The 176,697-nt window shown below is 65.9% G+C and carries 154 protein-coding genes and 2 pseudogenes (1 of these 156 running past the window's edge); 88 read left to right on the forward strand and 68 right to left on the reverse strand.

The genetic code is table 11. The features are described 5' to 3' along the window. The 3 genes from AC3WL2_RS05400 to AC3WL2_RS05410 all read left to right on the forward strand — a co-directional run. Positions 1-418, forward strand: the end of a protein-coding gene (locus tag AC3WL2_RS05400; protein WP_102682296.1) for an NADP-dependent glyceraldehyde-3-phosphate dehydrogenase. 1,202 nt of this gene lie to the left of the window's left edge; only the last 418 of its 1,620 coding nucleotides appear in the window; its start codon lies off the left edge, out of view; it ends in the stop codon at positions 416-418. Between the two features lie 241 nt (positions 419-659). Next, positions 660-1,127, forward strand: a complete 468-nt coding sequence (locus AC3WL2_RS05405; RefSeq protein ID WP_102682297.1) for a VOC family protein — start codon at positions 660-662, stop codon at positions 1,125-1,127. An 87-nt stretch (positions 1,128-1,214) separates the two neighbouring features. Beyond that, entirely contained in the window at positions 1,215-2,408 is a 1,194-nt protein-coding gene (locus tag AC3WL2_RS05410) for a DUF8534 domain-containing protein (RefSeq protein ID WP_102682298.1), read from the forward strand. 72 nt (positions 2,409-2,480) lie between these two features. Here the strand turns inward: AC3WL2_RS05410 and yiaY are convergent, their stop codons facing one another. Both yiaY and ilvA read right to left on the reverse strand, forming a co-directional pair. Next, complete coding sequence (gene yiaY / locus AC3WL2_RS05415; RefSeq protein WP_102682299.1) at positions 2,481-3,629, reverse strand: L-threonine dehydrogenase; 1,149 nt, start codon at positions 3,627-3,629, stop codon at positions 2,481-2,483. Between the two features lie 82 nt (positions 3,630-3,711). Then, a complete protein-coding gene (gene ilvA / locus AC3WL2_RS05420) occupies positions 3,712-5,274 on the reverse strand; it encodes a threonine ammonia-lyase, biosynthetic (protein WP_102682300.1) in 1,563 nt (520 codons plus the stop codon). Between the two features lie 354 nt (positions 5,275-5,628). On the opposite strand from ilvA, the gene AC3WL2_RS05425 reads away from it, so the two are divergent. Beyond that, the gene (locus tag AC3WL2_RS05425) at positions 5,629-6,630 is read left to right on the forward strand and encodes a FecR family protein (protein WP_102682301.1); all 1,002 of its coding nucleotides are present in this window, start codon (positions 5,629-5,631) and stop codon (positions 6,628-6,630) included. Positions 6,631-6,738: 108 nt separating this feature from the next. On the opposite strand, the gene AC3WL2_RS05430 is transcribed toward AC3WL2_RS05425, so the two are convergent. Further along, positions 6,739-8,058, reverse strand: coding sequence for a Na+/H+ antiporter family protein (locus tag AC3WL2_RS05430; RefSeq protein WP_102682302.1), 1,320 nt, complete (start codon positions 8,056-8,058; stop codon positions 6,739-6,741). A gap of 586 nt (positions 8,059-8,644) precedes the next feature. Between AC3WL2_RS05430 and AC3WL2_RS05435 the strand changes: the two are divergent. The 7 genes and pseudogenes from AC3WL2_RS05435 to AC3WL2_RS05465 form a co-directional block, all read left to right on the forward strand. Beyond that, positions 8,645-9,610: pseudogene (locus AC3WL2_RS05435) on the forward strand (methyl-accepting chemotaxis protein); the annotation flags it as partial. Between the two features lie 102 nt (positions 9,611-9,712). Then, entirely contained in the window at positions 9,713-10,468 is a 756-nt protein-coding gene (locus tag AC3WL2_RS05440; RefSeq protein WP_371041468.1) for a methyl-accepting chemotaxis protein, read from the forward strand. A 98-nt stretch (positions 10,469-10,566) separates the two neighbouring features. Then, on the forward strand, positions 10,567-11,577 hold the full coding sequence (locus AC3WL2_RS05445; RefSeq protein ID WP_102682304.1) for an ABC transporter substrate-binding protein: 1,011 nt from the start codon (positions 10,567-10,569) through the stop codon (positions 11,575-11,577). After that, the gene (locus tag AC3WL2_RS05450; protein WP_102682305.1) at positions 11,574-12,422 is read left to right on the forward strand and encodes an ABC transporter permease; all 849 of its coding nucleotides are present in this window, start codon (positions 11,574-11,576) and stop codon (positions 12,420-12,422) included. Before AC3WL2_RS05445 ends, AC3WL2_RS05450 begins: the two co-directional genes overlap by 4 nt. Before the next feature lie 72 nt (positions 12,423-12,494). Further along, positions 12,495-13,358: a LysR family transcriptional regulator gene (locus AC3WL2_RS05455; RefSeq protein WP_102682306.1), complete on the forward strand. Its 864-nt coding sequence runs from the start codon at positions 12,495-12,497 to the stop codon at positions 13,356-13,358. A 131-nt stretch (positions 13,359-13,489) separates the two neighbouring features. Next, complete coding sequence (locus tag AC3WL2_RS05460) at positions 13,490-14,407, forward strand: AEC family transporter (protein WP_102682307.1); 918 nt, start codon at positions 13,490-13,492, stop codon at positions 14,405-14,407. A 46-nt stretch (positions 14,408-14,453) separates the two neighbouring features. Beyond that, positions 14,454-15,065, forward strand: a complete 612-nt coding sequence (locus AC3WL2_RS05465; RefSeq protein WP_102682308.1) for a cell wall hydrolase — start codon at positions 14,454-14,456, stop codon at positions 15,063-15,065. Positions 15,066-15,338: 273 nt separating this feature from the next. Here AC3WL2_RS05465 and AC3WL2_RS05470 read toward each other — a convergent pair whose 3' ends face one another. From AC3WL2_RS05470 to AC3WL2_RS05510, 9 genes are all read right to left on the reverse strand, one after another. Further along, positions 15,339-15,575, reverse strand: coding sequence for a hypothetical protein (locus tag AC3WL2_RS05470; protein WP_146022587.1), 237 nt, complete (start codon positions 15,573-15,575; stop codon positions 15,339-15,341). A gap of 245 nt (positions 15,576-15,820) precedes the next feature. Next, positions 15,821-16,444: an urease accessory protein UreG gene (ureG, locus tag AC3WL2_RS05475; RefSeq protein ID WP_102682309.1), complete on the reverse strand. Its 624-nt coding sequence runs from the start codon at positions 16,442-16,444 to the stop codon at positions 15,821-15,823. 11 nt (positions 16,445-16,455) lie between these two features. After that, positions 16,456-17,130: an urease accessory protein UreF gene (locus AC3WL2_RS05480; protein WP_102682310.1), complete on the reverse strand. Its 675-nt coding sequence runs from the start codon at positions 17,128-17,130 to the stop codon at positions 16,456-16,458. Next, the gene (locus AC3WL2_RS05485; RefSeq protein ID WP_102682311.1) at positions 17,130-17,675 is read right to left on the reverse strand and encodes a HupE/UreJ family protein; all 546 of its coding nucleotides are present in this window, start codon (positions 17,673-17,675) and stop codon (positions 17,130-17,132) included. The genes AC3WL2_RS05480 and AC3WL2_RS05485 overlap by 1 nt, the downstream gene beginning before the upstream one ends. A 19-nt stretch (positions 17,676-17,694) precedes the next feature. Further along, entirely contained in the window at positions 17,695-18,180 is a 486-nt protein-coding gene (gene ureE / locus AC3WL2_RS05490) for an urease accessory protein UreE (RefSeq protein ID WP_102682312.1), read from the reverse strand. A gap of 10 nt (positions 18,181-18,190) precedes the next feature. Further along, positions 18,191-19,894 (reverse strand): urease subunit alpha, encoded by a 1,704-nt coding sequence (ureC, locus tag AC3WL2_RS05495; RefSeq protein ID WP_102682313.1) that lies wholly within the window; start codon positions 19,892-19,894, stop codon positions 18,191-18,193. Continuing rightward, positions 19,891-20,208 (reverse strand): urease subunit beta, encoded by a 318-nt coding sequence (locus AC3WL2_RS05500; protein ID WP_102682314.1) that lies wholly within the window; start codon positions 20,206-20,208, stop codon positions 19,891-19,893. Before AC3WL2_RS05500 ends, ureC begins: the two co-directional genes overlap by 4 nt. A 10-nt stretch (positions 20,209-20,218) precedes the next feature. Next, positions 20,219-20,521, reverse strand: coding sequence for an urease subunit gamma (locus AC3WL2_RS05505; RefSeq protein WP_038706005.1), 303 nt, complete (start codon positions 20,519-20,521; stop codon positions 20,219-20,221). Between the two features lie 10 nt (positions 20,522-20,531). Further along, positions 20,532-21,365: an urease accessory protein UreD gene (locus AC3WL2_RS05510; protein WP_102682315.1), complete on the reverse strand. Its 834-nt coding sequence runs from the start codon at positions 21,363-21,365 to the stop codon at positions 20,532-20,534. 283 nt (positions 21,366-21,648) lie between these two features. On the opposite strand from AC3WL2_RS05510, the gene AC3WL2_RS05515 reads away from it, so the two are divergent. The 6 genes from AC3WL2_RS05515 (at position 21,649) to AC3WL2_RS05540 (ending at position 26,285) form a co-directional block, all read left to right on the forward strand. Continuing rightward, entirely contained in the window at positions 21,649-22,017 is a 369-nt protein-coding gene (locus AC3WL2_RS05515; RefSeq protein ID WP_046855821.1) for a glyoxalase superfamily protein, read from the forward strand. Further along, positions 22,014-22,367, forward strand: a complete 354-nt coding sequence (locus tag AC3WL2_RS05520; RefSeq protein WP_102682360.1) for a hypothetical protein — start codon at positions 22,014-22,016, stop codon at positions 22,365-22,367. The genes AC3WL2_RS05515 and AC3WL2_RS05520 overlap by 4 nt, the downstream gene beginning before the upstream one ends. Before the next feature lie 308 nt (positions 22,368-22,675). After that, positions 22,676-22,918 (forward strand): hypothetical protein, encoded by a 243-nt coding sequence (locus AC3WL2_RS05525; RefSeq protein ID WP_102682316.1) that lies wholly within the window; start codon positions 22,676-22,678, stop codon positions 22,916-22,918. Between the two features lie 125 nt (positions 22,919-23,043). Continuing rightward, positions 23,044-24,063, forward strand: a complete 1,020-nt coding sequence (locus AC3WL2_RS05530; RefSeq protein WP_102682317.1) for a branched-chain amino acid aminotransferase — start codon at positions 23,044-23,046, stop codon at positions 24,061-24,063. 172 nt (positions 24,064-24,235) lie between these two features. After that, positions 24,236-24,916 (forward strand): response regulator transcription factor, encoded by a 681-nt coding sequence (locus AC3WL2_RS05535; protein WP_102682318.1) that lies wholly within the window; start codon positions 24,236-24,238, stop codon positions 24,914-24,916. Continuing rightward, a complete protein-coding gene (locus AC3WL2_RS05540; protein ID WP_102682319.1) occupies positions 24,894-26,285 on the forward strand; it encodes a sensor histidine kinase in 1,392 nt (463 codons plus the stop codon). Before AC3WL2_RS05535 ends, AC3WL2_RS05540 begins: the two co-directional genes overlap by 23 nt. 118 nt (positions 26,286-26,403) lie before the next feature. Here the strand turns inward: AC3WL2_RS05540 and cysS are convergent, their stop codons facing one another. After that, positions 26,404-27,786, reverse strand: coding sequence for a cysteine--tRNA ligase (gene cysS, locus AC3WL2_RS05545; RefSeq protein WP_038705999.1), 1,383 nt, complete (start codon positions 27,784-27,786; stop codon positions 26,404-26,406). Positions 27,787-27,795: 9 nt separating this feature from the next. Then, a complete protein-coding gene (locus AC3WL2_RS05550; protein WP_102682320.1) occupies positions 27,796-29,499 on the reverse strand; it encodes a glutamine--tRNA ligase/YqeY domain fusion protein in 1,704 nt (567 codons plus the stop codon). Positions 29,500-29,747: 248 nt separating this feature from the next. On the opposite strand from AC3WL2_RS05550, the gene AC3WL2_RS05555 reads away from it, so the two are divergent. Both AC3WL2_RS05555 and lpxH read left to right on the forward strand, forming a co-directional pair. Further along, positions 29,748-30,248, forward strand: coding sequence for a peptidylprolyl isomerase (locus AC3WL2_RS05555; protein WP_102682321.1), 501 nt, complete (start codon positions 29,748-29,750; stop codon positions 30,246-30,248). Continuing rightward, the gene (lpxH, locus tag AC3WL2_RS05560; RefSeq protein WP_102682322.1) at positions 30,245-30,967 is read left to right on the forward strand and encodes a UDP-2,3-diacylglucosamine diphosphatase; all 723 of its coding nucleotides are present in this window, start codon (positions 30,245-30,247) and stop codon (positions 30,965-30,967) included. The genes AC3WL2_RS05555 and lpxH overlap by 4 nt, the downstream gene beginning before the upstream one ends. A 37-nt stretch (positions 30,968-31,004) precedes the next feature. On the opposite strand, the gene pvdQ is transcribed toward lpxH, so the two are convergent. After that, positions 31,005-33,311, reverse strand: coding sequence for a bifunctional acylase PvdQ (gene pvdQ / locus AC3WL2_RS05565; protein ID WP_256582538.1), 2,307 nt, complete (start codon positions 33,309-33,311; stop codon positions 31,005-31,007). A gap of 200 nt (positions 33,312-33,511) precedes the next feature. Between pvdQ and AC3WL2_RS05570 the strand changes: the two genes are divergently transcribed. Further along, positions 33,512-33,874 carry a fe2+ zn2+ uptake regulation protein gene (locus AC3WL2_RS05570; RefSeq protein WP_102682323.1) on the forward strand — a complete coding sequence of 121 codons (363 nt, stop codon included), beginning with the start codon at positions 33,512-33,514 and terminating at the stop codon, positions 33,872-33,874. A gap of 36 nt (positions 33,875-33,910) precedes the next feature. Here the strand turns inward: AC3WL2_RS05570 and AC3WL2_RS05575 are convergent, their stop codons facing one another. Further along, positions 33,911-34,099, reverse strand: a complete 189-nt coding sequence (locus AC3WL2_RS05575; protein ID WP_023632313.1) for a hypothetical protein — start codon at positions 34,097-34,099, stop codon at positions 33,911-33,913. 444 nt (positions 34,100-34,543) lie between these two features. Between AC3WL2_RS05575 and AC3WL2_RS05580 the strand changes: the two genes are divergently transcribed. Continuing rightward, positions 34,544-34,912 carry a Mor transcription activator family protein gene (locus AC3WL2_RS05580; RefSeq protein ID WP_102682324.1) on the forward strand — a complete coding sequence of 123 codons (369 nt, stop codon included), beginning with the start codon at positions 34,544-34,546 and terminating at the stop codon, positions 34,910-34,912. Between the two features lie 16 nt (positions 34,913-34,928). On the opposite strand, the gene AC3WL2_RS05585 is transcribed toward AC3WL2_RS05580, so the two are convergent. The 8 genes from AC3WL2_RS05585 to AC3WL2_RS05620 form a co-directional block, all read right to left on the reverse strand. Continuing rightward, entirely contained in the window at positions 34,929-36,140 is a 1,212-nt protein-coding gene (locus AC3WL2_RS05585; RefSeq protein WP_256582540.1) for a PucR family transcriptional regulator, read from the reverse strand. 186 nt (positions 36,141-36,326) lie between these two features. Next, positions 36,327-37,289, reverse strand: a complete 963-nt coding sequence (locus AC3WL2_RS05590) for a WD40/YVTN/BNR-like repeat-containing protein (RefSeq protein ID WP_102682326.1) — start codon at positions 37,287-37,289, stop codon at positions 36,327-36,329. Between the two features lie 10 nt (positions 37,290-37,299). Next, the gene (locus AC3WL2_RS05595; protein WP_102682327.1) at positions 37,300-39,714 is read right to left on the reverse strand and encodes an efflux RND transporter permease subunit; all 2,415 of its coding nucleotides are present in this window, start codon (positions 39,712-39,714) and stop codon (positions 37,300-37,302) included. 8 nt (positions 39,715-39,722) lie between these two features. Continuing rightward, positions 39,723-41,369 carry a DUF1302 domain-containing protein gene (locus AC3WL2_RS05600; RefSeq protein WP_306461300.1) on the reverse strand — a complete coding sequence of 549 codons (1,647 nt, stop codon included), beginning with the start codon at positions 41,367-41,369 and terminating at the stop codon, positions 39,723-39,725. Between the two features lie 26 nt (positions 41,370-41,395). After that, entirely contained in the window at positions 41,396-42,817 is a 1,422-nt protein-coding gene (locus tag AC3WL2_RS05605; protein WP_102682328.1) for a DUF1329 domain-containing protein, read from the reverse strand. Between the two features lie 475 nt (positions 42,818-43,292). Continuing rightward, a complete protein-coding gene (locus AC3WL2_RS05610; RefSeq protein WP_102682329.1) occupies positions 43,293-43,940 on the reverse strand; it encodes a hypothetical protein in 648 nt (215 codons plus the stop codon). Between the two features lie 88 nt (positions 43,941-44,028). Next, the gene (locus AC3WL2_RS05615) at positions 44,029-45,396 is read right to left on the reverse strand and encodes an NAD(P)/FAD-dependent oxidoreductase (protein ID WP_102682330.1); all 1,368 of its coding nucleotides are present in this window, start codon (positions 45,394-45,396) and stop codon (positions 44,029-44,031) included. Between the two features lie 65 nt (positions 45,397-45,461). After that, on the reverse strand, positions 45,462-46,349 hold the full coding sequence (locus AC3WL2_RS05620; protein ID WP_102682331.1) for a phytanoyl-CoA dioxygenase family protein: 888 nt from the start codon (positions 46,347-46,349) through the stop codon (positions 45,462-45,464). A gap of 319 nt (positions 46,350-46,668) precedes the next feature. On the opposite strand from AC3WL2_RS05620, the gene AC3WL2_RS05625 reads away from it, so the two are divergent. From AC3WL2_RS05625 to AC3WL2_RS05665, 9 genes are all read left to right on the forward strand, one after another. Next, the gene (locus AC3WL2_RS05625; RefSeq protein WP_102682332.1) at positions 46,669-47,250 is read left to right on the forward strand and encodes a TetR/AcrR family transcriptional regulator; all 582 of its coding nucleotides are present in this window, start codon (positions 46,669-46,671) and stop codon (positions 47,248-47,250) included. Between the two features lie 260 nt (positions 47,251-47,510). Then, positions 47,511-49,037 (forward strand): flavin-containing monooxygenase, encoded by a 1,527-nt coding sequence (locus AC3WL2_RS05630; protein ID WP_102682333.1) that lies wholly within the window; start codon positions 47,511-47,513, stop codon positions 49,035-49,037. Next, positions 49,034-49,909, forward strand: a complete 876-nt coding sequence (locus AC3WL2_RS05635) for an alpha/beta fold hydrolase (RefSeq protein WP_102682334.1) — start codon at positions 49,034-49,036, stop codon at positions 49,907-49,909. The genes AC3WL2_RS05630 and AC3WL2_RS05635 overlap by 4 nt, the downstream gene beginning before the upstream one ends. Before the next feature lie 218 nt (positions 49,910-50,127). After that, positions 50,128-51,285, forward strand: a complete 1,158-nt coding sequence (locus AC3WL2_RS05640; protein ID WP_102682335.1) for an iron-containing alcohol dehydrogenase — start codon at positions 50,128-50,130, stop codon at positions 51,283-51,285. A gap of 12 nt (positions 51,286-51,297) precedes the next feature. Further along, positions 51,298-52,629: an APC family permease gene (locus AC3WL2_RS05645; RefSeq protein ID WP_102682336.1), complete on the forward strand. Its 1,332-nt coding sequence runs from the start codon at positions 51,298-51,300 to the stop codon at positions 52,627-52,629. A gap of 79 nt (positions 52,630-52,708) precedes the next feature. Then, positions 52,709-54,133 carry a gamma-aminobutyraldehyde dehydrogenase gene (locus tag AC3WL2_RS05650; protein WP_102682337.1) on the forward strand — a complete coding sequence of 475 codons (1,425 nt, stop codon included), beginning with the start codon at positions 52,709-52,711 and terminating at the stop codon, positions 54,131-54,133. 43 nt (positions 54,134-54,176) lie between these two features. Beyond that, positions 54,177-55,430: an aspartate aminotransferase family protein gene (locus tag AC3WL2_RS05655; protein ID WP_102682338.1), complete on the forward strand. Its 1,254-nt coding sequence runs from the start codon at positions 54,177-54,179 to the stop codon at positions 55,428-55,430. A gap of 86 nt (positions 55,431-55,516) precedes the next feature. Beyond that, on the forward strand, positions 55,517-56,896 hold the full coding sequence (locus AC3WL2_RS05660) for an aspartate aminotransferase family protein (RefSeq protein WP_102682339.1): 1,380 nt from the start codon (positions 55,517-55,519) through the stop codon (positions 56,894-56,896). A gap of 57 nt (positions 56,897-56,953) precedes the next feature. Beyond that, entirely contained in the window at positions 56,954-57,880 is a 927-nt protein-coding gene (locus AC3WL2_RS05665; RefSeq protein ID WP_102682340.1) for an NAD(P)-dependent oxidoreductase, read from the forward strand. A gap of 255 nt (positions 57,881-58,135) precedes the next feature. On the opposite strand, the gene AC3WL2_RS05670 is transcribed toward AC3WL2_RS05665, so the two are convergent. From AC3WL2_RS05670 to AC3WL2_RS05700, 7 genes are all read right to left on the reverse strand, one after another. Further along, positions 58,136-59,185, reverse strand: coding sequence for an AraC family transcriptional regulator (locus AC3WL2_RS05670; protein ID WP_102682363.1), 1,050 nt, complete (start codon positions 59,183-59,185; stop codon positions 58,136-58,138). Beyond that, complete coding sequence (locus AC3WL2_RS05675; protein WP_102682341.1) at positions 59,178-60,212, reverse strand: AraC family transcriptional regulator; 1,035 nt, start codon at positions 60,210-60,212, stop codon at positions 59,178-59,180. Before AC3WL2_RS05675 ends, AC3WL2_RS05670 begins: the two co-directional genes overlap by 8 nt. A 142-nt stretch (positions 60,213-60,354) precedes the next feature. Next, positions 60,355-62,028: a long-chain-fatty-acid--CoA ligase gene (locus AC3WL2_RS05680; protein WP_371918112.1), complete on the reverse strand. Its 1,674-nt coding sequence runs from the start codon at positions 62,026-62,028 to the stop codon at positions 60,355-60,357. Positions 62,029-62,134: 106 nt separating this feature from the next. Further along, entirely contained in the window at positions 62,135-62,902 is a 768-nt protein-coding gene (locus tag AC3WL2_RS05685) for an SDR family NAD(P)-dependent oxidoreductase (protein WP_102682343.1), read from the reverse strand. Beyond that, entirely contained in the window at positions 62,902-64,074 is a 1,173-nt protein-coding gene (locus AC3WL2_RS05690) for an acyl-CoA dehydrogenase family protein (protein WP_102682344.1), read from the reverse strand. The genes AC3WL2_RS05685 and AC3WL2_RS05690 overlap by 1 nt, the downstream gene beginning before the upstream one ends. Positions 64,075-64,128: 54 nt before the next feature. Beyond that, positions 64,129-64,485, reverse strand: coding sequence for a DUF6285 domain-containing protein (locus AC3WL2_RS05695; RefSeq protein WP_102682345.1), 357 nt, complete (start codon positions 64,483-64,485; stop codon positions 64,129-64,131). After that, a complete protein-coding gene (locus tag AC3WL2_RS05700; protein WP_102682346.1) occupies positions 64,482-65,540 on the reverse strand; it encodes a phosphotransferase family protein in 1,059 nt (352 codons plus the stop codon). Before AC3WL2_RS05700 ends, AC3WL2_RS05695 begins: the two co-directional genes overlap by 4 nt. 202 nt (positions 65,541-65,742) lie before the next feature. Between AC3WL2_RS05700 and prpR the strand changes: the two genes are divergently transcribed. Further along, complete coding sequence (gene prpR / locus AC3WL2_RS05705; protein ID WP_102682347.1) at positions 65,743-67,692, forward strand: propionate catabolism operon regulatory protein PrpR; 1,950 nt, start codon at positions 65,743-65,745, stop codon at positions 67,690-67,692. A gap of 51 nt (positions 67,693-67,743) precedes the next feature. Here prpR and AC3WL2_RS05710 read toward each other — a convergent pair whose 3' ends face one another. From AC3WL2_RS05710 to AC3WL2_RS05720, 3 genes are read right to left on the reverse strand one after another with little or no spacing between them, the layout of a single operon-like run. Then, a complete protein-coding gene (locus AC3WL2_RS05710; protein ID WP_102682348.1) occupies positions 67,744-71,418 on the reverse strand; it encodes a translocation/assembly module TamB domain-containing protein in 3,675 nt (1,224 codons plus the stop codon). Then, the gene (locus AC3WL2_RS05715) at positions 71,415-73,157 is read right to left on the reverse strand and encodes an autotransporter assembly complex protein TamA (protein WP_102682349.1); all 1,743 of its coding nucleotides are present in this window, start codon (positions 73,155-73,157) and stop codon (positions 71,415-71,417) included. The genes AC3WL2_RS05710 and AC3WL2_RS05715 overlap by 4 nt, the downstream gene beginning before the upstream one ends. Positions 73,158-73,209: 52 nt before the next feature. Continuing rightward, entirely contained in the window at positions 73,210-73,860 is a 651-nt protein-coding gene (locus AC3WL2_RS05720; RefSeq protein WP_102682350.1) for a GNAT family N-acetyltransferase, read from the reverse strand. A 163-nt stretch (positions 73,861-74,023) separates the two neighbouring features. Here AC3WL2_RS05720 and xthA point away from each other — a divergent pair, with 163 nt between their 5' ends. From xthA to AC3WL2_RS05745, 5 genes are all read left to right on the forward strand, one after another. Next, the gene (xthA, locus tag AC3WL2_RS05725) at positions 74,024-74,836 is read left to right on the forward strand and encodes an exodeoxyribonuclease III (RefSeq protein WP_102682351.1); all 813 of its coding nucleotides are present in this window, start codon (positions 74,024-74,026) and stop codon (positions 74,834-74,836) included. A 137-nt stretch (positions 74,837-74,973) separates the two neighbouring features. Next, positions 74,974-75,852 carry a formylglycine-generating enzyme family protein gene (locus AC3WL2_RS05730; RefSeq protein ID WP_102682352.1) on the forward strand — a complete coding sequence of 293 codons (879 nt, stop codon included), beginning with the start codon at positions 74,974-74,976 and terminating at the stop codon, positions 75,850-75,852. Positions 75,853-75,971: 119 nt separating this feature from the next. After that, positions 75,972-77,636 (forward strand): cyclic peptide export ABC transporter, encoded by a 1,665-nt coding sequence (locus AC3WL2_RS05735; RefSeq protein ID WP_102682353.1) that lies wholly within the window; start codon positions 75,972-75,974, stop codon positions 77,634-77,636. 227 nt (positions 77,637-77,863) lie between these two features. Next, positions 77,864-80,308, forward strand: a complete 2,445-nt coding sequence (locus tag AC3WL2_RS05740; RefSeq protein ID WP_102682354.1) for a TonB-dependent siderophore receptor — start codon at positions 77,864-77,866, stop codon at positions 80,306-80,308. Positions 80,309-80,438: 130 nt separating this feature from the next. Beyond that, on the forward strand, positions 80,439-81,446 hold the full coding sequence (locus AC3WL2_RS05745) for a GlxA family transcriptional regulator (RefSeq protein ID WP_046855860.1): 1,008 nt from the start codon (positions 80,439-80,441) through the stop codon (positions 81,444-81,446). Between the two features lie 45 nt (positions 81,447-81,491). On the opposite strand, the gene AC3WL2_RS05750 is transcribed toward AC3WL2_RS05745, so the two are convergent. Together AC3WL2_RS05750 and AC3WL2_RS05755 are read right to left on the reverse strand one after the other, a co-directional pair. Beyond that, positions 81,492-82,007: a thioredoxin family protein gene (locus tag AC3WL2_RS05750; RefSeq protein ID WP_102685405.1), complete on the reverse strand. Its 516-nt coding sequence runs from the start codon at positions 82,005-82,007 to the stop codon at positions 81,492-81,494. A gap of 19 nt (positions 82,008-82,026) precedes the next feature. Then, entirely contained in the window at positions 82,027-82,302 is a 276-nt protein-coding gene (locus AC3WL2_RS05755; RefSeq protein ID WP_102685398.1) for a DUF2790 domain-containing protein, read from the reverse strand. Positions 82,303-82,521: 219 nt separating this feature from the next. Between AC3WL2_RS05755 and AC3WL2_RS05760 the strand changes: the two genes are divergently transcribed. The 5 genes from AC3WL2_RS05760 to AC3WL2_RS05780 all read left to right on the forward strand — a co-directional run bounded on the left by AC3WL2_RS05760 (position 82,522) and on the right by AC3WL2_RS05780 (position 86,530). Further along, on the forward strand, positions 82,522-83,262 hold the full coding sequence (locus tag AC3WL2_RS05760; RefSeq protein WP_046855862.1) for a response regulator: 741 nt from the start codon (positions 82,522-82,524) through the stop codon (positions 83,260-83,262). Next, positions 83,259-84,545 carry a sensor histidine kinase gene (locus AC3WL2_RS05765; protein ID WP_046855863.1) on the forward strand — a complete coding sequence of 429 codons (1,287 nt, stop codon included), beginning with the start codon at positions 83,259-83,261 and terminating at the stop codon, positions 84,543-84,545. The genes AC3WL2_RS05760 and AC3WL2_RS05765 overlap by 4 nt, the downstream gene beginning before the upstream one ends. A 142-nt stretch (positions 84,546-84,687) precedes the next feature. Continuing rightward, entirely contained in the window at positions 84,688-85,386 is a 699-nt protein-coding gene (locus tag AC3WL2_RS05770; RefSeq protein ID WP_102685399.1) for an AzlC family ABC transporter permease, read from the forward strand. Next, the gene (locus AC3WL2_RS05775; protein WP_102685400.1) at positions 85,383-85,697 is read left to right on the forward strand and encodes an AzlD domain-containing protein; all 315 of its coding nucleotides are present in this window, start codon (positions 85,383-85,385) and stop codon (positions 85,695-85,697) included. Before AC3WL2_RS05770 ends, AC3WL2_RS05775 begins: the two co-directional genes overlap by 4 nt. After that, entirely contained in the window at positions 85,694-86,530 is an 837-nt protein-coding gene (locus tag AC3WL2_RS05780; RefSeq protein ID WP_102685401.1) for an AraC family transcriptional regulator, read from the forward strand. The genes AC3WL2_RS05775 and AC3WL2_RS05780 overlap by 4 nt, the downstream gene beginning before the upstream one ends. Here the strand turns inward: AC3WL2_RS05780 and AC3WL2_RS05785 are convergent. Next, positions 86,517-87,296 (reverse strand): AraC family transcriptional regulator, encoded by a 780-nt coding sequence (locus tag AC3WL2_RS05785; RefSeq protein WP_102685402.1) that lies wholly within the window; start codon positions 87,294-87,296, stop codon positions 86,517-86,519. The genes AC3WL2_RS05780 and AC3WL2_RS05785 overlap by 14 nt on opposite strands. Positions 87,297-87,399: 103 nt before the next feature. Here AC3WL2_RS05785 and AC3WL2_RS05790 point away from each other — a divergent pair, with 103 nt between their 5' ends. Beyond that, positions 87,400-88,533, forward strand: coding sequence for an MFS transporter (locus tag AC3WL2_RS05790; protein WP_102685403.1), 1,134 nt, complete (start codon positions 87,400-87,402; stop codon positions 88,531-88,533). 54 nt (positions 88,534-88,587) lie between these two features. Then, positions 88,588-88,815 (forward strand): hypothetical protein, encoded by a 228-nt coding sequence (locus AC3WL2_RS05795; protein ID WP_023630605.1) that lies wholly within the window; start codon positions 88,588-88,590, stop codon positions 88,813-88,815. A 66-nt stretch (positions 88,816-88,881) separates the two neighbouring features. On the opposite strand, the gene AC3WL2_RS05800 is transcribed toward AC3WL2_RS05795, so the two are convergent. The 5 genes from AC3WL2_RS05800 to AC3WL2_RS05820 all read right to left on the reverse strand — a co-directional run bounded on the left by AC3WL2_RS05800 (position 88,882) and on the right by AC3WL2_RS05820 (position 94,409). After that, positions 88,882-89,364 (reverse strand): copper chaperone PCu(A)C, encoded by a 483-nt coding sequence (locus AC3WL2_RS05800; protein WP_038705971.1) that lies wholly within the window; start codon positions 89,362-89,364, stop codon positions 88,882-88,884. Beyond that, positions 89,365-89,973 carry an SCO family protein gene (locus AC3WL2_RS05805; protein ID WP_031315095.1) on the reverse strand — a complete coding sequence of 203 codons (609 nt, stop codon included), beginning with the start codon at positions 89,971-89,973 and terminating at the stop codon, positions 89,365-89,367. It lies immediately after the preceding gene. Between the two features lie 295 nt (positions 89,974-90,268). Next, positions 90,269-90,853 carry a Fe-S biogenesis protein NfuA gene (gene nfuA / locus AC3WL2_RS05810; RefSeq protein WP_023630602.1) on the reverse strand — a complete coding sequence of 195 codons (585 nt, stop codon included), beginning with the start codon at positions 90,851-90,853 and terminating at the stop codon, positions 90,269-90,271. Between the two features lie 57 nt (positions 90,854-90,910). Further along, positions 90,911-91,945, reverse strand: coding sequence for an acyltransferase family protein (locus AC3WL2_RS05815; protein ID WP_102685404.1), 1,035 nt, complete (start codon positions 91,943-91,945; stop codon positions 90,911-90,913). A 163-nt stretch (positions 91,946-92,108) separates the two neighbouring features. Then, a complete protein-coding gene (locus AC3WL2_RS05820) occupies positions 92,109-94,409 on the reverse strand; it encodes a fatty acid cis/trans isomerase (RefSeq protein ID WP_102684609.1) in 2,301 nt (766 codons plus the stop codon). A 173-nt stretch (positions 94,410-94,582) separates the two neighbouring features. Here AC3WL2_RS05820 and metH point away from each other — a divergent pair, with 173 nt between their 5' ends. The 4 genes from metH to AC3WL2_RS05840 all read left to right on the forward strand — a co-directional run bounded on the left by metH (position 94,583) and on the right by AC3WL2_RS05840 (position 101,261). Next, positions 94,583-98,290: a methionine synthase gene (metH, locus tag AC3WL2_RS05825; RefSeq protein ID WP_102684610.1), complete on the forward strand. Its 3,708-nt coding sequence runs from the start codon at positions 94,583-94,585 to the stop codon at positions 98,288-98,290. Between the two features lie 60 nt (positions 98,291-98,350). Then, complete coding sequence (locus AC3WL2_RS05830; protein WP_102684611.1) at positions 98,351-99,463, forward strand: saccharopine dehydrogenase family protein; 1,113 nt, start codon at positions 98,351-98,353, stop codon at positions 99,461-99,463. A 1-nt stretch (position 99,464) separates the two neighbouring features. After that, on the forward strand, positions 99,465-99,944 hold the full coding sequence (locus AC3WL2_RS05835; protein WP_102684612.1) for a DUF2269 family protein: 480 nt from the start codon (positions 99,465-99,467) through the stop codon (positions 99,942-99,944). Between the two features lie 162 nt (positions 99,945-100,106). After that, positions 100,107-101,261 carry a cysteine desulfurase family protein gene (locus AC3WL2_RS05840; RefSeq protein WP_102684643.1) on the forward strand — a complete coding sequence of 385 codons (1,155 nt, stop codon included), beginning with the start codon at positions 100,107-100,109 and terminating at the stop codon, positions 101,259-101,261. 21 nt (positions 101,262-101,282) lie between these two features. On the opposite strand, the gene AC3WL2_RS05845 is transcribed toward AC3WL2_RS05840, so the two are convergent. Continuing rightward, positions 101,283-103,451 (reverse strand): TonB-dependent receptor, encoded by a 2,169-nt coding sequence (locus AC3WL2_RS05845; RefSeq protein WP_102684613.1) that lies wholly within the window; start codon positions 103,449-103,451, stop codon positions 101,283-101,285. 258 nt (positions 103,452-103,709) lie between these two features. On the opposite strand from AC3WL2_RS05845, the gene AC3WL2_RS05850 reads away from it, so the two are divergent. Then, positions 103,710-104,564: a CAP domain-containing protein gene (locus AC3WL2_RS05850; protein ID WP_102684614.1), complete on the forward strand. Its 855-nt coding sequence runs from the start codon at positions 103,710-103,712 to the stop codon at positions 104,562-104,564. Positions 104,565-104,606: 42 nt separating this feature from the next. Here the strand turns inward: AC3WL2_RS05850 and AC3WL2_RS05855 are convergent, their stop codons facing one another. After that, complete coding sequence (locus AC3WL2_RS05855) at positions 104,607-105,608, reverse strand: GlxA family transcriptional regulator (protein ID WP_102684615.1); 1,002 nt, start codon at positions 105,606-105,608, stop codon at positions 104,607-104,609. A gap of 98 nt (positions 105,609-105,706) precedes the next feature. Here AC3WL2_RS05855 and AC3WL2_RS05860 point away from each other — a divergent pair, with 98 nt between their 5' ends. Then, positions 105,707-106,318, forward strand: coding sequence for a LysE family translocator (locus tag AC3WL2_RS05860; protein ID WP_102684616.1), 612 nt, complete (start codon positions 105,707-105,709; stop codon positions 106,316-106,318). Between the two features lie 10 nt (positions 106,319-106,328). On the opposite strand, the gene AC3WL2_RS05865 is transcribed toward AC3WL2_RS05860, so the two are convergent. Both AC3WL2_RS05865 and AC3WL2_RS05870 read right to left on the reverse strand, forming a co-directional pair. Beyond that, positions 106,329-107,525 carry an MFS transporter gene (locus AC3WL2_RS05865; RefSeq protein WP_102684617.1) on the reverse strand — a complete coding sequence of 399 codons (1,197 nt, stop codon included), beginning with the start codon at positions 107,523-107,525 and terminating at the stop codon, positions 106,329-106,331. A gap of 107 nt (positions 107,526-107,632) precedes the next feature. Beyond that, positions 107,633-108,532, reverse strand: coding sequence for a LysR family transcriptional regulator (locus AC3WL2_RS05870; protein ID WP_102684618.1), 900 nt, complete (start codon positions 108,530-108,532; stop codon positions 107,633-107,635). A gap of 76 nt (positions 108,533-108,608) precedes the next feature. Here AC3WL2_RS05870 and AC3WL2_RS05875 point away from each other — a divergent pair, with 76 nt between their 5' ends. Continuing rightward, positions 108,609-108,938 carry a cupin domain-containing protein gene (locus AC3WL2_RS05875; protein WP_102684619.1) on the forward strand — a complete coding sequence of 110 codons (330 nt, stop codon included), beginning with the start codon at positions 108,609-108,611 and terminating at the stop codon, positions 108,936-108,938. On the opposite strand, the gene AC3WL2_RS05880 is transcribed toward AC3WL2_RS05875, so the two are convergent. After that, positions 108,929-110,296 (reverse strand): MATE family efflux transporter, encoded by a 1,368-nt coding sequence (locus tag AC3WL2_RS05880; RefSeq protein WP_158247490.1) that lies wholly within the window; start codon positions 110,294-110,296, stop codon positions 108,929-108,931. The two genes, AC3WL2_RS05875 and AC3WL2_RS05880, sit on opposite strands and share 10 nt — an antisense overlap. Before the next feature lie 104 nt (positions 110,297-110,400). Between AC3WL2_RS05880 and AC3WL2_RS05885 the strand changes: the two genes are divergently transcribed. The 4 genes from AC3WL2_RS05885 to AC3WL2_RS05900 all read left to right on the forward strand — a co-directional run bounded on the left by AC3WL2_RS05885 (position 110,401) and on the right by AC3WL2_RS05900 (position 116,549). Further along, the gene (locus tag AC3WL2_RS05885; RefSeq protein WP_102684621.1) at positions 110,401-110,994 is read left to right on the forward strand and encodes a TetR/AcrR family transcriptional regulator; all 594 of its coding nucleotides are present in this window, start codon (positions 110,401-110,403) and stop codon (positions 110,992-110,994) included. Between the two features lie 142 nt (positions 110,995-111,136). Continuing rightward, the gene (locus AC3WL2_RS05890; RefSeq protein ID WP_102684622.1) at positions 111,137-113,542 is read left to right on the forward strand and encodes a glucose/quinate/shikimate family membrane-bound PQQ-dependent dehydrogenase; all 2,406 of its coding nucleotides are present in this window, start codon (positions 111,137-111,139) and stop codon (positions 113,540-113,542) included. A gap of 109 nt (positions 113,543-113,651) precedes the next feature. Then, complete coding sequence (locus AC3WL2_RS05895; protein WP_102684623.1) at positions 113,652-114,902, forward strand: carbohydrate porin; 1,251 nt, start codon at positions 113,652-113,654, stop codon at positions 114,900-114,902. Positions 114,903-115,151: 249 nt separating this feature from the next. After that, positions 115,152-116,549 (forward strand): APC family permease, encoded by a 1,398-nt coding sequence (locus AC3WL2_RS05900; RefSeq protein WP_102684624.1) that lies wholly within the window; start codon positions 115,152-115,154, stop codon positions 116,547-116,549. 7 nt (positions 116,550-116,556) lie between these two features. Here the strand turns inward: AC3WL2_RS05900 and AC3WL2_RS05905 are convergent, their stop codons facing one another. Next, complete coding sequence (locus AC3WL2_RS05905) at positions 116,557-117,570, reverse strand: AraC family transcriptional regulator (protein ID WP_102684625.1); 1,014 nt, start codon at positions 117,568-117,570, stop codon at positions 116,557-116,559. Between the two features lie 170 nt (positions 117,571-117,740). On the opposite strand from AC3WL2_RS05905, the gene AC3WL2_RS05910 reads away from it, so the two are divergent. From AC3WL2_RS05910 to AC3WL2_RS05920, 3 genes are read left to right on the forward strand one after another with little or no spacing between them, the layout of a single operon-like run. Further along, positions 117,741-118,925 carry an acetyl-CoA C-acyltransferase family protein gene (locus AC3WL2_RS05910; RefSeq protein WP_102684626.1) on the forward strand — a complete coding sequence of 395 codons (1,185 nt, stop codon included), beginning with the start codon at positions 117,741-117,743 and terminating at the stop codon, positions 118,923-118,925. 14 nt (positions 118,926-118,939) lie between these two features. Beyond that, on the forward strand, positions 118,940-119,788 hold the full coding sequence (locus tag AC3WL2_RS05915; RefSeq protein ID WP_102684627.1) for a 3-hydroxybutyryl-CoA dehydrogenase: 849 nt from the start codon (positions 118,940-118,942) through the stop codon (positions 119,786-119,788). Positions 119,789-119,800: 12 nt separating this feature from the next. Next, positions 119,801-120,388: a TetR/AcrR family transcriptional regulator gene (locus AC3WL2_RS05920; protein ID WP_102684628.1), complete on the forward strand. Its 588-nt coding sequence runs from the start codon at positions 119,801-119,803 to the stop codon at positions 120,386-120,388. A 36-nt stretch (positions 120,389-120,424) separates the two neighbouring features. Here the strand turns inward: AC3WL2_RS05920 and AC3WL2_RS05925 are convergent, their stop codons facing one another. Then, complete coding sequence (locus AC3WL2_RS05925) at positions 120,425-121,177, reverse strand: anti-sigma factor family protein (protein WP_102684629.1); 753 nt, start codon at positions 121,175-121,177, stop codon at positions 120,425-120,427. Continuing rightward, the gene (locus AC3WL2_RS05930; RefSeq protein ID WP_102684630.1) at positions 121,174-121,692 is read right to left on the reverse strand and encodes a sigma-70 family RNA polymerase sigma factor; all 519 of its coding nucleotides are present in this window, start codon (positions 121,690-121,692) and stop codon (positions 121,174-121,176) included. Before AC3WL2_RS05930 ends, AC3WL2_RS05925 begins: the two co-directional genes overlap by 4 nt. A 133-nt stretch (positions 121,693-121,825) precedes the next feature. On the opposite strand from AC3WL2_RS05930, the gene AC3WL2_RS05935 reads away from it, so the two are divergent. The 5 genes and pseudogenes from AC3WL2_RS05935 to AC3WL2_RS05955 form a co-directional block, all read left to right on the forward strand. Continuing rightward, positions 121,826-122,872 (forward strand): catalase family peroxidase, encoded by a 1,047-nt coding sequence (locus AC3WL2_RS05935; RefSeq protein WP_102684631.1) that lies wholly within the window; start codon positions 121,826-121,828, stop codon positions 122,870-122,872. Continuing rightward, positions 122,869-123,402 carry a cytochrome b gene (locus tag AC3WL2_RS05940; protein ID WP_102684632.1) on the forward strand — a complete coding sequence of 178 codons (534 nt, stop codon included), beginning with the start codon at positions 122,869-122,871 and terminating at the stop codon, positions 123,400-123,402. Before AC3WL2_RS05935 ends, AC3WL2_RS05940 begins: the two co-directional genes overlap by 4 nt. A 79-nt stretch (positions 123,403-123,481) precedes the next feature. After that, positions 123,482-124,699, forward strand: coding sequence for an MFS transporter (locus AC3WL2_RS05945; protein ID WP_102684633.1), 1,218 nt, complete (start codon positions 123,482-123,484; stop codon positions 124,697-124,699). Positions 124,700-124,778: 79 nt separating this feature from the next. Next, positions 124,779-125,324: a cupin domain-containing protein gene (locus AC3WL2_RS05950; protein ID WP_023631327.1), complete on the forward strand. Its 546-nt coding sequence runs from the start codon at positions 124,779-124,781 to the stop codon at positions 125,322-125,324. 1 nt (position 125,325) lies between these two features. After that, positions 125,326-125,616, forward strand: a pseudogene (locus tag AC3WL2_RS05955) (DUF7693 family protein); the annotation flags it as partial. Here the strand turns inward: AC3WL2_RS05955 and AC3WL2_RS05960 are convergent. After that, complete coding sequence (locus AC3WL2_RS05960) at positions 125,603-126,202, reverse strand: 2-hydroxychromene-2-carboxylate isomerase (protein ID WP_102684634.1); 600 nt, start codon at positions 126,200-126,202, stop codon at positions 125,603-125,605. The pseudogene AC3WL2_RS05955 and the gene AC3WL2_RS05960 overlap by 14 nt on opposite strands. Positions 126,203-126,229: 27 nt before the next feature. After that, entirely contained in the window at positions 126,230-126,961 is a 732-nt protein-coding gene (locus AC3WL2_RS05965) for an SDR family oxidoreductase (protein ID WP_046855892.1), read from the reverse strand. 89 nt (positions 126,962-127,050) lie between these two features. On the opposite strand from AC3WL2_RS05965, the gene AC3WL2_RS05970 reads away from it, so the two are divergent. The 6 genes from AC3WL2_RS05970 to AC3WL2_RS05995 all read left to right on the forward strand — a co-directional run bounded on the left by AC3WL2_RS05970 (position 127,051) and on the right by AC3WL2_RS05995 (position 135,195). Next, positions 127,051-127,614 carry a TetR/AcrR family transcriptional regulator gene (locus AC3WL2_RS05970; RefSeq protein WP_102684635.1) on the forward strand — a complete coding sequence of 188 codons (564 nt, stop codon included), beginning with the start codon at positions 127,051-127,053 and terminating at the stop codon, positions 127,612-127,614. Next, the gene (locus AC3WL2_RS05975) at positions 127,601-128,194 is read left to right on the forward strand and encodes an eCIS core domain-containing protein (protein ID WP_102684636.1); all 594 of its coding nucleotides are present in this window, start codon (positions 127,601-127,603) and stop codon (positions 128,192-128,194) included. Before AC3WL2_RS05970 ends, AC3WL2_RS05975 begins: the two co-directional genes overlap by 14 nt. Before the next feature lie 153 nt (positions 128,195-128,347). Then, positions 128,348-129,589, forward strand: a complete 1,242-nt coding sequence (mexE, locus tag AC3WL2_RS05980) for a multidrug efflux RND transporter periplasmic adaptor subunit MexE (RefSeq protein ID WP_038705949.1) — start codon at positions 128,348-128,350, stop codon at positions 129,587-129,589. Between the two features lie 12 nt (positions 129,590-129,601). Continuing rightward, a complete protein-coding gene (locus AC3WL2_RS05985) occupies positions 129,602-132,781 on the forward strand; it encodes an efflux RND transporter permease subunit (protein ID WP_038705948.1) in 3,180 nt (1,059 codons plus the stop codon). Then, on the forward strand, positions 132,778-134,193 hold the full coding sequence (locus tag AC3WL2_RS05990) for an efflux transporter outer membrane subunit (protein ID WP_102684637.1): 1,416 nt from the start codon (positions 132,778-132,780) through the stop codon (positions 134,191-134,193). Before AC3WL2_RS05985 ends, AC3WL2_RS05990 begins: the two co-directional genes overlap by 4 nt. A 384-nt stretch (positions 134,194-134,577) precedes the next feature. After that, positions 134,578-135,195: a LysE family transporter gene (locus AC3WL2_RS05995; protein ID WP_038705946.1), complete on the forward strand. Its 618-nt coding sequence runs from the start codon at positions 134,578-134,580 to the stop codon at positions 135,193-135,195. 97 nt (positions 135,196-135,292) lie between these two features. On the opposite strand, the gene AC3WL2_RS06000 is transcribed toward AC3WL2_RS05995, so the two are convergent. From AC3WL2_RS06000 to AC3WL2_RS06010, 3 genes are all read right to left on the reverse strand, one after another. Beyond that, positions 135,293-136,354, reverse strand: a complete 1,062-nt coding sequence (locus tag AC3WL2_RS06000; RefSeq protein ID WP_146022586.1) for a hypothetical protein — start codon at positions 136,352-136,354, stop codon at positions 135,293-135,295. 95 nt (positions 136,355-136,449) lie between these two features. Next, positions 136,450-136,845 (reverse strand): hypothetical protein, encoded by a 396-nt coding sequence (locus AC3WL2_RS06005; protein WP_102684639.1) that lies wholly within the window; start codon positions 136,843-136,845, stop codon positions 136,450-136,452. A gap of 56 nt (positions 136,846-136,901) precedes the next feature. After that, a complete protein-coding gene (locus tag AC3WL2_RS06010) occupies positions 136,902-137,603 on the reverse strand; it encodes an NUDIX hydrolase (RefSeq protein ID WP_102684640.1) in 702 nt (233 codons plus the stop codon). 142 nt (positions 137,604-137,745) lie between these two features. Here AC3WL2_RS06010 and AC3WL2_RS06015 point away from each other — a divergent pair, with 142 nt between their 5' ends. The 5 genes from AC3WL2_RS06015 (at position 137,746) to AC3WL2_RS06035 (ending at position 143,117) form a co-directional block, all read left to right on the forward strand. Further along, positions 137,746-138,396, forward strand: coding sequence for a nicotinamidase (locus tag AC3WL2_RS06015; protein WP_102684641.1), 651 nt, complete (start codon positions 137,746-137,748; stop codon positions 138,394-138,396). Further along, complete coding sequence (gene pncB / locus AC3WL2_RS06020; RefSeq protein ID WP_102684642.1) at positions 138,393-139,592, forward strand: nicotinate phosphoribosyltransferase; 1,200 nt, start codon at positions 138,393-138,395, stop codon at positions 139,590-139,592. The genes AC3WL2_RS06015 and pncB overlap by 4 nt, the downstream gene beginning before the upstream one ends. Positions 139,593-139,747: 155 nt before the next feature. After that, complete coding sequence (gene ppnN, locus AC3WL2_RS06025; RefSeq protein WP_046855903.1) at positions 139,748-141,121, forward strand: nucleotide 5'-monophosphate nucleosidase PpnN; 1,374 nt, start codon at positions 139,748-139,750, stop codon at positions 141,119-141,121. Between the two features lie 216 nt (positions 141,122-141,337). Further along, positions 141,338-141,988, forward strand: a complete 651-nt coding sequence (locus AC3WL2_RS06030; protein WP_094011156.1) for a TIGR04211 family SH3 domain-containing protein — start codon at positions 141,338-141,340, stop codon at positions 141,986-141,988. Between the two features lie 118 nt (positions 141,989-142,106). Beyond that, entirely contained in the window at positions 142,107-143,117 is a 1,011-nt protein-coding gene (locus tag AC3WL2_RS06035) for a zinc-binding alcohol dehydrogenase family protein (RefSeq protein WP_102690666.1), read from the forward strand. A 47-nt stretch (positions 143,118-143,164) separates the two neighbouring features. Here AC3WL2_RS06035 and AC3WL2_RS06040 read toward each other — a convergent pair whose 3' ends face one another. Next, entirely contained in the window at positions 143,165-144,070 is a 906-nt protein-coding gene (locus AC3WL2_RS06040; RefSeq protein WP_102684934.1) for a LysR family transcriptional regulator, read from the reverse strand. Continuing rightward, positions 144,067-145,029: a GlxA family transcriptional regulator gene (locus tag AC3WL2_RS06045; protein ID WP_102684935.1), complete on the reverse strand. Its 963-nt coding sequence runs from the start codon at positions 145,027-145,029 to the stop codon at positions 144,067-144,069. The genes AC3WL2_RS06040 and AC3WL2_RS06045 overlap by 4 nt, the downstream gene beginning before the upstream one ends. Positions 145,030-145,132: 103 nt before the next feature. Between AC3WL2_RS06045 and AC3WL2_RS06050 the strand changes: the two genes are divergently transcribed. From AC3WL2_RS06050 to pdxR, 7 genes are all read left to right on the forward strand, one after another. Then, positions 145,133-145,921: an SDR family NAD(P)-dependent oxidoreductase gene (locus tag AC3WL2_RS06050; RefSeq protein ID WP_102684936.1), complete on the forward strand. Its 789-nt coding sequence runs from the start codon at positions 145,133-145,135 to the stop codon at positions 145,919-145,921. A 72-nt stretch (positions 145,922-145,993) separates the two neighbouring features. Continuing rightward, positions 145,994-147,214 carry a M20/M25/M40 family metallo-hydrolase gene (locus AC3WL2_RS06055; protein ID WP_102684937.1) on the forward strand — a complete coding sequence of 407 codons (1,221 nt, stop codon included), beginning with the start codon at positions 145,994-145,996 and terminating at the stop codon, positions 147,212-147,214. Between the two features lie 20 nt (positions 147,215-147,234). Next, complete coding sequence (gene glcD, locus AC3WL2_RS06060; RefSeq protein ID WP_102684938.1) at positions 147,235-148,734, forward strand: glycolate oxidase subunit GlcD; 1,500 nt, start codon at positions 147,235-147,237, stop codon at positions 148,732-148,734. Next, positions 148,734-149,780, forward strand: coding sequence for a glycolate oxidase subunit GlcE (gene glcE, locus AC3WL2_RS06065; RefSeq protein WP_102684939.1), 1,047 nt, complete (start codon positions 148,734-148,736; stop codon positions 149,778-149,780). The genes glcD and glcE overlap by 1 nt, the downstream gene beginning before the upstream one ends. Positions 149,781-149,789: 9 nt before the next feature. Continuing rightward, on the forward strand, positions 149,790-151,028 hold the full coding sequence (gene glcF, locus AC3WL2_RS06070; RefSeq protein ID WP_102684940.1) for a glycolate oxidase subunit GlcF: 1,239 nt from the start codon (positions 149,790-149,792) through the stop codon (positions 151,026-151,028). Between the two features lie 194 nt (positions 151,029-151,222). Continuing rightward, positions 151,223-151,561, forward strand: coding sequence for a hypothetical protein (locus AC3WL2_RS06075; RefSeq protein WP_102684941.1), 339 nt, complete (start codon positions 151,223-151,225; stop codon positions 151,559-151,561). A gap of 106 nt (positions 151,562-151,667) precedes the next feature. Next, on the forward strand, positions 151,668-153,101 hold the full coding sequence (gene pdxR, locus AC3WL2_RS06080; RefSeq protein WP_102684942.1) for a MocR-like pyridoxine biosynthesis transcription factor PdxR: 1,434 nt from the start codon (positions 151,668-151,670) through the stop codon (positions 153,099-153,101). Here the strand turns inward: pdxR and AC3WL2_RS06085 are convergent. Then, positions 153,094-154,287, reverse strand: coding sequence for a cyanate transporter (locus AC3WL2_RS06085; RefSeq protein WP_102684943.1), 1,194 nt, complete (start codon positions 154,285-154,287; stop codon positions 153,094-153,096). The two genes, pdxR and AC3WL2_RS06085, sit on opposite strands and share 8 nt — an antisense overlap. Beyond that, entirely contained in the window at positions 154,284-154,742 is a 459-nt protein-coding gene (locus tag AC3WL2_RS06090) for a nucleoside deaminase (RefSeq protein ID WP_102684944.1), read from the reverse strand. Before AC3WL2_RS06090 ends, AC3WL2_RS06085 begins: the two co-directional genes overlap by 4 nt. Positions 154,743-154,940: 198 nt before the next feature. Between AC3WL2_RS06090 and AC3WL2_RS06095 the strand changes: the two genes are divergently transcribed. After that, positions 154,941-155,378 (forward strand): carboxymuconolactone decarboxylase family protein, encoded by a 438-nt coding sequence (locus AC3WL2_RS06095; RefSeq protein WP_038705936.1) that lies wholly within the window; start codon positions 154,941-154,943, stop codon positions 155,376-155,378. A gap of 48 nt (positions 155,379-155,426) precedes the next feature. Here the strand turns inward: AC3WL2_RS06095 and argE are convergent, their stop codons facing one another. After that, positions 155,427-156,587, reverse strand: coding sequence for an acetylornithine deacetylase (gene argE / locus AC3WL2_RS06100; RefSeq protein ID WP_102684945.1), 1,161 nt, complete (start codon positions 156,585-156,587; stop codon positions 155,427-155,429). Beyond that, positions 156,580-157,257 carry a DUF1028 domain-containing protein gene (locus AC3WL2_RS06105; protein WP_102684946.1) on the reverse strand — a complete coding sequence of 226 codons (678 nt, stop codon included), beginning with the start codon at positions 157,255-157,257 and terminating at the stop codon, positions 156,580-156,582. The genes argE and AC3WL2_RS06105 overlap by 8 nt, the downstream gene beginning before the upstream one ends. Positions 157,258-157,513: 256 nt before the next feature. On the opposite strand from AC3WL2_RS06105, the gene AC3WL2_RS06110 reads away from it, so the two are divergent. Continuing rightward, on the forward strand, positions 157,514-158,830 hold the full coding sequence (locus AC3WL2_RS06110; protein WP_102684947.1) for a flavin-containing monooxygenase: 1,317 nt from the start codon (positions 157,514-157,516) through the stop codon (positions 158,828-158,830). Beyond that, entirely contained in the window at positions 158,830-159,246 is a 417-nt protein-coding gene (locus tag AC3WL2_RS06115; RefSeq protein WP_023632135.1) for a RidA family protein, read from the forward strand. The genes AC3WL2_RS06110 and AC3WL2_RS06115 overlap by 1 nt, the downstream gene beginning before the upstream one ends. 95 nt (positions 159,247-159,341) lie before the next feature. Here the strand turns inward: AC3WL2_RS06115 and AC3WL2_RS06120 are convergent, their stop codons facing one another. The 6 genes from AC3WL2_RS06120 to AC3WL2_RS06145 all read right to left on the reverse strand — a co-directional run bounded on the left by AC3WL2_RS06120 (position 159,342) and on the right by AC3WL2_RS06145 (position 168,727). After that, the gene (locus AC3WL2_RS06120) at positions 159,342-160,229 is read right to left on the reverse strand and encodes a pirin family protein (RefSeq protein WP_102684948.1); all 888 of its coding nucleotides are present in this window, start codon (positions 160,227-160,229) and stop codon (positions 159,342-159,344) included. A 183-nt stretch (positions 160,230-160,412) separates the two neighbouring features. Next, the gene (gene pgm, locus AC3WL2_RS06125) at positions 160,413-162,050 is read right to left on the reverse strand and encodes a phosphoglucomutase (alpha-D-glucose-1,6-bisphosphate-dependent) (RefSeq protein WP_102684949.1); all 1,638 of its coding nucleotides are present in this window, start codon (positions 162,048-162,050) and stop codon (positions 160,413-160,415) included. Positions 162,051-162,129: 79 nt separating this feature from the next. Next, positions 162,130-164,385: an ATP-dependent DNA helicase gene (locus tag AC3WL2_RS06130; protein WP_102684950.1), complete on the reverse strand. Its 2,256-nt coding sequence runs from the start codon at positions 164,383-164,385 to the stop codon at positions 162,130-162,132. Continuing rightward, entirely contained in the window at positions 164,382-166,034 is a 1,653-nt protein-coding gene (locus AC3WL2_RS06135) for a VRR-NUC domain-containing protein (RefSeq protein WP_102684951.1), read from the reverse strand. The genes AC3WL2_RS06130 and AC3WL2_RS06135 overlap by 4 nt, the downstream gene beginning before the upstream one ends. A gap of 79 nt (positions 166,035-166,113) precedes the next feature. After that, on the reverse strand, positions 166,114-167,493 hold the full coding sequence (locus tag AC3WL2_RS06140) for a hypothetical protein (protein ID WP_102684952.1): 1,380 nt from the start codon (positions 167,491-167,493) through the stop codon (positions 166,114-166,116). Positions 167,494-167,701: 208 nt separating this feature from the next. Continuing rightward, positions 167,702-168,727: a zinc-dependent alcohol dehydrogenase family protein gene (locus tag AC3WL2_RS06145; RefSeq protein ID WP_102684953.1), complete on the reverse strand. Its 1,026-nt coding sequence runs from the start codon at positions 168,725-168,727 to the stop codon at positions 167,702-167,704. Between the two features lie 207 nt (positions 168,728-168,934). On the opposite strand from AC3WL2_RS06145, the gene AC3WL2_RS06150 reads away from it, so the two are divergent. Continuing rightward, on the forward strand, positions 168,935-169,849 hold the full coding sequence (locus AC3WL2_RS06150; protein ID WP_046855927.1) for a LysR family transcriptional regulator: 915 nt from the start codon (positions 168,935-168,937) through the stop codon (positions 169,847-169,849). A gap of 73 nt (positions 169,850-169,922) precedes the next feature. Here the strand turns inward: AC3WL2_RS06150 and AC3WL2_RS06155 are convergent, their stop codons facing one another. Continuing rightward, on the reverse strand, positions 169,923-170,981 hold the full coding sequence (locus tag AC3WL2_RS06155) for a sigma-54 interaction domain-containing protein (protein ID WP_102684954.1): 1,059 nt from the start codon (positions 170,979-170,981) through the stop codon (positions 169,923-169,925). A 293-nt stretch (positions 170,982-171,274) separates the two neighbouring features. Between AC3WL2_RS06155 and AC3WL2_RS06160 the strand changes: the two genes are divergently transcribed. Genes AC3WL2_RS06160 through AC3WL2_RS06175 form a run of 4 tightly spaced genes read left to right on the forward strand, consistent with a single transcriptional unit; the run spans position 171,275 to position 176,353 of the window. Next, the gene (locus AC3WL2_RS06160; RefSeq protein WP_102684955.1) at positions 171,275-172,348 is read left to right on the forward strand and encodes an ABC transporter substrate-binding protein; all 1,074 of its coding nucleotides are present in this window, start codon (positions 171,275-171,277) and stop codon (positions 172,346-172,348) included. A gap of 11 nt (positions 172,349-172,359) precedes the next feature. Then, positions 172,360-173,583, forward strand: coding sequence for a lipase family protein (locus AC3WL2_RS06165; RefSeq protein ID WP_102684956.1), 1,224 nt, complete (start codon positions 172,360-172,362; stop codon positions 173,581-173,583). 12 nt (positions 173,584-173,595) lie between these two features. After that, positions 173,596-174,795 carry an LLM class flavin-dependent oxidoreductase gene (locus tag AC3WL2_RS06170; protein WP_102684957.1) on the forward strand — a complete coding sequence of 400 codons (1,200 nt, stop codon included), beginning with the start codon at positions 173,596-173,598 and terminating at the stop codon, positions 174,793-174,795. A 4-nt stretch (positions 174,796-174,799) separates the two neighbouring features. Further along, positions 174,800-176,353, forward strand: coding sequence for an ABC transporter substrate-binding protein (locus tag AC3WL2_RS06175; RefSeq protein WP_102684958.1), 1,554 nt, complete (start codon positions 174,800-174,802; stop codon positions 176,351-176,353). Positions 176,354-176,697 lie beyond the last annotated feature (344 nt).

Consider the following 176,697-nt stretch of genomic DNA (forward strand, 5'->3'; position numbering starts at 1 on the left):
CTACCCGGTCAGCCAGGACATGCGCGTCTATCACGAGGAACAATTCGGCCCCCTGGTGCCCGTGGTTCCCTACCGCGACCTGCAGAGCGTGATCGACTACGTGCTCGATTCCGACTACGGCCAGCAGCTGAGCCTGTTCGGCAACGACCCGCAGACCATTGGCGCGCTGGTCGATACCTTCGCCAACCAGGTCGGCCGGATCAACCTCAACGCCCAATGCCAGCGCGGCCCGGATACCTATCCGTTCAACGGCCGCAAGAACAGTGCCGAAGGGACCTTGTCGGTGCATGACGCATTGCGCGTGTTCTCCATCCGCACCTTGGTGGCGACCAAGTTCCAGCAAGCCAACAAAGAACTGATCAGCGAGATCATCCGCAACCGGCAGTCGAGCTTCCTTACGACCGACTACATCTTCTGAACAATTCGCCTGATCGGGGCTGCTGCGCAGCCCATCGCCGGCAAGCCGGCTCCCACACCGACCGCGCTGCCCTCAAGCCAAGCACCATCCCTGTGGGAGCCGGCTTGCCGGCGATGGGGAGCAACGCGGCCCGTTGTTTTTATAGAGAATCGATATAAAGCAAGTGTCGATTTTCCAGGCTCATGAGCGACTCTAATCACCAAGGCGTTGCAACCCACCCACGTGAAAGGAGATTACGCAAATGGCAGCCAAGCCCATCCCCGAAGGCCAGCACAGCCTGACCCCATACCTCGGCATCAAGGACGCCGCCAAGGCCATCGAATTCTACAAGAGCGCCTTCGGCGCCATGGAAATGTTCCGCCTCGAAGGCCCTGACGGCAGCATCGGCCATGCCGAACTGAAAATCGGCGACTCCTCGCTGATGCTCGGCTCGCCCTGCGACATGGAGGGCGGCCTCAAGCCCAGCGAGACCATCGAGACGCCGGCAGTCGGCCTGCACCTGTATGTCGAGGATTGCGACAAAGTCTATGCCCAGGCCCTGCGCGCCGGCGCGACAGCAGTACGCGAGGTGCAGGACCAGTTCTACGGCGACCGCAGCGGCACCCTGAAGGATCCGTTCAACAACCTGTGGTTCGTCTCCACCCACAAGGAAGACCTCAGCCCCGAGGAAATCCGCGCCCGCGCCGCCAAAATGTTCGGCGGCCAGTGAGCGGCGGGCCCCAGGCTGCAAGCTTCGAGTTGAAAGCCGTCGCGCTTTGCCTGAAGCTTGGGGCTTGTAGCTTGGAGCTGCCCCTCAATGCGAATCATCGAAAAATCCGGCGCCCTGGTGCGCAGCCTGACCCCGGCAGAGGACGAATTGCTGGTGGGCTTCGCCTACGGCACCCTCACCGGCCCCCGCCTGCTGCAGGCCAACCAATGGCTGATGAAAATACGCAGCGCCAACCAATGGCTGGCCTGCGACTGCCGCAAGGATGCCCTGCCGGTGCTCAACGTCTCGTTGAACGGCAGCACCGGCACCCTGTTCCTGCGCAACAACCCCGAAACTCCCGAGCACACCCCAGGCTGCCCGTTCAGCAAGGATGAGCGTGAGGCCGGCGAACGTACCGAGGAAAGCGCCGCGCCAGCGGCCTGGCTGGCGCCGGATGCGCCACTGCGCCTGCTCGGCGACTATCGCCGCGCCAGTGACGGCGAAACACCCGCAACGTCACGCGAGCCCGGCGAGCGCCGCGAGCAGCAGCGCCTGCTGTCGCTGCTGCTGACCTGGATCGAGGCCAGTGGCCTGAACGTCTACGCCAGCCACCTGAAAAAGGACCTCACCGCACAGTTCGCCGACCTGCGCACTGTCGCCAGCCGCTACCCGCTGCTGGAGCGGGTACCTGCCAGCAACTACCTGGAAACCCGCCTGGACATGAAGCACATGATGATGCTCAAGGCACGCCTGCGCGAGGCCACGGTGTTCGGCAACCACCGCCGGCATGGCCTGCTGCTCGACTGCGTGGACCAGGTCAAGGGGCGCAAGCTGTTCAACAACCGCAGCGAGGACGGATTCGACTTCCAGGGCCACCACCAGTACTGGGGCGGCAACCGCGCCAGCGGCCCACTGCTGGCCCTGGCGCTGTACTCGCCGGCCACCGCCGGCAGCCATTTCTACGAACTGATCCACGTCGCCAGCGTGCCGGTGCTGTCGCGCGGGCACCTGTTCCCGGTGTACCGCGACGAAGAACGCGAGCCACTCAAGGCGCTGGTGTCGCTGATCGACTGGATGGCCGGCAAGGGCGTCAAGGTGCTGATGCGCCGTCCGGTGATTGGCGGCCAGGTGATGGATGAACTGGTGCTGACCTCGGACCAGGACCGGGTGCTGTCGGTATCGCTGCTGGAGCAACCGATCGGGCCGGAGCCGGATACCGAGAACTTCAAGCGCTACGCCGACTTCAAGAGCCTGGACACCTTCCGCAAATATGTGGCCGGGTTCTTCATGCGCGAACGCTGAGGGGAAGTCCCACAAGAGCCGGGTCTCGCGGCTCTTGTGGGAACGGGCTTGCCCCGCGATGACTCGACCAGTCTAAAACGCCGCCTTGAAGATCGCCTCGATCTCCACCTGGCTGGCCACCCGTGGATTGGTCAGCCCGCAGGCATCCTTCAACGCATTGGCCGCCAGCACCGGCACATCCTCGACCTTGGCCCCCAGTTCCGCCAGCCCGGCCGGGATGCCAATGGCCGCCGCCAGGTGCTCGATGGCCGAAATCGCAGCGCCGGCCCCCTGCTCGGCGTCCAGCGCGCATACCTTCACCCCCATGGCCTTGGCCACATCACGCAGGCGCGTGGCGCTGACCTTGGCATTGAAGCGCTGCACATGGGGCAGCAGCACCGCGTTGCACACACCATGGGGCAAGTCGTAGAAGCCACCCAACTGGTGGGCCATGGCATGCACATAACCCAGCGAGGCATTGTTGAACGCCATGCCCGCGAGGAACTGGGCGTAGGCCATGTTCTCCCGCGCCACCAGGTCACCACCGTCGGCGACCGCCTGGCGCAGGTTGGCACTGACAAGACTGATGGCCTTGAGCGCGCAGGCATCGGTGATCGGCGTGGCGGCGGTGGACACATAGGCCTCGATGGCGTGGGTCAAGGCATCCATGCCCGTGGCCGCGGTGAGCCCCTTGGGCATGCCGACCATCAGCGCCGGATCGTTTACCGACAGGATCGGGGTGACGTTGCGGTCGACGATGGCCATTTTCACGTGGCGCGCCTCGTCGGTGATGATGCAGAAGCGCGTCATCTCGCTGGCGGTGCCCGCCGTGGTGTTGATCGCGATCAGCGGCAGCTGCGGCTTGCTCGAGCGGTCGACGCCCTCGTAGTCGCTGATATGCCCGCCGTTGGTGGCGCACAGTGCGATGCCCTTGGCGCAGTCGTGGGGCGAGCCACCGCCCAGGGAGATCACGCAGTCGCAGCCCTCGCGACGCAGCATCGCCAGGCCCGCCTCGACGTTGGCGATGCTCGGGTTGGGCTTGGCGCCGTCGAACACCCGCGAATCGATGTCGCGCATCGCCAGCATGCCGGCGATGCGCTCGGCCACGCCGGCCTTGGCCAGCCCGACATCGGTGACGATCAACGCCTTGCGCAGGCCGTAGCCGGCAATCGCCGCCATCGCCTCTTCCAGGCAGTCGATACCCATGATGTTTACGGCGGGGATGAAGAACGTGCTGCTCATGGCCGAGGTCCTCTCAAGCTGACGGTAGGTTTTCAGCATCCGCCGGAATGGGCAGGTGGGCATTGATCCAGCGCAAGCCGGCCTACCCCATGAACAACCGATACGCCGGATTCTCCGTCTCGTCCCAGTACTGGTAGCCCATCTCGTCCAGTGCCCGTGGCAACCCGGCCAACTCGTCCTCGGGCACCTCCAGCCCGGCGAACACCCGTGCCTGTGCCGCGCCATGGTTGCGGTAGTGGAACAGGCTGATGTTCCAGCGCTTGCCCAGGCGCTCGAGGAAGCCCAGCAATGCCCCCGGGCGCTCGGGGAATTCGAAGCGCAGCACGCGCTCACCGGCGCCGGGTGCCGCGTGGCCGCCGACGGTATGGCGCACGTGCAGCTTGGCCAGTTCGTTGTCGGTCAGGTCGAGCACCTGGTAGCCCTGTTCGCCCAGGCTGGCCAGCAACTGTTGCCGCGGGTCCTGCTGCGGGTGAGTCTGCACGCCAACGAACAGGCGTGCCTCCTTGCCTGGGTAGTAGCGGTAGTTGAACTCGGTGATCTGGCGCTTGCCCAGGGCCAGGCAGAATGCGCGGAAACTGCCGGGGCGCTCGGGGATGGTCACGGCGATGATCGCCTCGCGCTGCTCGCCCAACTCGGCGCGCTCGGCCACGTGGCGCAGGCGGTCGAAGTTGACGTTGGCGCCGGAGTCGATGGCGACCATGGTCTGCCCTTGCAGCCCTTCACGGGCCACGTAGCGCTTGATGCCGGCCACCGCCAGGGCCCCGGAAGGCTCGGTGATCGAGCGGGTGTCATCGTAGATGTCCTTGATCGCGGCGCACAGTTCGTCGCTGCCGACCGTCACCACCTCGTCGACGAAGTGGCGGCACAGCTCGAAGCAGTGCGCCCCCACCTGCGCCACCGCCACACCGTCGGCGAAGGTACCGACCTGCGGCAGGATCACCCGCTCACCTGCGGCCAGGGCGGCCTGCAGGCAGTTGGAGTCTTGCGGTTCGACGCCGATCACCTTGACCTCCGGGCGCAGGTACTTGACATAGGCGGCGATCCCTGCGATCAGGCCACCGCCGCCGACGGGGACGAAGATCGCATGCAACGGGCCCGGGTGCTGGCGCAGGATCTCCATGGCCACGGTCCCCTGCCCGGCGATGACATCGGGGTCGTCGAACGGCGGTACGAAGGTGGCGCCGTCGCGATCGGCCAGTTGCAGGGCGTGGGCCAATGCGTGCGGAAAGCTCTCGCCGTGCAGCACCACATGGCCGCCCCGTGAGCGCACGCCTTCGACCTTGAGCGAGGGTGTGGTGGTCGGCATGACGATGGTGGCCTTGATGCCCAGGTGCGACGCGGCCAGGGCCACACCCTGGGCATGGTTGCCGGCCGAAGCGGTGATCACGCCGCGGGCGCGCTGTGCGGGTGTCAGGCGTGACAGACGGGTGTAGGCGCCGCGGATCTTGAAGGAGAACGTCGGTTGCAGGTCTTCGCGCTTGAGCAGGACCTGGTTGCCCAGACTGGCCGACAGGGCCGGCGCCGCTTGCAAGGGGGTTTCGATGGCCAGGTCGTACACCGGCGCCGAGAGAATCCGACGCACTTGCTCGGACAGCAGTTGTTGGGGGGGTGCCGGGGTACGAGGGGTGGCGCTGAGGCTGGACATCGATGACTCCTGGTTTTTTTGTCGTGCCCAGGAGTCAGAGAGAAGAAACCCGCCTCCAGGGCGGGTTCAGTGCATGTGTGCGCTAGCCCGCCAATCTGATAATGGCGGTAATAATGCTGAGGGCGCTGTACTGCGGGAATAGGTTCATGGGCTGGGAAACTAGCGTGTGGCGCAAGAAAAAGTCAAGGCTTGGCGCTACCGCCCTGGTCGACGCCCACGAAGTCCCCTGCCCTGTCGCAGATGAAACCCAACCGCAGATACGACGAAAAACTGCACAATTGATAGTCATTCGCCATTAACTCGTTCTCGGAACCCCCCGCCCGGGGGTAGAATGCCGCAAAACCGGGAGCCGCGATGAATCAGGACCGCCACATTCCAAGCGAAGACGATGCAATCACCGATGCCGCCGCGCATTGGTGCATGCGCCTGCACGCCGACGATTGCACGGCGGCCGAGCGTGAGGCGTTCGGCCAATGGTTGGCTGCCGACCCGCGGCATGCCGAGGAATACCAGGCGATGCTGGAAATCTGGGACACCGCCGATCTGCTGCCGCGCACCGCCCAGGTGATCCCGCTGCCCGTGCGGCGCCCGGCGGCGACGCGCCACTGGCGCCCGTTCGCCTCCGCCGCGGCCATCGCCCTGCTCGCCCTGCCGCTGGCAGGCTGGCTCGGCTGGGAACAGGGCTGGCTGCCCAACGGCTACCAGCATTTCGAAGCCAGCGACCACCTGCGGCAGGTACGCCTGGGCGACGGCAGCAGCGTCGAGCTGAACCTCAACAGCGAGCTGCGCTTCCTGAACTTCAAGGATGAGCGCCGGGTCACCCTGATCAAGGGCGAGGCATTCTTCAAGGTCACCCACGACAGCAGCCACCCGTTCATCGTCCACGCCGCCGACGGCCAGACCCGGGTCACCGGCACCCAGTTCAACGTGTGGAAGTACCAGGACCAGGTCAAGGTGACGCTGGTGGAAGGTTCGGTGCTGGTCAGCAGCGGCGGCGGCTCCGGCGGCTATCGCCTTGGCCCGGGCATGCAGGCCAGCTACCACAAGGGCGATTTCGAACCCGAACTGAACCAGAGCGACGACTACGCCAACAGTCTGGCCTGGCGCAGCGGCAGGCTGGTGCTGGACAACCTCAGCCTCGGCCAGGCGCTGCCGGTGATCAACCGTTACCTGGACAAACCGCTCATCCTGGCCGACGACAGCACCGCCAACATTCGCATCAGTGGCATCTACAGCACCCGCGAGGTGGAACGCCTGGTCGACACGCTGCCCAAGGTGCTGCCGGTATACCTGACCCGCAGCAAGGACGGCAGCACCGTCCTCAACCGTATCGTGCCGGCGCCGACCCGCGGCTGATCAGAGGCGGCCTGTGCTCTCCTGGGGCGCGCGGGAGCGATGCGTCATATGGCACCGGCTGCGCCGGTGATCGCGGGGCTAGCCCGCTCCCACGCTGGCCCCTCGGAATCAGAGCGTCATCGCCGCCAACCAGCCAAACGCCAGCAGCGGCAGGTTGTAGTGGAGGAACGTCGGCACCACGGTGTCCCAGATATGGTGGTGCTGGCCATCCACGTTCAGCCCGGAGGTCGGCCCCAGGGTCGAGTCCGAAGCCGGCGAACCGGCATCGCCTAGTGCACCGGCAGTACCGACGATGCACACGGTGGCCAGCGGATCGAAGCCCAACTGCACGCATAGCGGCACGAAGATCGCCGCCAGGATCGGCACGGTGGAAAACGACGAGCCGATGCCCATGGTCACCAGCAGCCCCACCAGCAGCATCAGCAACGCACCAATGCCCTTGCTGTGGTCGATCCATTGCGCCGATGTCTCCACCAGGCTCTTCACCTCGCCGGTGGCCTTCATCACTTCGGCGAAGCCGGAGGCAGCGATCATTATGAAGCCGATCATCGCCATCATCTTCATGCCTTCGGTGAACAGGTCGTCGGTGTCCTTCCAGCGCACGATCCCCGACAGCGAGAAGATCAGGAAACCGACCATCGCGCCGATGATCATCGAGTCCAGCCACAGCTGGATGATGAACGCCGCGGCGATCGCCACCCCGGCCACCAGCAGGGTCACCGGGTTGTACTGCACGCTGACCTGCTCGACCTGCTCGATCCGCGCCAGGTCGTAATCACGTTTCTTGCGGTAGCTGAAGCACACCGCCAGCAACAGGCCGGCGAGCATGCCCGCGGCGGGAATGGCCATGGCGTGGGTGACATTGACCCCGCTCACGTCGACGCCGGCGCGGGCGACGTTGGCCAGCAGTATCTCGTTGAGAAAGATGTTGCCGAAACCGACCGGCAGGAACATGTACGGGGTGATCAGGCCGAAGGTGATCACGCAGGCAATCAGCCGGCGGTCGATGCGCAGGCGGGTCAGCACGTACAGCAGCGGCGGCACCAGCAACGGGATGAAGGCGATGTGGATCGGCAGGATGTTCTGCGACGACACCGCCACCACCAGCATCAGGCCGATCAGCAGCCACTTGATCTTGCCACCGTCGGCATGGCCCTGGCGATCGATCATCGCCAGCGCCCGATCGGCCAGGGCATGGGCCAGGCCGGACTTGGCAATGGCCACCGCGAAGGCGCCGAGCAGCGCGTACGACAACGCCACCGTGGCACCGCCACCCAGGCCACCATTGAAGGCCTTGAGGGTGCCCTCGATACCCAGACCACCGACCAGGCCTCCGGCCAGGGCGCCGATGATCAGGGCGATGACCACATGCACACGGGACAGGCTCAGGATCAGCATGAGCCCGACCGCGGCAATCACTGCATTCATGGTGTGCAAACCTCGTTACGACAGACAAAAAGCGGGCATTCCGGCGACAGACTGCGCGCAGGCAGTGGCCGGACCAGGGGATGTTGTTATGAAGGGCGCACACTCTGAAGCACAGACCGGCAGAAGTCAAAAGCGTCTGCGCCGCGGCCCTTTGTAGGGAATAGACGAAAGTCGCAGGGTTTAATTGAACGTTTGAATAAAGAAAAATCCGAGCAGGCCGACACAGTCGGCAGCATCAAACCTATTACAAGGGATTTTCCCCATGCCTTTGCTGCGACAACTCTCCATCCAATGGAAGATCACCCTGCTGGCGGGCCTGTGCCTGGCGGCAATCGTCACCCTGCTCGTCGGCCTTTCGCTGTACCGCATGGACCACAGTTCGGACCTGGTGAAAGCCAGCAGCATGCGCATGCTCTCCGACTCGGCCCAGTCGCGCATCGAGTCCCAGGGCGAGGTCCAGGCCCTGAACATCCGTCGTCAGTTCATGGACGCCTACCAGTACGGCGCCGGTTTCGCCCGCCAGGTGCTGTTCCTGCGTGAGCAGGCGGAAAAGCGCTTCCTCGACGCCTACGATCTGCGCCAGGACATGACTGCCCAGGTGCGTGCCGCGCTGCAGGCCAACCCCGACCTGCTCGGCCTGTCGCTGGTGTTCGAACCGGGCGCGCTGGATGGCAAGGACAAGCTGTTCGCCGGCCAGGGCGAATTGGGCAGCAACGAGACCGGACGCTTCGCCCTGTACTGGTCGCAGCCGCGGGTCGGCCAGCTGACCTCGATGGCGCTGCCCGAGCACGACATGGCCAACACCGAGATCGGCCCCAGCGGCCAGCCGGCCAACACCTGGTGGGTGTGCCCGCGCAGCACCGGCACAGTGTGCGTGGTCGAGCCGTATTTCTATGACATCGACGGCCAGCGGGTGCTGATGACCAGCATCGTCTTCCCGCTCAAGGCTGGCGACAAGGTCATCGCCACCCTGTCCATCGACATCAATCTCAACAGTTTGCAGGCTTTGAGCCAGACCGCCAGCCGCAGCCTTTACGAGGGCCAGACCACCGTCGGCATCCTCAGCCCCGTGGGCCTGCTGGCCGGTTACAGCGCCGATGCCGGCAAGCTGGCCCAGCGCTTCGACCAGGTCGACCGGACCCAGGGCGCGGAACTGGTGCGCAAGCTCGCCGAAGGCAAGCTGCAGATCCTCCATGACCAGCAGCGCCTGAAAGTACTGGCCGCCTTCGAGCCGATTCCCGGCGGCAAGCCCTGGGGCGTGCTGCTGGACGTACCGGAAAGCGCCCTGACCGGGCCGGCCGAGGCGCTCAAGGTAGAACTCGACGCCCTCAACACCAGCGGCACCCTGCTCGAACTGGGCCTGGGCCTGGCCGCCGCCATCGCCGGCCTGCTGCTGGTGTGGCTGATGGCCCGCGGCGTGACCCGGCCGATCCTTGGCGTGGCCACCATGCTCAAGGACATCGCCAGCGGCGAAGGCGACCTGACCCGCCGCCTGCAATACGACAAGCAGGACGAACTGGGCGAACTGGCCGGTTGGTTCAATCGCTTCCTCGACAAGCTGCAGCCGACCATCGCCGAGGTCAAGCGCTCGGTCCAGGCCGCCCGCGGCACCGCCGACCAGTCCGCGGCCATCGCCGCCGAGACCAGCGCCGGCATGGAGCAGCAGTACCGCCAGGTCGACCAGGTGGCCACCGCCTCCCACGAAATGAGCGCCACTGCCCAGGATGTCGCCCGCAGCGCGGCCCAGGCCGCCCAGGCCGCGCGTGAAGCCGACCAGGCCACCCGCGAAGGCCTGGCGGTGATCGACCGCACCACCACCAGCATCGATACCCTGGCCGCCGACATGAGCGGCGCCATGGCCCAGGTCGAGGGCCTGGCGCGCAACAGCGAGAAGATCGGTTCGGTGCTCGAGGTCATTCGCTCGATCGCCGAGCAGACCAACCTGCTGGCGCTCAACGCCGCGATCGAGGCGGCCCGTGCCGGCGAGGCTGGCCGCGGCTTCGCCGTGGTCGCCGACGAAGTGCGCAACCTGGCGCGCCGCACCCAGGAGTCGGTGGAGGAAACCCGCCAGGTGATCGAGGCCCTGCAGGCCGGCACCCAGGAAGTGGTCGGCGCCATGGATAGCAGCCATCGCCAGGCCCAGGGTGGCGTGGAACAGGTCGGCCAGGCCGTTACCGCGCTGCAGCGCATCGGCCAGGCGGTGACCGTGATCACCGACATGAACCTGCAGATCGCCAGCGCCGCCGAGGAACAGAGCGCGGTGGCCGAGGAGATCAACAGCAACGTCGCCACCATCCGTGACGTGACCGAGTCGCTGAGCGGCCAGGCCAACGAATCGGCACGGGTCAGCCAGTCGCTCAACAGCCTGGCCAACCAGCAGCAGGGGTTGATGGATCAGTTCCGCGTTTAACTGCCAAACGCCGGGGCCGCTCGCAGGTGGTCTCGGCTGCAAAGCCTCGTCGTCTACACTTTTGCCGGAACCCACGGACCGGCACCGACGAGGCCCCGATGAAGAAAGTTCCTACCCTGCTGGCCAGCCTGCTCCTTGCCTTCGGCCTGGCCAGCACCGACTCCGCCGCTGCGGCCGAGCAACCCATCCACTTCGGCGCCATCGGCTGGGAAAGCGGCGCACTGACCACCGAGATCCTGCGCCTGATCGTCGAACGTGGCTACGACTACCCCACCGACACCCTGCCCGGCAGCACCGTGAGCATGGAAGTGGCCCTGGCGCGCAACGACCTGCAAGTGATCGCCGAGGAATGGGCCGGGCGCAGCCCCGCCTGGGTCAAGGCCGAGCAGGCCGGCCAGGTGTTCGCCCTGGGCGACACGGTGAAGAACGCGGAGGAAGGCTGGTGGGTACCGGCCTACATCATAAAGGGCGACCCGGCACGCAACCTCGACCCCCTTGCGCCGGACCTGCGCAGCGTCGACGACCTCAAACGCTACCCCCAGGTATTCGACGACCCCGAGGCGCCCGGCAAGGGCCGCTTCCTCAACAGCCCCAGCGGCTGGACTTCTGAGACCGTCAACAGCCAGAAGCTCAAGGCCTATGGCCTGGACGGGCTGTACAACAACTTCCGCAGCGGCACCGGCGCGGCCCTCGACGCCGAGATCGCCGCCAAGATCAAGCTCGGCAAGCCCGTGCTGTTCTACTACTGGAGCCCTACTCCGCTGATGGGCCGCTACGACCTGGTACGCCTCGAAGAGCCCCCGTTCGATGCAGCCGCCTGGGCCACCCTCACAGATCCCGCCAATCCCGCTCCCAAAGGCAGCCGTTCGTTGCCGGCCAAGCTCTCGATCGGGGTGTCGAAAGCGTTTCGTGACGCCCACCCGGAACTGGTCGCCGTATTCGAGAAAGTCGACCTGCCCATCGACACCCTGAACAAGGCCCTGGCGCGCATGAGCGAAACCCGGCAGAAACCTCGCGACGCGGCGATCGCCTTCCTGCGTGACAACCCTGCGGTGTGGAAGGCCTGGCTGCCCGCCGAAAACGCCGCCAAGGTCGAGGCCGGCCTGTGAGCGGTGGTTTTCCCGAAGCCCTGCAATTTTCTTTCGCCGCTTGGGTCAACCGCCTTGTCGACTGGCTGGTCCTGCACTATGGCGACCATCTGCGCACCGTCTCCGACCAGTTGCTGCAACTGCTGCTAGGCCTGGAAAACCTGCTCCGCCTGCTGCCCTGGTGGCTGCTGCTGGTGCTGGTCGGCCTGCTGGCCTGGCATGCCAGCCGCAGCCTGGTCCGGGCGTTGATGCTGCCACTACTGCTGGCACTGATTGGCATGCTCGGGCTGTGGGACAAGCTGCTGCAGACCCTCGCCCTGGTGCTGGTCAGCACCGGCCTGTGCGTGCTGATCGGGGTGCCGCTGGGCATCCTGCTGGCCACCCGGCCCCTGGCCCGGCGCCTGATCCTGCCGGTGCTCGACGTGATGCAGACCCTGCCGGCCTTCGTCTACCTGATCCCGGTGCTGATGCTGTTCGGCCTGGGCAAGGTGCCGGCAGTGTTCGCCACGCTGATCTACGCCCTGCCGCCGCTGGTGCGCCTGACCGAGCTGGGCCTTTCGCAGATCGACCCGTCGCTGCTGCAGGCCGCCCACGGCCTGGGTGCCAGCCGCTGGCAACGGCTGCGACGCATCGCCTTGCCGCTGGCCCTGCCAAGCATCATGGCCGGGCTCAACCAGTCGGTGATGATGGCCCTGTCGATGGTGGTGGTAGCCTCGATGATCGGCGCCCGCGGGCTGGGCGAGGACGTGCTGGCCGGTATCCAGACCCTCAACGTCGGCCAAGGCGTCGAGGCGGGCCTGGCGATCGTCGCGCTGGCGATGGTGATCGACCGCATCAGCCAGGCATACGGACGCCCCGGGCGTTGAGGCTCGCATTCGCGTATCGTACCTATTGCCCTCGACAGGGTGAGCCCGCCACGTCACGAACCGGAGCCCCGCGTGTCCCTCAAAGCCCTGCGCACCCTGGTCACCATCGCCCGCCATGGCACCTTCGCCCGCGCCGCCGACCTGCTGAGCCTGACCCCTTCGGCGGTGAGCCTGCACATCAAGACCCTGGAAGACGAGCTGCAGGTCGCCCTGTTCGACCGCAGCCGCCGCCAGGTGATGCTGACCGAGGCCGGCCAACTGGCGGTGGCCCGCGCCGAAGGCATCCTGGCTGCCTACGACGAACTGGCCGACACCCTGGCCAGTGGCACCAGCCTGCGCGGTCGCCTGCGCATCGGCGCGATCCACACCGTGCTCGCCCGGCGCCTGCCCAGGGCACTGGTGTGGATCAAGGCGCACCACCCCGAGCTGCATGTCAGCGTGGTGTCGGGCATGTCTGCGGAACTCGCCCGACGGGTCGAAGATGGCGAGCTGGACGCGGCGATCACCACCGAACCGGTCAGCCCCTACCCGCAAAGCCTGCAGTACACGCCGCTGTTCGAGGACCGCTTCTGGGCCATCGCCAGCCCGGATCTGGCTGGCCAGAGCCTCTCGGCTCTGCTCGCCAGCCAGCCGTTCCTGCGCTTCGACAAACGCGCATGGGCCGGCCGCCAGATCGAACAGGAACTGCGCCGCCAGCGCCTGCAAGTCAACGAACAGATGGAGCTGGACAGCCAGGAGGCCCTGGCGCGCATGGCGGCCATGGGGCTCGGGGTGGCGGTCATCCCCATGAGCGACGACGACCTCGACCGGCTGCCCGCCGCCACCGTGCTGCCCTTCGGCGAACCGCAGCTGACCCGGCGCATGGTGCTGCTGGAACATGAAAAGAGCCAGCGGCGGCACCTGAGCGCGGTGTTGAAGACCGCGCTCGAGGCTTGAATACTGGCGAAAGCGCTACGCAGCGGTGTAGACAATGCATTTTTTCTCAACGGTCACTCAAGAAAACACCGTTTTTTCTGCTCACTCAACTCCGCTAGTCTGTGCCCGTACCCGGCCACGGACCACCCGCCATGCTCCACCTGCTGCTCACTACTCTCGTCCCGATCATCCTGCTCATCGCCCTGGGCACCTGGCTGCGGGTCCGTGGCTTTCTCGCCGAAACCTTCTGGCCCGGCGCCGAACGCCTGAGCTATTACGTGCTGCTGCCGTCGTTGTTCCTGCACGGCCTGGCCACCGCCAACCTTGAAGGCGTGCCGGTACTGGGCATGGTCGGCGTGCTGATGCTCTCGACCCTGCTCGGCGCCCTGCTGCTGGTGCTCTACCAGGGCGTCGCCAGCCATGACGGCGGCGACTTCACCTCGGTGTTCCAGGGTGGCGTGCGCTTCAACAACTACATTGGCGCCACCCTGGCCGCCGGCCTCTACGGCACTGCCGGCATCGCCCTGGCGGCGGTGGCCAACGCCGCCATCGTGCCGCTGGTCAACCTGCTCTGTGTGCTGGTATTCGCCCGCTTCAGCGCACGCCACAGCTCACCGACCACAGTGCTCAAGGCGATCTTCGCCAACCCGTTGATCATCGGCTGCGCGGCTGGCCTGTTGCTACGGGTAACCGGCCTCGGCCTGCCGGCCGGCCTGGAGCCCACGGTCAAGGCCCTGGGCCAGGCGGCGCTGCCGCTTGGCTTGCTGTGCGTCGGCGCGGCGCTCGGCGGGGCGCGACTGGGCCAGCAGGTCAGGCCGGTGCTGGCGGCGTCGCTATTCAAGTTCCTGGTCATGCCGGTGACTACCTGGGGCCTGTGCCGGTTGCTCGGGCTGGGTGGCCAGGCAGCGGTGGTGGCGGTGCTGTTCCAGGCACTGCCCACCGCTTCCTCGTCCTATGTGATGGCCCGGCAGATGGGCGGCAATGCACCGTTGATGGCCACCATCATCGCCCTGCAGACCATCACCGCCGCCGCGACCCTGCCCCTGGTGCTGAGCCTGACACTGAATTGATGCCGAACGGCTAGACTGTGAGCAGCCCTCTCGCGGAGTCTCGATCATGCGCCTTGCGTGGATGCTGTTCGGTGTGTCCCTGACCCTGCTCGCAGGCCCCCTCCCCGCCGCTGACAGCCAGCAGGCCGCCGTTGCCGAAGACAAGGCGCAGGTGCTCGAGGAGAAGGTGGTCGAGGACGCCCCGCCGCCGAGAAAACAGGAAACCCTGACTCCCGGCGAAGTCCAGGCCGTCGACCCGGCGGGCCAGGCGCCGATGGACGACAGCATCACCTGCCTGGCCCGCACCATCTACTGGGAAGCCAAGGGCGCCGACGCCGAGGACATGAGCGCGGTGGCCAGCGTGGTGCTCAATCGCCTCGGCCACGAAGGCTTCCCCGACAGTATCTGCGCGGTGGTCAAGCAGGGAGTCGAGAGCAAGAGCTGCCAGTTCTCCTGGTGGTGCGACGGGCGCCCCGATCAGGTGGAAGAGGCGCAGCGCTACGCCGTGGCCAAGGAAATCGCCCGCAAGGCACTCAACCAGCAGCTCAAGGACCCCACCGGCGGCGCCCTGTATTTCCATGACCGTAGCGTCCGCCCCGACTGGGCCAAGGCCTATCGCAAGACGGCCCAGACGACGCACTTCCTGTTCTACAAGCCGAACCAGGCATTGGCACGATAAGCCGAGATCAAAAACCGACCGTCGCCGATACCAGCCAGGTCCGCCCAGGCGTCGCTGGAGCCAGCCGCGATGTGCTTGGTAGAGAGAGAGCTGAGCGAAGGTTCGGGTGCTGCGGTGGACTCGGTCATCAATGGCACGCTGACACAGGTGTAAATGAGACCGGCTCTAAATTGACTTCAATGCATTGGCCAATGACATCGGCCCTGACGGAGCATGCGGCTGTATTCGCCGCAGATCAGGGCCATTTCACCAGGCTGCCTACCCCGCACTACATCAATCGAATTCAATAGGAGGCTGACAGGTACCGGCTGAAGTTCGAGCAGTGCCGGCCGGGCATGCGCCCGATCCAATGTCACCGATAAATGTGGCGGCAACCTGCAGCGTCTTTTCCGCACTGCTGCTTTGGAAGAACGGTGAAGCGCCTTTGGGAGAGCGCGCTGGCTCATTGCCATAGGCAAGTTGGGTCAAGCTCGCAGATGCCAGTAACGCGGCCAGTACAACCTTTTTCATACAGTGTCCTTTCAGTGATTCCTGGTTTCATTTGCGCAGGCAAAGCGTTTTCTCATGCAGCCCGACAGACTCTATCCGTCATCCATGCCAGACAGCGTTAGGAAAAGACCGCTTCGCCGCTTAGAAGCGCTCCTTTGACTTGTAGGAAGTCGTGCTTGAGAACGTGTTGGCGCCAAGGTACAGGACCAGCAGCCGTGAGGCGAAGCACTACGCGGGCTGTGCTCGGCCTCATGCTTACTGCACCTCTACCGCCCAACCCCCAGCATCCCGCGCTCGACAATGAAATCGATCACTGCCTGCAGCCCCTCGCCCTTCTTCAGGTTGCTGAACGTCCACGGCCGCTCCGGGCGCATGCGTCGGGTGTCGCGCTCCATCACCTCCAGCGACGCCCCCACATAGGGCGCCAGGTCGGTCTTGTTGATCACCAGGAAATCCGACTTGGTGATTCCCGGCCCGCCCTTGCGCGGGATCTTCTCGCCCTCGGCGACATCGATCACATAGATGGTCAGGTCGGCCAGTTCCGGGCTGAAGGTGGCGCTGAGGTTGTCCCCGCCACTCTCGACGAAGATCACCTCGAGGTTACCGAACTGGCGCGCCAGCGCCTCGACGGCGGCCAGGTTCATCGAGGCATCCTCGCGGATCGCCGTGTGCGGGCAGCCGCCGGTCTCGACGCCGACGATACGCTCAGGCTCCAAGGCCCCGGCTTCGGTGAGGATGCGCTGATCTTCCTTGGTGTAGATGTCATTGGTCACCACGGCGATCTGGTAGTGATCACGCATGGCCTTGCACAGGGCTTCGAGCAGCGCGGTCTTGCCGGAGCCGACCGGGCCGCCGACGCCGACACGCAGGGGTTGCTGGTAGTTTTGCATCGTGGCAGTCCTCAGGAACGGAACAAACGGGTGTATTGGGTTTCATGGCGCGACGAAGCGATGGCCAGCAGTGGCAGGCCACCGCCTAGCTGTTCGTCGTCCAGGGTCAGGGCATGATCGAGCACGGCAGGCAGTTCCTCGCCCAAGTCGCGCAGCAGGGTCTGGGCGGCCTGCTGGCCGAACGGCACCAGCTTCACCCCCGCCATCACCGCGCCTTCGAGCCAGGCGAAGCCATGGCCCAGGGAGAGCTGGCGCAGCGGGATCGACCAGTACGCCCCGAGCCAGGCCATGCCGCCCAGCTGGCTGAGCTCAAGGCTGGCGCGCCAGGCAGGCTCCTGCCCCAGTTGCCAGCCATCGAGCAGACGCGCCAGGGCGCTGCCGCGCTGCCGTTCCTCAAGGCGCAGTTCGGCGGTCTCGCGGTTGGCCAAAAGAAACTGGCTCCAGTGCGCGAAGGCGTCGGCATCGTCCGCCTGGCAGGCCTTGTACAGGCGCGCCAGCAACGGCCAGTCGAGGTAGCCGAGGGTGTCGTGCAACTGCTCGCGCTGCCAGGCGGCGAAGCCTTTGGCGTCCTTCACCCAACCGGCTTCCACGGCCCATTCCAGGCCTTGCGAGTAGGTGAAGCCGCCCACCGGCAAGCCGGGGCTGGCCAACTGCAGCAAGCGCAGCAGCGCCAGGTCGCTGTGCATCAGCCGGCCAGCACCAGCGCAGCGCCCGCCAACAGACCGCCGCCGAAGGCCTTCTGCAGGCCGGCATGGCGCCGCAGCAGGCAACCGACGCCAAAGCCCGCCGCCAGCAGCAGGCCGCTGACCATGACGAAACCGGCACTGAACTGCCAGAACGCGCTGGGGGTGGCTTCCACGCCATGGGCCCAACCGTGGAACAGGGCGAATACCGGCATGATCAGCGACAGCAGCAGCTGACGGCTCGGCAACAGCATGGCGGCGGCGGCCACCAGCAGCGAGCCGAGGATCATCTGCTCCATGCCGACCACATCGCCGAACAGATGGCCACACACCGCGCCGCCGAACATCGCGGTCAGGGTCGCCAATGGCAAGGTCAGGTTGCGTCGCGTGAGGGCGGCGAGTACGCCGGTGCCAAGCAGCATCAGCAAGTGATCGAGGCCGGTCAGCGGGTGCAGCAGGCCATCCTGCAACGGGTTGCTGTCGTGGCCGGGATGGGCGAAGGCCGGCAAGGCCACCATCAGCAGTATCAGGGCGAACGTCTTTTTCATTGTGGGCTCCAGGGTGAGGTCAGGAATGGGCTGGCAGGCGCACGAACGGGTGGTCATGGCCGTGGGAATGGCTGTGAGGTGCGCTCTGGTAGGCGCCGGCCTCGGGCTCGAACGGTGCCTGTTCGGCCACCACCTCCAGCCCCAGGCCACGCAGCATGTCGTCGAGCACATGGTCGTGCTGGAAGCGCAACAGGCCCGGCTCGATCTGCAGCGGTACGTGGCGGTTGCCCAGGTGGTAGGCGGCGCGGGCCAGCAGGTGCGGATCGGCGCAGCGCACAGTCGAGACCGTCTCGGGCGCAGCGAGCACGCGAATGACCTGCAGGCCTTCAGCATCGGCCAGCAGTTCGCCGCCTCGCAGCAGATGGCCGCGCTCGAGCATCAGCCCAGCCTCGCGACCATCGTCCAGGGTGACGCGCAGGCGGCTCTTGATGCGGCTGTCGACATCCAGGGTGACGGTGCCGGTAATGGCTTCGGACTCAGTGATCCGACGGGTGAGGACAATCATGTTCGCTCCTTCAGAACAGGAAATAACGCTGCGCCAGCGGCAACTCGTGCGCCGGCTCACACACCAGCAGCTCGCCATCGGCGCGAACCTGGTAGGTCTGCGCGTCGACTTCGATCAGCGGTTGCAGGGTGTTGTGGACCATGTCGGCCTTGCGGACCCGCCGGCAACCGTGGGCCACACCGATCAGGCTCTGCAGCTTCAGTTGCTCGGGCAGGCCACGGTCCAGTGCGGCCTGGGGCAGGAAGGTCATGCGCGTGGCATGCCGGGCCGCGCCCAGGGCGCCGAACATCGGCCGGTAGTGCACCGGTTGCGGGGTCGGGATCGAGCCGTTGATATCGCCCATCGGCGCCGTGGCAATCATCCCGCCCTTGAGCACCAGCGCTGGCTTGACCGCGAAGAACGCCGGCGCCCACAGCACCAGGTCGGCCAGCTTGCCCACCTCCACCGACCCGACCTCGTGGGCTATACCGTGGGTCAGCGCCGGGTTGAGGGTGTACTTGGCGATGTAGCGCTTGACCCGGAAGTTGTCGCTGTAGCTGCTGTCCGGGGCCAACGGGCCGCGGCGCAGCTTCATCTGGTGCGCTACCTGCCAGGTGCGCAGCACCACCTCGCCGACCCGCCCCATGGCCTGGGAGTCGGACGAGGTCATGGCGAAGGCGCCCAAGTCGTGGAGGATGTCCTCGGCGGCGATGGTCTCGCGGCGGATGCGCGATTCGGCGAAGGCGACGTCCTCGGCGATGCTCGGGTCCAGGTGGTGGCAGACCATGAGCATGTCCAGATGCTCGTCCACCGTGTTCACGGTGTAGGGCAGTGTCGGGTTGGTCGAGGACGGCAGCACGTTGGCCTGGCCCGCCGCGCGGATGATGTCCGGCGCGTGGCCGCCGCCCGCCCCTTCGGTGTGGAAGGTATGGATGGTGCGATCGCCGATGGCGGCCAGGGTGTCCTCGATGCAGCCCGACTCGTTGAGGGTGTCGGTATGGATCGCCACCTGGATGTCCATTTCCTCGGCCACGCCCAGGCAACAGTCGATGGCGGCAGGCGTCGAGCCCCAATCCTCGTGCAGCTTGAGGCCCACGGCGCCAGCGGCGATCTGTTCGCGCAGGGCTTCGGGCCGCGAGGCATTACCCTTGCCCAGCAGGCCGATGTTGATCGGCAGGCAGTCGGCGGCCTGGAGCATGCGCGCCAGGTACCAGGGCCCCGGGGTGCAGGTGGTGGCGTTGGTGCCGGTGGCCGGCCCGGTGCCGCCGCCGATGAAAGTGGTCACGCCGCTGGTCAGCGCCTCCTCCACCTGCTGCGGGCAGATGAAGTGGATATGCGAGTCGATGCCGCCGGCGGTGACGATCTTGCCTTCGGCGGCGATCACCTCGGTGCCCGGCCCTACCGGTACCGTGACGCCGGGCTGAACATCAGGATTGCCGGCCTTGCCGATGGCGGCGATACGGCCATGCTTGACGCCGATATCAGCCTTGACGATGCCCCAGTGGTCGATGATCAGCGCATTGGTCAACACCAGGTCCATGGCCTCGGCCGCGAGCATCTGGCCCTGGCCCATGCCGTCGCGGATCACCTTGCCGCCGCCGAACTTGACCTCCTCGCCGTAGATCGTGAAGTCCTTCTCCACCTCCACCCACAACGCGGTGTCGGCCAGGCGCACGCGGTCACCGACGGTAGGCCCGAACATGTCGGCGTAGGCCTGGCGGGAAATCCGGCTCATGCCCTGCCCTCCAGCACGCCCATCACCTTGCCCTGAAAGCCGTACACCTCGCGCTTGCCGGCGTAGGCCACCAGTTGCACGGTGCGCGCCTGCCCCGGCTCGAAGCGCACCGCGGTGCCGGCCGGAATGTCCAGGCGAAAGCCCCGGGTCGGCTCGCGCTCGAACACCAGGGCGTCGTTGACTTCGTAGAAGTGGTAGTGCGAGCCCACCTGCACCGGGCGGTCACCATGGTTGGCCACGCTGACGCTGACGCTCTGGCGGCCGATATTGAGCTCGATGTCGCCTGCGGCGACCTGGACTTCTCCGGGAATCATGCCGGCCTCCTCAAACGATGGGTTCATGCACGGTCACCAGCTTGGTGCCGTCGGGGAAGGTCGCTTCGACCTGAACGTCGTGCAGCATTTCCGGCACGCCGGCCATCACCTGCTCGCGCACCAGCACCTCGCGGCCCAGGCTCATCAGCTCGGCGACCGTGCGGCCATCGCGGGCGCCTTCGAGCACCGCGGCGCTGATCAACGCCACCGCCTCCGGGTAGTTCAGTTTCAGGCCACGGGCCAAGCGCCGCTCGGCCAGCAAGGCGGCGGTGAACAGCAGCAGTTTGTCTTTCTCTCGCGGGGTCAGCTCCATGGCGGCTCTCTCAGGTGGCCCAGATGCGCGGCGGGCACGGCGCCAGGCCAAGCACGGCCGGGCGCAGCAGGTGCCAGAGGCGCTGCAGGTTGCGTTGCAGGTGTTGGTTGTCGTGGTCGAGCAGGCGGATCACCAGCAGTGAGCCGAGCAGCGTCGCGCCGGCTGGGGTGTCGAGCTCGTCGAGAACCTGACGCACCCGCTCCAGCATCGCTGAGTCGGCGGGCACTGCGCAGAAGGTGGCGAGCAACGGGTGCCCGGCCACCTTGCCCAGCTGCCCGCCCTCGATGCGCAGGCGCTCGTGCAGGCCGGGGTCGCCGGGCAGTTCGATGCGCAGGCGGCTGTCCAGCGCGCCCTCTTCGAAGCGCTCGTTCATCACCGGGCGACCCAGGCACAGCGTCTCCCAGGCCAGCAGGCGCGCGCCGGGCTCAAGGCTGAAACAGTTGTCGAGGCAGGCGCGGGCGCCATTGAAAAAGATACTGTCCTGCGGCAGCCATTCCAGGGTGCTGCCAGCGGCGAGGTGAAAGCGCTGGGCGAGCCGCGCGGTGGGGCCGATGCTGCGGTAGAACTTGCTCGCGCCGGGCATGGTCAGCAAGGCATGGCTGCCGGGCTCGAGATGGACATCAAGTTCGAGGCGGTCGCCGGCGACGATGCCCCCTGGCGGGTGCAGCACATAGACATGGCATGGCGCACCCTCCGGATAGAACGGCCGCTGCACCAAAAGAGGTCCGACATGACGCCGCGCACCAAGGCGGGTCACGTCATCGCGCTGGACGAAGCGCAACTGCAGGTGGGCGCTCCAGCCCGGGTCTGCCTGCGGTGGATCGATCTGCTGCGCCAACGACATCCTCAAACCCCTGAAATCCATGGCCTGACGGCCGGATGAGGGCCCTGCTCGGGGCGCTTGCAGGCGCGCCGGGCTGACCACTCGATCAATATTCGCTGGAGGGATATAGCAGGGAGCGGGCCAACTGCGCAGATGAACGATGATGAAACTTTCGAACCGTCAGTCATGCCGCAAGGCTGCGGGCCAGAGCGGCTGCGCCCGGACGCGCAATTCAAGTGCCTGCCGGCGTGGCGAAGTAGGCTAAAGTGACCACCCTGCCCTTTTTCGAGCCAAGGATGCCCCCATGCAATTCGCCCCCGCCATTCCGATTCTGCGGATCTTCTCGGTCGACAAGGCCCGGGAGTTCTACCTTGATTTCCTGGGTTTCCAGCTCGATTGGGAACACCGCTTCGCCCCGGACCTGCCGCTGTACATGCAGATCCACCGCGACGGGTTGATCCTGCACCTGTCCGAGCACCACGGCGACGCCACGCCGGGCTCGGCGGTGTTCGCCCGGGTCGAGGACCTCAAGGCGCTGGAGCGCGAACTGCTGGCCAAGCGCTACGGCTACGCCCGCCCGCAGGCCGAGGCGGTCGACTGGGGCCTGGAAATGCAGGTTGCCGACCCGTTCGGCAACCGCCTGCGCTTCTGCCAGCAGATCGACAACGTCTGATGGCCAGCGGCAAGCGTGCCCTGGCGCGCCTGGAGCGGGAGATGATCGCCTGCCTGACCGAAGCCTGCGCCACTGCTCAGGGCGAGATCGTCGGTTTCGCCTGGCTCACCCACCAGGTGGACCTCAACGACTTCCCCGCCAGCCTGCGCATCACCTGGGTGTTCACCGACGACACCGACAAGGCCCGCGCGCTGGCCGGCGCGGACAAGGCGCGGATGATCGCGCTGACTGGCCAGGCGCTGAGCGACGCAGGGATCGAGCTGGACCATGTGGCCTGGCATGTGCGCTTCGACAGCGAGGAAGCCTGCTGGCGCGATCATGGCGGGGACTGGAACCGGCGCTTGCGCTGAGGCCGACCCTCGCCCGGGTCAAAATCACAGAAAAATCCCACAGCCAATTCGGAAGCACAGAGCTTCGTTCAACTGCAAAAACCTTTCACTGTCAGGCCCTGGGAAACACGCCCCAGCAACGAAAGGGAAGTCACAGTGCAATTCGAGAAAACTTATCAAGTCATCGCCAACCGCGGCATCGTGCTTGATGTTTGCAGCTGGTTGTCGACTTATCACACCGGCGACAGGATGGTGTGCGCTGAGGCAACCCTCTGCGGAGATATCTGGCCGCAGCGCTCCAGCCATTCCCTGATTATCCAGGCACACACATGAACGCCTTCATCGCGGTGGCCATGCTCGGACTTGCAGCAGCCATTCTCTACCACACGCTTCGTTCTGCGTCAGTACGCAAATGGACCGGGCTGGCCCTGCTGGCCAGTGGCGCACTGTTTTGGAGCTGGCAGCCTCAACGCCTGTACCTGGGCGTGGAGTGGTTCATGTGGGTAACATTTCTGCTCTGCACAGGCTCAGGCCTGTTCGTTCATCGTAATCGTCATCACGACAGCGACTGACCCGAACGTACACGCCCGGCGGATTGTGTGACTGGCCGTTCCCGATCCGCGCCGGATGTATTAAGGTGGCGGGGTGCGCATATAAAAGCAGCCCGCCGTGTTCGGGCAAGAGCAATGAGGGTGTCATGAGTAACGAAAGCATTAACTGGGACAAGCTGGGTTTCGACTACATCAAGACCGACAAACGTTACCTGTCCGTATGGCGTAACGGCGAGTGGGACAAGGGCACCCTGACCGAAGACAACGTGCTGCACATCAGTGAAGGCTCCACCGCCCTGCACTATGGCCAGCAGTGCTTCGAAGGCCTGAAGGCCTACCGCTGCAAGGATGGCTCGATCAACCTGTTCCGCCCGGACCAGAATGCCGCGCGCATGCAGCGCAGCTGCGACCGCCTGCTGATGCCACGGGTATCGACCGAACGGTTCATCGAAGCCTGCAAGCAGGTGGTCAAGGCCAACGAAAAATTCGTTCCACCGCACGGCAAAGGCGCCCTGTACCTGCGTCCGTTCGTGATCGGCATCGGTGACAACATCGGCGTGCGCACCGCCCCCGAGTTCATCTTCTCGGTCTTCGCCATCCCGGTCGGTTCGTACTTCAAGGGCGGCATGACCCCGCACAAATTCCTCATCTCCGACTTCGACCGTGCCGCACCGCAAGGCACCGGCGCGGCCAAGGTCGGCGGCAACTATGCGGCCAGCCTGCAGCCAGGCTATGAAGCCAAGAAAGCCGGCTTCGCCGACTGCATCTACCTCGACCCGCTGACCCACAAGAAAATCGAGGAAGTCGGTTCGGCCAACTTCTTCGGCATCACCGCCAACAACGAATTCGTCACGCCGAAGTCGGTCTCGGTGCTGCCGGGCATCACCCGCCTGTCACTGATGGAACTGGCCGAATCGCGCCTGGGCCTGAAGGTCATCGAGGGCGACGTGGAAATCGACAAACTCGACCGTTTCGTCGAAGCCGGTGCCTGCGGTACCGCCGCGGTGATCACGCCGATTGGTGGCATCCAGTACAACGGCAAGCTGCACGTATTCCACAGCGAAACCGAAGTCGGCCCTGTGACGCAGAAGCTGTACGCCGAGCTGACCGGTATCCAGAGCGGTGACGTCGAGGCGCCAGCGGGCTGGATCGTCAAGGTCGTTTAAGCCTGTGCCGTCATGAGAAAGGGGCGTGCCAGCAATGGCACGCCCCTTTTCCTTTACTGCTGCGCCATCGCCCGGTCAGCCACGGCAGTATTGCGTAGATGAATTTTTCTTAAATCGCCGGTTGTCTATTCTTTGGCACAATCAGGTCTCCACTCGCCGCCCAGGAACCAGCATGCCACGCGTACTGACCATCGAAGACGACGCTGTCACCGCCCAGGAAATCGTCGCCGAACTGTCCAGCCACGGTCTGGAAGTCGACTGGGCCGACAATGGCCGTGAAGGCCTGTCCAAGGCCATCGCCGGCGGCTACGACCTGATCACCCTGGACCGCATGCTGCCCGAGGTCGACGGCCTGACCATCGTCACCACCCTGCGCAACCTGAAGATCGCCACGCCGATCCTGATGATCAGTGCGCTGTCGGACGTCGACGAGCGTGTGCGCGGCCTGCGCGCCGGCGGTGACGACTACCTGACCAAGCCGTTCGCCTCCGACGAGATGGCCGCCCGGGTCGAGGTGCTGCTGCGCCGCAACAGCGTGCCGATGACCCAGACCCGCCTGCAGGTCGCCGACCTCGAGCTGGACCTGATTAGCCACGAAGCCCGCCGCGGCGAACAGGCGCTGAACCTGCTGCCCACCGAGTACAAGCTGCTCGAGTACCTGATGCGCCACTCCGGCCAGGTGATCACCCGGATGATGATCTTCGAGGAGGTCTGGGGCTACCACTTCGACCCTGGCACCAACCTGATCGACGTGCACATCGGCCGCCTGCGCAAAAAAATCGACTCGCCCGGCCAGAACCCGCTGATTCGCACCGTGCGGGGCTCCGGCTATGCCATTGCCGAACCCGTCTAAGGGCTGGAGCTCCTCCACCAGCCGTCTGCTGGCGCTGTACAGTTTCCTGTTCGTGGCCTGGAGCAGCATCCTCATGGGGGTGCTGTACTTCGAGGTCACCAGCTACCTGAACAAGCTCACCCGCCACTCGATGCTGCAACGCCAGCACCTGTTCGCCCACATGAGCGGCAAGCAGCTGGACGACGCGCTGGTGGCAAGCCAGGCCTTCGAGGAACGCAGCTTCGACGCCTACGGCCTGTTCGACGCCCAGCTCAACCCGATCGGCGGGCGCATCCGCACCCTACCCCCGGAGCTGGGCCTGGACGGCAAGGTCCATGAGCTCAAGCGATGCCTGGACGCCGACGACCCCCACCTGCCCCGCGACAGCTGCGATGCCGTGGCGATCAAGGTGCAGGACGGTCGCTGGCTGGTGCTGGTGCGCGACAACGGCTCGCTGTTCGTGGTGACAAGAATCATCCTCGATGCCCTGCTCTGGGGTATCTCGCTGACCTTGATCCCTGGCTTTGCCGGCTGGTACCTGCTGCGGCGCCGGCCGCTCAAGCGCATCCGCGCAATCCAGGCCCAGGCCGAGCTGATCGTCGCCGGCGACCTCACCCACCGCCTGCCCCTGTCGGCCCGGCGCGACGAATTGGACATGCTTGCCGCCATCGTCAACGCCATGCTCGACCGCATCGAGCGGCTGATGCACGAGGTCAAGGGCGTCTGTGACAACATCGCCCACGACCTGCGCACGCCACTGACACGCCTGCGCGCCCAGCTCTACCGCATCCGCCAGCAAAGCAGCAGCGACTCCGCTGAAGGCGCGGCGCTGGACCAGGCGATTGGCGAGACCGACACGCTGATGGCACGCTTTCGCGGCCTGCTGCGCATCAGCGAACTGGAAGACCGCCAGCGCCGCGCCGGCTTCGTCCGGCTCGACCCGCAGGGGCTGCTGGTGGAGCTTCATGACTTCTACCTGCCGCTGGCCGAGGATGGCGGTATTCGCCTGCACCTGGAGCAGCCTGCGCAGTTGGCGGCGCTGCATGGCGACCGGGAGTTGCTGTTCGAAGCCCTGGCCAACCTGGTGGGCAATGCCATCAAGTTCACCCCCGAAGGCGGACAGGTGCGTATCGTCGCCAGCGAGGACGAGGCCGGCGTGCATATTGCAGTCGAGGACAGTGGGCCGGGGATCCCGGCGGATGAGCGCGAGGCGGTGTTGAAGCGCTTCTACCGCAGCGAGGAAGGCCATCGCCACGCGGGGTTCGGGCTGGGGCTGTCGATCGTCGCGGCGATTGTCGACCTGCATGGGTTCGGGCTGGAGGTGGCCAGCAGTGCACTGGGTGGGGCAAAACTGGTGCTGCATTGCCCGTTGGCGGGGCCGGCAAAGTAGCAGCCTGAAAAGCATCGCGGGGCAAGCCCGCTCCCACGTTGACACCCAATTGCAGGTGCGTCGACGTGGGAGCGGGTTTGCCCCGCGATTGGGCCGCACAGCGGCCCCGGTTGCAGTATCAGTCCGCCAGGCGCCAGGTGGTGGTGCCCTTGCTGTCTTCCAGCACCACGCCCATGGCGGCCAGTTGGTCGCGGATGCGGTCGGATTCGGCCCAGTTCTTGTCACTACGCGCCTGCAGACGCGCCTGGATCAGCGCCTCCACTTCGGCGGCATCGACCTTGCCCTCTGCACCGGCGCGCAGGAAGTCATCGGCTTCCAGTTGCAATACACCCAGCACATCCCCCAGCTCGCGCAGACGACCGGCCAGGCCGGCGGCGGCCTCGGGGTCGCTGTCACGCAGGCGGTTGATCTCGCGCACCAGGTCGAACAGCACCGCGCAGGCCTCAGGCGTGCCGAAGTCGTCGTTCATCGCCACGGTGAAACGCTCGACGAACGCCTCGCCACCCTGGGCAGCCACGCGCGGCAGGCCACGCAGCGCATGGTAGAAACGCTCGAGCGCGCCCTTGGCGTCACGCAGGCTGTCTTCGGAGTAGTTGATCGCGCTGCGATAGTGGCTGGCCACCAGCAGGTAACGCACCACTTCCGGGTGGTACTTGTCGAGCACGTCGCGGATGGTGAAGAAGTTGTTCAAGGACTTGGACATCTTCTCGCCATTGATGCGGATCATGCCGCAGTGCATCCAGGCGTTGGCGTATTGCTTGCCGGTGGCCGCCTCGCTCTGGGCGATCTCGTTCTCGTGGTGCGGGAACTCCAGGTCGCTGCCGCCACCGTGGATGTCGAAGCTCTCGCCCAGGCAGCAGGTGGACATCACCGAGCACTCGATGTGCCAGCCCGGACGGCCCGGGCCCCACGGTGAATCCCAGTACGGTTCGCCGGGCTTGACGCCCTTCCACAGCACGAAGTCCAGCGGGTCCTGCTTGGCCTCGTCGACTTCGATGCGCGCGCCGATGCGCAGGTCTTCGATCTTCTTGCGTGACAGCTTGCCGTAGCCGACGAACTTGCCGACCCGGTAGTACACGTCGCCATTGCCCGGCGCGTAGGCGTAACCCTTGTCGATCAGGGTCTGGATCATCGCGTGCATGCCGGGGATATGGTCGGTGGCACGCGGCTCCAGGTCCGGCTTGAGGATGCTCAGGCGGCGCTCGTCCTCGTGCATCGCGTCGATCATTCGGGCGGTCAGCGCGTCGAACGACTCACCGTTCTCGTTGGCCCGGTTGATGATCTTGTCGTCGATGTCGGTGATGTTGCGCACATAGGTCAGTTCATAGCCGCTCTTGCGCAGCCAGCGGGTGACCAGGTCGAAGGCCACCATGCTGCGGCCGTGGCCCAGGTGGCAATAGTCGTACACGGTCATGCCGCACACGTACATGCGCACCTTGTTGCCGTCCAGCGGCTTGAAAACTTCCTTGGTCTTGCTCAGCGTGTTGTAGATGGTAAGCACGAAGGTTCCTCAGCTGCCCCACGAGTCGCGCAGGGTCACGGTGCGGTTGAACACCGGGCGACCCGGCTGGGAGTCTTTCAGATCGGCGCAGAAGTAGCCTTCGCGCTCGAACTGGAAGCGGTCTTCTGGCTGGGCCTGGCCCAGGGAAGGTTCCGCGCGACAACCGCTGAGCACCTGCAGCGAATCGGGATTGATGTTGTCGAGGAACGTGCCGCCGTCTTCGGTCTTCTCTGGGTTGGCCGAGCGGAACAGACGGTCGTACAGACGCACTTCGCACTCGATGCTGCCTTCAGCCGGCACCCAGTGGATCACGCCCTTGACCTTGCGGCCTTCGGGGTTCTTGCCCAGGGTGTCCGGGTCGTACGAGCAGCGCAGCTCGACGATGTTGCCTTCGGCGTCCTTGATCGCCTCGTCGGCGCGGATCACGTAGCTGCCGCGCAGGCGCACTTCACCGGCCGGCTCCAGGCGCTTGTAGCCCTTGGGCGGCTCTTCCATGAAGTCGTCGCGGTCGATGTACAGCTCGCGGGCGAACGGCAGCACGCGCACGCCCATGTCTTCCTTCGGATGGCGCGGCAGTTCGAGCTGCTCGACCTGGCCCTCGGGGTAGTTGGTGATGACCACCTTCAGCGGGCGCAGCACGCACATGGCGCGCGGCGCGGTGCGGTCGAGGTCGTCACGGATGCTGAACTCGAGCATCGCCATGTCGACCACGCCGTCGGAACGGTTGGTGCCGATCATCTCGCAGAAGTTGCGGATCGAGGCCGGGGTGTAGCCACGGCGGCGGTAGCCCGACAGGGTCGACATGCGCGGATCGTCCCAGGCCTCGACGTGGCCTTCGTCGACCAGTTGCTTGAGCTTGCGCTTGGAAGTGATGGTGTAGTTCAGGTTCAGGCGGCTGAACTCGTACTGGCGCGGGTGCGCCGGCACCGGCAGCTTGTCGAGGAACCAGTCGTACAGCGGACGGTGGCTTTCGAACTCCAGGGTGCAGATCGAGTGGGTGATGCCTTCGATGGCGTCCGACTGACCATGGGTGAAGTCGTAGTTGGGGTAGATGCACCACTTGTCACCGGTCTGGTGGTGGTGGGCATGGCGGATGCGGTACAGGATCGGGTCGCGCAGGTTCATGTTCGGCGAGGCCATGTCGATCTTGGCGCGCAGCACGCGCTCGCCGTCCTTGAACTCGCCGGCCTTCATGCGGGCGAACAGGTCCAGGTTGTCCTCGACGCTGCGCTCGCGGAACGGGCTGTTCTTGCCTGGCTCGGTCAGGCTGCCGCGGTATTCCTTGGCCTGCTCGGGGGTCAGGTCGCAGACGTAGGCGTTGCCCGACTTGATCAGCTCCACGGCCCAGGCGTGCAACTGGTCGAAGTAGTCGGATGCATAGCGCACCGGGCCTGCCCATTCGAAGCCCAGCCACTTGACGTCACGCTGGATGGAGTCGATGTACTCCTGGTCTTCCTTGGCCGGGTTGGTGTCGTCGAAACGCAGGTGGCAGGCGCCGCCGAATTCCTTGGCCAGGCCGAAGTTGACGCAGATCGACTTGGCGTGGCCGATGTGCAGGTAGCCGTTGGGCTCCGGCGGGAAACGGGTGACGATGCTCTGGTGCTTGCCCGCGTCCAGGTCGGCCTGGACGATCGGCCGCAGGAAGTTCACAGGGACGGCGGGGGCGCCTTTGGCAGCGGCGTTTGGCGCGTTGTCGGCAGTGGGCTTGCTCATAGTGTCCTTGAATGCAGGTAGCCGGCCGGGTAGGCCGATTGAATCAAAGGGCCTATCATAGCCGAAGCAGTCAAGCTGCTGACAGCCGGAGCACCGACAAAGTGGCGTGTTTTGTCGCCGCAGCGGTCTACAATCCGGCACAATGGCGCCCCAGTGGCGTGTGCCGCGGCTGCCTGATCCTGCGTCAGGTTGTCCGAGCGCAGCGCGCACCCTATTTCCCGAATGCCTTGAAAGAGCGAATTTTCAGCATGTCCAAAGTCAAACTGAGCACCAACCACGGCGATATCGTCCTGCAACTGAACGCCGAGAAAGCCCCGCTGACCACCGAGAACTTCGTTCAGTACGTCAAGGACGGCCACTACGATGGCACAGTGTTCCACCGCGTGATCAAGGGCTTCATGATCCAGGGCGGCGGTTTCGAGGCTGGCATGAGCCAGAAGAAAACCCGCGCCAGCATCCAGAACGAAGCCGACAACGGCCTGAAGAACACCAAGTACAGCATTGCCATGGCTCGTACCATGGAGCCGCACTCGGCCTCCGCGCAGTTCTTCATCAACGCCTCCGACAACGACTTCCTCAACCACAGCGGCAAGAACGTCCAGGGCTGGGGCTACGCGGTGTTCGGTGAAGTGATCGAAGGCAAGGAAATCGTCGACGCCATCGAAAAGGTCGCCACTGGTTCCAAGGCCGGCCACCAGGACGTGCCGAAGGACGACGTGATCATCGAGAAAGCCGAGATCATTGAGTGATACTGCTGATCTCCGATCTGCACCTGCAAGAAGAACGCCCGGACATTACCCGGGCGTTTCTTGATCTGCTCGACGGCCGCGCCCGCCACGCCAAGGCGCTGTACATCCTCGGCGATTTCTTCGAGGCTTGGATCGGCGACGATGCGATGACGCCCTTCCAGCAGTCGATCTGCCAGGCCCTGCGCCGGCTGAGCGACAGCGGCACGGCGATCTACCTGATGCACGGCAACCGCGACTTCCTTATCGGCCAGGCGTTCTGCGACGCCGCGGGCTGCACCCTGCTGGCCGACCCCAGCGTGGTCGAGCTCGGTGGCGAGGCGGTATTGCTGATGCACGGCGACACCCTGTGCACCCGTGACGTGGCCTACATGAAGCTGCGCCGCTACCTGCGCAACCCGCTTACCCTGTGGATCCTGCGGCACCTGCCGCTGGGCACGCGGCACAAGCTGGCACGCAAGCTGCGCAGCGAAAGCCGCTCGCAGACACGGATGAAGAGCACCGAGATCGTCGATGTCACCCCCGAGGAAGTGCCCAAGGTGATGGCCGCCCACGGCGTGCGCACCCTGGTCCACGGCCACACCCATCGGCCGGCGCTGCACAAGCTGGTGGTCGATGGTCAGCCGGCACGGCGTATCGTGCTGGGCGACTGGGACCGGCGTGGCTGGGCGTTGCAGGTGGATGAACAGGGTTTCCAGCTGGCCCCGTTCGACTTCTCCTGAAACATCGCGGGTCTCCCCCGCGATGTCTTCACCGGCACTATTGGGCGCTGACCACCCGCCCCTTGTCCCGCTCGCTGATCACATATTGCCGATACTGCGGATCAGCCTTGATCTGCGCTTCGCTGAACGGAATCGGCGCCAGTTGCTTGGCCGCGAAGGCTCGTGTCTGGTCGGCGGCATGCGCCGACGCCCGCTCGCTCGACAGCGAGAACGCCAGCAACCCTTGGGCCTGCGGCCCCTGCTCGGTGAAGCTGACCACCTGCAGATAGCTCGAACCACTGACCACCAGGCGCTTGCCCGGCCCCACTGGCACACTGACCATCGCGTTGTAGACGCCCAACGCCTGCGGCCCGCCGGGCACCGGCGTGCCATCGGCGGCCTGCTGGATCTGCCCCCAACGCTGTTCGGCGGCGATACCGGCCTCCTTCACCTGCGCCAGCGAGTCCAGCGCTGCCTCGCGCAGCAGTTTGCGCACCGCGGCCTGCTCCACCGCCAGGCCACGAGGCGTGTGCAACGGGTCGGCCGGATCGAACGGCACGCGCCAGCTTTGCGGATGCTCGGCCAACGCGCCTGCGATGTTGATGAAATGAACCAGGCCGATGCCGCTATCCTGATCGGCCTTGCCGGTCCACGCCTGCAGGCTGGCACACACCGACTGTATGTCCGCCTCCACGCCCTTGCACCATTGCAACAAGTCCGGCATCAGCAAGCTCGCCTGGTACACCTCGTCATCGAACACCATGCGCTGCAGCTCGGCGACACCCAGCTTGGCGTTACCTTGCAGGCGCTGCAGGGCAAAGCGGCTGCGCAGGCCCAAGGGCTGGTCGGCACGGCTGACCAGCGGTGAGTAGCCGGTCAACGGCTGGGCCGGGTTGGCCATCCACGCCGAATCGTTGGCGTGCTGTACATAATCGCGCCGCTCCAGGCTCGGCAGCAGGTTGGCCGGGAAGATCCCTGGCTGGGCCGCCTGCGCATCCACCTTCCATTGGCAGGCGCTGCGCGAACCGTCAAGCACCACCAGCGGGCCCGACGCGCCCGGGTTGCTGCACTGCTCCAGCATCCCCTGGTCGACATAGGGCACCACCGACTGATTGAGGTACAAGGCCTGGCCAGCAGCGTCCACTGCCAAGGTGTTGACCCAGGGGATGCCCTGCAGCTCGCCCACCGACGCCTTCAGCGCCTGCAGGCTGTCGGCACGGTTGATCCGGTACCACTGCTGCAATACCCGGGTGTTGTCGAGGTTGGCGTCGCGCAGGCTGTAGGCGGCGTGATTGTCCCAATCCAGACGGCCGGGCCATTGCACCACAGGGCCAAACTTCGACAGGTGAATCGTGCGTTCGACCTGGCTGAGCGTACCGTCTTCACCCTTCACCGTGACCGTCAGCAGCTTGCGCTCCAGCGGCAGCGACTGGCCGTCATACAGGTAGCGGGTGGCGTCCTTGGGGTCCAGTTGCAGGCGGTAGAGGGTGAAGTGCTTGGAGGTGTCGACCGTGTGGGTCCAGGCCAGGTGCCGGTTGAAACCGATATTGACCACCGGCAGGCCCGGCAAGGCCGCGCCCATCACATCCAGTTGCCCGGGGATGGTCAACTGCATCTGGTAGAAACGCAGCCCACCGACCCACGGGAAGTGCGGGTTGGCCAGCAGCAACCCACGGCCATTGGCCGAACGTTCGGCGCCCACGGCCACGGCATTGCTGCCACGCTCGGCGGCGAACTGCGCCTGTCGCGCCAAGGCCACGCTGTAGTCGACCGCCGGGCGCTGCGCCGCCAGCTTGGGTGGCGTCGCGGCGACCACGGCCTCGACGAATTGCCCCACACCGCCCTCGGCCAGCAAGCGCCGGGTCAGCTTGACCAGATCGCGACTGGTGATCGGTCGTAGCCACTCCCCTGCCCCGCACTCGGCCGGCAGCCCCTCGGCCCGTCGTTCACCCAGGGCACGGTTGTAGCCGTTGGCATAACCATCAAGCAGGTCGCGCACCGCCACCGGCTGCGCCTTGAGGAAACTGTCTACCGCCGCAGGCTCGTTGAGCCAGGTAAAGAACAGGTCGCTGGAGAGATTGTCACGCTGCTCGAGCGTCTTGCCGTCGGCACCGAAATAGCGGGAGCGCTCGCCATTGACGGTCAGTACTTCGCCAGCCAGCAGGCACAGGTTGTCCTGGGCATAGGCGTAGCCGATGCCGTAGCCCAGGCCGCGCTCGTCCTTGGCCAGGATGTGCGGCACGCCGAAACTGGTGCGCCGGATCTGCGCGGAGGCCTCGCCATCGACCTCGCGCGCCTGCAGGGTCAGGCTGGAAGCGACCAGGGCGGCGGCAAGGCCCAGGCGAAACAGGGGAAGAGGGATCACAGGCACTCCTCGTGCTTATCGGGGTCATCCCGAACAGACGAATGGCCAGATGAAAATTTTACGTTCGACGCGGTGCTGCAACGTTCTCAACAGAACGTGTCAGATTTTTTTCACCGGGGGTTGCAGTTTTGTCGAGCTCAAACGTCTTTAGATGTGAGGCACCCATGATTTCGGGACAGTCCACGAAAAGGAGCATTCACATGTACAACCCGCAACAATCGCTAGCGGCGCAGCCTGCACCCAGCCAGGCCGCCGCCTCCCAGGAGGAACGCGTGGGCAACGAACAGATCCGCGAGCTGCTGCGCGCCTACGGCCTGCGCACCAGCCTGATCCGCCTGAAGGTCATCGACGCCCTGCACACCGCCGGCCGCAATGGCCGCAGCATTGGTGTGCGTGGCGTGCATGCGCAACTCGAGCAGCTGGATATCCCGCTGTCCTTCCTGAGCGTGCGCGAGGTGCTCAAGCGCCTGTGCAGCGAAGGCGTGATCAACCTGGGCAGCGACAAATGCTACAGCCTGAACCCTCAGGCCCGGGCCGTGCTCGAGCAACCCGCCTCGCGCTGAGCGCATGGCCGGCAAGGATATGCCGGCCCGCCTGCTTCAGGGTTTCACCTTGCGCCGCAGGATCCCGTTGATCACCACCACGACCACCGCAATGGCGATGGCGACGTACTGGAATGTCTGCTCGCTGATAGTGCCCTGCTTCTGCAGGTAACTTAGGCCAAGCATGATCCCCAGGACCACCAGGATGATCAGGATCGAATATTTCAGGCGCTGCACGTGTGTCATCGGAGGTTCCTTGCGACATCGGGGACATGAGGCTCCAACGGAGCCAACGCCATGATACCTCGGCCGCTTTTCCCTCGCTGCAGTTCCTGCCGGCTCCCAACGCAGCCATCCCCTCTTTCCTGCCCCTGCCCCACGGTAGCGTCGAGATGCGCCCGTAAGTGCATGTCTAGGTAAGCTACCCACTAAGCCATCATGGAACCCTTTCTCTAGATGGTTTGGGGCCTGTAGCGCAAGGGTGAAGGCATTTCCTACTTCAAGGAGCCCAGTTGCCCGCAAACAACAGACAAGGACGACTACAAACCCCGGTCCGCTTCGCGCCTAGCGACCCTTTCCGTCGCTGTTCGAAAATCTGGCCACGCCACGCGGACCTCCCCGTGGCAACCCACGCCGCAGCCCATCGGGACCTCGGCGCCGGCCAAACCCAATGACGGAAGGAACCATTTCGTGGAAATGCCAGACCTGAGCAACATCGACCTCACCCAACTGCCTCAGTCACTGCAGGCACTGATCGAATGCATCGGTTTGGACAACGCCTACCGGCTGACCCATGCCTTTGGCGGACGCCCCAAGTACATCCCCAAGCATCGCCAACGCACCAAACTGGCCGATGTGCTGCCGCCCGAGGCGCTCGATGCGCTGATCCAGCGCTTCGCCGGCCTTGCCCTGGAGATCCCCAAGTCCGACCACTTCCAGCGCCAGCTGCGCAACCAGCAAATCCAGCGGGAGAGCGCCAGCGGGCTGTCACGCAGCCTGCTCGCCGACAAGTATGGATTGAGCCTGCGACAGATCGGCAACATTCGTAGACAGGCGTAGCAACGCCGACCTCGAACTACTTTTCGCCTTCCTCGAGCGGTGTGCTCCACAACACCAGCTCGAGCGCCGCGGCAATCTGGATACGGTGGTCGGCAAATGGAATGGGCAGCAGGTCCTGGGCGCGCTCCAGGCGCCGCAGCAAGGTATTGCGATGGGTACCCAGTACTTCGGCGGTCTGGGTGATATTGCAGCCATGGGCCAGGAATGCCCGCAACGAATGCTGCAGCACCATTGGCTCCGAGGCAAGGCGCCCCAAGGTACTCAAGACAAACTGCCTGGCCGCCCGGGCATCCTGTGTCATCAACGACACCATCCTCACCTGATCGATACTGGCCACAGGCGGCGCGCCGGCCAGGCGCCCCATCAGCCGCTGGGTGGTCAAGGCTTCCAGGTGGGAGCGACGGAAACCGTTGAGCCCCGCCGCCGGGGCGCCCAGTGCCGCACGAACGCCTGGGTACTGACGAACCACGTCTTGCAGCGCATTGAGGTCCAGAGACCTTGTCGCAGCACTCCAGCCCCATAAGGTCGCAGGCCCGGCGAACACCACCAGCGGCGTCCCCGCCCCCGTGAGGCTTGCCAACGCGCGCGCCATGTCCTCCAGCGGACGAATGTGCGCTTCGGGCGTCTCGCTCCACACCAGAAAGGCCTGGTGCTTCTGCGCAAGGCTGTAGCCCAGGCGCCTGGCGAACTGCTCGGCATCGACATCGCGGCCGTCGAGCAGGCGACTGACCAGGCTGCGTTTGTCCACGTGATCGTCATGGGCCTGGGCGTGCTTTTCTTCCAGGATGATCCGGGTGATCACACGCATGTTGCTGTCGATGAACTCCGAGATCGAGCGCGAGGACACATCGAGGAATTCCTCGAGCACCACAGGATCTTGGGTCAGGTCGAACGCCATCTTCATCCACAGTTCCCAGGCGGTGTTCTGTGTCGACCTTGCGACGTTCATCAACATTTCGGACTGTCCCCTATGCGCGAGCTCCCTCGCCGTATCCACCATGTCGGCCGACACATAGGGCTCCACCGGCTCTCCCGGACGCTGCATGTTGGCGTTGGCCCAGTGCAGCAGCTCTGCCCTGTTGGCGCGCCTAAACGCAGCCAGGATGACCGGGTCTTCCAGCAACTTCGCATCTTGCGCTGAAGTGAAAAGCGCCTGGTTCAGCCGCTCGACCCACTCCGGCGGCAGGGCCTGAGCACGCTCGGCGCCCTTGCGAATGAGTTCACGCACGGCTTCCGAGGGGCGAGGCCAGGGGGAGAAAGTACCGGTCATAAGGGGTGCCTATCGCGCAGAACTCCGTGGAAAATGCTGTTGCTCGTACCTGCGGGTCGACCCCGTGCTTCTTCTGTTCAGCATGCTCTTGGCAACCGCGCAACAGCCAGTTCATGCACTGCCGTGCAGCGCCATGAGCAACCGTCACTCCTGACGGGGCACGACACCGCGACGTGAAAACAGGATAGGCGCCCCTTCGGCATTGAGCAGCACCGCCGTCAGTGACAAGCCATCAGCTGACTGTTTTTCCTGAAAATGGCGCCCGCCATCGTCGCTCAGCATCATCAGCCCATCCAGCCCGACCACCAGCACCCGCGAACCCGCTACCGCCATGGCGGTGACGGAGCCTTTGCCGTGGGTAGGCAACCTGCGCAAGTCCTTCCCTTCCTTGGCACCCTGCAGCAACGTACCGCGCTGACCGCCGAGCAACAGGCTGCCGTCGTTCAGCACGGCCCCGGACCACAAGGTGCCTGTGTAGCCGGTATCCAGGTAACCCCAGCTTTTGCCATGGTCCCCGGAGTGCAACAGCTGCCCATGCTCGGCGGTGGCGTACAACGTGCCGTGGCTGTCGGCAAACAGCCCCATCAGATTGAGGTCGGCCTTCCTGGCACCCGGTGGCGGCGGCAACGATTGCTCGGTCCAAGTCTTGCCACCGTCCCCGGTGGTCAACAGCAACGACCACAGCCCCACGGCAACGCCCTGTTGGGCGTTGAAGAAATGCACGGCGAACAGCGGCCGATCTTCGTCGCTGGACAAGCGCTGGATCTGCCACGACTCGCCACCGTCGGTGGTGGCCAGGATCGCACCCCAATGGCCAACCGCCCAACCGTGCTCGGCGTCGACGAACGACACACCTGTCAGTTGAGTCGACACCGGCACCGAACGCGCCTGGCGAAAAGCCTTGCCCTGATCGTCCGACAGCAAGACCACGCCATGCTCGCCGACCGCGACCACGCGCTCCCCGGCCCACACGGCATCCAGCATGGTCGCTTGCGTGGCATTGCTTGCCTGCACGGCAGGCACTGCCTGCAAGGGCTCGGCCCGGGCAGACAGCAACGGCAATGTCGCGGCGAGTACCGCCGCGATCAATGAACCCCTGAATCGCATGTTTCTCTCCTCAGTGCAGCAGCGCGCCGATCATGCGCACGGGGCGCTTGCGCGGGAATACCCGCTCCAGCCAGACCGCGAACGCCGGCAGTACGGTCATGGCCATGACCATGTTGACGATGAACATGAAGGCCAGCAGCTTGCCCATGTCCGCCTGGAACTTCAGCTCGGAAAACGCCCAGGTGGCGACCCCCACAGCCAGGGTGATCGCGGTGAAGATGGTGGCCACGCCCACTTCGAGCAACGCGTGCTCGACCGCCTTGGTGATCGACTGGCCATGGGCAAGGTGCAGCTGCAGGCGGTTGTAGATGTAGAAGGCGTAATCCACCCCGATACCAACCGCCAGCACCATCACCGGTAAAGTGGCGATGGTCAGGCCGATCTGCAGCTCTTTCATGAACCAGTAGCCAATGAACGTACCGATGGTCAACGGCAGGCAGCACACCAGCACCGCGCGCAGGTCGCGGTAGACCGCGAACACCAGCAACGCGATCGCGGCATAGACATACAGCAGCATGGGCGTCTCGCTCTTCTCCACCTCCTCGTTGATCGCCGCCAGGACACCGGCGTTACCCGAGGCGAGGCGGATCGCCAGGTCCGGTTGCGGATACTGGCTACGGAACGCCTTGACCGCCGCCACCACCCGGTTGATCGTCGTCGCCTTGTGGTCGGCCAGGTATAGGTGCACCGCGGACATGCTGCAGTCGGTGCGCACCAGGCCGGGCGTACGCGCCACCTCGGTGGCCAGCGCCGCGTAGTTCATCGGGTCGATGGGCACCACGGCCATCTTCGGGTTGCCTTCGTTGTAACCCTCGTTGAACTGGCGCAGGTTGCTGGAGAACGACGCCACCGACAGCACCCCGGGCACGCCCTGCATGGCCCAGACGAAACGGTCCTGGTACTGGCCCGCCGCGACATCCTCGCACGCCGTCGGCACGCCATCGCCAGCCTCCCCCGGCCTGGCTTCGAACACCACGCTGAGCCAGTCCAGGCCGATGTCATAGTTGTTGGCGATGGACACAGCGTCGCGGTTGAAGCGCGAGTCCTCGCGCAACTCCGGGGCCCCGGCCTGCAACGAACCGACGACACGGTCATGGCTTTGCCAGATCGCCACCAGAAAGATCACCAGCGCCACGCCCAGTACCCACTGCGCGTTGCGCCACTCGGCCAGCCGCGACAGGCCACGCAACCAGCGGCTACGGCGCTGCCGGGAAACCTCCTGGGCCGCCGCGTACCTGTCGTCGACCCGCAGCATGGACGCCAGCAAGGGCAGCATCAGCAGGTTGGTGATGATCTTGTAGGCGACCCCGAGCGATGCGGTGATCGCCAGTTCCCGCACCATCGGGATCGGGATCAGCAGCAACGTCACGAAAGACACCAGGGCGGTCACCAATGCCAGCGTTCCCGGGATCAGCAAGCCGGAGAAGCTCGAACGTGCCGCCGCTTCGGCACTCTTGCCGATGGCGATCTCGCGAACGATGAAGTTGATCTGCTGCACGCCATGGGAAACCCCGATGGCGAACACCAGGAACGGCACCAGCACCGCCAGCGGGTCGAGCCCATAGCCCAGCAAGCGCAGGCTGCCGAATTGCCAGACCAGCGAGGCCAGCGAACAGACCAGCGCCAGCAGGGTGAAGCGCAGCGAATGGCAATACCAGTACACCGCCGCCGCGGTCAGCAGCAGCGCCAGCAAGCAGAACTCCAGCACCGCCGAAGCGCCGTCGGCGATGTCGCCGATCTGCTTGGCGAAGCCGATGATCTGCACTTCGAAATCGCCATCTTCGAACTGCTGGCGTAGCTCTTTTTCCAGGCGGTGATTGAACGCGACATAGTCCAGGTGCTTCCCGTCGGCCTCGTACTCGTTGAGCTCCGCGGTGATCATCGCGCTGCTCTGGTCACGCGACACCAGGGTGCCGATGAAGCCCCCTTGCGCGGTGGAGTTGGCGATCGAGGCGATGACCTGGTCGTTCAGGTGCTCGGGCGAAACCGTGCCCGGCACCAGCGGATCGGCGCGAAAGCCTTCTTCGGTAATCTCGTTGACGAAGGCATTGGGCGTCCACAACGAACGCACGCTACTGCGCGAGATCCCCGGCAGGAAGCTGATCGCCTGGGTCACGTCATACAGCCGCTTCAGCCCGGGGGCGCTCCAGATATCACCTTTGCGTGCCTTGACCACGATGGTCAGGCGGTTGGCGCCCATCAGGTCGTTGCGGTACGTCTCGAAGGTCTGGATGTATTCATGGCCGACCGGCAACTGTTTTTCGAAGCCGGCGTCCATGCGCAACTGCACCGCGAACCAGGCCATGATCAGGGTAAACACGGCCAGGCCCGCCAGCACCAGCCGACGATGTCCGAACAAGACCCGCTCGACGCGTGGCAACACGCCACGCGCCTGGACCTCTGTCAGTTTTACGGAACCGTTCACAGGAGGCCTCACAAGGTACGGGAGATCGCGATGCCGACATAGTCGCGGTCACGATACAGCTGGTCGTAAGGGGTATCGCCGCCCATGAACTTGGCGTAGTTCAGGGACACCTGCCAACTGGCCGGGTTGCGCACGAAGTTCAGGTAGAAGTTCATGCTGCTCGCGTCCTTGGTGAAGGTGGCCGTGAGGTTCGGTGTGCGCCCGCTCAGCGAGCGTGCGTAGAACACCCCCGGGGTGACCTGCCAGCCCGGCAGCAAGGTGCCGTCGTAGGTCATGCTGAAGTCCAGGTTGATGCCCGACGAGGTCTTGTCGCCACGCGACTTCGGCGCGGTCGCAGGGTCCAGCTGCCAGGCATTGAGGCCGGCGGCGAGCGGCTCGCCGTTGACCTGGTCATGCAGCCCCGGGTACTTGATGACCACAAGTTCCGTGAGCAAGGTACCGGTGCTGGCGCCAGTGAAATCCAGCAGCGTCGGCGAGTTGGACGGCGTGAAGCTGTAAAGGCCGGTCAGGTGCCACTGGAACTTCTTCTCGTCCTTCCAGCATTTGCCGCCATTGCTCGAACACAGGTCGACCACCGGGTTGAGCATCACCGAATCCTTTGGCCGATAGGACAGCTCGGTACCGACGGCCCAGTCGCCGATCGGCATGTTGGCGCTGACGCCATACATCATCCGGTCTTCCTGGTAGCGCCAGGAGGGTGCGGCGGCAAAGGTGTCCGGGTCGAGAATATCCACGCGCAACGACGGCGTCTTGTCGTGGTAGCGCATCACGTAGAAGCCATAGTTGACGTCGCTGTCCTCCGGTTGCCAGCGCAGCGAAAGGCCCCACTGGCCGCTGTCACGGGCTTTGTTCTCGGAGAACCCGTACTCGCCCCTGCCCTCGCCGAGCGCGTTGGTGGTGGACCAGTAGCTGCCCACCGGCGGCAGCTCGCTCTTGTTCCAGCGAAATTGATAGTAGGCCTCGACGTTGACCCCCGAGCCCAGGCCGGAGGCGACACTGAGCATCGGCGCCGGCAGCACGGCCTCCTTGAGCTGCACCCCCGGACGGGCCAGGGCTTGATAGTCGTAGGCGTTGGTATTGTTGATACCCCCGGCCACGAACAGGCTCTCGCCCCAGTTGATCACCTGGTTACCCAGGCGCGCCCGGACCCGCTGCCCGCCCACGTCGAAGCCTTTGCTCACCCACAGATCGAGCAGGCGAGCCTTGAAGGCGAGATCGTCGCGGGCATCTTTGCCAAGGCCGCTGCTACCGATGCTTTCAGGGGTGTTGAACGAGCGCGTGCCAGTGGTATCGGTGGCCGCGAAGTCGCGGATCCAGGTACCGCGCGCCATGAAGGTGACGTCCTCGGGCATCTTCAGCAACAGCTCGTGGGTACCCTTGAGGTAGTTGGTGAACATGTCGCCGCGGTCGTAGTTCAGGTCGCCCTGATCCGCAACGCCCGAGCTCTGCGCCAGGCAGCCGGACGGCACATTGTGTCCGGTGGCCCCCTGGTTGATCAGGTTGCAGCCGCGCGACTCCGTACGTACGCCCATGCCGGCGGTGATGGTGGAGTCGAACGAACCATTGAGGGTTTCGGTTTCGAAGGTGAACCCCATTGCCAGCGGGGTGGTGCACACGATGACAAGGCCTGATGCTTTGCTAATTATTCTTTTCATGCTGGCTCTCGATCTGACGTCGTTCTTTAGCGTTCGCTGATGGCTCGCAGGTTATCGGAGGTGAAGAAATCGCGTTTCAGGCGTGGGCTGCTGCCGTCCTCGGTGAGCCAGCGGATATCGTTCTTGCCAACGCCGACCGACGTCATGTCGAACAGGTAGCGGCCATCGACCAGGTTGTACTGAACCTGGGCCTGAACATCGCAGGTACCGGTCTCGTAGACGGGGATCGAGAAGCCTTCGCGGACCTTCCAGATCTGCCCTTGCTTGTCGTAATCGACGGCCAGCAGCGGGTTCCAGCTGTCCTCGTCGATGTAGAACATGCGTTTCGGCGCCTGGTGGCGCATGCCCTGGCGGACATTGGCTTCGACCACCCAGACCCGATGCAGCTCGTAGCGGCGCGCCTGCGGCGCGATCGAATCGTTGCCGGCGAACGCCTCCACCTTGGCGGCGGTGTCATAGGCACCGAAGGCGTTGTACGGCACCAGCAGTTCCTGCTTGCCAACCAGTTTCCAGTCAAAGCGATCCATGGTGCCGAAGAAGACATTCGCCTCATCCACGGTGTACTGGTTGTCCAGCCCGATCTGCGGCGCGTCGTAGGAGTACGACGGCATGCGCCGTACGCGACGTTGGCCGGGGAAGTAGTAGAAGGTCGTGGCCTGCTCGCCGGCCACGGCCGTCTGCACCGCGGACTGGCCAGCCAGGGCGGCAGGCTCCAGGTAATTGAAGAAGGTGGCGTTTTCCAGACGGCCGACGGAGGAGAACAGGTTGTCGCCTTTCTTGCCCCAGGGGGTGAAGAAGAAGGTGTCGGTGGACTGGCGCAGCCACTCCCCGCCTTTGCGCGGCGAGATGCCCGAAATGCTTTTCGGGATTTCGACGCCCACGCCGCGGTAACGCATCTTCATGTTCCACATCACCTCGGCGCCATTGCTCGGCATAGGGAACGGGGCACCCGGCAAGTGGGCTTCCTCGAGGGCGACCCCGGTGGCGTCGAGCTTGGCGAAGCCCACGTTCTTGCGCGTGTTCTCAGCCACGAAGGCCGGTACATCGCAGGTCCGACGGGTCGGGTAGACCTCCATGCGGTAGCCGGGAATCTTCTTGAACAGTTCCAGCTGGGCGGGAGCAAGCTTGCTCGCATGCTGCGCCACATTGCTCGCATCGATGCTGTACAGGGGCTTGTCGCCCTTGAACTTCCAGTGCTCCCCGCGTACCTGGCCGTAGTTCCAGCCCGTCCCTTGCGGCCCCGGGGCGTTCCAGGCCGGAATATCGCCGTTTGAGCTGGCGGCGACTTCACCCCCCAGCGGCGTCAGCTTTGAGCCCAGCGCCTCGGCCCCCTGGGGCGCGGCCTGCACCGAACAGATCGCGGTCGACGCCGCCAGGGTAACCAGCAGCTGCCTGAAAATACGCCGGGCGGACAGTTCACCTTCCAGCCGTGCAGTGACTTCTTTCATGGGGGGATCCTCAAACAAATGGCTTTGACCGGCTGTTCGATCTTCCGGGTGGGAAAATCGGTGCCTGACGCATCTCGGTCACCCGACATGATCAGATGACCATGTCATATGATCAACACGCAAACCATATGCCAAAACGCTTTACAGGTGGTTTACATCAGATAAATCAGCTAGTTGGAATTGTTTATCGCTTTATAGGTGCCGAACATCTGCACACTGATGGGAAGTAAGGAAACATGTGTTACTAAAAGATGCTTGTTCTTGGTGCGGCGTATAAACACCTCGCCCCTGGCGAGGCTGGCACTACCGAACCGCTCTATACTTTCCGCTTATCCAGCCTCATTCTTGACGCGAATACGTCACCCATAAAAAAACCGCCCCGAGGGGCGGCAAAGAAGCAGGCCTTCGGCCCGCCATGGAGTAAATACCAGATATAACATCCTGAAAAAGGATGAAGCGCGTAGATACTGTTGCGTCAATGCGAGTGCAGCATGCCCTGCGCACAAACTTTTCGGGAGCGCTGAAGTGCACCATAGGCATAGAACAACTGCGCCATCGAATAGGACCAGGTCACGAAGGCACAGGTCATGAATATCATCTTCGTGTCATCCCCAGGGATCGGGAAAAAGTCATACCTTAGTGCAATCGTCAAGCCCGCTGCCGCCCCCAGGAATGTGGCCAACGCGTGCAGAATCTCGCCCGCACGTGCCAGTCGCCACATGAAGTAGAGTAGGTACACCGTGGCGATCGACCACATCAGCACATAGAAATAAGGGAGCCATGGCTTGAACGCCGACGAGAGAAAGTAAATAGCCGCGGCAATGAAAGACAGCAAAAACAATATGAAATCTTTCGCCGGTGTCGGCTTGTAATTATGCGTCACTGCCATCAACCCGAGCGTTACAATAATCGGCACGCCGACACCACGGGAAAACGCGTCGAGAAAAATGGCAATATTGTAGTTGGTCTGCCAGCCGGTGGCGATGAAGGTCGTAAAGTTCGTTGCCGATATACCCACGATCAGAAATTCGACACCAAGCAGATAATTTTTTTGCCTGATGAATGCCGCGCCATAACCTAAACCACATACCACCAGCAGCACGCATGCGACCAGCGCGAACATATCTATTAGTTCCACGATAACAGCCTCTTCAATAGGATCGCGGCGTTGTCCCGCAGCCCGTTTCACAGGACAACGCCATCAACTGTAATCAGCCTTTGCTGGCATTGTGTTTGCGCACTTTTCTATCGGTCCAGTCATCCAGTAACTTGGCCGCCGCGAACGCGGAATGGATAGCGCACCATTGCAAGGGCTCAGGCAGCATGGACGGCGTCTTGTGCTGCATGGCCGTCAACAGTTCTGGTGTCTTGCCGTTGATTTGCGCGGCAAACAGCGACCCGACATATGACTGGGTGCCCAGCCCGTGGCCCGAGCAGCCGGTGGTGTAGAGAATGTTCTGCTGTTCGCCCATGGCACCGATCACCGGCAGGAAGTCATACGCACCGCTGACATAGCCACTCCAGCAATGCTGGATGCCCAGGCCGTGCATGGCTGGATGGCGTTCGCGCAGTACCTGCGCCAGTGCGGCATAGGCACCTTGATCCGGGATATTGGGCGTCTTCGATCCGTACGCATAACCCAGCTTCTTGACGGTCAACACCATGGTGCCGTGTGCCGTCAGACGATGGCTTTCCATGGTGTAATGCGGCGTGATGATGCCTTCACGCCCCTGCCAGCCCACGGCAGCGAGCTGCTGCGGCGAGAGCGGTTGCGTTTCGATCGCCGACACCCGAATCGCCGCGACCTTGTTGCGCAACACCCCCAACTGCGGGGTATAGGCATTGGTGGCCAGTACCATCACTGGCGCGGTCGCGCTGCCGTGGGCAGTCTTGCAGGTAATGACCGGCCCCTCGCTGAAGGAGAGCAACGGCGTGCGCTCGTAGAGCTTCACGCCCGCCTCGATGGCCGCGCGGCGCAAGCCGGCGACGTATTTCCCCGGGTTCAGGGTGCCGCCACACTGCTCGGCCGCGAACAGAAACGCCGGCGGAATTCCCCGCGCCCGCATCTCGGCGCCGTCCACGAAGCGGGACACGGCCCCCAGTTTTTGCCCCAGCGCCATGTTTTCCCGCAAGCGTTTTTCCTGGCTGGCATGAACACCTGCGCGCAGCACGCCGGAGGGGTTGTAGTCACAGTCGATGCCCAGCGCCTTCATTCGGCCTTCCACATAGGGCACGGCCTCGTCGTAGAACCTGACGAACTGCGTCGCCTGCTCGACCCCCAAACGCTTGACGAACATGTCGTACTCGATACCCATGCTGCCCAGCAGGTAACCGGCATTGCGGCCACTGGCGCCGAAGCCGGCGAACTCCTGCTCCAGCAGGATCACTTGCGCGCCCAGCGCCCTCAGCTCCAGAGCGGTCGACAGCCCGGCAAAACCGGCGCCGACCACGATGACATCAGCCTTCACGTGCCCTTCAAGCGACGGTTGCAGGTCGGCGGGGCGCTCCACCCATCCACCCAGGCTGCGAAACTTCAACGGTGCAGCGTCACCAGGGGCTGCTTTGTTCACTGCATTCATCTACATGACTCCCAGAATACCGGCTATTGCTTGCATCCGAAGCGGCCCAGAACTGTTCGGAACTGTCAGAACCCTTTTCCAGGCTCGGAGAATGCCGGCATGTTCAGGAGCTCTTGCGGGTCGCGCATCTGACCATCGATTTCCACCCAGCCGAGCAACGTGGAGCTGGCGCTCCAGCCCAACAGACGTTGCATTTCTGCCGGGAGCTGGCGAACGCGCTCGACGGGAATGGACAGGAAGTGGTTCTCTTCCAGACGCAGGAAGGCAAGGTCATAGGCCATGGTCAGGCCGGTGCGCGGGGCTGCGGACGTATTGGCGCCACCACCGTGGTAAACCGAGCCCATCCACAGCAATGCGGAACCTGCCGGCATTTGCGCGGCGACGGTTTCTTCCTGGGTCGGCATGCGCTCGTCATCCCACAGATGGCTACCAGGGATGACACGGGTCGCACCGTTCTCTTCGGTGAAATCGGAAATCGCCAGCATCATTTGCAGCCGCGCCTCACGCCCGTACTGGGGGTGACGCCACAACGAAGTGGCATCGTCACGGTGCAGGGGTTGCAGGCCTTGGCCCGGGCCGATCTGAATGGCCTGGGTGATGCTCAGCTGGATATCGGGGGCCATCTCGATGCGGTCACTGCCTACCCAGACGTGGGTGGGGGTTTGCAGGATCTGCCTGGCCACACCGAGGAACAGCGGGTTCATCGCTACTTCGACAGCCGTGTCGCTGCGCCCGATGATCCGCGCGACACGCCGGGTCTGGGTGCCCGCGAAATAGGGGTCGACGCCGCAAGGGGTGACATTCAGGTAGCTGTCCAGTTCGTCGCGCAGGGCGTTCAGCGTGGCCGGCGAGACCAGGTCGGAAATGATAACCCCACCGTCACGCCGAATGATCTCCACCACCTGCTCGACCGATGCATCGCTGCCGAGCGTCGAGAGCGTTCGTGTATCCATCTGCTTTGTACCTGTCTGGTTTTGTCATTGTTCTGATCCAGCAAAGCTGGGCAACGTGGCTCAACCCGCCAGTGCCGACCAGGCCATCCCCTTCCCTGCAGTACTTGCGCAGTGCGGTGGTGCCTGGGTGTGAAAATCATCATCACCGAACATGGTCATTTGATCAAGTCGTTTGATTTAACTATTTTTCATGCTGTTTCATGTTCCTTGGCGCAGGAGTGCTTCGACGCATGGATCGAGGCCCCACCTTGCGATAGCATTCGTCACCGTCGACGCCGGACCAACAGGCCGGCGACAACATCGAAAAGGAGAACGCTCTATGGCTCGAATTGGCGCAGAAGAGCGCAGGCAGGATTTCATCGAGGCCACCGTGAAGGTGATCGCGGAACATGGGGTGGCCAACGCCACGACGCGGCGTATCGCAGCGGCGGCAGACTCTCCGCTGGCTTCGTTGCACTATGTCTTCCACACCAAGGACGAGTTGTTCTATGCCGTCTACGAGTCCTTGATCAACCTGCCGCAGCAATCGCTGCAGCACGTGCCGGCGGGTGCCACGGCAGCTGAATCGGTGGGCGAAATGTTGCGCCAGCTGGTCAACTGGTTCACCGCCCACCCGGAAATGGCCACCACGCAGTTCGAACTGTTTTGCTGGAACCTGCGCAACAACCCCGAAATGGCGACAAAGATCTATGCCGTGTCCATCGACGCGGCCCAGCAGGCCATCGCCAAAGTCACCGGTTCGGCGCTGGACCAGGCCGCAGTGGCCACCGTCAGCCGCTTGCTGATCAACCTGTTCGACGGCCTGATGCTGGCCTGGTCCGCCCACGGCGACCGTGCGCGCCTCGAAAGCGAAACCGAGACCGCCTGCCAGGCGGTCAAGCTGCTGGTGGCCAGCTACTGAAACGCCATTCGGATTGCCGGGCTGCGCCACCGCACGGTAATCCGCATTTCCCAGCTGGGCGCCCCTCGCCCACTTCTCCCCGCCGCCTAAGCTTGTCCGTCAACCCGTGTACTGATCGACGGACCAAGAAGGTGCAAATCATCCCAAAACGATGACGAGCCGGTGCATTTTGCACCTTGCTCCGCACAATCGGCCGCCCTATTCTGGTCAAATGATCAAGTCAAAAGATCAGTCTCTATAACACTACAATAGGAGGCGACATGTCCTCGCACACTGCTCTTCCGGTTGAGCCGCTCGACATTTTGATCATGGGAGCCGGTGTGTCTGGCATCGGCGCGGCGGCCTACCTGCGACGCCATCAACCCGACAGGACCTTCGCGATTCTCGAGTCCCGCGAACGCATGGGCGGCACCTGGGATTTGTTCCGTTACCCCGGCATCCGCTCCGACTCGGACCTCTACACCTTCGGTTTCGACTTCAAGCCCTGGACCAAGGCGAAATCCCTGGCGGATGCCGCGGATATCCTCGAGTACCTGCGCGAAGCCATCGACGAGTACCAGCTGGAACCGTTCATCCAGTACCAGCAGAAAGTCGTCTCGGCCAACTGGCAAAGCGACAGGGGCCTGTGGGCAGTGCGCATCGAGGAGGGCCAGACGGCCCAGGTGCGTACGCTCGAATGCCGCTGGCTGTTCAGTGCGGGTGGCTACTATCGCTATGACCAGGGCTTCACCCCCCGCTTCGAGGGCACCGAGCAGTTCAAAGGACAGATCGTTCACCCGCAACACTGGCCGGAGAACCTCGACTATGCGGGTAAGCGCGTGGTCGTCATCGGCAGTGGCGCGACCGCGGTGACGCTGATTCCAGCCATGGCGGACAAGGTCGCCAGCATCACCATGCTGCAGCGCACGCCGTCCTACATCATCAATCAGCCGGCCAATGACGGGGTTGCCGCGTTCCTGCGCAAGGTCCTGCCGGCGCAAACCGCCTACTCCCTGACGCGCTACAAGAACGCCAAGATCACCCTGGCGTTCTGGGGCTTCTGCCAGCGCTTCCCCAAGCTTTCGAAAAAACTGCTGCTGTGGCTGACCCGCAAGGAGTTGCCGAAGGACTACCCGGTCGACATGCACTTCAACCCACCCTACAACCCGTGGGACCAGCGTCTGTGTTCGGTGCCCGAGGGCGACCTGTTCAAAGCCATCAGTGCCGGCAAGGCCGACGTCGTCACCGACCATATCGAGCGCTTCACCGAGTCCGGCGTATTGCTCAAATCGGGCAGGACGCTGGAGGCCGACATCATCGTCACGGCCACCGGGCTCAACGTACAAATGTTCGGTGGCATCACCCTGCACAAAGACGGCAAGCCGGTGGTGCTCAGCGAGACCCTGTCCTACAAAGGCATGATGCTCTCCGGCGTGCCCAACTTCGCTTTCGCGGTGGGCTACACCAACTCGTCCTGGACCTTGAAGGTCTGCCTGCTGTGCGACCACTTCTGCCGCCTGCTCGGTTTCATGGCGCGCGAAGGCTACAACGTCTGCGAGCCGAAGGCGCCGGCCGGAATCGAAACCCGGCCTCTGCTGGACTTTGGTGCCGGCTATGTGCAGCGCGCACTCGACAGCATGCCGCGCCAGGGGCCGTGTGAACCCTGGGTGATGTCGATGGACTACTTCCGCGATATCAAACTGCTGCGCCGCGGCACAGTGGCGGAAAAGTGCCTCAGTTTCAGCAGCGTACCGAACGTGCCGGTGCATGCTGGCGTCGAACTGCAACAGCCAGGTAGCCGCCGATGAGCCGTGATCGCTTCTGCGAGCTACCGGGCAAAGGCAAGCTCTGCTACCGCAGCTACGGTGTCGAGGGTGCCCCGGCGGTCCTGCTCATCGTCGGCCTCGGGCTGCAGCTGACCTACTGGCCGCAAGCGCTCATCGCCGGGCTGGTCGCGCAAGGGCTGCGGGTCATCACGCTGGACAACCGTGACTCGGGCAGATCGTTCTTTACCGACGTGGCGCCCCCGACGACGCTGCAACAGTTCCTGCGCAAGCGCACCGCAGGCTATGACCTGGGCGACATGGCCAACGACGTCATCGGCTTGATGGACGACTTGCAGCTGCAAGCGGCGCATGTCGTGGGAATGTCGATGGGCGGCATGATCGCCCAGACCCTCGCCGCGCGTTACCCGCAGCGGGTCAGGACCCTCACGTCGATCTTTTCCACCACAGGTTCGCTGCGCGTCGGCCAGCCTGCGCTCAAGGCCCTTCTGCAACTGCTGCGCCGCCCGCCGCGCAGCGAGAAGGAAAGCGTTCGCGACTACGTGGACATCATGCGCCTGATCGGCTCGACCCTCGAGTGGAACGAGCCTGCCTTGCGTGATTATGCCCAGCTGGCTTGGCAGCGAGGCGGTGGCGAGGCCAGCAACCTCGGCACCGCCAGGCAGATCGGCGCGATCATCAACTCCGCCGACCGCACCGAGGAACTGCAGCGGATTCGTTGCCGCACCCTGGTCATCCATGGGGAAAAAGACCTCATGGTCGCCACCAGCGGCGGCTACGCCACGGCGGCGGCGATCCGTGGTTCCAACCTGGTGTTGCTGCCCGGGATGGGGCATGACTTTCCGGCGTGCCTGTCCACCACGCTGCTGTCCCTGCTGACGGGGCACCTGCGTTAACAACAATTTTCTTTAGGGGCGTGCAGCTTGGCCGCCCCTCTTTTTATTCCACTGGAGACCTTTGGCGGCACGTTGCAACACAACCCAAAACAACAACATACCGGCTTGCGCCAAAGCGCCAGGCCACACATCACACGCCTGAGCGGCCGACCGCGAGCAGGCGCGGGTGCTCCTCCACTGCCCTTTCGACAATGACAACAATTGAGCAAGAGGTACGTATGGAATTCAAGTTCTTACTCCCCAGCAAGATCGTGATGGAACCTGGCCTGCGCGAGCGCACCGGTGAACATCTCCAGGGCCTTGGCCTGGCACGGGTGCTGATCGTGACCGATGCCGGGGTCAAGGCCGCCGGCCTGCTGGACAGCGTCTATGCCAGCCTGGACAAGGCAGGTATCGCCTACGAGGAAGTCGCGGACATCAAGGCCAACCCGCGCAGCGAAGACATCAACCGCACCGCGCAGCAGTATCGTGGCAAAGGCATCGACGGCCTGCTGGCCGTGGGCGGCGGCAGCGCGATGGACGCGGCCAAGGCCATCAGCCTGCTGCTCACCCACGAGGGTCGGATAGAGGACTACGAAGGGTCGTTCACCCTCACCCACGCCATACCGCCGATCGTCGCCATCCCGACCACCGCAGGCACCGGCAGCGAAGTGACCTGCTTCTCGGTGATCACCGACACCGCCCGTCATTTCAAGATGAACGTGCTGGATTATCGAATTGGCCCGGTACTGGCACTGCTCGACTCGCACATCACCGACACCCTGCCCGCGTCAATCGCCGCCGCCACCGGCATGGATGCCCTGACCCATGCCATCGAGGCCTACACCTGCCGCGTGGCGAACCCGATCAGCGACGGCCTGGCGCTGCATGCCATCCGCCTGATCAGCCAGCACCTCAAGGCGGCCGTGCAGGAGCCGGACAATCAGCAGGCCCGGGAGCAGATGCTGGTGGCCAGCCTGATCGCCGGCATGGCGTTCGGCAACGCCGACGTCGGCAGCGTGCACTGCATCTCCGAAGCGATCGGCGGCATGTACGACACGCCGCACGGCGTCGGCAACGCGATCTTCCTGCCCTTCGTCTTCGGCCACAACCGCGATGCCGACATCCTCCGCCACGCCCAGGTGGCCTACGCGCTGGGGATCGACCCGACGCTGGCGCCGGTGGACGCCGCCGAGGCGGCCGTGGGCCATCTGTTCCAGATGAGCAAGGACCTGGGCATTCCTTGCTTCGCCGAGGTCAAGGGCGTGTGCGAGGAAGACTTCCAGGCCATCGCCGAAAAATCCAAGCTGAATTTCTCGGACGCCAGCAATGCCAAGGCGATGTCCGTCGAGGCCTATCACGACATCATCACCACCGCTTACCACTTCGTCGCGTAGGAGGGCTGCGTCATGAGTCAGTCAACCTCCAGCGCCTCGTTGCGGCGCACCTTGGGGCCGTTCTCGGTGCTGCTGTTCGGCCTGGCGTTCCTGGCCCCGCTGATCGTCTTCGGCACCTACGGCGTGATCACCCAGGCCAGCGGCAACACCACGGCGATGGCCTACCTGATCGCGGCCACCGGCGTGGTGTTCACAGCGTTGAGCTACGGGCGGCTGGTCAGGGTATTCCCGGTAGCCGGCTCGGCCTACACCTATACCCGCAAGATGCTCAACGCCAATCTCGGGTTCATGGTGGGCTGGGCTGCCCTGCTGGATTACTTCTTCATCCCGATGCTGATCTGGCTGCTCGGTGCCAGCTACCTCAACATGGCCTTTCCAGAGGTCCCGCAGTGGGTGTGGATCACCGGCTTCATCGTCACCACTTCACTGCTCAATGTCCTCGGCATCCAGGTCGCCAATCGCTTCAACGTGCTGTTGATGGTGGCGCAACTGGCGATCATCGTCGTGTTCCTGGGCCTGTGCGTGCACTACATCGTGGCGGCCAACGGCGCTGGCGGGCTGCTGTCGGCCAAGCCGTTCTTCAACCAGGACGTGCCCTTCGCCACCAGCATGGCCGGCGCCGCCATCGCCGCCTACTCGTTCCTGGGCTTCGACGCGCTGTCCACGCTGAGCGAGGAAACCCGCGACCCGGGGCGAACGCTGCCACGCGCCATCCTGCTGGTCGCGTTGATCGGCGGCTCGGTCTACGTGGGCTCCTCGTACTTCATGTACCTGGCACACCCCTCCCCCAGCTTCGAGCAGGTGGACGGGGCCGCCTTCGAGATCGCCCGGATGATCGGCGGCGATGTGTTCTTCGCCGTGGTGCTGGCGGGGATCATCATCGCCCACTTCGCCGCGGGCATGTCGTTCCAGGCCAGCGTGGGGCGGCTGCTCTATGCCCTTGGCCGGGACAACCAGCTGCCGCGCAAGGTGTTCGGTGTCCTGCATCCGCGCTTCAAGACCCCGGCCTTCAACATCCTGCTCTGCGGCGTTTTCGGCACGGCCGGTTTTGCCTTGACGATCGCCACCGCGACGTCGCTGGTCAACTTCGGCGCGTTTGTCGCCTTCACCGCCGTCAACCTGTGTGCATTGCGGCTCACCTTCGATGCCCGCGTCAAGGACGGCGCCGGCCTGCTGCGCGGCGTGCTGTTCCCGCTCATCGGCCTGGTCACGGCCGGATGGATGCTGATCAGCCTGGATAAAGACGCGCTGATCATGGGCAGTTGCTGGCTCGGCCTGGGGCTGGTCTACCTCGCCTGTCGCACCAGCTTCTTCCGCAGCCCCGTCCCTGAGGCATTGGTATAGCGACCCCGTTTCAATCGAATGCTCTGACGACAATCACAAGGCCGGCCATTGGCCGCGCCGTTAAATGGCGAGAATCGACATGCAAAGCAAACTTCTGATCAATGGTGCCCTGGTAGCCGGCGAAGGCGACGAGCTGGCCGTGTACAACCCCTCCCTGGGCAGCGTCCTGGTGCAAACCACCGAGGCCAGCCAAGCCCAGGTCGAGGCCGCGGTGCAAGGCGCCGATGCGGCCTTCGAAGCCTGGTCGCAAACCCCGCCCAAGGACCGCGCGGCGCTGCTGCTCAAGCTCGCCGACAGCATCGATGCCCAGGCAGCGGTGTTCGCGCGCCTGGAAGCCGACAACTGCGGCAAGCCCTACACCGCCGTGCTGCAGGACGAGCTGCCGGCAGTGTCGGACGTGTTCCGCTTCTTCGCCGGCGCCGTGCGCTGCCTGCAAGGTTCGGCCGGGGGCGAGTACATCCCGGGGCACACCTCAATGATTCGTCGCGATGCGGTCGGCGTGGTCGCCTCCATCGCACCGTGGAACTACCCCTTGCTGATGGCAGCCTGGAAACTCGGCCCGGCCTTGGCCGGCGGCAACACCGTGGTGCTGAAACCCTCGGAACACACGCCGATGACCACCCTGAAACTGGGTGAACTGCTGGCCGAGATCTTCCCTGCCGGCGTGGTCAACATCGTCCATGGTCGGGGGGCCACGGTTGGTGAGCCGCTGACCAGCCACGCCAAGGTGCGCATGGTGTCGCTGACCGGCTCCGTGCGCACCGGCAGCCGGATCATCGAGGGCACCGCCGACAGCGTCAAACGCATGCACATGGAACTGGGCGGCAAGGCCCCCGTGCTGATCTTCGACGATGCCGATATCGACGCGGCCGTCGAAGGCATTCGTGCCTTTGGCTTCTACAACGCAGGCCAGGACTGTACCGCCGCCTGCCGTCTGTATGTGCAGCAGTCGGTCTACCCGGAGTTCGTGCGCAAGCTCGGCGAAGCCGTGGCCAGCATCAAGTGCGGGCTGCAGGATGATCCCTCGACCGAGATGGGGCCGCTGATCACCGCAGAGCACCTGGGCCGCGTCGAGGGCTTCGTCAAGCGTGCCCGGGAAGTGCCTCATATCGAAGTCGTCACCGGTGGCAAGCGCGCCGCAGGTAGCGGGTTCTTCTTCGAACCGACGGTCCTGGCCGGTGCCCGCCAGGACGACGAGGTGGTCTGCCGGGAGATCTTCGGCCCGGTGGTGACGGTTTCGTCGTTCGAAGACGAAGCCCAGGCGCTGGCCTGGGCCAATGACTCCGACTACGGCCTGGCCTCTTCGGTGTGGACCGCCGATGTCGGCCGCGCCCATCGCCTGGCCGCGCGCCTGCAATACGGCTGCACCTGGGTCAATACCCATTTCATGCTGGTGAGCGAGATGCCCCATGGCGGCGTGAAGCTGTCCGGTTATGGCAAGGACCTGTCCATGTATGGCCTGGAAGACTACACCGTGGTGCGCCACGTGATGTTCAAACACTGATAGCGCCAAGCAAACGTTGCCCGATCACTTCAAGAGGTTATGCATGAACAACATCGAGACATTCGAACGGCTCGAGTCCAACGTGCGGATGTATTGCCGCGACCTGCCGCTGGTCTTCGATACCGCCCAGGGCAGCAAGATCCGCGGCGAGGATGGCCGCGAGTACCTGGACTTCTTCGCCGGCGCCGGAGCCCTGAACTACGGCCACAACGACCCGCGCATGCGCGATGCGCTGATCGCGTACCTGTCGGCCAACGGCGTGACCCATGCCCTGGACTTGCACACCACCACCAAGCGCCAGTTCCTCGAGGCGCTGGAACGCGACCTGCTCAAGCCGCGCGGCTGGGACTACAAGGTGCAGTTCACCGGCCCGACCGGCGCCGATGCCGTCGAGGCGGCATTGAAACTGGCGCGCAAGGCGACCGGGCGGAGCAAGATCGTGTCGTTCTATGGTGCCTACCACGGCATGACGGCCGGTGCGCTGGCGGTCACCGGCAACCGCACCCGGCGCGGCCCGGGGCTGTCCACCGACGTGGTGTTCGTGCCCTACGAAGACAGCCCTTACGGTGAGTTCGATAGCATCGGCTTCCTCGAGCGCCTGGCCAACGACCAGGGCAGCGGCTCGGAATTGCCAGCGGCGGTGATCGTCGAATCCGTGCAGATCCAGGCCGGCGTGTACGTCGCTTCCAACCAATGGTTGCAGCGCCTGCGCCAGTGGACCCGGGCGCACGGGGTATTGCTGATCTGCGACGAGATCCAGGCTGGCTGCGGACGCACCGGTGACTTCTTCGGTTTCGAGCGCTCCGGGGTGGTGCCCGACCTGATCACCTGCGCCAAATCAATCGGTGGCTATGGCCTGCCCATGGCCATCGTGTTGATCGGCGCCGGGCTGGATGTCTGGGAGCCGGGCGATCATATCGGCACCTTCCGCGGCAACCAGTTGGCGTTCCTCACCGCCCAGATCGCCCTCGGCTATTGGCGCGACGAGCAGTTCCTGAAGTTGCTGGCCGCCAACTGCGCGGCCATGGAACGCGCGGTCGCCGGCTACGCCGAGATTCCGGGAGTCGCCTCCGCGCGCTGCCGCGGCATGATCGCCGGCATCGATTTCGGCCGCGGCAACGTGGCCTTGGCCAAGGATGCCCAGCAGCGCGTGCTGCAGGCGGGCGTGCTGGTCGACCGCTGCGGGCCGAACGGCGAAATCATCAAGCTGATGCCACCGGTGAACACCCCGACCGAGCAGCTCGAACAGGGCCTCAAGGCGTTCGGCGAAGCGGTCGCGGCAACGCTTGGCCAATAACCGCAGGATCCTGCCGTGCGCTCCATGGGGCGCCGGCAACCTGCTCATTCGCGGGCAATCTGTGCCTGCGACAGGAACATGAACCAATGAACACGCTTACTGCAACCGCGCGCAACGATCTGGCAGCACTCATTCACCCCAACACCAATCTGGCCCAGCATCAGGAAATCGGGCCGTTGGTCATCACCGCAGGTGACGGCGTGCGGGTCTTCGACGAACAGGGCAATGCCTATATCGAAGCCATGTCGGGCCTGTGGAGCGTTGCCCTGGGCTTCAGCGAACAGCGTCTGGTCGACGCCGCCGTCGAGCAGCTCAGGCAACTGCCCTACTACCACAGCTTCAGCCACAAGACCAACGCCCCGGCCGCGGCGCTCGCCGCCAAGCTGGCGGAGCTTGCGCCCGGCGATCTGAACCATGTTTTTTTCACCAACTCAGGGTCCGAGGCCAACGACTCGGTGGTAAAGATGGTCTGGTACGTGAACAACGTACTGGGCAAGCCCGCCAAGAAGAAGTTCATCTCCCGCCAGCAGGCCTATCACGGCGCTACCGTCGCCTGCGCAAGCTTGAGCGGCATCCCGTCGATGCACCGCGATTTCGATCTGCCGGCCATCCCGGTGCATCACCTGACCTGCCCGAACTTCTACCGATTCGCCCGGCCAGGCGAGACCGAGGAAGCCTTTTCGGCGCGCCTGGCGGACGAGCTGGAGCATTACATCCTCGACGAGGGCCCGGAAACCATCGCGGCGTTCATCGGCGAACCGGTGATGGCCGCAGGCGGCGTGATTCCTCCTCCCCAAGGCTACTGGGCAGCGATCCAGGCGGTGTGCAGACGCTACGACATCCTCGTGGTGATCGACGAGATCATCACCGGCTTCGGCAGGCTTGGCACGATGTTCGGCGCCGAGCTGTACGGGATCCAGCCCGATATCATGGTGCTGTCCAAGCAGCTCACCTCGTCCTATCAGCCCCTGGCCGCCGTGCTGGTGTCCGATGCCATCCATGACGTCCTGCTCAGCCAGAGCCAGCGTTTGGGGGCCTTCGCCCATGGCCTGACCTGCACGGGCCATCCCGTCGCCACTGCGGTGGCGCTGGAAAATATCCGCATCATCGAAGAGCGCGACCTGGTGGGCCAGGTCCAGCGCCTGGCCCCTGAATTCCAGCGCCGTCTGCGCGCATTCGCCGACCATCCGCTGGTGGGCGATGTGCGCGGCGTCGGACTGGTGGGCGCGATCGAACTGGTGGCGAACAAGGCCACCGGCCAACCGTTCGCCCAACCCGGCACCTTGGGCGGCTATGTGTTCAAACAGGCGCACAAGCACGGGCTGATCATTCGCGCCATCTACGACACGATCGCCTTCTGTCCGCCGTTGATCTGCACCCAGGCCGATATCGAGGCGATCTTCGGCGCCTTCGAACGCACGCTGGCCGACGCGACTGAATGGGCCCACGCACAGAACCTGATGTAGGCGAAACACCGCACCCGCGTCCTGGACGGCTAAAACAAAAATCATGAGGGTTTGAATGTGAGCACACAAAATGACCAGCGCTTCGACTTCGATGTATCGGTAGTCGGGCTCGGCGCCATGGGCACGATCATGGCCCATGCATTTCTCAAGCAAGGCAAACGCGTGGCGGTGTGGAACCGATCGCCGGACAAAGCGGCGGCGCTGGTCGCCGCTGGTGCTCAGCTGTGCGACTCGGCTCACGTCGCGCTCAGCGCAAGCCCGGTCACGGTCTTCGTGCTGCTGGACGACCAGGCGACCCATGGCGTGCTTGGCATGCCGGGGGTGATGGCGGCGCTCGCAGGTCGCACAGTGGTCGATTACACCACCAACGGCCGCGACGAGGGCCTGGCGCTCCAGGCGCTGGTCAACGCCGCTGGCGGCCTGTACGTCAAAGGGATGATCGTGGCCTACCCGCGCAACGTCGGTCATCGCCAGAGCCACACCCTGCATACCGGAGATCGTGAGGGTTTCGAGCAGCATCGGGCGCTGCTCGAAGCGCTGGCCGGTCAAACGATGTTCCTGCCTTGGGACGAAGCACTGGCCTTTGCCACCGTGCTCCACGCCCAGGCATTCGCCACGATGGTGGCGTTCTTCGAGGCCGTGGGCGCGAGCGAGCGCTTCGGCCTGCCGGTGGCGGAGACGGCCAGGCTGCTGCTCGACACGTCACGGTTTTTCATCAGCGATGCGCTCGAGGAAGCGGTACGCCGGCTGGAAGCGCAGGATTTCGCAGGCGATCAGGCCAGGCTCGATGTGCATGCCGGCGCCTTCGCTCACATCGCCCAGTCGCTGCACGCGCAAGGGGCCTGGACGCCGGTCTTCGACGCCGTATGCGGGGTCGTGCAGCGTGCCGAATCCATGGGCTACGGCGATCAGGACATCGTGGCGGCCACCCAGGTGTTCGCAGCGGCCAACCTTCCCGAAACGACCGCACAAAGGACCATTTAATGGCGCGCTTTATCAAGCTTTAGCCAACGCCACCGACCAGACTCGACGGTAACTACAAAAACAACAGCTGGAGGTTCCCATGCGTATCTTTGCCTTTCTGGTGGCCAGCGTGACACTTGCCCTGTTCCTGACGGCGGTCTACGCCCCTCAGTCTTCCATAGCCAGTCGATCCGTGGCACAAACGGCGCATGCGGCGCACCCGATTGCGAGCATTGGCGATATATTCCGGGGTTACTAGCGACGGGCCGACACCCTCTAGGGGCGCGTACGTCCGCGCCCCAACAGACGCGGCTGGCGCTTGATGCCGTGGGCCTTCTGCCAGCTTAACGGGCTCATCTGAAACCAGCGATGAAAGGCTCGGCAAAATCCGCTGGTGTCGGAATAGCCAAGCAGCGCGGCCAGCTCGCCAATGTTGGCCGAAGGCCTGGCTAGGTAGGCCTGAGCCATGGACTGACGTACCTCCTCGAGCAATTGCTGGAACGTCAGCCCTTCCTGTGCCATGGCCTGACGCAACTCGTTCGGGGTCAGCGCCATGATGCTGGCCACTTTCTGCGCCGTGGCCCGCCCACTGGGCAGCAGGTAATGCAGCAACTGCTTGATCTGGATGGCCAGCTCGTCGCCGGACAGCCGCTCCAGGCGCTGCATTCTCTTGACCACCAGTTGGTGCAACGCCTCATCACACAGGACACAGGGCTGCGCCAGCAGCGATGATTCGAACACCAGGGCGACACAACGCGCATTGAAGGTGGGCGGCAAGCCGAGCGCCTGGGCATACAAGGCGACATCGGTACTGGCCGAGTGTCTGAGCCAGAGGGCGCTGGGTAGCCAGTGCGGGCCTGCCAGTGCGCGCATCAGTGCGATGCCCACGGCACAGGCCAGCTCCTCTGCCTGGCGCACGCCGGGCGCGTGCGCGGGGCGCACATGGTAACTGAGGGTGGTGAGGCCGTTCTCACTGTCCAGCCCGACTTCGGCCGCGCCATTGTACAGGGCGTAATGGTTGCGCAATTCCAACAGCGCATCACCGACCGTGCGCGCATTACGCAGCAGATGGAGCAAGTCGCCCATCACGCCGGAGGCCTGGAACAGACCATACTGCAGGCCAAACAGCGCATTGCCGGAATGCTCGCTGCAAGCCTCGAGCAAAGCGCAGTACTGCTGGTAGGGGAACAAATCGTCCTCGTCCTGAAAGCCCTGGCCCGGCAGGCCAACGTGCTTGAGCATCTGCCCGGGATCGAGCCCCTGCCCGGCGGCGAAGGCATGAAACCCGGTGAGGCTGATTGCCCGGACGAAGGGAACGTCAGCCATGTCGACCGCGTCCGCTTTCGGCATCGAGCGCCGGTGCCTGGCGTAGCTGACGTTTCCATTGTTGCGGGCTGAGGCCATGCCAGCGGCTGAATGCCCTGGAAAACGCGGCAAGCTGGGTGTATCCCAACAACTCCGCCACCTGCGTCAGGTTGATCGAGGCATCCCGCAGCAAGCGTGTGGCCATCGCCTGGCGGGTCCCGTCCAGCAATGCCTGGAAACTCGTGCCTTGGCTCAGCAGGTAGCGCTGCAGGCTGCGCGAGCTGATCTTCAGGTCCATGGCAATCTGTTCGACCGTGACGCGTCCCTGGGGCATGCGATTGCGCATAAGCTTTTGGACGTGCATGGGCAATGCCTCCAGCGTGATATCCGCCAGCTCGTCCTGGAACTGCCGGGTCAGTTGCAGGATACGTTGATCCTTTGCGTCAAGCCGCTCGTCCAGCAGCGCAGGGTCGAACACCCAGGCGTTTTCCGTGCTGGAACAACGCGGCGCCACCCTCAGCAGACGCCGGTATGCCGAAGGTTCCGCCCCTGCGCCATGACACAGCAGCAGGGCATGCGGACGCCAGAGGTGCTTGAGCAAACTGTGCATGAGCTGCGCGCTCATTCCCATCGCCCACTCCACGGTCTGTCGTACACAGGGAAGATCCGCATCGGTGACCTGACAGATCAAGCGTGCATTGCCGGCATGCCGCTCCAGGCGAAACTCCACTGCCGTGCCGAGCACATGGGCGTACTGGACCAATGCCCTCAGCACCTCACCGACTGTGTCCGCGCCCTGAATGGCATGCAGCAGGGGCCCCATGCCCCGCATGCCATGTTCAAGCCCGAACTGCAGTGCGAACAGGCGATTGCCCGAGCGGTGCGCAGCCAACGCCAGCAACGCATTGAATGAGCGGGTTTCAATTGCGCCGTCGGGCTCGCCAGGGGCAAGCGATACCTCAGCCAACAGCGCATGAGGCGTGAGCCCCTGGGCCAGGGCGAAGTCGTCGAATCCAAGTAACGCGGTACCCAGGATGTAGGACGTCATCAGTGAAGGTCCGGCTCATGAATGTCGGTTCACAGGCAGGTACAGTGCCTACCTGTATTTTGGCGGATAGTGTGAAGCTTTTCCTCCGCTCGATATAGCAGACTTGAGCGAGCCGGCGGCCGATCGGGAGGGTGACCACGCATCACCCTTCCGGCCGGTCACTGGCTGCAGCGGCCGCCTGGCGAGCCCATTCGCGCAAGACGAATTTCTGGATCTTGCCGGTGGCCGTCTTCGGCAACGCCACCAACGACACATGCCGCGGCGCCTTGAAGTGCGCCAGGCGCTCGCGACACCAGCGGATCAGCTCTTCGCCGGTGATATCCCCCTGGGCCTCGGCACACAGGGTGACGAAGGCATGCGGGGTTTCGCCCCAGCGCGAATCGGGCCGCGCCACCACGGCAGCCTCGAGCACCTCGGGATGCTGGTAGAGCACCTCCTCGATTTCCAGCGAACTGATGTTCTCGCCGCCGGAAATGATGATGTCCTTGGCCCGGTCCTTGATTTCCACATAACCATCAGGGTGCAGCACAGCGAGGTCGCCCGTGTGCAGCCAGCCGCCAGCCAGGGCGCTGCGGGTGGCTTCGGGGTTGTGCAGGTAGCCTTTCATCACCGTGTTGCCGCGCACCACCAGCTCGCCCAGGGTCGCCCCGTCGGCGGGCACCGGCTGGCCGGTTTCGCTATCCAGCACCGTGGCTTCCTCGAGCATCGGATGGGCCACGCCCTGGCGACTCATGAACCGCGCGCGAGCCTCCAGCGGCAGCTCGTCGACGCCTGGCTGCCACAGGCACAAGGTACTGGGGCCATAGCTTTCGGTCATGCCATAGGCGTGGGTGATGCTGAAACCGCGCGCCTCCATGGCGGCGATCACCGCGCTGGGCGGTGCGGCGCCGCCGGTGATCACCGACACCGCCTGGGACGGCGCGGCGCCTGCCGGAGCATGGATCAGCATCGACATCACCACCGGCGCGGCGCTCAGGTGGGTCACGCCATGCGCGGCGATGGCGGCGTGAATCGCCTCGGGCTGCACCTTGCGCAGGCACACGTGGCTACCGCCCGACAGGGTCACTGCCCAGGTATGGCTCCAGCCGTTGCAGTGGAACATCGGCAGGGTCCACAGGTAGACACTGCGCGGGCCGAGCTGGAAGATCAGCGCCCCGGCGCAGGCATTGAGATAGGCGCCGCGGTGATGCAGCACCACGCCCTTGGGATCGCCGGTGGTGCCGGAGGTGTAGTTGATGGCGATCGACTGCCATTCGTTGTGCGGCGCGCTCAACGGCCGGTTGCCATCGCCCTGGGCCAGGAAGCTTTCGTAGTCCAGGTCCGGCGCCAGGTCGGCGCTCTCGGCCTGGGCATCATCGATGCCAACCAGCAGCGGCGGCGTGTCCAGCATCGCCAGCGCCTGGTGGACCACCGCGCCGAATTCGCGATCGCACAACAGTACCCTGGCCGCGCAATGGCGCAGGATGAAGGCGATGCTGCGCGCCTCCAGGCGGATATTGATGCACACCAGCACGGCACCCGCGCCGGGCACGCCATAGTGCGCCTCGAGCATCTCGGGGATGTTCGGCGCCAGGATCGCCACGCGCTCGCCCGGCTGCACGCCGACCCGCTCCAGGGCGCTGGCCAGGGCCCGGCTGCGCTGGTGCAACTGCTGGTAGGTGTAGCGACGGTCGCCGTACACCACTGCGTCGCGCTGCGGATAGACCTGCGCGGCGCGCTTGAGGAACGACAGTGGCGACAGCGGCACGTGGTTGGCCGCATTCGGGGCCAGTTCGTGTTCCAGGCTCGGGTTCATCATGACGGGTCCCTCGTCCATGGGCAGTTCAACGGTTGCACGCACATAACTACCTCTGTTTCTTGTTGTTCTTGACCGGCACAGCCGGTGCCATTCATCACGGGGTTTGCAAGGCTGGGCGGTGTATCTACAGGCTGCTGCACAGGTGGCCGCCATCGACCACGATCTCGCTGCCGCTCATGCCGCGGCCGGCGTCACTGGCGAGCAGCAGCAAGGCGCCGTCCAGATCCGCCGGCTGGCTGAAGCGCCGGCTCGGAATACGCGCGCGCAATTTCTGCCCCGCGTCGCTGGCCAGGAACGCCTCGTTCAGGTCGGTCATCACGTATCCCGGCGCCAGGGCGTTCACGCGGATGCCATGGCGCGCCAGCTCCAGGGCCATGGCGCGGGTCAGGTGCGCCAGGCCGGCCTTGGCCGCCAGATAAGGGCCAACGGCGCCGGCCACCCGGCTGGCGAGGATCGAGGTGACGTTGATCAGGCTGCCGCCCTGCCCTGCGGCGACCATGCGCCGCGCGCTTTCCTGGGCCACCGTCCAGGCGCCCTTGAGGTTGGTGTCGAGCACGCGGTCCCAACTGCCATCGTCGCAGTCGAGCAGCGCCTGGCTGTCGCTCACCCCGGCATTGTTGACCAGCACATCCAGCGGGCCGGCGGCATCGAGCACCCGGCAGACATCGTCGCGGCTGGTCACATCGAGGGCAAAGGCGCGGGCACGGCCGCCGCTGGCCTGGATGGTCTCGACCAGGGCCTGCAACGGCGCCTCGCGCCGGGCGGTGACCAGCACCTCGGCGCCGGCGGCCGCCAGGGTCTGGGCAAAGTGCCGGCCCAGGCCACTGGAGGCCCCGGTCACCAGGGCGCGACGGCCATCAAGAGAGAACAGTCGAGCAAGCTGCGGCTGCATCAGTGACCTCCCGGGCGCTGGTCGAGAAGTTTTTTCGCCAGGCTCATGCGGTGCACTTCGCTCGGACCGTCATAGATGCGGAACGGCCGGATATCGCGGAAGATCCGCTCCACCACCGTATCCCCGGTCACCCCGCGCCCGCCCAGCACCTGCATCGAGCGATCGACCACCCGCCACAGCGCCTCGGAGCTGATCACCTTGGCCATGCTCGAGTCGACATTGCCCCGCTCGCCCTGGTCGAGCACCCAGGCGCAGTGCCATACCGCCAGGCGCACCACATGCAGGTCCATCTGGTTGTCGGCGAGCATGAAGCCGACCCCCTGGTGCTCGCCCAGCGATTTGCCGAAGGCGTCGCGGGTGCGCGCATGGTCACAGGCGATGTCGTGGGCACGACGCGCGGCGCCGAGCCAGCGCATGCAGTGGGTCAGCCGTGCCGGCGCAAGACGCACCTGGGCATAGCGGAAGCCCTTGCTGATCTCGCCGAGCACATCGCTCGCCGGGATCCGCAGGTTGTCGAAACGCAGTTGCCCGTGGCCACCGGTGAAGCAGCTGTCCAGCGAGTCCAGCTGCCGTTCGTGGACGATGCCCTCACGCCGCATGTCGCTCAGGAACATGGTCGCCGTGCCGTCTTCCATGCGCGCCATGATGATCGCGAAATCGGCGCCGTCGGCGCCGGTGATCAACCACTTGCGGCCGTTGATCAGGTAATCGTCGCCATCGCGGGTGGCGGTGGTGCGCAGCATCGACGGATCCGAGCCCGAGCCCGGCGCAGGCTCGGTCATGGCGAAGCACGAGCGCGCCCGGCCCTGGACCAGCGGGCGCAGCCAGCGGTCCTTCTGCGCCTCGGTGGCGACCACGTCCATCAAGTGGATATTGCCTTCGTCGGGTGCGTGGATATTCAGCGCCACCGGCCCCAAGGGCGAATAGCCGGCCTCTTCGAAGACGATCGCCTTGGCCACATGGCTCAGGCCCATGCCGCCCATCTCGGGGCTGGCATGCGGGGTCAGCAGCCCGGCGATGCGGGCCTTTTCCAGCAGGTCCTGGCGCAACTCGTCGCTGGGGCCGTGGCGGTCCTGGCGCGGGTCTTTCTCGAACGGAATCACGTGATTGGCGATGAAGTCGCGCGTTTTTGCCTGCAAGGTCAGCAGGTCGTCCGACAGGGTGAAGTTCATGGTTGTCCTTCTATGCGTTTTCAGTCTTGGAAATCGGGCAGTGGCTACCGGCGTTCAAGGCATGGCCTTGGGGTTGCTGATAGACAGGCGGGCAAGCGTCGTCTGGCGCAGCACCTCAACCAGGGTGCGGCGTGCCTGCGGCGCGTCGTGGCGACCTTCGCGGATGGCCTGGGCCAGCTGCTGTCGCGTGCCGGCCAGGGCCGCTGGCGGCGCCTCGAGCAAGGCGCCGAGACGGGCGTGCTCCTGGGCGCCCAGCTCGCCTTGCAGGCGGCTTTCACGCGCGGCGATGGCCATGGCGTTGGCGATCATCAGCGCCGGGTAGCGCAGCTCGCCGGACAGCGCGGGCAACACCTGCTCCAGCAAGGTCTGGCGGGCGATGTCGAGCAGTTGCGCGGCATTGGGTTGGGTCATGGCGCCTCGGCTCCGGTCATGTTCAGGATGTCGAGCTCCAGCTCCGGCAGCAGGCGCGCGGTCAGAGCCAGTTCGAGGGAAGGTTCTTCGCCGGACAGGTGGCGTTGCCCTTGTTGGAGGGCGATCACCGCCCAGCGCAGGGTGGCCATGACCTGCCAGTAGTGCAGTTGGCTGGGTTCGATGGCCAGGGTGGACACTTCGTGATAACCGCGCAGGAAGTCCGCGAGCAGGCCGATGCCGCCCGCTTCCAGGTCGGGGCGGGTGAAACGCCAGCAACGGGCGCTGAACCAGCCAAGGTCCTCGCAGGGGTCGCCCCAGCCACTGAATTCCCAATCGAGCACCGCCTCCAGCCCCTGTTCGCTGGCTAGGTAGTTGCCGGTGCGGTAGTCGCGGTGCAGCAGGCACAGGGCCTGACTGCGCGGCACATTCAGCTCGCACCAGCGCAGGCCCCACTCCAGGGCCGGGTAGGCCTGGTCGAGGGTGTCGAGGTAGCGCCGGTAGGCCCTGAGGGTGGCCAGGGCGGGTGAGCCCTGAGGTATCGGCAAAAAGTCCAGCGCCGCGCACGGGGGGCGCACCTGATGCAGGCGCGCCAGGTTGGCGCCCAACTGCGCCGCCAGCCCGCCCTGCCCTTGCGCACCGGCCTGGGCGCTGAGCAGGCGCCCGGCGGCGATGCCCGGCACGTACTCCATGAGGAAGAACACCCGCCCATGCACCCGCGTGTCACGGCAGAGCCAGAGCGGTCGCGGTACCTTGACCCCGGCCTGGTAGACCACCTGCAGCACGGCGAACTCCTGTTCGCGGCCGAGGCTGGCCGGCAGCGCCGACAGTGCGTCACTGCGCAGGACCCAGCGCCGGTTACCGGCCCAGGGACCACCCTCGATCAACAGGTCGAGCCGCCAGTTTTCCTGGATGGCACCACCGCTCAAGCGCTTGCGCGCGGTGATGAGCACCCGCTCGGCGGCGGCGCGTTCGCGTATGAAGTCGACCAGTTGCTGGTCGTTGCCGCTGGCCGCGATCGGATCGCTGGCCAGGGACGTCGTGGAGGAACTGCTCATGGGTCGATGGGCCCTGCCTTCGCTGTTGAATTGGCAACAGGGCCAGAGCAAAGCCTGGGCCAAGTGTCGACCATCCACCTGCGAGCCCCATGACGCCTGAGTTTGGGCATGTCCTGGCAGTGCCCGGTTGGACAATCTTCATTTCACTTGTGCAAGGCGTTCATTCACTATTGAAACATTGCAACCATGAACAGGGTCCGCCATGCACTCCTGCGCCTCCAAGGTCGTCGTGCTGATCAGCCACCTGCAACGCCCTCGGCAGCGCAGCCGTCTCGCCCAGGTCGTGAGCGGACTCACGGCGGATTACCCCGACACCCGTATCGAGGTGCTCGACACCTCGGTAGCCGAAGCGCTGCAGACCGCCCGCGAGCTGGAGCAGCGCGGCGAAGTCGATGTGTTCGTCTGCGCAGGAGCCACCGCCGCCTACCTGCGCAAGCACCTGGCCCGGCCAGTACTAGCAATGCGCGTCGGCGGCGGCGACTTGCTGCGCGCCCTGGGGCAGGCCAAGGCCCACGGCCGGCAAGTGGCCGTGCTCAGCTACGACCACATCAACCAGGACCTGCAGGCATTGGCAGCGCTGTTCACCGTGCAGGTGCACCAGGCCGCCTACACCTCGCTGGAGCAAGCCCGCCAGGCCGTCGATCACGCCGCCCGGCTGGGCTGTGGCAGCATCATCGGCTCGTCTACCGTGGTGGAGCTGGCCGAACAGGCCGGGCTGCAGGGCGTGCTGTCGCTGAGCGAGGACACCGTGCGCAAGGCGCTCGAAGAGGCCCTGGGCATCCTCGACAGCCAGCGCATCGAAATCGCCAAGCGCCGCCACCTCGATGCCGTGCTGCAACATATCCCCACCGGGGTCGCGGCCGTGGACAACCAAGGCCTGGTGCAGTCGCTCAACCCGGCCCTGGCACAGTTGCTGGGTTTGCCGGCCAGCGCGGCGCTCGGCCGCCCGTTGCAGGCCCTGTGCCCCGAGCTGGACCTGCAGCAGGCCTTGCAGGACGGCACGGGCGAGGACAACCGTGTCATCCGCCTGGGCGCGCAAGCCGTGGTCAGCAACCTGCTGCCGATCCTGGAGAACGGCGAGCGCACCGGCCTGGTGCTGACCTGCCAGGACATCAGCGCGGTGCAGCGGGCCGACCAGCGCATCCGCGCCAGCCGTCGCCCCGGCGCCTTCACCGCGCGCTACCGGCTGGAACAACTGAGCGGCAACAGCAGGGCCAACCGCGAGATGCTGCAGTTGGCCGAGCGCTTCGCCGCCAGCCACTCGACCATCCTGATCACCGGCGAGAGCGGCACCGGCAAGGAACTGCTGGCCCAGGGCATCCACAATGCAAGCCCGCGCCGGCAAGGCCCTTTCGTCGCCATCAACTGCGCGGCATTTCCCGAAACACTGCTGGAGAGTGAACTGTTCGGCTACGAGGAAGGCGCCTTCAGCGGTTCGCGCAAGGGCGGCAAGCCCGGTCTGTTCGAGGCCGCGCACCGCGGCACGCTGTTCCTCGATGAGATCGGTGACATGCCGGTGTCGTTGCAGACCCGCCTGCTGCGGGTGCTGCAGGAGCGCGAAGTGCTGCGCCTGGGCAGCACCGAACCGATCGCCATCGACGTGCGGATCATCGCCGCGACCCACCAGGACCTGGGCACGGCCATCGACCAGGGCAGGTTCCGCACCGACTTGTACTACCGGCTGAACATCCTGCGGCTGCAGACCACGCCCCTGCGCGAACGCCCCGAGGACATCGCCCTGATCTGCCGGAGCATCGGCCAGCGCCTGCTGGTCCAGGGGCAGCCACCAGGCGCTGCACAGGTGGTGACGGCGCTGCTGCCCTACCTGGTGCGCCATGCCTGGCCGGGTAATGTCCGCGAACTGGAGAACGTGATCGAGCGGGCGATGCTGTCGGCCCGCGAACTGCTGCGCGACGAGGGGCTGGACGAGCAGTACCTGGCGCGGGTGCTGCCCGAGCTGTGCCAGGGCCAGTTGCCATCCCGCCGCGCCAAGGCGCCGCAGGCCTCCGACCTGCAAACGGTGGGCAAGGCCGCGCAACTGCGCCATGTGCAAGAAACCCTGGACAGTTGCCAGGGCGACCTCGACGAAGCCGCGCGCCGCCTCGGCATCAGTCGCACCACCTTGTGGCGGCGCCTGCGGGCTGCGCGTTGAGCCTTGCCATCCGCTACCGGCCAGCGCTGGCCGGGGCGGATGAGGGACAGATCAGAAATCGCGCTTGTAGAAGATATCCAGCGAGCTGGCCAGGCCGCTGGCGGCTTCCAGATAAACCTTCTTGCTGAGCTTGTAGCGTAAGGCGATGGTGTTGGCCGGCTCGAACACGCCCACGCCGTAGCGCAGGCTCAGGCGCTCGGTCAGGTTGCCGCTGGCCACCACGCTGGTCTTGTTGCCCGTGCCCTGGGTGTCGAGCTGGAAGTCGTCGATACCCAGGTTCGAAGCCAGGCCGCCGGTCAGGCCGGCGCTGCCCATCAAGCCCAGCCCCAGCGCCGCCTCGGCAAGCATGTTGTTGTCCTCGCCGGAGCTGTTCAGCGGCCGGCCCAGCACCAGGTAGGACAACGCCTGCTCCTGGCTCATCGCCGGCTCCGAGAATACCTTGGTGGTCGGCTGCTCGGCGCTGCCGCTCAGGCGAATGCCGGCGATCACGTCGTCGACCTTGCGGATCGCCTCGATGTCCAGGTACGGCTGGTCGATGGGTCCGGCGAACAGCAGCCGCGCGCGGCGAATGGTCAGACTCTGCCCATACTGCCGATAGCGTCCGTCGGCCAGGCTCAGTTCGCCACGGGTGTCGAGGTTGTCGCCGATATGCACGTGCCCCAGCAGGTTGGCGGTCAGGCCGAAGCCCTTGAACGACAGTTTTTCGCTGCCGACATCGACATCGATGTCCATCGCCACCGCCATCGGCGCCTTGCCCTGCTCGGTCTGGTGGCCGACGATCACCGTGTCGTCCGAGACCTTGACCGTCGACGGCGGCAGCTCGCGCACGGTGATCTTGCCCTTGGGCACCTGCACCTTGCCGGTCACCGCCAGTTTGTCGTCTAGCAGGCGAATGCTCAGGTCGGGCGCCACTTCCAGCGCCGCGTAGGGCTCAACGTTGACCGGCAGTTGCTGGCCTTGCAGGCGCAGGTCCATGCCCAGCGCCTGACCCCAGGTCAGGTGCCCGGTCAGTTGCCCACGCCCTGCCGCGCCACTGCGCCAGTTGCCGTTCAGTTGCACCTGTTCACCGGCGATCAGCGCCTGCAGCGACAGGTCCTCCAGGCTCACCGGCAACTCCGCGCCGCTGACCTCGCCACCGCTCAAGGCCAGGCTGCCATTGACCTGGGGCGCAATCAGGCTGCCGGACAGACGCCCACTGCCGTTGAGCTGGCCGGCCAGGCGCTCGACCATCGGCAGGAACGGCCGGATGACCGACAGCTCAAGCCCGGCCAGGCGGAAATCACCGGACAACGGCTTGTTGCGGCCCAGGGGATCAAGGCGGGTGCTCACATTCAACTCGCCCAGGCGCTCGCCTCGGAAGTCCAGGCGGGTGTCGACCCGGCGTGGCGCCAGGGTGCTGTCCAGGCGCAGCACCTGATAGGGGAAGTCGACCCAGCGGTCCTTGTCGCGTACCCGCAAGGTACCGCCACCGGCATCGACGCGGATGCTGCCTTTGGGGCCGCTGGCCGGGATGTCGAGGTTGATGTCGGCGTTGAGCAGGCCCTGCCAGGCGAAGTCCTTGGGCAGCCACTGCGCCAGGCTGTCCAGCGGGAACTGCTTGAGGTGGTAGCGCAGGCGCGGCTCCGGCGCCAGGCGCTGGTCCTCGCCGCACAGGCTGGCCTGGCCGGAACGCCAGCAATGGGCGCCGAAATCGAGCTGACCGCTGGCCAGGCGCTGCAAGCGCGCCGGGGCCTGCAACTGCCAGTCCTGGCCGCCGGCCTGGATCCGCCCGCTGGACAGGCGACCGCGCCAGTCACCCTTGGCCAAGGCGCCATCCAGCGCCAGGTCGAGCTTGAGTTGCGGGCCGTCGAGGGCCAGGGTGGCAGCCTGCTGGCGAAGATCGCCCTTGCCTTGCACATCAAGGCTGCCCAGGGCGGTATCACCCACCCGGATACCGCCGGCCTTGAGCGTCACCTGGCCACGCTGGGCATTGTCCAGCCGGGCATCCAGGTCCAGCCGCTGCACGCGGTTGTCGGCCTGGCCCAGCTGTTGCCCCTGCAGGGTCAGGGTGCCTTGCGGCGCGACCAGGGTGCCGGCCAGGTCCAGACGGCCCTTGGCCTGCCCTTGCAACTGTGGCCAGAGTTGGCCCAGGCGCGGCAGGTCGAGGTCGATGCGCCCGGCCAGGCGCTGCTGCACGCTGGCGCTGCCATTGATGCGGTTGTCGCCCAGCTGCACCGCCAGGCTGCCCAAGGTCCAACGCTCGCCCGCGCCTTCGGCGTCGACCTTGACCAGCGCCGGCTGGCCGCGCAGGCGCCCTTTGAGGTCCAACTGAGCCTTGAGCGTCAGTTGCCCGTGCTTCAATTCGCCCTGGCTGCGCAGCGGGCCGGCCAGGGTGCCGGGCAGCTCCGCCAGCCAGTAGGCCGGGTCCAGGGCCGACAGTTGCAGGTCGACATCCCAGGCCAGGGTGTCTGCGAAACGCAGCGCGACACTGCCGGCGGCCTTGCCCTGCCCGGCGCTGAGCAGCAACTGCGACAGGCGTACCTGGCCGAGGTCGCCGTCGAACGGGCTGGCCAGGCTGAAGGCGCCGGCCGGGCCATCCAGGTCGCCGTTGAACACCCCCTTGTAGCTGCCGTCGCGGTACTGTACCTGGGCGTTGAAGCGCTTGAGCGTGACCTGGGGCGCCGTCTCCAGCGGGTACAGGCGCAACCAGGGGAAGTCCAGCCAGTCGAGGCTGGCATCGGCGCTCAGGCCTTGCTGCCAGTCGGCGCTGGCCTGCAGCTTGAGGCGTTGCTGGTCGCTGGCGTTCAGGTCCAAGGCATCGAGCCGGGCACCCTTGGCATCGACCTTGCCGGCCAGCACCAGGCCGATCGGCCCTTGCTCGGCGGGCAGCGTGGCCGAGCCGGACAGCTGATAACCCTTGAGCAAGTCACCTTGGGCATCGAGCCGCAGCTGGTCGAGTTGCAGGGTGTCGGGCAGCTCGGCGGCGGGTTTGAAGCTGTCCGCGCGAATGCTCAGGTGGGCCGGCAGGTGCTCGGCCAGGGCCTGGAGCTCACCGCTCAGCCGTGCGTCCAGATAGCCACTGCTGGTGGCGTCGACGGCAAGGGACTTCTGCAACTCGCCCTTGGCGCTCAACGCCAGTTGCCAAGGCTTGCCATCGACCGCGGGCAGTTGCAGCGTACCTTGCAACTGCAGCGGCCAGTCGCCTTGGGGCGTAAGGTCGCCCTGCACGTCCAGGCGCAGGTCGTCGCGGCGCAGTTGCAGGCTGTCCACGCGCAGGCCGCTCGCAGTCCAGTGCGCGGCCAGGCTAAGGTCGCCCAGCAGGTCGCTGCCATCCAGGCGCAGCTGACCCAGCTTGACCTCGCCCAGCTCAATGGCCAACGGCAGATTCAGCATCGGCAGTTGCAGCGGGCCGCTATCGGGCTTGTCCTCGCCCGGGGCGAAGGCCATGTCGATAAGCTCGGCCTGCAGACGCTCGACGCACAAGGTGGCGCGCAGCAGGCAGGCTGGCGACCAGTCCAGTTGCGGGGCCTGCACCTCGACTCGGTCTTCGCCCGCCGTCCAGCGCAGTTGGCTGGCCTGCCAACTGCCGCCGAGGCGTCCGGAAAAATCGCTGACTTGCAGCCCCGGCACCAGGCCCAGCACCCAGCGGCTGCCGCCCTGGGTACCCAGCACCAGGCCCAGCGCCAGGACGATCAGCAACAACAGGCCCAGCAGTGCCAGCAGGATGGGTTTGACTACACGCGTCACAGCTCAGGTCCCATGGAGAAGTGCAAACGAAAACCACCGTCGTCATCCAGGGCGCGGGCCAGGTCCAGGCGCAGCGGCCCCACCGGCGACACCCAGCGCACGCCGATGCCGACGCCGGTCTTGAGGCTGGGCAGTTCCAGCGAATTGAACGAATTGCCCTGGTCGATGAAGGTCGCCAGGCGCCATTTCTCGGCAATCGAGTACTGGTACTCGGCGCTGCCGGCCACCAGGTAGCGCCCACCGATGCGGTCGCCCTGGTTGTTCTTCGGCGACAGCGACTGGTAGTCGTAACCGCGCACGCTCTGGTCGCCACCGGCGAAGAAGCGCAGGGACGGCGGGATGTTCTGCTGGTAGCCATTGGTGGCACTGCCGCCGAACTGCACGCGGCCAAGGAAGCGATGGTTCTGGCCCAGGGTGGTCAGGCCCTTGAGCAGCACGTTGCCGTGGATCAGGTTGGTGTCCGAACCCAGGCCCTCCTTGGCCGCCTGCAGGTCGAACTGCAGGCGGTAGCCATTGTGCGGATCGATGCGGTTGTCGCTGCGCAGGTAGGAGAAGCTGACACCCGGCATCAGCAGGTTGCTCAGCCCCGAGTCGTCGCCCAGGCGATACTCCTCGCGCTGGTACTTCAGCGAAATCACCCGCTGCCAGCCGCTGGGCAGCTTGCTGTGCCACTCCGGGCCGACGGTGAGCAGCTTGCTCAAGGTATCGGTGCCGGAAATCTCCTCGTTCTGGTAGCCGCCGGCGAAGCGCAGCTTGTCGGTGAGCGGCGGGTCCAGCGGAACGTCGTACCACAAGCCGACGTTCTGCCGTGGCGCCGACAGCTCGGTTTCCCAGCCGTAGCTGTGCCCTTGCGGGTTGACCCAGTGGCGGGTCCAGTTGGCCTTGCCGCGCGGCCCGACGTCGGTGGAGAAACCCAGGCCCAGGCCGAGGGTGCGTGGCTTGCGGGTGTCGAGGTGGACGTCCACCGGAATGTCCTCGCCCACTGCGGCGGTGGGCGCGGCGTCCACGCGCACGCTGTCGAAGTAGCCGCTGGACTGCAGGTCGTTGTTGAGTTCGGCGATCAGTTCCGAGTCGTACGGGGTGCCGGGCTTGAACCCCACCATGCGCTGCAGCAGGTCGTTGTCCAGCGGCGCATCGCCACCGAAGCTCACCGCGCCAAGGCGGTAGCGCGGGCCACTCTGGTAGACCAGTTCGATATCGGCCACACCGGCCTGCGGATCGACCGCCAGGCGCTGGCGCTCAAAGCGCCCGGCGAAGAAGCCGTAGCGCGAGGCCTGGTTCTGGATCAGCCGCTTGGCGTCCTCGTAGGTGCCGTGGTTGAGCTGCTCGCCCGGGCGCAGCGCCTTGCTGTCGGGAATGCGGAACACCCTGAGCTCGCTGGCCGGCCCTTCGATGCGCACGGTCACGTTGCGCAGGCGAATCGGTTCGCCGGGCTCGACCTGGATGATCAGTTGCGGTGGCTTGTCTTTTTCGGCCGGCGCCTTGACCTCGGTCTCGACCCGCGCCTGGTAATAGCCCAGGGCCTGGGCCGCCTTGCGCGCCTGCTCCTCGGCGCCCCGGCTGAAGCGCAGCAAGGCCTCTTCGTCGCGGTCACCCAGGCTGCCGATGTACCCTTCGATATTGGACTTGAGCGCCTTGTTGGCGGGTTTGACCCGCACCAGCAATTCGCTCTGCGCCCATGCCATGGAGCTGGCGGCCAGCAACAGCAGGCCCCAGCCAAGTCTTCCTGAATACGTCATGCGCGGCATGCTACCAGAGCGCAACGGCCAAGGGGCTTTCAGAAAACGCCTGTCACAGGTTCGCTACCCTCGACGAGCGCGGGTTGGGATGGAAGAACACCCGCTCACGGATCGGCCCCACGGCGATCTCGCCGATCTCTTCATAACCCTGGCGCTGGTAGAACGCCAGGTAGTGCGCATTGCCGGTGTCCAGCACCACGCCCTCGGTACCGGCGTCCTCGGCGCACCAGTCATGCACGGCCTGCAGCAGTTGCTCGCCGTAGTGCTGGCCCTGGAACTGCGGATGCACGCCCAACAGCGGCAGCACATGCACCTTGTCCCCCGGCAGGCAACCGGCCAGCGCGGCCTGGTAATCCAGGTAGCGGCGGGTGCAGCGCAGGCCGGTGCCGAGGATCATGCGCAGGCGCCAGGCCCAACTGTCGGCCACGCCGAGCCGGCGTTGCGGCGGCACGATCAGCGCCAGACCGATCAGGCGATCCTCCAGCAACAGGCCGATCGCCGGCAATTGCAGATAAAAGTGCTGGCGCACCCACTCGCGCACCATCACCCGCAGGCGGCGCTCGTACCCGGGGCGCTGGGCCTCGAACAGCCAGGCGAAGGTCGGTTCGTGGCGGTAGGCATGGTAGAGCAGCGAACGCGCCTCGCGGGCGTAGCCGGCGTCGAGCAGGCAGATCCGGGCCGGGGCGGCGATGTCGTCGGGCATTGCGGGCAGTCCTCCTGGAATGGGCGTACAGGGCCTTGGAGCCAGATTCCGGCGCTGGGTTCACCTCCTCCAGCACGTTAGCAGCGCCCGCAGCGCGGCGCCATGCTGGCCGTGGCCGGCGATGTCGGCTAGCATCCGTGGCTTTTACCAGGATCGTCTTTCCATGAAGATCGTCTCGTTCAACATCAACGGCCTGCGCGCCCGCCCGCACCAGCTGGCGGCGCTGATCGACAAACACCAGCCGGACGTGATCGGCCTGCAGGAAACCAAGGTCAGCGACGATCAGTTCCCGTTGGCCGACGTCGAGGCACTCGGCTACCACGTGCACTACCACGGCCAGAAGGGCCACTATGGCGTCGCCCTGCTCTCGCGGGAAAAACCGCTGTCACTGTCCAAGGGCTTCGCCAGTGACGAGGAGGACGCCCAGCGCCGCTTCATCTGGGGCACCTTCGCCGATGCCGACGGCACGCCGATCACCATCATGAACGGCTACTTCCCCCAAGGTGAAAGCCGCGACCACCCCACCAAGTTCCCGGCCAAGCAGCGCTTCTACAGCGACCTGCAGGCCCTGCTCGAAGGGCAGTTCAAGAATGACCAGCCTGTGGTGGTGATGGGCGACCTGAACATTTCGCCCCAGGACTGCGACATCGGTATCGGCCCGGACAACGCCAAGCGCTGGCTTAAGACCGGCAAGTGCAGCTTCCTGCCCGAAGAGCGCGAGTGGATGGAGCGTCTCAAGGGCTGGGGCCTGGTCGACAGCTTCCGCCACCTGTACCCGGACGTGGCCGACCGCTTCAGCTGGTTCGACTACCGCAGCCGCGGTTTCGAGGACGAGCCCAAGCGCGGCCTGCGCATCGACCTGATCATGGCCTCCCATGGGCTGCTGCCGCGGGTCAGGGCCGCCGGGGTCGACTATGAGCTGCGGGGGATGGAAAAGCCTTCGGACCATGCGCCGATCTGGCTTGAGTTGGGCTGATTGCGTACGGGCTGCGCAATTACAGGCGCAGCCCTACCACACCTGGATACAAATCCCCCTTAAACATCGCCTCGTTCAGTTCGTCCAACAGCACGAACTCCCGCTGTCTGCCCAGCAACCCTGAACAAGGCTTCCCCATGACCGCACCCCTGAACCGCCTCACCCTGGCCGCCCTGCTGGTCGCCTGCAGCCTGCCGGCCCTGGCCGCGGCGCCCGCGCACAAACCCGGCAGCGTGTTCCGCGACTGCGCCAAGACCTGCCCGGAAATGGTGGTGCTGCCCGCCGGCAGCTTCATGATGGGCACCCCGGCTGACGAAAAAGGCCGCCAGGACGACGAAGGCCCGCTGCACGAGGTCACGTTCAAGAAAGCCTTTGCTGTCAGCCAGTACCAGATCACCAACGGGGAGTGGAAGGCCTACCTCAAGGCCACCGGCTACAAGGTCCCCAACGGCGATACCCGTCCGGGCCGCGAGTGCATCGCCGGCGTGCCGCGCTACCAGCAAGGCGACCGCCAGCCTGCCGTGTGCCTGAACTTCCACGAAGCCGAGGCCTATGCCAGCTGGCTGTCGAAAAAGACCGGCAAGGTCTACAAGGTGCTCAGCGAATCCCAGCGCGAGTACGCCGTGCGTGGCGGCAGCACCGGGCCGTTCCCCTTCCCGCTCGATGACAACGATGAGCAGAAGTACCAGATCTCCAAGCACGCCAATACCTACGGCCCTACCGACGGCTTCTCCTTCACCTCGCCGGTCGGCAGCTTCCCGCCCAACGCTTTCGGCGTCTACGACGGCCACGGCAACGTCTACGAATGGACCCGCGACTGCTACGTCGACAGCTACGCCAGCGCCCCCACCGACGGCAGCCCGCAGACCAACAGCAGCGAATGCGAGGATCGTCGGGTGATCCGCGGCAACGACTACACCGAGGCGCCGATCTTCTCGCGCTCAGGCAACCGCAACGAGCGCAGCTCCACCCTGCGCGGCGACTGGATCGGTTTCCGCGTCGCCCGCGAGCTGTAAGCCCTGCCCCGCCCCGGCGCCCTCGGCGCCGGGCGACTAAATCCGCGCAAAACCCTCTCGTCTACCAAGATCAGGACCTGCTCCTGCCCGGCGCCAACGAATACTCACGAGATGCCCCCATGACGCTCAAGACACCCAGCCTCGCCCAGGAAACCCTGCGCATACTCAAGCCGTTCTGGATGCTGGTCGCGCTTTCGGCGGCCCTTGGCGTGGTCAGCGGCCTGAGCGTCACCGCCCTGCTGGCCACCATCAACAGCGCGATGAATGCCGCCGGCGGGCCTGACACCCATACCGCCCTGCTGTTCGGCGGCCTGTGCGTGCTGACCCTGGCCTGCTCCACCGGCTCGAACTTGCTGACCAACTACGTGGGCCAGAAGGTGGTGGCGCGGCTGCGCCGCGAATTGTCCGCCAAGGTGCTGGTGGCGCCGATCGCGCAACTGGAGCGCTACCGTGCCCACCGCCTGATCCCGGTGCTGCTCAACGATGTCAGCACCATCAGCGCCTTCGCCCTGTCCGTGGCGCCGATGGTCATCGCCTTCACCGTCACCCTCGGCTGCCTGGCCTACCTGGCGCTGCTGTCCTGGCAGATCCTGCTGATCACCGCCCTGACCGTGGTGATCGGCACCGGCGCGCAGTTCCTCGCCCACCGCTTCGGCATGAAGAACATCCTCACCGCCCGCAACGGCGAGGACGAGCTGCAGAAGCACTACCAGGCTCTCTCCGGCGGCGCCAAGGAGCTGCGCATCCAGCGCAAGCGCCGCCAGCACATGCATGACCAGCTGATCCACGGCGCCACCGAGCGCATCTGCAAGGCCAACATCCGCGCGGCGAACATCTTCGTCAGCGCCGAGACCTTCGGTTCGATGCTGTTCTTCGCCGTCATCGGCGTCGCCATCGCCTTCCAGGCGCTGTGGCCGAGCACCGATCGCACCGTGCTCGGCGGCTTCGTACTGGTGATGCTGTACATGAAGGGGCCGTTGGAGCAATTGATCACCAACCTGCCGAGCATCAGCCGCGCGCAGATCGCCCTGCGCCGCATCGCCGAGCTGTCGGCGCGCTTCTCGTCGCCCGAGCCGCACCTGCTGGTGAGCGATCGTGCCCCGGCCGTGTCCAGCGTCGAGTCGATCGAGCTGCGCCAACTGCGCTACGACTACCCGCAGGTCGAGGGCAGCCAGCCGTTCCACCTGGGGCCGGTGAACCTGAGCATCCGCCAGGGCGACATCGTCTTCATCGTCGGCGAGAACGGCTGCGGCAAGACCACCCTGATCAAGCTGCTGCTGGGCCTGTACAGCCCGCAACAGGGCGAAGTGCGCCTCAATGGCGAAACGGTCACCCCGCAGCGCCTGGACGACTACCGCCAGCTGTTCACCACCATCTTCGCCGACTACTACCTGTTCGACGAGCCGCTGCCCGGCCAGGCCGAGCTGCCGCCCGAGGCCGGCAAGTACCTCGAGCGCCTGGATATCGCCCACAAGGTGAGCATCCGCGACGGCAGCTTCACCACCACCGACCTGTCCACCGGCCAGCGCAAGCGCCTGGCGCTGATCAATGCCTGGCTCGACCAGCGCCCGGTGCTGGTGTTCGATGAATGGGCCGCCGACCAGGACCCGGCCTTCCGCCGCGTGTTCTACACCGAGCTGTTGCCGGAACTGAAACAGCAGGGCAAGACCATCATCGTCATCTCCCACGACGACCGTTATTTCCCGGTGGCCGACCAACTGGTGCGCATGCACGGCGGCCAGATCGTCGTCGAGCGCAACCAGGAACCCGCCCTGCCCGCCTGACCCCGCCTTACGGGCGGTGGTCCTCGCCACCGTCCGCACGTTGTAAATTCCCCGCCGCTCCGCTCGTTCCCCTATAGCCGCACGCTGAATCACTCCTGCCTACAGGGAAGTCGCAGGTCAGGCCCCTGCCAACCGAAAATATTTTTCCGGTTTTGGCATGCGCATGCGTCCTACTCGCAACGGAATAATTTTCATTTACTTTGCGTACCTTGAGCCAGAGCATAAAAATGCCACTACCAGCCAACACACTGACCCCCTTGAGCAAGGCGCTGATGCTGCGCCGGATGCTGCGTTCCTCGCCGGCCATGGCCACCCTCGGCCTCGCCCTGTCCCTGCCGCTCGCCGCCCAGGTGCAAGCCCAGGAGCAGGACTTCGACATCCCTGCACAATCGCTGAGCAGCGCGCTACAAGAGCTGGGCCGCCAGGGCAATCTGCAGGTGCTGTTCAGCCCGGAGACCGTACAGGGCCTGCGCAGCAGCCCGGTCAAGGGCCGCTTCTCGCCAACCCAGGCAGCTGGGGAGCTGCTGAAGAACAGCGGGATTCGCTACAGCGTGCAGGACAACACCCTGATCATCAGCGGCGCGGCTGAATCCGGCTCGGCCATGACCCTGGACGCCACCACCATCAATGGCCAGGTGCTGGGTGCCACCACCGAGGGCAGCAACTCCTACACCACCGGCGCGGTGACCATCGGCAAGACCGCGCAATCGCTGCGTGAGACCCCACAGTCGGTCACCGTGGTCACCCGCAAGCTGATGGACGACAAGAACCTGGTCTCGCTGGACCAGGTGATGGCCCAGACCACCGGTATCACCCGCGCCAACCGCGGCTATGGCAACCACCACTTCAGCTCCCGTGGCTTCGACCTCACCGACGAAAGCTACATGGTCGACGGCGTGCCCGGCCAGGCCTACGCCTACACCGGCTGGATGACCCCGGACATGGCGATCTTCGACCGCGTTGAAGTGCTGCGCGGCGCCTCCGGCCTGCTGGTGGGCGCGGGCAACCCGGGCGGCGCGGTGAACCTGGTGCGCAAGCGCCCGACCGCCGACCCGCGTTTTTCCGTCATCACCCGCGCCGGCTCCTGGGACAACTACCGCCTGGACCTGGATGCCAGCGGCCGCCTCAACCCCCAGGGCACCCTGCGCGGACGCATGGTCGCCTCCTATGAAGACCGTGGCTACTTCACCGATGTCACCAAGTCCAAGCGGCCGCTGCTATACGGTATCGTCGAGGCCGACCTCAACGATGCCACCACCGTCGCTGTCGGACTGCGCCGCCAGACCTCGCGCATCGACGGCTACAGCGTGCTGGGTATCCCCAACAACCCCGACGGCAGCAACCCGCACCTGAAGCGCTCGACCTACCTCGGGCAGGACTGGACCAAGTTGCAGACCAACATGGACGAGGTGTTCGCCGACCTTACCCATCGATTCAACGACAACTGGACCGGCAAGCTGGCGCTGTCTCACTCCGAAGGCGGTTACAACCGCAGCGCCATCGAGTGGGACGTGAATGACACGCTGGAGTACGGCGCCCCAGGTGGTCCAGTGGTCAAGGACGTCAGCTATCACAAGTTCGATGTCACCTCCAACGCCGTCGACGGCCACTTGGATGGCACCTTCGAAGCGTTTGGCCTGACTCACCAGCTCACCCTGGGTGCCAACTGGTCCAAGCGCAAGATGAACGACAAGGACGCTACGGAGTTCTTGCCCACCCCTATTCCTCTCGATGTGTTTGATCCCAGCCACAGCAATATTCCTGAGCTGGCTCGCCAGGGATGGGACTCCAAGAACGACACCATCGACACCCGCTACGGCACCTACCTGAGCGCCCGCCTGCACGCCACCGAAGACCTGAGCTTCGTCCTCGGTGGTCGCCTGAGCTGGTACAAGAACGAAGCCTGGAACGGCCCGAAGGTGACGACCAGCCGGCAGGACGAGGAATTCACACCCTTCGTCGGTGCGATCTACGACCTGAACGACCAGTGGTCCTGGTACGCCAGCTACGCTGACATTTTCCTGCCGCAGTCCAACTACCGCACCGTCAGCGGCAGCGTGCTCGACCCGTCGATCGGTTCGAACTACGAGACCGGGATCAAGGGCGAGCTGTTCGACAAACGCCTGAACGTGTCCTTCGCAGTCTTCTACATCGAGCAGGAAGACGTGGCCCAACAGGACGCCGCCAACCGTGGCAAGTGCCCGACCGATCCGGCCGGCCGCTGCTGGGTCAACGGCGACGGCATCAACCGCAGCAAGGGCTTCGAAGCCGAGGCCACCGGCGAACTGCTGCCGGGCCTGCAAGTGGCGGCTGGCTACACCTACAACACCACCAGCTCGTCCGAAGGTGGCCCAATCTCGGCGCAGACCCCGAAACACATGGTGCGCGTGAACACCAACTACACCTTCCCGGGCGAGTGGAACCGCCTGAGCGTCGGTGGTGGCGTTTCGGCGCAGAACTCCTACGTCGATGCCTACAACGAGGCGTACAACAGCGGCCGGGCGATCTTCGACGCGCGTGCCGCCTACAAGCTCGACGAACACTGGACCGTGGGCGTGGACGTCGAGAACCTGTTCGACCGCAAGTACTTCGACTCGATGGGCTACTGGACCCGCGGCACCACCTACGGTACTCCGCGTAGCTACATGTTCACCCTGCGCGGCGACTTCTAAACCCCGCACGGCAACAACCGGCGCCCCCTCTCGAGGGGGCGCTGTGTTTTCAGCGACATCCAACGCCCTGTTGTCTTTCCCCCCGCCCCACCGCACACTCGACCCCGCCAGCCAGGAAGCGGAGTCCGCAGTGCCCACGCCACGTCAGTTCAGCAAAAAGACCAGCACCAGCAACATGCTGCGGCTCAAGTCCGGCGACGCCGGCAACCAGCGCCCCTATCGCGTCGACTTCGTCCTGCTCGAACACTTCTCCATGGCCAGCTTCACCGTGGCGATGGACGTGCTGGTCACCGCCAACCTGCTGCGCGCCGACAGCTTCACCTCCACCCCGCTGTCACTGGGCGGTGATCGCGTGCTCAGCGACCTGGGCCTGGAACTGATCGCCAGCCCGCTCGATCCCCGCAGTCTGCAGGACCTCGACCTGTTGGTGGTGTGCGGCGGCCTGCGCACGCCATTGAAGTACCCCGACCTCGACCGCCTGCTGGGCGACTGCGCCAGCCACGGCATGACCCTCGGCGGGCTGTGGAACGGCGCCTGGTTCCTCGGCCGCGCCGGGGTGCTCGACGACTACGGCTGCAGCGTGCACCCCGAGCAGCGCGCCAGCCTGGCCGAGATCAGCCCGCAGACGCGCATCACCCCGGCCAGCTTCACCCTGGACCGTGACCGCCTCAGCGCCGCCAGCCCCAATGGCGCCATGGAGCTGATGCTCGGCCTGGTACGGCGCCTGTACGGCGATGCCCTGGCCGAAGGCGTGGAAGAGATCCTGTCGTTCTCCGGCGCGCGCTATCGCCAGGTCGGGCCCGGGGCGAAGAAATCCATGAGCCTGCACCTGCGCACCATCGTCGAACTGATGGAGAACAACCTCGAGGAAACCCTGAGCCTCGACCAGCTGGCTGCCTACTCCGGTCGCTCGCGGCGGCAGATCGACCGTTTGTTCCAGGCCCAGCTGGGGACCTCGCCCAGGCGCTATTACATGGAACTGCGCATCACCAAGAGCCGGCGGCTATTGCAGTATTCGGACCTGTCGGTGATGGAAGTGGCGGTGGCCTGCGGGTTCGTCTCGGTATCGCATTTCAGCAAGTGCTATGCGGCGTACTTCGGCTATCCGCCGTCGCGGGAGCAGCGGCTCGGCGAATGATGTTGCCTGGGCTTGCCCCGCGATAGGGCCGGAACGGACAACGGATCAGCCCTGCTCATCGAGCAATGCCTGGATCACCCGCTCCTGCCCCGCATAATCGCCTTCGCCAAAGTGCACATGGCGCACCTGCCCCTTGCGGTCGACGAAGTAGTGCGCCGGCCAGAACTGGTTGCCCCAGGCGTTCCAGATCCGGTAGCCGTTATCCACCGCCACCGGATAGGCGATGCCCAGTTGCTGCACCTGCGCCCGAACACTGTCGATGTCATGCTCGTAGTCGTACTCCGGCGTGTGCACCCCGACCACCACCAGCCCCTGCTCGCCGTAGCGCCGCGCCCAGTCGTTGACATGCGGCAGGCTGCGTCGGCAGTTGATGCAGTCATAGGTCCAGAAATCCACCAGCACCACCTTGCCCTTGAGGGCCGGGCCGTCCAGCGGCGGCGAGTTGAGCCACTGCTCGGCCCCGGCCAGCGAAGGCATGGTGCCATAGCTGTCGCGGGCCAGCAGGTGACCGGCCAGGCCCAGCCCGAGCAGGGCCAGGGCCACGCCGCCGGCCTTGAGCAGGCGGCGCTTGCCGCGCGCCTCAGTTGTCATGGCAGCCACTGGTGGCGTAGGAGCGGTACTCGACGCTCTGCGGCTTGCCCTGGGAGTCGAGGTAGTCCATGCGCGTGTTGACCACGCCACAGGTGTTACTGCGATCATCCTTCAACGACAGCACCTTCTTCACATCCAGCTTGTCGCCGTAGCGGTACTGCATCACGCTGGCCTCGTTGAGCGAGGTGCTGCTGGCCTGGGCGGTGATGGCGCCGAGGCCGAGGGCGGCGAACAGGGCGGCGCTGGCGAGGGTCTTGATAGTCATGGTGGTTCTCCTGATGCGAGGTCTTGGCATTGGGGAGGCGTCGCTCCCCGGTAAGGCCATTTCACTCCCGCCAGGTATCCCGCTTGTGTCCGCCCAGGCTGTGACGTGCGTCCTCCTGTATCCACGGCAGCGCCAGATACACTGCAATACAAAGCGTGGCAGGCAAGCCTGGATTCGCTCGGTACACTGCGCCCAACCCTCACCTACAAGGACACCCCAATGGAGCATGTCGATCACATTCTGGTCGTCGACGACGACCGCGAAATCCGCGAGCTGGTCGGCAACTACCTGAAGAAGAACGGCCTGCGCACCAGCATCGTCGCCGATGGCCGGCAGATGCGCGCCTTCCTGGAAAACAACACGGTCGACCTGATCGTCCTCGACATCATGATGCCCGGCGACGACGGCCTGCTGCTGTGCCGCGAACTGCGCGCCGGCAAGCACCGCAACACGCCGGTGCTGATGCTGACCGCGCGCAACGACGAGACCGACCGCATCATCGGCCTGGAAATGGGCGCCGACGACTACCTGACCAAGCCGTTCTCCGCCCGCGAGCTGCTGGCGCGGATCAACGCCGTGCTGCGCCGCACACGCATGCTGCCGCCCAACCTGACCATCAGCGAAAGCGGTCGCCTGATCGCCTTCGGCCCCTGGCGCCTGGACACCACCGCCCGCCACCTGCTCGACAGCGAAGGCACCCTGGTGGCGCTGTCCGGCGCCGAGTACCGCCTGCTGCGGGTATTCCTCGACCACCCGCAGCGGGTGCTCAGCCGTGAACAGCTGCTCAACCTGACCCAGGGCCGCGAGGCGGACATCTTCGACCGCTCCATCGACCTGCTGGTCAGCCGCCTGCGCCAACGCCTGGGCGACGACGCCCGCGAGCCCACCTGCATCAAGACCGTGCGCAGCGAAGGCTATGTGTTTTCGCTGCCAGTGCAGCTGCTGGAGTCACCGGCATGAAGTGGCCACGCACCCTGGCTTCGCGCCTGGCGCTGATCTTCTTTACAGGATTGGTGCTGGCCTATGGCCTGTCCTTCAGCCTGCAGGCGTACGAGCGCTATGTCAGTAGCCGCTCGATGATGCTCAGCAACCTGGAGCTGGACGTGTCGACCTCGGTCGCCATCCTCGACCGCCTGCCCGCCGCCGAGCGCCCGGCCTGGCTGTCGCGCCTGGAACGGCGCACCTACCGCTACCGACTGGACGAGGGGCTGTCCGGCGAAGCCATGCCGAGCGAGAACCCGCCGATGGCCGCCGACTCGATCGTCAAGGCCATCGGCGACCGCTACCGCCTGACCTTCCAGGAAATCCCCGGCCCCAATGCGCACTTCCAGGCCCACCTGCGCCTGGCCGACGGCGCGCCGCTGACCATCGACGTCACCCCGGCACCGGTACCGGTGGCCACCTGGCTGCCGGTGGTGCTGCTGATCCAGCTGGCGGTGCTGCTGGCCTGCACCTGGCTTGCCGTGCGCCTGGCCATCGGCCCGCTGACCCGGCTGGTCCAGGCCGTGGACGACCTTGACCCGAACAGCCCCGGTCCGCTGCTCGACGAAAGCGGCCCACGCGAGGTGCGCTACGCCGCCGTGGCCTTCAATGCGCTGCAGGCGCGCATCGCCGCCTACCTCAAGGAGCGCATGCAATTGCTGGCCGCCATCTCCCACGACCTGCAGACGCCGATCACGCGCATGAAGCTGCGGGTCGAACAGATGGACGACGGGCTGGAAAAGGACAAGCTGTGGCACGACCTCGACGCCATGGAGCACCTGGTGCGCGAGGGCGTGGCCTATGCCCGCAGCATGGACAGCGGCACCGAGGCGCCGTGCCGGGTCAACCTCGACGCCTTTCTCGACAGCCTGGTGTTCGACTACCAGGACAGCGGCGCGCAGGTGAATCGCAGCGGCAGCGCCCAGGCCACCCTGGAAACCCGTCCCCACGCCTTGCGCCGGGTGCTGGTGAACCTGGTTGACAATGCGCTGAAGTTTTCCGGCGCCGCGCAGCTGGAAGTCGGCTGCGAGAACGGCGTGACGCTGATCCGCGTGCTCGACGATGGCCCCGGTATCCCCGAGGCGGAACTCGATGACGTGCTCAAGCCGTTCTACCGGGTCGAAAGTTCGCGCAACCGCAGTACCGGCGGCACCGGGCTGGGGCTGGCGATCGCCCAGCAACTGACCCAGGCCATGGGCGGCAGCCTGACCTTGCGCAACCGCGCCGAAGGCGGACTGTGCGCGCAGGTCGAGTTGCGTTGAAGTAAAGGGCAAGCCCGCTGCTCAAGCCTGTGGGCTTGCCCTTTGACGCGGCCAGCAAAGGCGACAACAAAGCAAGATCGTTCAAGCCACCTCCGGCCCCCTCTGGCATGCTTGTCTGCCCTGTCGATTCGTTGCCGCTTCCATGCCCAGCCCACCCCTCGCCCGCCAAGCGTTCCTCCACGGCGCCATCGCCATCCTGCCGCTATCCGTGGCCGTTGCCCCCTGGGGCCTGCTCGCCGGCAGCATGGCCATCGAAGCCAACCTCAGCGCCTGGCAAGGCCAGGGCCTGTCGGCCATCGTCTTCGCCGGTGCCGCGCAACTGGTGGCCATCGGCATGCTCAAGGGTGGCGCCAACCTGTTCTCGATCCTGCTCACCACCCTGCTGCTGACCTCCCAGCACCTGCTCTACGGGCTGTCGATGCGCCCGGTGCTGTCGGGGCTGCCGACCCGCTGGCGGTTGGGCCTGGGCTTCCTGCTCACCGATGAGTTCTTCGCCCTCACCAGCCACCACGACCAGCAGCAGTTCAACCGCTGGTACGCCTTGGGCGTGGGCCTGACGTTCTATGTGGCGTGGAACCTGTTCACCCTGGCCGGCATTGTCCTCGGCCAGAACATCCCGCACCTGGATCAGCTGGGCCTGGACTTCTCCATCGTCGCCACCTTCGTCGCACTGATCGCGCCGCTGGTACGCAACCTGCCAACCGTGGTGTGCGTGGCGGTGTCGCTGTTCTGCTCGGTGCTGTTCAGTTACTGGCACTGGGAGACCGCCCTGGTCGCCGCCGGCCTGCTGGGCATGGCCGCCGGTTTCATCTGCCAGAAGTTTTCCGGAGGCCGCCCATGATCTGGCTGCTGATCTTCGCCATGGGCGCGGTGGTGTTCCTCAACCGCTACGCCTTCCTCGAGCCGCGCCTACCCCTGCGCCTGAGCTCCAACGCGCGGCAGTTCCTCGGTTTTGCCGTGCCCGGCATGCTCACCGCGATCTGCGGGCCGATCATCTTCCTGCCCGGGCACCAGCTCGACCTGAGCCCGCTGAATCCCTACCTGCTCGGTTCGCTGGTGGCCATCGCCCTGGTGCTGTTGACCCGCAGCGTATTGCTGAGCATGCTGGCGAGCATGCTGATCTTCTTCCTCCTGCGCAGCTGGCTGGCATGACCACGCCCCTGCGTGAACAGGCCCACCTGTGGCAGGCGCCCGCCCTGGGCGATGTCGAGATGCTGCACGCCCGCTATATCCAGCAGCGCTTCGCCCCGCACGTGCACGAAGGCTATGTGTTCACCGTGATCGAGTCCGGCGCCCAGCGCTTCTGGCACCGAGGCAGCGAGCACCTGGCGCCGGTGGGCAGCATGGTGCTGATCAACCCCGACGAGCTGCACACCGGCGCCACCGCCCACGAGGCCGGCTGGCGCTACCGTGGCTTCTACCCCGAGCACGAACGGGTCACCGGCGTGCTCGACGAGCTGGAGCTGGGCCGCCATGGCCTGCCCCGGTTCAAGGACAGCGTGATCCAGGACCCAGCCCTGGCCGCCACGTTCAGCCACCTGCATCGGCTTTCGGAGTCCTGCGCCAGCGCCCTGGAGCAACAGACAGCCTGGCGCCAGGCCGTGCTGGCACTGGTGCAGCGCCATGGCCATTGCGCCGAACCCGTCGCCCCCGGCAACGAGCCGCTGGCCGTGGCCCGCGCCCGCGAGCTGCTGGAGAGCCAGCTGGCCGATCCGCCGTCGCTGGAGGCCTTGGCGGCTGCGGTAAACCTTTCGCCGTTCCACTTCGCCCGGGTATTCCGCCAGGCCACCGGCCTGCCGCCGCATGCCTGGCTCAAGCAGCGCCGCCTGGCACGCGCCCGGGAACTGCTCAAACGCGGCCAAGCCGTCCTCGAAGTCGCCTTTACCCTGGGTTTTGCCGACCAGAGCCATCTGAGCCGGCAGTTCAAGCAGGCCTATGGCGTGCCGCCGGGCGCCTATCGCCAGGCCTGTCTCAACCTGGCGTAGCGGCACGACTCCAGGCGCCCGGCGTCAGCCCGGTCATGCCGCGGAAAAACGCGATGAAGGCGCTGTCGCTGGCGAAGCCCAGCTCATCGGCGATCTCCCCCAGCGGCACGTTCAGCGCCAGACGCTCGACCGCCCGGAGCAACCGCCACTGCTGGCGCCATTGCTGGTAACTCATCCCGGTGTCGCGATGCAGCAGGCGGCCGATGGTCTTTTCACTGGCCCCGGCTTGCCGTGCCAGTTCGCCCAGCGCCGGCGGCAAGCGATCGAGGCCGTCCACCAGGCACACCAGGCGTCGGTCGCGCGGCAGCGGCAGCAGCATTGGCTGGCGCTGCGCGCTCTGCAGTTCGGCACGACACAAGCCCAGCAAATGATGATTGGCCCCATGCCGCCAGTCGCTGTCGAAGGGTGCCTGGGCAATCCGCTCGAGCAACTCGCGCAACAATGGGTTGACGTCGAGGATCGTCACCTGCTCCGGCAGCCCCGCCGCCGCCGTCGCATCCAGGTACACCGAGCGGTAATCCACCGTCTCGCGCATCCGCGCGCGGTGTGCCAGACCGCCCGGTATCCACGCTGCGCGGCTCGGCGGCAACAGGCACAGCAGCCCCGGCGAATCGATGCGCACGCAACCCTGGCGGGTGAACAGCACCTGGCCTCGGACATGCCAGTGGTTGCCGGAATCATGGTCGCCCAGGGCCGAGCAGATGCCGATCACCGGTGCGCAGTGGGCGTCCGGGTCAAAAGCGCTATCGGGTGCGAGCCATGCCATTGCAGCTTGTCCTGTTTCATTGATTTTATGGCCTGATCACGATAATGGATCACAGCTTGCCAACCCTACCATGGGCCTCCGATAAACTGCAGAGGACAAGCCCATGCAAAATCGTTGGTGGCTGGCTTTCACCACTGCCATGCTCATGTTCCCGCAAATAGCCGAAACCCTTTACAGCCCGGCACTCGTATCGCTGGCCGAAGGCTTCGCGGTTTCCGCTGCGGATGCCTCGTTGACCCTGTCGTTGTACTTCGTCGCCTTCGCGGTCGGTGTGCTGTTCTGGGGTCGGTTGTGCGATATCAAGGGCCGGCGGCCGACCATGCTCGCGGGCCTTGCGCTGTACGCCCTGGCGGCGCTGGCGGCACTGCTGGCCAGCGATTTCAGCCAGTTGCTGGCAGCGCGGATGGTCGCCGCTTTCGCCGCCGCGGTCGGTTCGGTGGTGACCCAGACCGCATTGCGCGACCGCTACCACGGCGCGGAACTGGCCCGGGTGTTCTCCCTGATCGGCGCGTGCCTGGCCATCAGCCCCGCACTGGGCATGCTCGGTGGCGGCTGGCTGGACCAGGCGTTCGGCTATCGCGGCGTGCTGGCCGCACAGCTGATCCTGGCATCGGCATTGCTGGCCTGGGGCTGGCAGGCAATGCCCGAGACCCAGGCCGCCGCGCCCGCACTGACACCGTTGCGCCAGGTGCTGATGCGCCTGCTGGCGGCCCCCCGGGTGCTGCTGGCCAGTGCGCTGGTGGCCTTGTTCAATATCGCCGTGTTCGCCTGGTACAGCCTGGCGCCGTTCGTCTTCGAACGCCTGGGGCAGGCACAGTGGATGGGCTATTCGGGCGTGGTCCTGGCCCTCGGCTCGCTGGCTGGCGCCAGGCTCAATGCCCTGCTGCTGGGGCGCGCAGTCGCGGCCGCCACCCTGATGAAGGGTGCCGCGCTGCTGCTCGTGCTCGGCGCGCTGGGCATGACGGCGATCGGTGAATCACCGTGGATCGTCGCGCCAATGGCCCTGGTAATGGTCGCGTTCGCCATGGCCATCCCCTTGCTGCTCGGCTCGGCACTGGTGGCCTACGCCGATTGCCGGGGTACCGCGGCAGCCGTGTTCGGCCTGTTGTATTACCTGCAGATCGGCGCGGGGCTGATACTGGTCGGCATGCTGCAGATGCTGGCGCCTGGGTTGCTGCTGATCGCGCTCGCCATCTGCGCGCTGAGCCTGGGCTATTTGCGCTATCTGCGCGGCTGACACCGTCGGCTGCAGCCGCTGCTACACTCACAAGGCTGAACGGAGGAACCCGCCATGTCCGAACGAGAAATCACCACGCTCCTGTCGCTGATGAGCCAGCGCCAGGCCTGCCTGAGCAGTGCCTGCAAGGAGATCGCCGACTGGATCGACCGCCAGGGCGACGTGCCCGCCGCCGGCAAGATCCGCGCCAGCCTCAAGGCACTCGAGGCCGAAGACGCCCAGGTGCGCAAGACGCTGACCTCGCTGAACATCGAACGGCCGCTGCCACGTTTTCGTAGCTGACCGCTGACAACCATCGCGGGGGAGCAGGCTCGTCGGAGCGCCGCATCGCCCGCGATGGGTGCTGCATCAGTGGTTCATGTGCATATGGTCGTGGCCAGCGCCGGCCTCGGCATTGAGCGCACGCACCGGAGCCTGCACCTGCAGGGTTTCCTTCGCGCCCTTGGCATCCTCGATGGTCAGGGTCAGCGGCACCTGCTCACCCTCCTTCACCTGCTGGTTCAGGCCCATCAACATCACGTGGAAGCCGTTCGGGTCCAGCTTCACCGCCTTGCCGGCCGGCAACTCGACCGCCTTCACTTCACGCATGCCCATCACGTCGCCGTTCATGGTCATCTCGTGCACCTGCACGGTCTTGGCCACGGGCGAGGCGACACTGACCAGCTTGCTGTCGCTGCTGGCGGTCAGGGTCATGAAGGCCCCGGTGGCATGCTGGTGCGGCACGCTGGCGCGTACCCAGGCGTCGCTTACGGTGGTCTGGGCCAGGGCCGGCAGAGCCAGGCTCATCAGTGCCAGGGCGGCCAGGCCGCGCTTGATCGGTTGCATCGACATTCAGCAGATCTCCATCAGGGTGACCAGGTCTTCGGCGCATTCCTGGGCGTTCAGGGAATGGCCCAGGCTCAGGCGCAGGGTGCCACGGGTATCGTAGACGTAGCTGGTGGACGAGTGAGAGATGGTGTAGGTATCGCCGGCCGGGACCTTCTCGTAGAACACCTTGAATTCACGGGCCACCGCGTCGATTTCCTCGGGGGTGCCGGTCAGGGCGACGATCGACGGGTCGAAGGCCTTGACGTAGGCATCGAGCACCTCGGGGGTATCGCGCTCCGGGTCCAGGGTGATGAACACCGGCTGGAACAGGTCGCGGTCGCGGCCACGCAGGATCTTGCGGATCTGCGCCACACGCGCCATGGCGGTCGGGCAGACGGCCGGGCACTGGGTGAAGCCGAAGAAGATCATCGGCATCGAGCCGTAGAAGCTCGACAAGGTGCGCTCGTTGCCTTGCGGGTCCTTGAGCTTGAACTTGCGCCCGAGGATCTCGTTGCTCATGTTCTTGCCGTACTTGAAGTCCAGGCCCCTGGCCGGGCTGCAGCCCGCCAGCAGGCCAAGCCCCAGTACGCCCATCCCGGCGACAACCGCGCGCCGGGTCAACAGATCATTCATGGAACCATCCTTTACAGGGAAGGTGCCGACCCCTGGGATGGGCCGGCCAGAAAACCGGGGCATTCTGTCACGCCACCCCCGCACCATCCACCCGACATCCGGCTGATCGGGCTGCAGCCCTTTGTTTACGGGGCGCGACCGGTTGTCGCAGGGGTTGAATCCGTAACACTTTGTTGCTAAGGATCAATGCACAAAGCCTGAAAAGCATCGCGGGGCAAGCCCGCTCCCACGCCTGGATGCAGCTGCTGCCAGGCGTGGGAGCGGGCTTGCCCCGCGATGGCGTCACCACTGGCGATCAGTAGTACGCGTTTTCCTTCTGGCTGTGGTCAGTCACGTCGCGCACGCCCTTGAGCTCGGGAATACGCTCGAGCAGGGTGCGCTCGATGCCCTCCTTCAGCGTCACGTCGGCCTGGCCGCAGCCCTGGCAACCACCGCCGAACTGCAGCACGGCGATGCCGTCGTCGACCACGTCCACCAGGCTCACGGCGCCGCCGTGGCTAGCCAGGCCCGGGTTGATCTCGGTCTGCAGGTAGTAGTTGATGCGCTCGTTGATCGGGCTGTCCTCGTTGACCATCGGCACCTTGGCGTTCGGCGCCTTGATGGTCAGCTGGCCGCCCATGCGGTCGGTGGCGTAGTCGACCAGCGCGTCCTCCAGGAACGGCACGCTGACCGCATCGAGGTAGGCGGTGAAGCTCTTCAGGCCCACCGGCTGGTCGTCGGGCTTCTCCTCGCCCGGCTTGCAGTAGGCAATGCAGGTCTCGGCGTAGGTAGTGCCCGGCTGGGTGATGAAAATACGTATGCCGATGCCAGGCGTGTTCTGCTTGGAGAGCAGATCGGCCAGGTAATCATGGGCGGCGTCGGTAATGGTTATAGCGCTCATGGAAGTTCCTCACAGACTTGCCGGCAGTGTACGCCAACCCGGCCGGGTAACAAAGTCCTAGCATTTGACTCGGGATAGCGCCAATGCCGGTTCCCGCGCCGCACCGGCGGCCATGCAGCCCTTGAGCCGCCAATACAGGCCACGTTCCAGCCATTGGTAGCTGAGCCACGACATTAGTCCGATTGACGGCACGCACAAGGCGAACACCAGGTAAGGGTTCAGGCGCAACCGCTCGCTGATGAACAGGCCGCCGTACAGCACCAGCACATGCACCAGGTACACCGAATACGAACAGTCTCCGAGCGCCTTGAGCACCTGGTTGCCCTTGAAGTACGGCTCCAGGGCAATGAACGCCAGCACCACCAGCGCGCTCGGCAGGCCCCAGTGCAACAGGCGCTGCGATGCGTCGAGGTGATAGAGCGCAAACCCTGCCAGGACGAGCAGCCCCAGCGGCAACCACAGGCCTTCGCGGATCAGCCCGCGGCGATAGAGCACGCCCAGGCCGATGCCCAGCAGGAACTCGTAGACGATGTCGTTGTTGTAGAAGCGGCTGAGCACACCCAGGCGCCCCAGCACTTCGCTTACCAGCAGCAATGCCGCCGTCACCAGCAACAGGTGATGACGCTGGCGCACCAGGAAGGCCAGGCCGAACAGCAGGTAGAAAAACATCTCGAAGTTCAGCGTCCAGCCGACATTGAGCGTCGGATACAACCCGTAGCCACCCGGGTTTTCCGCCGGAATGAACAGCAGCGACAGCAGCAGGTGCTGCCACTCGAACACCTGGTGCGGCATCCAGTGGCTGGCGACCAGCATCAGCACGGCCATCAGCAGGCTGTAGAACCAGTAGGCGGGCACGATGCGCAAGGCACGGTTGAGCAGGAACTGCCCGGGGGCGATGGCCTTGTCGCGGGTTGACAGGTAGATCACCAGGCCACTGATGACGAAGAAGATGTCCACCCCTGCCGCGCCGCGGTCGGCGAGCAATTGGCCGACGGGGCCCGTGGCGTGGAAGTCGAAGAAGATCTGCATGAAGTGGTGGCAGACCACCACCCAGGCGGCGAATGCCCGGAGTGCCTGAAGCGAATACAGCATGAAATATCCTGTGATCGGCGGTGCATTGAGGCCCGGCGAGCCGGCTCCCACAGGGTTCGCGCACTTCTGTGGGAGCCGGCTTGCCGGCGATGGGCTGCAGAGCAGCCCAGGGCCTACCTACCGATTCCGACCGCAGGATGCCGGGAAAGTCCCGGCCAACCGATCAGAGGTTCTCGTAGCGGTTCATGTCCAGCACCCCTGCCTCCACCGGCTGGGTCTGCTTGATGTAGCTGTTCAGGTCATGGAAGTAGTGCCAGAACTCAGGATGGCTGCGGCGCACGCCCCAGCGCATGACGATGCGTTCGAACTTGTCGGTGTCGTCACGCGCCGCCTCCATGTCTTCGACAAACTCCGGCACATCGGCCGTCGGGATATTGAAGATGAAGTTGGGGTAGCTGCTGAGCACGCCCGGATACAGGGTCAGGGTGTCCAGCCCCGGCTGGTAGCGGTAGGCCTCGCCAAGCAGGAACGCCACGTTGCTGTGCGCGCGGTTGCGCAGCAGGCTGTAGACCTGACGCTGGCCGCCCTGCCCTTCGATGCGCAGCATGCTCGCCTCGGGCAGTTGGCCGATCACCTTGAGCCCCGCCGCCGGGCGCGACACCAGGCGGCTCAGCGACTGCTCGGCGTCACGGAACTCCGCGGACAGGCCGGGCCGCGAGCAGTAGGCGCCCTGGCAGCGGTTGATCGGGTCCGGCGCGGCGTTCAGGCTGCCCGTGCGTTGCAGCAGCTTGAGGCCGAAGTCCCGCTTGGGATCGTGCTTGTCCAGTTTCAGCGCGCTCGGAGTGCTGGTGTCGATGTCCTCGTAGTCCATCCACATCTTCACCTTGCCGCTGTTCTGGTACCAGTCGCCGAGGATCTCGCCGCGCTTGCCGGCCGGCATCAGGCGCAGGAAGTTGACCTCGGCGCCGTTGCGGATCAGGTCGAAGTACAGCCGCGTCTGCAACTGGTGCGAGACGTTGCCGAACACGTCGAAGTTCACCGCCAGCTGATAGTAGGTGCGCTCGAACAGCGGGTAGTCGAACAGCCACATGGTCAGCGGCACGTCACCGATCAGGCCCTTGGTCACCGAGGCGCTGTCGAAGTGGCGGAAGATGCTCAGCAACGCGTTGTCGTTGCCCGCCCACAGCGTCGACCAGCTTGGCGCCGGCTGTTCGGCATAGGCTTCACGGCGCAGGGCTTCGTATTCGTTGCGCTTGTCGCGGTAGGCGTGCCACAGGCTCAACACGCTGCCCACGTCGTCGATCTGCCCCGGCATGGCCAGCAGCGGCGTAGCTTCGCCACGGTACTGGGCGTCGGTGATGTACAGGTCGTGGGCCGGCTCCTGGAACAGCGCCCAGAAATTGTCGCGGATCACGTCGGTGGCGATCTGCCCGCGGCACACCGGGCCACGGATGAAGGTACGGACGAAGTACTCGGCGTTGTCCAGCATGAACTGGTAGCGGGCCACCGCCGGGATCGCCTCGAAGGTCTCGAACGGGTTGGACCGGTGCCGCGGCCCATAGCCCGGCAGTGCGCTGGCGTGCCAGTCGCCGCTGTAGAACAGCTGCTTGACCCGCTTGAGCTTCTGCGGCCCCATCGGGTAGGTGATGTGGGTCTTGTGCACGATCACGCCCTGCACCGGGATCAACCGATAGTAGAAATCGGTGCCCGGCGGGTCGTTGGGGCGGCGGGTGGCGATCAGGTCCACCGGCTGGCCACTCGGCGTGCGCGAGCGCACCCACTGGAAGAAATGGCCCTGCTCGCCGCCGACGAAATGGATGTGCGCGAGGAACAGGTGCTCGTACAGCCAACGGCCGACCAGCGCCTCGGTCGAGCCGGGACGATTGAGCAATTCTTCCCAGTCGGCGATCTGCTTCACCTCTGCCGCGCTGGGCTGGATCGGCGTCTTCTCCACTGGCGCGCCAGCGGCCAGCCAGCGCTGCAGGGTCTGGTACTCCTGGTCGGTCAGGCCGGTGACCGCCAGGGGCATGCCCTCCTTGGGATGGGCGCCGGCATAGGCGTCGAATTCATGCGGCAACGGGCACATGTTGTTGCGATTAAGCCCCAGCACGATCTCTTCGGGCAGCTTGGCGTTGGGCGTGAGCGGAGTCTTGTGGCCCAGTTCGAGCATGCGCGCCATCAGCGCCGCCTGGCTGCCCTGCTTGTCCAGCACCGAGTAGAAGCCCTGCTTGCGCCAGCCCGCTTCGTCGCGGGCATCGTAGAACAGCCGCGTGGTGGGTACCGCCTGGCTGCGCTCGCCCTGGTAGACCGGCACCTTCGAGGCGCCGCGCTCGGCGCCCTCGGCGCTGCCCAGGTTGAGCTGGCAGGCAGCATCGTTGCAGGCGTGGCAGGCCACGCACTTCTCGGTGAAGATCGGTTGGATATCCCGGGTGTATGAAATCGTAGGGCTCGATTGGGGGGCCTGCCCGAACGCCGCGCCACTGATGAGCAAGGCGAAGGCGCTGGCAAGTATGCGATGCAGCATGTGCCGAATGTCCTGGTTACTTGAAGCCATCACGATGTGCCTGGCGGGTCCTGAGGTGTTGGGGGCGTCGCGCTAACATGAGGGAAATTCATGCGAATGGGCGATACGCCTAAAATCCGTGCAGCTTTGTTATTATTCGGCACCTTCTGTTATTTGCCCGACCAGGTAGTCCTATGTCCGACCGCAGCGCTCGTTTACAAGCACTCCAGAACGCACTCAAAGAGCGCATCCTGATCCTCGACGGCGGCATGGGTACTATGATCCAGAGTTACCGCCTCGAGGAACACGACTATCGTGGCACGCGCTTTGCCGATTGGCCAAGCGATGTCAAAGGCAACAACGATCTTTTGCTGCTCAGCCGCCCCGATGTAATCGCCGCGATCGAGAAAGCCTACCTGGACGCCGGCGCCGATATTCTCGAGACCAACACCTTCAACGCCACGCAGATTTCCCAGGCCGACTACGGCATGGAGGCACTGGTCTACGAGCTCAACGTCGAAGGCGCGCGCATCGCCCGCCAGGTGGCCGACGCCAAGACCCTGGAGACCCCGGACAAGCCGCGCTTCGTCGCCGGCGTGCTCGGCCCGACCAGCCGCACCTGCTCGATCTCCCCCGACGTCAACGATCCCGGCTACCGCAACGTCACCTTCGACGAACTGGTGGAGAACTACATCGAGGCCACCCGTGGCCTGATCGAGGGCGGCGCCGACCTGATCCTGATCGAGACCATCTTCGACACCCTCAACGCCAAGGCGGCGATCTTCGCCGTGCAGCAGGTGTTCGAGGACGACGGCATCGAACTGCCGATCATGATCTCCGGCACCATCACCGACGCCTCCGGCCGCACCCTGTCGGGCCAGACCACCGAGGCGTTCTGGAACTCGGTACGCCACGCCAACCCGATTTCCGTGGGCCTGAACTGCGCCCTCGGCGCCAAGGACCTGCGCCCGTACCTCGAAGAGCTGTCGACCAAGGCCGGCACCCACGTCTCCGCCCACCCCAACGCCGGCCTGCCCAACGCCTTCGGCGAGTACGACGAGACTCCGGCCGAGATGGCCGCGGTGGTCGAGGAATTCGCCGCCAGCGGTTTCCTCAACATCATCGGCGGCTGCTGCGGCACCACGCCGCCGCACATCCAGGCCATCGCCGAGGCCGTGGCCAAGTACAAGCCTCGGGCGATCCCGGACATCCCCAAGGCCTGCCGCCTGTCGGGCCTCGAGCCGTTCACCATCGATCGCCAGTCGCTGTTCGTCAACGTCGGCGAGCGCACCAACATCACCGGCTCCGCCAAGTTCGCCCGGCTGATCCGCGAGGAAAACTACACCGAGGCACTGGAAGTCGCCCTGCAGCAGGTCGAGGCCGGCGCCCAGGTGATCGACATCAACATGGACGAAGGGATGCTCGACTCCCAGGCCGCCATGGTCCGCTTCCTCAACCTGATCGCCGGCGAGCCGGACATCTCCCGGGTGCCGATCATGATCGACTCCTCCAAGTGGGAGGTGATCGAGGCGGGCCTGAAGTGCATCCAGGGCAAGGGCATCGTCAACTCGATCTCGATGAAGGAAGGCGTCGAGCAGTTCAAGCACCACGCCCGCCTGTGCAAACGCTACGGCGCCGCCGTGGTGGTGATGGCCTTCGACGAGGTCGGCCAGGCCGACACCGCCGCGCGCAAGCGCGAGATCTGCCAGCGCAGCTATGACATCCTGGTCAACGAAGTCGGCTTCCCGCCCGAAGACATCATCTTCGACCCGAACATCTTCGCCGTCGCCACCGGCATCGAGGAGCACAACAACTACGCCGTCGACTTCATCGAGGCCTGCGCCTACATCCGCGACCACCTGCCCTATGCCCTGAGCTCGGGCGGCGTGTCCAACGTGTCGTTCTCGTTCCGTGGCAACAACCCGGTGCGCGAGGCGATCCACTCGGTGTTCCTCTACCACGCGATCAAGAACGGCCTGACCATGGGTATCGTCAACGCCGGCCAGCTGGAGATCTACGACGAGATCCCCGCCGCCCTGCGCGAAAAGGTCGAGGACGTGGTGCTCAACCGCACCCCGCACGGCACCGACGCCCTGCTGGCCATCGCCGATGACTACAAGGGCGGCGGCGCCACCAAGGAAGTCGAGAACGAAGAATGGCGCTCGATGCCGGTCGACAAGCGCCTCGAGCATGCGTTGGTCAAGGGCATCACCGCCTACATCGTCGAAGACACCGAAGAGTGCCGCCAGCAGTCGGCGCGCCCCATCGAGGTCATCGAAGGCCCGCTGATGAGCGGCATGAACGTGGTCGGCGACCTGTTCGGCGCCGGCAAGATGTTCCTGCCCCAGGTGGTGAAGTCCGCCCGCGTGATGAAACAGGCCGTGGCCCACCTGATCCCGTTCATCGAAGCCGAGAAAGGCGACAAGCCCGAGGCCAAGGGCAAGATCCTCATGGCCACGGTCAAGGGCGACGTGCACGACATCGGCAAGAACATCGTCGGCGTGGTGCTCGGTTGCAACGGCTACGACATCGTCGACATGGGCGTCATGGTCCCGGCCGAGAAGATCCTGCAGACCGCCCGCGAGCAGAAGTGCGACATCATCGGCCTGTCCGGGCTGATCACCCCGTCGCTGGACGAGATGGTCCATGTCGCCCGCGAGATGCAGCGCCAGGACTTCCACCTGCCGCTGATGATCGGCGGCGCGACCACCTCCAAGGCGCACACGGCGGTGAAGATCGAACCCAAGTACTCCAACGATGCGGTGATCTACGTCACCGACGCCTCGCGCGCGGTGGGCGTGGCCACGCAACTGCTGTCCAAGGAACTCAAGAGCGGTTTCGTCGAGAAGACCCGCCAGGAGTACGTCGAGGTGCGCGAGCGCACCGCCAACCGCAGCGCCCGCACCGAGCGCCTGAGCTACGCCCAGGCCATCGCCGCCAAGCCGCAGTACGACTGGGCTGCCTACCAGGCCGCGGAGCCCGCCTTCACCGGCGTCAAGGTGCTGGAGAACATCGACCTGCGCACCCTGGCCGAATACATCGACTGGACGCCGTTCTTCATCTCCTGGGACCTGGCCGGCAAGTTCCCGCGCATCCTCACCGACGAAGTGGTCGGCGAGGCCGCCACGGCGCTGTACAAGGACGCCCGCGAGATGCTCGACAAGCTGATCGATGAGCAACTGATCAGCGCCCGCGCGGTGTTCGGCTTCTGGCCGGCCAACCAGGTGGCCGATGACGATATCGAGGTGTACGGCGACGCCGGCGAGACCCTGGCCACCCTGCACCACCTGCGCCAGCAGACCATCAAGCCCGATGGCAAGCCGAACTGGTCGCTGGCCGACTTCGTCGCGCCCAAGGCCAGTGGCGTGACCGACTATGTCGGCGGCTTCATCACCACCGCCGGCATCGGCGCCGAGGAAGTGGCCAAGGCCTATCAGGACAAGGGCGACGACTACAGCTCGATCATGGTCAAGGCCCTGGCCGACCGCCTGGCCGAGGCCTGCGCCGAGTGGCTGCACGAACAGGTGCGCAAGGAGCACTGGGGCTATGCCAAGGACGAGCACCTGGACAACGAGGCGCTGATCAAGGAGCAGTACAGCGGCATCCGCCCGGCGCCTGGCTACCCGGCGTGCCCGGACCACACCGAGAAGGAAACCCTGTTCCGCCTGCTCGACGGCACCGCGATCGGCGAGACCGGCCCCAGCGGCGTGTTCCTCACCGAGCACTTCGCCATGTTCCCGGCGGCGGCGGTCAGCGGCTGGTACTTCGCCCACCCGCAGGCGCAGTACTTCGCCGTGGGCAAGGTCGACAAGGACCAGATCGAGCAGTACAGCGCGCGCAAGGGCCAGGACATTGCCGTGAGCGAGCGCTGGCTGGCGCCGAACCTCGGCTACGACGCCTGACCCCACCGGGGCTGCCTTGCAGCCCCGCGTTTCCCGCGAAACATGCACAAGGACCCCAGCATGTCTCCCCGAATCCTGGTGATCGGCGCCTACGGCAACTTCGGCCGTATCATCTGCCGCCACCTGAACCAGATACCCGCCGTGCAACTGGTGATCGCCGGCCGCAATGCCGACAGCCTCTCGCATCTGGCGGCACAGTTGAACGGCAGCGAAAGCTGGTGCGGCGACGCCATGGCCCCAGGCTTCGCCCAAGCCCTACGCGACCTGCGCATCGACTGGGTGATCCACACCGGCGGCCCCTTCCAGGGCCAGCCCTACCGCGTGGCCGAAGCCTGCATCGAAGCCGGCAGCCACTATTGCGACCTGTCCGACTGCCGGCTGTTCGTCAATGGTATCGCCCAACTGAACGAACGTGCCCGCCGGGCCCAGGTCACCCTGCTCAGTGGCTGCAGTTCGGTGCCGAGCCTGTCGTCGGCGATTCTCGACGAGCAGCGCCATCACTTCAGCCGTATCGACCGCATCGAGCACGGCATTTCGTCCTCGGCGAAGATGCCCGGCCTGTCCACCATCGAAGGCGTGCTGGCCTATGCCGGCAGGCCGATCCGCCAGTGGCGCGATGGCCGCCCGTGCAGCGTCGACGGTTGGCTCGGCCTGCAGCTGCGCCATCTGCCGGGCCTGGGCTGGCGCCTGCTGCACAACGTCGACGTGCCGGACATGGACATCTTCGCCGAACGCTATGGCGCCCTTGACCTGGCATTCAAGGCCGGCTCCGGGCTGATGCTCGGTGGCCTGGCCAACGCGACACTGGCGCGGCTGGTCAAGCTGGGCCTGGTGCGCGACCCGCTGCCCTGGGCGCGACGCCTGCATCGGCTGGGCAGCCGTTTCGAACGCTGGGGCGATGGCAAGAGCGCGATGTACCTGGATGTCCGTGGGCTGGACCCGCAAGGGCAGCCACTGCGCCTGCAGGCCCAGGTCAGCGCCAGCGACGACAAGGGCCCGGAGATTCCCAGCTGCGCGGCGGTGGCGCTGATGGCCAGGGTCGTCGCAGGCTACCAGCCTGAACCGGGCGCCCGCCCCTGCGTCGGCGAGATCAGCGTCGAACAGTACCTGGCGGCCATCGACGAGCCGGACAAGGTGCGCTACAGCGTCGGCTTGCAGCACAGGCGCGCCTGAGATGAGCTACCTGCTGCTCAAATACCTGCATATCGTCGCCGCCGTGTTTCTCTTCGGCTTTGGCATGGGCTCTTACCTGTACCTGATCGCCGCCAATCGCAGCGGCGATCCGCGGGTGATCGCCGCTGTGGCGCGGATGGTGGTGCGCTTCGACGCCTGGATCACCACGCCGGCGGGCGTGCTGCAACTGCTGACCGGCTACGCCATGGTCAGCATGGGCGGCATGCCGTGGTCCGCCGACTGGCTACGCGCCGCGCTGCTGATCTTCTTCGCGGTCGGCGCCTTGTGGCTGCCGGTGTTGCTGTTGCAAAAACGCCTGCACACCCTTGCCGTCCAGGCGGTCGACAGCGGCGCGGCCCTGGGCCAGGCCTACCAGCGGCTGTATCGCCCATGGCTGTGGATGGGGGTAGTAGGGTTTGCCGGGATGTTCCTGATCGTGCTGGTGATGGTTACCAAACAGGCGCCATGGCAGTGGCTTTGATACGCGAAGAAAATATTTCTACATCCAAGCAAATAGCGAGTAGAAGTTTTTCCTGAAAGCCCCACAAGCTGGAAAAATTGGAAAACATTCATATCACCATTTCCCTAGCATGAGTCCATGGATGCCGACAGGCGGCGTCCACGCACGGACCCGCCCTTGATCATGCCCAGCACCCCGCTCTACTTCGATTACGCCGCCACCACGCCGGTCGATGACCAGGTCATCGCCGCCATGCTCACCTGCCTGGGCCGTGAGTCGAACTTCGGCAATCCCGCCTCCAGCGGCCATTCCCACGGCCAGGCGGCCCGCGAGGCCGTCGAACACGCCCGTCGCCAGGTGGCCGAGCAGGTCGGCGCGCAGCCCGCTGACCTGGTCTGGACCTCCGGCGCCACCGAATCGAACAACCTCGCGCTCAAGGGCATCGCCCAGGGCTGCGCGCAGCCGGGGCATGTGATCACCAGCCAGCTTGAGCACAAGGCCATCCTAGACACCGCCGCCGAACTGGAGCGCCTGGGCTGGGCGGTGACCCGCCTGGCCCCGGATGCCCGAGGGTTGATCCAGCCCCAAGCGGTCCAGGCCGCGCTGCGCCCGGACACCCGCCTGGTATCGCTGATGGCGGTGAACAACGAACTGGGCACGGTGACCGACTTTGCCGCTATCGGGGCAATCGTCCGCGAACACGGTGCGCTTTTGCACGTGGACGCGGCGCAGGCAGTGGGCAAGGTTCGGATCGACCTGGCGCAGCAGGCGGTCGACCTGATGTCGTTCTCGGCACACAAGGTCTATGGTCCCAAGGGCATCGGTGCCCTCTACGTCGGCCCTCGCGCCCGCCCGGCGATGCGTGCGCAGATGCACGGCGGCGGCCATGAGCGCGGCCTGCGCTCTGGCACCCTGGCCACCCACCAGATCGTCGGCATGGGCAGCGCCTTCGCCCTGGCCGGCCAGCCCGGCGCGGCGGAGTACCAGCGCCTGGAGCAACTCGCCCGACGCTTGCGCGACGGCCTGCTGGCAATGCCCGGGGTCACGCTCAACGGCTGTGCGGTGCAGCGCATTCCCCACACCCTCAACCTGTGCATCGACGCCAAGGGCTTCAACAGCCTGGCCCTGGCGGGCGAGCTGGCACTGTCGAGCACTTCGGCGTGCAACTCGGCGAGCAATGCGGCGTCCCACGTGCTCCTGGCCCTCGGCCTCGACGAGCGCCAGGCGCGCAACAGCGTGCGCCTGAGCGTCGGGCGCTACACCAGCGAAGCGGACGTGGACACGGCGCTGGCGGTGTTTGGCCGGGTGATCGGCGCGGCGGCAGTAGCGCTCTGGTAAGGCACGCCGCCGGCACAGGCTTCAAAAATCCAGGGTCCCCGAGAACTTCACCAATCTCGGGTCGCCCTGGGTCAAATACCCCCCATTGGCCGACGCCCAGTAGTTCTTGTCCGTCAGGTTCTCCACGTTGACCCGCAAGGTCACGGCCTTTTCCTGCACCTTGAAGCGATAGCGCGCGCCAACGTCGAAACGGTTCCAGGTCGGCAGGCTCAGGGTGTTGGCCGGGTTGGCGTACTGCCCGCCGGTGCGCAGCATGCGCGCATTGAGCGCCACGCCTTCCAGCCCCGGCACATCCCAATCGACACTGGCATTGAGCTGGAAGGTCGGCACGCCTACCGCGCGGTTGCCATCGGCCGTGCCGCCCTGGGTGTTTTTCAGCTCGGTGTCCATGCGCGTGCCACCGGCCGTCAACCGCAGCCCCGGCAGCGGCTCGCCGAACACACTGAGCTCAAGCCCCTTGTTGACCTGCTCGCCATCCTGGACGAACACATTGCCGTCGACGAAGCCATCGGTGGGCCGCTCGATGCGAAACACCGCCAGGTTGGCGCCGAAGGTCTGGTAATCGAGCTTGACCCCCGCCTCCACCTGCTTGGTCTTGGCCGGCGGGAACACCTCGCCGACATTGATCACCTGCCCTGATGCCGTGGCGCCCTGGGCCAGGCCCTCGATACGGTTGGCATACAGCGAGACCGATGGGTTGAGCTTGTAGACGATGCCGTACACCGGCGTGGTGACCGCCTCGTCATAGAAGGCGTTGCGTCCCAGGTCCGGGCCCGGCCCGTCGTAGGCGTAGCCCTCCACCCGCAATTGCTGGCGCCGCACGCCCACGGTGAGCAGCAGGGTGTCATCGAACAGGCCCACGGTGTCGGACAGCGCGATGCTGCGGTTGCGGGTCTTGCCGGTCACGCCGGGGTCGTCCAGCTTGCCGCCGACGAAAGTCGGCGTAGTTGGTTTTGGCAACGGGTCGGTGCGGTAGATATTGGTGGCCTGCGAGTTGTAGAAAACGAAGGCGTTCTCCTGCTGGGTCCAGATGCTCGCCGCGCCGATATTCAGCTGATGGCTGAGCGGCCCTGTCTGGAAGCGGCCATTGATGCCGCCCATGAAGGTGGTGTTGTCCTCGTTGTGGGGGATCTTCGAGCCGCCGATGGTGGCATCGCCGCTGGCCGCGTCGGTGAGGATCGGCGTGCCGTAGAAGCCGTTCTCGTGAGTGTGCTTGACGCCCCCCGCCAGGTAGCCGCTCCAGTTGTCGTTGAAGTCGTAGTCGCCGCGGAGCATGCCGAAGGTGTCCTCGGTCTCGGTCCAGGCCCAGTCCTGGCCGTAGTTGTGGTCGGCGTCCGGCGCATGGGGGATATCGGTCAGGCCGGCGCCCAGGCGCACTGAGTTGCGCATATGGTTGACCCGCTGCTTCTGGTAGCCGAAATCGCCCGACACCCGGAAGTTGTCGCCACGGTAGTCGAGCCCGGCGACGAACAGCTTGCTGCGCTGGTCCTGGTCGTCGACCGCCGTCTCTCCCTCGCGCTGCGAGAGGTTCAGGCGCACGCCGAAGCGATTGTCCGCGCCGAAGCGCTGGCCAATGTCCAGGTGCTCGCCGATGCGCCCGTCACTGCTGATGTCCTGGGTGTAGCGGCGTGTCGGCGTATCACCGGCGCGCTTGGGTTGCAGGTTGACGTTGCCGCCCAGGCCGGTGCCGGTCGGGCTGGCGCCGTTGAGAAAGGCATTGGGCCCCTTGAACACCTCGACCCGCTCCACCGCATCGGTGGAAATCATCTGCCGCGGCAACACGCCGTACAGGCCGTTGAACGCCACGTCGTCGCCATTGAGCGGCAGGCCACGGATGACGAAGACCTGGGACTGGTTGCCAAAACCGAACGACTGGCGCACCGAGGGGTCGTTGAGCAGCACGTCGCCGATGTCCTCGGCCTGCTGCTCCTCGATCAGCTGCGCGGTGTAGCTGGTCATGGTGAACGGCACGTCCATCATGTCCTGGTTGCCCAGCACGCCCATCTGTCCGCCACGGGCCACCTGGCCGCCGGCATAGGGTTCGGGCAGTTCGCCGGCAGGCGCCTTGAGCGCCTCGGCGTTGACGGCGGTGGCATCCAGCTCGATGGCGCCCTCTGCGCCATGGGCGCTGACGGCAACGGAACAGCACAGCGCAAGGAGGGTCGATTGATACGGGCAGGCACGTGTCATGGAGGGCTCCCCGGAAGGGTCAGGGCCGTCCTGGCGGATAAGAAACTTGAAGTGACTGAGTAGTGTTTCTAGCCGATAGTGCGAATTATTACCAAATAACCGCACTTTTTTGCCGACCAGCGGTCTACCCCCTCTTTTGCCGACTGCAAACGATTGCAAGGCTTGGTTTTCATACCGCACAGGGCCGGGCCAAAAGCCTTGCGCTTGTGTAGGATGGGCAGCGCAGATCCAGACGCTGCCAGTTACAGGGAGATCCACATGCGCGTCCCATCCGTTGCCTGCCTCGGCCTGACGCTGGGCCTGCTTGCCGCCCCCGGCAGCCAGGCGTATGCCGGCGAAGAAGCGCAACTGATCGATACGATCAACGTCTACCGCAGTCAGGCCCAGCGCTGCGGCGGCGAGGCTTCGCTGGAGCTGCCGCCGCTCAACAGCGACACCCGCCTGGCGCTGTCGCCGGAGGGCACCCGCGACCTGCAGCAGGCCATGACCCGCGCCGCCTACCCGATGGTCAACGTGCAGGCCATCAGCCTGTCCGGCCCACGGGATGCCAAGGCGGCGATGAAAGCCATCGAGGAGAGCTTCTGCCAGGTGGTGCTCGACCCGCAGTTCGTCGATATCGGTGTCAGCCAGGAGGGTCGCGACTGGCGCATCGTCCTGGCCCGCCCGCTGCTCAGCGGGCGCCTGGGCGACTGGCAGGCCGAAGGGCAGAAGCTGTTGCAGGAAGTCAACGCCGCGCGCAACCTGCCGCGCCAGTGCGGCGGCCAGCCCTACCCCGCCGCCCCGGCGCTGGCCTGGAGCGCGACCCTGGCCGGCGTCGCCGCCAACCACACCCGGGCCATGGCCAACCAGAACTTCTTCGACCATATCGACCGCGATGGCCGCACGCCGGGCGACCGCGCGGAACTGGCCGGTTACCTGTATCGGCAGATCGGCGAGAACATCGCCGCCGGGCGCGATACCGCGCGCAAGGTGGTCGATGGCTGGCTGGCCAGCCCTGGGCACTGCGCCACGCTGATGAACGCGGACTTCCGCGAACTGGGGGCGGCGTATGCGGTGGACCCGAAGAGCGACGCGGGGATCTACTGGACGGGGTTGTTCGGTACGCCGCAGTAACCCCACATCGCGGGGCAAGCCCGCTCCCCGCACGCCGCGGCGTCAGACGCTGGCAGCAGGCTTGCCCCGCGATGAGTCCGGCTCGGACCTGCGCAGCGCCAGCGCCGTACAACCGAAGCGCCGCCGCACCCACTTGCCCAGGTAACTGGCATCGCCCATGCCCACTTCATCGGCGATCTGCGCCAGGCTGTGGCTGGAGTTGAGCAACCGCCAGCGCGCCTGCTGCAGGCGCAGCTCCTGCCACCAGGCCTTGGCGCTCATGCCATGGCAGGCCTGGAACTGGCGGTCGAGCTGGCGCCGGCTGATCCCCAGCTCCGCCGCCAGCGCCTCCACCGGCAGCCGCGCCGCCAGGTGATGGCGCATCAGCGCCGTGGCCCGTTGCACCTGGCGCCCCTCCCCGGCGCCGGCCTCCAGCGAGCGCAAGGCGTGGCGGCTGTCGCGGCTTTCATCCACCAGCATGTCGGCCAGGCCCTTGAGCGCTCGGGCGCGGCCGCTGGCGCGGGCGATCAGCTCCACCGCCAGGTCGATGGCCGCCGTGCCGCCGGCGCAGGTGATACGGCTGCCGTCGAAGCAGTACAACTGACCGGTCAGCAACCGCACACGGGGAAACGCCACGCGGAACTCGGCCTCATGACGCCAGTGCACCACCACCTGATGACCGTCCAGCAGGCTACAGGCCGCCAGCAGGAAGGCCGCGTTGTCGACGCAGACCAGCCTCACCCCCGCCTTGGCCGCCTGTTTCAGCAAGGCCCGGTAGCGTGGCGCCAATGCCGCCGTGGCGCTGGCATTGCGCCCGCCGAACAGCACCAGATGGTCGTAGGCGCTCCAGTCGACCTGCGCGGACGTCGCCTCCACCTGCACCATGGCCCCACTGCTGGACGGCACAGGCGCCAGGTCCAGGCCGATCACGGTCCAGCGGCAGTAGCGCTGGCGGCTGTAGTCCTCGTCGTCGGCGGAAAAGCGCAGCTTGTCGAGAAAGGCGCCAAAGGGCAGCAAGGCGAATTCCGGCAGTGGCAGGATCAGCAGGCGCAGGTCGGGTGTCATGGCAGCGTCCGAAAATGACCTTCATTTGTCCGAATACTACCCTGTATTCCCACAACCCTGCCCTACACTGGCGCCCTCACCACCGACAAGGCACACCCATGGCACTCGACACCTGGCTCATCTACCTGCTCGCCAGCATCGGCCTGTCCCTTACTCCAGGCCCCAACAGCCTGCTGGCCCTGACCCATGGCGCGCTGTACGGCGCCCGGCGCACGCTGTTCACCATCTGCGGCGGGCTGTTCGGTTTCAGCGCCCTGATCGCCCTGACCATGTTCGGCCTGAGCGCCCTGCTGCAGGCCTCGGCCTCGGTGCTGACGGTGCTCAAGTGGGTGGGCGGGGCCTACCTGGTCTGGCTGGGGATCCAGCTGTGGCGCACCCCGGCGCTGCATCTCGAGTTGCCCCGCGGCAGTACCGCGCTGAGCAATGCCGGGCTGTTCCGCCAGGGCTGCCTGTCGGCGCTGGCCAACCCCAAGGTGCTGTTGTTCTATGGCGCGTTCCTGCCGCAATTCATCGACCCGCAGCGCGGCCTGCTGCTGCAGTTCGTGGTGATGGCGGCGACCTTCGCCAGTGTCGAGTGCCTGGTGGAGTACCTGCTGGCGCGCCTGGCATTTCGCATCCGGCCATGGCTGGCCAAGGGTGGCCGGGGGTTCAACCGCGCCTGTGGCGGCCTGTTTGCGCTGATCGGCGTGGCCCTGCCGCTGGGACGATAAACACCCGGGATCAGCGCCGGGAAACGATCAGGAACGCCACCAGCGCCACCGCCGGCAATCCCGCCCCCAACAGCGCCACCCCGTGCCAGCCGAACTGCGCATACACCCCGCTGGCCAGCGCCGAGCCCACAGCGCCGCCGAGGAAGATGCTGGTCATGTACAGCGCATTCAAGCGGCCACGGCTGGCCGGATCCAGCGCGTACACCTCGCGCTGGCCGATGACCAGGTTCATCTGCACGGCAAAATCCAGCAGCACCCCGGTCAGCCCCAGGCCGATCACGCTCATGCCCGCTGTACTCAGGCCGCCGAGCAACGCCAGCGGCGCCAGGCTCATCGCCAGCAACGAAGCGCGCCGTCCATGCCCGGCATCGGCCAACCGCCCGGCCAACGGCGCCGCCACCGCGCCCACCGCCCCGACCAGGGCGAACAGCGCGATCTGGCTCTGCGACAGGCCATGTTCAGCGGCCAGCGCCAGCGGCACCGCCGTCCAGTACAGGCTGAACGCCGCGAACATCAGCGCCTGGTACAACGCCCGCTGGCGCAACGCCGGATAACGGCGCAACAGCACCAGCAAAGAGGCCATCAACCCGGCATAGCTGGCCTTGTGCTCCGGCACCCGGCGCGGCAGGGTCGACGCCAGCAGCAGGATGATCGCCAGCATCAACCCCGCGGCACCGACGAACACCGCACGCCAGCCGAAATGATCCGCCACCAGGCTTGCCAGTGGACGCGCCAGGAGGATCCCCAGCAGCAACCCACCCATGATGTTGCCGACCACCCTGCCACGCTCGCGCTCCGGCGCCAGATGCGCCGCCAGCGGTATCAGCATCTGCACCGCCACCGAACTGAAGCCGATCAGCAGTGCGTACAGCAGGAACACCTCGCCCTGCCCATGGCCGCTGGTGCCGGCCAGCAACAGGCTGCCGGCGGCCAGCACCGCCGTGGCGACCATCAGCCGGCGATTCTCCAAAAGGTCGGCCAGCGGCACCAGGAACAACAGGCCCAGGGCGTAGCCGATCTGGGTCAGGGACACAATCAGGCCGGCCCGCTCGGTGGACAGGCCAACGTCCGGGGCAATCAGGCCAACGATGGGTTGGGCGTAGTAGATGTTGGCGACGATGGCGCCGCAGCAGAAGGCCAGTAACGTCACCAGGGCCCGGCTCAGGCCTGGGACCGCTGGCTGGACAACGGCGAGGGAGGGATTCATTCGAGGGTGCCTCGGCTTGCGAAAGGATGTGCGCGAAGGGTGACGGACATTCGCCCTGGCGAGAATCCATCGCCCGCGCAACAGGCCTTTGCGCGGCACGCAACGCCTCAGTCCGCCAGCAGCCCCTCACAGAAGGCAACGAACGCCATCACCCGTCGCGAACCCCGGTGATTGGGCAGGTACAAGGCGTTGATGCTGGCGCTGGCATTGCCCGGACTCACCGTCCAGTCGGCGAACAGCCGTTGCAGGCGCCCGGCCTCGACATCCTCGCGCACCAGCCAGTCGGCCAGCAACGCCACCCCGCTGCCAGCGATCGCCGCCTCGCGCAGCAGGTCGGCATTGGCGCTGCGCAGCGGGCCGCTGATATCCAGTTCCAGGCATTGCTCGCCCTGGGTCAGACGCCAGGGCCGCGCCGACTGGCCGTAACGAAAACGCAGGCAGGCGTGATCGGCCAGTTGTCGCGGTTCGCCGAGCGGCGGGTGCTGACGCAGGTACGCGGGGCTTGCCACCAGCCAACGCTCGAAGCGGCCCAGCGGCCGGCACACCAGTTCATCGCCGGGCGCCGGTTCGCCCAGGCGGATGGCCAAGTCGTAGCGCCCGTCGAGCAGGTCGTCGAAACGGTCGCTGAGGTCGATGTCCAGCTCCAGGGCCGGGTGACGGGCGAGAAACGCCCCCAGGTGCGGGGCAATCACCCGCCGGCCGAACTCCACCGGCAGACACAGGCGCAGCACCCCCACCGGCTCCTCGCCACGGTCGGCGACGCTGGCGTCGGCTTCGGCCAGCGCCTCGAGGATCTCGCGGGCGCGCTGGTAGTAGCTGATGCCGGCCTCGGTCAGGCTGACCTGGCGGGTGGAGCGGTTGAGCAGGCTGGCCCCGAGCGCCTGTTCGAGGGCATCGACCTGGCGGGTCACCGAAGACGTCGCCACCCCCAGCCTGCGCGCGGCGGCGGAAAAACCCCCGGTCTCGGCGGTGGCCATGAACACCTTGATCGCCAGCAGCTTGTCCATCGTGGTTTTCCGTGGGGCAAAAGCCGAAACCTTCCTACAATTGCCCCTCTGCAATCAACCTCCCGCGAGCCGTCCCATGCCAGACAACCTGTTCACCGCCCTGCCACCGCTGGCCCCCGAGGCCGATGAGCAATTCACCGAACTGCTGCGGCGGCCGGGCTTGCGCATCGAACGCATCGCCTCCAGCGGCCAGGCCAGCCCTGAGGGGTTCTGGTACGACCAGGCCGAGGGCGAATGGGTGGTCGTGCTCAGCGGCAGCGCCGGGCTGCGCCTGGAGCACGAGACGCACACCCGCGTGCTGCGCGCAGGCGACCACCTGGACATCCCGCCCCGCTGCCGCCACCGCGTGGAGTGGACCGAGCCCGGCGTGGCCACGGTGTGGCTGGCGGTTTTCTATCAGGGCTGAACCAGCGCCGCGGTGAGCGGCCTTGCCTGCAGCCGATAGAAACGCCACGGCAGCAGCACCGCCGACACCGCCAGGCCACAGGCGAAGCCCACCCACACACCCACCGGGCCCAGCGCGGAATGGAAGGCCAGCCAGTAGCTCATCGGCAGCGCCAGCAACCAGTAGCTGACCAAGGTCACCCCCACCGGCCAGCGGTAGTCCTGCAGGCCACGCAAGGCGCCCAGCGCGGTGGATTGCAGGCCGTCGGCCACCTGCATCGCCGCGACCACCACGAACATCGGCACGGCGATGGCGATGACCTGCGGGTCGTCGCTCATGGCCTCGGCGATGCGCCGCCCGAACAGCGCCAGCAGCACGGTGGCCACCAGCATCCAGGCGGTGACGCTGGCGAAAGTGGCGCTGCCGATGGCGCGGATGCGCGCCGTCTCGCCGCGGCCCTGGGCCTGGCTGATGCGAATGCTCACCGCCGCAGCCATGCCCAGCGGCAGCATGTACAGCAGCGCGCCGATCGACTGCACCACCTGGTTGGCGGCCAGTGCGGCATTGCCCAGCCAGCCGAGCATCCACGCCGCGATCACCACCGCGCCGGCCTCGGCCAGGTAGCCCAGCCCCAGTGGCCAGCCCTCGCCAAGCAGCGTGCGCCAGGACAAGTGCGGCCCCTGTGGCGCCTGGCGATAGCGCGCCAACGACGGCGCCATCCGCCAATAGGCCAGGGCCAGCACCACCGCCAGCGACTCGGCGATCACCCCGGCGATGCCCGCACCCAGCAACCCCAGCGCCGGCAAGCCGAAATGCCCATGGATCAGGCCATAGCTCAGCGGCAGGTTGAACAGCACCGCGCTCATCACCAGCAGTACGGCCACCCAAGGCCGGCCGATGGCCTCCAGCACGTCCTTGAACACCACTGCCAGGCAGTACGGAATCAGGAACACCGCCATGGCCTGCCAGTACGGCGTCAGCAGGGCCACGTCCGGCAGCGGCACGCCCAGCCATTGCACCAGCGGCAACGTGGCCAGCATGGCCAGGCAACCGAGGATGCCAACCAGCAACCCATAGCCGAGGCCGCCACGCAGCGTGCGCGCCACTTCGCCCGGATCATCGGCGCCGAAGGCGTGGCCGACGCGCACGCTGAGGGTGGCGAGCATGCCGTACAGCCCGGCATGGAAAATCAGCCCGGCACTGCTGGTCAGCGCGACACAGGCCAGCACCAGCGTGCCCAACGAAGCCAGCAGCACGGTGTCGGTCAGGCTGATCAGCTCGGCCGCCGACAGGCCCAGCACCAGCGGCAGCGCCAGGCGCAGCAGGCCCGGCAGCTCGCCCAGCCAGGCAGTGGGTTTACGCGAAACGAGGGCAGACACGGTGACAATCTCCAATTGACATACGCCGCGTATGCTAATGCCATTTATTGACATACGCAACGTATGCTAATTTGCGCGCATCGCCTTTTGTCATCGGAGCCTCAATGCCCACCCCTCGTCGCAGCCGCGCCGCCATGAGCGCGGACACCACCGAACGGCTGATCGCCGTTGCCCGCCGCCAGTTCGCCGAAAAAGGCTTTGCCGCCGTGGTGATGGACGAGCTGTGCGCTGAAGCCGACCTCACCCGAGGCGCCCTGCACCACCACTTCGGCGGCAAGGCCGGGCTGTTCACCGCCGTGGTCCAGCACCTGCTCGACGAGATCAACCAAGCCATCGATGCCCGCTACGCCACCCACGTCGACCCGTGGGAGGGCTATATCGACACCTGCCTGTACTACTACGACCTGCTGCATGAACCAGCGCTGCGGCGCATCCTGTTGCAGGATGCCCCCGGCGTGCTCGGCCCGCGCCTGCGCGAGATGGAAGAGGCCAGCTACATCGGTCCCATGGCTCAGGGCCTGGTCGAGTTGCAGCAGACCGGCAGGCTGCGCGCGTTCGATGCCGTGGCCATGGCCCACCTGCTCAACGGCGCCATGGGCGACAGCGGTATCTGGGTGATTGCCCAGGACGATCCGCAGGCGGCCGCCGAACGCGTGAAAGGGGCGTTGCGCTGCGTGCTGGAGGGGTTGCAGGCCTGACGCCATTGGCATGTTGCAGCGCAGGGGCTCCAGCAGGTCTGCACGCCCCTGCGACAATCGGTCCCGATTTAAAATGTACTAACTTGTTAATTAGCTTGCTAAGGGATTAAACTGCCGGTATTCCACCTGCGAGATCCCTGGCATGAAAGACTCCCCCCGCGCCCGTGGCGCCTCAACCTTCATCCTGCTCGGCCTGGGCGTTGTCATCGCCCTGCTCGGCCTGCTCCTGGCTGCCGGCGGCCTCAAGCTGGCCGGCCTGGGCGGCTCCTGGTACTTCCTGACCGGCGGCCTGGCCATGGCCCTCGCCGGCCTGCTCATCGCCCGAGGCAAACCCGCCGGCGCCTGGCTGTACGCCCTGTTCCTCGCCGGCACCGCGATCTGGGCCGTGGCCGACAGCGGACTGGTGTTCTGGCCGCTGTTCTCGCGCCTGTTCATGTTCGCCGCCATCGGCCTGGTGGTCGCGCTGGTTTACCCGCTACTGGTGCGCCACCAGGCGCGCGGTGCCTATGGCATCGCCGGCTTGCTGGCCGTGGCCCTGGCGATCGCCGCCGGCAACATGTTCGTTGCCCACCCCAGCGTCGCCCCCACCGGCAACGGCCCGGGCCTGACCCCGGTGGAGCCCGGCCAGCAACAGAAGGACTGGGCCCACTACGGCAACACCGAAGGCGGCAGCCGTTTCGCCGCCCTGGACCAGATCAACCGCGGCAACGTCGACAAGCTCAAGGTCGCCTGGACCTACCACACCGGCGACGTCGCCCTCAGCGATGGCAATGGCGCCGAAGACCAGCTCACCCCGCTGCAGGTCGGCGACAAGGTGTTCATCTGCACCCCGCACAACAACCTGATCGCGCTGGACGCCGACACCGGCAAGCAGCTGTGGAAGAACGCCATTAACGCCCAGTCCAAGGTCTGGCAGCGTTGCCGTGGCATGGCCTACTTCGACGCCACTACGCCGATCGCCCAACCGAGCCAGCCGAACAGTTCACTGATCACTCTGGCCAGCGTGCCGGCCGGCGCCAACTGCCAGCGCCGCCTGCTGACCAACACCATCGATGGCCGCCTGATCGCCGTCGACGCCGACACCGGCGCGTTCTGCCAGGGCTTCGGCGAAAACGGCCAGGTCGACCTCAAGGCCGGCCTGGGCGATGTCCCGGATTCCTACTACCAGCTGTCCTCGGCACCGCTGATGGCCGGTACTACCGTGGTGGTCGGCGGGCGCGTGGCCGACAACGTGCAGACCGACATGCCCGGCGGCGTCATCCGTGGCTTCGACGTGATCAGCGGGGCCCAGCGCTGGGCCTTCGACCCCGGCAACCCGGAAGACCGCGCTGCCCCGCAAGGTGACGGCACCTACGTGCGCAGCACTCCCAACAGCTGGGCGCCGATGTCGTACGATCCGGCGATGAACACCGTGTTCTTGCCGATGGGCTCCTCGTCCACCGATATCTACGGCGTGGAGCGCAGCAGGCTTGACCACACCTACGGCGCCTCGGTGCTGGCCCTGGACGCCACCACCGGCAACCAGAAGTGGGTCTACCAGACCGTGCACAACGACCTCTGGGACTTCGACCTGCCGATGCAGCCAAGCCTGATCGACTTCACCAAGGATGACGGCAGCAGCGTGCCGGCCGTGGTGATCGGCACCAAGGCCGGGCAGATCTACGTGCTCGACCGCGCCACCGGCAAGCCGCTCACGCAAGTTGATGAAGTGCCGGTCAAGCCAAGCAACATCCCCAACGAGCCGTACTCGCCGACCCAGCCGAAATCGGTGGGCATGCCGCAGATCGGCGCGCAGACCCTGACCGAGTCGGACATGTGGGGCGCCACGCCCTATGACCAGCTGCTGTGCCGCATCGACTTCAAGAAGATGCGCTACGACGGCCTCTACACCGCGCCCGGCACCGACCTGTCGCTGAGCTTCCCGGGCTCGCTGGGCGGGATGAACTGGGGCAGCATTTCCACCGACCCGGTGCATGGTTTCATCTTCGTCAACGACATGCGCCTGGGCCTGTGGATCCAGATGATCCCGTCGCAGAACAAGGGTGATGCCGCCGCCGGTGGCGAGGCGTTGAATACCGGCATGGGCGCGGTGCCGCTCAAGGGCACCCCGTATGCGGTGAACAAGAACCGCTTCCTGTCGGTGGCTGGCATCCCGTGCCAGGCACCGCCGTTCGGTACCCTGACCGCCATCGACATGAAGACCCGCCAGGTCGCCTGGCAGGTGCCGGTGGGCACCGTCGAGGACACCGGCCCCCTGGGCATCCGCATGCACCTGCCGATCAAGATCGGCCTGCCGACGCTCGGCGGCACCCTGTCCACCCAGGGAGGCCTGGTGTTCATCGCCGGCACCCAGGATTTCTACCTGCGCGCCTACGACAGCAGCAACGGCAGCGAGATCTGGAAAGCCCGCCTGCCGGTCGGCAGCCAGGGCGGCCCGATGACCTATGTGTCGCCCAGGACCGGCAAGCAGTACGTGGTGGTCACTGCCGGCGGTGCGCGCCAGTCGACCGACCGCGGCGACTATGTGATGGCGTACGCATTGCCATAAATCGCGTCGCCTGTATCGCCGGCAAGCCGGCTCCCACAGGGTGCGCGCACTCACTGTGGGAGCCGGCTTGCCGGCGATGAGGCCCTTTCAGACCACCCGAGACTTCGCAATGTCATCCGTTTCACGCCTCACCCCCACCCTGCTCCTTGCCCTCGCCAGCACCACTGCATTCGCCGCCGACAACACCCTGACCGGCGACTGGGGCGGCCTGCGCCACCAGCTCGCGGCAGACGGCATCACCTTCACCGGCGACTACAGCGGCGAGACCGCCTACAACGCCCACGGCGGCCTGCACCGTTCGGCCCGCTACTCGCAGAACCTCAAGCTGGGCGCGCAGTTCGACCTGTCGAAACTGTACGGCCTCGACAACGGCGGCAAGGTCCAGCTGACCATCAACGACCGCCGCGGCAACAGCGCCTCGGAGGACCTGGTGGGCAACCGCCTGCCGATCCAGGAAAACTACGGTGGCCTCTACACCCGCCTCACCGAACTGAGCTACGAGCGCAACCTGTCGCCTTCGCTCAACCTCAAGCTCGGCTACATGGCCATGGGCAACGACCTCGGCGGGCTGGACAGCGGCATCCTGTGCAACTTCATGAACGCCGGCTTCTGCGGCCACCCGCTGAACATGTCCGGCGGCAGCGGGTGGACCAACTACCCCAACGCTCACCTCGGCGCGCGGCTCAAGTACGACCTGGCGCCGGACTGGCAACTGCGCGTTGCGGCGTTCAACGTCGACCCCGAGAGCAACGGCAATTCCAGCCGTGCCTGGCACCTGGGGCCCAAGCACAGCACCGGCACCGTGCTCCCGCTGGAACTGGTGTACAAGCTGCGTGGCGAGCTGCCGGGCGAATACAAGGTCGGCTACTACTACGACAGCTCGAACGTGAAACGCATCGGCAGCAGCGAGGAAGTCGCCGGTCGCGGTGGCCATTACCTGCTGGTCGACCAGGCTGTGTGGAACGACCCGGCATTGCCGGGGCGCAGCCTGCACGCCTTTGGCCAGTACTCGGCGTCGAGCAAGGCCGCCTCGCCATTCACCAAGTGGTACGGTGCCGGCGTGGTGCTGTACCAGCCGTTCGTGGGCCGGCCTCGGGATACCGTGGCGCTGGGTTACGGGCGCGCAGTGCCGAACCCGCGCAGCCGCGACGTGCTCGAGGATGCCGCATTCAATGCCGGCCAGCCATTCCCCGACATCGACAGCGCCGAGCAACTGATTGAGCTGAGCTACGGCTACCAGGCCACGCCGTGGCTGAACCTGCGCCCGGACGTGCAGTACATCGTCGAGCCGGGGGCGTTTTCCGGGAAGGACATCGACAACGCGCTGGTGCTCGGCTTGCAGGTCAAGGCGACGTTCTGAGCACCAGGGCCGCCCTGCGGCCCTTTCGCCGGCAAGCCGGCTCCCACACCGACCGCGCAAACCTCAAGCCTTGCGCTGTCCCTGTGGGAGCCAGCTTGTCGTGGCGACGAACCACGGCGAAAGGAATGCGCAACAACCCCCGGCCAACCCAGCTTTTTCCTCTGCACCAACCACATATTTACTAATTTCCCCGCCTGCCACCCTGTCCCAGTATCTGCGCACTAAAACAACAAAGAGCGGGGAACTGTCATGAGTGCAAGTGCGTCCGTGCCTGCCAGCGTGCAGCACGATGAAGCCGGCTTTCGCCGGGTCCTGGGGCTGGGCTCGCTGCTGGCGGTGGCCGTGGGCCTGGTGGTGTCGCAAGGGGTGATGGTGATGATGCTGCAGGGGGTCGGCGCCGCCGGCCTGGGCTTCATCGTGCCGTTGGGGCTGGCCTACCTGCTGGCCCTGAGCTATGCGTTCTCCTTCTCCGAGTTGGCCCTGCTGGTGCCGCGCGCCGGCAGCCTGTCGAGCTACACCGAGGTGGCGCTGGGGCACTTCCCGGCCATCCTCGCGACCTTCTCCGGCTATGTAGTGGTGGCCATGTTCGCGCTGTCGGCCGAATTGCTGTTGCTCGACCTGATCGTCGGCAAGGTCTACCCCGGGGTGTTCCCGCAGTATTCGGTGGCCTTCGGCGTACTCGCCCTGTTCACCGCCCTCAACCTCATGGGCATCGACCTCTTCGCCAAGCTGCAAAGCGCCATGGCCGTGGTCATGGTGATCGTGCTGCTGATCCTCGGCGTCGCCGCGATCAGCGAAGGGCATGCCGACGGCGTCACCACCACCCTGCTGCAGGGCGACTGGAACCCCATGGGCGCCGGGGTGCTGGCCTTGACCGCCATGGCCGTGTGGGGCTTCGTCGGCGCCGAGTTCGTCTGCTCGCTGGTGGAGGAAACCCGCAAGCCCGAGCGCAACATCCCGCGCGCGATGATCATCGGCCTGACCGTGATCTTCGCCACCATCGGCCTGTACGGCCTCGGCGCGCTGTTCCTGGTGCCACGCGAGGCGCTCGGCAGCGATGCCCTGCCCCATTACCTGTTCGCCACCACGGTGTTCGGCAAGACCGGCGAAGTGTTCCTGGTGATCGCCGCGGTCACCGCCACCTGCAGTACCCTCAACACTTCGCTGGCGGCCATCCCGCGCATGCTCTACGGCATGGCCTGCAATGGCCAGGCGTTCCCCCAGTTCAAGCAGCTCAGCCCGCGCGCCCGTACACCTTGGGTCGCCGTGCTGTTCGTGGCGGCGATCACCGGGCTGCCGATCCTGCTGATGGGCCAGGACGCTGCGGCGATCAACCTGTTGCTGCTGGCCGCCGCGCTGGCCTGGCTGCTGGCCTACATCATCGTGCACCTGGACGTGATCGCCCTGCGCCATCGTTACCCGCACCTGGCGCGGCCGTTCCGCACGCCGTTCTATCCGCTGCCGCAACTGTTCGGTATCGGCGGCATGCTGTATGCGATCTGGAACGCATCGCCCAGCCCCGAGATGAGCCTGAAGATCTATGGCACCGCCGGGCTGGTGCTGGCGGTGGTTTCACTGATCGCGGTGGTGTGGATCAAAGCGGTGATGAAGAAGCCGTTGTTCAGGCCCGAGCCCTTGCAGCCCTGACCGCTGATCAAGCCGATGCGGCACGCTTGGCCCGGTAGCTGCCCGGGCTCTGTCCGGTCCACTTCTTGAACGCCCGGTGAAACGCGCTGGGCTCCTGGAAGCCGGTGTGCTCGGCGATCTCGGCGATGCTCAGGTGGCCTTCGCGCAGCAGCTCGAAAGCCATTGCCCGGCGCACCTCATCCTTGATCTGCTGATAGGAGCGCCCTTCGCGCTCCAGCTGACGGCGAAAGCTGCTGGCGCTGAGCTTCTGCCGCGCGGCCATGGCGTCGAGCGTCGGCCACTGCCCGTAATGCAGGGCGCGCAAATGACGATAGACCTCCGCCACCCGGCCATTCTGGTTGCGAAAGCGGATCACCAAGCCCTGCGGCGCGCTGCGCAGAAAGCCCTTCAGCGCCGCCAGGTCCTGCACTACCGGCAGGCGCAGCCAGGCGCTGTCGAACTCCACCTCGGTGCGGCCGCTACCCAGGCGCAGGTCCGGCCCCCAGAGCAATGCGTCATCCTCCTGTGCCGGGCGCGCCAGGGCCAGTTCGGTACGGTCGATGGCGATGCGCCGGCCGGCCAGCCAGCACAGCAGGCCGATCACCAGCACCAGGTAGGTTTCCTCGGCGTAGACCCGGGTCAGCGGATCGGCGATGCTCGACTGCACACTGATCACGGTGCGCGCGCCACGCACCGTGACATTGCCGTTCAGGTCACGCAGGAACAGGGCGAAACTGCCCAGGCACTGGCGCAGCGCCTTGCCCAGGGTCGGTTCCTGGATCAACCCGCGACAGATCAGGGCGAAGCTGCCCAGGGGCATGCCGTGGCTGTCGAGCTGGAAGAACTCATCGTGCAGCTCGTCGATCAGCGCCAGCCACAGCTGGGCGAAGGCCTTGGCCGGCACCCGCGCCAGCGGCTGGGCCAGTACCTGCGGGTCGATGCCCACCGCCCGCAGATGGGCGTCCCGCGCCTGGGGCCGGTCGCGCAGGGCGTGGACCATGGCATTGAGGAAGTACACCGCGACCGTGTCGCTATCGCGCATGGCAAATGTCCGCTGTCTATGCTGAGTGGCAAAAAATGCCAGGTTGTCTGAACAGATCCGGCATAGGCCGCCCGCGGGCCTTTGCCTAGACTCGATCCACCCCGCAGGGTGTGGGCGCCATTCTCGCAGAGCCTCCCGCGCCCCGCCACGCCTTCGAATACGGAGCCCTCATGAGCAGCACAGAAATCTTCGTCGTCAGCGCGGTACGTTCGGCCATCGGCAGCTTCGGCGGTTCGCTCAAGGACCTGCCCCTGGCCGACCTCGCCACCCAGGTCACCCGCGCCGCCATCGAGCGTTCGGGCGTGTCCGCCGAGCAGATCGGCCACGTGGTGATGGGCAACGTGATCCCCACCGAACCGCGCGATGCCTACCTGGGCCGGGTCGCGGCAATGAACGCCGGCATTCCCAAGGAAACCCCGGCCTTCAGCGTCAACCGCCTGTGTGGCTCGGGCCTGCAGGCCATCGTCTCGGCTGCCCAGGGCCTGCTGCTGGGTGACAGCGACATCGCCCTGGCCGCCGGCGCCGAAGCCATGAGCCGCGGCCCCTACCTGCTGCCGCAGGCGCGCTGGGGCGCACGCATGGGCGACCTGCAGGGCATCGACTACATGGTCGGCATTCTTCAGGACCCGTTCGAGCACTTCCACATGGGCATCACCGCCGAGAACGTCGCGGCGGCCCATGGCATCAGCCGCCAGATGCAGGATGAAGTCGCCCTGACCAGCCAGCACCGCGCCGCCCGCGCCATCGCCGAAGGCCGCTTCGACGGCCAGATCGTGCCGATCGAGATCAAGACCCGCAAAGGCAGCGTGCAGTTCGCCGTGGACGAGAACGTGCGCACCGATGCCAGCGCCGAACAACTGGCCAGCATGAAGCCGGTGTTCAAGAAGGACGGCACGGTCACCGCCGGCAACGCCAGCAGCATCAACGACGGCGCCGCCGGCCTGGTCCTGGCCAGCGGCGACGCCGTGCGCCGCCAGGGCCTCAAGCCGCTGGCGCGGATCGTCGCCTACGCCCACGCCGGCGTGGAGCCGGCGCTGATGGGCCTGGGCCCGATCCCGGCGACGCAGAAGGTGCTGGAGAAAGCCGGGCTGAAGGTCAGCGACCTGGACGTGATCGAGTCCAACGAAGCTTTCGCCTCGCAGGCCTGTGCCGTGGCCCGCGCCCTGGGCTTCGACCCGGAAAAGGTCAACCCCAACGGCTCCGGCATTTCCCTCGGCCACCCGGTCGGCGCCACCGGCGCGATCATCGCCACCAAGGCCATCCATGAACTGCACCGCGTGCAGGGCCGCTACGCCCTGGCCACCATGTGCATCGGCGGCGGTCAAGGCATCGCCATCGTCTTCGAACGCGTTTGACAGGAGTCAGCAGCATGAACATCGAACACATCGCCGTGATCGGCGCAGGCACCATGGGCAACGGCATCGCCCAGGTGTGCGCGCTGGCCGGCTACCAGGTCCTGCTGGTGGACGTTTCCGACGCGGCGCTGGAGCGTGGCGTGGCGACCCTGGGCAAGAACCTCAAGCGCCAGGTCGGCAAGGGCACCATCGACGCCGACAAGGCCAGCGCGGCCAAGGCGCGCATCCGCACCAGCACCGACTACGCCCAGCTGGCCAGCGCGCAACTGGTGATCGAGGCGGCCACCGAGAACCTCGCCCTCAAGCAGCGCATCCTGCAGCAGGTGGCGGCCAACGTCGGCGCCGAGTGCCTGATCGCCACCAACACCTCGTCGCTGTCGGTGACCCAGCTGGCGGCCAGCATCGAGCAGCCGCAGCGCTTCATCGGCGTGCACTTCTTCAACCCGGTGCCAATGATGGCGCTGGTCGAGATCATCCGTGGCCTGCAGACCAGCGACGCGACCTATGCCCAGGCATTGCTGGTCACCGAGCGGCTCGGCAAGACCCCGATCACCGCCGGCAACCGCCCGGGCTTCGTGGTCAACCGCATCCTGGTGCCGATGATCAACGAAGCGATCTTCGTGTTCCAGGAAGGCCTGGCCAGCGCCGAGGACATCGACACCGGCATGCGCCTGGGCTGCAACCAGCCGATCGGCCCGCTGGCCCTCGCCGACCTGGTGGGCCTGGACACGCTGCTGGCGATCATGGAGGCCTTCCATGAAGGCTTCAACGACAGCAAGTACCGCCCCGCGCCGCTGCTCAAGGAAATGGTTGCCGCCGGCTACCTGGGGCGCAAGAGCGGCCGCGGCTTCTTCACCTACTAGAGGAACCGCGCCATGGCCCCGGTCACTGCGGCGCTGCGCTGCGCCAATTTCGAGGAGCGGCGGGACCGGGCCATGGCCCTGTTCGCCGAGAAAGGCTTCGGCCAGGTCAGCATGCGTGAGCTGGCGGCGCACGTGGGCTTGACCGCAGGCTCGCTGTACCACCACTTCCCCAGCAAGCAAGACCTTTTGTACGACCTTATCGAGGAATTGTACGAGGAACTGCAGGCCACCCTCGACCAAGGCCGCCGGGCGCGGGCCCAGGGCAAGCCGGTACTGGCCTGCCTGATCGCCGCGCACTGGCAGTTGCATGGCGAGCGGCCGTTGCAGTTTCGCCTGGCCGAGCGGGATTTCTGCTGCCTGAGCGAGGACCAGCAGGCACGCCTTGCGGCTTTGCGCGAACGCTACGAAACCGGGCTGCTGCGCCTGATTGCGCCGCAGGCGCGGTTGGCCGGGGAAACCCTGGCGGCCACCGGGCATGTGCTGGCGACGCTGTTGAACCAGTTGCCCGGGATGTTGCGCGGCAAGGGCCTGGGTGAAGCCGAGGGCGTTGGGTTGATGGAGGGGCTGGTGGTGGGCGCCATGGAAAGGACGCTCGGTTAGCGCTGTGATCACCCGGGCGAGCGCTGCCCAAGCCGCCTACAGACTGACCCCCAACGCCCGGCGCAGCTGCTCGCCACGGGCATCGTCCGCCGCGCTGACCAGGGCAAAGTTGTAATCGCCATGGGACCAGTAGCGAGCCTCCAGCTGGCCATCGGTGCGCTGGCCGGTAGGCATGCGCTCGAAATGCTCGCCGGGAGAGCGCAGGAACAGGCTGATGCGCTGCCCCTGGCGATCCTCGAACACCAGCAACGCCGCTGGCCCCGCCTCGTTGCTCAACAGCCGAGCCCCTACCGGCTGGAAGCCATAACCCGCCAGGTCCGGCAAGCGGCCGACACGGTTGAAGTGGGTTCCCAGCCAAGCCTGCAGGCGTGCCGGCTCGCGGGCCTCGATGTCCAGTGTGCTGGCCTCGGCGAACAACCTGTGGGCCTGCACCGCGTCGGCCATGGGCAGCATGCCGGCGAACAGCGTCGCCTCACGCGCCTGCCAGCCGCCCAACCCGCCCAGGCCTACCGCCAGCATCAGCACCGCCGCTGCTGCCAGGCGGCGCTGCCGACGTTGGCGCAGACGGCGACGCAGCGGGGCCAGGTCAAGCTCCGGATCGCTCGGCCGCTCGCCAAAGCCGGCCAGGGCCGCCCGCAGGCGCCGGGCATCGGCACGCCAGGCCTCGATGCGCACGGCCTCCTGCGGATTGGCGGCCAGCCAGGCCTCCACCACGGCCCGGCGCGCCGGTTCCAGGCGCTCGTCGACATAGGCGTGCAGTTCGTGCTCGGTGGGGATCAGGCGTGTCATTTGAGTCTCCGCAAGGCCGGGGGCGTAGGGCTGCCCTCGGTCAGTTCACGCAGGGCGGCACGGGCACGCGACAGGCGCGACATCACGGTGCCGATGGGGATGCCAAGCGTCTCGGCCGCCTCCTTGTAGCTCAAGCCTTCGACACTGACCAGCAACAGCAATGCCCGCTGCTCGGGCGACAAGCGGGCAAAGGCCTGCAGGTCGGCCTGGGCCAGCACGATGCTCTCGATCTCGCCGCCCGTCGGCTCCTCGGCCTGGCCCCGACCGAACCAGGCCAGCCAGCGCGCATGCAGGCGCTCGCGGCGCTTGCCGTCGAGGAACAACCGGTAAAGGATGGTGAACAGCCAGGGGCGCAGGCTGTCGGCATCACGCTGCTGGCCGCGACGGCTCAAGGCGCGCTCGACCGTGGCCTGGACCAGGTCGTCGGCGGTACCGGGCTCGCGGGTCAGCCACAGGGCAAAGCGGCGCAGGCGCTGCAGCAGCTCGCGCCATTGTTGGTCGTCCAGATCGTGCATGGTCGGGTTCCGGGGCCCTGCGGGCTGTCAGTGTACAAGGCAGACGCGCGGGCACGGAATCTATTCCCCCGCCGGGAATAAATCGTTTGCCCCTGCGTCGTACCGGTTCATTCCACCTGACCGGACCGTTCCCATGACTACTCCCCTGCACGGCCCCGCCAAGGCCCTGCGCCTGGCCGCCATCGCTGCCACGCTGGCCGCCCTGGGCGCAGGCTTCGCCTACGCCGCCGGCTGGATCGGCGCGCCAAGGCTGACCCCGCAACGCATCATCGACACCTTCGAAGCCCAGGCCGGCCACCACCCCGGCTACCGGAAGAACCATGCCAAGGGCCTGTGTGTCAGCGGTTACTTCCAGGCCAGCGGCCAGGCCGCCTCGCTGTCCAGCGCCCGGGTGTTCAGCCAGCAGAAAGTGCCGGTGATCGGCCGCTTCGCCATCGGCGGCGCCAATCCGTTCGCGCCGGACACCGCCATACCGGTGCGCAGCCTGGCGGTGCAGTTGACCAGCGACGACGGCCAGGTCTGGCGCACCGGCATGAACAACCCGCCGGTGCTGGCCGTAAGCACGGTCGAAGGCTTCTATGAACAGGTCCTGGCCGGTGCCCCGGACCCGGCCACCGGCAAACCCGACCCCGCCAGGCTGCAAGCCTTCTTCGCCGCCCACCCGGAGAGCGCGGCGTTTCGCCAATGGGCGGCCAGCTACAAGCCCAGCGACAGTTTCGCCAACACCGCCTACAACAGCATCAACGCCTTCCGCCTGATCGATGCCAACGGCCAGGCGCACCCGGTGCGCTGGGCACTGGAGCCGCAGGCCGCATACGCCGCTTTGCCCGCCCAGGTCGACGACAAGCAGTTCCTGCAGCACGACCTGCAGCAACGCCTGGCCCAGGGCCCGCTGCGCTGGACCCTGCGCCTGACCCTGGCCGAGCCCGGCGATCCGGTGGACGACCCTGCCCGGCCCTGGCCCGCCGAACGCCGCAGCCTCGATGCCGGCACCCTGGTCCTGGAGCAGGTCGACGGCCCCGAGCAAGGCGCCTGCCGCGACCTGAACTTCGACCCGCTGATCCTGCCCCACGGCATCGAACCCTCCGCCGACCCGATCCTCGCCGCCCGCTCGGCCGCCTATTCGGTGTCGTTCAACCGCCGCAGCCACGAGTCGCTGACCAAAGGAGCCCGCCCATGAGCGCCACTGCCTTTCACCCCCTGGCCCGGCTGCTGCACTGGCTGATGGCCGTGCTGATCCTGGCCATGCTGTTCATCGGCGTGAGCATGGTCGCCGACCTGTCGCCCCGCCACCCGTGGCTGGTCGAGCTGCACAAGGCCACCGGCCTGGCCCTGCTGGTGCTGGTGATCCTGCGCATCGTCCTGCGCCTGAGCCTGGCGCACCCGCCGCTGCCTCGCGACCTACCTGCCCTGCAGCGCCTGGCCGCCGGCGCCTCGCACCTGCTGTTGTATGGGCTGATGCTGGCCATGCCGCTGCTCGGCTGGGCGATGCTCTCGGCAGGCGGCTACCCCCGCCCGCTGCAACTGCCCGCCATCGCCCCCCACGACCTGCAGCTCTACGCCGTGCTGCGTCAGGCCCACGGCTGGGCAGGCTACCTGCTGTTCGCCACGGTGCTGGCGCATCTGGGCGCGGCCCTGGTGCATGGCCTGGTGCGTCGCGACGGCGTCTTGCGTAGCATGTGGCCAGGCCCGTTGCGTCGCGGTGAGTGAGCTCCGCCAGGGCTCGACAAGTGTAAATAATAATTACTAACATCGGCGCTCATTTCGTCGAACTGCCCTGGACTGCCTTATGAACGCCGCAAAGGACCCTGCCACGCTTGCCCCGGTGAGCAGCCCGCCCAGCACCCTGGACCTGCGCCCGCTGATGCTGGCCAACATGGCCTGCACCATGTCGATGATGGCTTTCGTCGCCCTGATCGGCCCGATCGCCCGCTTGCTGGGCATGGCCACCTGGCAGGCCGGCGCGGCGGTGACCGTGGCCGGCGTGGTCTGGGTGCTGCTGGCCCGGCCCTGGGGCCGCTTGGCCGATCGGCTTGGCCGGCGCCGGGTGTTGCTGCTGGGCAGCGGCGGCTTCACCCTGGCCTATTGGGTGCTGTGCCTGTTCATCGACGGCGCGTTGCGCTGGCTGCCGGGCGCGACCCTGGCCTTCTTCGGCCTCATGCTGGCGCGGGGCATGATCGGCGCCTTCTATGCCGCGCTGCCGGTGGGCGGCAACGCGCTGATCGCCGATCACGTCGAGCCGCAACGCCGGGCGCGGGCGATGGCCTCGCTGGGTGCGGCCAACGCGGTCGGCCTGGTGCTGGGCCCGGCCCTGGCCGCGCTGCTGTCGCGCTACAGCCTGAGCATGCCGTTCTATGTGCTGTCGCTGCTGCCGGCCACGGCGTTCGTCGTGCTGCTGTTCAAGCTCAAGCCACAGCCGTTGGCCCAGACCCATGCGCCCAACCCGGTGCGACTGTCCGACCCACGCCTGCGCAGGCCTTTGCTGGTGGCCTTCAGCGCCATGCTGAGCATCACCGTGTCGCAGATCGCCGTCGGTTTCTTCGCCCTTGACCGCCTGCAGCTCGAGGCCGGCGCCGCCGCCCAGGCCGCGGGCATCGCCTTGACCAGCGTGGGCGTGGCGCTGATGCTGGCCCAGGTGTTCCTGCGCCAGTTGGAATGGCCACCTCTGAAGATGATCAAGGTCGGCGCCTGCGTATCCGGGCTCGGTTTCGCCGCCGCAGCCCTGGCCACCAGCGCGCCGTGGCTTTGGGGTGCGTTCTTCGTCGCCGCATTCGGCATGGGCTTCGTGTTTCCGGCCTTTTCGGCCCTCGCGGCCAATGCCATGCACGCCAGCGAACAGGGTGCGACGGCCGGCTCGATCGGCGCCGCCCAAGGCATGGGCGCGGTAATCGGACCGCTGGCCGGTGCCCTGGTCTATGCCCTCGATCCGCGCCTGCCGTTCCTGGCCGTGGGCGCCCTGCTGCTGCTGGTCGGGCTGTGGCCGGCAGCGTCTGACCAGCGCCACTGATGCGCACAGCGCGCAAGCGTGCAGAGTGTGTTTTAATGCCTCGCCCATTATTTTTGACACCTCTGCAAACAAGGCGGCTATGGACACGGGGACACGACTCAAACTGGTGCGTGAACGTAACAACCTCTCCCAACGGGAGCTGGCCCGCCGCAGCGGCCTGACCAACTCGACCATCTCGCAGATCGAGCAGAACCGGGTCAGCCCTTCGGTCAGCTCCCTGAAGAAACTGCTCGAAGGGATCCCCATGTCCCTGGCCGAGTTCTTCAGTTTCGACGAGCCAGTGCGCGAGGAGCGCTATGTGTTCCGTGGCGGCGAACAGCCCGACCTGGGCCGCAACGGCCTGCGCATGCTGCTGGTCGGCGCCAGCGTCGAAGGTCGGCAGATGCGCATGCTGCGTGAGCTGTACGCACCGGGCGCCGACTCCGGCGAGCCGATCGTGCATGCCGAAGGCGAGGAATGCGGCCTGGTCACCCGTGGCACCCTGGAACTGTGGGTCGATGGCCAGGTGAGCATCCTCAATGCCGGCGACGGCTACTACATCCCCACCACCCTGCCCCACAGCTTCAAGAACATCGGCCCCGACGAGGCCGAGATCATCAGCGCCAACACCCCGGCGAACTTCTGACCTCGCCAGCCGCGAGGCCTACCAGTGCCTGCGTGATGCCGCCCTTGGCGTCCGCCCGCTGGTGGCGGTCGCTCGTTTGGCCGGCGGGCAAGTCGAGGTGCTGGTCGAAGGCTGGCGCCTGACCTTGGTGCTGGACAGCGAAGGATTGGCCCACTGCAGCCACTGCCAGTGCCCGGATGGACGGCTGGGCACGCTGGACGATTGGCACCGCTACGGCACCAATCCGGTCGATCACCTGAGCCTTTGGGAACGCACGCAGATAGAGCGACTGCTTCCAGTCATGCCTGCCTGACCAAGGCCTGCTCGACGAAATCCAGGCGGTCCTGACCGAAGAACATCTGCCCGTCGACAAAGACCGTCGGCGCCCCGAACAGACCGCGCTCGACCGCCTCCTCGGTGGCTTTGCGCAAGGCGTCCTTGACCTCGGGCCGCGCGGCCAGTTCATGGAACATCTCGGCCTCGAAGCCACCGGCGGCCAGGGTTTCATCCAGTACCGCGGGATCTGCCAGATTGCGCCCATGCACGAACAGCCCTTCGAACAACACCTTCAACAGCGCCTCGAAACGCTCTTCGGCAAACAACTGGACGCCGATCAGCCCGCGCATCAGGTTCAGGGTGTTGACCGGGAACCCTGGCGGCAGGGTCAGCGGCACGCCATAGCGATCGGCATAGCGCTTGAGGTCGATGCGTATATAGCGCCCCTTGGCCGGCACCATTACCGGCGAGGCATTGCCGGTGGCCTGGAACACCCCACCCAATAGAATCGGCTTGTACACCAACCGCGCCCCATGACGCGCGCACAGGGCGGGTAGCTGGGTGGAAGCCAGGTAGGTGGCCGGGCTGCCCAGGTCCAGGAAGAACTCGACGGTCTTGCTCATGATTCAATCCTTGTATGAAGGAGGGATTTACCAGCGCTCCATCCACGGGCGCAGGTCCAGCTCGAAGGTCCAGGCATCACGCGGTTGCGCATGCAGGAACCAGTAACTGTCGGCGATGTGCGCAGGATCGAGGATGCCGTCCTGGTCCTTGAGCGCGTAGCGTTCAGGGAAGCTGTCGCGGATGAAGGCGGTGTCGATGGCACCATCGACCACCACGTGGCCGACATGGATGTTCCGTGGCCCCAGTTCCCGCGCCATGCTCTGGGCCAGGGCGCGCAGGCCATGCTTGGCGCCGGCGAAGGCGGCGAAACCGGCCGCGCCGCGGGTGCCGGCGGTAGCACCGGTGAAGAGGATGGTGCCTCGCTCTCGGGTGACCATGCGCCGGGCGACCGCCTGGGCGGTGAGAAAGCCGGCGAAGCAGGCCATTTCCCAGATTTTGAAGTACTTGCGCGGGGTCTCCTCGAGGATGCTGCACGGCACATTGGCGCCGATGTTGAAGACGAACGCCTCGATCGGGCCGATATCGCGCTCGATGGTCTCCACCAGCTCGGCGACCTCCTCTTCCTTGCGCGCATCCGAGCCAAAGCCGTGGGCCTGGCCGCCCTCGGCGCGAATCTCGGCGAGCAGCGGCTGCAGCTTCTGCGCCTCGCGCCGGGTCACGCAGGCGATGTAGCCCTCGCGGGCGAAACGCTTGGCAATCTCGCCGCCGGTGGCATCACCCGCCCCGATCACCAGCACGACTTTTTGTTGTTCTGCCATGGACCGCTCCATTGATGAATGATCGTTTAGTAAACGAACGCTATGCTACGATCAGCTCATCGTCAAGCTCACACCACGAGGTTGCGCGCATGCGCTATGCCACCGACCACAAGCAACAGACCCGCGAAAAACTGCTGTCCAGCAGCGGCGCCCTGGCCAAGCGCGGCGGTTTCGCCGCCACTGGCGTGGCCGGGCTGATGAAGGCCATCGGCCTGACCGGCGGCGCCTTCTACAACCACTTCCCGTCCAAGGACGACCTGTTCAGCGAGATCGTCCGCCGCGAGCTGGCCAACAGCCCGCTGGCGCGCCTGGTCGAACGTGGCACCGACCGTGCGCGGCTCAAGCGCCTGCTCGACCAGTACCTGAGCCTGGCGCACCTGCACAATGCCGAAGGCGGCTGCCCGTTGCCGCCACTGGGGGTGGAGATCGCCCGCGCCGAACGGCCGGTGCGTGAACAGGCCGAACACTGGCTGCTGGAGTTGCACCAGGCCTGGAGCGAAACCCTGGATGACCCCGACCTGGCCTGGGCCTTGCTCAGCCAGTGTGTCGGCGCGCTGGTGGTGGGTCGCATGCTGGCCAGCGAACCGGTGCAGGCACAGGTGCTGGACGCCAGCCGCAAGCTGGTCGAGCGGGTTTTCGATGAAGTTCGCTAGCACGCTACTGGGCCTGCTGCTGGCCTTGCCCGCCTTCGCCCAGGACAGCTGCCCGACCGGGCAGTACCAGGTCTGCCTGGTGGTGTGCTTCTGCGCGCCCATCGACCCCAACCAAGGCGGCCAGGTGCTGCAGGATGTCGAGCGCATGGCCACTGGCAGCCTGGTGTTCGCCCTGCGCCAGGCCCGCGACGAAGCCACCGCCAATGGCACGCAGCCGATTCCCCTGCATATCCGCGCCCAGCTCGAACCCTGGTACGACTTCGCCGTGCTCGACGCGGCGCGCTACCGGGTCGGCAACGAACAGCAGATCAGCGCCGCCAACGCACTACTGCAGAACCCGGACGTCAACGCCGTGACCCTGATCGACACGGTCATATTCCGCCGCCCCGCCGATGCCGAGGACAACGTGGCATTGTGGGCCCATGAGCTCAAGCACGTGCAGCAGTATCAGGCGCTGGGCGTCGAGGGCTTCGCCCAGCAGTACACCCGTGACTACCAGGCGCTGGAGGGCCCCGCCTACGAGATCGAGGCCAAGGTGGCCAAGGCATTGCGTGAAAAGGCCGCTGGCGGGCCGCGCTGACTGCGCAATTCTGATGGGTGCCCATGCGTCATGATTGATGATGGCACCCGACATATCATTGCCCGTGATAATAACCTTCGCTCCATTTGATTCGTGCGTCACGCGCAAGACACTCAAACTCCGCCCACTACTAATATCTCGGCGGAGTTCTCCATGGATCACTCACTCAAACCCTTGCGCTTCCCCCTCGCTGCCCTGGCAGTGGTGGTGCTCAGCGCTTGCGGTCGCACCCCCGACGCCGTGCAGGCTCCCGCCGCGCCCAAAGTCAGCGTAGCCAAGGTGATCGAACAGCCGATCAACGAATGGGACGAGTTCACCGGCCGCCTCGAAGCACCGGAAACCGTCGAGGTACGCCCACGGGTGTCCGGCCAGGTCGACCTGGTGGCCTTCACCGAAGGCGCCCAGGTGAAGAAAGGCGACCTGCTGTTCCAGATCGACCCGCGCCCGTTCCAGGCCGAAGTCCGCCGCCTCGAAGCCCAGCTGCAACAAGCCAAGGCCACCGCCATCCGCAGCGCCAACGAAGCCCGCCGTGGCGAGCGCCTGCGTGACAGCAACGCCATCTCCGCGGAACTGGCCGAGTCGCGCACCAGCGCCGCCGCCGAGGCCCGCGCCGGGGTCGACGCGATCCAGGCCCAGCTCGACCTGGCCCGCCTGAACCTGAGCTTCACCCGCGTCACCGCGCCGATCAGCGGCCGGGTCAGCCGCGCCCAGTTCACCGCCGGCAACATCGTCACGGCCGACGTCACCCCGCTGACCAGCGTGGTCTCCACCGACAAGGTCTACGCCTACTTCGACGCCGACGAGCGCGTGTACCTCAAGTACAGCCAGCTCGCCCGCGACGGCCAGCGCGGCCAGAGCACCCCGGTGTACCTGGGCCTGACCAACGAGACCGGCAACCCGCACCTGGGCCAGATGAACTTTGTCGACAACCAGGTCAACCCGCGCACCGGCACCATCCGTGGCCGCGCCGTGTTCGACAACCGCGACGGCCAGTTCACCCCCGGCCTGTACGCGCGCCTGAAGCTGGTCGGCAGCGCCCAGTACGACGCTGTGCTGATCAACGACGAAGCGGTCGGCACCGACCTTGGCAAGAAATTCGTGCTGGTCATGGACAAGGACAACAAAGCGGCCTACCGCGCCGTGGAACTGGGGCCCAAGCTCGAAGGCCTGCGTATCGTGCGCAGCGGCCTGGGCAAGGACGACCGCATCGTGGTCAAGGGCCTGCAGCGCGTGCGCCCAGGCTCGCCGGTCACCCCGGAGGAAACGCCGATGGCCAGCGAGCAGACCCTCGCCGCCCTCGCCCAGCAGCGTCAGGCCCTGGAAGCCAGCAACCCGGCGCCAAAGGTTGCCGGCGCCAATGTCAAAGTCGCCAGCGCCCAAGCGCCGCGCGGTTAAGGGACAACACCGATGAACTTTTCGAAATTCTTCATTACCCGGCCGATCTTCGCCGCGGTGCTGTCGCTGGTGCTGCTGATCGCAGGTTCCATCTCGCTGTTCCAGCTGCCGATCAGCGAATACCCCGAAGTGGTACCGCCCACCGTGGTGGTGCGCGCCAACTTCCCCGGCGCCAACCCCAAGGTGATCGGCGAGACCGTCGCCGCGCCGCTTGAGCAAGCCATCACCGGTGTCGAGAACATGCTGTACATGTCCTCGCAATCCACCGCCGACGGCAAGCTGACCCTGACCATCACCTTCGCCCTGGGCACCGACCTGGACAACGCCCAGGTGCAGGTGCAGAACCGCGTCACCCGTACCCAGCCCAAGCTGCCGGAAGAAGTGACCCGTATCGGCATCACCGTCGACAAGGCCTCGCCCGACCTGACCATGGTCGTGCACCTGACCTCGCCGGACAACCGCTACGACATGCTCTACCTGTCCAACTACGCCATCCTCAACATCAAGGATGAGCTGGCGCGCCTGGGCGGCGTGGGCGACGTGCAGCTGTTCGGCATGGGCGACTACTCGCTGCGCGTGTGGCTCGATCCGAACAAAACCGCCTCGCGCAACCTGACCGCCAGCGACGTGGTGGCCGCGATCCGCGAGCAGAACCGCCAGGTCGCCGCCGGCCAGCTCGGCGCCCCGCCCGCCCCCGGTTCGACCAGCTTCCAGCTGTCGATCAACACCCAGGGCCGCCTGGTCAACGAGGAAGAGTTCGAGAACATCATCATCCGTGCCGGCGCCAACGGCGAGATCACCCGCCTGAAGGACATCGCCCGGGTCGAACTCGGCTCCAGCCAGTACGCCCTGCGCTCGCTGCTGAACAACCAGCCGGCGGTGGCCATCCCGATCTTCCAGCGCCCGGGCTCCAACGCCATCGAGATCTCCGACGAAGTGCGGGCAAAGATGGCCGAGCTGAAGAAGGACTTCCCCGAAGGCATGGACTACAGCATCGTCTATGACCCGACCGTGTTCGTCCGTGGTTCCATCGAGGCGGTGGTGCACACCCTGTTCGAAGCGCTGGTCCTGGTGGTGCTGGTCGTCATCCTGTTCCTGCAGACCTGGCGCGCCTCGATCATTCCGCTGCTGGCCGTGCCCGTGTCGCTGATCGGTACCTTTGCGGTCATGCACCTGTTCGGTTTCTCACTCAACGCGCTATCGCTGTTCGGTCTGGTGCTGGCCATCGGTATCGTGGTGGACGACGCCATCGTCGTGGTGGAGAACGTCGAACGCAACATCGGACTGGGCCTGAAACCGCTGGAAGCCACGCAAAAGGCCATGAGCGAAGTGACCGGGCCGATCATCGCCACGGCGCTGGTGCTGTGCGCCGTGTTCGTGCCGGCGGCGTTCATCTCGGGCCTTACCGGGCAGTTCTACAAACAGTTCGCCCTGACCATCGCCATCTCCACCGTGATCTCGGCGTTCAACTCGCTGACCCTGTCGCCGGCCCTGGCCGCCGTGCTGCTCAAGGACCACCACGCGCCCAAGGACCGTTTCTCGCGGTTCCTGGAAAAACTGCTGGGCAGCTGGCTGTTCGCCCCGTTCAACCGCTTCTTCGACCGCGCCAGCCATGGCTATGTCGGTGGCGTGCGCCGGGTCATCCGCTCCAGCGGTATCGCCCTGTTCGTGTATGCCGGCCTGATGGGCCTGACCTACCTGGGCTTCTCGTCCACCCCGACCGGCTTCGTGCCGTCCCAGGACAAGCAGTACCTGGTGGCCTTCGCCCAGTTGCCTGACGCCGCCAGCCTCGACCGCACCGAGGCGGTGATCAAGAAGATGAGCGAGATCGCCCTCAAGCAGCCAGGCGTGGCCGACTCGGTGGCCTTCCCGGGCCTGTCGATCAACGGTTTCACCAACAGCCCGAACAGCGGCATCGTGTTCACCCCGCTCAAGCCGTTCGACGAGCGCAAGGACCCGAGCCAGTCGGCGGCAGCCATCGCGGCCGCACTGAACGCCCAGTTCGCCGATATCCAGGACGCCTACATCGCGATCTTCCCGCCTCCGCCGGTACAAGGCCTGGGCACCATCGGCGGCTTCCGCCTGCAGATCGAGGACCGCGGCAACCTGGGCTATGAAGCGCTGTACAAGGAAACCCAGAACATCATCGCCAAGAGCCACAACGTGCCGGAACTGGCGGGCCTGTTCACCAGCTACCAGGTCAACGTGCCGCAGGTCGATGCCGCCATCGACCGGGAAAAGGCCAAGACCCATGGCGTGGCGATCAACGACATCTTCGACACCCTGCAGGTCTACCTGGGCTCGCTGTACACCAACGATTTCAACCGCTTTGGCCGCACCTACCAGGTCAACGTCCAGGCCGAGCAGCAGTTCCGCCTCGACGCCGAGCAGATCGGCCAGCTGAAGGTACGCAACAACCTGGGCGAGATGATCCCGCTGGCGACCTTCCTCAAGGTCAGCGACACCTCGGGGCCTGACCGCGTGATGCACTACAACGGCTTCATCACCGCCGAAATCAACGGCGCTGCGGCCCCCGGCTACAGCTCCGGCCAGGCCGAGGCTGCAATCGAGAAGCTGCTCAAAGAAGAGCTGCCCAACGGCATGACCTTCGAGTGGACCGACCTGACCTACCAGCAGATCCTCTCGGGCAATACCGCACTGTTCGTGTTCCCGCTGTGCGTGCTGCTGGCGTTCCTGGTGCTGGCCGCCCAGTACGAAAGCTGGAGCCTGCCGCTGGCGGTGATCCTGATCGTGCCGATGACCCTGCTGTCGGCCATCACCGGGGTGATCATCTCCGGTGGCGACAACAACATCTTCACCCAGATCGGCCTGATCGTACTGGTGGGCCTGGCGTGCAAGAACGCGATCCTGATCGTCGAGTTCGCCAAGGATGAACAGGCCAAGGGCCTCGACCCGCTGGCTGCGGTACTGGAAGCCTGCCGTCTGCGTCTGCGGCCGATCCTGATGACCTCGATCGCCTTCATCATGGGTGTGGTGCCGCTGGTGTTCTCATCCGGCGCCGGTGCCGAGATGCGTCACGCCATGGGTGTGGCGGTGTTCTCGGGGATGATCGGGGTGACCGTGTTCGGCCTGTTCCTGACCCCGGTGTTCTTCTTCCTGATCCGCCGTTTCGTCGAGCGTCGCCAGGCCCGCAAGGCCGAGCACGCCGTGGCACTGGAGAACCATGCATGAAGTTGCTCAAACCCCTGACCCCGAGCCTGCTGGCACTGGCCCTGGCGGCCTGCGCGGTGGGCCCGGACTACCAGGCCCCGCTGACCGAACCGGCCAAGCTGGACGCCGGCCTTGAAGCCAAAGCCTATGACCGCAGCCGCTTCGAGAGCGTGTGGTGGAAACAGTTCGACGACCCGGTGCTGAACCAGCTGGTGCAGGCATCGCTGGACGGCAACCGCGACCTGCGCGTGGCCTTCGCCCGCCTGAAAGCGGCGCGGTCGATTCGCGAGGACGTGTCCAACGACCAGATCCCCGTGGTCACCAGCCGCGCCAGCAGCGAGCTGGGCAAGGGCCAGGTCCCTGGCCAGACCGAGCGCCGAGTCAACAGCGAACGCTATGACCTGGGCCTGGACATGGCCTGGGAGCTTGACCTGTTCGGCCGCATCCAGCGCCAGATCGAGGCCAGCGAAGCCCAGGAAGCGGCGGCCGAGGCTGACCTGCAGCAACTGCAGGTCAGCCTGATCGCCGAGCTGGTCGACGCCTACGGTCAATTGCGTGGCGCGCAACTGCGCGAGCAGATCGCCGTGGCCAACTTGAAGACCCAGCAGCAGTCGCGGGACATCACCGTGACCCTGCGCGACACCGGGGTCGGCAACGAGCTCGACGTGGTGCGCGCCGACGCCCGCCTGGCGGGTGTCGAAGCCACCGTGCCGCAATTGCAGGCCGAACAGGTACGGGCGAAGAACCGCATTGCCACCCTGCTCGGCCAGCGCCCGGACGCGATGGCCGTGGACCTGTCGCCCAAGGCCCTGCCGGCCATCGCCAAGGCCTTGCCGGTGGGCGACCCCGGCGAGCTGCTGCGCCGCCGCCCGGACATCCGCAGCGCCGAGCGCCAGCTGGCTGCGGCCACTGCCAACGTCGGCGTGGCCACCGCTGACCTGTTCCCGCGGGTCAGCTTGAGTGGCTTCCTCGGCTTCACCGCCGCCCGCGGTTCGCAGATCGGCTCCTCGGCGGCCAACGCCTGGGCGCTGGGCCCGAGCATCACCTGGGCGGCGTTCGACCTGGGCAGCGTGCGCGCCCGCCTGCGCGGCGCCAAGGCCGATGCCGAAGGGGCGCTGGCCAACTACGAACAGCAAGTGCTGCTGGCCCTGGAAGAGTCCTCCAACGCCTTCAGCGACTACGGCAAGCGCCAGCAGCGCCTGCTGGCGCTGATGCGCCAGAGCGACGCCAGCCGCAAGGCGGCGGACCTGGCCTCGGTGCGCTACCGCGAAGGCACGGTGGATTACCTGGTGCTGCTCGACGCCGAGCGCGAGCGCCTGAGCGCCGAAGACGCCCAGGCCCAGGGCGAGGTCGAGCTCTACAGCGGCATCGTCGCGATCTACAAGGCGCTTGGCGGCGGCTGGCAACCCGAAGTGGTGGCCAGTTCGCGCTGACCGCCCCCTGATGTGAAGACTCCTTTGGTTGGTTCCTCCCCCAACCGTTTGCCCCGAAGGCCTTGGTCTTCGGGGCTTTTTTATGCGCCGCTGGTGCCTAGGCGTATCCCCTGGATCGGCCTTTCAAGGTGTTCGGCGTTGGAGTTGCAGCGTTCTTGAGATCGAGCGCCGCACGGGCGGCGCTCGATCTGATAGGCAGAGCAAGGCTTGCGGTGAACACCTGGAGGCCCTTACTCGGTCAATAGTCTCGGGCGCAAAGACCTAGGATCGGCCTCACGCTCTTGACCGCCAGCAACACCTCCCTGTGCCGTCATGGCTTTGCAACTGCCGCGAATAATGGCATATATCGTAATCTGCCCGCCCAACACCCCCAGGAGAATCCCCATGCTCGGCGTGACCGACTACGGCGCTTTCGTGATCGCGTTCCTCATCCTCCTGGCGATCCCCGGGCCCGGCAACTTCGCCCTGATCACCGCCACCGGCAAGGGCGGCATCAAGGGCGGGCTGGCCGCCACCTTCGGGGTGATCCTTGGCGACCAGGTGCTGATGTGGCTGGCGGTGGCCGGCGTGGCCACCTTGCTGGCCACCTACCCCACCGCCTTCCACGTGGTGCAGTGGGCCGGCGCCGCCTACCTGGCCTGGCTCGGCCTGCGCATGGTGCTGAGCAAGCCCGGCGGCGCCCCGCGCGAGAGCCGCATGGCCAGCGGCCGCTACCTGCGCCAGACCATGATGATCACCCTGCTCAACCCCAAGGCGATCATGTTCTACATGGCGTTCTTCCCGCTGTTCATCGACCCGGTGCGCCACCAGGGCGTGGTCACCTTCGCCTTCATGGCGCTGACAGTGGCCGGGCTTACCTTGCTCTACGGGCTGATCGCGGTGTTCCTTACCCACCGACTGGCCGAGCGCATGCGCGCCAGCCCGCGCATCGCCAACCTGCTCGAACGCCTGGCAGGTGCTTGCCTGGTCGGCTTCGGCATTAAGCTGGCGGCGATGCGCTGAGGCTCAGGCGTCGTGTAAACATAGAACCATTGACGAACCTGCGGATATCATCGCACCGACTCATCCGCAGTCGATTCGATTGCCACCGAATCGGCACTCACACACTCGAGCTGGGAAACAGGTGCTGCTCAACAAGGAACTTATCAATTCCTCCCAGCTCGAGCCGGGATCTGCAAAATATCTTTTTCATCCCTTCGTCCAGCATCCCCTTGAATCCAGGAGAAAATATCAACCTATCCTTGAGCGCAAGCATTAAGTCAGAGACATCCCATCGCCCCTGCTGCGTCGAAATATCACAATATTCGAAAATCTCCTGCTTGAATCTATTATCAAGCGCTCCAACATAGAAAAACGACTCTCCATCAAAATTCTTTTTTGCCAGGAACGTAAAAAAATAATCCTCTCCTGGACGCGTCGTGTCCATACAGGTAGAAAACATATAGCCAGGCTCATTAACCGAAAACTTCTTCACCACAATCGGCTGCTTGCCTTCCTGCACATCAACCGCCACTTTATCGTGAACATAGGCAACCCGTTCTCTCGCTGCCTGCTGATCATCAAGATGCCCCATCATTATCAGCCTGGCTTCTTCAAACCCATCCCCAGGGTTTTCAAGCGCAATTGCCTCAAGCTCATCAACCATAATCTTCATAGCGCGTATTTTCTGGTCGCATTCAGTCTTCTCCCTTCCGAGCGTTCTCATGAACTGAAGGTTCATCAAATGAAAATTGTCTGGGTCGGACATCTTGTCGAGCTCAAAAAACAATTTGCCATCATGCTCCTTGCAATAACCAATGAATGTCGTAGCCGACTTCACAGGCGTCTCTTTGAAGCACATCTCATAGGGATTTCCTCTTAGATCATCCGTGAGAACGTCTACAAACACTCGATCATTTTCCCTTTCAGCAAGGAACCTGATCTGTCGACTTTCAGCTATCTCGTGCGACCTGATCGCGGCATTTGTACAGCCTTGAAAGCAACAGAGAAAATCGCTTGCTTTCACCTTGGCGCGCAGACGATTGAAAGCCTTTCTGAAGCTATTCCTGAGGCGATCACTCGGATTACTCAATAAGAAAGATCTAACAACCTCCGCCAGCACTTCATCCTGCTCAGCCAACTCCGCCACCAAGGCTTCAACACCTAGATAATCCAAATCCACTGTTTCGCTCCCCATTTATTAGCCGATACGCAGCAGAGTGAAGCAGTATTTCTGTATTAAATTGAATTGCAAGCATCGCCGCCACGTATTGGATTTCAAGCATCGCGCAGCAGGTCGTGGGCGTCGAGCAGGCGGAAGGCCACCTGCGGATTGCGCTCCAGCCCGCGGCGGATGGCAGCGGGGATCGACTGGCGGGTCTTGCGGCACAGCCCCGTCTGCACCGCAAGCTCGATGACAATACCGCGCATGGTGCGTACCTCGTTGAAGCCCGGGGCGATATGCACGCGGATGCCCAGTTGTTCGTAGAGGCGCGCCTGCAGGCGCTGCAGGTCCTCCAGATCCTTCAGGTTTTCCAGGCGCTCGACCAGGCGCTTCTCCTCCTCGCGGGTGAGCAGCAGGATGCGCCGCTCGGGGCCCTCGGCCAAGTGTTCGCGGCCGCAGTCGCAGGCGCCCGGCGGACAAGGGTGGCGTATGGGAGGCAGGTTTGTCATGGGGCAAGGATAGTCGCTACTCGACAACTGCAGGAAGAGCCCGCGACCTGTCCTGACTATCCTCCCGCCAGCAGGCTCCGATCGAACATGAACGCCCCGTTCCCCTGCGGCGTATGCCGGTACAGTTGCTGTGGCCGTCCCAGCCTGGGCTGGTTCTTCTCGCCGGTGTCCTGCACCCAGCCTTCGCTCTTCATGCGTTCAAGGCGTTTGCGCAGCGAGGTGTTGTTGACCACCTGCCCCAGGCACGCCTGCACCGCTGCCAGAGCGTCCAGCACAGTGAACCGCTCGGGCGCCAGGTACAACGGCAGGTTGGTGTACACGGCCTTGGCCGCCAACCGCTCACCGGCGCGCTCGACCAGCAGGCCATGGTCGAACGGCAGCGACAGCTCACGCGACAGAACGCTTTGAAGGTCAAAGAAGGCAACCTGGGCGTTTTCTACCACGACCGCCGGATCGAGCAGCGCCAGATAGTAGGTGCTCAAGGTCCAGCCCCGTGGGTCGCGAACGCCATTGCCTTCAGTGCCTACCTGTTCCAGATGGCGGGGGACCACCTTGGCCTTTTCCGCCAGGACACGGGCGGCGGCGGCATCCAGACTGTTGTCCGAGGTGCTGCCATTGACGATCACACCTGGCAGGGCCCATTGCCCTTCGTAAGGCTCGCGTCCACGCCGGTGCAACAACACCTCCAGGCGAAGGGTGTGCGGCGACAGGCGCAGGGCAATGATATCCACGCTGGCCAGGACTTGTGCTGTGCTCACGGTACGATTCCTTCTGATAACCCGCCTATATTCCACCAGGGCCATTAAATCTATCAAGGGCTAATTCTAATGTGGGAATAGCCTTGACACACATAGTACACCAGATGAATTATATGGCCATCTCAGCCGAGGACCTCTGCCCATGATCATCGCCAGCTTCGACGTCGACGCGCAAAACGGCTTTACCGCCAACGCTCCCCAGGAGTTGCCGGTACCTGGCGGCCACCTGATCGCGCCTGCGCTCAACACCATGGCCCAGCGTGCCACGCTGCGCTTGGGCAGCAAGGACGCCCACCCGGCAAACGCCGCCTGGGTAGTCGCCGAGCCGGCCCAGATGCTGCAACCCCTGGCCCTGGCCAACGCCGACCTGACCTGGGTCAGCCACTGCGTCCCCGGCACGCCTGGATTCGAACTGCTCCCCGGCCTGCCCGCCCCCATCGACTACGACTACTTCGTCTGGAAAGGCGTCGAACCCGACCTGCACCCCTACGGCGCCTGCTACCACGACCTGGCCGAACGCCGCTCCACTGGGGTCATCGAGTTCCTCAAGGTGCAACAGGTGCAGGCGATCATCGTCGGTGGCCTGGCGCTGGACTACTGCGTGCGCACCACCGCCCTGCAACTGCGCCGCGCCGATTTCGAGGTGTTGGTGTACCTGCCGGCCTGCCGTGCACTGAGCATCGAAGGCGCACAGGCTGCCTGCACTGAAATGGCCAATGCGGGCATCCAGCTGTGCGGCGACGAACAGGCCCTCGACGCCCAGCTCAGCGCTCTCAAGGAGGCTCGCCCATGAGCGACAGCGTTTTTGGCCCACGGATCATCCAGAACCTGCTGGACACCGACTTCTACAAGATCACCATGATGCAGGCGGTGCTGCACAACTACCCCAACGCCGAGGTGGAATGGGAGTTCCGCTGCCGCAACAACGAGGACCTGGCGCCCTACCTCGCCGAGATCCGCTACCAGGTCGATCAGTTGGCCGATGTGTCGATCACCCACGACCAGTTGGCCTACCTGGAGAAGATCCCGTTCATCAAGCCGGACTTCATCCGCTTCCTCAGCCTGTTCCGCTTCAACCTGCGTTTTGTGCAGGTGGGCCTGGACGACGCCGGGCAGCTGGCGATCCGCCTGCGCGGCCCCTGGCTGCACGTGATCCTGTTCGAGATCCCGCTGCTGGCGATCATCAGTGAAGTACGCAACCGCTATCGCTACCGCGAGGTGGTGATCGAACAGGTCGGTGAGCGCCTCTACCAGAAGCTCGACTGGCTCAAGGCCGAGGCCAGCGGCGACGAACTGGCCGGCCTGCAGTTGGCCGACTTCGGCACCCGCCGGCGTTTCTCCTACCGGGTGCAGGAAGAGGTGGTGCACATCCTCAAGCGCGATTTCCCCGGGCGCTTCGTCGGCACCAGCAACGTGCACCTGGCCCGCGAGTACCAGGTCAAGCCTATCGGCACCATGGCCCACGAATGGTTCATGGCCCACCAGCAGCTCGGCCCGCGCCTGGTGGACAGCCAGGCCGCCGCCCTCGAGTGCTGGGTGCGCGAGTACCGCGGCCAGCTTGGCATCGCCCTGACCGACTGCATCGGCATGGACGCGTTCATGAAGGACTTCGACCTGTACTTCGCCAAACTCTTCGATGGCCTGCGCCATGACTCGGGCGAGCCGCTGGCCTGGGCCGAGAAAGCCATCGCCCACTATGAACGGCTGGGTATGGACCCGAAGGGCAAGACCCTGATTTTCTCCGACGGGCTGGACTTCGAGAAGATGCTGACCCTCTACCGCGCCCTGCACGGGCGGATCAACGTCAGCTTCGGCATCGGCACCAACCTGACCTGCGACATCCCCGGCGTCACGCCGATGAACATGGTGATCAAGATGACCGCCTGCAACGGCGCGCCGGTGGCGAAGATTTCCGACAGCCCAGGCAAGACCCAATGCCGGGATGAGAACTTCGTGGCGTACCTGCGGCATGTGTTCAACGTCCAATAACCCCGGGGCTGCCATGCAGCCCTTTCGCCGGCAAGCCGGCTCCCACAGGCTAGGCACTGCGGTCCAAGGTTTTTCACCAAGGCCCTCGTTGCCACGCACATTTGCTTGTATGGTGTTGTCCAAGAAGGATGTTTTACCCGCACAGGAAAGACCAGATGCCCCAACGCAATGTCATCAACGCCTCCGTCAGCCCCAAGGGCAGCCTGGAGACGCTGTCGCAACGTGAAGTCCAGCAACTGAGCGAAGTCGGTACCGGCAGCCTCTACACCCTGTTCCGCCAGTGCGCCCTGGCCATCCTCAACACCGGCGCCCATGTCGACAATGCCAAGACCATCCTCGAGGCCTACAAGGACTTCGAGGTGCGCATCCACCAGCAGGACCGCGGCGTGCGCCTGGAACTGCTCAACGCCCCGGCCGACGCCTTCGTCGATGGCGAGATGATTGCCAGTACCCGCGAGATGCTGTTCAGCGCCCTGCGCGACATCGTCTACACCGAGAGCGAACTGGCCAGCCAGCGCATCGACCTGGAAAGCTCGCAAGGCATCACCGACTACGTCTTCCACCTGCTGCGCAACGCCCGCACCCTGCGCCCCGGTGTCGAGCCGAAGATGGTGGTGTGCTGGGGCGGCCACTCGATCAGCACCGAGGAATACCAGTACACCAAGAAGGTCGGCCACGAGCTGGGCCTGCGCAAGCTGGATGTCTGCACCGGCTGCGGTCCGGGCGTGATGAAAGGGCCGATGAAGGGCGCCACCATCGCCCATGCCAAGCAGCGCATGCACGGCAGCCGCTACCTGGGCCTGACCGAGCCGGGCATCATCGCCGCCGAGGCGCCCAACCCGATCGTCAACGAGCTGGTGATCCTGCCGGACATCGAGAAGCGTCTTGAAGCCTTCGTGCGTGTCGGCCACGGCATCATCATCTTCCCCGGCGGCGCCGGTACCGCCGAGGAGTTCCTCTACCTGCTCGGCATCCTCATGCACCCGGACAACCAGGGCCTGCCGTTCCCGGTGGTGCTCACCGGGCCGCGCAGCGCCGAGCCGTTCCTGCTGCAGTTGCATGCCTTCGTCGGCGCCACCCTCGGCGAGGCGGCGCAACGCCACTACCAGATCATCATCGACGACCCGGCCGAAGTGGCCCGGCAGATGGTCGAGGGGCTGAAGGCAGTCAAGCAGTTCCGCCGCGAGCGCAACGACGCCTTCCACTTCAACTGGCTGCTGAAGATCGACGAAGGCTTCCAGCGCCCGTTCGACCCGACCCACGAGAACATGGCCAACCTGGCCCTGCGCCGCGACTTGCCGCCCCATGAGCTGGCGGCCAACCTGCGCCGGGCGTTCTCGGGTGTCGTTGCCGGCAACGTCAAGGACAAGGGCATCCGCCTGATCGAGGAGCACGGGCCTTACCAGATCCGCGGCGATGCGGCGATCCTCGACCCGCTCGGGCGCCTGCTGCAGGCGTTCGTCGACCAGCACCGCATGAAGTTGCCCGGTGGGGCCGCGTATGTGCCGTGCTATGAAGTAGTGGCCTGAGGGCACTGGGGGCCGCTTTGCGGCCCTTTCGCCGGCGAACTGGCGCCCACAGCAGCCAATAACTCCTGATTTTTCGCAATATTTTGCAGATATTTCCTGCGCCAGGTGGTGAACCTGCCCACAAAAAAACGGTCTTTCGCTGACGGTCAATCCACCCGACCGGATCGCCGGCCCAGTCATCGGGCCTTCATTCGTCCTGTTTCAGCGAAGACCAGCATGCCAGACATCCAGCCCGCTTCCCCTGCCCTCACCGCCCTGCGCGGTGGCCTGATCGCCGCCCTGATCGCCCTCGCCGCCCCGGCCCACGCCGAAGAGCCGGCCACTGATGCGCGTTGGGTCAGTGACAGCCTGAACACTTACGTACGCAGCGGCCCTACCGATGGCCACCGCATCGTCGGCACGCTCAAGTCCGGGCAGAAGGTCACCCTGGTCACCAGCCAAGGCAACTACAGCCAGGTACGCGGGCAAAGCGGCGACCTGGTGTGGATCCTCACCAGCGACCTGCAGGCGGTGCCCGGTCAGAGCGAGCGCCTGCCGCAGCTCGACGCCCAGGTGGCCGAACTGTCCGGCCAGCTCAAGACCATCGACGACAGCTGGAAGAACCGCGTGCAGGGCATGCAGGAGACCCTCGACTCGCGCAAGGCGCTGATCGACGAGCTGGAAACCCGCAACAAGGCACTCAACGAGCAGCTCGAGCAGAGCCAGTCGAGCCTGCGCGACACCCAGGCGCGCCTGGGTGACGAGAACAAGCAGGTGATGATGCGCTACATGGTGTATGGCGGCAGCATCGCCGGCGCCGGGCTGCTGGCGGGGCTGATCCTGCCGGCGCTGACCCGTGGGCGCAAACGCAACGATCGCTGGTTCTGACCAGCATGGCCGCTACATTTTCAAGAAAATGCTGAAACTGTTCCCGTGATTGCGATGTTTTTGCGATAAATCTTGCAGGCTAAGGTTGCCCTACCTACCACTCAGGGACCCTGATGCCATGAAAGCCATCGTCTTCACCCAACACGGCCTGCCGCTTACCGACCCGGCCTCGCTCTATGACAGCGACCTGCCCGCCCCTGTCCCCGGCCCACGCGATTTGCTGGTGGAGGTCCGCGCCATCGCGGTCAACCCGGTCGATACCAAGGTCCGCGCCGGCAGCGGCAGCACCAGCCAACCCAAGGTGCTGGGCTGGGATGCGGTCGGTGTGGTGCGCGCCATCGGTGAACAGGTGACCCTGTTCCAGCCCGGCGACGAGGTTTTCTATGCCGGTGCCATCGACCGTCCCGGCAGCTACAGCGAACTGCATCTGGTCGATGAGCGCATCGTCGGCCACAAGCCGCGCAGCCTGGACAATGCCAGCGCCGCCGCCCTGCCGCTGACCTCGATCACCGCCTGGGAGCTGCTGTTCGACCGCCTGGGCGTGCGCGAAGGCGGCGGCGAAGGGCAAAGCCTGCTGATCGTCGGCGCCGGCGGTGGCGTGGGCTCGATCCTCACCCAGCTGGCGCGCCAGCTCACCAACCTCACCGTGATCGGCACCGCCTCCCGCCCTGAAACCCAGGCCTGGGTACGCCAACTCGGCGCCCACCAGGTGATCGATCACAACCAGCCGCTGGCACCCCAGCTGGAGGCAGTGGGCATTGGCCAGGTGGACCTGGTGATCAGCCTGACCCACACCGACCGCCACTTCGCCCAGTTGGTCGAGGTGCTGCGCCCACAAGGCCGCCTGGCACTGATCGACGACCCGGCCAGCCTCGACGTGGTGCCCCTCAAGCGCAAGTCGCTGTCGTTGCACTGGGAGCTGATGTTCACCCGTTCGCTGTACCAGACCACCGACATGATCAAGCAGCACGCACTGCTGGAGCGAATCGCCGGGCTGGTCGATGAAGGCGTGATCAAGACCACGCTGGGCGAGCATTTCGGCGCGATCAACGCGGCCAACCTGCGCCGCGCCCACGAGTTGATCGAAAGCGGCAAGGCAAAGGGCAAGGTTGTACTGGAAGGTTTCTAGTCCGATAGGGGCCCTGTAGGCGCGATGACGTACCTGCAGGCGCCTTGCTAGCCAAGCTCGGCAAACTTCTCCCCGAGGTAGCTGCGCAACCGCTGGATCGCCGGCGACACCGCCTGGCGGTGCACGCACACCAGTTGCAGCGGCGCCACCTGGCAGCATTCTGGTGGGAACAGCTCCACCAGCCGCCCGGCCCGCACATCGGCCAGCACATCCAGCCGCGACTTGTAGACGATCCCCAGCCCCGCCACCGCCCAACGGCGAACGACATCGGCGTCGTCACTGGTGCGGTCGCCCGAAACGCTCACCGTCCTGACCCCGTCCGGCAGGTGAAAACCCCAACGCTCGTGGGTCTGCTCACCCATCACATAGCGCAGGCAGTTGTGCCCGGCCAGTTCCTCCGGCGTGCGCGGCGTGCCATGGCGGGCGATATAGCTCGGCGCGGCGCACAGCGTGCGGCGGTTGTCCGGGGCCAGGGGCAGCGCCACCAGTCCCGAATCGGCCAACTGGCCGTAGCGGATACTGGCATCCAGGCGATCCCCCACCATGTCCGCCACCTGGTCGCTCAGGCGCAGTTGCAGGCTGATGCCCGGGTGCTGCAACTGGAACTCGTCGAGCCAGGGCAGCAGCACATTGCGCCCCAGGTCCGAGGGCATCGACAGGCGCAGCGCCCCGCCGATCTCTTCGCGCCCTTGCTCCAAGGCCATTTCGCCCTCTACCAGTGCCTCGAGCACCTGCCGCGCATGGGGCAGGTAGCGCTGGCCTTCATCCGACAGGCGCAGGCGCCGGGTCGAACGCACCAGCAGGCGGAACCCCAGGCTGCGTTCCAGGCGCTGCACGGCGCCGCTGGCCAGGGCCGGCGAGATGTCCAGCTGGCGCGCCGCCGCGGAGAAACTGCCGGTTGCCACGGTACTGACGAACACCTGCAGGTCGTCCATGCGCACGAGTTTCTTCATGCCGGCACCTCGCTGTCCAGGCGCCGCGCATCGCGGCGCACGGCCTGCGGCGGAATGCCGAAGCCGCGCAGGAACGCCTCGCGCAGATGCCGACGATCGCGAAAACCGGTCTCGCGAGCTACCACATCAAGGCTGTGGCGGCTCTGTTCGATCAACAGCCGCGCCGCCTCCAGGCGCAGCCGCTCGATGGCCTTGGCCGGCGATTCACCGGTCTCGGCGCTGAACACGCGACTGAACTGACGCGGGCTCAGGTGCGCCACCTCGGCCAGTGTCTCGACGGTCAGGGGCTGCCCCAGGTGCCCGCGCACATGCTCCAGCGCCGCCTGGATACGGTCCGAGCGTGGCGCCATGGCCAACAGCTGTGAATGTTGCGATTGCCCGCCCGAACGGCGCTGGTGCATCACCAGGCGATGGGCCACGCCCCGGGCGATCTCGGCGCCCAGGTCCTGCTCGACCATGCCCAGGGCCATGTCGATGCAGGCGGTCATGCCGGCCGAGGTCCACAGGTTGCCATCGGCGATGAAGATGCGGTCTTCCTCCAGCTGGATGCGCGGGAACATCTCGCGGAACTCACGGGCAAAGGCCCAGTGGGTGGTGGCGCGGCGCCCGTCGAGCAGGCCGGCCTGCGCCAGTATGAAAGCCCCGGTGCAGATGCCCGCCGTGCGCCGGGCCTGGCCGCCGAGGCGCCGCACCAGTGTGACCGACTCGGGTGTAGGCGGTAAGTCGACCGGCGACAAGGTGCCCGCCACCAGCCAGGTATCGGCATGGCTCGGCGACCCTACCGCCTGGGTGTCGAGCACCAGGCCCAGCGACGAACGCAGCGGGCCGCCTGCGACACTGAAGTTGCCCAAGGCGTAGACCGGCCGCCCGGCCAGCAGGTTGGCGAACTCGAACACCGACTGCGAGGCCAGCGCCATCACCTGGAAACCTTCGCACAACAGATAACCGACCCGATGCATGGGTACACTCCGGAGCATGTCTCGAATACGTACTATATGCGTCATTTGCGCCAACGGCAAAGCCTAGCATCATGGCCTCACCCCAACCCACGGAGTCACAACCATGAGCTCGAAAGGCACCGCACTCATCACTGGCGCATCCACCGGCATCGGTGCTGTGTACGCCGAACAACTGGCCCGCCGTGGCCACGACCTGATCCTGGTGGCGCGCAACCGCGAACGCCTCAACGCGCAGGCTGAGCGCCTCACCACCCTGACCGGCCGCAGCGTCGAGGTACTGCCGGCGGACCTGGCCGATGCCCGGGACCTGGCATCCATCGAAGCGCGCCTGCGCGAGGACGCCAGCATCGACCTGCTGGTCAACAATGCAGGGGTCGGCACCCACACTTCGCTGCTGGACAGCGACGTGGAGCAGATGAGCCGGATGATCGCCCTCAACGTCACTGCCCTCACCCGCCTGACCTACGCGGCGGTACCCGGTTTCGTCGGCCGCGGGCGCGGCGCGGTGATCAACATCTCGTCGGTGGTGAGCCTGGCGCCCGAACTGCTGAATGGCGTGTATGGCGCGAGCAAGGCCTATGTCACCGCCTTCAGCCAGTCGCTGCACAAGGAACTGGCCGGCAGCGGCGTGCAGGTCCAGGCCGTGCTGCCCGGCGCCACCGCCACGGACTTCTGGGCCATCGGCGGGCTGCCGGTGGAAAACCTCGACCCGGCTATCGTGATGACGGCGCAGGACCTGGTCGAGGCGGCGTTGCAGGACTTCGATGCGCAGCGGTTGATCTCGATCCCGTCACTGCATGAGTTCGAGCGCTACGAAGCCTTTGAAGGTGCCCGCCTGGGCCTGGCCGGGCAGTTGTCAAACCAGCGTCTGGCGCATCGTTACGGCCTGTAGACACGACGGCTCGGGCGGCCATTCATCGGGTAGGGTCTACGCTGAAGGGTTCATGACAACGAGACCCTGCCCATGCATCTGCGACTTTGCACTCTGGCCCTAGCCCTCGCCTGCGCCACCGCCCAGGCCGCCGAGCCCACGCCCCAGGAGCTGTACAGCCAGGCCCAGGCCGAACAGCCCCATTACCTGGAAACCCTCAAGTCCCTGGTTTCGGTGGACACCGGCACCGGTACCGAGGCGGGCCTGAAACAGGTCGGCGCCGAGCTGGTGAAACGCCTTGAGGCCCTGGGCGCCAAGGTCACCACCCAGCCGGCCACGCCGTCGGTGGGCGACAACATCGTCGGCACATTCAAGGGCACCGGCGACAAGGACTTCCTGCTGATGGTCCACTACGACACGGTGTTCGGTCCCGGTACCGTGGCCAAGCGCCCGTTCCGTATCGAAGGCGAACGCGCCTATGGCCCTGGCGTGGCCGATGCCAAGGGCGGCGTGGCGATGATCCTGCATGCGCTGAAGCTGCTGCAGGACCAGCAGTACAAGGGCTATCGCACCCTCACCGTGCTGTTCAACCCGGACGAGGAAATGGGCTCGGCAGGCTCCAGGCAGCTAATCGCCGAGCTGGCACGCCAGCACGACTTCGTCTTTTCCTACGAGCCACCGGACAAGGACGCGGTGACCGTCGCCACCAACGGCATCAACCGCCTGAAACTCACGGTGAACGGCCGTGCCTCCCACGCCGGCTCCGCGCCCGAGGCCGGGCGCAACGCGCTGATCGAACTGGCGCACCAGTTGCTGCAATTGAACGCTCTCGGCGACAAGGACAAGGGCACCACCGTCAACTGGACCCTGGCCAAGGCCGGGGAAAAGGCCAACATCATCCCTGCCCTGGCCAGCGCCGAGGCCGACATGCGTTATTCCGACCTGAGCGAGACCGAGCGGGTGCAGGAGAATGCCTTGCGGATCATCAAGAAGCAGTTGGTCGCCGATACCCAGGTCGAGCTGGTCATGGAAAAAGGCCGTCCGCCTCTGGCGAAGAACGACGCCTCCACGCAGCTTGCACAAACTGCGCGGCAGCTCTACAGCAAGATCGACCGGCAACTGCAGCCCATCGCCATGCGCTTTGGTACCGACGCCGGCTACGCCTACGTGCCCGACAGCGACAAGCCGGCCGTGCTGGAAACCCTGGGGGTGGTCGGCGCCGGCCTGCATGGCGACGACGAGTACATGGAGATCGCCAGCGTGGCGCCGCGCCTGTACCTGACGGTGGCAATGATCAGGCAACTGGCGCAATAGGCCACTGCGCAGGAGCGCCGATGAACATCCTCTACGACGAACGTGTCGACGGCCCATTGCCAAGCGTGGACAAGCCGGCGCTGCTGGCCGCCCTGCGCGAGGCCCTGCCCGACCTGGACATCCTGCACCGCAGCGAAGACCTCAAGCCCTATGAGTGCGACGGCCTCTCGGCCTACCGCACGCTGCCCCTGCTGGTGGCACTGCCCGAGCGGCTGGAGCAGGTGCAGGCGCTGCTGCGGCTCTGCCACCAGCGCGGAGTGCCGGTGGTAGCACGGGGCGCCGGCACCGGTCTGTCGGGCGGCGCGTTGCCGCTGAGCCAGGGCATCCTGCTGGTGATGGCACGGTTCAACCGCATCCTCGAAGTCAACCCGCAGGGCCGCTTCGCCAGGGTCCAGCCTGGCGTGCGCAACCTGGCGATTTCCCAGGCGGCGGCGCCCCACGGTTTGTACTACGCGCCGGACCCTTCCTCGCAGATCGCCTGCTCGATCGGCGGCAATGTCGCCGAGAATGCCGGCGGCGTGCACTGCCTGAAGTACGGTCTGACCGTGCACAACCTGCTCAAGGTGGAGATCCTCACCGTCGAGGGCGAGCGCCTGACCCTCGGCAGCGACGCCCTGGACAGCCCCGGCTTCGACCTGCTGGCGCTGTTCACCGGCTCCGAAGGTATGCTCGGCATCGTCACCGAGGTCACCGTCAAGCTGCTGCCCAGGCCACAGGTAGCGCGGGTGCTGCTGGCCAGCTTCGCCAGCGTCGAGGACGCCGGGCGCGCGGTGGCCGATATCATCGCCGCCGGGATCATCCCGGCAGGCCTTGAGATGATGGACAACCTGGCGATCCGCGCCGCCGAGGCCTTCATCCACGCCGGCTACCCGGTAGACGCGGCGGCGATCCTGCTGTGCGAGCTGGACGGGGTCGAGGCCGATGTGCAGGACGACTGCGTTCACGTCGATGCCGTGCTGCGCCAGGCCGGTGCCCGCGAGGTGCGCCTGGCCTGCGACGAAGCCGAGCGCGTGCGCTTCTGGGCCGGGCGCAAGAACGCCTTCCCGGCGGTGGGGCGCATTTCGCCGGACTACTACTGCATGGACGGTACCATCCCGCGGCGCGAGCTGCCGCGCGTGCTCGCTGGCATCAGCCAACTGTCCGAGACATACGGCCTGCGGGTCGCCAACGTGTTCCATGCCGGCGACGGCAACATGCACCCGCTGATCCTGTTCGACGCCAACCTGCCCAACGAGCTGGAACGCGCCGAAGCCCTCGGTGGCCGGATCCTCGAGTTGTGCGTGGCAGTGGGCGGCAGCATCACCGGCGAGCACGGCGTGGGCCGGGAGAAGATCAACCAGATGTGCGCCCAGTTCAACAGCGACGAGATCACCCTGTTCCACGCGGTCAAGGCCGCCTTCGACCCACGGGGCCTGCTCAACCCGGGCAAGAACATCCCCACCCTGCAGCGCTGCGCCGAGTTCGGCGCGCTGCATGTGCACCATGGGCAGTTGCCCTTCCCCGACCTGGAGCGCTTCTGATGGGCACGGATCTCAGCCAGCAGTTGCTGGAGCAGGTCAACCAGGCGTTGCGCCAGGGTACCGCGCTGCGCATCCAGGGCGGCAACAGCAAGGCCATGCTTGGCCGCCCGGTCACCGGCGAGCTGGTCGATACCCGTGGGCACAGCGGTATCGTCAGCTATGACCCTACCGAACTGGTGCTCACCGCCCGCGCCGGCACGCCGCTGCGCGAGATCGAGGCGACGCTCCGCGAGGCCGGGCAGATGCTGCCTTGCGAGCCGCCGCACCTGGGGCCCGAGGCGACGCTGGGCGGCATGGTCGCCGCCGGGCTTTCGGGGCCGCGCCGGCCCTGGGCAGGCGCGGTGCGCGACTATGTGCTGGGCACCCGGCTGATCACCGGCCACGGCAAGCACCTGCGCTTTGGCGGCGAGGTGATGAAGAATGTCACCGGCTACGACGTATCGCGGCTGATGGCGGGCAGCTTCGGTTGCCTGGGGCTGCTTACCGAGGTTTCGTTGAAGGTGCTGCCCAGGCCGCGCCAGTGCCTGGGCCTGCGCCTGGAAATGGATGCCCGCCAGGCGCTGACCAGGTTGGCCGAATGGGGCCAGCAGCCATTGCCGATCAGCGCCGCCAGCCACGACGGCGAGGCGCTGCACCTGCGCCTGGAGGGCGGCGAAGGCTCGGTGCGCTCGGCACGCGAGCGCCTGGGCGGCGAGATACTCGACCCGCAGTACTGGGGCGACCTGCGCGAGCAACGCCTGGCGTTCTTCACCGCGCCGGCCGCGTTGTGGCGGCTGTCCCTGCCCATCACCTGCGGCGTGCTAGATCTGCCCGGGCAGCAGCTGATCGACTGGGGTGGCGCCCAGCGCTGGCTCAAGTCCGAGGCGCCGGCGGCCACCCTGCGTGCCCTGCTGGCCGAGGTCGGCGGCCATGCCACCGTCTACGCGCCCGGCGACGACAGCAGCGCGCCTCTGGACCCGATGACGCTGCGCTACCACCAGGCGCTGAAGCGCCAACTCGACCCCCAGGGCATCTTCAACCCTGGCCGCCTGTATGCACACTTGTGAGGCCACGGCATGCAAACCCGACTGAGTGACTCCGCCCGCCACCTGGCCCGCGCCGACGAGGCCGAGCGCATCCTGCGCTCTTGCGTGCACTGCGGCTTCTGCACCGCCACCTGCCCCACCTACCAGTTGCTCGGCGACGAGCTGGACGGCCCACGCGGGCGCATCTACCTGATCAAGCAGGTGCTCGAAGGCGAACCGGTCAGCGCCAGCACCCAGACGCACCTGGACCGTTGCCTGAGCTGTCGCAATTGCGAGACGAGCTGCCCGTCAGGGGTGCAGTACCACAACCTGCTGGATATCGGCCGTGCGGTGGTCGACCGTCAGGTGCCGCGACCACTGGGCCAGCGCCTGCTGCGCGGCGGCTTGCGTGCGGCAGTGCCGCGGCCGGCGCTGTTCAAGGCCTTGCTCCACACCGGCCTAGCCCTGCGCCCCCTGCTCCCTGCCAACCTCAAGGCCAAGCTGCCGCCACGGATCGCCGCCGCCGGCCAGCGCCCGCCAACGGGGCACGCCCGCCGCGTATTGCTGCTTGAGGGTTGCGTGCAGCAAGCGCTCTCACCCAATACCAACGCTGCCACCGCACGCCTGCTCGACCGCCTCGGTATCAGTGTCGAACCGATAGCCGAGGCCGCTTGCTGCGGGGCCGTGGACTATCACCTGGATGCCCAGGCACGCGGCCTGGAGCGTGCCCGACGCAACATCGACGCCTGGTGGCCGGCCATCGAGGCCGGCGCCGAGGCCATCGTGCAGACCGCCAGCGGCTGCGGCGCATTCGTGCGCGACTATGGTCACTTGCTCGAAGGCGACCCACGCTATGCCGACAAGGCCGCCAAGGTCAGCGCGCTGTCCCGTGACCTGGTGCAGGTGCTGCAGGCCGAGCCACTGGAGCAACTGGGGGTGTGCGCCGAGCAACGCCTGGCCTTTCACTGCCCGTGTACCTTGCAGCACGCGCTCAAGCTCGGCGGCGCGGTGGAAAGCCTGCTGACGCGCCTGGGCTTTCACCTCACCCCGGTGCCCGATGGCCACCTGTGCTGCGGCTCGGCCGGCACCTATTCACTGACCCAGCCGACGCTGGCGCGGCAATTGCGCGATGATCGCCTGCATGCCCTGGAGAGCGGCAGCCCACAGATCATTGCCACTGCCAACATCGGTTGCCAGGTGCACCTTGGAAGCGCTGGGCGAACACCGGTGCGGCACTGGGTCGAGATCGTCGAGGCGGCGCTCGATCCCAAGCCTTCTGACGGGGCATGAACGGACTCGGCAACAGGCGCTGGAGCTGACGCGGATCAAGGCGATGTTCAACCTCCTGCCTATATTTTCGGAACCCTCCTACCAAAAGCAAGGACGCTTCTTGATTGTTGCCACACCCTTGGCAAAACATCATCCGACCTGGAGACGTTACGGTCGCCCCGACGCGGCCAACCCCATCCAGACGAGGCCATGCCATGCCCACACACGACCGCCCCACCCGCGAACTGCGCCATACCCTGCGCCAGTTGCTGGCCCATGAAGTCAGCAACCCCGACGACAACCCGAACCTGTCGGGCGTGCGCTTCTTCTGCGCCACCGACGAGCACACCCGCCAACTGATCGAGCGCGTCGAGCTGCTCGCCAGCGAGGCCTTTTTCGACGCCAAGGGCCGCGCCATCCCCGCCCGCATGCGCGAGGCCACGGTGGATGGCGTATGCATCAGGCAGAAACGCAAGGCCTGCGACGACCAAACGGTGATCCGCATCGCGCTGCCCGAAAAAGGCTACATCACCATCAGCACCGCCCGCCTGTGAACACCCGCGGCCTGCAGGCGCGGGTCTGGCTCGCCCCTGCGGCCCTTGCGGCTTTGCCGATAAACCCCGAAGCTTCTACATCCCTGCGCTTCGGACCCTTCCCACGATGGAACTGCACATCCGCCTCGAAGGCCGCAAAGGCCTTGCCGAGCAGCTCTACCGGCAACTGCGCGCCGGCATCGACAGCGGCCACCTCGCCGCCGGCACGCAACTGCCGCCCACCCGCCTGCTGGCCGAACAGCTGGGGGTCTCGCGCAAGACCGTGGCCGAAGCCTATTCACGCCTGACCTACGACAACCTGCTCAGCGGCGTGGTTGGCCGCGGCACCTTCATTACCCCACGCCGCACCTTGCGCCAGAGCGACAACGAGCACATTCCGCTGGCCGCCGCCGACACCCTCGAACGCTGGCGCCTGCGCGCCACGGTACTGGCCCAGCGGGCGCTGGACGCGCCTTCGCGCTATGACTTCATCGGCGGCGCCTCGAGCAAGTCGCAGTTTCCCTACGATCAGTGGCGCAGTTGCATGAACTACGCCCTGCGCCGCAGCCAGCGGCACCCCGAGCGGCAGTTTTCCGCCCAGGGCCTGCCCGAACTGCGCGAGGCCATCACCCATCACATTGCCTTCACCCGCGGCATCCAGTGCGCGCCCAGTGATGTGCTGGTGTGCAACGGCGCCCAGCAGGCCCTGGACCTGATTGCCCGGGTACTGGTCGAGCCCGGCTGCAAGGTGGCCATGGAAGACCCGGGCTACCCACCGGCCCGGCAGTTGTTCCAGGCCTTGGGCGCACGCCTGCAGTCAGTGCCGGTGGACGACCAGGGATTGTGCGTGGAGCAGATCGAGGATGGCACCCGACTGATCTACGTGACCCCTTCGCACCAGTTCCCGCTGGGCATGCCCATGGCCGTGCCACGGCGCGAGGCGCTGCTGGCGCGAGCTGCCGCGCTTGGCGCGCTGATCATCGAGGATGACTACGACTGCGAGTTCCGCTACCAGGGGCCTGCCGCCGAGGCCCTGCAACGCATGGACCGGCATGGCCTGGTGGCGTATGTCGGTACGTTCTCCAAGACCCTGCTGTCCGAGCTGCGCCTGGGCTACGCGGTGCTGCCGCCCGCCGTGCTGCAGGCCGCCTGCGTGGCCAAGCACCTGAGCGACTGGCACAGCCCGACCCTGCAGCAATGGGCACTGGCGCGGTTCCTCGCCGAAGGCCACCTGAACAAGCACATCCGCCGTTGCCACGAGGTGTACAGCGCCCGCCGCGAGCGCATCCTGGCGCGGCTTGGCGGCGACCTCGCGCCGTGGTTCGACGCGGTGCCGACCAGCGCCGGCTTCCACCTGAGCGCGCTGGCCAAGCCTGGCGTGGATGTCGAGTTGCTGATCAACCTGGCGCGCAAGGTGGAGGTGGGCCTCTATTCCCTGGCGCCGTTCTTCAGCGAGGCCCCGGTGCGGCCGGGGCTGTTGCTGGGCTTCGGCGCCATCGAGCTGCTGGATATCGACCCGGCGCTGGACCGGGTCGCCGACACCCTGCAGCGTCTCAGTTGACCAGCGCTTCAGCGGGCTGCCGGCCACGGGCAATCGCCCGGGCGTAGTCCTTTGGCGCGAAGCACGCGGTCACCAGCAACATCGCCAGCACGGTGCAGGCCAGCAGGGTCCAGGAGGCCTGGAAGTCGCCGCTGACATCGCGCAGCCAGCCGGTGATGTACGGCACGATGCCGGTGACGATGAAGCCCACGCCCTGGACGAACGCCGCCAGGCTGCCGGCTTCGCCGGGGCTGCGCAGGTGCTCCAGGGTCAGCGTCAGGCTGAGGCTGAAACAGGCCCCCAGGCCCAGGCCGATCATCGCCACCCACAGGCCCATGGCGCTGGACGGCGCCAGCAGCAGGCCGAGAAAGCCACCGAGCTGGATCAGCAAGGCCAGCCACAGGCCGGGCCGGCGATCGACCAGGCGCCGCAGCAGCAATGGCAGGCCCAGGGCACCGCAGACCTGGAAGATGGTCATCAGGCCGACCAGCTCGCCGCCGCCCTGGGCCGTGCCGCCGTGCTCCAGGTGATAGGCCGGCAGCCACGCCACCATGCTGGTATAGCCGCCATTGATCAGCCCGAAGTACAACGCCAGCAGCCAGGCCCTGCGGTTGCCGAACCAGTGCCCGCCACTGCCGGCGGCCAGGCTTGGCGTGAGCTGGCGCGGACGCAGCAGCACCCAGGCGGCCATTGCCAGCAGCGCCGGCAGCGCCCAGAGGCCCAGGCCGAATTGCCAATGGCCAAAGTGTGCGGCAATCGCAGGGCCGAGCACCGCGGCCAAACCACCGCCGCTCATCAACGCCGCCGAATACAGCCCCATGCTCGCCGCCAGGCGGCTGGGGAACCAGCGGTTGACCAGCCCCGGCATCATGCCCTGTACCACGGCAACGCCCAAGCCGGCGACCACGGCGCTGGCGATCAACGCCCAGGCGCTGTCCAGCTGCAGGCGCCACAGGCAGGCCAGGGCAATGGCCGCAAGCCCTGCGAGCATGCCGCCATGCTCGCTCAGCCAGCGCCGCAGCCAGGGTTGCAACAACGGGATCAGGCCCATGCACAGCACCGGCAACGCAGTCAGCAACGCCGCCTGCTGGTAACCCAGGCCGGTGCCCTGGCGCATGGGTTCGAGCAAAGGGCCGATGCTGGTGAGGATCGGCCGCAGGTTCAGGGCCAGCAGCACCACCAGCAACAGGTTCAGCGCGCCCCTCATCCTTGGCTGGCCTGCTGCCATTCACGGTACAGGCCGCCCTCACCCACGGGTTTCATAGGGCGCAGGGGCAGGCTCTGCTGCTGCGGCGGGCGGGCCATCTGCGCATACACCGCGGCGGTGGACAACCCATAGGGCTCGCCCTCGTCGTTGTCGTAAGCGAACCAGGCACGCTCGATGCCACACAGGTGCATGGCTGCCAGGCACATCGGGCACGGGTGGCCGCTGGCATAGATCTCGGCGCCCTCCAGGCGCGGCCGGCCGAGCACCTGGGCGGCCTGGCGGATGGCCTGCATCTCGGCGTGGCTGGTCGGGTCCTGGGTGCTGTGGATCTCGTTGACGGCGCGGGCGATCACCTGCCCCTGGTAGACCAGCACGGCGCCGAACGGGCGGCCGCCGGCCTGGATATTGGCGCGGGCCAGCTCGAGGGCCTCGCGCATGTAGCGATCTGCGGACATGAAACGGTTCTCCGGTATTGACCCGGCCATTATCCCGGCTGCGACGCGCCGACAGAAATGAAGAGATTGGATGCCTGTCAGTGGCCATCCAAATGCGCGATTGGCCTCCTGGCAAAGCGCGGGATTGGCTATTCGGCACCGCGCGACGCGGCGCTAAGGTAGTGCCACTTGCCACCTGAACACCTTTGGAGTCTCACCATGCATGACCGTATCGAATGGGCCAAGCACTCGCCGGAAGCCTACAAGGCCATGATCGGCCTCGAACAGGCGCTGGTCGCCTCCGGCCTGGAACACTCGCTGCTGGAGCTGATCCGCCTGCGCGCCTCGCAGGTCAATGGCTGCGCCTACTGCGTCAACATGCACGCCAACGATGCGCGCAAGGCCGGTGAAACCGAGGCGCGCCTGCAGACCCTGAGTGTCTGGCGCGAGACCCGCTACTTCACTCCCCGCGAACGTGCCGCCCTGGCCTGGGTCGAGAGCCTGACCCGCCTCCCGGAGCGCGGCGCGCCGCAAGACGAGTACCAGGCGTTGCTCGAGCACTTCAGCGCCAAGGAAATCGCCAACCTGACCCTGGCCATCGCCACCATCAATGCCTGGAACCGCTTCGGCGTGGGCTTTGCGATGGTGCCGGCTTAAGTCAACCGGGTCCCCGCCCCTGCCGGGGCGGGTTTGCATCGCCATCGATCATGCCTGCGTCAGGTACTCGACCAAGCGCCGCAGCATCGCATCGCAGCCACGCAACTGCTCGACGCTGACGAACTCATCGGGCTTGTGCCCCTGCTCCATGCTCCCCGGCCCGCAAACCACGGTGGGAATCCCCGCCTGGTCGAACAACCCGCCCTCGGTGCCGAACGCCACCGTGCCGAAGTCATCCGAGCCACTGAGCAACGCCACCAGTTGCGCGGCCTCGCTGGCGGCAGGCGTGGCCAGCCCCGGGTAGGCGCTCAATGGCCGCAAGCGAATCGCACTGGCCGCATTCACCGCACGCATGCGCGGCAGCAGCTCGGCCTCGGCGTAGGTTTGCAGGCGGTCGGCCACCGCCTGGGCTTCAAAGCCTGGCAAGGCGCGTACTTCGAAGTCGAATTCGCATTCCTCGGGAACAATGTTCAACGCCCGTCCACCCTTGATCACCCCGGTCTGCACCGTGGAGAACGGCGGGTCGAAACGCCCGTCGTGATGCTCGGGATGCGCCAGCTCATCACCGATCTCGCCCAGTTTGCCGATCAACCGCGCCGCGTACTCGATGGCGTTGACCCCATAGGGGGCATAGGCCGAATGGCAGGCGGCACCGTGCACCTCGCAGCGCATGGCCAGCTTGCCCTTGTGGCCGAGCACCGGCTTGAGCTCGGTGGGCTCGCCAATCAGGCACAGCCGCGGCTTGTGCGGGCGCTGCGCCACGGCCGCCAACATCGAACGCACGCCCAGGCAGCCGACTTCCTCGTCATAGGAAAACGCCAGGTGCACCGGCATCTTCAGGGGCTGGGCGAGAAACGCCGGCACCGCCGCCAGCACCGAGGCGATGAAGCCCTTCATGTCGGCCGTGCCGCGGCCATACAGGCGCCCGTCGCGCTCGCTCAGGCGAAACGGCTCGACGCTCCAGGCCTGTCCGTCGACCGGCACCACATCGGTGTGCCCGGACAGCACCACGCCGCCCCGGTCAAGCGGGCCTATCGTGGCGAACAGGTTGGCCTTGGTGCCTTCGTCGTTGTGGAACAGTTCGCTGTGAACGCCAAACCCGGCCAGGTAGTCGCGAATGAAGGCGATCAGCTCCAGGTTGGAATCACGGCTGACCGTGGCGAAGCCGACCAGCCGCTCCAGCAGCACGCGACTGCTCGCTTCACTCATCGCCGGGCACTCCGTAGCTGGGCGCGGCGGTCGGGTTCAGCGCGCGGGTCACATAGTCCTGCATCTGCGGGCGATAGGCCTGCCACAGGGTGTCCAGTTCGGCGATCGGATCATTCTCGGTCCAATCCACTCGCAGGTCCACCAGCGGCCAGGTCAGCTCGCCGGCAATCTTCAGCGCCGCCGAGTGCACCGGCCCCGCCTCGCCCCCGGCGGCCATCGCCGCGTGCATGGCCGCCAGCAGACGGTCGGCCAGGTGGCCGCCGGCCTGCTCGAATGCCGTGACCATGGCCGCGATCACCGCCTGCGACGACAGCAGGTTGCCGGCCGCCGCGCATTGCTCACCGGCCACCGCATTGTGCGTGCCCAGCGCCTCCTTGCCGGTGAACAGCGCCACCTGTCCCTGGCTGTCGATCACCGTGACCTGTCGGTACTCGCTCCAGCCATTGGCACTCAGCACCCGGTCCAGCGCCGCGGCAGGCGGCAGCTGGCCTTGTTCCAGGGCATCAAGGATCTGCGGGCCGAGGGCCGGCAGGGTGATGTTCTGCGTGGCCACGGCACCGACCCCGGCGCGCACCCACGGGCAACGGGCGCCGACGGCGATGCTCGAAGAACTGATGGCGATGCCGACCTGGCCGGTTTCCTGGCAGCGGCCGATGATGGAGAAGGTCATGGTGCAGCTCCTGTGTTGAGTTACCGGCATTCTCGGCGGGCCAAGGCAGCGGCGAAACCAACATTTTCCTCGGCACAGGGCAGGAAAAAACTATGGCGATGCGGCGCGCAGCGGTGCCCATCCACCCTTCGCCAATTTATCGGCAAGCCCCAGCTAAATACTATTTTCGCGATTGTCCCCCCATCCCTAGTCTGGCCCCAGGCAAAGGCGGTCCCCACCGACCTGAACAAGAACGCCGCTGAAGAAGGGCTGGGACATGACACTGAACAACATCGAAATCGACACCCTCGTAGTCGGCGCCGGCCAGGCCGGCGTGGCCATGAGCGAACACCTGAGCAAGCTCGGCGTGCCGCATCTGGTGCTGGAGCGCAAGCGCATCGCCGAGGCCTGGCGCTCGGGCCGCTGGGATTCGCTGGTGGCCAACGGGCCGGCCTGGCACGACCGCTTCCCGGGCCTTGAATTCGACCTCGACGCCGACGCCTTCGCCGGCAAGGACCAGGTCGCCGACTACTTCGAGCAGTACGTGCGCAAGTACAACCTGCCGGTGCGCACCGGCGTCGAGGTCAGGCAGGTGGTACGCAACGCCGACCGCCCGGGCTTTACCATCGAAACCAACCAGGGCGTGATCCGCGCCAACCGCGTGGTGGCCGCCACCGGCCCGTTCCAGCGCCCGGTGATCCCGGCCATCGCGCCAAAGGACGACGGCCTGCACCAGATCCACTCCGCCGCCTACTACAACCCCGAGCAACTGCCTGAAGGCGCGGTGCTGGTGGTGGGCGCCGGCTCCTCCGGCGTGCAGATCGCCGAGGAGCTGATGCGTGCCGGGCGCCAGGTGTACCTGTCGGTGGGCGCCCACGACCGCCCGCCACGCAGCTACCGCAACCGTGACTTCTGCTGGTGGCTGGGCGTGCTCGGCGAGTGGGATGCCGAGATCGCCAAGCCCGGCCGCGAGCACGTGACCATCGCCGTGTCCGGTGCCCGTGGCGGCCATACCGTGGACTTCCGCGCCCTCGCCCACCAGGGCATGACCCTGGTCGGCCTGACCCAGTCGTTCGAGGGCGGCGTGGCGCGCTTCCAGGACAACCTGGCCGAGAACATCAACCGCGGCGACGAGAACTACCTGGCCCTGCTGGACGCCGCCGACGCCTATGTCGAACGCAACGGCCTGGACCTGCCGCAAGAGCCCGAAGCGCGCAAGCGCCTGCCCGACCCTGCCTGCGTCAGCAACCCGCTGCGCGAGCTGGACCTGGCCCAGGCCAACGTCAACACCATCATCTGGGCCACCGGCTACGGCGTGGACTTCAGCTGGCTGCAGGTGGACGCCTTCGACGCCAATGGCAAGCCGCAGCACCAGCGTGGCGTGTCGAAAGAACCAGGCGTGTACTTCCTCGGCCTGCCCTGGCTGTCGCGCCGTGGCTCTTCGTTCATCTGGGGCGTGTGGCACGACGCCAAGCACGTCGCCGGTCACATCGCCACCCAGCGTACCTACCTGGCTTACCGCGACCGCGAGCAGCGCGCGGCAGATGAGCAGCAACCCTTGATCAGCAACATCAGCACTTTCGGAGCCCACTGATGCCTACTCACACTCGCATCCGCATGTTCAACACCAAGGCCACCTACCCCAACCAGACCCTGGACAATGACCTGTGCCAGGCGGTGCGCGCCGGCAACACCATCTACGTGCGCGGGCAGGTCGGCACCGATTTCGAAGGCCGCCTGGTCGGCCTGGGCGACCCGCAGGCGCAGGCCGAACAGGCGATGAAGAACGTCAAGCAGTTGCTTGAAGAGGCAGGCTCGGACCTGTCGCATATCGTCAAGACCACCACCTACATCACCGACCCACGCTTCCGCGAGCCGGTGTACAAGGAAGTGGGCAAGTGGCTCAAGGGCGTGTTCCCGATTTCCACCGGGTTGGTGGTGGCGGGGTTGGCGCAGGCCGAGTGGCTGATGGAGATCGATGTGATCGCGGTGGTGCCGGATCAGCTGTGATCGTCTGAAAAAGCAATCGCCGGCAAGCCGGCTCCCACAGGGACAGCATAGATCCTGTGGGAGCCGGCTTGCCGGCGATTGGAGTCAACGCCTTGTCATTGTCGGACGCCTCGCTCGGTACCTCCCATCTGCCCAAACCGCCCGGCCTGGAAATCATCGAACGATTCGGCGATCTCGGCCTGGCTGTTCATCACGAACGGGCCATACCCGACGATGGGCTCGTCGATCGGCTCGCCGCTGAGCAGCAGTACGCTGACGTCCGCCAGTGCCTCGAGGCGCACGCCGTCACCGTCGCGCTCCAGCAATACCAGGCTGGCCGCACCGGCTTCGCGCTCATCGTTGACCCGCAGCGTGCCGCGCAGCACCACCAGCGCGGCATTGCGCCCGGCGGCCACCGGCAGTTGCAGCGTGGCACCCGCCTTCAGGCGCAGGTCCCAGACGTCCATCTCGGTAAAGGTGCGCGCCGGCCCCTGCTGGTCAAGGTAACGCCCGGCGATCACCCGCAGGCTGCCCGCCTCGCCTTCCAGTGTCACCACGGGAATGTCGTTGGCCAACAGCGTCTGGTAGCCCGCTGCGGCGCGCTTGTCCCTGGCTGGCAGGTTGACCCACAGCTGCACCATCTCCAGCGTGCCGCCGCGCTGGGCGAATGCCGGGGAATGGAACTCCTCGTGGATGATGCCGCCCGCGGCGGTCATCCATTGCACGTCGCCCGGCCCGATCAGACCGCCCGCGCCAGTGGAGTCGCGGTGCTCCAGTTCGCCCTGGTAGACGATGGTGACAGTCTCGAAACCGCGGTGCGGGTGCTGGCCGACACCACGCCGTGCAGTGGTCGGGGCGAAGTCATGCGGCCCGGCATAATCGAGCAGCAGGAACGGGCTGATATGCCGCGCCAGGTGGTCGTAGGTGAACAGGCTGCGCACCGGGAAGCCGTCGCCCACCCAGTGGGCGTTGGGGCTGCGGTGGATACCCTGGATCTTTTTCATGAGAAGCCTCCTGTTGATGGGTTACACCTTACAGATGAGGCCAATACTGCGGTAGATAGCTGAAATGGCATGGATCGTTCCATCAGTGGAACAACCAAACGACTCGCGGGGCAAGCCCGCTACCACGCCTGAACGAAGCAGACAGTGGCAGCAGGCTTGCCCCGCGATGCGTATCAGCGTCGATCAGGCGATCGCCGCGTCCACCAGCACTTGGGCTTCGGCCACCAGGCGCTTGAGGTGCGCCTCGTCGATGAAGCTTTCGGCGTAGATCTTGTAGATATCCTCGGTACCGGACGGCCGCGCGGCGAACCAGCCGTTCTCGGTCATCACCTTCAGGCCGCCAATGGCCTGGTTGTTACCCGGCGCATGGCTGAGGATCTGCTGGATCGGCTCGCCGGCAAGCTCGGTGGACTTGACCTGCTCCGGCGCCAGCTTGCTCAGCAACGCCTTCTGCCGAGCGTCGGCCTTGGCCTCGACACGGGTGGCGTACGGCTTGCCCAGCCTGGCGGTCAGGTCGGCGTAGATCTGGCTCGGGTTGCGCCCGGTGCGGGCGGTCATCTCGGCCGCCAGCAGCGCCGGAATCAGGCCGTCCTTGTCGGTGGCCCAGACAGAGCCGTCCTTGCGCAGGAACGAGGCGCCCGCGCTCTCTTCGCCACCAAAGCCCAGCGAGCCGTCGAACAGGCCCTGGGCGAAGAACTTGAAGCCCACCGGCACTTCGTAAAGCTCACGGCCCAGGCCTGCGGTGACGCGGTCGATCAGGCCGCTGGAGACCACGGTCTTGCCCACGGCGGCATCGCTGCGCCATTGCGGGCGGTTGCGGTACAGGTAGTCGATTGCCACGGCCAGGTAGTTGTTCGGCTGCAGCAGGCCATCGGCGGTGACGATGCCGTGGCGGTCGTGGTCCGGGTCACAGGCGAAGGCCACGTCGAACCGCTCGCGCAGGCCGATCAGGCCTTGCATGGCGTAAGGCGAGGACGGGTCCATGCGGATCTGCCCGTCCCAGTCGACGGTCATGAAGCGGAAGGTCGGATCGACCTCGGTGTTCACCACTTCCAGGTTCAGCTGGTAGTGCTCGGCGATGGCCGACCAGTAGCGCACGCCGGCACCGCCCAATGGATCGACGCCCAGGCGCAGGTTGGCGCTGCGGATCACGTCGAAGTCGATGACGTTTTCCAGGTCGGCGACATAGCTGCTCACGTAGTCGTGGCGCTGGGTGGTCGGCGCCACCAGCGCCTGCTGGTAGTCCATGCGCTTGACGCCGGCCAGGTTCGCCGCCAGCAGCTCGTTGGCCTTGGCCTCGATCCACTTGGTCACATCGCTGTCGGCCGGGCCGCCGTTGGGCGGGTTGTACTTGAAGCCGCCGCTCTGCGGCGGGTTGTGCGACGGGGTGATGACGATGCCGTCGGCCAGGCCCTGCTGGCGGCCACGGTTGTAACAAAGGATGGCATGGGACACTGCCGGGGTCGGCGTGTACTCGTCGTCCTTGCTCAACATCACCTGCACGCCGTTGGCGGCCAGCACCTCCAGGGCGCTGGCGGCGGCCGGGGCGGACAACGCGTGGGTATCGGCACCGATGAACAACGGGCCGTCGATGCCTTGCGCCTGGCGATACAGGCAGATGGCCTGGGTGATCGCCAGCACATGGTATTCGTTGAAGCTCAGTTCGAACGAAGTGCCGCGGTGGCCCGAGGTGCCGAAGGCCACGCGCTGGGCCGCCACCGCGGCGTCGGGACGGCCGGTGTAGTAAGCGGTCAACAGGCGGGGGATATCGACCAGCACGCTGGCCGGAGCCGGCTTGCCTGCCAAAGGACTGAGCGTCATGCGGAACCTCGAAATCAACGGATGTTGGTGTTGGAACGCGCAGTGTACTGGGAGTTTCAGCGCCAGGCGATGGCGGCGTTCACGCCAGTTGCCACCAGCCGGGGAACATCTGCCGCACCCGTGGTTCGGCAAAGCGCTCGTCGATCAGCACCAGCACACCCCGGTCGTGGTCGCCGCGGATCACCCGGCCTGCGGCCTGGATCACCTTGCGCACCCCAGGATAGAGATACGCATAGTCGAAACCGGCGCCGAACTGGCGGCCCAGGCGCTGCTTGAACTGTTCGTTGACCGGGTTGACCTGGGGCAGGCCGAGGGTGGCGACGAAAGCGCCAATCAAGCGGCTGCCCGGCAGGTCGACACCCTCGCCGAAGGCGCCACCGAGCACGGCGAAACCCACCCCCTGCCCGTGCTCCACGAAACGCGCCAGGAAGGCCTCGCGGCTGGCCTCGTCCATGCCGGGAGACTGGCGCCAGATGGGCAGCGCCGGGTAGCGTTCGGCCAGCAGTCGCGCCACCTGTTCGAGGTACTCGAAGCTGCTGAAGAAGGCCAGGTAGTTGCCCGGCTGGCCGGCAAACTGAGCGGCGATCAGCTCGACGATCGGCGCCAGTGAGGCATGGCGCTGCTGGTAGCGGGTAGACACCTCGCTGACGATGCGCACCTGCAACTGCTCGGCGCGAAACGGCGCGGCGACTTCCAGCCAGGCAGTGTCGGCCGGCATGCCCAGCAGGTCGGTGTAGAAGTGCCGGGGATTCAGGGTCGCGGAAAACAGCGTGACGCTGCGCGCCGCGCTCATGCGGGGGCCCAGCAGCCGGGCAGGCACCACGTTGCGCAGGCACAACGTGGCCAGGCGCCGTCCACGGGGGCCGTTGCGCGGACTGATATCGAACAGGAAGTGCTCATCGAACAGCTCGGCGATACGGCTGAACTGCAAGGCCTGGAAGTAGAACTCCAGCACCTTGGGCTCGACCTCGGCAGGCGCCTGGTTCATGCGCTCCTGGATCAGCCCGATGCACTGCTGCAGGGCGCGCAGGAAGGCGTCGGGCAGCTGTTCGCTCGCCTCGTAGGGCGCGACCTGCGCCTTGTACAACGCGTTCCATTGCCGATTCAGCCGGTCCAGGGCGCTGCCCAGCCCGGCCGGCTTGGCCTGGCGCAGTGCCAGCAACTGGCCCTGGTCGAGGCTGGCGCTGTACATCTGCCGCCCGCGCTCGACCAGGTTGTGCGCCTCGTCCACCAGCACCGCCGTGCGCCACTGGTTGGCCTGGGCCAGGCCGAACAGCAATGCATGGGCGTCGAAGTAGTAGTTGTAGTCGGCCACCAGCAGGTCGACCCAGCGCGCCATCTCCTGCCCCAGGTAATAGGGGCAGACCTGGTGCGCCAGGGCCACCTCGCGCAGGCTGGCGCGGTCGAGCAGCGGCACCTGCGCGGCTGCTTCACGGGCGGCGGGCAGGCGGTCGTAGAAGCCCCGCGCCAAGGGGCAGGACTCGCCATGGCAGGCGCTTTGTGGATACTCGCAGGCCTTGTCGCGGGCGATCAGCTCCAGGCTGCGCAGGGCCGGCTGCGGCGACGCCTGTGTAATCTGGCGCAGCGCATCGAGGGCCAGGGCCCGGCCCGGGGTCTTGGCCGTGAGGAAGTAGAGCTTGTCCAACTGCTGCGGCACCACGGCCTTGAGCAGCGGAAACAGGGTACCGAGGGTCTTGCCGATGCCGGTGCTGGCCTGGGCCATCAAGCAACGGCCGGTGCTCACCGCCTTGTACAGGGTCTCGGCCAGTTGCCGCTGGCCTTGACGCAACGCAGGGTAAGGAAAGGTCAGGGCCAGCAGACCCCGGTCGCGTTCGGCCAGGCGTCGTTCCTGCGCCTGCGCCCAGGCCAGGAAGCGCTGGCACTGAGCCTCGAAAAAACGCCTGAGGTCGTCGGCGCCGCAATGCTCGCTGATCACGGTCTGGCCGTCGCTGTCGACGTCCAGGTACACCAGCGCCACGTCGATCGCCGGCAACTGCCGCGCCTGGCACAGCAGCCAGGCGTAGACCTTGGCCTGGGCCCAGTGCAGTTGGCGGTGATTGTCGGGCTGGCGGGCGAGGTCGCCGCGATGGGTCTTGATCTCTTCCAGCCGGTTGCGTGCCGGGTCGTAGCCATCGGCCCGGCCGCGCACCCTCAGGCCTTGGTATTCGCCCTCCAGCGCCACCTCCGACTCATAGCTGGCGCCGCGCTTGGCCACCACCCGGCGGTGCCCGGCGATACCTTCCTGGGCACTGGGCGACGGCGTGAAACGCAGGTCGAGATCGCCGACCTTGGCGCTGAATTCGCACAGGGCGCGCACGGCCACGGTGTAGCTCATGCCGGCGTAGCCTGCCAGCGCACATGGCAGACCGCCACCGGCAACCCGTGGGCGTGGCAGAACTCGAGCCAGCGCAGCTGGTTGTCCTGCAGGCGGTCGCCCGGCCCCTTGACCTCGACCATGCGATAGCCGCCCTGCCCCGGCCAGAACTGGATAAGGTCGGGCATGCCGGCGCGGTTGGCGCGGATGTCCTGCAGCAAACGCAGGAAGCAGGCTTTCAAATGCTCGGTCGGCAGGTGCTCGAGTGCCTGTTCGAGCAGTGGCTCATCGAGCATCTGCCAGAACACGAACGGCGACTGCAGGCCTTGCTTGGCCGCATGGCAGTCGCGGATGGCCTGACGGTAGCTGCCATCGTCCAGGCGCCCCAGACAGGTGTCGAACAGTGCGCCGCGACGCTGCTGGAAATCGCTGTCGTGCAGATCTTGCGGCCCAGCCTGGAATGGATTGAAGAAAGCGCCTGGTACTGGTGCGAAGATCGCCTCCCAGCACAGCAGGCCGAACAGGCTGTTGAACAAGGTGTTCTCGACATAGTGGGCAGCCCCGCCCTGCTGTTCCAGGTGCTGACGCACCGCCTCTTCCACGCCCAGTGCCGCCATCGCGACCGGCAGTTCCAGCTCGATGAGCGTGACCGCGCTCGTGCGCCGACGCGGTTGTGGCGGGCCGCCGAGCTTGCGCGCCAACCGTGGCAGCATGCGCTCCAGCGCCTGGCATTCCAACGCGTTGGCAGGCGCCTGGGCCATGGCCTGGGCCAATGCGAGTGCCGGCTGCCACTGCTCGCTGCGCTCGTATACCCGGACCTGGCGGATGCGCGCCTCGGGGTGGGCGCAGTCGGCATAGACCTGCAACGCCAGGTCCCAGTCGCCAGCACGCTCGCATTGCTGGCCGATGCTGAACAGCAGCCGCGCCCGACGACGGACCAACCAGGGGTTGCTGTGGTCAAGACCCGCGAGTGCCGCGAGCAGTTCGGCGGGCGCGGCGCCCTGTTCGAGGCGCTCGGCGCACTGGTGCAGGGCCATGGCCAGGTCGACCTCGCTACGCTGGCGCAAGGCCCGCGAGTCGGCGCTGAACGCCACCTGTTCGTAACGGAACACGCCCAGGTCGGCCAGCACGAAATCGGACCAGCTCTGGTACAGGTTGCCAAAGAACAACAGCCGCAGCCGGTCGCATAATGGCTGCCGGCTCCAGTGCAGGATCAGCGTCGGGAAATCGGGACACCACTGTGCCAGGGGCCTGGGCGCCAGCTCGAGTGCCTGCAACTGTTCCAGCAATTCGGCCTTGCTGGCCCGAGGCCGGGGAATTTTCCCGGTGAAAAGCCCGGCCAGCTCATCCTTGCGCAGCAAAGCCCACAATTGCTCGACGGCCAACGGTGCGTCGGCTGTTACCCAGCCCAAAGCCAACAGCGGCACCAGGGCCGCGTCGGCATCGCCGATCTCGGCGTAGTCGAGCTTGTCCTTGCGAAACCACTCGCCCTTGCGCATGACCATCCGTACCAGCAGCGCCTGCGCTGACACAGGCAACTCGCCGAACACCTGGATGAAACGGTGCTCATCGCGGTCCAGCAGGTCGGCGTAGCGTTGCCCGACCCAGCTCAGGACCTGACGGAAGTTATACAGGTAGTACAAGGGATCATCGACAGAATGGGCGATCACGGTGCAAGCCGGGCGCGGGGGAACAAGCACTGGTTATACATACAGACCGCCTACTGGGGCAAGTGCGCTGGATCAACGGTCACGCGCTGCACCACGAACCGGCCGGCAGCGGCCGCAGCCACAGGTCGCGCCGCCCCAGCAACTGATACAGGCGCCGCGCCTGGCTGCCGAGCGTGCCGGCGTACAGCGCCCGCAACTGCGCGAGCTGCAGGCCGCTGGTATCCACCAGCCACTGGCTGACAGGCTCCGGACAAGGCTGGCCCTGCAGGGCACGGTGCAGGTATGGCAACGCCACGCGCATACCGGGATGGCAGCGCAGCACGAAGGCTTCGAGGTTGTGCCCCTGCGCGTCGAAGGGGGTGAACAACTGGCAGACCAGTTGCGCTTCATTGACGCCATAGGCCGCAAGCAGCCGCGCCTGGGCCTCGTCGCGCAAGGCCCGCCCCTGCGGCCAGGCCACCGCCGGCTGGCGCAAACGCTGGTAGAACGCCTGCGCGCCCTCGCGGTAGGTACGCTGCTCGAGGTACTGCGCCTTGAGGCCATGCAGGTGGGCCAGCGGCAAAGGGTCGAACAACCCTGCCGGCCCCTGGGCATGCCAGGCCTGCGCCTCCTCCCGCCCGAGCATGCGGTCAAGGTGCCCGCCGTCATCGGGATGGCGCAGCAGATCCTCCACCGTCATCAGGTGGGTATCGCCCCAGGGCTGATCGTGCATGGGCGCTGTCGGCGACTGCCAAGGGTCGGACAGCATCTGGTGCAGCTGTTCGACACCGGCGGCCAGGACGCTGTGGGGTGTCACGGTGTGCGCGACCTCCCCGCTATGGCGCAGGCAACGCCGCCCCCAGGCCAGCAGGCGGTGGCGCTGGGCGAGCGGCGCGGCGCTGACCAGGAGCTGCTCGCCGTCTTGCCCACCCAGCACCTGCCCAAGGCTGGCCCCCACATCCAGATACCCCCTGGCGCCGAGCAAAGCCCCGGGCTGCCCGCCGGCGAGGTGCCCGAACAGCAGCCAGGCGTTACCCGCGGCGGCCAATTGTTCGGCCGAACAGGCCTGTCGGGCACCAAATGGGCCAAGCTGCCCGCCATCGGCGCGCAACAGCTCCACCCGTGGATCATCGTGCAGGAACAGTGCACTGAAGCAACGGTCGTGAAGGGCCAGGGCGGTGTCGTCGAGGGTGGGCAGGCGCGCCGCCAGGACCCGCAGGCGGAAGGTGGCGGCGTGGCGAATGGCGATACTCAGTTGCGCGGCGCGCAGGCAGGCCAGCAAATGCGCGCTGCGCCGGTCCACGCCGTGCAGGGCCAGTACCCGCAGGTTGCCGATGCAATCCTGGCCACCGGCGATGACCAGCAGGCGCTGGATCAGCAACTGCACCGAGGCGCGCTGGGCCTGGCTCATGTGCTCCAGCAGGCGCTGCAGGACCTGCTGGTAGATATAGTGCATGGCTTGGTCGTGGGTCTCGGTCATGCTATCGCTCCATCTCCCTGACGGCTTCGAATTGAAGTCCGATTCTGGCAGATGAATAGCTGACCGGGCTTGAAGGAAACGTCCCAAAACCGGGTAAGAAAATTAGCAATGTTTGGCAGTGAGGCCGCGAACCAAGGCCCGCCCCTACAGGGCGGGCGTCATGCCACGGCGGTAGAAGCGCGCTTGCCCGGCGCTGGCGTCGGCAGCGTCAGCCCTGCCCGCCCATGTCCAGCACCACCCGTCCACCGCAAGGGCAGGCGTCCATATGCCGGTGCGCCTCGACCACCTGCTCGAACGGGTACACCTTGATGATCTGCGGTGTCAGCAGCTGGTCGGCGGTGAACTGGTTGATGTCGCGCAAGGCCCGTTGCAACGCCACCTGGTCCTGGGCGATGCCCAGCTCCGGCTTTCCGGTGAAGTTGCCGATGCAGTGCACATGGAACTGGATGTTCTTCTGGAACGCCGCGCAGGCCGGGAACGGCGTCTGGTTGCCGCCTTGCAGGCCATACAGCACCAGGTTGCCGCGCGGTGCCAGGACATCGCCGAGCAGCGACATCTGCGGGCCGCCCATGCCGTCGAGGACCATGTCCACGCCACGGCCATCGGTGTACTTGCCGATCTGCATCAGCAGGTCCTGCTCCTCGGTGACGATCACCTTGTCCGCGCCCAGGCCCAGCAGGTATTCACGCTGCTCGGGTTCCTTGGTGGCGGCGAACACCTTCAACCCCAGGGCCTTGCCCAACTGCACGAAGGCCGGCCCGGCGCAGTGGCTGGCGTCGGTGACCAGCGCGGTCTGCCCGGCCTTGGCCCGGGCCAGGTCGACATAGGCGAAGTAGGCGATCAGCAGCGGGGTGTAGTGCACGCTGGCCTCGATCGGGGTCAGCACGTCCGGATAACGGGTGATGGCGCTGCGCGGCAGCACGATCACGTCACCGTAGACCGGGTGGTCGTTGGGGCTGGTGGCCGGGAAGCTGGCGACCCGGTCGCCCACCGCGATATCGTCCACGCCCTCGCCGACCGCGGTGACCACGCCGGCCATCTCATGGCCGATACCCGCCGGCAGCCGCGCCTGGGACGGCGCCAGGTTCTGCCGCCAGAGCACGTCGTACCAGCTGATGCCGATCGCCTCGACGCGGATCTGCACCTCGCCGGTGGCCGGGGACGGTTCGGCCTGCTCCTCGCAACGGAGCACATCGGCCTGGCCGAACTTGTGGAAACGGATCATGCGGGACATCGCATACCTCGCCTTTGTGAATCTCGTATTACCACGGACTTTATCCGGGCTTTCACGGTTGGACCATCAGTGGCTGTTAATAGTCGACATGCCTGTCATTGATTGGGCCCCTGACAAATCTGTGCATTGGCACCCGGAAATCGGTGCAGGGTACCAGCCTTTGGCCTTAAGATTCACCCCTGCCCCACTTCAGGCGAGCCGCATCGAATGAATCGTAACGACTTGCGTCGCGTAGACCTCAACCTGCTGATCGTGTTCGAGACGCTGATGCACGAACGCAGCGTGACCCGCGCCGCCGAGAAACTGTTCCTCGGCCAGCCGGCGATCAGCGCCGCGCTGTCGCGCCTGCGCAACCTGTTCGACGACCCACTGTTCGTGCGCACCGGACGCAGCATGGAGCCGTCGGCGCGCGCCCACGAAATCTTCGCCCTGCTGTCGCCGGCGCTGGACTCGATCTCCACCGCCGTCAGCCGCGCCGCCGAGTTCGACCCGGCCACCAGCAACGCAGTGTTCCGCATCGGCCTGTCGGACGATGCCGAGTTCGCCCTGCTGCCCCAGTTGCTCAAGCGCATCCGCGCCGAAGCGCCCGGCATCGTGCTGGTGGTGCGCCGGGTCAACTACCTGCTGATGCCCACCCTGCTGGCCTCCGGCGAAATCTCGGTGGGTGTGAGCTACACCAGCGACCTGCCGGCCAACGCCAAGCGCAAGGTACTGCGCCGCAGCATGCCCAAGCTGCTGCGCGCCGACAGCATGCCCGGCAACATCACCCTGGACGACTTCTGCGCCCGGCCCCACGCGCTGGTGTCGTTCGCCGGCGACCTGTCCGGGTTCATCGACGAGGCGCTGGAGGAGATCGGCCGCAAGCGTCACGTGGTGCTGGCCGTGCCGCAGTTCAACGGTTTGGGGAGCTTGCTGGCGGGGACCGATATCGTTGCCACGGTGCCGGATTACACCGCCGATGCCCTCACGGCAGCGGGCGGCCTGCGGGCCGAGGACCTGCCGCTGGAGGTGCGTAGCTTCGAACTGCACATGGCCTGGCGCGGGGCGCAGGATAATGATCCGGCGGAGCGGTGGTTGAGGTCGCGGATACAGATGTTTTTTGGCGACCCCGATAGTCTCTGATCAAGTTCCACCAAGCAAAATATGGCCTCTAGATACATCTACCATTTGGACATAACAAAGACCTGTCCAACCATCATGCCTTAGACAGCTCGCCAATCTTCTCCAGCCGCGCCCGCACGATATTGCGGCTGATGCTCAGCAAGCGCCCGGTCTGCAGCTGATTGCCGTGGCAATACCGATACGCCGCCCTGAACACAGTCTCCTCGATATGCTCATACAAGTTCGGGACGTTCTGCTCGAATAGCGCCAGCAAAGCGCTTTCCAATTCCGGCGGTGCCGCGCTGGCTGCCGGCAAGTAAGCCTGTGCAACAGGCGCCGCCACCTGTGGCCGGATATCGACCAAGTGCAGGTCCGCCGGTGCCACCACCTGATACCGGCACACCAGCAACGCATGGTGAATGGCATTTTCCAGCTCGCGGATGTTGCCCGGCCAGCTATGCGCCAGCAACTTGCGCTCGGCATCCGGGCTCAGGGATGCCCGTTCGTAACCCAGCCGTCGGCAATGTTCTTCGATGAAGAATTCCGCCAGCGGCAGGATGTCTCCTGGCCGCTCACGCAAGGGCGGCAGGCGTATCGTTGCGACGTGCAGGCGGTAGAACAAATCCTCTCGAAAATGCCCTGCCACCACCGCGTCAGCCAGGTTGACGTTGGTTGCCGCCACCAGCCGCACGTTGATCGGTATCGGCGTACGTGAGCCCAGGCGCACCACCTCACGCTCCTGCAGCACGCGCAACAACTTCACCTGCATGTTCAACGGCAGGTCGCCGATTTCGTCGAGGAACAGCGTGCCGCCATTGGCCGCCTCGAACCAGCCGGCCTTGTTGCTGGTAGCGCCCGTAAAAGCGCCTTTCTCGTGGCCGAACAACTCGCTCTCCACCAGGGTTTCGGCAAAGGCGCCGCAGTTCACCGCCACGAATGGCTCACGCCCACGGCGGCTAAGGTGGTGGATATGACGGGCGACGAGCTCCTTGCCGGTGCCGGTTTCGCCGATGATCAGGGTATTGGCCTCGCTGGGCGCCAGGCGCTCGATGCGGCTGAGCAGCTCCTGGGAGCGCGGGTCCTTGAACACGAGCACAGTGGCGCGTACCGACTTGGTCAGCTCGCGGGCATTTGGGTGGGTGATCAGCGACATGGGGGCATTCCTGGCAGTTGACGCGCAGGCCCATAGTGCATGAAACAAATTAGATCAAAAAATTATTAATTAGCATTTGAATATTCGAATTGGAAATATTCGATTTTTCAACAATCGACTGCTGCTACAGCAGCAATCCGCCAGCACTGCCCTGCCCGCCGATCAGCAGTCCCTGCCCTTCACGCCCACTTCCCTTTGGCTGGAGGCCCTGTAAATAAAGGGCTGTAGCCACCTCACAGCATGCTGGCATGCATTTCGCTCCTGGCCTGTAGAACCTTTGCCTGGAGCTGCACATGAACAATCCCTGGCGTCACGCCCTCGCCCTGCTGGGCGGCCTGTTCCTCAGCCTGGCTGCGCTGGCAGCCGAGCCACCGGCGGCGGTGCGCATCGCCATCGTCGCCTTCACCCAGGGCGGCGCGCCAGTGTTCGGTGGCATCCCTGGGCGGGTGATCGAAGAAGGCTGGCTGGAACAGCAACTGGCCGCCCGCGGCGTGAAATTGCAATGGACCGCCCTGCCCCATGCCGGCGCCGGGCCGCAGATCAACGAAGGTTTCAGCAACGACAGCCTGGACTTTGCCGTGCGCGGCGACCTGCCCTCGGTCATCGCCGGTGCCGGCCAAGTGCCGGGCAAGCTGGTGGTGCCGGGCGGCAGCGGCAACAACATCTACCTGGTGGTGCCGAGCAATTCCACGGCACGCAGCATCCAGGACCTCAAGGGCAAACGCCTGGCGCTGCACCGCGGCCGGCCATGGGAATTCGCCTTCAGCAATTTCCTGCAGAGCCAGGGCCTGCAACTGAGCGACTTCAAGATCGCCAACCTCAACCCGCAGGTCGGTGCCGCTGCGGTGTCTGCCGGTAAAGTGGATGCCGCCGTGCTGCTCAACGAAGCCTACGCCCTGGAAGACAAAGGCGTGGCGCGCATCCTCTGGTCGACCAAACAAGGCGCCAACGACTGGCGGCTGGTCTCCGACCTCTGGGGCACTGACCGCTTCGTGCAGCAGCACGCCGACCTGACGCAATTGGTTGCCACCGCCTGGGTGCGCGCGGCCTGGTGGATCTCCCAGGAGCACAACCGCGACGCCTACTACGCGCTGTCTTCGCGCGCCGGCGTCAGCGAAAGCGTGCTGCGCCGTGACGACCAGGACGACCCGGTGGCCTGGAAGGCGCGCTGGGCACCGAAAAGCGATGCCCAGCTCAAGGCCCACTACGACGCCCTTGGCCAGTACGCCTTGGCCAACCGGCTGATCCGCACCCCCTACGACATTACCAGCGACCTGGCCACGGGCTTTACCCGCCAGGCGTTGATCGACCTGCAACTGACCCACTACTGGCCATCCCTCGACACCCAGATCAGCCAACAACCTTGAGAGAATTCCCCATGAAACTGCCTGCTTCGCTCATCTTCGGTCTCAGCGCCCTGGCCCTGTCCATCGGCGCCATGGCAGCCGAAACCTACGCCCCCAAGCCAGACCCGCAACAGGGCGATGGTCGTGTGTCGGCCTTCTACACCTGGACCAAGGCCATCCCCGCTACCCCCGGCAAGCTGCTGCGCAGCGAACCGCTGGAGCAGGCGCTCAGTCTGCCCAATGCCGCCAGCGCGCAACGCCTCCTTTACACCTCGCTCGATGGTATCGACGGCAAGACCCCAATCGTGGTTTCCGGTGCGCTGTTCATCCCCAAAGGCAAGGCACCAGCGGGCGGCTGGCCGGTCGCCAGCTGGGGCCATGGCACCGTCGGCGTGGCGGATATCTGCGCGCCGTCCTGGGCAGGCCGCAGCTACCGCGACGTGCAATACCTCAATCGCTGGCTCGATGAAGGCTATGCCATTGTCGCCACTGACTATCAGGGCCTCGGTGTGCCGGGCGGCCACCCACTGCTGAACAACCGCATGGCCGCCTACGGCATTCTCGATGCGGCCAAGGCCGTGGTCGCAGGCGTGCCGGGGCTCGCCGACAAGGTGTTGATCATTGGCCAGTCGCAAGGGGGGGCCGGGGCCTTTGCCGCCGGGGCCTATGCGGCGACTTACGCGCCCAAGCTGGGCGTCAAGGGCAGTATCGGCACGGGTGTGATCTACACCGTGGGCGCGAAGAATGTGGGCGAACAGGACCAGGACAAGGTCGACCCGGCCCTGGCCTACGGCTTCTATACCCTGCTCGCCGCACAGCAGTATGACCCGAGCATCGACCCGCGCGACTTCTACACCGACAAGGCCATGCCGCTGTTCGAGCAAGCGCGCACCAGTTGCCTGTCAGCATTGGTCAGCGACGTGGTCGGTACCGGCCTTACCCCGGCCAACGCCAAGAAAGACTACAAGGGCGACCAGCTCAAGCCATGGCTGGCGCAGGTGTCGTACCCGACCCTGAAGCTTGCCCAGCCGATCTTCATTGGCACCGGCGCCGAGGACAAGACCCCCGCTGCCACCACTCAGGTCGCGCTGATGCAGGATGCCTGCAAAGCCGGCTCGGTGGTGCAGGGCCACCTCTACAAGGGCCTGGGCCATAGCGAAACGGTGAATGCGTCGCTCAAGGACTCCATCCCGTTCGCTCGCCAGGTCATTAGCGACCAGCCGGTCGCCCCCAATTGCAGCCCAAGCGTCCAGTAAGGAGGCCAGCCCATGAGCATCGAATTCTTTACCCGCCTGCCCCTACATGGCGAAACCCAGTTTCTCCCCGGCGACCCGCGCAACCGCGGCGACTGGCATGCGGGCGGGCCCAGCACCGGTGCGGTGTCGGGGTTTGCCGTGGGTGACCACTTCACCTATATCGACTACCTCGGCCAGATCGCCCGTGCCGCAGAAATAAACGGCTTTGGCGGCGCGCTGATGGTCAATGCCCCCACTGGCGAAGAGCCGTGGACGGTGTGCTCGCTACTGGCCCGGGAAACCCGCACGCTGAAGTTCGTCACCGCGTTCCAACCCTATCACTACACCCCCTGGGTGGCCGTGCAGCAGGCCGCGACCTACCAGCGCGCCACCGGCAACCGCCTGGTGTGGAACATCATCAACGGCGGCTCGGATGCCATCCAGCGCCAGGTCGGCGACTTCGAAGACCATGACCAGCGCTATGCCCGCGCCACCGAGTTCATGGACGTGGTGCGCGGTTACTGGCACCACGAGCAGTTCCATTACCAAGGCACCTACTACCGCGCCGAAGGCGGTGGCCTGCGCGGGCCGCTGAAAAAGGCCGAGCTGCCGCTGATCTGCACGGCCGGCTCGTCGGTGGCAGCACGGGAGTTCGCCGCCAAGCACGCCGACTTCTACCTGATGCGCGCTGAACACCCGGACGAGATCGCCGCGCTGATCGCAGATATCCGAGCCCGCGCGTTGAAGTGGGGCCGCACCGATATTCGCTTCGGTCTGTCCATCGATGTGATCGCCCGCGAAACCGAAGACGCAGCACTGGCCGAGGCCAAGCGGTTCTTCGACGAAGGCGTGGCCAAGGGCACGGTCAAGGCGCGCGCCGCTCACGCCGGCCTGCGCACGGCGCGCAAGCTGAGCTACGAGCATGACTACAACGACAAGGACGAGCAACAGGCCTTCGACGACTTCTTCATCCACCCCAACGTGTGGACTGGCTTCGGCTACATCGGCATCCCGCCGGGCTGCGCGCTGGTGGGCAGCTACGCCAACGTGGTGGCGCGTATCCGCGAGTACCACGGCATCGGTGTCGATCTGTTCTTCCTTGCCGGCTATCCGCACCTGGAAGAAGCCTACCGTATCGGTGAGCACATCCTGCCGCACTTTCGTGAGCAGCGTGCAGCCCTTGCCCGCCCGGTAGCCGAACCCGTGCCACTGCACGCCAGCAACGGAGCCTGACGCCATGGCCAGGGACGGTTACCCACTGAGCCGGCGCAGCTTTCTTGGCCACGCCGGCGCACTGGCCGGCGGGCTGCTGGCCGGCTGCGGCCCCGCCGACAGCCCGAACCCTGGCGTGGCCGACGAGCCACGCCATGGCGGGCGCCTGCGCCTGGGTATCATCGACGGCAGCCAGAGCGGCAACCTCGACGCCCACAAGCCTGTCGGCAGCGGCATCGTGCGTGGCTTTGCCTTGTACAGCAAGCTGTGGGAGTGGGACGAGCAGATGCAGCCGCGCCTGGCCTTGGCCGAGTTCGCCGAGCCCAATGCCAACGCCAGCAGCTGGACCTTGCGCCTGAAGCCGGGGCTGGAGTTCCACCACGGCAAGACCATCGACGCCGACGATTTGATCTTCTCCATCCGCCGCCTCACCGACCCGCAGCTGGCCTCGCCCTATGCGGCGCTGCTGCACTGGGTGGACCGCGACAACCTGGTCAAGCTGGATGAGCGTACCGTGCGCCTGGGCTTTCGCGAGGGGCGCAGCTATCTGCCACTGCCGGAAACCTGGGTCAACTTCGGCGGCATCGTGCCGGTGGACTACCACCCGGTGACCAACCCGGTCGGCGCCGGGCCGTACAAACTGAAAAGCTTCACCCCAGGCCAGCGCTCGCTGTTCACCCGCTTCGACAATTACTACAAGCCTGGCAAACCGTATGCCGATGAACTGGAAATCATCGACTTCAAGGACCAGACCGGCCGCCTGGCGGCGCTGCGTGCGGGGCAGATCGACATGGCCAACGTCATGTCCACCGAACACCTGCAGGTGCTGCAGGCCGATCCACGGTTACGGTTGCTGAAATCGGTGAGCGGCAACTGGCTGTCGTTCGACATGAACACCGCCAAGGCGCCGTTCGACGATCCGCGTGTGCGCGAGGCGTTCCGCCTGCTGGCCGACCGTGAGGAGCTGGTACGCCGTGCGCTGAATGGCCAGGGCCGGGTGGCCAACGACCTGTATGCACCGTTCGACCCAACCTTCGACCACAGCATTGGCCCGCGTCCGCATGACCCGCAGCGGGCGGCGCAGTTGCTGCGTGAAGCCGGACATGCGCAGTTGCAGGTGGAGTTGGTAACTACCCCAGGGCTAGGGTTGGCTTCGGCCCTGGTGCTAGCGGAACAGGCCCGGCGCGTCGGCGTGACACTCAACGTACGCCAGGTCGACCTGGCCACCTTCCAGGGACCGCAGCGCGACGACTGGACCTTGAGTACCGGCGGCAGCATCGGTGCGCCGTTCCTGGCCAGCGCCATCCACACCGATGCGCCGTTCGCAGTGGCCAACAAGACCCACTTTCACGACCGCGAATTCAGCGAGGCCTTCCTTGGCGCCATGGCCCAGCCGGACCTTGCGCAACGCAAGGCGCTGGTGCACCGGGCGCAACGTATCCAGTACGAGCGCGGCGGCATGCTGATCTGGGGCTTTGCCGACCTGCTCGATGGCGTCAGCACCCGCGTGGGTGGCGCGCAGGCCGAGCAGTCGCTGTTCAGCACCTGGCGGTTCGAGAGCCTGTGGCTCAGAAGTTGACCTGCAGGCCCTCTACCGCCTGTCCTGGCCCTATCGCCGGCAAGCCAGCTCCCACAGGAATAGCGCCAGCCTTCAAGCCCATGCAGTCCCTGTGGGAGCTGGCTTGCCGGCGATAGGGCCGGGACAGGCAACACAAAAAACAAACCAACCGCAGGCGCGGCTGCGCCCTCGTTTCTCCCACATTCTTACTATTGAACGAGGCCCAGCCAATGCCCCGCGTTACCTTGCTGCACCCCAAATTCCAGCCCAGCGCTCTGGCGCTGGCCATTCTGGCCGGCAGCCTGCCGCCAGCCCACGCTGAAGATACCCAGCTGCAAACCGTCACCGTGCAGGCCGAACAGGCC

The organism is Pseudomonas sp. FW305-96 (genome assembly GCF_058783825.1).

What these genes read in the sequence shown, in the direction of transcription:
- AC3WL2_RS05715 (WP_102682349.1), bottom strand. Translation starts at nt 73,157, where the DNA reads ATGACGTATTCAGGAAGACTTGGCTGGGGCCTGCTGTTGCTGGCCGCC.
- pdxR (WP_102684942.1), top strand. Translation starts at nt 151,668, where the DNA reads ATGGAACTGCACATCCGCCTCGAAGGCCGCAAAGGCCTTGCCGAGCAG.
- AC3WL2_RS05950 (WP_023631327.1), top strand. Translation starts at nt 124,779, where the DNA reads ATGGACACGGGGACACGACTCAAACTGGTGCGTGAACGTAACAACCTC.
- ilvA (WP_102682300.1), bottom strand. Translation starts at nt 5,274, where the DNA reads ATGTCCAGCCTCAGCGCCACCCCTCGTACCCCGGCACCCCCCCAACAA.
- mexE (WP_038705949.1), top strand. Translation starts at nt 128,348, where the DNA reads ATGGATCACTCACTCAAACCCTTGCGCTTCCCCCTCGCTGCCCTGGCA.
- AC3WL2_RS05685 (WP_102682343.1), bottom strand. Translation starts at nt 62,902, where the DNA reads ATGCAGCCGCAGCTTGCTCGACTGTTCTCTCTTGATGGCCGTCGCGCC.
- AC3WL2_RS05535 (WP_102682318.1), top strand. Translation starts at nt 24,236, where the DNA reads ATGCCACGCGTACTGACCATCGAAGACGACGCTGTCACCGCCCAGGAA.
- AC3WL2_RS05835 (WP_102684612.1), top strand. Translation starts at nt 99,465, where the DNA reads ATGAGCTACCTGCTGCTCAAATACCTGCATATCGTCGCCGCCGTGTTT.
- AC3WL2_RS05650 (WP_102682337.1), top strand. Translation starts at nt 52,709, where the DNA reads ATGCAAAGCAAACTTCTGATCAATGGTGCCCTGGTAGCCGGCGAAGGC.
- AC3WL2_RS06140 (WP_102684952.1), bottom strand. Translation starts at nt 167,493, where the DNA reads ATGACCGAGACCCACGACCAAGCCATGCACTATATCTACCAGCAGGTC.
- AC3WL2_RS05775 (WP_102685400.1), top strand. Translation starts at nt 85,383, where the DNA reads ATGATCTGGCTGCTGATCTTCGCCATGGGCGCGGTGGTGTTCCTCAAC.
- AC3WL2_RS06150 (WP_046855927.1), top strand. Translation starts at nt 168,935, where the DNA reads ATGAATCGTAACGACTTGCGTCGCGTAGACCTCAACCTGCTGATCGTG.
- AC3WL2_RS06160 (WP_102684955.1), top strand. Translation starts at nt 171,275, where the DNA reads ATGAACAATCCCTGGCGTCACGCCCTCGCCCTGCTGGGCGGCCTGTTC.
- AC3WL2_RS05445 (WP_102682304.1), top strand. Translation starts at nt 10,567, where the DNA reads ATGAAGAAAGTTCCTACCCTGCTGGCCAGCCTGCTCCTTGCCTTCGGC.
- AC3WL2_RS05930 (WP_102684630.1), bottom strand. Translation starts at nt 121,692, where the DNA reads ATGCACGATCTGGACGACCAACAATGGCGCGAGCTGCTGCAGCGCCTG.
- AC3WL2_RS05740 (WP_102682354.1), top strand. Translation starts at nt 77,864, where the DNA reads ATGCCACTACCAGCCAACACACTGACCCCCTTGAGCAAGGCGCTGATG.
- AC3WL2_RS05690 (WP_102682344.1), bottom strand. Translation starts at nt 64,074, where the DNA reads ATGAACTTCACCCTGTCGGACGACCTGCTGACCTTGCAGGCAAAAACG.
- AC3WL2_RS05855 (WP_102684615.1), bottom strand. Translation starts at nt 105,608, where the DNA reads ATGACACCCGACCTGCGCCTGCTGATCCTGCCACTGCCGGAATTCGCC.
- AC3WL2_RS06075 (WP_102684941.1), top strand. Translation starts at nt 151,223, where the DNA reads ATGCCCACACACGACCGCCCCACCCGCGAACTGCGCCATACCCTGCGC.
- AC3WL2_RS05510 (WP_102682315.1), bottom strand. Translation starts at nt 21,365, where the DNA reads ATGTCGTTGGCGCAGCAGATCGATCCACCGCAGGCAGACCCGGGCTGG.
- glcF (WP_102684940.1), top strand. Translation starts at nt 149,790, where the DNA reads ATGCAAACCCGACTGAGTGACTCCGCCCGCCACCTGGCCCGCGCCGAC.
- AC3WL2_RS06155 (WP_102684954.1), bottom strand. Translation starts at nt 170,981, where the DNA reads ATGTCGCTGATCACCCACCCAAATGCCCGCGAGCTGACCAAGTCGGTA.
- AC3WL2_RS05870 (WP_102684618.1), bottom strand. Translation starts at nt 108,532, where the DNA reads ATGGACAAGCTGCTGGCGATCAAGGTGTTCATGGCCACCGCCGAGACC.
- AC3WL2_RS06015 (WP_102684641.1), top strand. Translation starts at nt 137,746, where the DNA reads ATGATCATCGCCAGCTTCGACGTCGACGCGCAAAACGGCTTTACCGCC.
- AC3WL2_RS05680 (WP_371918112.1), bottom strand. Translation starts at nt 62,028, where the DNA reads ATGGACGAGGGACCCGTCATGATGAACCCGAGCCTGGAACACGAACTG.
- AC3WL2_RS06050 (WP_102684936.1), top strand. Translation starts at nt 145,133, where the DNA reads ATGAGCTCGAAAGGCACCGCACTCATCACTGGCGCATCCACCGGCATC.
- AC3WL2_RS05425 (WP_102682301.1), top strand. Translation starts at nt 5,629, where the DNA reads ATGAATCAGGACCGCCACATTCCAAGCGAAGACGATGCAATCACCGAT.
- xthA (WP_102682351.1), top strand. Translation starts at nt 74,024, where the DNA reads ATGAAGATCGTCTCGTTCAACATCAACGGCCTGCGCGCCCGCCCGCAC.
- AC3WL2_RS06130 (WP_102684950.1), bottom strand. Translation starts at nt 164,385, where the DNA reads ATGAGCTACACCGTGGCCGTGCGCGCCCTGTGCGAATTCAGCGCCAAG.
- AC3WL2_RS05915 (WP_102684627.1), top strand. Translation starts at nt 118,940, where the DNA reads ATGAACATCGAACACATCGCCGTGATCGGCGCAGGCACCATGGGCAAC.
- AC3WL2_RS05875 (WP_102684619.1), top strand. Translation starts at nt 108,609, where the DNA reads ATGCCAGACAACCTGTTCACCGCCCTGCCACCGCTGGCCCCCGAGGCC.
- AC3WL2_RS05885 (WP_102684621.1), top strand. Translation starts at nt 110,401, where the DNA reads ATGCCCACCCCTCGTCGCAGCCGCGCCGCCATGAGCGCGGACACCACC.
- AC3WL2_RS05700 (WP_102682346.1), bottom strand. Translation starts at nt 65,540, where the DNA reads ATGAGCAGTTCCTCCACGACGTCCCTGGCCAGCGATCCGATCGCGGCC.
- AC3WL2_RS05905 (WP_102684625.1), bottom strand. Translation starts at nt 117,570, where the DNA reads ATGCGCGATAGCGACACGGTCGCGGTGTACTTCCTCAATGCCATGGTC.
- AC3WL2_RS06115 (WP_023632135.1), top strand. Translation starts at nt 158,830, where the DNA reads ATGCCTACTCACACTCGCATCCGCATGTTCAACACCAAGGCCACCTAC.
- AC3WL2_RS06035 (WP_102690666.1), top strand. Translation starts at nt 142,107, where the DNA reads ATGAAAGCCATCGTCTTCACCCAACACGGCCTGCCGCTTACCGACCCG.
- AC3WL2_RS05625 (WP_102682332.1), top strand. Translation starts at nt 46,669, where the DNA reads ATGGCTCGAATTGGCGCAGAAGAGCGCAGGCAGGATTTCATCGAGGCC.
- AC3WL2_RS05840 (WP_102684643.1), top strand. Translation starts at nt 100,107, where the DNA reads ATGCCCAGCACCCCGCTCTACTTCGATTACGCCGCCACCACGCCGGTC.
- AC3WL2_RS05530 (WP_102682317.1), top strand. Translation starts at nt 23,044, where the DNA reads ATGAGTAACGAAAGCATTAACTGGGACAAGCTGGGTTTCGACTACATC.
- AC3WL2_RS06165 (WP_102684956.1), top strand. Translation starts at nt 172,360, where the DNA reads ATGAAACTGCCTGCTTCGCTCATCTTCGGTCTCAGCGCCCTGGCCCTG.
- argE (WP_102684945.1), bottom strand. Translation starts at nt 156,587, where the DNA reads ATGAGTGAAGCGAGCAGTCGCGTGCTGCTGGAGCGGCTGGTCGGCTTC.
- AC3WL2_RS05805 (WP_031315095.1), bottom strand. Translation starts at nt 89,973, where the DNA reads ATGAATGATCTGTTGACCCGGCGCGCGGTTGTCGCCGGGATGGGCGTA.
- AC3WL2_RS05670 (WP_102682363.1), bottom strand. Translation starts at nt 59,185, where the DNA reads ATGGCTGACGTTCCCTTCGTCCGGGCAATCAGCCTCACCGGGTTTCAT.
- AC3WL2_RS06120 (WP_102684948.1), bottom strand. Translation starts at nt 160,229, where the DNA reads ATGAAAAAGATCCAGGGTATCCACCGCAGCCCCAACGCCCACTGGGTG.
- AC3WL2_RS05900 (WP_102684624.1), top strand. Translation starts at nt 115,152, where the DNA reads ATGAGTGCAAGTGCGTCCGTGCCTGCCAGCGTGCAGCACGATGAAGCC.
- glcE (WP_102684939.1), top strand. Translation starts at nt 148,734, where the DNA reads ATGGGCACGGATCTCAGCCAGCAGTTGCTGGAGCAGGTCAACCAGGCG.
- AC3WL2_RS05890 (WP_102684622.1), top strand. Translation starts at nt 111,137, where the DNA reads ATGAAAGACTCCCCCCGCGCCCGTGGCGCCTCAACCTTCATCCTGCTC.
- AC3WL2_RS05850 (WP_102684614.1), top strand. Translation starts at nt 103,710, where the DNA reads ATGCGCGTCCCATCCGTTGCCTGCCTCGGCCTGACGCTGGGCCTGCTT.
- AC3WL2_RS05970 (WP_102684635.1), top strand. Translation starts at nt 127,051, where the DNA reads ATGCGCTATGCCACCGACCACAAGCAACAGACCCGCGAAAAACTGCTG.
- AC3WL2_RS05640 (WP_102682335.1), top strand. Translation starts at nt 50,128, where the DNA reads ATGGAATTCAAGTTCTTACTCCCCAGCAAGATCGTGATGGAACCTGGC.
- AC3WL2_RS05470 (WP_146022587.1), bottom strand. Translation starts at nt 15,575, where the DNA reads ATGAAAAAGGTTGTACTGGCCGCGTTACTGGCATCTGCGAGCTTGACC.
- ureE (WP_102682312.1), bottom strand. Translation starts at nt 18,180, where the DNA reads ATGATTGTCCTCACCCGTCGGATCACTGAGTCCGAAGCCATTACCGGC.
- AC3WL2_RS05440 (WP_371041468.1), top strand. Translation starts at nt 9,713, where the DNA reads ATGGAGCAGCAGTACCGCCAGGTCGACCAGGTGGCCACCGCCTCCCAC.
- AC3WL2_RS05600 (WP_306461300.1), bottom strand. Translation starts at nt 41,369, where the DNA reads ATGAAAAGAATAATTAGCAAAGCATCAGGCCTTGTCATCGTGTGCACC.
- AC3WL2_RS05830 (WP_102684611.1), top strand. Translation starts at nt 98,351, where the DNA reads ATGTCTCCCCGAATCCTGGTGATCGGCGCCTACGGCAACTTCGGCCGT.
- AC3WL2_RS06175 (WP_102684958.1), top strand. Translation starts at nt 174,800, where the DNA reads ATGGCCAGGGACGGTTACCCACTGAGCCGGCGCAGCTTTCTTGGCCAC.
- AC3WL2_RS05760 (WP_046855862.1), top strand. Translation starts at nt 82,522, where the DNA reads ATGGAGCATGTCGATCACATTCTGGTCGTCGACGACGACCGCGAAATC.
- AC3WL2_RS05575 (WP_023632313.1), bottom strand. Translation starts at nt 34,099, where the DNA reads ATGACACACGTGCAGCGCCTGAAATATTCGATCCTGATCATCCTGGTG.
- glcD (WP_102684938.1), top strand. Translation starts at nt 147,235, where the DNA reads ATGAACATCCTCTACGACGAACGTGTCGACGGCCCATTGCCAAGCGTG.
- AC3WL2_RS06045 (WP_102684935.1), bottom strand. Translation starts at nt 145,029, where the DNA reads ATGCATCGGGTCGGTTATCTGTTGTGCGAAGGTTTCCAGGTGATGGCG.
- AC3WL2_RS06055 (WP_102684937.1), top strand. Translation starts at nt 145,994, where the DNA reads ATGCATCTGCGACTTTGCACTCTGGCCCTAGCCCTCGCCTGCGCCACC.
- AC3WL2_RS05995 (WP_038705946.1), top strand. Translation starts at nt 134,578, where the DNA reads ATGCTCGGCGTGACCGACTACGGCGCTTTCGTGATCGCGTTCCTCATC.
- AC3WL2_RS05515 (WP_046855821.1), top strand. Translation starts at nt 21,649, where the DNA reads ATGCAATTCGCCCCCGCCATTCCGATTCTGCGGATCTTCTCGGTCGAC.
- AC3WL2_RS05975 (WP_102684636.1), top strand. Translation starts at nt 127,601, where the DNA reads ATGAAGTTCGCTAGCACGCTACTGGGCCTGCTGCTGGCCTTGCCCGCC.
- AC3WL2_RS05790 (WP_102685403.1), top strand. Translation starts at nt 87,400, where the DNA reads ATGCAAAATCGTTGGTGGCTGGCTTTCACCACTGCCATGCTCATGTTC.
- AC3WL2_RS06030 (WP_094011156.1), top strand. Translation starts at nt 141,338, where the DNA reads ATGCCAGACATCCAGCCCGCTTCCCCTGCCCTCACCGCCCTGCGCGGT.
- AC3WL2_RS05735 (WP_102682353.1), top strand. Translation starts at nt 75,972, where the DNA reads ATGACGCTCAAGACACCCAGCCTCGCCCAGGAAACCCTGCGCATACTC.
- AC3WL2_RS05960 (WP_102684634.1), bottom strand. Translation starts at nt 126,202, where the DNA reads ATGAGCAAGACCGTCGAGTTCTTCCTGGACCTGGGCAGCCCGGCCACC.
- AC3WL2_RS05570 (WP_102682323.1), top strand. Translation starts at nt 33,512, where the DNA reads ATGTACAACCCGCAACAATCGCTAGCGGCGCAGCCTGCACCCAGCCAG.
- AC3WL2_RS06145 (WP_102684953.1), bottom strand. Translation starts at nt 168,727, where the DNA reads ATGTCCCGCATGATCCGTTTCCACAAGTTCGGCCAGGCCGATGTGCTC.
- AC3WL2_RS05910 (WP_102684626.1), top strand. Translation starts at nt 117,741, where the DNA reads ATGAGCAGCACAGAAATCTTCGTCGTCAGCGCGGTACGTTCGGCCATC.
- AC3WL2_RS05500 (WP_102682314.1), bottom strand. Translation starts at nt 20,208, where the DNA reads ATGATTCCCGGAGAAGTCCAGGTCGCCGCAGGCGACATCGAGCTCAAT.
- AC3WL2_RS05795 (WP_023630605.1), top strand. Translation starts at nt 88,588, where the DNA reads ATGTCCGAACGAGAAATCACCACGCTCCTGTCGCTGATGAGCCAGCGC.
- AC3WL2_RS05695 (WP_102682345.1), bottom strand. Translation starts at nt 64,485, where the DNA reads ATGACCCAACCCAATGCCGCGCAACTGCTCGACATCGCCCGCCAGACC.
- AC3WL2_RS06110 (WP_102684947.1), top strand. Translation starts at nt 157,514, where the DNA reads ATGACACTGAACAACATCGAAATCGACACCCTCGTAGTCGGCGCCGGC.
- AC3WL2_RS05610 (WP_102682329.1), bottom strand. Translation starts at nt 43,940, where the DNA reads ATGTTCGCGCTGGTCGCATGCGTGCTGCTGGTGGTATGTGGTTTAGGT.
- ppnN (WP_046855903.1), top strand. Translation starts at nt 139,748, where the DNA reads ATGCCCCAACGCAATGTCATCAACGCCTCCGTCAGCCCCAAGGGCAGC.
- pgm (WP_102684949.1), bottom strand. Translation starts at nt 162,050, where the DNA reads ATGACGCTCAGTCCTTTGGCAGGCAAGCCGGCTCCGGCCAGCGTGCTG.
- AC3WL2_RS05965 (WP_046855892.1), bottom strand. Translation starts at nt 126,961, where the DNA reads ATGGCAGAACAACAAAAAGTCGTGCTGGTGATCGGGGCGGGTGATGCC.
- ureG (WP_102682309.1), bottom strand. Translation starts at nt 16,444, where the DNA reads ATGCAAAACTACCAGCAACCCCTGCGTGTCGGCGTCGGCGGCCCGGTC.
- AC3WL2_RS05465 (WP_102682308.1), top strand. Translation starts at nt 14,454, where the DNA reads ATGCGCCTTGCGTGGATGCTGTTCGGTGTGTCCCTGACCCTGCTCGCA.
- AC3WL2_RS05920 (WP_102684628.1), top strand. Translation starts at nt 119,801, where the DNA reads ATGGCCCCGGTCACTGCGGCGCTGCGCTGCGCCAATTTCGAGGAGCGG.
- AC3WL2_RS05940 (WP_102684632.1), top strand. Translation starts at nt 122,869, where the DNA reads ATGAGCGCCACTGCCTTTCACCCCCTGGCCCGGCTGCTGCACTGGCTG.
- AC3WL2_RS05860 (WP_102684616.1), top strand. Translation starts at nt 105,707, where the DNA reads ATGGCACTCGACACCTGGCTCATCTACCTGCTCGCCAGCATCGGCCTG.
- AC3WL2_RS05485 (WP_102682311.1), bottom strand. Translation starts at nt 17,675, where the DNA reads ATGAAAAAGACGTTCGCCCTGATACTGCTGATGGTGGCCTTGCCGGCC.
- AC3WL2_RS05815 (WP_102685404.1), bottom strand. Translation starts at nt 91,945, where the DNA reads ATGCTGTATTCGCTTCAGGCACTCCGGGCATTCGCCGCCTGGGTGGTG.
- AC3WL2_RS05770 (WP_102685399.1), top strand. Translation starts at nt 84,688, where the DNA reads ATGCCCAGCCCACCCCTCGCCCGCCAAGCGTTCCTCCACGGCGCCATC.
- AC3WL2_RS05620 (WP_102682331.1), bottom strand. Translation starts at nt 46,349, where the DNA reads ATGGATACACGAACGCTCTCGACGCTCGGCAGCGATGCATCGGTCGAG.
- AC3WL2_RS05645 (WP_102682336.1), top strand. Translation starts at nt 51,298, where the DNA reads ATGAGTCAGTCAACCTCCAGCGCCTCGTTGCGGCGCACCTTGGGGCCG.
- AC3WL2_RS05865 (WP_102684617.1), bottom strand. Translation starts at nt 107,525, where the DNA reads ATGAATCCCTCCCTCGCCGTTGTCCAGCCAGCGGTCCCAGGCCTGAGC.
- AC3WL2_RS05935 (WP_102684631.1), top strand. Translation starts at nt 121,826, where the DNA reads ATGACTACTCCCCTGCACGGCCCCGCCAAGGCCCTGCGCCTGGCCGCC.
- AC3WL2_RS05505 (WP_038706005.1), bottom strand. Translation starts at nt 20,521, where the DNA reads ATGGAGCTGACCCCGCGAGAGAAAGACAAACTGCTGCTGTTCACCGCC.
- AC3WL2_RS06040 (WP_102684934.1), bottom strand. Translation starts at nt 144,070, where the DNA reads ATGAAGAAACTCGTGCGCATGGACGACCTGCAGGTGTTCGTCAGTACC.
- yiaY (WP_102682299.1), bottom strand. Translation starts at nt 3,629, where the DNA reads ATGAGCAGCACGTTCTTCATCCCCGCCGTAAACATCATGGGTATCGAC.
- AC3WL2_RS05730 (WP_102682352.1), top strand. Translation starts at nt 74,974, where the DNA reads ATGACCGCACCCCTGAACCGCCTCACCCTGGCCGCCCTGCTGGTCGCC.
- AC3WL2_RS05800 (WP_038705971.1), bottom strand. Translation starts at nt 89,364, where the DNA reads ATGTCGATGCAACCGATCAAGCGCGGCCTGGCCGCCCTGGCACTGATG.
- AC3WL2_RS05540 (WP_102682319.1), top strand. Translation starts at nt 24,894, where the DNA reads ATGCCATTGCCGAACCCGTCTAAGGGCTGGAGCTCCTCCACCAGCCGT.
- AC3WL2_RS05785 (WP_102685402.1), bottom strand. Translation starts at nt 87,296, where the DNA reads ATGGCATGGCTCGCACCCGATAGCGCTTTTGACCCGGACGCCCACTGC.
- AC3WL2_RS05480 (WP_102682310.1), bottom strand. Translation starts at nt 17,130, where the DNA reads ATGCACAGCGACCTGGCGCTGCTGCGCTTGCTGCAGTTGGCCAGCCCC.
- AC3WL2_RS05675 (WP_102682341.1), bottom strand. Translation starts at nt 60,212, where the DNA reads ATGACGTCCTACATCCTGGGTACCGCGTTACTTGGATTCGACGACTTC.
- AC3WL2_RS05925 (WP_102684629.1), bottom strand. Translation starts at nt 121,177, where the DNA reads ATGACACGCCTGATCCCCACCGAGCACGAACTGCACGCCTATGTCGAC.
- AC3WL2_RS05605 (WP_102682328.1), bottom strand. Translation starts at nt 42,817, where the DNA reads ATGAAAGAAGTCACTGCACGGCTGGAAGGTGAACTGTCCGCCCGGCGT.
- AC3WL2_RS05550 (WP_102682320.1), bottom strand. Translation starts at nt 29,499, where the DNA reads ATGAGCAAGCCCACTGCCGACAACGCGCCAAACGCCGCTGCCAAAGGC.
- AC3WL2_RS05460 (WP_102682307.1), top strand. Translation starts at nt 13,490, where the DNA reads ATGCTCCACCTGCTGCTCACTACTCTCGTCCCGATCATCCTGCTCATC.
- AC3WL2_RS05615 (WP_102682330.1), bottom strand. Translation starts at nt 45,396, where the DNA reads ATGAATGCAGTGAACAAAGCAGCCCCTGGTGACGCTGCACCGTTGAAG.
- nfuA (WP_023630602.1), bottom strand. Translation starts at nt 90,853, where the DNA reads ATGAGCGCTATAACCATTACCGACGCCGCCCATGATTACCTGGCCGAT.
- ureC (WP_102682313.1), bottom strand. Translation starts at nt 19,894, where the DNA reads ATGAGCCGGATTTCCCGCCAGGCCTACGCCGACATGTTCGGGCCTACC.
- AC3WL2_RS05765 (WP_046855863.1), top strand. Translation starts at nt 83,259, where the DNA reads ATGAAGTGGCCACGCACCCTGGCTTCGCGCCTGGCGCTGATCTTCTTT.
- AC3WL2_RS05845 (WP_102684613.1), bottom strand. Translation starts at nt 103,451, where the DNA reads ATGACACGTGCCTGCCCGTATCAATCGACCCTCCTTGCGCTGTGCTGT.
- AC3WL2_RS05655 (WP_102682338.1), top strand. Translation starts at nt 54,177, where the DNA reads ATGAACAACATCGAGACATTCGAACGGCTCGAGTCCAACGTGCGGATG.
- AC3WL2_RS05405 (WP_102682297.1), top strand. Translation starts at nt 660, where the DNA reads ATGGCAGCCAAGCCCATCCCCGAAGGCCAGCACAGCCTGACCCCATAC.
- AC3WL2_RS05820 (WP_102684609.1), bottom strand. Translation starts at nt 94,409, where the DNA reads ATGCTGCATCGCATACTTGCCAGCGCCTTCGCCTTGCTCATCAGTGGC.
- AC3WL2_RS06005 (WP_102684639.1), bottom strand. Translation starts at nt 136,845, where the DNA reads ATGACAAACCTGCCTCCCATACGCCACCCTTGTCCGCCGGGCGCCTGC.
- AC3WL2_RS05635 (WP_102682334.1), top strand. Translation starts at nt 49,034, where the DNA reads ATGAGCCGTGATCGCTTCTGCGAGCTACCGGGCAAAGGCAAGCTCTGC.
- AC3WL2_RS05720 (WP_102682350.1), bottom strand. Translation starts at nt 73,860, where the DNA reads ATGCCCGACGACATCGCCGCCCCGGCCCGGATCTGCCTGCTCGACGCC.
- AC3WL2_RS05630 (WP_102682333.1), top strand. Translation starts at nt 47,511, where the DNA reads ATGTCCTCGCACACTGCTCTTCCGGTTGAGCCGCTCGACATTTTGATC.
- AC3WL2_RS05985 (WP_038705948.1), top strand. Translation starts at nt 129,602, where the DNA reads ATGAACTTTTCGAAATTCTTCATTACCCGGCCGATCTTCGCCGCGGTG.
- AC3WL2_RS05555 (WP_102682321.1), top strand. Translation starts at nt 29,748, where the DNA reads ATGTCCAAAGTCAAACTGAGCACCAACCACGGCGATATCGTCCTGCAA.
- AC3WL2_RS05590 (WP_102682326.1), bottom strand. Translation starts at nt 37,289, where the DNA reads ATGCGATTCAGGGGTTCATTGATCGCGGCGGTACTCGCCGCGACATTG.
- AC3WL2_RS06105 (WP_102684946.1), bottom strand. Translation starts at nt 157,257, where the DNA reads ATGACCTTCTCCATCATCGGCCGCTGCCAGGAAACCGGCCAGGTCGGC.
- AC3WL2_RS05895 (WP_102684623.1), top strand. Translation starts at nt 113,652, where the DNA reads ATGTCATCCGTTTCACGCCTCACCCCCACCCTGCTCCTTGCCCTCGCC.
- prpR (WP_102682347.1), top strand. Translation starts at nt 65,743, where the DNA reads ATGCACTCCTGCGCCTCCAAGGTCGTCGTGCTGATCAGCCACCTGCAA.
- AC3WL2_RS05945 (WP_102684633.1), top strand. Translation starts at nt 123,482, where the DNA reads ATGAACGCCGCAAAGGACCCTGCCACGCTTGCCCCGGTGAGCAGCCCG.
- AC3WL2_RS05780 (WP_102685401.1), top strand. Translation starts at nt 85,694, where the DNA reads ATGACCACGCCCCTGCGTGAACAGGCCCACCTGTGGCAGGCGCCCGCC.
- AC3WL2_RS06095 (WP_038705936.1), top strand. Translation starts at nt 154,941, where the DNA reads ATGCATGACCGTATCGAATGGGCCAAGCACTCGCCGGAAGCCTACAAG.
- pncB (WP_102684642.1), top strand. Translation starts at nt 138,393, where the DNA reads ATGAGCGACAGCGTTTTTGGCCCACGGATCATCCAGAACCTGCTGGAC.
- AC3WL2_RS05430 (WP_102682302.1), bottom strand. Translation starts at nt 8,058, where the DNA reads ATGAATGCAGTGATTGCCGCGGTCGGGCTCATGCTGATCCTGAGCCTG.
- AC3WL2_RS05755 (WP_102685398.1), bottom strand. Translation starts at nt 82,302, where the DNA reads ATGACTATCAAGACCCTCGCCAGCGCCGCCCTGTTCGCCGCCCTCGGC.
- metH (WP_102684610.1), top strand. Translation starts at nt 94,583, where the DNA reads ATGTCCGACCGCAGCGCTCGTTTACAAGCACTCCAGAACGCACTCAAA.
- AC3WL2_RS05525 (WP_102682316.1), top strand. Translation starts at nt 22,676, where the DNA reads ATGAACGCCTTCATCGCGGTGGCCATGCTCGGACTTGCAGCAGCCATT.
- AC3WL2_RS06090 (WP_102684944.1), bottom strand. Translation starts at nt 154,742, where the DNA reads ATGTCCGCAGATCGCTACATGCGCGAGGCCCTCGAGCTGGCCCGCGCC.
- AC3WL2_RS05410 (WP_102682298.1), top strand. Translation starts at nt 1,215, where the DNA reads ATGCGAATCATCGAAAAATCCGGCGCCCTGGTGCGCAGCCTGACCCCG.
- AC3WL2_RS05660 (WP_102682339.1), top strand. Translation starts at nt 55,517, where the DNA reads ATGAACACGCTTACTGCAACCGCGCGCAACGATCTGGCAGCACTCATT.
- AC3WL2_RS05990 (WP_102684637.1), top strand. Translation starts at nt 132,778, where the DNA reads ATGAAGTTGCTCAAACCCCTGACCCCGAGCCTGCTGGCACTGGCCCTG.
- AC3WL2_RS06085 (WP_102684943.1), bottom strand. Translation starts at nt 154,287, where the DNA reads ATGAGGGGCGCGCTGAACCTGTTGCTGGTGGTGCTGCTGGCCCTGAAC.
- AC3WL2_RS06170 (WP_102684957.1), top strand. Translation starts at nt 173,596, where the DNA reads ATGAGCATCGAATTCTTTACCCGCCTGCCCCTACATGGCGAAACCCAG.